The sequence below is a fragment of the Taibaiella chishuiensis genome (genome assembly GCF_003014535.1).
GTDB lineage: Bacteria > Bacteroidota > Bacteroidia > Chitinophagales > Chitinophagaceae > Taibaiella > Taibaiella chishuiensis.
In genome coordinates, this window is record NZ_PYGD01000003.1 from 115,344 (window position 1) to 346,029 (window position 230,686).

The window sequence follows — 230,686 nt, forward strand, 5'->3', positions numbered from 1 at the left end:
GCTTGTACGCCTGTTGCTTATAATGGGTATTTTTGCAAAGTTTCAAAAAGCGACCGATACCTGCAATACCGCATATCCAGGTCACTATGGGATAAAAAAGTCAATCTTATGCATACCAAGGCTGCTACCATAACAGAAAAAATCTGTCCGCTCGAATTTGCGGTCAATGCAATCAGCGGTAAATGGAAAATACCGATCGTATGGCAGATCAACGAAGGCAAGAAGCGCCCCAGTGAGCTTTTAAGGGGCATAGGCAAGGTGGATAGACGCGTGCTGAACCAGCAATTGAAAGAGCTGGAAGAAGCGGGTATCCTGTCTAAAGAGATCTTTAAGGAATTGCCGCCACGCGTGGAGTATACCCTTACGCCGCTTGGCCAGCAACTGGTAGCCGTGCTGTGGCAGCTGAACGACTGGGGCAAAATCCTGTTGGATAAGCAGGATGTAGTAGCAGGATAATCAAGAACCCTTCAGGATGGCTACTGCCAAATGCGCCTCTGCGGCGGACAAAAGCCGGTTACGATATCCATCATTTCGAGCAGCAGGTCTTCCCTTTGCTCGCCGGCTGCAGCCCGGACGCCGGCGCGTAACGACTCCAGCAGCGTATACGCCTGTTCGCTGCTGAGTCCTTTATCTTTCATTTCGACCAGCAGTGCATAACCCTGTGTGTGCGGTTCTGCAGACGCCAGGGCTCGTGTTATCCTGTTCTGCCAGGATCCGGGTGTTTCCTGCATGGTCTTGATTTAGTAAACGTATTATTGCTTTACGGCTACGAAATTAAGCCCGAAGAAGAAGTATTCTTTCCGGAAGCTGCTCTTGCGCTGGATCTCCTGCTCCTTGCGCAGCAATTGATCGGGATTGGCATTGCGGTAACGGAAGGGCAGGAAGTAGCGCACATACTGCACCGAAGCGGTATCGATATTGAATTTATTATGTTGCATCAGCTCCGACCAGGTTTTGAGACTGCGTATATTTTCGTTACCGATCAGGATATCTTTCTGCAGCTTTTCATCCCATTGTTTAATTATGCGTTTATTGCCACGGTACTTATAGAGTTTGGCGTTTTGAATAATATTACTGCCATTCTCTTCTACCGCTATAATGCGGCCACCGGGCCTCAGGGCATTATGAAAGATATGCAGGGCATCGTTGATAGGCTCAAGATGGTGCAGGGTATCCTGTACGATAATGGTGTCATAACTGCCCGTTGCAGGCGGGTTATCGAACAGGTTTTCGTAAGAGCAGGTAAACAGCGAAGCTTCGCCGAATTGGTTCCAGTATTCATAACGGCGGGCCACCGTCTCAAAATAAAACTCCAGGGTAGTGCCGTGTGTTTTAATGCCGTTCATGGCGAGGAAAAGACAGGTAGTGCCATAACCCGAACCGCAATCCCATACCGACGATGCTGGGTCCTGCACCTGGCGGGCGATAAAGCGCAGCCGTTCTAAAAAGTAGTTTTTCCTGAAATGAAAAGAAGATTCTTTCCCGAGAAATTTATAGTAACGATGCATTTCTTCTCGCTGTTCCAGTTCTTTAAGGAATAGATCGAAAAAACGTTCGGGAGTCATAAGCATGTGGCCGCAGGTATTTTATGCAAATCTAATGAAACAAAGACTATTTATCAGCCTAAGTTTTCGAGTAAGTAGTGTTTAAAGGCTTTATAAGTTTTATCCATGGCTATGTAGTTTCCCGCTTGTTCTTCCTCAGGCCGGGCAGAGAGGAACTTAGCGGGATGTGCCGTTTCGAGAAACAGCCCTTTCCGTCCTATTTGCAGTTCCTGAGCCTTTTCCAGTGCGGCAAATCCTACCGCACCATGAGGGTCAAGCAGGTAATCGTACCGGTTGTAGGCCTGTTTTATGGCATTCCTGGTTTGGTCATCACTTATGCTATACCCGCTCACTACATCTTTAAGCCCGGAGTACTGATTGTGGTAAAGGGCTAATAGGCGCACGAAGTTGTTGGGGGCGCTTACGTCCATAGCACTGGATAAGGTGTGTTTTACGGGGCCGGTCTGATAGTGCCCGGAGGCAAGATAATCCGGCACGGCGGCATTGGCGTTACAGGCTGCGATAAAGCCCTCAGCAGGTAGCCCTGAAAGATGGGCTAAAACGCCGGCACTAATATTTCCGAAGTTGCCACTGGGCACCGATATCAACGGTGGCGCTTGCTTTTCCGGCCATTGTTTCCACGCAAGGAAATAGTAAATCTGTTGCGGAAGCCAACGGGCAATATTAATGGAGTTGGCAGAGGTCAATATTCTCTTTTGTCTTAGCGCTTCGTCTGCAAAGGCCTGCTTGACCAGTGCCTGGCAATCGTCAAAGGTGCCTTCAATTGCCAGTGCGTTTATATTGCCGCCAGGCCCGGTGATCTGGGCTTCCTGTACTGTACTTATTTTCCGGGAAGGGTAGAGTATGACAACTTCGATGCCGGGTACATTGTGGAAGGCATGCGCAACAGCCCCGCCGGTATCGCCGCTGGTTGCCGTAAGTACTATTGCTTTTTGCTTTGCTCCCCTCAGAAAATAACCGAGGCAGCCACTCATAAAACGTGCGCCGATATCTTTAAAAGCCTGAGTAGGACCGTGGAACAGTTCCATGGAAAAAATATTTTCAGACAGGGGGATTAACGGCATCGGGAAACTTAACGTTTCTTCTATGATACGCTGTAATATCTTTTCCGGTAAAGCGTGCTCGGTATAAGGCCGCATAATGTCGATGCCTATTGCGATATCGCTACGTGTTTCTATTGTTTTTATCCATGCTTCAGGCAGCCTGGGTAAAGCGGCCGGGAAATAAAGTCCTTTGTCTCGGGCCTGTCCGCTTATAACTGCTTCCCTGAAATCTGACCCGGGCGCTTCCCGGTTCAAGCTATAGTAATACATATTGTTGTTTTATTGTGATCAACTTGTTGTTTTAGAACGTTGAGGCGGTGATGCCCTGGGTATTAAGTGCTGTAACATAACAGTGGAAGTCAATGCCAAGTTTGTCATAGACATCGCCCATGTAGCCGGCTATGTCTTGTGCTGTCTGTTCCTCTTTGCTGAGCATAAAGATGGAGGGGCCACTACCGGAGATGCCTCCGCCGAGGCAGCCTATGGCTTTGCCTGCATCTTTAATTTTTTGAAAGCCGGGTATTAAAATACTTCGTGTCGGTTCTATAATCTCGTCCGAAAGGCTGTTGCCGATCAGGTTATAGTCATTACGGAACAGCCCGGCCACAAGCCCGGCAATATTCCCCCATTGTTTGATGGCGGTTTTAAGCAGTACTTCCTTGCGTAATATTTGCCTGGCATCGCTGGTCCTGACCTCTATCTGCGGATGTACAACCGTAATATGAAGGGGCGGAGCGGGCAGGGGTATTATATCCAGCGGATGAGCTGAGCGTACAAGGGTAACGCCGCCATAGATACATGGGGCTACGTTGTCGGCATGTTTTACGCCGCTGGCTACCTTTTCGCCGTACATGGCGAAGGTGACCAGTTCTTCTTTGCTGAAAAGATCATCTAATAAAAGGTTGGCTGCTACTACAGCCCCTGCACTGCTTGCCGCACTGCTGCCCAGGCCGCTGCCGGGTTTTATTTTTTTGTCGGTAACTAGTTCAAACCCGATATGCGGGTAGGGTTTCTTCAGCTCCGGCCGCAATTCGTAAGCTTTGATAAGCGCTGTAAGTGCGGCTCCGGCTACATTGTCCGCTACCGATTCGGGGAGCGGATAAATACCGGTATTTTTTAGCACAATGCGCTCTTCGTCGAGTAAGGTAAGATGCATCACATCAAAGGGCGCATTAATAGCCATACCCAGTATGTCGAAACCACATACCAGGTTAGCTATGGTCGCAGGTGCTTTTATTGTTATTTTTTTGAGAGGAGGCATGTTGAAAGGTTTTAGGAAGTTGATTTTTTAGCGGGCTGCCCTGAGTATGTCGGCGAAAATGCCGGATGCGGTTACTGCGGCACCCGCCCCCGCACCTTGAATCACAAGCGGCTGCTGGCCGTAGCGTTCTGTATAATAAAGTACAATATTGTCTTTTTCGGATAGGTGATACATGGCTGTATCAGGCACTATATGCTGAAGACCTACGCTCGCTTTACCATGTTCCAGGCAAGCTACAAGTTTTAGCTTATGACCTGCAATCGCGGCTGTATTATACAGGGAGCGGAAATACGTTTCCTGCTCTAGCAAAGTGTCGTAGAATTCTTCAACTGTACCTTGCATACAAACGGCAGGCAGGAAGCTGGTATTGATTACTTCACCTGCCTCAAGGGCGTTGCCTGCCTCCCGGGCTAATATCAGTATCTTACGTGCTACGTCCTGTCCACTGAGATCGAGCCTGGGGTCGGGTTCCGTAAGACCCGCAACCTGCGCTTCTTTTACGATATGAGCGAAGGGGCGGCTGCCATCATAATGATTGAATACGAAATTGAGCGTGCCACTCAATACCGCTTCTATTTTCAACAGGCGGTCGCCGCTGCGGATAAGATCATTAAGGGTATTGATAACCGGAAGCCCGGCGCCGACATTGGTTTCGAAAAAAAAAGGGGTATTGTAGGCTGCTGCGGTTTTTTTTTGCTGCAGGTAATGCTTATAGGTGCCAGAGCAGGCTATTTTGTTACAGGCTATAACGCCGATGCTTTTTTCGAGCAATCGCGTATAAGTCATAGCAACGTTTTCGCTCGCCGTAACATCGGCAAATACGCTGTTGCGCAGGTTCTTTTTTATAATTGCATCCGGAAATGAAAGCGTAGCGTCGGAAGGGGCATCTTCAAGTAAGGATTGCCAATGGTCAAGGTCTATGCCGTCTTCATCTATCAGTATCTTACGGCTGTTGGCGAGGCCCGTAACGTTGATGTGCAGGTTCATGGTCCGTTCGAGATAACTGTTTTGATTTTTTATCAGCTCCAGCAGTTTGCTGCCTACATTGCCGGTTCCGGAGAGGAAAAGATTAATTTGTTTACAAGATCCTTCAAAGAACTGCTCATGCAGTACATTGATTGCCTTTTTGGTATCAGATGAAGCGATGATTACAGATATGTTTCTTTCCGAGGCTCCCTGGGCAATGGCGCGTATATTGATCCCGTTATGGCCCAACACGCCAAACATGCCGCCGCTAATACCATGCCTGCTTTTCATTTGCTCCCCTACCAGTGCAACAATCGAAAGCTCATTTTCAACAATAAGTTCCTTTACATACCCGATGCTGATTTCATAAGCAAATTCTTTATTCACCGCTATTTTCGCACTTTCGGCCGCTTCTGTTTCTATTGCGGCACATATCGTGTGTTCCGATGATCCCTGGGTGATCATAATTATATTGATCTCTTTGTTGCTGAGTGCCTCAAACAACCTCCGGGCAAAACCCGGTACGCCTATCATACCACTGCCTTCAAGACTGATAAGGGTAACCCGGTCTTTACTACTGATGCCCTTTATGAGACTATCGTCGGTTGCGTCGGTTGCTGTAAACGGAGCTATAAACGTACCTGTATTGCCCGGATCAAAAGTGTTTTTGATATAGGTGGGAATATTTTGTCGCATAACCGGCAGCAGGGTAGGAGGGTAAATTATACCGGCACCGAAATGGGAGAGTTCCATAGCATCTTCATAACTGATGCGGGAAATGCTACGCGCATGTTTTACATAGCGGGGATCAGCAGTTTGTATCCCGTTTACATCACTCCATATTTCCAAGACCGTTGCATTTACAGCCGATGCCAGTATAGCAGCGGTATAGTCGCTGCTGTTTCGCCCAAGTGTAGTGGTAACACCCCGTTCGTCAGCAGCAATAAAACCGGGTACGATAATCAGCCTGCAAGTTTGTTGCTGCATAAAATCCTGGATTAACCGGTTGGTCGCTGTAAAGTCAACCGCGGCGCAACCATGCCGGGAATTTGTTCTGATGAGTTCCCTGCTGTCCTTCCACAGGCATGCGGTACCATTTTGGCAAAAGGCCGCTGCAAGAATGTGGGAGGATAAAAGCTCGCCATAAGCCGCAAGCCTGTCAGACGTGTGTGGTGAGAATTCACCCAGGATAAGGATGCTGTTTGTCAGGTCTTCTATCTCGTTACATAATACCTTTACCTCACTTAAGGTGCTGCTTTGATGGGTAACCGGAATTAGTGCTTGTACACTTTCCAGGTGGCGGTGCTCTATCGTTTTTACGATCCTGGCATATTCTTGCGAACCTGACGCTGCCAGTTGTCCTGCTTGTATCAGGGATGCTGTAATGCCTTTGAATGCCGAAACAACTACAAGCAATTTATGCTGATCCGGGTGGTTTCGTATAATATTCATTACCTGGGTAATATTGACCGGCCGGGCCATAGAACTGCCACCGAATTTTAAGACTTTCATAGTAATCCAATATTAAAAGGGTGAAAACGAAAATAGTTTCCTGTTGATATCGGGCCCTTGCCCTTAATGGATAATATGAGAAGACACAACCCTTAACGGGTTGTTGTGGTAGCAGCTGTTGCTGTACCAAAGGAGAAAGAAGATGCTATGTGTGAAATGGCTTTCAACGGTACAAACATAATCAAAATGCTCGAACGCAAAAGTTAATTAATGAAAATTACCCGGTTCGTTTTAAGTAAAGACGGAATGCAGCAGTATTACAATTTGCTATTATGGCTGGTTGCCAGAGGTTCAAAAAAAGAACGGCATCCATTGGGATGCCGTTCTTTTTATCGTATGTCATGATCCTAACTCTTACAGGTGTTGACCATGGCAGGATTTGTATTTTTTACCGCTACCGCAAGGGCAAGGATCGTTACGTCCTATCTTAGGCTCAGCCATTATGGGCTGGCGTTTTACAGGGGCATCCATTACCGGCTCCTGGTAGTAATCATTTTCATCGGCAGCATAGTCCTGTCCCGCTGCGTCGATCTGTGCTTTATTGTCGTACATCTCGCTCATGTCGGTACGCTGCGGTGGCATCTGTGCTACCTGTGGCGGCGCTTCCTGCATCGGTATGCCGGAACGGAACAGGAAGGACATAATGTTCTGGTTGGTTTCGAGCAGTACGTTCTTGAACAGGTTGAAAGCTTCGAACTTGTAGATCAGCAGCGGGTCTTTCTGTTCGTAAGAGGCCATCTGTACCGAGTGACGCAGGTCGTCCATTGCACGCAGGTGGTCTTTCCAGGCTTCGTCGATCATCAGCAGGGTGATGTTACGTTCCAGGCCTTCTACCACGGGACGCGCTTCGCGGGCTACTGCTTCTTTCAGGTTGATGTACAGCTGTATGCCTTTAACGCCGTCGGTAAAGGGTATCACGATGTTTTCCACGCGACCGCCCTGTTGCTCGTCGATCTGTACAAACTGCGGATGGATGTGTTCCCGCAGGCTGTCCATCTTACGGTGGTAGAAGTCTTTAGCCTGGTGGTACAGTTTGTCGCTGGCACTGTTGCTGTCTTTCAGGTCTTCTGCGGTCATTTCGGGCTCGATAGCCAGGTGTTTTACCACTTCCAGTTTAAAGGCTTCGATATCGCCGTTGTACTGGCCGGCCAGGCTGCTGCACACATCAAACAGGGCAGCGTCGAGGTCGATGGCAAGACGTTCTCCGAACAGGGCATGACGACGGCGTTTGTAGATGGCGTTACGTTGTGCGTTCATCACGTCATCGTATTCCAGCAGGCGTTTACGGATGCCGAAGTTATTTTCTTCTACTTTTTTCTGTGCACGTTCGATCGATTTGGTGATCATGCTGTGCTGCAGTACTTCGCCTTCTTTATGGCCCATACGGTCCATCATAGCGGCAATACGTTCAGAGCCGAAGAGGCGCATCAGCTCATCTTCGAGCGATACAAAGAACTGGGAGGTACCCGGATCGCCCTGGCGACCGGCACGACCACGCAACTGGCGGTCTACACGGCGGCTTTCGTGGCGCTCTGTACCGATAATGGCCAGGCCACCGGCTTCTTTCACACCTGCACCCAGCTTGATATCCGTACCACGACCGGCCATATTGGTAGCGATGGTTACCGCACCGGACAGACCGGCTTCGGCTACTACCTGGGCTTCACGGGAGTGTTGCTTGGCGTTAAGTACGTTATGCGGTATCTTCTTTTGCTGCAGCATACGGCCGAGCAATTCGGACACCTCTACGGAGGTAGTACCCACCAGTACGGGGCGGCCTACGCTGCGCAGGGCTTCGATCTCGTCGATGACGGCTTTATATTTCTCCCGTTTGGTTTTGTAAACCAGGTCCTGGCGGTCATTACGGGATATCGGCAGGTTGGTAGGGATGGTTACTACATCCAGTTTGTAGATCGACCAGAACTCGCCCGCTTCTGTTTCCGCGGTACCAGTCATACCACACAGCTTATGGTACATACGGAAGTAGTTCTGCAGGGTCACGGTGGCAAAGGTTTGTGTAGCCGCTTCTACGGTTACATTCTCCTTGGCTTCGATCGCCTGGTGCAGGCCATCGCTATAGCGGCGGCCTTCCATGATACGGCCGGTCTGCTCATCTACGATTTTTACTTTTTCGTCCATCACCACATACTCCACGTCTTTTTCGAACAGGGTATAGGCTTTCAGCAATTGCTGTACGGAGTGGATACGGTCGGCCTTGGCTGCATATTCCTGCAGTACGGCGTCTTTGCGTTGTAATTTTTCTTCCTGGGCTAAGTCGGCGCGTTCGATAACCGCCAGCTCGGTGCCGATGTCGGGCAGTATAAAGAACTGGGCGTCTTCGCCGGCGCCGGTAATCAGGGCGATACCTTTTTCGGTAAGATCAACGCTGTTTTGTTTTTCGTCGATATAGAAGTAAAGCTCTTCGTTTACTTTCGGCATATGACGCTGCTGTTCGCCGATGTAATGGTTCTCGGCTTTCTGCAGGATCTGTTTGTTACCTTCTTCACTCAGGTATTTAATGATCGCTGAGTTTTTGGGTAAACCCCTGAAGGCGCGATACAGCTGCAGACCGCCCGTTTCTTTATCTGACTTGCCGTCGGCGATCAGTTTTTTAGCTTCGGTAAGGGCCTGGTTGACCACGCGGCGCTGGGCTTCCAGCAGTTTTTCGATACGGGGTTTCAGGATATGGAACTGTTGTTCGTCGCCTTTAGGTACCGGGCCGGAAATAATCAGCGGGGTACGGGCGTCATCGATCAGTACGCTATCCACCTCATCCACCATGGCGAAGTGATGTTTGCGCTGCACCATTTCTTCGGGGCTGTGCACCATGTTATCCCTCAGGTAGTCGAAGCCGAATTCGTTATTGGTACCGTAGGTCAGGTCGGCCAGGTAAGCCTTGCGCCGCTGCGGCGAGTTAGGTTGGTGTTTATCGATACAGTCTACGGTCAGACCCAGCCATTCGAACACGGGGCCGTTCCATTCCTGGTCACGACGGGCCAGGTAGTCATTCACCGTTACTACGTGTACGCCACGCCCGGTAAGGGCATTGAGGTAAGCCGGCAGGGTAGATACCAGCGTTTTACCTTCACCCGTTGCCATTTCGGCAATTTTACCTTGGTGCAGTACCGTACCACCGATCAGCTGTACGTCGTAGTGCTGCATATTCCAGGTTACTTCTACGCCTGCGGCGCTCCAGTTGTTATTATAGATTGCCTGGTCGCCTTCGATACGCAGGTAGTCGCGGGTTTCGGCCAGTTCTTTGTCCAGCTCGGTAGCTGTAGATACGACTTCGGTATTGTTTTTAAAACGGCGAGCCGTTTCTTTTACTACGGCAAAGGCTTCGGGTTGGATCTGCTCCAGTATCTCTTCGAGTACTTCGTTGCTCCTCTTTTCCAGTTTATCTACTTCGTCGTAGATCGCTTCTTTGGCATGGATATCCATATCCGGATCGGCTTCCGCCTCTGCTTTTTTAGCAGCGATCTGGTTGGTAATATCGGCCAGGTGCGCCTGGATACGCTCCCTGAATTCTACTGTTTTAAGACGCAGCTGGTCGTTGGTCAGCGAGGCATAACTTTCGAAGTGATTATTGATCTCTTTAATCAGCGGCATGATCTTTTTTACGTCTTTCTCAGACTTGCTGCCGCCAAACATTTTGGATATGAAACCTAACATGGCTTGAATTTTGGAATTTTAATGGATGGTGTGTTAAAAAAACAGATCGGGCAAAAATGGCCGGTTCTATTCTCTTAAAATCCTGTTCCTGCTTGCAATTCCTGCCCTTTCGTCAATAAGCGGGGCATAATAGCGTGTTGCTGTAGGTTGATATGCGATAACCGGTTCGGCCGTTGTCAACAACTGTACCGGGAGACCAAATATTGAGGTCGATACAGTTCCTTTATAGTCCTTATCGAAAATAAGATAAACGGTAATGGCATCGCCACTGCCGGTAGGGCGGGTGGCTATTTTGAATTTGCCGGTCTGCAGGCCTTTATCCCGCAATACTTTCGACAGTTCGAAGGTAAACTCGGGGCCATATACCGTGGCTGCTTCGGCCAGGTCTGCCGAATGGCTTATGGTGATCTCATGACCTTCCTGTCCTGGTCCCTGTGCCTTTGCCCTGTTACACGAGGTAACGGTTGCGATAGTAGTAATCGCAACGAGGAAAGTAAAATAAGAGACTCTTTTAATGGTCATGATCAGGTATAAATACTGCCAGAATAAGATGTAAATCAAAATTCATGCAAAATTGGCCCCAACTGCCATATAGGCACGTCTTCGGGCGTACAAAGGTAACGAAACCATGGGTAAATATTAAATTATAATAGCTGTGTGGGTATTACAAAAGCAAATTGCGGCAGATTAAGGGCTGCCGCAATTTATGTATTTGTGTATTGTTTATGTGATTTATGCCTTCTGCAATTTTATAAATCGCTATTTGGTTAATACCATACGTTTGGAGTCCGCTTCCTGGCCGTTTACGATTAACGAATAAATGTACATACCGGGCGACAGTGCTGCGCCATCGATTATTACGCTGCCCTTACCTCTTGCCGTTACCGGTATTTCTTTAAGCAGACTGCCCTGCAGGTTAAAGATATACAGCGAAGCCGCAGCGACATTTTGCGGTAGGAAATAGCTGATCTCGGTTTTCGCCGAAAAAGGATTAGGGCTATTCTGGTACAGCTTTACACCGGTGGCATGGGTTGCGCTGCCGTCGTTTTCCTGCCTGGCCTGCGTGCAGCAGGTATTCACGATGGTGTTGAGCTGTGTTTTCATTGTGGCTATTTCGGTTTCCTGGGCGGCCACTATTTTTTGCAGTAGCTCGGTCTGCCGGCTAAGGGCATCCAGGGCCCCTGTTTTTTCTGCAATTTGTCCCTGCTGTTCTTTCATTGCTTCGATCAGCACCGGGATCAGGCCGATGTAATTTACCGACAATATACCCTTGGTGTCGATTTTGACCAGTTCCGGGAATACCTTTTGTACTTCCTGTGCTATTACACCGTATTCCACTGCGGTAGGCGATGTTGCGGTTGCCTTTCTTTCCGGGCTATTGAAGTATACGTCTTTCTCGTAGCGTTTGCCATTAAGTTTACTGATGTTCTGGAGCGCATGCTCCAATGGCGTAATGTTTTTCTTCAGACGCTGGTCGGAGGTTTTTAAGTAATCACCGCTGATGCGTATATCGCCGGTTACCTCCAGGGGGAATTGCGGATCCATATTGCCGATGCCAACTTTTGCCGTTGTGGCACTTATAAACAGGCTGGCTCCATTCCAGGTGCCGGTGCCCGTTTTGAAGCCACCGATCGCGAAATCATTTTTGTCGTAGGTAAGCGTCATGATATCGGGTGTATACCCCCAGTTGCTGGTAATAGTACCTCCGCGGCCCAGGTAGCCGGTAGTCGTAGTGCCGATTTTTATTTCATAGGTACTCGCGGTAATGTCCCCGCCTACATTCAAGGGGGCGCCTTCGGTTGCCGGAGTGCCGACAACCACACTGCCATTGCTGTTTACTTTTAATTGTGCGCCGGCGTAAATACTGTTGAGGCACAGGAGTACGATAATCGATTTTTTCATGATATTTAGTTTGAAATGGTTTTGAATTATTGGATGAGGTAAGTGCTGCCGGTTTCGACGTTTACATGGGTAGTCATTTTTACTTTTTCGCCGGCTTTAAAACGGATGTTGGCCTGGTCGTTGATGTTGACCTCGCCGGCGGTGCGGGTGGGCACAGCTACCTCTTTACCGATATAGATGTTTTTACCCACGATGTATTGATCGCCGGTCAGGACCTCGTTCTGTATATATACATCCCGGTCTATGGTATTCAACATGCCAATGCCGGTAACTGTTGTTGTAGTTGGGCTGGCCATGCAATTACTGTTGTCGGGCAGCCCTGCTTTAACGCCAGCCTGGTAACCCGGTACAAAATTGAGAAAGCTGTGATAGCCGCTGAGCTTGAGTTTTAGCCCGGTTTCTATACAACAGTATGCGCCACTGTCAAAGGTTACGGAGTGGGCGCCCGACAAAGTGAAGGAATCCCTGAAGCGCAGGGTGCCGCCGTTTTCCACGAGGATGTTTTTGCCGGTTACTTCGGTACCTTTTAAATACAAGTACTCGTTGTCGTGTACCACGAAATTCTTCAGGGCATTATTGCCTTTATTGATGGCTGCTATGTATAAGAGCGAGTCGCCGCTGCCATACCTGTACCTGGGGTTCAACCCATCGTATTTATGGGCTTGTGTGGCATTATCGAGCCATATGCTTTCGTACTCCTCCCATTGCCATACATACCTGATGTCGGGAAATTCGGTAGCGTATTTATATTGATCCTGCAGTTCTGTTGTGTTGAAAAAACGGGCCGGGCTCTCGGCCGGGTACAGTGCAGAGTTTACGGGGCGGGCATACGAAGCATAGGCGCGTAGTACATTGTTGCGATAAAGAGTTTTTGCTGTGGCGGTGCTGAAATAATTTTCTGCAAAATCGAAAGAGGCACGGGCTTTCATAAAGTCATTTCTCGTTTTATGGTAATAGGTTTGTTCCTGGCCGTCTATGATCTCGATACGCGAACCCTGTGCCGCTTCCAGCATGCCTTCCAGGAAATGTACGCCAAGTCCCGGGTGGGTACGCAGGTAGTTATGGTACACTTTATAATCCAGGGAATTGACGAAATCGTGATGAATGGACGAAGGGCCTGTAGTCAATATTATTTTTGCGTCCGGGAAATTGTTTTTTATTGCTGTAAGTATCTCTGCTCCGCGTTGTTTTACATCGACGAGGATTTTTGCGATATCAGCCCGTTTAGCGGTATCCAATATGGCATAATAAAAGTGGGATGTGTCCGCCCATTCTGTAAACACGCCATAATAATAAGGAACAAGTTTCTGCGGGCCCGTGGGTGTGTTGGCCATGCTGGTAGCAGGATCCCACCAGTAGATGTATTGTGCCGGTTGCGGGAAGAGATCCTCTATGCTGTGCTGGTTATCGTTGGCCTGATCGATACGGCAAAAAGCGTGGGTAGAGCCATTTCTCAAGTCGTAAGTGGCAAACTGTCTGCAATAGAATAAGAGGTTGAAGTTTTCCGGGCCGCCATACATTTCGGTATCGAGTATAATGCCTTCCAGGCCGCTGGCCTTCGCAATCCTGGCTGCAGCACCCAGGTTGGTTATCATTTTGCCCCAATTAACGGTGTCACTCCAGGATATCCAATTCTGATCGAACAAAGTCAGCATCATAAAATTGCTTTTAAACTTTGCGAAGTTGCAGGCGGACATATCGGCTACGGCGCTATCGTAGTTGGCATCAAGGATCGTGTTGGCAGGGTTAAATACCGAGAAACAAAGTTCGCCCGGTGCGCCCCTTCCGCCCAGCATCCCCGGGGCGCCGGGGGTATCCAGGTTGTTGGGGAGAAAACTGATGCTTAACCCTTCGTAAGGCACCCGGTTTTCCCAACTTGTATACTGGTTGCGCAACATACGCGTGTCGGGACCATACTTCGAAAAGTTGAGCAACCTGGGCTGTGCACGGCCAAAGACCGGCAACAGCAAGAGCACGTATAAACATAGTGTCGGTAATGTGTTGTTGGATTTCATAAAATGCGAGTTTGCCACAAAAATGAAAAAAATAAATGCGGTTGTAACCGGTGCTATGTTATTTTAAAATGCATGAACAGGTTGCTTGTTTTAGTTGTATATTTATTTGTACTAATTTGAAAAAAATAAAAGATTTTATTTTTGTATTCTTAAAAAAGTATTTATGTTTGTGTCATCAATCGCGGTTGCTTATCGCATTGTGGCGAAACTGTTTTTATATTTAGCAAGAACGAAGGCTGTACTTAAAACCTGAGAGCTTTTATTTACCCACGGCCACCGGTATACGCTAGGTTCACGATAGCATCGTGGCGTTTGGCATCTACTTGTGGGAGGGTTTCTCAGGGCCTTAGTACGAGTGGTGTAAAAACGTCCACGATGTTTTTTTATGCCTTTCTTTTTCCCTGCTATCCATTTTAAGTTTACCTGTAGTATAAGCGTTCCTATCCAACTCCCAGGCGGAGGTACGCTTATGTAGCAACTACACGCATGCCGCAATTCATTGCGGTTATTACCTCACTACCAGCTATACTTTGCAAGCGGGCCTCCGGCCCGGTATTGTAAGCGTTACGAACGTAATGCTCACCGTATGCACCTGTTCCTGCCCGGAACCTGCGCACTATACGGAACGGAAAAGGATTGTGAATACCTCATCTTAAAAGACCTATATGGAAAGGGAATACCTCAACAGCTTTATCCTCGAGCTCGATCCGGCCGAGGCGGTGAAAAAAGTGCTGTACCCGGAATACGATCTGGCGGTCATGGCTGCACAACCATGTTGCTACACCTCCGTGATCATAGCAACAGCGACAACGCCTGCACCGGTGTACACGTATGTTTTTACCACCGGTTAAATTATTTGTATCGCGGCCGTATACAAACACAGGAAGACACGCCCGTAACCTGGATAAATCGGCGTACGCTGAATCTGCCCTATGGCGTAAAGACAAGGGCCGTTAAAATGTATTGTAACCCATGAAACTTGAATCTTTGAATGCTCCGGCTTTTGCGCCGCTCGCTCCTGGTTTGATGGCCCATGTGCTGGGTGGTACCCCCACCTCGGGCTATATGGTAGACCTGCCTGGCGGTGTTAAATTCAGGTGCGCATCCGACTGTACCGAAATCGATGGCAACGGCAATTTCTATGCCGAATTCTACGACGCACATGGTTGCCTGATCAGGACCTATATGTACAAGAATTAGCCTTTGAGCCGGAACGGGTACCTGTAAACCCGTTCCGGTGTTTTAAATCATTAAAAGCAAGCAATATGATAAAGTATTTCCGGACCGGGCTTGTACTATTTTTACTCGTGTCCGCTTATAGCCTGCGGGCAAGCCCTGGCAAGGGTCTGCGGTATGCTGCGCTAAAAAATAAAGCGGAGTTATGTATCCTGGATAGCAACTATACCGGCGCCTTACACTATTACCGGGCTGCCTTTGCCTGTCACCCCGCCGCGCAGCGCGATCTTTACAATGCCTTTATTGCAGCTTATTACTGCAGGGATTCTGCTATGGCAAAGGCTTACTACAACGAAATGGTTGCCCTGGGCCAGACCGCGCAAAGGCTTTCTACGCTTAGGTTTGGCCGTTTGCACCGCAACGAGCCGCTGTATCGCTGGCTGGAGCGCGATTACGAAGCGTTGCATGCAAGGGCGCTCGGGAGCCCGGTTGCAGCCTATGCTGCGGTTATGGATTCGGTATTTGATGCCGACCAGGCCGTAAGGGTCAATTACCAGCACCTGAGCCCGGAGGAAATAAAAGTGATGATCGCCCGGGACTCGGTCAATATCACCTTCCTGAAAAATCTTATCGCAAGCCACGGATTCCCGGGGTACCGGCAAACAGGTCTTTTCGACCGGGCTACGGAAGGCTGGGTGCATGGTAACTCCGCGATCTTCTTCCTGCTGTGGCACAGCCGCAACCTGAGCACCGAACTCGATACGGAAATGATAGCGGCTGTACATGCAGGCGATCTGCCGCCGGAAGATTATGCCCTCATCATGGATTCAAGAACGCACGAAAACCGCTATGGAAGCCGGCCACCGGGTTATAATGTTCAGGCTGAGGTGACCTTCGACCTGCTGCCTGATACGGCAGAAGCCGCTATCGACCGGCACCGGGCCGGGCTGGGTTTGTGCAACCTGGCGGACTACAGGCGCAAGCTGGTCTTCCAGCACAGGGGTAGTGTTTTTTATTTTTTTTCGGGTATGCATATGGCGCTTGCCCTATCTTTTTTACCGATACAATAAGTACCCTTACCATGAATAAAAAGAAACTCCTGGTGCAAAGCAGCAGTACCGATGCCTCAACCAACGATGTACTCGATTGGCTGTATTACTTGTCCGGGGGAGATTATGCTGTAGTGCGGCTCAACGATACGGGCTATATACGGTCTGTTACCGTACAGATGAATAACCGGGAGCAACGGATATGCCTGGCTACCCAGGACCGCGAACTGTACCTGGACGAGCTGGATAGCCGCTGGTACCGCCGCGGCCGGCTTTCCTTACCGGCTGCAACTTTTACCAAAACAGACGCTGAAACCTTTGCCCTGGCTTTACATACCCGGCGTTATGTAGATGCGGAAACGGATGTGGTCTGCAATTTTATAGAAAATAACCTGGACCGGTATACGGCTAGCCTGAACAGGCAGGCTGACGACGGGATCAATAAACTGGACCTGCTGCAACTGGCTGCCGAACTGGGGATCAGTATACCGGATACCCTGGTGACGAATGAACGGCAAGCCTTGCTGGCCTTTGGTTTGAAGTATCCGATGCTGGTGACCAAATCGTTGGGGCGTAATGCTTTTACCTGTCCGCTGGAGCAGGCCGGGTCGGTAAAGCTGGGTATGGGTACAGTATTGATAAATGCCGCCGATATCAATACGCTATATGCCGCAGCCGGTGGCCCGCTGGCATTGCCGGCGTTGTACCAGCAATATGTAGATAAGCAACTGGAGTTGCGCATATTTTACCTGGACGGGGCATTTTACCCGATGGCGATCTTCTCGCAGGCAGATGCGCGCACGCGTGTCGATTTCCGGCACTACGACCCGGCGCGGCCTAACCGCTGCGTACCCTATCAATTGCCTGAGCCCGTGGAACGCAAGCTGGATGCGCTGATGCAACATGCCGGTCTTACCAGTGGCTCTGTAGATATGATCCTGACGCCGGATAACGATTATGTTTTCCTGGAAGTGAACCCTGTAGGGCAATTCCAATGGCTGGCGCGTAATTGTAATTATGATATCGACCGGCAGATAGCCGCTTACCTTTTAAACGGATATGATGATGAATAACCCTGATCTTAAAATACGGGTGGCGGACTGGCTGGACCAGAACCGTGGAGCCCTTCCCTTAAACAGCCTGCACTGGGAACCCTTGTTGGTACCGCCTGCCAGCGGCGGGCCGGATGCCTTAACCCATTGCCTGGGCAAGTACGATGCCCGGGTACAACAAACCGACTTTTTTTACAAAGCGATTTCAAAAATACCCTGATGGTTATGGAAGAATTGTTACTGCTGTATGCCTGCTGTATCCCGGTGCGGGGCGCCCGGCGTTCGGTGATCTGCGACCTGCAACGGGCGCAGGTATTCCCGGTACCCAATAGCCTGTACGACCTGTTTGATGCCCGGGGACGCCTGCGGCTCAGCCAGCTGCGCAGGAGCAACACCGATACCGCAGACCGTGCAGTGCTGGAGGAATACATCGGTTTCCTGCTGCGGGAAGAACTGGCTTTCCTCTGTTCCGAGGCGGAAGCGCCCCGTTTCCCGCGGCTTTCGCGCGAATGGTTGTACCCCGCCGTAATCAGTAATTGTATTATCGACGCCCGGCATACTACGGCGCATATTCATGCAGACCTGCTGGAACAGCTGGCTGCGCTTTGTTGCAATCATATCCAGTTCCGTTTTTTTGAAACGGTGGACCGCTATTGGCTGGAGCAGTTATTGGACCTTATCGCACAGAGCCAGGTAAAGTCGGTGAGCCTGTTGCTCAGAGCAGGAGCAGATGCGGATTCCGAAGGCTGGCCGGACCAGCTTTTGGCACGTTACCTGAAAATACAAAACCTTACTATACATGGCTGCAAAGCCAGCCAGTGTATTGCCTGGGCCAGACCCGGGCAGGCCCGCCCGGTATGGGCTGTTATGGAAGTGCTGTCGGCACTTCATTGCGGTGTTATTGCTCCACATTATTTCAGTCCCAATATCCCGGCTTTTACCGAAGCGCTTCATTATAATTCCTGCCTGAACCGTAAGCTCAGTATCGATGCCGCAGGGTATATCCGTAACTGTCCCTCGATGCCCGCTACGTTCGGGCATGTGGATGATACGCGCCTGGCCGACGCCATCCGGCAGCCTGGCTTTCAACAATACTGGACGCTTACCAAAGACGAGATTGCGGTATGCCGCGATTGCGAATTCCGCTACATCTGTACCGATTGCAGGGCTTACCTCGAAGAGCCGGATAACGACCGGAGCAAGCCCCTTAAATGTGGTTATGACCCGTATACCGCTACCTGTCAGGATTGGAGCAGTTCGCTCTTGCGGCAGGCTACATTCGGGCACTATCAACAACAAACTTCGTAGTATCTTATCTTTCCCGCAAAAAACACGCAGGTTTTGATTCCCGTTGTTTTTCAACTTAATTTCGCCCGGCAGCTCTTACTGCATCCAAACGGGATTATTTATGAAGGACAAGAATGTCGAACTGAGAAGGGTAAATGTAACGCGTTACATTACTCCGTTGCGCGAAGGCGGTTCTATGCCGGCGATCGCAGAGGCCGACGATGGCTTTATGTATGTACTGAAATTCAGGGGGGCAGGGCAGGGGCCCAAGGCACTGATCGCCGAGTTGATCGGTGGCGAGCTGGCGCGCCTGCTGGACCTGAAGATGCCCGAGCTGGTATTTGCCGAACTGGACGAAGCCTTTGGCCGTACCGAACCCGACGAGGAAATACAGGACCTGCTGAAAGCGAGTACGGGTACGAATCTTGCATTGCACTATCTTTCCGGTTCTATTACCTTCGATGCTACGGTAACGCCTGTGGCGCCCGACCTGGCTTCCCGTATCGTATGGCTCGATTGCCTTATTACCAATGTAGACCGCACGGCCCGCAATACCAATATGCTGGTTTGGAATAAAGAGCTCTGGCTGATCGATCATGGTGCCTCCCTGTATTTTCATCACTCGTGGCATAACTGGGAAGAGCAGGCCAAACGCCCTTTTACGCTGATCAAGAACCATGTGTTATTACCTTTCGCTACCGAATTGGCGCGTGCAGACGAGCAGTTGCGTACCATGATCGGCAGGGAGCAACTGGAAGCCATCGTAGCGCAGATACCCGACGACTGGCTGATGTTTGAGCCCGCTTTTGAAACGGCAGAGGAACACCGGCAGGCCTATGTGCACTTCCTGGAAACCCGTATCGCCCATTCCTCCACTTTTGTAAAAGAAGCCCAAGATGCAAGAGCAGCACTTATTTGAGTACGCCGTGATCCGCGTTGTGCCCAGGGTGGAGCGTGAAGAATTCCTGAATATAGGCATCATCCTGTTTTGCACCTCCCGCAATTTCCTGGAATTAAAATATGAACTCGATACGGAGCGCTTCCGCATCTTTACCGAAGGTATGGATACCGGTATCTTCGAAGATAACCTGCATGCTTTCCAACGTATCTGTAAGGGAGGGACTGCTGCAGGACCGATCGGCCTGTTGCCCGCGCGCGAACGTTTCCGTTGGATCACCGCTACGCGCAGCAGTATCCTGCAGACCTCGAAGGCGCATTCGGGTTTTTGTACCGATGCCGCTGCAGCGCTCGACCGGCTGATGCAACAACTGGTGTATTAAAAGTGGCTCAGGGTGCGGTCTGTGGCTTTACCACCCTGAAGCCCTGGTTGCTGAATGAAGCGTGCCGGCTTACCCGGCCGATATCTGCGGAGTTGAAAAAGCTGCAGGCATTTTTACTGCACCACCAGGAGCCCCCGCGTGCATGGGCCAGCTTCCGGTCTTTGGGATCGCCGGGCAAACTGCCTTCGCAAAACTCGAATACATTACCATATACATCGTACAGGCCATAGGCATTGGGCTTAAAACTGGCTACAGGAGCGGTATACAGGTATCCGTCGCTGCTATCGGCAACACGGTGGTCGCGGCCATGCCATATATTGGCATAGATACCGATCTGCGTTTTATCCTTGCCCCAGAAGTAAAGATCCGGGCTGCCTGCACGGGCTGCTATTTCCCATTCCTCGAAACCGGGTAACCGTACCCCTGCCCAGCGGCAGTAGGCTTGTATATCGGTATAACTGATTGTCGTTACCGGGTGGTGTTCTTTGCCGCTCAGATCGCCCCGGCTGCGGCCGTTGGGATAACGCCAGTTGGCGGTACTGTCCTGCAGCCAGGCAAACTCGGCCAGGCCGGGTTCGAATACCATGGCGTTTTTCAGGCGTTCGGCATCGGTACGGTATTGGGTTGCGGCTACAAACCGGGCAAACTGTTGGTTGGTAACTTCGGTAGCGCCGATGGTATAGGCCTTTACGGTTACCTGCCGCAGGGGATTGAGCTTATGGCCCTGCTGGCCTACACTGTAGGTGCCGGCCGGTATGGTTACAAATGCCGTATCCTGTTGTGCCCTGGCCTGGCGGCCGTGCAGCAGGATACCCAGGAGCATCGATCCGTAAAGCAGGTAACGCATATTGTTTGTTTTGAACGCAGGTTATTTGCCGCTGTTGTAAAATTCCATGGCCCTTTTAATGATAAGCTCTTCGTTGGCCCGGTTGTACTGCAGGTACGATTGGTAATTGCTTTCGGGGCCGTAGAGCTTTGTATAGGTGGCCGTTTTTTTGAAAGGCGCGTATTGAGCCTGTTCCATCAGGAGCAGCAGTACGGTCAGTAGATCATGGTCTTTACGGTCCAGTTTGTAGATACTGAGCAGGAAGGGGATCAGCTCTTTGCCTTTAACCGCAACGATAGCCGTTTTGTAATTGACCCCTACGTGTTTGCTGCGGCCTACCGATTCTTTGATCAATGCCATTACCGAGTCCCGGTTTGCAGCCAGGAAGCCCGTCTGACGGTCGCTCCAGCTGTATTCGTCGAAGGCATCGGGCAGGCGGCCAAATATTTTCAGGTGTTCGTCCTGTATGGGCGGCATCACATCGCAGTTCTGGCTGTAAGCTTCAGCATGTATCATATGATACGTAAACTTTTCGCGCAGGGGCAGCGCCTGGTAAGTCTTTGCCTTCATGCTGCGGTTCTCGTCCGCGTCGTTGCTAATGCCGGTAATCAGGCTTTTTACATGTGCCAGGCCATAAGGCGGCACAGTGGCTTTGTACCGGTATTCGTGGTAGACCTGGCTTTCTTTGCTGGGTTCTTGCCATCCGTCGTCTTCCTGGGCGGCGAGCCTGCCCGCGGTCAATACAAATAATAACAGGTAACAGTATTTCATGATCATGGTTTTTTGACTTTGGGTAACTTACCGCAGTTTTACCCTGGGGTCGATCCAGGTATAGATCAGGTCGGTAAGCATATTGATGATGACAAAGACGGCAGCAGTAATGAGGATGGCGCCCATTACGACCGGGAAGTCGAATTTGTCGAGCGAGTCCACCGTAAGTTTACCGATGCCTTTCCAGCTAAATATAAACTCTACAAAAAAGGAACCGGCGAGCAGTTCTGCCAGCCAACCGGATATGGCCGTCACTACGGGGTTCAGGGCATTAGGCAGGGCATGACGCCATACTACCTGCCGTTTGTTCAGCCCTTTGGCGTAAGCGGTGCGGATATAATCCTGTGATAACACATCGAGCAGGGCGCTGCGGGTAAGTTGCGTAATAATGGCCAGGGGCCTGATGCCCAGGGTAAAGGCGGGTAAGACCAGGTTGCGCAGCGCCAGGTGCCGGCCGCCGAAGGTATCGTACTCCCACAAGCTGCCCACCATACTGAGGCCGGTAATGCCGCTGAGCCAGTAACCGAATATATAGGCAATAATGAGTCCTGCAAAAAAAGAAGGCGCCGAAATGCCCGCCACGCTTGCCAGGATAGCGGAGGTATCCCATACAGTACCCTTTTTCAGGGCAGCCAGCACGCCCAGGCCAATGCCCAGTACCGTTGCCACGATCATGGCGGTAAAGGCGAGCAGGATGGTGCCGGGCAAGGCATCGGATAATACATCCCATACGGGGCGTTTGCTCTGGTAAGATCGGCCAAGATAGGGTTGCTTCAAAACCAAGGCTTTATCTTTGCCCAGGGAAACAAGAACGTGGTAATGGTATTTGTCCCGGCTGGCACTGTCGCGGTTATGGAGCGCAAGCGGCGAAATATCGTTCAGGTACAGGAAATACCGGGTCATTACCGGTTTATCGAGATTCAGTTCTTTACGCACATTTTCTATAGAAGCCAGGTCGCTGCGCTGCCCCATGGTCAGCCTGGCCGGATCGTCGGGTAACACGTTAAACAGGAGAAAAACCAAGGTGATTACGCCCCAGAGCACCGACAGGCCGTACAGCAGTTTGCGGAGTAAATAGCGTAAAGTCAAATCTTATATTTTTTGTATGTGAAATTAGTGCATTATCACGCAGTAAAGCTAAAGATTTTCGATGGCAAAACGGGCTTTGCCCCCTGCAATTTAAATAAATTTTAGCCCTTTGTTTCTTTGATAATTCAAAACTTCGATCTATCTTACAAGACTTATTTTATATGGCTTCAAAACCTCATATATCGCCCTCGTTTTCCTATATTCCCCTGGAGGAAACATTGGAAATTATTCCGAAAAGGAAGCAACTGTTTATTGGTATTCCCAAGGAAACTTCGTTCCAGGAAAACAGGGTGCCGCTTACTCCCGAGTCGGTATCGGTACTGGTGCAAAATGGCCATGAAGTGGTGGTGGAGCACAATGCCGGCGAGCATTCTTTCTATTTCGATACCGATTTCAGCGAGGTAGGGGCCCGTATCGTTTACGATAAGGCCGAGGTGTATAAAGCGCATATGATCATCAAATCGGCGCCTATATCCGAAGAGGAAACAGAATTGCTGCAACCGAATCATGTGGTGATATCGCCCATCCACCTGCCTTTTCTTAAAGCCTCGATGGTGGAAACCCTGATGAAGAAAAAAATCATCGGTATTACCTTCGACTCGATCAAAGATGATTCCGGTATTTATCCTATCGTGCGCTCCATGAGCGAGATCGCGGGCAGTTCGGCCATACTTACCGCCGCCAAATACCTGGGCAATGCCCACAACGGCAAGGGTATCCTGCTGGGCGGCATCTCCGGGGTACCGCCGGCCAAGGTCGTAATCATCGGCGCCGGGGTTGTGGGCGAGTATGCTTCCCGTACGGCACTGGGCCTGGGGGCTTCGGTAAAGGTGTTCGATAATTCCATTTACCGGCTCATGCGGTTACAGAATAATATCGGCCGTCGTTTGTTTACCTCGGTGCTTGATCCGCGCGAGCTGAGTAATGAGCTGAGGAGTGCGGATGTGGCTGTAGGCGCACTGAAACCGGTAAACGGCATCACACCTGTTGTGGTTACGGAAGAAATGGTCAGCAATATGAAGTCGGGCTCGATCATTGTAGATGTCAGCATCGATCGTGGCGGTTGTTTCGAGACCTCCCGGCCTACGTCGCACGAGCATCCTATTTTTAAGAAATACGATGTATTACATTACTGCGTTCCCAATATTGCTTCCGGCGTATCGCGTACGGCCTCGCGCGCGATCAGCAATGTATTGATGCCTATCGTACTGGAATGCGCCGATATGGGTGGGGTGGAACATTTGCTGCAAACCAAGCCCGGCATCCGGAATGGCGTCTATTTATATAAAGGTTGTGTGACCAACGCACCTATCGCCCGCCGGTTTGAGAAGAAGTATACGGATCTTGATCTGCTTATGGCCAACCCGATCTAAGCCTGTGGCGGGCAGGAGTGTGGTGGTACGCAGGTCGTAACCTGGATTTTTACTATTTACCCGAAACTAACTGCACTAGAAAATGCCCAACAAAAGAACCAATAAGACGATTGCCGGATACCACCTGCTGATGATCCTCGCTGCTGCCGATTTCCGCTTTAAAACCTCTGAAGATATGGTGATCAGGGCTTACCTCGAACAGGAATTCCCTTTTCATGTAAGCTTGGATAACGAAATGGCCATTATCAGTGCGCTTAAGCCCGATGAATGGGAAGGCCACTTTTTGAAGTATATGGATGACTTTTACGACGATGCCACGCCCGAAGAAGTAAATAATATGCTGCAGTTTGCCCTGGATCTTACCAAAGCCGATAACGTAATTACCAAGGAAGAAAATTACTACCTCCAACTGCTTTTTGATGCCTGGCATGCTGAGTAAGCTGCCCTAAGGCTGTTAGTTATTCGGCATCTGCCGCCGGAAAATCCGAATTATTAACCGGGATGGTACCTCTTTGCCTGCGAATACGGAACCAGGTAAAGTCCTGGTTGGATTCCATGCCTTCGCCATAGGTGATCTGGTCGCCGGTGGTGATCCGTACAAACTTTTCGGTGTAAAAGCGTTCGAGGTTCTGGTTATAGATCAGTTCCTCGGTCTGCAGTTTTTCGCCTCTCCGGTTTATCACCACCACGCTGTCGCGTACGATAATGTTACCGCTTTTTGGGTAATACCGTGCCGTGCGTGCCGTAAGCGTGCTTTCTACCTTCAGGCTGTCGTTAAAGAAATCTACCTTAAGTCCCTTCAGCATATCTACATAGGGCGGGTTGGCGTTGTCGTTTTTAATAAATTCGTTGGTGTGCAGCTCCGCTTTGGTCTTGCCCTTTTCGCTACGGATAAAGGTAACATCGATGGCCCGGTCGTTTTCAAAATCCTTGGTCTGGGCATCGGGGGGCAATTGTTTAAGGTCGTTGCTACAGGCGCTCAGCAATATAAAGCAGACCACAAGGAGAAGCCCTTGTGGTCTGGAATTAAAGAAGTTGAATTTTTGCTTGCGGATGATCATATGCGGGTAAGCAGCTTTAATCGCCTGCTCTAGTCATATTTACGTTTCTGGAACCAAATATCGTTCAGGGAGAAGCCCAGGGTGAATTTTACATAAAACTCCCTGGCCAGGTTGTTCTGAATGGTGCCGCGCTGACCGATGTCGAGGGCGGTATTAACACGCCCGAACTGGTTGTAGTTACGTTTTAACGGGAAAGTAGCGCCGACTGTACCGCCTACATAAGTAATATTGGTATTGTCGAACTGCAGGTTATCCTTGCCGTAATAAGCGCCCAGGCGATAAGTAACGGTGGAGAAATAATTTTTTACTGCAGAAGAATTCGGCGTGATTTCGCCACCTACAGACATGCGGTAGGCATTTTGTGCGATCCGGTCGCGGTTTCCGAAATTGCTGAATTTAGACCAGTCGGTATAAATAAAATCTGCGCCCACGCTCCAGTTGAAGTCTTTACCGTAATGGATGCCGAAGCTGTATTCCGCAGGCAATTGCATTTTACCTTTAAAGCCTGTTCCCGATCCTGTTATGGTATCCGACAGCAGTTCGGTAACGCCGGAAGAGTTGGTAACATAGTTATAGGCAACATTGTAGACGTCCCGGTCTATGTTGAGCTTCTGGGAGAGGGTTAATGTAGCGCCGATGCTCAGGTACTTTTCCTTGGGCAATTGTGCACGGTACATGATACCGCCTTTCCAGTACAGGCCGCCGATACCGTTATACTTCGAAAATTCGGAGTTGCGTGAATGGGTAGTATCGTTATTGGAAAAAGTACTGGTGTTACGTACGTTGCCAAACATATAACCGGCATTAAACCCGAGCGAGAACCCTTTGTATTTGCCCGAAAGGCCGAGATATGCGTACTGCATACTGCCCGAGCCGTTGTAGTTGACAATGGCCTTACCGATGCCGTTTACACCACTGAGCGTGTCGTTGGAATTATAATAGGTGTTGGACACCGGCGAAATACCAAAGCTCATACCGGCATGTTTACCCATCGGGATGCCCACATTCACATACGAAATGGTAGCGGTACCGGAGTTGGTACTTACGCCATCCATATAGATGCTTTTGGAGCGACCTTCGAATGCAAAATCCAGGGTAGTGACTTTCAGGAAGCTGTAAGACGCGGGATTGAAGCTGTTTACGGAAAAGTAGTCCGTATACGCGGAACCAATACCACCCATGCTACGCAGCGAGGCGTGCCGGGTATCGGACATGTCGCCCATGCCATAACGGGAATAAGGGGAGTTTGCCTTATTGGCTTTGGGGCCCGAGTCATCACTCATCGATTGAGCGGATGCCGAAAGGCCGGTGAGCAGTAGCGTTGCTAATAAAAGGAATTGCGTCTTGGTTTTAGCGCACATTATGTCGTAAAATTGTGTTTAAGCCCTTTAACAGGAGCTGGGAATCTGCAAATATCTGATTTTTTAGCTTGCCGGCAAAAAGTCCTGCGTTGCCACCGGTTAAAACGACATTCAGACCGGAATATTGTTCCTTATAATAATTTATCATGCCATCGATCTCAGCAGCGATACCCAGCATTACACCGCTGCGGATACTGGTTTCCGTATCGTAACCCAGTATCGGTGTGTCGCCCGTCTCGCTGACCAGGGGCAATTTGTCGGTAAATTCATGCAAAGCCCTGAAGCGCAATTGTAGGCCGGGGCTGATACTGCCGCCCCGGAAGGCCTTGTTCTGGTGTACGAAATTATAGGTAATGGCCGTGCCCACGCTCACCACCAGGTTGTTCCGGTCGGGATAGGCGGCATTAGCGCCAACGGCTATGGCCAGGCGGTCCATACCCAGCGAATCGGGGCTGTGGTAGGCATTCATGATAGGCAGGTTGGTGTTGCTGCTCAATACCACCAGGGGCGCCTGCTCCTGCAGCAGGATCTTCAATTCGGGGGGATGGTTGGCTACGGAGCAAAGGATCACCGCCTTGGGCTGCTTTTCTGCAACCAGGGCCATCAGGCCGGTCAGGGCTTCTTCTTCCGAAAAATTATAATCGGCAACCAGCGTCTGCTCCTGGAAAAAAGCGGCTTTCACACGGGTGTTGCCCCAGTCTATACATAAATGCATACAAAAAAATTAGAACGTCAATAAATATTTCCTGTACGGAAGGGTTAATGGTTTAAAACGGGAGTGCGTTAATTCAGGCTGATGCGGGATTTCAGCAGTTCCATATCGTCCATGGCCGACATAATGGTATTGAAATGACGGCGCAGGTATTCCATGCGCTGTACTTCATTAAAAATGCATAACAGTTCGTATTCCTGTTCCCTGGCCAGGCCTACTTTATGGGCAATGTCATAGGAAGTCCATTCGGTAAGGCCCGCCGGAACACCGTCTTCAATATTGAGGAACTGGTACAGGCGGATCACTTCCTTAACGATCATCCGCGAAAGGTCAGGATGTACCTTCATCTTGTCATTATCGGGATAATTAACAATGGCGCCGGCATAGTGTTTGTCGGGCAGGCTTGGTATCACTTCCAGGATGCGGAATACCTGGATTCCTTTTACCTTGATGTCCATACTGCCGTCTTCGTTACGTTTGAGCAGTTCGGTAACTTCTACGAGGGTGCCGTATTCACTTATTTTGCCTTGTTGCAGCGAGGGTATGCCAAATGTTTTTTGTTCTTCCAGGCATTCGTTGATCAGCTGTTTATACCTGGGTTCGAAAATATGGAGTTTCAAAGACTGGTCGGGATATACAATGATATCTAAAGGAAATATCGGGATAAAATTCGTCATTACTGGAAGCGCTGCTTAACGGGTCAAGGTCCGGGTTCTTAACAAAAATACTGTTTGCAATATAAAACATTTTTGTTCTTTTTTTTGGAGAATAGCGAAAGATAATTACTTTTGCTCCCGAGGGTATTTTATGCGCCGGCTTTTTGTGCGCTTCCCACATTCCAAATTATGATACTTCATACAATTACAAATCAATATTGGTGGCATTCACGATGGCAACACGTGAACAGCGCTGATATGTACTAATTGTATCAACTTATACCGGGAAACCGGCTTGCTGTTCAGGCAAGCCGGTTTTTTTTCGCCCGTACCTGATCTCCCCCAACTTTTAAATATTTACGCCAATGACTTTTGATTTTAAAGTCCGACAGCGCCGTCTGCCTGCAGACGCCCATACCCCGGTAAGCGCTTACCTCAAATTAAGGGACCTGTTTCCCCGTAACCTGCTGCTGGAAAGCTCCGACTTCCATGGCCGCGAAAACAGCTACTCCTACCTCTGCTTCGGGCCTGTTGCCGGTCTTGAACTGAACGGCAATGTGTTCCGGCAACAGTTGCCCGATGGGTCGGTCGAAGAACGGTCGCTGCTGCCCGGTACGCTGGTCGAAACGGTTACGGCCTGTATGCAGCAGTACCGGTTCGAGGCCGCGGCACAGCCCGGTTGCACGGGCCGCTTTTTCGGGCATGTCAATTACGATGCCGTACAACATTTCGAACAGCTGGAACTGAGGCCCGGTGCCGATGCCCTGCCTTCCGTACTGCTTCAGGTGTACCGGTATATGCTGGTCTTCGATCATTTTCATCATGCCTTGTACCTCACCGAGCATTATACGGATGAAGCGGCGCCCGGCGGCCTCGACTTTATCGAAGCCCAGCTGCGCACCGGGCATCCCGGCACCTATCACTTCCGTACCGATGGCGCGGAGCAAAGCCAGGTGTCCGACCAGGAATACCTCGATATCGTAGCGCAGGCCCGTAAACATTGCCTGCGGGGCGATGTGTTCCAGATGGTCCTTTCCCGTGGTTTTTCCATCGGGTTTAAGGGCGATGATTTTAATGTCTACCGCGCCCTGCGTACCGTCAATCCTTCGCCTTACCTGTTTTATGCCGACTATGGCAACTATCGCCTGTTCGGTTCCTCGCCCGAAGCACAATTGAAAATAGAAGGGGGCCGCGCCGTTATCCATCCCATTGCCGGTACCTGCCGGCGTACCGGCAACGAAGCTGAAGATAAACAACTGGCCGAGGCCCTGCTGGCCGATCCTAAAGAGAATGCCGAACATGTAATGCTGGTCGACCTGGCCCGCAACGACCTGAGTCGCAGCTACGACGAAGTCCATGTAACGGTGTTCAAAGCCCTGAAGCAATTTGCCCATGTCATCCATATCGTCAGCGAGGTGAGCGGCGAGCAGGCCCGCAACCAGAGCCCTTTTGCAGTGCTTTCCGAAGTGTTTCCCGCGGGTACCCTTTCCGGTGCGCCCAAGCATATGGCCATGCAGCTGATCGATAAGCTGGAGCGCTACAGCAGGGGCTATTACGGCGGCTGTACCGGTTTTATGAGCCCGGACGGCGATACCAATATGGCGATCATGATCCGGTCGTTCATGAGCCGTGACAATACCCTGTATTTCAGAGCTGGCGCGGGTGTGGTGGCTTCTTCGGTTCCCGAACGCGAACTGATGGAAGTGCAGGAAAAACTAAAAGGTTTAAGACTTGCCCTGGAACTGGCTTGTACGCTTTGATCCAAGGGCTTCATAAAAAAACAGTATAACGATGAAAGTACTTCTGGTAGATAATTACGACAGCTTTACCTATAACCTCGCCCTGCTGGTTAAAAGCATAACCGGCAGCCATCCTGTAGTGCAGCGCAACGATCAGCTGGAGTTGGATGCCATAGCGCAATACGATAAAATCATGCTTTCGCCCGGGCCGGGCCTGCCCGAAGAAGCAGGTTTGTTGCTTAAGGTCATCGAACGGTATGCCGCTACGAAAAGCATACTGGGCGTATGTCTTGGCCACCAGGCCATAGCACAGGTATTTGGCGGCGGACTGGCCAATCTCAGCCAGGTGTATCATGGTGTGGCAACGCCGGTGGCGCCCTGTGCCGGCGATCCTTTGTTCGAAGGACTGGGCCCGGTGTTCGATGCAGGCCGTTATCACTCCTGGGTGGTAAGCGATACGATGTTTCCCGATACGCTGGAGGTGACGGCCCGCGATAGCGGCGGGTTGATTATGGCGCTGCGGCACCGGCAGTATGATGTACGCGGCGTGCAGTTTCACCCCGAAAGTATACTGACGCCTGCCGGTAAAACACTCCTGGCCAACTGGCTGAGCGTATAGAACCGTTCCATGATTATTGTTTCAAAAAAAATTATAAATAATGAGTATCAACAACGTTTTACTACAACCGGCCGGAGCCTTGCCCCACCTGATGAAACAAGTGCTGAACCGGCTGCGTACCTACGAAACCCTGAGCAGGGAAGAGGCGAAAGAAGTGCTGCTCGCCATTAATGCCGGTTATGTCAACGAACACCAGGTCACCGCATTTATGTCGGTGTATATGATGCGCCGGCCTTCCATTGCAGAGCTTTCCGGCTTTCGCGACGCCTTGCTCGAACAGGGTGTAGTCCCGGGCCTGGAGGCTGTGGAGGCCATCGATATCGTGGGTACCGGCGGTGACGGCAAAAATACCTTCAATATCTCCACGCTGTCGGCCATCGTGGTGGCGGGCGCCGGGTATAAGGTAATTAAACATGGTAACCATGGCGCGACCTCGGTAAGCGGATCATCGGATGTGCTCGAATACCTGGGCTACCGGTTTACGACCGAAGCGCGGGTGCTTAACCGGCAACTGGAAACAGCAAATATTACCTTCCTCCATGCGCCCTTGTTTCACCCGGCCATGAAGCGGGTGGCGCATATCCGCCGTAACCTGGGCGTACGCACCTTCTTCAACCTGCTCGGCCCGGTCAGCAACCCGGCGCAACCGGGCTTCCTGCTGCTCGGCGCCAATTCGCTGCCCGTTGCCCGTATGTACCATTACCTGTTGCAGGATGCCGGGCAGGAATACCGTGTGGTATACAGCCTCGATGGTTATGACGAATTATCGCTCACCGGCGAAGCCAAATTACTGGGGCCCGCTACAGACCGCATATTGTCGCCCGCCGATTTTGGCTATGCTGCTATAGCGCCACAGGAACTCGAAGCAGGCGACGGTGTACAGCAGGCCGCCACTATATTCAAAGCCGTACTGGACAATACGGCTACCAGGGCGCAACAACAAGTGGTTATTGCTAACAGCGCCCTGGCCATCCAATGCCGCAGCGGGCTGCCGCTTGCCGACTGCATGGCACAGGCAGAGGAGTCGCTGCGCTCCGGCAAAGCCCTGTCGGTATTCCAACAACTTTTAAAAACTACTTTGTTATGAATATCCTCGATGAAATTATCGCCCGCAAAAAGACAGCCGTAGCCGACGCGATAAAGGCAGTCCCGGTAAGCAAGCTTGAGCAAAGCCCGCTTTTTTCAAGGCCCGTGGTTTCGTTTCGGAACGCCATCGGCGATCCCGCGCGTAAAGGCATCATTGCCGAGTTTAAAAGAAAGTCGCCCTCGGAAGGTGTAATCAATGACAAGGCCGACCTGCTGCAGGTAACCTCGGCTTATACCCATGCCGGCGCCAGCGCCTTGTCCATACTGACGGATACCGCTTATTTCGGCGGAAGCAACGGCGACCTGGAAATGGCCAGGAGCCACGAGCAGGTGGCCCTGTTGCGCAAGGAATTTATCGTAAACGAATACCAGGTATTCGAAGCCCGGGCTATTGGTGCAGACGCCATATTGCTGATCGCCGCAGCCTTAACGGCCAAGGAGGTATTGCTGCTCTCGTTGCGCGCCCGGTCGTTGGGCCTGGAAGTGTTGCTGGAGCTGCATACCGAAGAGGAGCTTGGCCATTTGAATCCCTTTGTCGATGTAGTGGGCGTTAATAACCGTAACCTGGGCACCTTCAGCACTGCGCTGCAAACCTCGCTGGATCTCTTCCCGGCCTTGCCTGCCGAGATGTTTAAGATATCCGAAAGCGGTATCCATAACCCCGCAGATGTAAAGATGCTTAAAGATGCAGGCTATGATGGTTGCCTGGTGGGCACCGCTTTTATGAAGCAGCCTGATCCCGGTCGTGCTTTTCGCGATTTTATAAAACAATGCTGATATGGAAGTGAAAGTATGCGGCCTTACCCGGCCCGGCAATATTGAAGCCGTAATCGGGGCCGGTGCAGATTATATCGGTCTTATATTTTACCCGGCCTCAAAACGTTACGTGGCAAAGGATGCAGCATTACAGCAGTTTGTAAGGCAACTAAAAAGCGTTCGGAAAGTGGGCGTATTTGTTGATGCCGCTGAAGCCGAAGTGCTGGATGCCGTGCGGCGTTACCGGCTCGATATCGTACAACTGCATGGCGCGGAAACGCCAGCTTATTGCCGGCGTATAAATACAGGCGTACCGGTGTGGAAAGCATTTGCGATGCAGCCGGGTTTTGCTTTTGAACAGTTGGATGCTTACGCACCTTTTTGCGACCGTTTCCTGTTCGATACGCCCGGCGCGGGTTACGGCGGTACGGGCCAGGCCTTCGATCATACCTTACTCCGCGACCATAAGCTGCCTCTGCCTTTTATGCTGGCCGGTGGTATAGGCCCCGGCGATGCAACAACCCTAAAAGGCTTACAGCTCGCCGGTTTACAAGGCGTAGACCTGAACAGCCGTTTCGAAATACAACCGGGTTATAAAGATGCGGCCCGGATCAAAAACTTTATCTATGCAATACACAGTTGATGAATATGGCTACTACGGCCGCTTTGGCGGGGCCTTCGTACCCGAAATATTACAGGCGAATATAGCAGCACTCAAAGCGGCATTCCGCCGCTATAAGGACGATCCTGCTTTTTGCGCCGAGTTCGAACAATTGCTGAAAGACTATGTGGGCCGGCCTTCGCCGCTGTACCGCGCACAAAGGCTTTCTGACTTTTATAAAACGAATATCTATCTTAAACGCGAAGACCTGAACCATACCGGCGCACATAAGATCAATAACACCATCGGCCAGATCCTGCTGGCCAAACGGATGGGCAAAACACATGTGATCGCCGAAACCGGCGCCGGGCAACATGGTGTAGCCACAGCTACTGTTTGTGCCCTGATGGATATTCGCTGCACGGTGTTTATGGGTGCTACCGATATCGAACGGCAACGGCCCAATGTGGAGCGTATGCAATTGCTGGGAGCGGCCGTGGAAGCGGTGCACAGCGGCAGCAAGACCCTGAAAGATGCGGCCAATGAGGCGATACGCTACTGGATTGCGCATCCGGCCGATACACACTATATCATCGGTTCGGTGATCGGCCCCGATCCTTACCCCGAAATGGTGACCCATTTCCAACAGGTGATCAGCCGGGAAATGAGAGCACAACTGAAAGAAAAGACGGGCAGCGAACTGCCTGCTGCGGTTATCGCCTGTGTAGGCGGCGGCAGCAATGCGGCCGGCGCTTTCTATCACTTTCTCGACGATGCGGATGTGGCGCTTATAGCGGTAGAGGCCGCGGGCAGGGGCATCAGCTCAGGCGAAACGGCGGCAACGATTGCTACCGGAACCGAAGGCATTATACATGGCAGCCGTACCCTGCTGATGCAGACGGCCGACGGCCAGATCGTAGAGCCCTACAGTATTTCCGCCGGACTGGATTATCCCGGCATCGGTCCCCTGCATGCGCACCTGCATATAAGCGGGCGCGCCCGTTTCCTGGCTGCAACTGACGGGCAGGCGCTGGATGCCGCATTCCGCCTCATGCAACTGGAAGGGATCATACCTGCGCTCGAGTCGGCGCATGCCCTTGCGGCCCTTGACCAGCTATCTTTCGGATCACAGGATCATATCGTGCTCTGCCTGTCGGGCAGGGGCGATAAGGATCTTGCCGCTTATCATACCGCTGCGGCCGAACGGTCTGCTGCAGCTGCTTTTGCTTACCAACATTTCAGCTTGTAATATTTATGAACCGGATCGATCATCTTTTTCAAAACAGGGAGCAACCTGTTTTATCTGTTTACTTTACGGCCGGTTATCCCGGTCGCGACGATACCCGCGAGATCATCCTGTCGCTCGATGCTGCAGGAGCGGATATGCTCGAGATCGGTATCCCTTTTTCCGACCCCGTGGCCGATGGGCCTGTAATACAGGACAGCAGCGCTATTGCGCTACGCAATGGCATGAGTATCGGATTGCTTTTCCGGCAGCTGCAGGGCATCCGGGATGAGACCGCGATACCACTTGTGCTGATGGGATATGTGAACCCCGTATTGCAATACGGTATGGAGCGCTTCTGCGCCGATGCAAAGGCTGCGGGTATCGACGGGCTTATTATACCCGACCTGCCGGTAAGAGAATATGCGCTTCATTACAAGGATATAGTGGAGGCTTCGGGTTTGCATATGATATTCCTGGTAACACCGGCAACACCCGCCGACCGCCTGCAGGAAATAGACCGTTTAAGCCGTGGCTTTATCTATCTCGTTACTGCGGCGGGCACCACCGGCGGCGCGCTCAGCGGTAGCGACGAACAGCAGGCTTACTTCGAACATATCGGCCGTTCGGGATTAACGCAGCCATTGGTAGCCGGTTTCGGCATCAGCAATAAACAGGACTTTAATCGTGTGTGCCAATATACGCGGGGCGCCATTGTAGGCAGTGCCTTTATCCGTATGCTGGGCGCAGCAAATACAGACCTGCGGGGCAATATAGCGGAGTTCGTACAAGCGTTCCGGTAAGGTAAGCGCCTTGTTAAATTGTACTTTTTTACAAAAAATATATTTTGTTCTTTCATTATTGTACCTATCTTTGCCCGCAATGAACAACGCCCAGGTGCAATATTATTTTGGTTTTTTCTATTTCTATTTTAAGAATGGACCGGGTTTCGTTTGTCAGGATTAAAGCATACTAAAACTTAATTTCTACATACAATCCCGGTCCGGAAAGGCCGGGATTTTTTATTGCCGGTCATGTTCGGAGCGGGGCTTAAACAAACGAATACTATATGCAGTGTATAGCAATTCAGGGATTTGAAGGCTCTTTCCACCAGGTGGCCGCACAACGGTTTTACGGGGCATCTACAGCGGTGCTTACCTGTGCTACCTTTCGCGAGGTGGTTGCTAAAGCGCAGCACGACGAGCGTTGTGCCGGTGCGCTGATGGCGATCGAGAATTCGATTGCCGGCAGTATTTTGCCCAACTATAACCTGCTTAAGAAAAGCGGGCTCCGGATCATCGGCGAAGTGTACCTCGAGATCAGCCAAAACCTGCTCGTATACCCGGGTACGCCGCTCAGTGCGATCAGGGAGGTGCATTCGCATCCCATGGCCCTGCTGCAATGCCAGGACTTCCTGGACCGGCATAGCTGGAAGCTGGTCGAGACGGAGGATACCGCCCTTAGTGCGCGTCACATACAGCAAAACCAAAGCAGGCATATAGCCGGTATCGCTTCGACCCTTGCGGCGCAGTTGTACGGGCTCGATGTTGCCGCGGCCGATATCCAGACCATGAAGCATAACTATACCCGCTTCCTGGTACTTTCGAGAGATGCAGGAGCGCCCGAAGCGGCCCCGGCCAACAAGGCCTCGGTATATTTTCATGTCCATAACGAGAAAGGAAGCCTGGCCAAGGTCTTGCAGGTTATTGCCGGCTGCGGTATTGACCTCAGCAAACTGCAAAGCTTCCCAATACCGGGCAGCAACTGGCAATACAGCTTTCATGCCGACCTGGAGTTTGAACACCGGGCACAGCTGGACCAGGCTTTGAAACAACTGGACAAGGTTACTACTGAACTGCATCTCTACGGGGTTTATGCCGCCGGGCTGAGAGCCGGACTTCAACTGTTATACCCTTAAAAAAATAAAACGCAATGACTACGATCGCAAAGCGGCTCGAAAGCGTTACCGAATACTACTTCTCCCAAAAGCTGCGGGAAATAGAACAGCTTAATAAAGCCGGTAAACACATCATTAACTTAGGTATAGGTAGCCCCGACCTGCCGCCGCACCCTGCGGTAGTCAGCAGCCTGCAGCAGCATGCGGCACCGCCCGAAGTACATGGCTACCAGGGCTACAAGGGCGTACCCGCGTTGCGCCTGGCTTTTGCAGACTGGTACCGTAAATGGTATACCGTGCACCTGGACCCGGAAACTGAGGTATTGCCGCTTATGGGTTCCAAAGAGGGGATCATGCATATTTGTATGACCTACCTGGAAGCGGGTGACGAGGCCCTCATCCCCGACCCGGGTTACCCGACCTATGCCAGCGCCGTTACCCTGGCCGGGGCAACTCCTGTTAGCTACCGGCTGGAAGCTGCGCTGGACTGGCAGCCCGACCTGGAGGCCTTGTCGGCACAGGATCTGAGCCGCGTTAAATTAATGTTTGTCAACTACCCGCATATGCCTACGGGGCAGCAGGCGCCCGAAGGCTTGTTTGCCGCACTGGTGGCGTTTGCCCGTAAACACGATATCCTGCTGGTTCACGATAATCCTTATAGCTTTATCCTGAACGACCGGCCGGTAAGCCTTTTGAGCATACCCGGGGCTATAGATGTGGCCCTGGAGCTCAACTCCCTGAGCAAGTCGCATAATATGGCCGGCTGGCGCGTGGGCGTGCTTTGCGGGGCGGCGGCGCATATTGCTGCAGTATTGCGGTTTAAGAGTAATATGGACAGCGGTATGTTCCTGCCCCTGCAGCTGGCAGCTGTTACGGCCCTGGGGCTTGGCGAGGATTGGTACCGGGAGCTGAATACCATCTATGCTGCGCGTCGCGAAAAGGTATACCAGGTCATGGAGCTGCTGGATTGCCGCTATGCCCCGGACCAGGTCGGTCTTTTTGTATGGGGCCGTATTCCCGATCGCTACGAAGATGCCTATGCGCTCAGCGACGAGGTCTTGTATCGCTGCGGTGTGTTTATAACGCCCGGCGGTATATTCGGCAGCCAGGGCGACCGGTATATCCGGATCAGTCTTTGCGGCGATATAGCGCGTTTTGAAGAGGCAATAACACGGATCAGTAAATAATATAAACAGAGCGTAAGCGAATAATTAACTTTGAATCATGAAAATAGCAGTGGTGGGTATCGGACTTATCGGCGGGTCTATGGCACTGGTACTAAAAGCCCAGGGTTTTGCCTCGGTTGTACTGGGGGTAGACAGCAACGAAAGTCACGCAGCAAAAGCATTGGCGGGTAATCTCGTCGATGCGGTAACTGATCTCGCCGGGGCTGTGGCCAACAGTGACGTGGTTATCTTGAGTGCACCCGTAAACGTTTGTACCGATCTGTTGCCCCGGGTGCTCGACCTGGTGGACCGGCAGGTAGTACTGGATACGGGTTCCACAAAAATGTCCCTGCTGGACGCAGTAAAGGGACATGCAAAAAGAGGACGGTATGTGGCCACACACCCGATGTGGGGTACGGAATTCAGCGGCCCCGAAGCGGCTACCTTACAGGCTTTTAAAGGCCGTGCCAATGTAATCTGCAACGCTGAAGAAAGCGATGAAGATGCCCTGGCTTTAGTAAAAGAGCTTTATGGAACGCTGGGCATGTACCCGGTTTATATGGATGGGTATAACCACGATGTACACGTGGCTTATATCAGCCATATCTCACACATCACCTCTTTTGCCCTGGCAAATACTGTTCTGGAAAAAGAAAAGGAAGAAGACGCCATCTTCGAACTGGCCAGCGCCGGTTTCGAAAGCACGGTAAGGCTCGCCAAAAGCAGCCCGGCTATGTGGATGCCCATCTTCCGGCAAAATAAGGAAAACATACTGGACGTACTGAACGAGCACATCTCCCAATTGCGCAAGTTTAAATCCTGTATCGAAAAGGAAAACTGGACTTACCTGACCGAGTTGATGGAACACGCTAACAAGATCAGGCAGGTACTGGACCGTAAATCATAATTGAATAACCCGCCGTAAACAACGGCAAGAAAATACATGCTGGTATAATGGAAACAAACAGCACCACCGATGCATCGGTCATCGGTAAAATATGGAATAAAAGGCCGCTGATCATTTCGGGGCCCTGCAGTGCAGAAACAGAAGAGCAGGTAATACAAACAGCGCTCCAGCTTAAAGAGACCGGCAAGGTGGATATCCTGCGTGCCGGCATCTGGAAACCGCGTACCCGCCCGGGTAATTTTGAAGGCATAGGCGCCAAAGGCTTGCCCTGGATGCAACAGGCCCGCAAGCTGACCGGTTTGCCCCTGGCCGTGGAAGTAGCTACTGCCAAGCAGGTAGAAGATGCGCTGCACTTCGATATCGATGTGCTCTGGATCGGCGCACGTACTACCGTTAATCCTTTTAGCGTACAGGAACTGGCCAATGCCTTAAGGGGCGTGAATGTACCGGTATTCATCAAAAACCCGGTAAATGCAGATCTTGAATTATGGATCGGCGCTATGGAGCGTGTGGCCAAAGCCGGGGTAGACAAGCTGGGCCTTATTCACCGCGGCTTCTCCTCCTATGGCAATACCGAATTCAGGAATGCGCCTATGTGGCACCTGGCCATCGAAATGAAACGCAGGTACCCCGGTGTGCCTTTCCTGATCGACCCTTCGCACATTTGCGGTAACCGGCATATGCTGCAGGAAGTAACGCAGAATGCCATAGACCTCGATTACGATGGTGCGATTATCGAAAGCCATATCGACCCGGATAATGCCTGGAGCGATGCCAAACAACAGGTAACCCCGCAAAGACTTAAAGAACTGTTGGATGATATCGTATGGCGTAAGGAAACGATTGCCTCCGAGGAGCTGCATGCCAACCTCGAAAAGCTGCGCCAGCAGATCAACCAACTCGACGATGAAGTGCTGAAGCTGTTGAGCCTGCGCATGAAAGTAGCTGAGCAGATTGGCCAGTACAAAAAAGACAACCGCATTACCATCCTGCAGACCAATCGCTGGAATGAAGTGCTGGAGCGCGTTTGCAAGTCCGGTGAGAAACTGGGGCTGAGCCGCGAATTCGTTACCCAGTATTTCGATGCCATACACCTGGAAAGCATCAAGCACCAGGATGCCGTAATGAACCAGCATGGCTGATGCCTGTTTTAAACTTAACTAATACACGTAATACACGAATCGATGACAGAGCATATCATTGCTTTTCCCGGTGGTACGACCCGCTTCTGCTTTGATGCAGACCTGGAGCAGTTGCGCCAGCTTGCCCCGCCGGAAAAGAGTTTTATCCTTACCGACGAAAACGTAATGATCCACTACCAGCGGGAGCTGAAGCCCTGGCAGGTAATCACGATACCTGCAGGCGAAGCCTCCAAATCGCTGGAAACAGTGGATGATGTGGTGCGCCAGCTGATTGCCCTCGATGCCGGCCGGGATGCGCTCCTGGTGGGCGTTGGCGGCGGTGTGGTAACGGATATCGCAGGCTTTGTAGCCGGTATTTATAAACGGGGCATACGCTGCGGTTTTGTGCCTACCTCTATCCTCGCTATGGTGGATGCCGCTATCGGTGGCAAAAACGGGGTGGATATCGGGGCCTTTAAAAATATGATCGGCCTGGTGCGCCAGCCGGAGTTCCTGCTTTATGATTATCGTTTATTGCAAACCTTGCCGGAAGAAGAATGGATCAATGGCTGGGCCGAGATCATTAAACATGCCTGTATCCGCGACGAAGCCATGTTTGGCCTGCTCGAACAGCACCGGCTCGAAGATTTTCAAAAGAACGGGCAACTCCTGCATAAGCTGGTTATGAAGAATGCTTTGCTGAAAGCGGGCATCGTAGCGCAGGATGAACTGGAGCAGGGCGACCGCAAACTGCTGAACTTCGGGCATACCCTGGCACACGCCATCGAGAATGTGTACCAGTTGCCGCATGGTTTTGCGGTGGCTATAGGTATGGTGTTTGCGGCAAAACTTTCCGAACAGCATACCGGCTTTCCGGCTACCGGCCGGCTCGTCGCACTGCTGGAGCGTTACGGCCTGCCGGTATCAATGGACTTCGATAAGGACCAGGCGCTGCACCTGATGCAGGCCGACAAGAAAAAAGCGAACGGGCTTATTCATTACATCCTGCTGGAAACGTTGGGCAAGGCGGTTATCCAACCCCTGTCTGTCGATACCCTGCGACAACAAATAGCACTATAAAGAACATGGAAATAAAGATAAAGCCCGGTGCGGTAAAAGGAACCGTTATGGCGCCGGCTTCCAAGAGTGTGATGCAGCGTGCCTGTGCGGCTGCATTGCTTAAAGGCGGCGAAACGGTGATCCGTAACTATGGCCGGTCTAACGACGACCAGGCCGCCCTGCAGATCATTACCGACCTTGGGGCTACCGTAAATTATACCGACGATGATACGCTTACCATATCCTCGGCCGGTATCAAGGCTGCAGGCAGTGTTATTCATTGTGGTGAAAGCGGTTTGTCGGTGCGTATGTTTACGCCCATAGTGGCCTTGCTCGACCGGCCGATGACCATAACCGGTGCAGGTAGCCTGCTGACCCGGCCCATGAGCTTCTGGGATACCTTATTGCCGCAGCTCGGCGTAGTGGCCGCAAGCGATAAGGGTTGCCTGCCCCTGCAGGTACAAGGCCCCTTACAGCCGGCCGATATCCATATCGATGGCGGGCTGAGTTCCCAGTTCCTTACGGGACTGCTGTTTGCTTATGCAGGCGCAGGCGCTTCCGGTAAACGCATCGTGGTAGAGGGGCTGAAAAGCAGGCCCTATGTGGATCTTACCCTGAAGATCATGAAAGACTTCGGGTTGCCGGCGCCTGTTAACCAGCAATACGAAAGTTTCTACTTCCCGGAGCAGTATGAGAAAAGCGATGTTCCGCGTAAAGTTGATTTTACGGTAGAGGCCGACTGGAGCAGCGCGGCTATGCTGATGGTAGCCGGCGCTATAGCCGGGAGCGTAACGGTAAAGGGGCTGGATGTATTTTCGGAGCAGGCCGATAAAAAAGTGCTCGAAGCCCTGCAGGATTGTGGTTGCCATCTATCCATCCAGGTCGATGAAGTAACGGTGCGTAAAAATAACCTTAAGCCTTTTCATTTCGATGCTACCCATTGTCCCGACCTGTTTCCGCCGTTGGTGGCCCTGGCCGCCTGTTGCGCCGGTACCAGCGTTATCGAAGGGGTAGATAGGCTGGTACACAAAGAGAGTAACAGGGCGCTTACCCTGCAGGAGGAATTCGGCAAGATGGGTATAACCATTACCCTGCAGGACGATAAGATGCTGATCAAAGGGGGAGCTATACGGGGCGCTGTGGTACATTCCCGCCACGATCACCGTATTGCCATGGCCTGCGCGGTTGCTGCATTGGCAGCCGATGGTCCCGTGCTGATCGAAGCGGCCGAAGCCGTATCGAAATCCTATCCCCGCTTTTTCGACGACCTGGAAAGCCTCGCCACAGCCTAGCAGAACCGGGATTTTCTTTTTACATTACATGGTGCAAATACAATTCCTGATATGAATACTTTCGGCAGAGTTTTTAGAATAGCCGTATTTGGCGAGTCGCATGGCGCCTGTGCCGGCGTTACGATAGACGGTGTGCCGGCGGGCCTGGAGCTGGGCCTGGAGGCTTTCCTGCCCGACCTGGAACGGCGTAAAGGCGGACTGCAAAAAGGCACGACACCCCGGAAAGAAGACGATCTGCCCCTGTTCCTGAGCGGTCTGTTTAACGATTACAGTACCGGCGCGCCGCTTACGATCCTGTTCGAAAACCGCAACACCCGCAGCGGCGATTATGAAAAGCAGCGGGCCATACCCCGGCCCGGGCATGCCGATTTTGTAGCCCATCAAAAATTCGGTGGTTTTGAAGACTACCGCGGCAGTGGTCACTTCAGCGCGCGGCTTACCGTGGGTATCGTTGCGGCGGGTGTGGTGGCCAAAAAACTGATCGCGGCATTGCTGCAACAAGAAATAGCTATCCGCGCTTCGATCCTCGAGATCGGTGGTGAGCCGGACCTGGATAAGGGACTGGACAAGGCGATTGCCGCTAAGGATACCATAGGCGGTATTATCGAATGCCGTTGTTCCGGTTTGCCGGCCGGCCTGGGCGAGCCCTTCTGGGATAGCATGGAGTCTGTGCTGGCCCATGCGTTGTTTGCTATTCCTGCTGTTAAAGGTGTAGAATTCGGCGCGGGTTTTGGTGCGGCGCGTATGTTTGGCAGCGAGCATAACGATAGTATCGAAGATGCTTCCGGTAAAACACGAACCAACCATGCCGGTGGTATCGTGGGCGGTATCAGCAATGGTAACGAGCTGGTGTTCCGCATCGCCATCAAGCCCACCTCGTCTACGCCTAAGGAGCAGGAATCGCTGAACTGGGAAACCGGGCAGCAGGAAATTTTTTCCGTAAAAGGCCGCCACGACCTCTGCGTGGCCCTGCGGGCGCCGGTTATCGTCGAAGCCATGACCGCTATAGCCCTGGCCGACCTGCTGTTGCTTACGCATCGCGACCGGGTTGCCGGAACAGGGTTGCAGGGCAGGTAGCAGCCCTAACTGCAACAGTTTTGATATGTTATACGATTTAGAAAAATTGTAACGTTCTATAGCAACGGAACTGCGGGAATTCCGGGAGTAAATTCCGGAAATAGCTTAATTTCGCAGCGGAATATGAAAATACGTATTGGGTTATCTTTATTGCTGGTCGCATTATTTGCCTTTGTGGGCAGTTGCGGGGTGTACAGCCTTAGCGGCGCCAGTATCGAGGGCAAAACGATCAATATCAGGACCCTCGAAAACCGGGCGATGAATGTGGTGCCTACCCTGAGTCCTTCGCTCACCGATAAGATCAGGAACAGGATCCTATCCCAGACCGGTCTTGCGGCCGTAAATACCGAGACCGCGGATTACGATGTGAAAGGTGTCATTACCGGTTATAACGTTTCTATTTCAGGTTTGCAGGGTACCAACCAGGCCTCGGATAACAGGCTTACGATTACCGTAGAAGTAACCTTTACCAACCGGCGCGACGACAAGGCCAGTTTTAAACAGAGTTTTGGGCGCTTTGCCGACTTTAGGGCCAATGAGCAGTTACAATCCGTGGAGGGCAGGCTGATCGAGGAGATCGGCAACCAGCTGGCCGACGATATTTTCAATAAGGCTTTTGTAAACTGGTAAGGCCCGCGCCTGCAATATCTACCGCTATATTATAAATTTATACTTTTGATTACTACAGATACGATCACAGGCTGGCTCAGGGATCCGGATCAGTTCCAGGGCGTTGTTCCGCAGCTTTTGCAAAAGCTGACGGAGGACTATCCCTATTTCCTGCCCGGGCACTACCTGAAACATATCGCCTTACAGCAGGACGCGCAGCACCTGTACGCGCTACTGCAGGCTTTCCCGGCCAACAGGGTGGTGTTGCAACAATTGCTCGACCCGGTCGAAGAGCAACTGGAAGTACTGATGGAAGAGCCCGTAGTGCCGGAAACCGACCTGCTCGAGGCGCTGGGTATAACTCAACAGCCGGCTATGGTCGCCGATTATTTTTCCCAGCAGGGCATTGAAGTGTCCAGCGACCTGCCGGAGGCGGAGGAACTTGCGCCGCATACCGAGGAAGAAAAATCCTTGCTGGTGGTGATGAGTTTCGAAGAATGGCTGAGTTATATCAATACCAAAAGCCGCAAGGAAAAAGAGGAAGAAGCCGAGCAGAAAGCGCTCAAAACCATGTGGCAAAAGCAAAAACTGGCTGCTGCTATCGAGGAAGAGAGCGACGAAATACCGGAATCCGTATTCGAAATGGCGGTTAATTCCATTGCCCGGAACGACGACTGGGTAAGCGAATCCATGGCAGAGGTATACGCCCGCCAGGGTAAGGCGCAAAAAGCAATCGAGATATATGAGAAATTAAGTTTGCTTAATCCTGAAAAAAATACTTATTTTGCTGCCAAAATAGAAAATTTACAAAAAGATTTAGAAATATGACAACCTTGATCGTTATAATCATTATGATTGCCTGCCTGGTGCTTGGGTTCTTTGTGCTGATTCAGAAACCCAAAGGTGGTGGCCTGTCCGGATCATTCGGCAGCATTGGCACTCAGGTGATGGGCGTGAAGCAGTCCGGCGACGTAATGGAAAAAGGAACCTGGTATACCATGGCCATTATCGCTGTACTTTGTGTGGGTTCTGTATTCACCCTGGGCCGTATCAACCCTAATGCCGGTCGCGAAAAAGACCAGGCTGCCCAGCAGCAACAACAACAGCAACAGCAAGGTCAGAAACCTGCTGCTCCTGCCAAATAATATTATCTGCTTGTTAAAAACATACCTTATAGTTAAAGGCCCGTTTGTAAAAGCGGGCCTTTACATTTTATTAAGTTGCAACAGTTTGTTTTAGGTTATATTTGACCTAAATTAAGATCATGAAACAGGTAGTCCTATTGATGATGGTAGCCCTTGGCCTTGCCTTGCCGGCTACTGCGCAGCTAAAGCCCGTGGCCCAGAAACCGGTACACTGGAGTTTTATCGTTCAGAAGAAAAAAAACGGGGAGTATCGCCTGGAGGCGCATGCCATAATGGATAAGGGGTTTCACATATGGGCGCTGGATGCCGGCGGCGACGGCTCGTTGATCCCCACCAGCTTTGTATCGGCTACCCTGGCCAAGGGCGCCTGGACCAGCGATTGGAAAGAGCAGGCGCCGCCTGTTGTACAAACCCTTGCGTTTATAGAGGGCGCCGTACGCTGGCACCAGCATGAAATTACTTTTTACCGCGACTTTAAGGCGCCAGCCGGTACCCGCATCAAAGGCGGCGTTGAATTCCAGACCTGTAACGAAGAAATGTGTTACCCGCCGGCAACCGAACTTTTTGAAACAACAGCGCCCTGACCGGGACGTGGTATCATATGCAGAAAGCCGGGGACCTCGGGGTTACCGGCTTTTTTATATGGGTAAAATTTTGACTTACAGTTTTTTTACGATCTCCCAGAGTACGATGCCAACCGTTACCGAAATATTGAGCGAATGCTTGGCGCCCCATTGCGGTATTTCGATACAGCCGTCGCAAAGGGCCAGCGCTTCGTCGCTTACGCCGCTTACTTCATTGCCAAATACCAGGGCTATTTTATCGGTAGGGTCGAAGCTGATATCCTGCAGGGCTATGCTGTTGTGAGCCTGTTCCACGGCCCATACCTGGTAGCCTTCTTCTTTAAGCCGTACCAGGGCCTGGCTTACCTGCTGCGCATATTGCCAGGGTACGGTTTCGGTAGCGCCAAGGGCTGTTTTGTGTATGTCGCGGTGGGGAGGCTGGGGGGTATATCCGCAGAGGCAGATGCCCGCGCCGTTAAAGGCATCTGCTGTACGGAAGGCCGAACCTACATTATGCATACTCCGCACATCGTCCAGGATAATCCAGACGGGAAAACGGGTGATTTCTTTTATTTCGGCCACGCTGAACCTATCCAGCTCCTCGATTGTCTTTTTTGTAAAACTTTTTGAAATCATAATGCTGCAAAGAAAAGAAATGTTGTTTTGAAAAAATATTGTTTACTAATTTTGTAGTAAATAAACGGGAGCCAAAAAGACTTTCCGCAAAAATTGCCTGAAACTACAACTATGGAACCGTATCAAAAATCAATGGCGGAGTTTAACCCCTGGAAAAAAGAGCAGTTCGATACCGATGTATTGGACGACCGTCTTTGTCATTTGATCTTGTGGAATGACGATGTCAATACCTTCGATTGGGTAATTGAATCGTTGATTGAGATTTGTGCGCATACGCCGGAGCAGGCAGAGCAATGTGCCCTGCTGATCCATTACCAGGGTAAGTATGCAGTGAAGAAAGGCGACTTCGATACCTTGCGCCCCATGTGCGAGGCGATGATCGACCGGGGTATTAATTCGACGATAGATAATTGATTCAAAAAGAAACGGCGCCATCGGCGCCGTTTCTTTTTGAAAATAGGTATGTTTTATAAAGGCGGCTCCCCTGGTGGCTAACTTTATCAAAGCCAGCTAACCGATGAGATCCTTCGCTGCGCTCAGGATGACAGCGTCCCTTTGACTACTTCTTCAAGGCCAGGATAGAGAAATCGGTATCGACCTTCTTGATCGTATTGACCAGGCGGCCCATACCTTCAATTTCCATTTCTACTACATCGTCAGGTTGCAGCCATTGCTCCTTGTAATCGGGGTTATTAAGTTTGCCGGTGCCGTTCAGTTCCAGGAAACAACCGGTACCCACCGTACCGCTGCCGATCACGTCGCCGGGCAGGATATCGGCGCCATAAGCGCAACGCTCCAGGATCTCGGCAAAGGTCCAGTCCATATCGCCTACATTACCTTCGCTTACCTGGATGCCGTTTACCTTACAGGTCATTTTAAGGTTAAATGCCGCGCCGGTATGGCCTTCTTTAGCCGGTATGCGGTACGCATCCAGCTCATCGGGGGTTACCATCCAGGGACCAATTACCGTAGAGAAATCTTTGCCTTTGGCAGGGCCGAGGTTCAGCAGCATTTCTTCCATTTGCAGGCGGCGTGCGCTCATGTCGTTCATGATGCAATAACCGGCAATATAGCTGTCGGCCTCGGCAGCCTTGATATTGCGGCCTTTTTTACCAACGATGGCTGTGGCTTCCAGTTCGAAGTCCAGCTTCTCAAAATGGTCGGGCATACAGTCGATAGGACCAGGGCCCTGTATGGCGTTATGATTGGTAAAGTAGAAAATCGGGTATTGATCGAATTCTGGGATCATGTCTACCTTACGGTTGCGGCGGGCCGCAGCTACGTGTTGCCGGAAGGCATAACCATCGCGGCAGGAGGTGGGCTTCGGAACCGGGGCCAGTACCTGTACCTGCTCGAAATCGCGCGACTCGATCGTGAGTGAACCACCCTTGATATTGGCTTCAGCTTCGCGGGCTATGGCCGACAGGCGTTCCCAGTCTTCCAGCATCTGCATCATGGTTTGCGGCAGGCGGTTATCGGCCTCGCTCAGGTTGTACAGTTGTCCATCGATATAGAAAGCAACCTGCTCCCTGTTGTTGTTGATATACGTTACTAATTTCACCTTAATACTGTTTTTAGATATTCAAAAAAATAGTTCAGATCATCCGGGTATTATTCGGCCGGGGTCGCGGCGGCTGCTTTATGCGATTTGAACTGGGCATTGTTCTTGCCGGTAGGCAGGGTAAAGCCCAGGCTCAAGATCAGCTCGTAACAACCAAAGGCCTGGCGGGCGGTACCTTCATACACTTTGAGGCCGCTGTACCGGGCATAGTCGAACTTCTGCGCAAATTCCAGGTAGCCATATTTAAACGCGGTAACCCGCAATGCTGTTTCCACACCCGCATTCCAGCCGCCGATCTGGAAGCCTGGTTTATTGGCCTGTCCGAAAAGCGAGTTCTCTACATGCGGGATAACCGGTCCGATACCGGCTTTGGTCAGCAGGTCTACTTTCAGGTATTTATTATTGGTATGATAAATCTGGAAACGCTTAACCAGGTTAAACAACAGGAAATTGGCGCCATTGTTCAGGAAGTAATAGAAGCCGTTATCGCCCGAAAAGTTGACGCGCTCATCTACTTCCTTGCCCTCTCTTTTGCCCTGTACCCTTACCTCCTGGCCTTCGGTAATGATGTACTTGGTATGGTCGAAGTTGATCTCGAAAGCGAAGTCCTGCTTTTCGTTGAAGAAATAACCGAGGCGGTAGTTGTATTGCGGTACGGTTAATGCGGTATTGAAAAAGTCTTCGTCCCAGCCGCGGCGGTCGTGCGCTTTTACATTGACCATTTTATAGTCGTTGCCCAGGCCCGGCTGTTTTACGTGTACGGTAGAGCGGGTATACCATTCAGTATTGTAACCCCAGCTAAAATACAGGCTCCCGTTTTTTACGATGCCCATATAACTTTTACCCTCGCGTTGCGCGAATGAGGAGGTGGCGGAAAGTGCGATCAGCAGCAGGCTGGCGATCGGTGCGCTAAATTTGAACTTCATGAATCCGGAATAATTAAACGGCGCAAAGGTAGGGCAATATTTGTTGCGCAATACCAATGCCGCATACACAAAAAAATAAGGCGGCCCGAGGCCGCCTTATCATCATTTTATTTTTTCATGAGCCATTTGCCCACTTCTTTAAACGTTATTTTTTTGCCATACATCAGGATGCCGGTACGGTAAATCTTGCCGGCCATCCAGGTAGTGCCCAGGAAGCCGCCCACCAGCAATACTGCCGACAAGGCCAGTTGCCAGCCCGGTACGCCAAAGGGAATACGGGCCATCATAACGATAGGGGAGGTGAGCGGGAACAGGCTGCCGAAAAGCGCCAGGCCGCTATTGGGGTCTTTAATGGCCGACGACATGATTACAAAACCCAGGATGATGGGCAGGGTAATGGGCATGGTAAGCTGGTTGGACTCCTGCGGATCTTCGTTGACCAGGCTGCCCACTGCGGCGAATAAAGAGGCATAGAGGAAATAGCCGCCCAGGAAGTAAAACAGGAACCACAGCGAAATCTGCAGCCAGTTAACGCTATGCAGCATAGCCGAAATACCCGCGGCAACATCGTTGCCGGTATTGGCCTGTGCTGCTGCCTGGTTCATGACCTCGGGGTTGGAAGCAAAGCCTGCACCCATAGATCCTGCCAGTACCGTCATGGCGATCACGATCAGCGCGATCCAGATCAGGAACTGCGTAAGGCCTACCAGGGCTACGCCGATTATTTTACCCAGCATGAGCTGGTAAGGTTTTACCGAGCTTACAATGATCTCGGCAATACGGTTGGTCTTCTCTTCCATAACGCTGCGCATAACACTCATACCATAAAACAGCATGAACATATACAACAGCAGGCCGCAGGCATAACCGATGCCGAAAGCGGCTTCGTTGCTGGTAGCCTTGCCTTCCACATTGGGTTGTACCGAAATGGTCTCGTCCTGGAGGAAGCGCAGTTTATCTTTATCCACGCCGGCTTCCTGCATCCGGTCCTGCATCACGATATCGTTAAGCTGGTTCTCGATATCTTTCTGGGCTTCCATACCCAGTTGTTTTTCGCTGAAGAGGTTAAACTTCGCTTTTTCGTTTTTATTGAAAGGCGGTATATACAATACGGCATCGTACTGTTCTTTGGCCAGGCTTTGCTTCAGGGTTTCGAGCGGGGTATGCTCAAAGGTGAAGCTGATCTTTTTGGAGCTTTCCAGCTTCTGGTCAAAGGTTTTGCTTTCGTCCAGTACGGCTATCTTTTTCTGGTCGCCGGAGCTGAGCGAGATACCGGCTACCAGCGCCACCATGCCCACCAGCAGTACTGGTATCAGCAGGGTAAGTATAATAAAGGAACGCTTGCGTACCCGGGTCAGGTACTCTCTTTTTATAATAATGAGTGTTTTCATTGTCTTGCTTGTTGTGTTGGAAATGGGATAACGACGGTATTAGAGCTTATGCCACGAATTCCCGTGCAGCCGGAGTGCCCTGTACTAAACGGATAAAGATATCGTTGAGCGAAGGCAGGATCTCTTCGAAAGCAAGAATGTTGTTGCCCTGGTTGATATAATGCAGCAGTACCTGGTTGGCCGGCACATTTTCATTCAGGTGGAACATCAGTTTGTTCTGCTCTTGTTTCAATACCTGTATGTCGGCAGGCAGGGGGGCATCGGGATTGCTGAGCGTAAGGCTGAAGAGGTTTTCCTTAAAGTCCTGCTTCACCTGTTTTACACTGCCATCCAAAATCTTTTTGCCCTGGTTGACGAGGATGATCTGGTCGCAGATCTCTTCTACCTGCTCCATACGGTGCGTACTGAAGATAATGGTAGTGCCTTCCTGTGCCAGCCGGAAGATCTCGTCTTTCAGTACATTGGCATTTACCGGGTCGAGGCCGCTGAAGGGTTCGTCGAGGATCAGCAGTTTGGGGTTATGGATCACCGTGGTTACAAACTGCAGCTTCTGGCTCATACCTTTACTCAGGTCTTCCACTTTTTTATTCCACCAGGTGGTCATGTCCAGCCTTTTGAACCATTGTTTGCTGCGGAACTCGGCTTCACTTTTCGAAAGGCCTCTCAGCTGGGCCAGGTATACCGCCTGTTCCCCGATCTTCATTTTTTTATACAACCCTCTTTCTTCGGGCATATAACCGATCTCGCCGATGTGACGGCCGGAGTCGAAAGGCTCGCCGTTGAAGAGAATATTACCGGAGTCGGCGTAGAATATGCCGGTGATCATGCGCAGCAAGGTGCTTTTGCCCGCGCCGTTAGGACCGAGCAGGCCAAAAATGCTGCCCGGCGCGATATCGAAACTGATGTCGTCGACGGCGCGTTGCGTGGCATAATATTTTTTCAGGTGCTGGACTGAAAGTAGAGCCATAGTGTTAGTTTATTACTTCCGGATATCGGGAGCTGGTCAATACAGGTTACGAATTTAAAGGAACTCAAAGTTGCAGGAAAGCCTGCAGATATTAATCACCCGTTAAGGGGGGATTAGCCGGTAATGCTCACGCTGATCTGCCTTTCGTCGGGCGAGAGCAAAGAAAACGAAGCGTAGAGCGTACCCGGAGGTAAGAGCTCGGGGGCCCGTTCCGGCCATTCGATAATGCAATAGGCGCCCTTGCCCTGCAGCATATCTTCTATGCCTGCATTAATGGCATCGTCGGCATCGTGCAGCCTGTACCAGTCCGAGTGGTAAATGGTGCGCTCCTGCCCCTCCTGTACAAAAGTATATTCATTGATCAGGCTGAAGGTAGGGCTGCTTACTGCATCCTGTACACCCAGGTAGCGGCACAGCGCACTGGTAAAGGTAGTCTTGCCGGCGCCCAGTGTACCGCTGAAAGCCATGATGCGGTAGTCCTGTGCATATTGCCAGAATTGCTGTACCGCCTCTGCTATATTGTTGAGTGTATAAGTGATCTGCATATGGGCTGCAAATTACTTAAACTGTTTTACAGCAGAAAGTCCGGTTTCCTGCACCGCTGCAAAAGGTGGTATTTACGGGCCCGCGGGCAGATTTTCGACCTCCCGCAATAGATTATGTACCGTCAGACCATCGGTTGGTAACGGGTAACGGCGCGTTGGTACAATATTTTTTCTTTAAACAATTGTTTATTAGTTATTTGTAATTACGTGATTATTTTTCACTAAAAAACACAAAAAGATATTATATTTATCGCTTTAATGCGATATTTGTTTTTTACGATAAAAAGGAGGTAATCCGAAAATCCTTAAACAGAGTAGGAATCTTATAAACTAAAAAAAGAAGACCAATGAAAAAGAACACACCTGTAAAACTGACCCTGACCCGTAAAACTGTAATGAGCCTTTCTGCACAGCAGAATGTAGCCGGTGGTATCGATGTTGCTGCAAGCGATCTGAAAAAGTGCGTACCCCTGACTGTAGCTCCGCCACAGTGCTGCCCGGCCTGCCGTTCCGGTGCTAACGCCACTGTAGCTAAAGAATTCTGCATGGATATCCTCGACGGATTAAATAACCTGTAATCTGCTGCTACGCCTGAAAGAGTTACAGAGCCTGGGTTGTTGGATGCGACCAGGCTCTGTGATTTTTTTTGTACCCCCTGTAAAAACATGCCTATGAAAACGCCGACCGGGATAGGGCTGATGTATAATATGGCCCTGGATCCTTACTTCGATCTCTACCCCGAAACCATCGACTACGTGGAAATAACCCCCGATATCCTGTTGCAGGACAAAGGGCCCGGGCAGCCCGGGCGGTTTGTACAGGCGCCGCGCGAATGGGATACTGTGCGCCGGCTGGCGCGCCGCTGGCCTATGGTAGCGCATCATGTCGGGTTTTCGCTGGGTACCGACGGCTATTTCGACGAGGAATACCTCGAAAATGTAATACAGATGCACCGGGAATTCGGCTTTCACTGGCACAGCGACCACCTCTCCTACTCCAAACTGATCGAAGAAGGGCAACCCGAGTACAATACCTGCCTGGCCTTGCCGATACCCTACGATTCGGAATCGCTGGAGATGCTGATCAAAAAGACGCGTTATATCCGCTCGCGTATCGATCTGCCGTTCTTTATTGAGAACAATGTTTATTTTACCGAGATCCCCGACGAAGAGTTTACGGAAGGTGAATTTGTAAAGGCACTATGCACAAGAGGCGACTGTGGTTTCCTGCTCGACCTGCATAACGTGTATGTCAATGCCGTCAATTTTAATTTCGACCCTATTGCCTTTATCGACAGCCTCGATCTAAGCATGGTAGAGGAGATTCATATAGCGGGTGGCGACGAAATAGGCGGTATGCGTATGGACTCGCATTCGGGGCCTTGCCCTGAAGTGGTATGGGAGCTGCTCGATTATGTATTGCCCAGGGCGCCCAGGCTGCGGGGCATCACCTTCGAAGTGGATGAATCGTACCTGCCGCTGATCGGTTTTGAAAGCGTGGCCCGCGAGTTGCAGCGTGCCCGTGCTTTGTGGGATTTACATAAAACGCCCAGCCATGTCGCTTAAGTCGTACCAACTGGCGCTTGCCGCGATCGTGGCCAGTCCGCAAAAGGGTAAGGCCTATGCCGCCGACCCTGCACTGCTGGAGGCAGAGTTTGAGCTTACGCCCGCCGAGCGCGACCGGCTGCTGTATATGCTGCAGCAAAAGGGCATGCGTATTAACTATATGCTGTACCAGACCAACCGGATGACACCCCTGTCCATCTTTATGCCCTATACCTTCAAGGTATTGCGGCCACAACTGCTCGGTATCGTACAGCAATTCTGGAAAGTATATCCCAAAACGGCTTTCCAGTTTAAAGAAGAGATCGTTTTGTTCAGCGATTTTTTAAAAGAAAAAATAGACCGGGATGGATTGGATGCCCCATTCCTGCGCGACGTGATCCGCCTGGAAGACGGGTTGAACGATATCCGTTTCGGTATGCAGCCGCCGGCCGCTCCGGGCATTTTCAGCCTGCATCCTGCCGTGCGTGTGCTGCGCACCACGGTCGATCCCCAATTACTGGCCGAAGCCATGGTTACTTACGACCATACCGCGGCGGCCCCCCTTATACCGCCAGCCGGCGGACCTTTCCTGATGCGGTACATTACCCGCCTCGAACTTTTCCCGGTTACCGCTGCCCTGGCTGCGGCATTGGAGCAGGGTAACCTGCCCGAGGAAAGCATGCCCCAGGACCTTGTCGACCAGGGCCTGGTACTTTGCGGTGCGCTGCAATAGTCGCAAAACCGCTTCCATAGCCACTTTTGTTGTTTTGCCATGGGCGTCACTGCGGCGCCCGTACCGGTATGGACCGGGCACGGGAAACCTGTTAAACTTTAGCTTCATCTGTTGCACAATTTGATTAACTTTGCAACCTTTCAAAAGCATCTGAGATCATGTTTGATAATTTAAGCGACCGCCTCGACTCGGCCTTTAAACTTTTAAAAGGAGAAGGCCGTATATCTGAAATTAATGTAGCCACTACGGTAAAAGAGATACGTCGTGCCCTGGTGGATGCCGATGTGAACTATAAAATAGCCAAAGAATTTACCGATAAAGTAAAAGATAAAGCGCTGGGTGAAAAAGTGCTGACCGCCGTTTCGCCCGGGCAACTGATGGTAAAGATCGTTAAGGACGAGCTGGTGGAACTGATGGGTGGTACCGAAACTGAGCTTGACCTGAGCGACAAACCGACCATTATCCTGATTGCGGGTCTGCAGGGTTCGGGTAAAACGACCTTCTCCGGCAAACTGGCCAATTACCTCAATACCAAAAAACATAAAAAACCACTGCTGGTAGCCGGCGACGTATACCGTCCGGCGGCGATCAACCAGCTGCAGGTACTGGGCGAACAAATTAAAGTACCGGTATATACCGAACCCGAAAATAAAGATGTGGTACAGATCGCGCTGAACGCGATCGCCCAGGCTAAAAAAGATGGCAACGGCGTCGTGATTATCGATACCGCGGGCCGCCTGGCCGTAGACGAGGCCATGATGACCGAGGTGGCCAATATTAAAAATGCCGTAAACCCGAGAGAGATCCTGTTCGTTGTCGATTCGATGACCGGCCAGGATGCCGTAAATACTGCCAAAGCCTTTAACGACCGCCTCGACTTTACCGGTGTGGTACTGACCAAGCTCGACGGTGATACCCGCGGTGGTGCTGCCCTTTCGATCCAGTATACCGTAACCAAGCCCATCAAGTTTGTGAGCATGGGCGAAAAGCTCGATACCCTCGATGTGTTCTACCCCGAGCGTATGGCACAGCGTATCCTGGGTATGGGCGATATCATCTCGCTGGTAGAGCGCGCGCAGGACCAGTTCGACGAGGAAGAAGCCAAAAAGATCGAAAAGAAGATCCGGGCCAATAAATTTGATTTCGACGATTTTAAAACCCAGCTGGGCCAGATCAAGAAAATGGGTAATATCAAAGACCTGTTGGGTATGATCCCCGGTATCGGTAAAGCCATCAAGGATATCGACATCAGCGACGACGCCTTTAAAGGGATCGAAGCCATGATCGACTCCATGACGCCGCAGGAACGCGCTAATCCCGATATCATCACCCCTGCACGCCGCAAGCGTATTGCCGTGGGCGCCGGTAAGGATATCTCCGAAATGAATGCCTTTATGAAACAGTTCGAGCAGATGCGGGGTATGATGAAGCAGATGAATAAGTTTAAAGGTATGGGTATGCCGGGTATGGGTATGCCGATGATGGGCCGTAAGTAATTAAGGATACGGGCCCGGCAACGCCTGGTTATAAAAATATAAAAATAAGCCCCTTACATATTGTTGTAAGGGGCTTTTGTATGGCCCGGGCATGCCGCCCGGCGTTGTTGTGAACAACAGTTCAGTAAATTCGCTACATTTGTCCCGTTTTTTAAAAAAATCATAAAATGAAAGAAGTAGTTATCGTATCTGCCGTACGCACTCCCATAGGTAGCTGGGGTGGATCATTAAAAGATTTTTCTGCTACCCAATTGGGTGCGATAGCCATTAAAGGAGCACTGGATAAGATAGGCCTGGATGTGAACGAAGTGAATGAAGTGCTGATGGGCAGTGTTATGCAGGCCAACCTGGGCCAGGCTCCGGCCCGCCAGGCGGCTAAATTTGCAGGTCTGCCCGACAATGTGATCTGTACTACAGTGAACAAAGTATGTGCCAGCGGTATGAAAGCGGTAATGCAGGGTGCACAGGCTATTATGCTGGGCGATGCCGATGTGGTGGTTGCCGGCGGTATGGAGAGCATGAGCAATGTGCCTTTCTACAGTCCTAACCTGCGTTGGGGTAATAAATATGGTAACGTAAGCCTGATCGACGGCCTGGCCAAAGACGGTCTTACCGATGTATACCACAACTATCCTATGGGTAATGCTGCCGAGCTGTGTGCTTCGGAGTGCAATATCAGCCGCGAAGAGCAGGATGCATTTGCCATCCAGAGCTACCAGCGCAGCCAGGCTTCCGTTAACGAAGGCCGCTTTGCCAACGAGATCGTACCGGTAGAGATTCCGCAGCGTAAAGGCGATCCAATTAAATTTGAAAAAGACGAAGAGCCTTTTAACGTAAAATTCGATAAGATTCCGGCGCTGAACTCAGCCTTCGTAAAAGGTGGTTCGGTAACTGCTGCCAACGCGTCTACCATGAACGACGGCGCTGCCGCCCTGGTACTGATGAGCCGCGAAAAGGCCGATGCCCTGGGCATTAAGCCCCTGGCGGTTATCAAAGGTTATGCCGATGCGGAGCAGGCTCCGGAGTGGTTTACCACAACGCCCGCCAAAGCCGTGCCTAAAGCCGTAGCCAAAGCAGGTCTGAAACTGGAAGACGTAGAATACTTCGAACTGAACGAAGCCTTCAGCGTGGTGGGCATTGCCAACTGTCAGAAAATGAACCTGAAACCAGAGCAGGTAAACGTAAACGGCGGTGCGGTAGCACTGGGTCACCCGCTGGGTGCAAGTGGCGCCCGTATCCTGGTTACCCTGATCAATGTACTGGAACAGAAAAATGCGAAGATCGGCGCAGCCGGTATCTGCAACGGTGGCGGTGGCGCCAGCGCGGTAGTGATCGAGCGTATCTAAGCGGTAACATAAATAGCATTGTAAAGCTGTCCTGGTAAGGGCAGCTTTACGCGTTTATAGCATTCGGGGAAAATGTTAATGAATGTTCAAATTTGGGGCCCGCAGGTAAAGTTTTCATTAAGGTCGTGTTTTTTATAGATGACTTATTTTACATTTGTTTAGTAAACACAAAACCCACCCTTAACAAACCTGATGAACAGATCTACATTACGAAGCACAGCCGTGCTTCTGGCACTTTTTACCCTTAACCGCGCCGCTGCCCAGGAAGAATACTCGCCCAACCGCTGGAAAGAAAGCCTGCGCCTCAACCTTAAAGACGAGCCGGTACACTATACCGATACGGTATTTGTCAATACGACCGACCGTCAGGCTATCGACGTCGTGATTGGCGGTTATGCCTACCGGGGTACTGTAAACCAGGATTCGCTCAATATCGGCAGCCGCACCTTCCACGTCGTAAAAAACGAAGAGGGCGAACTGCGCTTGAAGTATGGTAAACTGGTCCATGTATTTACACGCGAGCCCAAAGGCATGGTAGCTGCCGATGCTCCCGAATTTGCCGCACAAAACCGCATACCGGACGAGCCGTTGACCAAGCTAAACCAGAAACAACTGCATGGCACCTGGCTGGTCTACAAGAAAAGCCTCAGGGAAGGCGCCGATGCCGATGTGAAGAATATTCCCTACTTCCGGAAACTGGAGTTGTATGCAACTGCCGGCAAAGGGAAAGCGCAAAAATCCCGGAATGGACAAAAGGGCTATATGATACTGGCCTCGAATATCGCCTGGAAAGTAGCCGGCATAAAGGGCGGTGAAATCAGCCTGCTTACCACGCTTAACCAACCCGTTACCGTAAAGGTGCTGCGCCAGACGCCCAACGAGCTGTTGATCGAGGACGACTACAAAGTGGTATACTTCCTGAAGAAACATTAATACATCCCCCGGTGAAAAAACTTGTTGCAGGCCGCTTACTACAAGCGGCCTGCCGTTTTACCGGGGGAGCGGCGCCTTAAGAAAGGCCTGCAATCAGGTTGATGGTGAGCGCCACGATAATGGTATTGAAGCCAAACGAGATGAGGCCATGCAGCAACACCGTTTTGCGTAAGCGCGAAGAACTGACCGCGACATCGGATACCTGGAAAGTCATACCGATCACGAACGAGAAATAGGCGAAATCGAGAAAGCCGGGCTGGGGCTCCTCGGGAAACTCCAGTCCGCCGGCATGTACCTCGGGGTGCTGCCGGTGGTCGGCATAAAACATATAGGCATACCGCGTGGTAAAGAGGGTATGTACCAGGGTCCAGGACAGCAGCAGGCCCAGGAAGGCGGTTACCAGCAGGAACGAGAGCTGGCTATGCTCTTTGCGGCCAAGCAGGAGCAGGAATACCGTAAGGAAGCCGGCCATCGTGGCCAACAGCGACAGTACGAATACGGTAATGCCCTTTTCGTGCTGCAATTGTGCCTCCCTGCGCATAACGCTGTGACTGAGTGGTTTAAAAAAACCGACCCAGCTCAGCAGCAGGAAACAAAGACAGAAAATATCCCAGCCGAGCAGGATGCACAGGGCTTGCTGGGTGCCGGCCCCGGATGCGGCCAAGTAGGTAATGATGCCTGCCAATGCGCTGATTGCCAGCTTTTTTGCGCCACTTAAGCGGTGAGAAACCGGTGCTTTTTTGCTCATTATAGTTCTAAGATAATGATTATTTGTAATAAAGGTTATTTCTGGAAATGTTTCTTATATTTGCCTTTTCCAATAAACTTTAAATAAGTAAATGAGTATCATAATTCTCCTGGTTTTTGCATATTTGATCGGCTCCATACCAACGGCAGTTTGGGTTAGTAAAAGGATTTACGGACTGGATATCAGGGAACACGGCAGCGGTAATGCAGGCGCTACCAATACATTCAGGGTTTTAGGAAAAAAAGCAGGTATCGGCGTCATGATCGTGGATATGCTGAAAGGTTTTGTGGCAGTGAAGTTATCTTATCTTGCCGGTTTTCATTCCGGTTCCGAACAACTTACTAATTTACAGGTTGGCCTGGGCCTTTGCGCCGTAGTAGGCCATATCTTTCCCATATGGGCCGGTTTCCGGGGCGGTAAGGGTATTGCAACCCTCTTCGGTATGATCCTGGCTATCCATCCTATTGTTGCGATCAGCCTGGTGGCCGTATTCCTGCTGATGCTCTTCCTGACCCGTTACGTATCCCTGAGCTCTATGGCGGCCAGCGTGGCTTTCCCCGTACTGATCCTCTTTATTTTTAAAGACCAGGCGCCCGAGATCTCTTATAAACTGTTTGCCATTGCTACGGCTTGTATGGTAGTGCTTACCCATCATAAAAACATCAGCAGGCTGCTTGCCGGTAATGAAAGCAAAGTACGCCTGATCAAACGCAGGAAATAACGATACGGATAAACGATATTCAGAAAAGTCTTTCGCGGTTTTGCGGAAGACTTTTTTAATTGCCTACCGCAAAGCCTGTATTTTTTATTAATTTGGCTGTCGCTAGGTTTTCTGTGAACTAATTACGCAGAAATGTATTTTAACCTGTAAAAGCTAACCGATGAAAAGTCTGTCCCTGCTCCGTACCCTTGCATTGGCTGCCGTTGCACTTTCGGCGCCGGCCTGCTACCGCAATCCCGTTACCGGCCGCTCTTCGCTCAACCTCGTGGATGAGGGCACGCTCAACAATATGTCGCAGCAGCAATACACGAGCTTTATGGCCACCAATAAGCCGGTAAACGGCACCGGCGACGCTACCCAGGTAAAGCGGGTAGGCGAGAAGCTGGCGGCCGCGATCAACCGGTATTTTGCCTCCAAGGGGCAGAGTAGTGTATTGAACGGTTATAAATGGGAGTTTAACCTGGTCAATTCGAAAGAGGCCAATGCCTGGTGTATGCCGGGTGGCAAGGTAGTAGTATACTCCGGTATATTGCCGGTAACGAAAACCGAGGCCGGCTTGGCCGTGGTGATGGGGCACGAGATCGCGCATGCCATTGCCCGCCACGGCAACGAGCGTATGAGCCAGGGCCTGGTGCAACAGGCCGGCGGAGCGGCGCTTTCGGTAGCGCTGGCCAATAAACCTGCAGAGACACAACAGTTGTTTAATACGGCCTACGGCGTTACCAGCAATGTGGTGGGTATCCTACCTTATTCCCGCAAGCATGAGAGCGAGGCCGATGAAATGGGGCTTATCTTTATGGCTATGGCGGGTTACGATCCCAACGAGGCGGTAGCCTTCTGGCAACGTATGGCCGCCCTGGGCGGCAGTAAGCCACCGGAGTTGCTGAGCACGCACCCGGGCGACCAGACCCGCATCGACCAGATCAAAAAGCTGATCCCGAAAGCGATGCAATACTATACCAAAAACTAGGCCCCGTAAGACCTCCTCAACGACTGCCGCATGCTGCATCCTTTTTTTAAAGTCTCTCCGCTTAAAAGAATCCTCAGTTATATCGTACCGGTAACTGTGGCGTATAGCCATGGCACCGAAAATACCTTCCTCGAGTTTATCCTCTACCGTAACCAGTGGCAGCTGGCCACCGAGGATGCGCTGTATTCCGACGGCAACCGGTATGAACCTTTCCGGCTGGCGTTTAAGCATATCGAAAAGCAGCACCTGGCAACACTTTCCAGCTGTCTTATACTCGGTACGGGCCTGGGCAGCATCGCCCAGATCCTCTGCAGCCGCTACGGCTACAAGGGGCATTTTTCGCTGGTGGAAATAGACCGTACCATATTGGATTGGGCCACCGACCAGTTAACCACACAGGGTATCGTTAACATTAGCGCCCATTGCTGCAATGCCGCGGGTTTTGTAAAAGAAGATGTAAAACAGTACGACCTGGTCTGTATCGATATCTTCCAGGGCCGCGAGGTGCCCGAGGTATTTACCGAGCTCGAGTTTTTGCGTAATGCCAGGCAAAGGCTTGCTGAGGGCGGCATCTGGATCATGAACTATATCATCAACGATGAAAAGGAACTGGCCGCCTATATGAGAAATATACGTTCGGTTTTTTCGGTGGTGGATGTGGTGGAAAAGGGCGAGAACCGCATTCTTATTTGCCGCTAAGGCTGGCTGTAAGTCCCCTGGGGACTAGTTTATAGCCGACTGGAAAATATAAAGGCTTTGGTTATTGCGCAATAAAATTACCGTAACCACAAGCGTATACCATACAAAAGCGCGGGTCTCCATAAGGGGACCCGCGCTTTTGTATACAACGGAAAAAACTAGCCGAGGTAAGACTTCAGCAGCTTACAACGGTTGGTCGTTCTCAGTTTGGTAATGGCTTTATCCTTGATCTGGCGCACCCTTTCGCGGGTCAGGCCGAAGCGCTCGCCGATGTCTTCGAGCGATACGGGGTTTTCGGAACCGATACCGAAATACAGCATCAGCACATCGCGCTGGCGGTCGGTAAGCGTGCTTAAGGAGCGGGCTACTTCGAGGCGCAGCGAATCGCAATGTTCGATCTGGCGGTCGGCTTTAAGCGAGTTGCCGTTTTCCAGTACGTCGAGCAGGGTATTGTCTTCGCCATCGATAAACGGCGCATCCATGCTTACATGGCGTGCGGCCACGCCCAGCGTGGTTTCTACTTCGTCGAGCTCGATGCCCAGCAGGCTGGCCAGCTCTTCGGAGGAGGGTTCGCGTTCGTATTCCTGCTCGAGCAGGGAGTAAGCTTTGCTGATCTTATTGGTCAGGCCCACTTTATTGAGCGGCAGGCGTACGATACGGCTTTGTTCGGCGAGTGCCTGGAGGATCGATTGGCGGATCCACCATACGGCATACGAAATGAATTTAAAACCCCTGGTTTCGTCAAAGCGTTGTGCTGCTTTGATAAGGCCCAGGTTACCTTCGTTGATCAGGTCGCTGAGGGATAAACCCTGGTTCTGATATTGTTTAGCCACTGAAACCACGAAACGTAAATTGGCATTGGTCAGTTTTTCCAGGGCGTGTTGATCGCCCTGTTTTATTCGGACCGCCAATTGCACTTCCTCTTCGGGGGTTATGAGGTCAACTTTACCAATTTCCTGGAGATACTTTTCTAAAGACTGGCTCTCTCTATTGGTAATAGATTTCGTGATTTTCAATTGACGCATGGACATGTGTGTGTAAAATTTTAATTACAAATAGGATGATTTTTATTTCAATTAACAATTAGACAACAATATAGCAAAGCTAACGATTCAGAACGTTTAACCCAAAAAAAATTAAATAAATATTAACATGCTTGGGGCAAGGGTTTGGCGCTACTTTGATAGAAATGAGAAATTAAACCGAAAAAAAACTTTGATAATTGGGTTCTTTTTATATTATTGCAACCGGTATCGGACGGCAATACCGAATTCACAATATTTAATACATTCTATGAAGTCAAAAAAAGCAATGTTCACAGTAGAGTATCCGGTGAGATGTTCTCCAGCTATCTTATATGAATTTTTATCGACGCCCAATGGTTTACAGGAATGGTTTGCAGATAAGGTCGACCAGAAAGAAGATACTTTCTATTTCAGCTGGAACAGTGCCACCGATGAAGCAGAGCGCGTAGGTTTTGAGGAAAACGAATTTGTACGCTACCGCTGGGAGTATTACGGCGATGAAGAGTTTTTTGAATTCAGGATTATGCAAAGCCCTGTTACCAACGAAACGATTTTACAGATCACCGATTTTGCCGATAAAACAGATGTAAAAGACCAGCAGCAACTCTGGAATACACAGGTAAGCGACCTGAAACACCGCATCGGCAGCTAATCTTAACGATATTTATACCGGCGCCGGGCAATAAGCTGCAGCGCTGCACGTTAAAAAAAACAAGCGTATCTGAACGATACGCTTTATTTTTGCAGCCGGCGCCAACCGCCTCTATTATAATATCGACCAGCCTTCATGAATATCCGCATAAAAAAATTAGACCTGCTCATCCTGCGCAGTTTTATGGGGCCCTTCGTGGTTACGTTCTTCGTGGTGCTCTTCGCGTTTACCATGCAGTTCTACTGGCTGTATATGGACGAGCTGATCGGCAAGGGCCTGGGCGTATGGCTTATGGTGCAGCTCATGGCCCTCATGTCGGCTACCCTGTTTCCCTTTGCCCTGCCGCTGGGTATCCTCCTGGCTTCCATTATGACCTTTGGCAGCCTGGGCGAGAACTACGAACTCGTCGCCATCAAATCGTCGGGCATTTCCCTGTTCCGCTTTATGCGCCCGCTTATCGTCTTTATCGCTTTTATCGCGGTATTCGCTTTCTTTTTTAACAACTACGTCATCCCGGTCACCAATCTTAAATCCTATTCGCTGCTGTACGATATGCGTAACCAGAAGCCGACCATGGACATTAAGGAGGGTATCTTTAACCGCGATATCGATGGGTTTGCCATCAGGGTAGGGAAGAAAGGCAAGGACGGGCAGACCATCAAGGACGTGATCATTTACGACCACACTACGGGCCAGGGTAATAACAACGCGGTATACGCCACCAGTGGCCGTATGTATCCCTCGCCGGATAACCGCTACCTTATTTTTGAACTGCACAATGGCTGCCGTTACGAAGAGGATAACAGCAGGGGCATGAATTACCAGACCCGCATGAATTTCGGGAAATGGTATAAGGTGTTCGACCTTTCCAAATTTGCCTTTACCCGTACCAAAGAAGAACTCTTTAAGGGTAACGAAGAGATGATGAATGTGGGACAGTTGCGCTACAATATCGACAGCTTCTACAAAAAACGCGAGTTCACTACCCGCGATATCGACCGCTACCTGGACCCTTATTTTTCCATTTACCAGAAGCGGCATAAAGACAGCGTGCTGTACCAGCAACTGGAGCAGTACAAGGGCAGGACCGTTGCTTATAAACAATCGTTCTTCGATATCGTGCCTGATAGCCTGCACCAGCGCACGGTACAGACCACCGAGTCCAACCTGCGCAACCTGCAGCGCCTGGTGGGTATCGTATCGGCCGATACCAAGGTGCAAAGCGAAAAGATCAACAGTTTCGAGATTGCCTGGCATAAAAAATATACCCTTTCCTTTGCCTGTATGCTCCTGTTCCTGATCGGGGCGCCGCTTGGCGCTATTATCCGTAAAGGTGGCCTGGGCATGCCGGTGGTTATTGCCATCGTGTTTTTTATTATCTACTTTATTATATCGAGTACCGGTGAAAAGCTGGCACAGCAAGGGGCGGTAACGCCCTGGTACGGTATGTGGCTGGCCACAGCCGTGTTATTGCCCATCGCTTTTGTGATCATGGTTACGGCGCGCAACGATTCGCCGGTATTTAATAAAGAGTGGTATGTAAGAATGTGGTCGAAGATCAAAGGGCGATTCGTAAAAGAAAAGAAAGAGCAAACGCCTGCTGCCAAGCGTTGATAGCGCAGCAAGCGGCGTTGCCGTATGTATCTCTCATGGAAAACAGCATGGCTTCTTCAGGTTCCCTAAGCCGCCGGGGGCGGTTGCAGGGCGGTATCTATTTTATCGGGTTTGCCGTAGTATGGTTGCTGGCCGGCGGTGTATTGCTGGCGCTCGAGCAGGAGCGCAGTATCTACCGCGCCATCAACGGGCAGCATACCCCGCTGCTCGATACGGTGCTGCCATATGTTACCCATATGGGCGAGGCCACCTTTATCATCCCGGTATTGTTCCTGCTGTTCCTCTTCAAACGCTTCCGCAACGGGCGTTTTGCGCTGGCTATGCTGCTGTGTAATATTACGCCTTTCCTGGTGGTGCAGGCTATTAAAGGCCTGGTCAATGCCCCCCGTCCTTTATTGTATTTCGACAATGCCAGCTGGATCAACCGGGTGGCCGGCCAGCCCGAAAACTATAATTACAGTTTTCCCTCGGGACATAGCGAAGGCGCATTCGGCCTGTTCTGTTTCCTGTCGCTGATCCTGCCACGCCGTTATGCGCCCTGGGGTATCGTGTTCTTTGGTATTGCCCTGTCTATCGGTTATTCCCGCATTTATCTCTCCCAGCATTTCTATGCCGATGTATATGCAGGCAGCCTGTTGGGTACCTTTTGCTGTGCCTTGTCGTTCTGGCTGGTCGATCCCTTCCGTATGCGCAGGCAGCAGGGGGTGCTTTAATAAAAGGCATCTTCGAAATGAACGATCTCTGCGGCTTTGCCGGCTTTTATTAAAATCGCGATCACATCGAAGCGGATGGGCTGTTCGCTGTCGTTAGCTTCGAGGTAAGCCATGGCGGCCTCTTTCAGGTGTTGCTGCTTGCGGTAATGTACCGCTTCTTCGGGAAAGCCGAATTGGTAACCGCTGCGGGCTTTTATTTCCGAAAACACCAGTATGGCGCCGTCCAGCGAAATAATGTCGATTTCCCTATGGCCCGAACGGTAGTTTGTAGCGATTATGGTATGGCCCTTATTAATTAAAAATTGACAGGCCAATATTTCACCGTTCTTCCCTAATTCATTATGTTTGCTCAATTTTTAACTTTAATTTAGACCGATGGACAAATTAATTGCTTCATTTACCGCACAGTTGAGGGAAGCGTTACAGATAGGGGCTTCCTTTAATTTTCAACATGAAGCGAAACCTGTTCAGCATGTGGTAATCTCCGGCCTGGGCGGTAGTGGTATAGGCGCAAGCATTGTCCAAAATTATACATCCGGTAATATAAAAGTACCGGTAATTGTCAATAAAAATTATTTCCTGCCGGCCTTTGTCAACGAACACTCGCTGGTGATCATATCTTCCTATTCGGGTAATACCGAAGAGACCATACAGGCCTTTAAAGAAGCGGTACGCAAAAAAGCAACGGTGGTATGTATTACCTCCGGTGGCACCATTGCCCGCGAGGCCGGCCGTAAAAAGCTGGACTGCATTATTATCCCGCCGGGTATGCCGCCACGGGCCTGTCTTTGCTACTCTTTTGTACAGGCCTTATACATCCTGAACCGTTATGGCCTGATCAACAAGAGCTTTGAAAAAGACCTGAAGAAAACCATAGGCCTGCTGGACGACAACGAAAAAGCCATTAAGGACCAGGCCAAAAAAATGGCCCGCAAAATGAATGGCAAATTGCCCATCCTGTATGTCGACGCGCATATGGAAGGCGTGGCCGTGCGCTGGCGCCAGCAGATCAACGAAAATGCCAAGATGCTGTGCTGGCACAATATCGTTCCGGAAATGAACCACAACGAAATTGTAGGCTGGAAAGACAAACGGGACGATTGCGTAGTGGTATTCCTGCGTAATGAGAATGATTACGAAAGGGTGCAGATGCGCATGGAGATCAATAAAAAAATGATCCGCAAGTGTACCAGCCAGGTTTACGAGATCTGGTCGAAAGGCAGCAGCTACCTGGAGCAGGCGCTGTACCTGGTGTACATCGGCGATTGGTTGTCCTGGTACCTCGCGGTAGACCATCATGTAGATGCCAACGAGGTAGCCGCGATCGACTTTTTAAAGGGGGAACTGCTCCGGTAGGACAGGGTTACCCGGTAACAGATTTTTAAATCCCGGTTGCTTCAGGTACCGGGATTTTTCTTGTCCATTTTTTACATCGTTATTAGCACCGAAAGCCGGAAATTTGTGCTGGTATCTATAAAATAAGTTCCCTTGCGCCGTTTTTTTGTACAGAATGTTTTCTTTCTTATTCTCATCAACCTTATCGTAAAGCCGCTGTGGATCTTTGCGATCGACCGTAATGTGCAGAATGCGGTAGGGCATGAGATCTATGGGCAATACGGCGCCCTGTTTAACTTTACCGTTATTTTTCAGGTATTGCTCGACTTCGGCTTGCAGAGTTACAACAGCCGTACGGTAGCGCAGTCGCCCCGCACGCTGCAAAGCATGTTGCCCAATATTATGGTGGCCAAGCTCATGCTTTCGGTAGCGTACCTGCTGCTGGTTATGGGGCTGGGCCTGGTTATGGGTTATCGCGGGCAGGTGCTCCTGCTGTTGTTCCTGCTGGGTATCGTACAGGTGCTTACCTCCTTCCTGTTGTACCTGCGCAGTAATGTGTCGGCCCTGCATAAGTTCAAGACGGATAGCCTGCTCTCGGTCGCCGACCGTTTTTTTATGATCGGTATTTGTTCCCTGCTGTTGTTCCATCCGTATTTTTCGGGCCGGTTCCGGATCGAATGGTTCGTGTATGCGCAGATCGCGGCCTATCTCACCACATCGGTAATCGCGCTGGTTATCTGTACCCGCCTCAGTCCCATCAGCTGGCGGCATTACGACCTGCGCAAGGTCTGGGCCATTTGTAAAAAGAGCGGTCCTTACGCCTTGCTCATTTTCCTGATGGCCATTTACCTGCGGGCCGATATGGCTATTATCGAGCGGCTGCTGCCTGATGGGAAATACCAGGCCGGTGTATATGCGGCAGCCTACCGCTTCCTGGATGTGGCCAATAATATAACCGGAGTGCTGTTTGCCGGTATGCTGCTGCCTATATTTGGCCGTATGCTGGCCCAGCAGGAGCCCGTACAGCCCCTGCTGCGGCTTACGGTAAACCTGCTGTTGCCTGTGGCAATAACTGCCGTAGTTGCTGCGTTCCTGTTAGGACCGGCCATTATGAAGGCGAATTACCATGAGGCCACGGATTACGACGGGCAGGTATTCGCGTTGCTGATGCTGGCCTATCCCGGTTTTTGTATCGGGTATATTTATTCTACCTTACTGGTGGCTAACGGCAATATACGCTTGCTCACCATCAATTCGGTAATAGCGGTAGTGATCAACCTCGGCATGAATTTTGCATTGATACCCCGGTACGGTGCCTGGGCTGCAGCCCTGAGCTGTTGCGTTACGCAATTGTTCCTGTCGTTGATCAATATCGGCTGCGCCCGCAGGTTAATGCAATTACCGCGCAACTATAAATGGCTGGGGCAGTACCTGTTATTTACCGTGCTGGTCGTGGCTGCGGGTATGGGGGTCATGCGGTTGCAGGCGCACCTGCTCTTGCAGCTGCTGCTGATCGCTGCGGGCGGCGGACTGGCTATGCTGTTGTGCGGTTTTGTGCCGTTTAAGAAGATTGCGGAAATGCTGGTCAAGAGATGATATTTTATTGCAATAAGACATTTTTCCAAATAATACCGTAATCTTGCATCGTCTGGAAAAAAAACGGGAATTTTGATTTTCCCGGATTTTTATATTTTTTAAATACAAATTACTGCGGCGCCGGGTGCCGGTCTGCAGGAGCATAACATGGCTAAGAACCTATTAATTGTGGAGTCGCCTGCCAAGGCAAAAACCATTGAAAAGATTCTGGGTAAGGATTTTGAAGTGAAATCAAGTTTCGGACATATCCGTGATCTCGACAAAGAGGGGATGGGTATTGATATAGAACACGGATTTACGCCAAGATATAGTGTATCAGATGACAAGAAGAAAGTGGTTGCAGAACTGAGGGCTAAAGCGAAAGCGGCCAACGAAGTATGGCTGGCAACGGATGAGGACCGCGAAGGGGAAGCGATAAGCTGGCACCTTTGCGAAGTGCTGGGCCTGAACCCCGCCCAGACAAAACGTATTGTTTTCCACGAAATTACCAAACCTGCCATACAGGCCGCTGTAACCAATCCGCGGCTGGTCGATATGAACCTGGTTAATGCGCAACAGGCGCGCCGGGTACTGGATCGCCTGGTGGGTTTCGAAATATCGCCCGTACTGTGGCGCAAACTGAGCGGTGGCAGCAGCCTGAGCGCCGGCCGTGTGCAATCGGTAGCGGTACGCCTTATCGTAGAACGCGAAAGAGAGATCAACCAGTTTAAGGCCACCAGCGACTACCGGACCGAGGCTACTTTTGAAGCCAATGATATCAACGGCCGTAAGGTGAACTTCAAAGCCGAAGGCGCGCGTTTTGCAGATAATAAGACCGCCAGGACCTTTCTCGAAAAATGCGTACAAGCCAGCTTTAAGGTAGAAGATGTACAGGTTAAACCCGGCAAACGCTCGCCGGCAGCGCCTTTTACCACTTCTACCCTGCAGCAGGAGGCCAGCCGTAAACTGGGTATGTCGGTATCGCGCACCATGCGTGTGGCGCAAACCCTTTACGAAAATGGTCATATTACCTATATGCGTACCGACTCGGTAAACCTGTCGGTGACTGCGCTCGAAAACGCTGCCGAAGTGATCCGCCGCCAGTTTGGCGAGCCTTATTACCAGCGTCGCCAGTTCCAGAACAAGAACCAGTCGGCCCAGGAGGCGCACGAGGCCATCAGGCCTACCGATATGGCAGTAAGCAATATCGGCGATGTCGACGGGCAACGCCTGTACGAACTGATCTGGAAGCGTACCCTGGCCTCGCAGATGGCCGATGCGCAACTGGAAAAAACAGTAGCCCGAATCGGTATTTCTACCGTAAACGATAAACTGACCGCTACCGGCGAAGTGCTGAAATTTGAAGGCTTCCTTAAAGTATATATCGAGAGTAAGGACGATGAGGATGAAGACGAGAACACCGGTATGCTGCCGCCGCTGGTTGCAGGCCAGGCCCTGCCGCTGGTAGAGCTGAAAACCACAGAACGCTTTAGCCGCCCGGCTCCCCGTTATACGGAGGCTTCGCTGGTTAAGAAGTTGGAAGAACTGGGTATCGGCCGCCCGTCTACCTACGCACCAACCATCAGTACGGTACAGCAGCGTAACTATGTAGAGCGTAAGGACCGCGAAGGCGTACAGCGCAACTTCCAGGTGCTTCGCCTGCGCAACAACGAAATTACCGAAGTACAATCTACCGAAAATACCGGCGCCGAAAAAGGCAAATTGTTCCCTACCGATCTCGGTATGGTGGTTACCGACTTCCTCAACGAACACTTTACCCAGATCATGGATTATGGCTTTACGGCCAATATCGAAAACGAATTCGACCAGATCGCAGCGGGCAAAAAAGTGTGGAATAATATGATCGGCAATTTCTACGAACCCTTCCATAAAACGGTGGAAGAAACTATGGAAAATGCTGAGCGGGTTAAAGGCGAACGCGTACTGGGTCCCGACCCGGAAAGCGGTAAGCCCGTAGTGGCCCGCCTGGGCCGCTTTGGCCCGATGGTACAGATCGGCAGCGCCGAAGACGAGGATAAACCCCGCTTCGCTACGATCAAGTCAACGCAGAGTATCGAGACCATTACGCTTGAAGAAGCGCTGGACCTCTTTAAGCTGCCCTTTACCCTCGGCGACTTCGAAGACAAGGAAGTGAGTGTAGGTGCCGGCCGCTTTGGTCCTTATGTAAAATGGGGCGAACAATTTATCTCCATACCCCGCACCGAAGACCCGCTTACTGTAGATATGGACCGTGCCCTGGAACTGATCCGGGAAAAACAGGAGGCCGATGCGCCGATCGGTTACTACGACGGTAAGCCGGTAAGCAAGGGCAAAGGCCGTTTCGGTCCTTTTATCAAATGGGAAGACCTCTTTATCAATATACCCCGGGCTTACGATTTCGATAACCTGAAACAAAGCGATGTCGACGAGCTGGTAAGTAAAAAACTGGAGAAAGAAGCCAATCGCTTTATCCAGCAATGGCCCGAAGAGAAGATCGCGATCGAAAACGGCCGTTGGGGCCCCTTTATCCGGTTTGGCAAACAGATGCTGAAGCTGGGTCGCAGGGCCGATGGCGAAAAGTATACCGCCGAAGACCTGGCCGGTATTGGCCTGGAAGAAGTAAAGCAGATGATCGTAGCCATAGACCCGACGGCATTCGAAAAGAAAACGAAAAAGGCAGCGGCTAAAAAAGCACCGGCTAAGAAAGGCGTGGCGCTTAAAAAGACCGCCACTGTCAAAAAAGCCGCTTCTAAAAAAGCCGCGCCCAAGAAAGAGGCTGCCAAGAAAAAATAACAGGATACCGTATAAAGAAAGCCTGCAACACAGCGTTGCAGGCTTTCTTGCTTATATATATCGTCAGCGTTGGTTTATAGTTTTACGATCCCGTTGCGGATGGCATACATTACCAGTCCCACGCGGGTTTTGACCTGCAGCTTCTCACAGATCTTTTCGCGGTATCCTTCCACCGTTTTAGGACTGAGGAACATTTTATCGGCAATCTCCTTATACGTCATCTCGCTGGCCATCAGGTGCAGCAGCTCCATTTCCCGCTCCGATAGCAGTTTGGCGGGCACCAGCCTGGGGTCTGTTTCCGTATTGTTGATAATATGGATCAGGTGCTGCGATACCATGGGCGAGTAGTAGAAGCCGTGCCTTTGCACTTCGTGCATTGCCCGCAGCAGTTCCGAGGGCTCGGCATCTTTAAGGATATAACCCCGGGCGCCGCAACGCAACATACGGATAATACACTCTTCGCTGTCGTACATCGACAGGGCAATCACCTTTACCTGCTTGTGGTTCTGGAACAGCCATTGGGTGGCGCTGTAGCCGTCCATCAGCGGCATATTGATATCCATAAGGATCACATTGGGCAGCGGATGCTTCTCGAGCTGTTGCTGCATATCGATACCGTTATCCGCCTCGAACAGCACGTCGAAGTCGGGGTTGTTGCGGATAAAGCTCGACAGCCCGTTCCGCAGTAATTTATGATCGTCGATCAGGGCAACAGTGATCATGGTGGATAATGATTAAAGTAAAAAAGATAAAAGCCGGTTACTGGTCGCCGCTGTTTACGGTAATGCCGATCTGCGTGCCTTTGCCCGGTGTACTGGTTATCGAGAGGGTGCAGCCGATCAGTTTGCTGCGATGCTCCATATTCAATATGCCTACTCCTTTGCCGGTTTGCTGCATGTCGAAACCGTTGCCGTTATCGCGTACGCTTATATTTAAGGCGGTATCGGTATAGTCCATTTTTATGGCTACATGTGTGGCCCCGGCATGTTTTACGGTATTGTTCAGGCATTCCTGTATCATGCGGTACAGGATCAGCCGGCGTTCGGGGCTGATGGTAAATGCCGTGCCCCGGGTCTCGAAATCAGTTTCAAATTTACGCGTGCGTTTCAACATATCCAGCTCCCGCAGTATAGATTCTTCCAGGTTCTTTTCCTTTACGTAATCGGTATTCAGCGTTTTGGAAATATCGCGGAGGTCGTTGATCGCAGTATTCAGCAGTTCTTTGGTTTGGGTAACATGCTCCCGTATCGGCTCCTGGTCGTTCATGGCGATCAGGGAGATGTTGAGTTTGGCCAGGCTCAGTACCTGCCCGATATTGTCGTGCAGCTCCTGCGACAGGGAGTGAAAGGTAGACTCCTGGGCTTCGAGCTGCGCCTGGAGCAGTTCCTGCCGGAATTCTTCTTCCAGTTTCAGGCGCTGATCGTAATACTCCCTTTGTTTTTTACGGTAAAGAACAATCAGGAAGATGAGCGTGAGCGCAAAGAAAAGCAGGATGGCAGTGCCTCCCAGGATCGTGACTAATATTTCGTTGGTTTGCTGCGGCACGATAAGTTATATTAAATCGGTTGAATGCTGTAGGCCCAGCCTGGTGCAAACTTAGTACTGCTTTCTGGCAATGGCAAATGCCACCAGGTAGAGCAGGTACAGGACCAGGTTCATCATATTGCTCATGATATTGAGGCTATGGGAAAAGGCCGGGTTAACGTGTTCGATATAGGCGCTGTACCCAAATAAGAGTACCGTGCCGGGATAGTACAGGAAATTACTGCAGTTGATCCAGAAGTTACCGTCAGATTTCAACGAATGCTGTATCGGTTTTTGCAGCAGCTCGTAAAAGAAACAACCACTCCACACCGATACGCATACCGCAAGGAATACAAAATCGATGTAATTGTTTTGCCAGAGATACCCGGGGGTGGCCAGGGAAAGCACAAATACGGCGGTAAGAAAAAAAACGAGGCCGGCATACAGCAGCTTTCGCTTGTTACGGGCCAGCAATACATGATAGTAGACCAGCAGGAGCAGCAGTTCGCCTATAAAGTAGAGATGGTCTACCAGTGCGATATAGGGCGCCTTAAGTTGTCTTTTGGTTACCTCGGTTACCAGTACGGTGATGATGATGCCGAGCATCACTTTGAGCGCCGGGCCCAGATGCTTCCTCCTGATGATCCCCACGGCAATGTTACCACAGAGTAATAAAATGTATAAATACCAGAGCGACATTGTCGGTGTATTAGGGGTAATGGCTGTAGGGTATATTCCGGCGCGCTCCTTGCCCGGGCCGGGGCTCCGGCAGGGAGCACGGGAATATAGGTACGGTAATTGCTTAACGGAGCACGGTATCTAAATCGCCGAAGGTCCTGGTATTTTTCCAGGTTTCTTCGCCATGCAGCTGTCCGTTGCAATGCAGGTCGAGTATCTGGAAGCTATTGTCTGAAGCCAGCAGGGATACCGTCAGTTTCTGAATGCCTTCCACGGTATGGATACCGGGCAGTGCCGCGATATAGCCGTCGGTGGGCACCTTGTTCAGCAAACGCTGCACGCGGCTCCTGTCCATAAAGATCGCCATGTTGTCATCATTGGGATCGTCGTGACAAATGCCGGAAGCGTTGGCCACCAGGGTTTCCCGCAGGTTTATCGAGTATTGCCTGATGTTATCGTAGGTTTCGCCGGGCGACGGGCTTTCCGCCATTGCATTATTGAGTAACAGCTTCACTTCGTTATACACGGAGTTATCTACAACCGGTTGGATGGTGGTCAGTATCTGGGCGACCTGAGCTAACGTTAATGCCATGTTCAATGGATTTTAAATTTATTAAGGAGGGGATCTGCCTGCAAAGGTAGAATTTTATAACGGCCTACAGAACAGTAGTTTCCCTCGGGAAGGCAGGGGAAATTTCCCCTGTTTGAATTCCGGAGTTTTACTCTTGTACAGGCTTGCGGGGCGCTGTATTTTTGCATCATCAATCGGGAACGAAATGATTGTTGCCCCGGTAAACACCAGGAACCATGAATTAAACTTACCCCCCTATATACCATGTTGCGGGGTACCCCCGTCGGGACTTTTGTAGCTGAATCTGTCACCGCACGGCCTGCAACAAACAACCAATGCACCGAAAACAATTGGTTGGAAATGCCCGGAGTCTGCACCGGCCCATTTCTCGAAAGTTTACTGTACTCCCAAACCAGTAAACTTTCTTTTTTTTATACCCCTGCCTTACGGCGTCCCTTCCAAACAATAAGGCCTACCTGGATCATAAGCGAGATAAAGATAAGCGCCATGCCCAGGTAAAAGCCCAGGCCCAGCTGGTTGTTTTCCTGGAAGATAAGGAAAGCCAGGATAACCCCGTACACCGGTTCGAGGTTTACCGATAAGGTAATGGTAAATGCAGACAGGCTTTTGAGCGCGCTCATGGCCAGCGACTGGCCCCATACCGTACAGCAATAACTCAGCAGGAAGATCCACAGATAATCCCATTCGCGGGGCAGCAAGGCTTCGGCCGGGTGCTGCGCCAGGTAAAAGGGCGCCAGCAGGCTCAGGAATACCAGGCCGGTGGTCATCTCGTAAAATACCAGGTTGCGGGCAGGGTAGCGCTCGGCCAGCGGCTTGTTGAGCACTGTAAATATAGCGCTGATGATAGATGCGATCACACCCAGGGCTATGCCCAGCTGGAAGTCGGCCATCTGGTTGGCCGTGCCGGTATGGTGTGGCTGCAGGGCATAAATACAGTATACACCGCCTACCGCTACAAAACTCAAAAGGATCTCGACCGTGCGGAACCGGCCCTTGTTGAGCAAGGGGTCGAGCAGGGCCGTAAATACACTGGCGGTGGCCAGGCACACCATAGCGATAGAGGCATTGGCGTATTTGATAGAAGCATAAAAGGCTACCCAATGGACTGCGTACATGATGCCGATGCCGATTATTTTGCGGAAGTCGGCCCGTTTTACCGGTAGCCATTCCTTACGCCAGGTAATGATGCCGCCAATGATGAGGGCGGTGATCAGCATGCGGTACCATACCAGTACCGGGGCCGAAAGCGAGATCGCTTTGCCCAGTACACCCGTAAATCCCCAGAGCAGCACTGCCAGGTGGATCTGGAGAAAAGCCTTTTTCATGCGGCTGTTTTTTATAGATTATATTTGCCAGAAAATGACTGCGAAAGTACCGAAGGTTTTATTTTCGCGGTAAAAATATTTTCGCCGATCCCCATGCTGTGGCACGGTTTTTGGCTTAGTGTATTCCAAACAACTTAAAAAGCAACAATCATGAGAAAATTCCTCGTACTCGCCTTATCGGTACTCGCATTAGGGGCTGCCTCTTGCAGCAAGACCAAAAAGCTGGCCAAGCAGCACAACGACCTTCTGGATACTTATAATACCCTGAAAAAAGAGATGGCAGAAGCCCAGGTGACGATGGAAGGGGAAAAAGTAAAAGTGGTATTGCCTGAAGCTGTTTTATTCCGGATCAATTCCGCCGAACTCAACAAAGACTACTTCCCGATCCTGAAAAAGATGTCGGGTGTGATCAATAAATACCCGAGGACCAGCGTACTGGTTACCGGCTTTACCGATAAGACCGGTACCGATGCCTTTAATGTCGACCTCTCCAACAAGCGGGCACAGAGTGCGAAGCAGGTACTGGTCGACAACGGGGTTAAGGATGGCCGTATCTTTACCTGGGGCCTGGGCGCTAAAGATCCTGTAGCCGACAACAATACCGAAGAGGGCCGTAAGCAGAACCGCCGGGTGGAATACGTGATCCTGTACGACTACCAGGGCGAAAAAGGTGGCGATAAAAAATAAAAGATCCGGCATTCCCGGGCAGACATGGACCGCTTGCGGTCCATGTCTTTTTTAGGACATATAGGTAATGTTATATTTGTGTCATTTTATTTTCAGGGGGGCTAAAAGTTTTCATCAATTTATTACAAACTGCATTACATTTGCAGTCTTAACGAACCACAATATTCAATTCATTTCCTTTACTGTGTTTGTAAATGAATAACACCTACAGTGGTCTGGTTGATCAGACTTTTCACTTCCCCCAGGAAGGTTTTAACGTTGAAGACAACTATCTTCGCTTCAACGGAGTGGATATCAAAAGGCTTATTGACAAATACGGGACTCCGTTTAAACTGACTTATCTGCCCAAGATAGGCCAGCAGGTAAATAAAGCTAAAAAGATGTTTAACGATGCGATCAAAAAGCACCGTTACGATGGCAACTACTACTATTGCTATTGCACCAAAAGTTCCCATTTTTCCTTTATCGTAGAGGAGACCCTCAAACATGGTGTGCACCTGGAGACCTCTTTTGCCTACGATATCGAGATCGTCAAGCAGCTGTACAAACGCAGGAAGATCAATAAAGAAACCTTTATTATCTGCAACGGTTTTAAGACCAAACCATATACCCGCAATATTGCCCGCCTGATCAACGATGGTTTTAAAAATGTAATCCCGATCCTCGATAATAAAAACGAGTTTGAAGATTATAAAAAACTGATCCGTGCCAAAGACCCGGTAAACATCGGTCTTCGTATTGCAGCAGAGGAAGAGCCGACCTTCGACTTCTATACCTCGCGCCTTGGTATCCGCAGCCGCGATATCCTCGAATTCTATGTCGATAAGATCAAAGGCAATACCAAGTTCAACCTGAAGATGCTGCACTTCTTTATGAATAAAGGCATCAAGGACGATGTATACTACTGGAGCGAGCTGAACAAAGTGATTAACCTGTACTGCCAGCTGAAAAAGATCTGTCCCGAACTGGACAGCGTCAATATCGGCGGCGGTTTCCCGATCAAGCATTCGCTGGGTTTCGAATACGACTACCAATACATGGCCAACGAGATCGTATCTACGATCAAAAGGGTTTGTAAGGCCAACAAAGTGCCCATGCCCGATATCTATACCGAATTCGGCTCCTTTACCGTAGGCGAGGCCGGCGCGGTAGTATACAGTGTGCTGGACGAAAAAATGCAGAACGACAGGGAGATCTGGTATATGATCGACAGTTCGTTTATTACCACCCTGCCGGATACCTGGGGTATCGGGGAGAAATTCCTGATGCTGCCTATTAACCGTTGGGACGAAGAGTACCAGGAAGTGCACCTGGGCGGACTTACCTGCGATAGCCACGACTTCTATACCTCCGAAGAACATATCAACGCGGTGTTCCTGCCCAAGGCTTCGACCCGGGATAAGAATGATGAACCGTTGTACATCGGCTTCTTCCATACCGGCGCCTACCAGGACCAACTGGCCGGTTACGGAGGTATCAAACATTGCATGATCCCTTCGCCCAAACACGTGGTTGTAGAGTACAATAAAGAAGGTCAGCTGGAAGACTGGTTGTATGCCAAAGAACAGACGCCGCAGAGCATGCTGAAAATTCTCGGATATATCCGGTAACCCGTTTACCGTTCCTGATAAAAGAAAGCTTCAAAAGCCGGATCGCTACAGCGATCCGGCTTTTTTTGATCATGGATTTTGAGTTCTGAATAGGTTTGAGCGGCTTACTGTCCTGCCAGCCGCATGGTATCAAAAGCAACTTGTTTCAGGATCAGGCGGAATTTCCGGGGGTATAAAAAATAGAGCCTGCAGCTGTGTGCTTGTGTTATTTTATTCGAGGGAAATAAATAGGGAGCGCTTAAACTCTCCGGGATAGATAAATAGACTACAATACCAGGCCCTGGCAGGCGAATGTAATCCCGTGAATTTCATTTTTTCCCGCAGTGCCGCGGCCGAGAAAAAAATAGGAACAGCATCAACGAATCGCTTCGTCGGGCACAATATGCTTCTTTGTTTTTTTGCCTGATCGGAAGTGTCGCTAAAAAGCGCTCTTCCCCGCGATACATCCTGCAAAGGACCTTGCACATTTCATCACCTCCCTTAACTTGCTTTGTCTGCTCTGATCCTGGCGGATGCTAAAACCTTTACCCATGGCCGTTTTGCGTATCCTGCCGGATCAGTGTCAAGGCATAATGTATTGTATTAATTAAGCTTAATTCGTACTAGTTAACATTGTCAAAAAATATATTTGTAACGCACGAATTCACTGTTTTTAATTCACTGTAGTATGCGTTACAAAATCTCCTCCCTGCTGCTGGGCTGTTGCCTGGCGGCAACCTCTACCGTTTTTAGTCAAACCGGTCTGCCTTACCACCAGATCAATGAGAACAAGACCTGGATATTCGGTACCGGGGCCGGACTGAATTTTAATACCACACCACCTACTGCGATCAGCAGCAACAACCAGGAAGGGTCTTTGGGACCCAGGTTAGGATCCGGAACATCGGCGGTATCCGATAACACAGGCCTGTTGCGGTTTTCTGCCCAACTGGATACCGTACGGGATAAGAACGGGAATATTATGCCCAATGGCGGCGGGCTTATAGCCGGCTTGCCTACCATTAGCAGCGCGGCAGCAGCTTATTACGATGGCGCCTCGCTGATCGTTCCCAAACCCGGGTCGCCTGATCAATACTATGTTTTTTCGCAGACCAGCATTGCCACAACCAGTACCGTAGGCAGTATACCGGCTACCTATGGTGGCAATGATCCGCGGGCCGGTAAGTTATACTATTCGCTTGTCGATATGACGCTCAACAGCGGGCTGGGTGATGTGGTGGCCGGGCAAAAAGGGATTAAGATCGATTCCATGCTTTGCGACCGGCTGGTGGCCGTTACAGGCCCCGCCTGTAATATCTGGGTATTGTGTATGAAAAACGATGGCAGCGCCATGCATGCCTTCGAGGTTACGCCAACCGGCGTCAACCCCAACCCGGTAGTATCTCCCTGCCCGGTCGCGGTCGCGGGAGGCATGAATATTTCCCCGCTCTTCCAGATGCCCGGTGGTTGTATGCGCGCCTCGGGCGATGGTACCAAACTCGCCGTCAGTCTTGCCGGTGTCGTGCTCAACCTCAGTACATTCAGCTTTTTCGGGGGCAATTTCCAGTTGTACGACTTTAATAAAGTAACCGGTGTGGCCAGCAACCAGGTCAATATAATGCCGCCCAGTGCCTTGCTCACGCTCGATCAGCAGATATTCAACCTCAGCTTTTCGCCCGACAATACCAAAATTTATACGCCGCACGGGCTCCTGCTGGGCACCGGTATGTCGCAGTTCGATATTTCCTCCGGCGTTGCGGCTACTATTGTGGCTTCGCAGGTGGAACTTAACCCCAGCGGCGATATTGCTTCGCTCACGGGCATACGCCTCGGACCCGACGATAAGGTATACGTAGGCGGTACCAGCCTGTTGGGACTCTTGCCCGGCGGCAACCTGCACCGTATCGATAACCCCAATGTTGCCGGCGCAGGCGCCGGACTGACCCTCAATGCCCTGGCCCTTGCGCCGGGATCGATGTCGGCTTTCGGCCTGGGCGTAGCTACTGTAGAAGCGCCGCCGGCAGATACAACTTTCGCCACGCATTCGCTTACGCTCTGCGCCCCGCAAACCGCTACGGACCTGTCCGTGACCCAGGACCCGGGCTATACTTACCTCTGGGATGATGGTGCTACGGGCGCTACCCGTAACGTAACCGCCGGCGGTACGTACTGGGTCGTGTATGGCCCATCCTGTCCCAAACTGGTCGATACTTTTCATGTAGAGGCTATCGATGTCCGGTTTGACCTCGGTAATGATACCGTGATCTGTGGCCGCATCATGCCTTTCGACCTTAAGGGGCCCGAAGTACCCGGCGCTACTTACCTGTGGCAGGACGGCAGCACGGGGCACTCCTTCAATGTAAGCGGCGGTGGCGTGTATTCCCTCACCGTTACCAAGCGCGACTGCTCGGCGAGCGATGAAATAAGGATCGACAATTTTGATGTATTCCAGGACCTGGGTCCCGATACGATGGTATGTGCCCGTATGCCGTTCAGCATACGCCTGCAGGGCAGGGTGCCGGAGGGCGCCACGGCATTGTGGAGCACCGGGGCTACCACTTCCGCTATTGATGTGTCGCAGCCAGGCACCTATGGTATAAAAGTAACGCAGGATGTTTGCGAGGGTATCGATTCCATTACCATCCGGAACACCGAGCTCTGCGACTGTATTGCGTTTATGCCGAATGCCTTCACGCCTAACGGCGATGGTCTCAACGATGTTTTTACACCCGTGGTCGAACCCGCCTGCCTGCTGCGGGGCTATAACTTCCAGGTGTTTAACCGCTGGGGCGAGCAGGTGTTTACTACCAATACCCCCGAAAAGGGCTGGGATGGTATGGTTAAAGGACAACCGGCCGATGCCGGCACTTATTGGTTTACGATTTACTTTGAAAAGGGTACGCGTAGTAACACCTTTACCGAAAAGGGCAACCTTACCCTCGTACGATAAAACAGGTTTACGGAGATTTCCTGTTGGCGGCCGTCCCATTACCCGGGGCGGCCGCATTTTTTTTATCCCCGTTAAGGCCGGCAGGTCCGCGCTCTGGTCATCGGTGTCGCCTCCATCCTATTTTCCTACCTGGTTGTCCGGCTTGGCGTTTTTGCAGGCAAGCGTTTGTTGTTTACGATATACGTTGCGGCAATAGAAAATACTTTAAACCAGGGACATCAAAACGTGGTGCCGTAGGATAACTGTTCTTGTTGCCCCCTGTCCCTTCACCGAAGTTTATTGCTTATTGTAAATGATTACAAATATTTAAATTGTAGTATGTATTAATTATTGTTCGTTGGCGTCTATTAACGTTGGCTGTATCTAGATTTGTAAGACCAGAGATTTTAATAGTGTATTGGTTATGAACAAGATATTGCATTGGTTTGCAGTAATAGTCTTGGGGGCGGCATCGCAAAACCTGCAGGGTCAAACTCCTGATTATCAGTTAAACCAGAATAAAACGTGGATATTCGGCACTAGAGCCGGGATGAATTTTAACACTATACCGCCCGTTCCCTTTGCGACCGGTAATAACGAAATTGCGGAGGAGCCCCGGCTGGGCTCTGGTACTGCTGCTGTTTCCGATAATACGGGGCAACTGAGGTTTTACGCACAATTGGATACGGTTTGGGACAAGAATGGTAATGTCATGCCCAATGGAAACGGCCTGATCGGTAATTTGCCGGTTTATGCTTTTTCCGGTGGTCCCGCAACACCGCCGCAGGATCCGAGTTATTTTAACGGGGCCTCCCTGGTCGTTCCCTATCCCGGAGCGCCCGATAAATATATCGTCTTTTCAAAAACAGGCCTTATAGCCAATCCTACGGTATTTGTAGGCGGCATTTTTAACGGGAATGGTAACGATTCTGCAGCCGGCCGCCTGTATTATTCGGTGGTGGATATGTCGCTGCGCGGCGGTCTGGGCGATGTAGTGCCCGGGCAGAAAGGGATACAGATTGATAGCCTGCTGGCCGACCGCCTGGTAGCGGTTACGGGGCCATCCTGTAACATATGGGTATTAAGTATGAAGATCGATGGCAGCGCCATCCATGCCTTTGAGATTACGCCGGAGGGTATTAATACCCTGCCCGTTGTTTCGCCCTGTGATACAGCGATCGCTACGGGCATGTCGTTCGGCATGATGTTTAGCCAAACGGCAGGCGGTTGTATGACTGTGTCTCCCGACGGTACCCGGCTGGCGGTAAGCCTCTCCGGGCTGGTGCGTGATTTCACTACTCAATTATCTTACGGCGGCGGCTTCCAGTTATACGATTTCAATGCCGCCACCGGTGTGGCTACCAACCAGATCAATGTTTTAGTCGGCCCTGGTGTACCCAACGAAAGTGCGTTGTTTGGCTATTCCGTGATCAATCTTTGCTTTTCGCCAGATGCTACAAAAATGTACGTGCCGCATGGGTGGTTTTTCTCCGCGGGCATCTGGCAGTTCGATATTTCTTCCGGTCTGGTACCCACGATCATTGCTTCTAAGGTGGAGCTTGATCCGAACGGGTATTTGGGACATAATGCGGCAATGCGCCTCGGCTCCGATAACAAGGTTTATATTACCGGCACGACCTGGGGCGGGCTACTCGGTTCCGATGTGCTGCACCGGATCGAGAATCCTAATGTGACGGGCCCGAGCGCGCTGCTAGCCTTAGGTGCCGTGAGTCTTGCCCCTGGTACAGAGTCGCTTTATGGCCTCGGTAATATCGTGGTCCGGTCGCCGCCTTCCGATACAACCTTTACCGGTCATACGCTGACGCTTTGCGCCGGTGGGTCTTCCCTGGGCCTCTCCGTTCCGCAGGATCCGGCTTATACCTATTTATGGGACGATGGTTCGACGGGCAATACCCGCACGGTAACAACAGGGGGCAATTTCCGGGTAGTCTATGGTCCCCGGTGTCCGAAGCTCGTCGATTCTTTTAAAGTAGAGGAGGTCGATGTCCGGTTTGATTTTGGTAGCGATACCGTGATCTGTGGCCGCATGTACCCTTTCGATCTTAAGGGGACCGAAGTGCCCGGTGCCACTTACCTGTGGCAGGACGGCAGCACGGGGCACTCCTTCAACGTAAGCGGCGGTGGCGTGTATTCCCTCACCGTTACCAAGCGCGACTGCTCGGCGAGTGATGAAATAAGGATCGACAATTTTGATGTATTCCAGCACCTGGGACCTGATATCATGTTCTGCGCCGGAACGCCTTTTAACGTCCGCCTGGAGGGCAGGGTGCCGGACGGCGCCAGGGTATTGTGGAGCACCGGGGTTACTACTCCTGCGATCGATGTGTCGCAGCCAGGTACTTATGGAATAAAGGTGACGCAGGATGTTTGCGAGGGTATGGATTCCATTACCATCCGGAACACCGAACTCTGCGATTGTATCGCCTTTATGCCAAATGCTTTTAGTCCCAATGGCGATGGGCTCAACGATATTTTCGCCCCCCTGCTGGAGACCGGTTGTTCGCTAAACGAATACAGCTTCGACATTTTTAACCGATGGGGACAGCGTGTATATAGTACCGCTAACCCCGGTAAAGGTTGGGATGGAAGGTTTAATGGTCAGCCTGTCGACCCGGGTACTTATTGGTTTACCATTTCTTTCGAAAAAGGCACGCATCGCCAGGTCTTTACCCGTAAAGGCGACCTGGTGTTGATAAAATAATGGCAGGTTTTTACGGAGATTTCCTGCTATGCCCTTTGCCCCCGGCAAAGGGTTTTTTTAATGGATAACGTATTGCAGATTTTTTTAGAAATAACCGATCCGATCTCTATATTTGGGCCATGAAAAAAATATACTGCGCCCTGCTGGTGTTCTGCGGTTTCCAGGCTGTACACGCTCAAAAAACAAGTCCCCTGTACGAGGCTTATTTCTCCGATCCCGATGCGATGAAGGAGAACGAAGAGGGCGGCGGTTATAACTTTAAAACCAAAGACGGTCTTAAAGTGTCGATGAGCGATGATGGCTATTATAAACTCTTTGGGGCAGACGGCATCCTGCTGGAAGAGGGCGATACCGACGAAGGAGATAACAGCTTTTCCCGTCATGGTAAATGGACCGAGTACTATGCCTCCGGTAAGCCCAAGGCCTCCGGTAACTATTTCCAGAACCAGCCATTCGGGCATTGGCAGTTGTTCGACAACAAAGGCAACCTGGCTTCCGAATTCGATATCCTGGTAATTACCGCCGAAGACGGTACTACGGCTTATTGTAAAGCGGGTACTGAATTGGTTTATTTCGATAACGGTAAGCTGAAGGAAGAACGTTTCTTTAAAGCGGAACCTTATAACGGGGAAGACCGTATCCAGGTAGACGACCCGGAAACGGGTAAGAAGGTATGGAGTAAGGTGGCTGTAAAGGCCTACAGGGCCAAACCTTTCGGCACCTGGGTATACTATAACAATGATGGTTCGGTAGAGCGCAGGGAAGATAAAAAGAATTAGTGCAGGCTCTGCAAAGGCTTGTTTCCTGCTGCTGATGCCGGCGCCTGTGTGCCGATACGGTAGAAGGCCTGGTAAGTGCAGGAGTCCATTCTCGTACGGTAATAGCTGCAATTGCGCTGAAGCGCGTTGTCAAGATGCCGGAGGATGGCCGTATCGAAATTGCCATTGTTAGCAACAATGATCAGTGGTTGTTTGCCGGCGTAAAGCGTAAACTGGATCAGCAGATCGCCTTCTTGTTTATAGTCTTTAAATACCGCGGCCAGGGTGTTGCTATCGGCGTCGAAATAGCTATCCAGGGTATCGATGCTGATTACGCGTTCCATGGTAGGTTCATCGGTAAGCAGTATAATTTTCTGCAGTACGGCCGGGCCGTATTTGGGTGTTGTGCCCCCCTCGGGGCCATAGGTCTCAAATGCGCCGGAAGTGCTGTACGTATTGCCATCTGCGGGGTTAAGGTATACCTGTTTGCCTTCCAGGCTGTCCGGGTTACTGGTTATACCCGCCCTGCCGCTTGTTTTATTTCCCGAGCAGGACAACAGGCCGGATACCGGTAAGCATAAACATAACAGCAGCGTCTTGTTATAGAGGAAAAAACATTTCATAGCAGGATAAAGATCGTAATAAAAAAACTGCTTCCCATATGGGAAGCAGTTTTTTTATGGATAAGCTTGAAATTAGTCTTCTACTACTTCGCCTACAACCAGTTTCTGCAGGAACTCGGTAGTTACAGATTTCGGACGCTCCAGGGGGAAGCCCAGGGCGCGGTCCCAGCACAGGCTGGCCAGTACACCCAGTGCACGGCTTACACCGAACAGTACGGTATAGAAATCTTCTTCAACAAGGCCGTAGTGCTTCAGCAGCGCGCCGCTGTGGGCATCCACGTTTGGCCATGGATTCTTGATCTTGCCGGTGCCTTCCAGGATCGCAGGCGCCACCTCGTAGATGTTCCAAACGGTCTGTACCAGCGGATCTTCGGGGCAATGTGTTTTACCGAACTCCATCTGGGCGGTGAAACGCGGATCGGTTTTACGCAGTACTGCGTGACCGTAACCCGGTACCACTTTGCCTTCAGCAAGTGTTTTCTTGATGTATTCTGCGATCTGCTCTTTGCTGGGCGATTGCGTTTGCAGTTCCTGCTGCATTTCTTCGATCCAGCGGATCACTTCCTGGTTGGCCAGGCCGTGCAACGGACCTGCCAGGCCATTCAGACCGGCAGCGAAGGAGAGGTAAGGATCGCTCAGGGCAGAACCTACCAGGTGTGTGGTATGTGCCGATACGTTACCACCTTCGTGGTCGGCGTGGATGGTCATGTACAGGCGCATCAGGGCGAAGAAGCCTTTGTCTTCGAAGCCCAGCATGTGCGCGAAGTTACCGGCCCAGTCGAGCATACCGTTCGGCTGGATATGATCGCCGTTTTTATATTTGCGGCGGTAGATATAAGCAGCAACCCTTGGCAGGCGTGCAATCAGGTTCATGGTATCTTCGTAGATGTAATCCCAATGGTTCTTTTTGCTGATACCTTTGGCATACTCGCGGGCGAAGATCGATTCGCGCTGCAGTGCCATTACACCGATACTGAACTGGGTCATCGGGTGTGTATTTACCGGCAGGGATTCAATAACATCAAATACATAATTAGGTACATGAGAACGGCGCGCCCATACAGCAGACAGATGATCGACATCTTCCTGGCTGGGCAACTCTCCGATCAGCATCAGGTGGAAAAGACCTTCGGGTAAGGGTTCTGTACCACCTTCAGCTTTTGGCAGCTTCTCGCGTAACTCGGGAATGGAGTAGCCGCGGAAACGGATACCTTCATTAGAGTCGAGCAGAGAAGTTTCAGTGATCAGGCCTGTCATACCGCGCATGCCCTGGTAAACCTGAGCAAGTGTAATTTCACCTACTTTAAAGTCGCCGTGCTGTGCAATAAGATTCTTAATGTCGACATTAAGGGCATCGGCTTTCTCTTTAAAAAGGTCTTTAATGTAACCCATGATATTATTTAAGTATTAAGAGTAAGAAAAAAAATCAACACGGACAAAGATAACAAATTGGTACGAACCAAGCTAAAAGGCAAGCCGATTAATTTGCTTTTTTTATCGGCTGAAATTGACTATTGTCAAGGTTTGCAGCCATAATAATTCCCGCCCCGGCGCGCTTTTATCCGCCCTGCTCCCCTAAATTTGTAACTCTTAAAAAGCCGTTATGTCCCTGTTGATCGAACGAAAAATTGATAATTTATTAATCTCGGCAGATAAGGCAAAAATCGATGCCAGGGTCGTGCACCACTTCCTGGACCAGGAGAGTTACTGGGCGCGGGGCATCCCCTTCGATACCGTTGTAAGGGCTATCGAACATTCAATATGCCTGGGCGCTTATCTTCCCGACGGCACACTGGCCGGCTTTGGCCGTATGATCACCGACCAGGCTACCTTCGCTTATCTTGCCGATGTGTTTGTACAGCCCGCTTATCGCGGCCAGGGCATCTCCAAAGCGCTGATGCAGGTATTCTGCGATATGGCCGACGAGTTCGGACTGCGCCGGTTCCTGCTCACCACGCAGGACGCCCACGGTCTTTACCACCAATACGGTTTTGATCCTTTTCCTTATCCCGAACGGTTAATGAGCCGGCCCGGGGTAGTTTATCCAGTTTAATCTGCCTGTTATGTCAGACCTGCATACGTACGCCACTACCACTACCTGGACGGGTAATACCGGTACAGGTACATCGGGCTACACCGCTTACGAGCGTAGCCATACGATAACCGCAGCCGGGAAACCGCCCCTGGCGGCCTCTTCAGACCCCGCATTCCGGGGCGACCCTGCAAAATACAACCCCGAAGAACTGTTGCTGGCTTCGGTATCCGGTTGCCATATGTTATGGTATCTGCATCTTTGTGCGGTGCACCAGGTAACGGTAATCGCCTATACCGACGAAACCAGCGGCGAGATGCGTACCGGCGCCGACGGCGGCGGGCGTTTTACGGGTATCGTGCTTCGGCCGCGTATCGTACTCGGGGATCCGGATAAGGCGGCATTGGCCTTATCGTTGCACCACAAAGCCCATGAGCTGTGCTTTATCGCCAACTCCCTTAATTTTCCTGTTATTGTAGAACCTCAAATACTTACTACCGATGAACGTATCTGAAAATTTTTCGGCGATCAGTGCCAAGATGTTCCATTACTACAAATCGCTCGGCGATAAATCGCTGGCGCGGCTCGACGATAAGGAGATCCACCTGCGCATTTCGGGTGCATCCAATAATGTGGCTACGATCGTAAAACACATGTCGGGCAATATGCTGTCGCGCTTTACCGACTTCCTGACCAGCGATGGCGAAAAGCCCTGGCGTAAAAGGGATGAAGAATTCGACGATACCTATAGCTCCAAGGCCGAAATGATGGCAGCCTGGGAGCAAGGCTGGGCCTGTCTTTTCGGGGCGCTTGCCGCTATACCGGAGGCCGGGCTTACCGATATCGTTTATATCCGCAACGAAGGACATACCGTGCTGGAGGCCATTACGCGCCAGGTAGCGCACTACGCCTATCATACCGGCCAGATCGTTATGATCGCTAAGGCCATCCGCGATGAAGACTGGGAGTCGCTCAGCATTGCCAAAGGCGCTTCGGATGCCTATAACCAGGATAAATTTGAACAACCCCAGGCCCGCCGGTTCTTTACCGACGGCAAGGTTGCAGGCAGCGGGGCATAAGCTGCCCCGCTTTTTTATTAGCGGGGGTGCCAGGCGTAAAAGTAAATATGCCCCAGGCTGTCCACCGGTTGCAGGTGGTTGCGTTCGGCAATAGCGTTGGCTGCCCAGTAGGCGGCATAGGCTTCCGCATGAAACTCCTTGTTGGGAATACTGCTGAGGGTAGAATCGTGGATAAAGCTGCGGTCTATGGCCAGCAGTATGGGTTTGCCATTCAGGCGTTTTTTCAACTCCTCCGGCGCAGTGTCCTTACTCACCAGGTCGAGCAGGTCTTTGGAAAAGCGCGGCGGGGTGCGGCTCAGTTTACAGCTCATCAGCGGTAGCTTACTGTATAACGATAATTGGTAAGAAAAGCTGCTCATGTCGCCGAGATCATCGATGGTGTGGTCATAATCTTCAGATCCTACGAGGTAATAGGGTATGGGTAGTATGGCCTGGTAGTCGTTGAAATTGAGCTTGAGTTGCTTCAACTGGGGATAAGCGCTAGCCGCCAGCGGCGAGGGGTAATTGGCGCCCTCCCGGAAGCGGTGCATAAAGTTGATCGTTTCCTCTCCACCCAACACCAGTACCAACACGAGAATGAGCTGCCTGCCCTGGCGGTTGGTAAGGCGGTAGAGCGCAGCCACGGTATACATGATCCAGATGTAGAAGGTCCAGTAGAAAGGCCAGGCAAAACGGGCCATACTCCTGAACTGCTCTACCTTGCGCGTAAACCGGTGCAGGAGATACAAGGGATTGGTACGGTTAATGAAATAGTCGATATGGTAATGGCCGAATGCGATATAGAGCAAGACAGCCGTTGCGGCATAAAAAAGAACGGCGCGTAACATCGCGGTACGCTTACCCACCGGTTGAAGCGGGCTGAAAACAAGCTTCTGCCTGCTTTTGATAAAAAAGACCAGAGTTACCAGGATACCTGCGGCCCCTATCAACAGCAGCACCACCTCTTTATAACCGATACCTTCTGTACGGAAAGGCAGGGAAAGATGCAGCTTCTCCATCATCGGGTAATAATTTTCTCCAAACGACATCGATAACATCACCAGGCCCGCCAGGAAAATACCGGCGTACAGGGGACTCCGGAAAAAGTCCTTCTGGATGTTGAATAGCGTAAGCCGGAAACGGCGGCTGAAGAGGCTGATGATCAGTAATACGGCCACGGCATACAAGCCGATATTGCCCAGGTATACCATCAGTTCCACGGCATCCGGCCATTTCTCGATCCACAAGGGGAAGTAAACATGGTGGAACGTGTAGTGGGTAAACAGCATGGAAAAATTGGTCTTCTGTTCCATCCAGTCATAACCCATGGCAAAGTCCTGCCGGATATCGAAATAACCGTCGGTAAGGTGCATCACACCAAATACAAGCACTACCGTAAGGCCGACAACCAGGCCCGATGCGATTACAGAAGCAATACCCTTGCGCGACCGGAGGCGGTACAGGCCATACACAAACAACATACAGGACAGGAATACGGGTATGATCGCCACATAGTAGCCATGCGCCAGGAAGCAACAAAACGAGAACAACACCATAGCGCATACCAGTAAGGCCTGGTTGCGCAGTTTGTCGTTGTACCGGTGCCAGAGCAGGAACAGTGCGATGGCAAACAGGCTGAATGAGGTAAGCGAGAGGTTGAAGTGACTGTTAAAAATGCGGGTGACCTGGAAATTGATCCAGGGCAGGAAGAGCGCCAGCAGCCAGGCCAGGGCGACATTGCCGAGCAGGCGCCGGAATACGAAGAAGACCAGCAACCCCGTTACCAGGATATTGCCGATTATAAAATAGTTAAAACAGGGAATGGTATAGTCCGAAATATCCCAGATATAATGACAAAACCAGCGGAAGGGGATCGAGAACAGCGGCGTATTATCGGTCGAATACACATAGTCGCCATAAGGATAACCAAAACCTTCGTACTTGAAAAATCCGTCCTTGCCGATGGGCTCCTTTACATAGGATACCATCGTAAAATAGTTCTTTAAACCGTCGCCCCATGCCGTAAACTGGGTTTCTTTCGGATGGGTGAAATGCCTGTGAAAACTAAAAGCGATCAGTACCAGGTGGATCAATACCAGCGAAAGCCAGGCATACCTGCGTTGTTGCAGCAGGCGGGTTAACGAAGCTAAGCGTTGTTGCATATAGGGAATAGACGGAAATTAAAGGGCTTGTCTTTTGGCAGACTGGAGCCGAAGATAAATAAAACCGCCTAATCCTGAAACGCCAGAAGCAATAAGGATCGCAAGTTTGGCCGTTATCTGCGGTGCTTCGGTATTAAAGGCAAGCATGGCAATAAAGATAGACATGGTAAAGCCGATGCCGGCCAGCAAGCCGATGCCCAGTATATGGTTCCAGCCCAGGCCTTCGGGCAGGCTGGCAATACGCAGCTTTACCGCCAGGTAAGATACCAGGAAGATGCCCAGGGGTTTGCCGGCAACAAGCCCCAGCAGGATGCCATAGCTTACCGGGCTGTTCAGTGTTGCGCTTATATCAGCAGGAAACACGATGGCCGTATTGGCCAGGGCAAACAGCGGCAGGATGATAAAGCTTACCGGGTTGTGCAGCCTGTGCTCCAGCCGGGGTATACGGTCCAGCGGTAAACTGAAGGCCAGCAGCACACCGGCCAGCGTAGCATGTATGCCCGAGTTAAACATACAATACCAAAGCGCAATACCCACGATGAAATAGGGGAGCAGCCGGTTTACCTTCAGGGCATTCATAACCAGCAGCAAGACGAAAAGGCCGCCCGCTATACCCAGGTAAAGCAGGCTGATGTGGTCGGTATAAAAAATAGCAATAGCCACGATAGCGCCCAGGTCGTCGATAATGGCCAGGGCGGTAAGCAGTATTTTAAGCGATAGCGGCGCCCTTGTACCCAGCAGCGACAGTATGCCCAGCGAAAAAGCAATATCGGTAGCCATGGGCACGCCCCAGCCCCGGGCATACGCCGAGTTGGCATTAACTACGAAGTAAAGCAGGGCGGGTACCAGCATGCCGCCGGTAGCGGCCAGTACGGGTAAGGCCGATTTGCGCAGGCTGGACAATTCCCCGTTGGCAATTTCTCTTTTGATCTCCATACCGGCCAGCAGGAAGAAGAGGGTCATCAGGCCGTCGTTGATCATATGCAATACCGTATGCGGAATATGGATGGCATCCGGCAGGGGGATTGCCGTTTCCCATAAGGCAAGATAAGACGGGCCCCATGCCGAATTGCTCAACACAAGCGAGAGCAGCGTACAAACGATAAGGGTAATGCCTACGGCCCGGCTGTCGTGTATAAACGCGAAGATGGGGGAGAGGAGTTTGTCCCGGATTGCTTTTCTGACTTTGCCCATATGCTTAAAATGAAAAAGCCGAAGGTGTTACACTCCGGCCTTTTGCTATTTTGTATCGTGAATAATCGTTGCGAAGCGCTGCTTATACCAGCATGGTAACCGGGTTTTCGAGGTAGGCTTTGAGGGTCTGCATAAAACGGCTGCCCACAGCGCCATCCACCACGCGGTGGTCGCAGCTCAGGGTCAGTTTCAGCAGGTTACGTACCACTACCTGGCCATTCTCTGCTACCGGTGTAGGCTCTATCTTACCAATGGCAAGGATACAGCTATCCGGCGGGTTAATGATGGCGGTAAACTCGTCGATATCCATCATGCCAAGGTTGGATACGGTAAAGGTATTACCGGTAAACTCCTGGGGCTGCAGTTTTTTGTTCCTGGCTTTCTCGTTCAGCACCGATGCTTCCTGGGCGATCTGCGCCAGCGATTTCTGGTCGGCAAACTTGATCACCGGAACGATCAGGCCTTCGTCTACCGCTACCGCCGAACCGATATGGATATGGTGGTTTTCGCGGATAAAGTCGCCCATCCAGGAGCTGTTTACCGCAGGGTGCTTGCGCAGCGCCATGGCTACGGCTTTAATAATATAGTCGTTAAAGGAGATCTTAACCGGCGACACTTCGTTCATCGCTTTACGTGCGGCGATGGCATTGTCCATTTTAATGGTCATGCGGAGGTAGAAGTGTGGTGCGCTGAATTTGCTGCCGGTAAGGCGCTGGGCAATTACCTTGCGCATCTGCGAGAGGCTGCGGTCGGTATGGCTTTCCTGGCCGGGTGCAGCAAAGGCCGGTACGGCTGCTCCGCCGGCTGCGGCCTGTGGTTGCGCCGCTGCGGCTGCCTGTTGCGGCTTATAGTTATCGATATCTCTTTTTATGATCCTGCCGCCATCGCCGGTACCGTGTAACTGGTTCAGGGCTATGCCTTTTTCTTTGGCAATCTTGCGGGCCAGGGGCGATATTTTCAGGCGTTCGTCGTCGCTTTGCGGGGCAGCTTCTGCTGCGGGCGTAACTGCGGGTTGGGCGGTTGTTGTTGCCGCGGGCGCTTCGTTTTCGCCGGTAGGCGCAGTTGCAGTGCTGCTGTCATCGTCGTCGAGGTAAGGCGCCACATCGGTACCTTCTTTACCCACGATGGCAATGATACCGTTTACCGGTGCTGCATTACCGGCTTCCACACCGATATACAGCAGGGTGCCTTCTACATATCCCATTACTTCCATAGTCGCCTTGTCGGTTTCTACTTCGGCCAGTACATCGTCGGCTTTTACTTTATCGCCTACCTGTTTGAGCCAGGCTACGATTTTGCCTTCCTTCATGGTATCGCTCAGCAGGGGCATCCTGATTACGGTTGCGTCGCCTGATTTAGGTTTGGCTTTTTTCGCTTCGGGCGCAGGTGCGGCTTCCGGAGCGGCTTTGGGCTGGGCGGCCGGTGCTTCGGTCTTTTCTTCCGCGGCAGCGGGTGCTGCTGCAGGAGCTGTTGTAGTTGATTCTTTTTCGAGTAATGTTTTATAATCTTCTCCTTCCTTGCCTACGATCGCGATAACGCCGTTTACAGGAGCAGCTTTTCCTTTTTCCACACCAATATACAGCAGGGTTCCCTCTACGTACGGCATCACTTCCATGGTTGCTTTATCGGTCTCTACTTCTGCTATTACATCATCGGCCTTCACCTTATCGCCTACCTTTTTGTGCCATTCCGCTATCACGCCTTCCTTCATCGTGTCGCTTAACAGCGGCATACGTATTACTTCAGCCATAGTATCTTTATTATCGGGGTTTTATTTGAACGCTCAAAAATAGTTATTTTGGAGTGAAAAAGATCAGGAAATTAAAAATGATGACTAATATTAACGCAATCGTTAGCGCCCATAAAAAAACCTGTACGAAACGTACAGGTTTTCTTTTTACCTAAAAAAAATTCAAATAAGGTTATACCCGGAAGTGAGCGAAAGCCTTGTTGGCTTCAGCCATACGGTGTGTATCTTCTTTCTTTTTGAAAGCACCACCTTCACCTTTGCTTGCTGCTACGATTTCGTTAGCCAGCTTGTCTGCCATGGTTTTACCATTACGCTCGCGGCTGTAACGGATCAGCCATTTCATGCTCAGGGAGATTTTACGGTCAGCACGAACTTCAGAAGGGATCTGGAAGGTAGCACCACCGATACGGCGGCTACGTACTTCCACACCTGGAGTTACATTCTGTAATGCTTTTTTCCAGATCTCATAACCATCTTCAGAGGTTATAGAGCTTACTTTATCGATTGCATCGTAAAAAATGTTGAAAGCAACGGTTTTTTTACCGGCCCACATCATTGTATTTACGAAACGGGTAACTTGTTTATCGTTAAACTTTGGATCTGGAGCCAAAGGGTGCTTTTTAGCTTGCGCCTTTCTCATTGATTTTAATTTTTAAACTCGGCTGAATTTCTTCAAGAATTAAAACTTTACTCAGCCGTATTGGGGGTAATAATAAAATGTAACTGTTTTTCCTTTAGGGAACAACGGTAGCTTATTTTTTAGCTTTTTCTTTCTTGGTACCGTATTTAGAGCGGCTCTGTTTACGATCTTTAACACCCGCGGTATCCAATGCACCACGAACGATGTGATAACGTACACCTGGCAGATCCTTAACACGACCACCACGGATCAGCACGATGCTGTGCTCCTGAAGGTTGTGACCTTCACCGGGGATGTAAGCGATAACTTCGATTTTGTTAGTCAGACGCACCTTTGCTACTTTACGCAAAGCTGAGTTTGGTTTTTTAGGCGTAGTAGTATATACACGGGTACATACACCACGGCGTTGAGGACAATCGTCCAGAGCGGGCGATTTAGACTTGGTTTTGATCGCTGTACGACCCTTACGAACTAATTGTTGTATAGTAGGCATTCCTGTTACTTTGAATTTTTTTGGACTGCAAAGGTAACTTTTATTTTTATTTATCCAAATTTTTAGCATCTTTTTGGATGTTAAAAATCTTTACCTGTGCGCCCCAATTGTTGAAACAATCGCTTATGATTTTGGACTGAAGAGGATTGGAAATGAAATTGATGTGGATTATGTAATTGATTGTCATTTATTTACAATCCGGTTCCGGTAGCTGTAGTATGGATCTTGTGCCGGGAAAACTTAATCAAAATAAAACTTTTCTATACCTCTTTAAACCTTTGTAAGCGTTAAAAGCGCTGCAAAGATAAGAAAGCTAAGTGGTTATCGGAAATAAATCCGGTAAGCCCGGCATTGTTATACTTAATATATTACCCGGATTGAAAACCCTGGCGGCCGGAAATAAAGAAAGCTCCCGGCTAGGGGAACTTTCTATTACATATGATTGCGGATAACCGTTTGTTTATTTCAGTACGCTGCGGCTGATCACGATCTTCTGTACCTCGCTGGTACCTTCGTAGATCTGGGTGATCTTCGCATCGCGCATCAGGCGCTCTACGTGGAATTCTTTTACATAACCGTAACCGCCGTGGATCTGTACCGCTTCGTTGGTAACGCTCTGTGCGATCTCGGATGCATACAGTTTAGCCATAGAACCGGCAAGGGTATAATCCTGGCCCTGGTCCTTCAGCCAGGCCGCTTTGAGGCAAAGCAGGCGGGCCGTCTCGATTTGGGTAGCCATGTCGGCCAGTTTAAAGGCTATAGCCTGGTGGTTCATGATCTCGGTACCGAAGGCTTTACGCTCTTTGGAATATTTGAGCGCCAGTTCGTAAGCGCCGCTGGCAATACCCAGCGCCTGCGATGCGATACCGATACGGCCGCCGCCCAGGGTTTTCATCGCGAAGTTGAAGCCGAAGCCGTCTTCGCCGATGCGGTTCTCTTTCGGAACTTTTACATCCTGGAAAGAGATGCTGTGGGTGTCGCTGCCGCGGATACCCAGTTTGTTTTCTTTTGCGCCCACGGTAATACCCGGGGTGTTTTTATCTACGATAAAGGCATTGATACCTTTATGTTTTTTAGCGATGTCTGTTTGTGCAATTACCAGGTAGGTAGAGGCGGAGTTACCATTGGTAATCCAGTTCTTGATACCGTTGATTACATAATGGTCGCCTTTGTCTTCGGCGGTAGTGCGCTGCGAGGTAGCGTCAGAACCGGCTTCAGGCTCGCTCAGCAGGAACGCGCCGATCTGCTGGCCGGAAGCCAGGGGCACCAGGTATTTTTGCTTTTGCTCTTCGTTACCGTAGGTTTCGAGGCCCCAGCATACCAGCGAGTTGTTTACGCTCATCACCACGGAGGCTGAAGCGTCTACTTTGGAAATTTCTTCCATAGCCAGTACATAAGATACCGCGTCCATACCGGAACCGCCATATTTCGGATCAACCATCATACCTAAAAAACCCAGTTCACCGAGCATCTTGATCTGCTCTGCAGGAAATTTCTGATGCTCGTCACGTTCGATTACACCCGGTAACAGTTCGTTCTGGGCAAAATCACGGGCGGCCTTCTGTACGGCCAGTTGTTCTTCGGTAAATTGAAAATTCATAAATATGGATACGTTTATTAATGTGTGTTAACGCAATTGCGGTGCAAATTTAATTTTTTACACGGGATCAGCAAATTGTCTTTGTTAATTATCCTAAGTCGGAAAATTACAGGAGCAGGGTTTATGCAATCGGTCAGGCGCCTGCATCTAAGAGACAGACCGCGGGTAAAGCGGCATTTTTTTCTTTAAAACATAAGGTTATGAAAGTTGCTCCCAAACTCCTGCAGGCCATAAGCCTGGCCCTGCTTTTGCCCATGGCTGATACCGGTAATGCACAAACCCGCCCCGTCACACCCCGCACCACTGTGAAACAAGCCGGCGTTCACAAGTCTGACAGCACCAAACTGAAAAAGCGGTATACCGTCGGCAAACCGAAGCCCGACAGCCTGCAGCAGCAACAGGTGCCCCACGATCCCAAATACTGTCCGCCCTGCGGCCGGGGCTGAGGCGCTCTACTAAGAAAACCTGCGGCGCGTCCGTCTATATGATAAAGAGCGGCGCCGGGCGCCGTTTAACCTTCATCTTATAAAAAATGTAAACATGAAAATTCAAAAAGCATTACTCGGCGCTATCCTGGCGGGTATTACGGTACAGGCCCTGCCTTCCTGCAGCAAGGCTCAGCAGGACAAAGTAAAACCGGCCGTTGCGCAGCCCGGTTCCGATGTTAAGCCACCTGCTCCCGATCCTTCGACCGATCCCTGCCCGGCTTGTGGCATGGGATAAATAAACGGGGCATGCACTAATACGGCAACCGCATCCTGCGTCTCTGTAATAGCGGGACTATCAATAAATGTACCCGTTTCATCATTTAAACGCTAAAAACATGAAAGTATCCAAAGCATTACTCGGGGCGATCCTTGTGGGTATTACCGTACAGGTTGCCGCCACTTCGTGCTCGAAAAAAGAGGAACCGCAACCACAGGCGGAAAAACGCGCACCGCGCCCGGCTTCGGGCTCCGATGCCGACCATTCCTGTCCTGGTTGTGGCATGGGCTAACCGCCCGGCAGGGATACAGGGAGGCCCGGATATAAAACACCTTAAACTTTTTGTAGACCACGAACAGATGACGCCGATTTTATCTTCAATTGCCTGTAACCTGGATGCCGGTATCTTATCGGCATCCCTGCCTTTGTTTGCCGAAGAGCGCGTGGAGGCCATAGAATGGTCGTTCGATACGCTTTTTAATTATAAGGAAATTCCTTCCTGGTTCCTGGAGCTGTTGCATACCTATAGCGATGCAGGCCGCCTGGTGGGCCATGGGGTATTCTTCTCTTTATTTTCGGGCAGGTTCCTGCCCGAGCAAAAAGCCTGGCTTGAAGCGCTCCGCAAAATGGCGGGTACTTTCCGGTTCGACCATATTACCGAGCATTTCGGTTTTATGACCGGTAAGGATTTTCATAGCGGGGCGCCCCTGAACATTCCCTATTCCGATGTTACCTTACGTATAGGCCGCGACCGGCTGATGCGCATACAGGATGCCGCGCAATGCCCGGTAGGCCTGGAAAACCTGGCTTTTTCGTATTCGGCAGACGAAGTGAAACGCCACGGCGAATTTCTCGAAATGCTGGTGAAGCCCGTCAACGGCTTTATCATATTGGACCTTCATAATCTCTATTGCCAGCTGCATAATTTTTCTATGCCCTACGAACAACTGATCGGCCTGTACCCGCTGCACCGGGTGCGGGAGATCCATATTTCGGGTGGCAGCTGGGAGGATGCCGCATCGGGCCAGGGACGTACCATAAGAAGAGATACGCATGATGATGCCGTGCCCACGGTCGTATTCGACCTGCTGCGCCGTACCTTGCCTTTATGTCCCAACCTGAAGTACGTGGTTATGGAACAGCTGGGTACCGGTTTGCAGACGGAGGGCAGTAAGCAGGGTTTTTACAACGACTTCATCACGATGCAGGAGATCGTACAGGCATACCGGCCGCAGCCGCAACAGGCGGCACTCAATGCTTTCCTGCCTGTGCAGGCGGTCTCCATAGCCGGCCGTCCCGAAGAAGATGAAATACTATATGCGCAGCAACTGGAGCTGTCGGGTATACTGGAACAGGCATCTTCCTGCCGGGAAGCCCAGGATACTTTAGCAACATCGGGGCTTGCCGGCACCGCCTGGCATACCGAACGCTGGGATGCCGATATGCTGGAAACCGCGATACGCATAGCGCAGAAGTGGAAGCGGCAACAGGCTTGACAGAGCAGTATATACCATTTACGATACCAGGACAGCCGTAAGACAGCAAAAATATAGAGGGGCTTATTAAGCCCCTTTCCTTTTTTATACCCTTACCGGAATTTCTTAAAAAAAATAAAACGGTCGCTAAGGGTTTTAGGGAATATGGACTGTTGTATAAACAACAAGTCTTCAATACAAACAATTACCATAGACACCTTCGTATGTGGAACAGGCGGTATCAGCTACCGTCCCGGGGAAGTGCTGTCTGTCCTGTAATATAGTCCTGTGTAATGACCTCTGAAAGCATTTGAGGATAACAATTACGGGCGATGGTAACGCGCTTTGTAGGCAAAGACCGGATAACCAAAACTTTTACTAGCAAGATGAATATTGCTGCTCTGATAGCGGCCCGGGAAGGGTTTGCCCTTTACAGTAGTGATGGCCTAACGATTATTTTTTATCCCTATGAGCAATAGTAAAACAGAAGCCACTATGGCGAAAGCGGTACCCACAGTAGCCCCGGCTCCTGCAAGCCCGGCAGCATTTCAAGCACTTACACCCGGGGGGGAGCGTAAAGGATGGCTCACCATACCTTTTGTGCTGGTATGCCTGGTCTTTATCTTTATGGGTTTGCTCAATTTTAATGCCAAGCTCTTCCTGATGGGCGATGATGCCAACTATATCCTGGATGCCTACAATTTCATGCACCGGCATGCTTATCCGAGGCAGTCGAGCCTTTATGGCCTTATACTGGCCGCGATCATCTTCCTGGCCGGTACCAATGTGGTCATGCTTAAATGTTTTTCTTTTCTTTTTGCTTTTACCGGTTTTGTTACCCTGTACCGTATCTGTTATAAACGTGTCGACAACCGCATACTCTATCCTGTACTCATTTACAGCGCCATCAGCAGCAATATGCAGTTTTATACCAGTTCTACACTTTCAGAGGCCTGTTATATGATGGTACAATACCTGTACACCGGTTACTTTTTCTATTTTACAGACCGGCTCGCTTCCGGCAAGGATATGCGGAAACACTGGATATTACTGGGTTTCGCAGGTTTGGTCATGTCGTTGGGTAAAAACGTGGCGCTTATCATTCCCTTTGCCGTAGTGGCCTATTTCCTGGTCTACAAACAATGGCGTTATGCCTTTAAGGCACTGGGCTGGTACCTGCTCTTTAAAGTGCCGTATGAAGTGATGTTGTACTTCATTTACAAGAACAATACCGGTTCCAGCCAGATAGAACAGATACTCGTTAAAGATATCTACCATTACGAGGCTGGCCATGAAAGCCTTGCGGGCTTTGGTATGCGGCTGGTTAAAAATGCACAGATCTACCTGGGGCAGGTTACCCCTAACGAGTTGGGTATTACTACGCAGGGCTGGACTACGCTTATTGCAACGCTCCTGGTCATCTTCATCGTAGCGGCAGCCATGGTGTTTGCCTACAAAAGGAACCGGTACATTTTCTTTATCGGTTTGTATACCGTTATTCTTTCCGGGGTTACTTTCCTGGCCTTACAACCGGCCGTTGCGCAGGACCGTATCATCATCGTGCTCGTGCCTTATATTTTCCTGTTACTTTTTTACGGCGCGCTTACGCTTGCCGACCGCTTCAATGCGGAGCATGCTTCTGTAAATCGCATAGGGTTTTATATCCTGCTGGCCTATTCCGGCTTTGTTACGCTTTCTAAAGCTTCTGCCACAATACAGGAGAGCCTGCCCGTACTACAGGAAAATCTTTCCGGTGATCCTTATTATGGTTATAGCCAGGATTGTATCAACTACCTGGAAATGGGCAAGTGGATCACAGAGCATATCCCGGAAGACCAGGTGGTTGCCGTACGAAAGCCCAACGGTATTTCGGTATACAATAAGGGCCGGTACTTTTTAGGGATCTACAGTTGTCCCAATGATAAGGATTCGGACCAGATGCTTGCTGCATTAAAGGAACAGAAAGTGATTTATATGATCCTCGCAAGTTTACGTGCCGATCCTAACGTAGCCAATCCCAACAACATCATTACCACGTTACATAGATACTGTGCCAAAATAATAGAGAAGTATCCGCAAGCGATTACGATCGTACATACTATAGGCACGGCAGAACCTTGTTATCTCGTTAAAATAAATTATCCGTAAATCTTTTCCGGTAAGGGGTCTGGCACCCCGGCAACTTATGGTCCGCTGTTTTCCCGCTCTTTGCCGTACACCGGCAGGAGTAAGGGGCAAGCTGCGCGGAAAGTTTATTGTCCATACCCTACGCACCTGTTATAGCCTGTCAAAAAAAATAACCGATAATATCAATACAGTAACCATGGCTCATCCCAAAAATCATAAAGAAGCAGTGCAGCAGCAAAAAGAGGCGAAGGTTGTGCCATCGCCCAGGATCGTGGCGCAGCAAGCTGTTGCAGCTCCTAAGTTCTCTGATTTTATCTTTAAAAATAAGAGCAACCGCCTCATCTTCGGAGTTGTGCTTGGTGTAGCTGCCCTCTTGTTGATCCTCTTCAAGTACTGCCTGCCCATGCCCGACTTTTCGGCCGATTCGCATGGTTATGTGATCGCCGCAGCTGAAAACTTAAAGGTGTATTACCGCCCGCTGGGTTATTCCAAGTTCCTGAAGATCCTGCACAACATAGCGGAGTCTGCATCCTTAGTGGTTTTCGTACAATACTTCCTGATCGTCTGTTCCGGGCTCTTCCTGTTTTTTTCGATCGATTACCTGTATGGCTTCCGTAAAAAGGGCGTTAAGTATACGGCCCTGGTTTTAATGACGCTGAATCCTGCTTACCTGGTTGTCGGCAACCAGATCCTTGCCGACGGTACTTTTGCGGCATTCACCGTACTTTGGTTTGCTACCTTGATCTGGATCCATAAAAAAGCGCCCTGGTGGGCCCTGGTGGCCCAGGTTATTTTCCTGTACTGGTGTTTTGAGGTGCGTTATAACGCCCTTTATTATCCGGCTATTTCCGTGCTGGCCTTTATACTGGCGGTTAAGGCCAAGCCGGTTTACCGTTTTGTAGGCATACTGGCAAGCCTGGTTATTATTGCCAATACCGTCAACAGGGAAACGAAAGTAACCGAAGAGCAGACCCAAGCGCCTGTGTTTTCGGGTTTCAGTGGTTGGATGATGGCCAACAATGCCCTGATCATTTATAAACATGCGGGGGTGCAGGCCAGCGAATTTGATGACCCCGATATGCAGCTGCTCGACAAATTTACCCGGCAATTCATCGACTCCATCTCGCCGCTTGGCAAACAGGAGCTGAAGGAAAACAAGCTGGCCTGGCCTTTTATGTGGGATCTGGGAAGCCCCTTGAAACAGTATGTATTTTATTACCGGCAAAAGTACCGCCGTGATTATTTCACGGCCTGGTACCAGGTATCGCCGCTGTATTACGAGTATGGGAAGAAGATCATCATGGATCATCCCGGCGCCTATATCCGGCATTTTGCAATACCTAACGCCTATTATTTTTTCTGGCCGCTCAAGGTAGAAATGAAACAATACATGAACTATCAGAACCCGCCGGTAGTGCCGAAGGTTACGCAAAAGTGGTTTGGTTTTGAATCGGAAAAGATAACCGGCAGGTACCCGGGCGTGCAGGTGGCTATCGGCAATTTTGATGTGCCCCTACACGGTCTTGCTATGATCGGTGGTATTCTATTTCCCTTGTTATACCTGTTGCGCCGTACCGGGCAGGACAGCGACAAAAAGTCCCGTATCGCCCTGTTCCTGTTATGGACCTTGTTGATGGCCCTGACCATGGCGTTCAGTATCGTGGCCGGTCCTATCGTATTGCGCTACCAGATGGGCCTTTTTATCCTTTGCTGTGGATTGCCGCTTTGGTTCCTCGACCAGTTCCTGGCGGGCAGGAAAAAGACGGGCGGTGCGCTTCCCCAGGGTGAAGCCAGCTAATTGATGAGCTGCTTCGCTGCAGGGCTTCCTCCTTGGTAAAGCCAGCTAACTGATGAGATGCTTCGCTGCGCTCAGCATGACAGGCTTCCTCTCGGTACGCTTCCCCTAGGATGAAGCCAGCTAACTGATGAGCTGCTTCGCTTCGCTCAGCATGATATATTTACCAAAAAAGCCATCCCGCAAGGGATGGCTTTCTTATATCTAAAATCTCACATCTCATAGCTAGCATCTCATATCTCACATCTCATATCTCACATCTAACATCTTATATCTAAAATCTAACATCTCATATCTAGCATCTCATATCTCAACACCAGCTTACAGGTGAATCGCTTCGCCCAGGGCTACTTCGATGGCGTCTTTCACTGCTTCGCTCATGGTCGGGTGCGGGAAGATCGTATCCAGCTGCTCGTGCCATGTGGTTTCCAGTTTGCGGGCAGTAACGGTTTCAGAGATGATCTCGGTTACGTTTGCGCCGATCATATGGGTGCCTAACCATTCGCCGTATTTAGCGTCGAATACTACTTTTACAAAACCTTCGGTAGCACCTGCTGCGCTTGCTTTACCGCTGGCAGAGAATGGGAATTTACCCACTTTGATTTCGTAACCGGCTTCTTTGGCTTGTTTTTCAGTCATACCTACAGAAGCGATTTCCGGTGTGCAATACGTACAGCCCGGTACATTACCGTAATCCAGCGGTTCTGGCTGGTGGTCGAATTTGCCTTCTTTTTTAGCGATGGCTTCGATACAGATCACGGCTTCTTTCATGGCAACGTGTGCCAGTGCCTGGCCCGGTACGATATCGCCGATAGCGTAGATGCCGTCTACATTGGTTTTGTAGTAAGGGTCGACAGTTACGCGACCTTTATCGGTTGCGATGTTCAGCGTTTCCAGGCCGATATTTTCCAGGTTGGTCGTCACGCCTACAGCGCTCAGCAGGATGTCCGCCTCGAGGGTTACTTCGCCGGTTGCTGTTTTAACGGTTGCTTTTACGCCATTGCCCGTTGTATCTACTTTTTCAACAGAAGCATTGGTCATCACTTCGATACCTTTCTTCTTGAATGATTTTTCCAGTTCTTTGGAGATATCTTCGTCTTCAACCGGTACGATGCGTGGCATGAACTCAACAATCGTTACTTTAGTACCGATCGTGTGGTAGAAATAACCGAATTCAACGCCGATAGCACCGCTACCTACCACGATCATAGATTTTGGTTGCTGTGGCAGTACCATTGCTTCGCGGTAGCCGATCACTTTTTTACCGTCGATAGGCAGGTTGGGTAATTCCCTGCTGCGGCCGCCGGTAGCCAGCACCACGTGCTTGGCCTGGTGTGCGGTTACTTTACCTTCAGCATCGGTAACTTCTACTTCTTTCTTTGCATTTAACTTTCCGTGTCCTGCCAGAACATCAATTTTGTTCTTTTTCATCAGGAACTGGATGCCTTTACTCATCTTATCGGCAACACCGCGGCTGCGTTTGATCACCTTTTCAAAATCCACTTTAGAATCGCCTACTTCGATGCCGTAATCCTGGGAATGGCTGATATATTCAAATACCTGGGCTGATTTCAACAAAGCTTTGGTTGGGATACAACCCCAGTTCAGACAGATACCACCCAGATTTTCTTTTTCCACGATAGCCGTTTTGAAGCCTAATTGTGAAGCGCGGATAGCGGCAACATAGCCACCCGGACCACTGCCTACTACGATTACATCGTATGCCATAAGAGTATAAATTGATTGATTTTTTGAATTAAAATGCAGGGCAAATGTAGGTAATAAAATGTAAAACAGGGAATAGTTTGCCGGGGGGCGGGCGAATTACGAAATTCTTAAATCCGGGATACCTGGTTTTGAAAAACAGGTATTATAAAGATGTGATGTTTATATGTAAATAAAATCACTTATTGGAGTTGCGTGTTGATTTTGCTGGCCTGGTCTTGATTGCTGCTATTATAAATATATACCTTCTTTTACATCCTTTTGTCGCTTAGCTTACTTTTGCGGCCACCTAAAAAACGAAACCCATGAAAAGAGCGCTACTCGTAGCTTGTCTATCCGCTGTTGCCGGCTTAAGCCAGGCGCAGCCTGTTATCGAATCGGCGGAGTTCGATTACTTGGCCGTTCCCAATTTCGATTGTAAAAACTTTCTAAGCATGACGGCTATCGATCCTGGTCCTGCGGGCGCTGATGTTACCTGGGACTTCAGCAGCCGTAAGCTGGTAGCCGGTATTCGTTATACGGCCGCGGCCTGCCCGGGAGACAGTGATTGCGGCACCTTCGCTACGGCAAACCAGGTCCTTAAAACGAACATTTCGACGAAAGTGTTCTTTGCCAAATCGGCTACCGAACTGAACCAGGTCGGCGAATTCTCGCCTTCCAGCTTCTCATTTTCAGATCCGATGAAAATGCTCGAGTTCCCTATCGCCTACAACCAAGCCTATTCCGATAACTTTTTCGGCAGCGGGGTAGTTGGTATGCGGTCGGGTTCGGTAAATAGTATCATCGACGGTTACGGCACACTCAAAACGCCCGCCGGCACCTATTACAATGTATTGCGGCAAAAGCTGGTGGAAAATACGGTCGCACTGACCTCCGGTCAGGCAATACAGATGCGGATAACCCATTATTACTGGATGGCGGCAAACCAGCATCATTATATTATGAGCCTCATCGTTAACGAAACCATCAACTCGTCGGCGCCCCCGGTTTATGCTTTCTCCTATGTTAGCCCGGAATCGGGCACTTCGATAGAAGACAAGGAAACACTGGCTGCAACGGTTAGCCTGTATCCCAACCCTGCAAGCAGCAGTTTTACCATTAAAACCGGGCACCTGGCGGCTAAAGCAGTAACGGTTTACAACCTGCTGGGACAACGTATGCTGCAACGCGCATGCGCAGGTAAAAATGCCGGCGCAGCGCTGACGCTGGATAACCTGCAACTGGCGCCCGGCTGCTATTTTGTAAAGATCGACACCGACAAAGGTATTGTTACCAAACAGGTAGTGATTCGATAATCCTTATTACTGGTATAGGAGGAGCTGCGTCACTGCAGCTCCTTTTTTTATGGAAGGGGAGGTAGTATACCTGGCAACTTTTTGCCGTTAGCGCTGTTCTGTAAATGAACCAAAACCGCGACCAATGGCAACAGGAGAGGATAGCATGGATTTGCAGACGGTACCTTATGTGGATTTAAAACGGTATCTGGGCAAATGGTATGACATTGCCAGTTTCCCGCAGCGTTTCCAGAAGGGCTGTCGCTGCACCACTGCCGAATACAGCAGCAACGAGGATGGGTCTATAAAAGTGGTGAACCGCTGCAGGGTGGCAGGTAAGGAGAAAGTGCGTACCGCGAAAGCGAAGGTTAAAGACAAAAAAACGAACGCCAAGCTCTCCGTACAGTTTTTCTGGCCTTTTACCGGTAAATACTGGATCATCGACCTGGCCGGCGATTACAGTTATGCCGTAGTAGGGCATCCCAGCCGCAACTACCTCTGGATATTGTCGCGGCAACCCGTGATGGAGGCCGCGGTATACCAGGGTATACTGGACCGCCTCCGGCTGCAGGGCTACGATATTTCCCGGCTCGAAAAAACACCCCAGGACTGCAGTTAAGCGCCCGTGCACAGATTACCTGGCGGCTATTGCCCATCTTCCATAATATTGTTATAATTTTGCACCTCATTTAAAAATAGCCCTGCCTGGCAGGGTCTGAGGTATATGTTACTTGCATTAAATAATGTTTCTTTCTCTTTCGGCGCGCGTAAGATGCTGGATGAAGCCAGCTGGCAGATCGGCGAAGGCGAACGTATCGGCCTGGTAGGTCCCAATGGCGCCGGAAAATCGACCCTGCTTCGCCTGATCATGGGCGAGTATACGATCGACAGTGGTAATATTCAACGTGCCAACGATACGTCTATCGGCTTTTTCAACCAGGACCTGCTGAGCTTCTCGACCGACGATTCCATTTTATCCGTAGGCGCTACCGCCTTCGAAAAGGCCGTAGCCATCGAAAAGGAACTGGCCGAAATAACCCAGGAGCTGGAAGAGCGGCCCGAAGATGAAGAGCTGCTGATCCGTTATAGTGAAACCCTGCATGAGTTTGAACTGGCCGGTGGTTATGAAATGGAACACCGTGCAGCCGAAGTGCTGGAGGGGCTTGGCTTTTCGACCAAAGACCTGCAAAGGCCCTATAACCAGTTCAGCGGTGGCTGGCGTATGCGTGTACTGCTGGCCAAACTGATGTTGCAGCAACCCGATATCCTGATGCTCGATGAACCGACCAACCACCTCGATCTTCCCTCTATCGAATGGTTGGAACGTTATCTGCAAAGCTACCCGGGTACGGTTATTATCGTATCGCACGACCGTTATTTCCTCGACCGTATGATTACCCGCACCGTAGAACTGTTTATGCAGAAACTGCATGTCTACAGCGGTAACTATTCGTTCTTCGAAGAGGAAAAGGCCACCCGCATGGAGTTTATGGAGCGCGAGTACGAAAACCAGCAGAAATATATCGACCAGCAGGAACGCTTTATCGAAAGGTTTAAAGCCAAGGCCAGTAAGGCCAAGCAGGCACAGAGCCTTATGAAGAAGCTGGATAAGCTGGACCGTATCGAACTGCCGGGTTCCAACGCGCCTAAAATGAATATCAGCTTCGACGTAGAAACCCAACCGGGTAAGATCATTTGCGATCTGAAACATGCTTCTAAAAGTTATGGCGATCTGCAGATCCTCGATAATACCGACCTGGAGGTGATCCGCGGCGATAAGATCGCGCTGGTCGGCGCCAATGGTAAGGGTAAGTCTACGCTGATGCGCATCATATCCGGGCTGGAGCCTTTTAAAGGCCAGCGTACCGGTTGGCATAATGTGAGAGAGAGCTTTTATGCCCAGCACCAGCTCGAATCGCTGGATATCGAAAACAGTTTGCTGGACGAAATGAAAGCCTGTGGCAGCGGTAAAACAGAACTGCAGCTGCGCCAGTTGCTGGGCTGTTTCCTGTTTACCGGCGACGATGTATTCAAGAAGATCAAAGTACTGTCGGGTGGCGAAAAGGCCCGTGTGGCGCTGGCTAAGGTAATTGCCGGCAAGGCCAACTTCCTGCTGCTCGATGAACCGACCAACCACTTGGATATGCAGTCGGTGGACTTACTGATCGAAGCGCTGAACCAATACGAAGGCACCTATATCCTGATCTCGCACGACCGTTATTTCGTAAGCCGTACGGCCAACAAATACTGGGAGATCGATAACGGCAAAGTGGTATCCTTCCCCGGCACTTATGAAGAGTTTGTGACCTGGAAGCAGGAAAAGCTGGACCGCGCGCGCAAAGCCGCTGCAGGACAACAGCCCGAGCCTAAAAAGCAACAGCCTGAAGTAAAGAAAGAAGTAAAACCGGTGGATAGCCGCGAGCAGAACGAACGCAAAAAAGAACTGCAGAAAAAACAAAAAGAATTCCAGAAACTGGAAGAGCAACTGAATAAGGTAGAAGCCGACAAAACCAGGCTGGAAGCGGAATTGGCCAACCCCGAGATTTATACCGATAAAGCCAAATTCCAACAGGCAGAGGAAAAGTATAAAACCTGTACGGAACTGTTGGCTAAGGTGCAGCAGGAGTACGATGTCGTATTCGAAAAAATGCTCAGCCTGGAAGAAGGCGCCTGATCTGCGATCATATCATTCCCATGACGTACCAGGGAACGGGTTTTCAGGAATAGAAAATAGTGTATTAGAGAGAGGCCCCGGCCTCTCTTTTTTTAGGCGCTTATCTAATGGGCCTGCCTGCTGCAAAGTTGCTGCGCCGGTAAGCCGGGGCAGGGCAGGGCATAGGCGCCCGGTCGCGCTGCCGGTGCTGCTTTTTTCGCAGAGCCTTTTAATGGATCGTTAATGTTGACCGGTTTTTGGCATGTAATACGTGTGTTTAACAGGCGTTTTAAGCTGGTTTTTATTTTATTATATATTGCAGCTGATACCGCTTTGGTAATACTGGCCTGCCTGGAATGAGACCAGGCAAGGGTTGCAGACCGGCTTGCAAAAAAAAGCATAGCGGGCTGTACGATGATCATGATTATGTGTGCTAAATGATTAAATTTGCTTTCATGAACAATCGGAAAATAGACCCGCAGGATGCCCTGGACTACCATAGCCAGGGACGGCCCGGAAAGATAAAAGTAGTCCCCACTAAAAATACCAAAACACAGCGCGACCTGTCGCTGGCTTATTCACCGGGTGTAGCCGAGCCTTGCCTCGCTATCCGCGACAATCCCGAAGATGTTTATAAATATACCGCCAAAGGTAACCTGGTGGCCGTTATCAGCAACGGAACGGCGGTGTTGGGCCTGGGCGATATCGGTCCTGAGGCCGGTAAGCCGGTAATGGAAGGGAAGGGCGTATTGTTCAAAATATTTGCCGACATCGATGTATTCGATATCGAATTGAATGCAAACGATGTGGAGCGCTTTATCGACGTGGTAAAGGCCCTGGAGCCCACCTTTGGTGGCATCAACCTGGAAGATATCAAAGCGCCGGAGTGTTTTGAAATAGAACGCAGGCTGAAACAGGAGTTGAAGATCCCCGTAATGCACGACGACCAGCATGGTACCGCGATCATCTCTGCAGCCGCATTGCTGAACGCCCTGGAACTGGTCGACAAAAAAATAGAAGAAGTTAAGTTCGTGGTCAACGGCGCCGGTGCTGCAGCGATTGCCTGCGCCAAGCTGTACATATCACTCGGCGCCCGCAAAGAGAACATCCTGATGCTCGACAGCAAAGGGGTAATCAATGCAACCCGTACCGGACTCGACGAGATGAAGCAGGAGTTTGTGGTAGATACGCCGCTCGAAACCCTGGAAGATGCCATGCGTGGTTCCGATGTATTCATCGGTCTGAGCAAGGCCGATGTACTGAGCCAGGACATGGTGCGCAGCATGGCCGACCGGCCCATCGTATTTGCCATGGCCAATCCCAACCCGGAGATCGGTTATGACGAAGCGCTGGCGGCCCGTCCTGATGTGATTATGGCTACCGGCCGTTCCGATTATCCCAACCAGGTGAATAACGTGCTGGGCTTTCCCTTTATCTTCAGGGGCGCGCTCGACGTACGGGCCACCCAGATCAACGAAGCCATGAAACTGGCCGCTGTAAGGGCGCTTGCCGAACTTACGCGCCAGCCTGTACCCGATATGGTGAACATGGCCTATGGCGAAAAGAACATGACCTTTGGCGCACAGTATATCATACCCAAGCCGCTCGACCCCAGGTTGCTTACCGCGGTAGCGCCTGCCGTGGCTAAAGCGGCGATGGAAAGCGGTGTGGCCCGTCAGCCCATTACCGACTGGGAAAAATACCACCAGGAGCTGTCTGCAAGGCTGGGCCTGGACAACTATACCGTTCGTGTGCTCAATAATACAGCCCGCAAAGATCCGCGCAGGGTCGTATTTGCCGAGGCCGATAATGCCAAGGTGCTGAAAGCCGCGCAGATCGTGAAAGACGAAGGTATCGCCATTCCTATCCTGCTGGGCAATGAATCCAAGATCCGTCAGATCCTGGATGATAACAGCATCGACCTTAAAGATGTTACCATCATCGATCCGCGCAGCGAAGCCATGCTCGAAACCCGTATCCGTTACGGTGAGCAGTTCTTCGAAAAACGCTACCGCCGCGGCTTCAATATTTATGAAGCGAAAAAGATCATGCGCGAAAGAAACTATTTCGGTTGTATGATGGTGGAAAACGGCGAAGCGGATGCCCTGATCAGCGGGCTCACCCGCAGTTATCCCGACACCATCCGCCCGGCGCTTGAAGTGATCGGTCTTGAAGAAGGTGTAAAAAAAGTGGCCGGTATGTATATCATCCTGCGCCCGCAAGGTCCGCTGTTCCTGGCCGATACAACCGTTAATCTTAACCCGACTGCTGAAGAGCTTGCCGATATTACCCTGCTTACGGCAAAAGAAGTACGCCAGTTCAATATCGAGCCGCGTATCGCCATGTTGTCTTATTCCAACTTCGGCAGCAGCCGTACACCCGAAGCCATGATGGTCAGGGATGCCCTGCAGATCGTAAAGGATAAAGACCCCGGACTGATCGTCGATGGCGAGTTGCAGGCATCTATGGCCTTTAACCGCGATATCCTTAAAGAAAGTTATCCCTTCTCGCCGCTGATCGATGGCGAGGTCAATACCCTCATCTTCCCGAACCTGGCTGCAGGCAATATCGCCTATAACCTGCTGATGGAAGTGGGTGGCTTTGAAGTGATCGGGCCCGTACTGATGGGCCTTAAGAAGCCGGTGCACATCCTGCAGCTGGGCAGCAGCGTGCGGCAGATCTGCAGCATGGTGGCCATGGCCGTAATGGATGCACAGGTAAAGTGCAGTAAAAAATAAAAAACTGAAATAGTGGCGTTATTCACGGTTTCCACCCCTTTTAATATCGATCTTGAGTTCTCGCTGGCAGCGTTTCATAAACGCATGCTGGCCTGGCTCATCGACCTGGGTTTTCTTACTGTTTATTGTTATATCATGTTGTTTTTCGTGTATGGCAATGTGGGCGATAACCTGCGCGAGATCGACGACCGCTTCCAGGTAGAAACCGTGCTGCGTCTGTTTACGATCACGATACCGGTCATGCTGTACCACCTGCTGTTCGAGGTTTTTATGAATGGTAGGAGCCCCGGTAAATGGCTGATGGGTATCCGGGTCATGAATAAGGAAGGCGCCTCGGCATCCTTTTCGCAACTGGTATTGCGCTGGATCCTGTTCCTGCCCAACTATTTCCTGGTCCTGGTTACCTATGTCTATGCCCCGGCCTACCTGTTTGGCCTGCTGGCTGTACTGGGTATTGCTGCGTTACCTGATGTGATCGCGATAGCCGTATCGGCCAATTCGCAGCGCCTTGGCGACCTTGCAGCCGGAACGGTGATCGTCGATACACGGTATAAGATGAACCTGGCCGAAACCATTTATATGGAAGTGGAAGATACCGGTTACCAGCCCCTGTATCCGCAGGTACTGAAGCTCTCGGACCGCGATATCAATGGCATCCGCAACCTGCTGAATGGCAAAGTGACCCGCGATTCCGAAAACTATATGTTGCGTGTCGCCTACCGGATCGAAGAGGTATTGGACATTAAAATGAATGGCGACGCCTTAACCTTTTTGCAGACCCTGCTGAAGGACTATAACTATCTTACCCAAAATAATTAGGTATGGGGCGGCCTGCTGGCTGCTCCGCTATCTTATTTACCATCAAACCGTATATATCCTTTGAATTACTTAGGCCACGCATTACTTTCTTTCAACGACCCCGAAATACTGGCCGGCAATATGATCGGCGATTTCGTTAAAGGCACGCTGATCCTGGACAGCTTCCCGGAAGGTGTGCGTAAAGGCATCCTGCTGCATCGCCGGATCGATGCCTTTGCCGATGCGCATCCGGCCAGCCTGAAGGCCAAAAACCTGTTCCGCCCCGACTACCGGCTCTATGCCGGCGCATTCGTGGACAGTCTCTACGATCACTTCCTGGCCAACGATCCGCATTATTTTCCAACCGAGCAATCGCTGTTTGATTTTACACAAGAGGCTTATGAAAGCCTGCATAAGCAGGAAGCGCTACTGCCCGAAGGTTTCCGGAAGATGCTGCCGTATATGGTACAGGATAACTGGCTGTATAATTACCGTACCTTAAAAGGCATGGAACGCTCGTTCCGGGGACTCGTACACCGGGCCCGTTATCTCGAAAGCAGCGATAAGGCCTACGAAATATTGGTTGCGCACTACTACGAACTCAACCAGCATTATTTTGATTTTATAGACGATGTGGTGCGATATGTCAAAAATGAGTTAAACCGGTAATCCCCCCGTTTATAGGCTTAACTTTGTTATTTGTTTGTTTTATGTTTTCCTTTTAGTCCGAATGAAGCCATTTTCCGTTAAAATACCTCTTTTCGCTTTTTCTTTTGCCTTCTTTTTCTTCGCCTGCCAGACCGTGTCTGAGCAACAGGCGCAGGCTAAACCACCGATGGCGCCACCCGACGGTAAGTTCTCGACCGTAACCCTGGGCTTCGGCGATACCAGTTCGGAAGAAGGCCAGGCGCTGATCCGCAGGCTGGACTCTTTTTACCGCAGGCAATCCAATGCCGGTTTTAACGGCAGCGTCCTGGTCGGCTATAAAGGCAAGATCATGTATGAACGTTACTGGGGTTATTGCGACAAGAGCACCGGTACGCAGTTATGCGCGCAGAACCCGAGCCAGCTGGCTTCTACCTCCAAACCATTTACGGCAACAGCAATACTCTGGCTGAACCAGAATAAATACCTGGACATCGATATGCCGGTACAGAAGTACCTGAAAGATTTTCCTTACCCGGATATTACCATCAAGATGCTGCTGAGCCAGCGCAGTGGTTTGCCCGATTATACCAAGACCGGCTGGACCTACTGGAAGTCGAGCGAGCCTATGTACAACGAAGACCTCCTGCAGATCTTCGCCAAACATAAGCCCCGGCTTAATTCCAAACCCGATACCCGCTTCGAATACAGCAATACCAATTATGCTATGCTGGCACGTATTATCGAAGAGGTAGCAGCCATGCCGTATAAGCAATTCATGAAGGAGTTTATTTTCGAACCCCTGGGTATGAAACATACCTTTGTATACGACCCGGCTGAGCGCCATTTGTATGCTTCGAAAATAACGCAAAGCTATCGCGGCAACTGGGCTATATTCCCCGAAACCAACGAGGACGGCATCTATGGCGATAAAGGTATCTACAGCACCGTCGAAGATATGTACCGCTGGGACCAGTCGTTCTACAACCATGCCCTGCTTAACGACAAGACGCTGCGTATGGCTTATACCGGCTATTCCAACGAACGCGCCGGTGTAAAGAACTATGGCCTGGGATGGCGTATGATGAACTTCCCGGATGGTTATAAAATTATTTATCATAATGGCTGGTGGCATGGCAACAACACCGTGTTCTACCGTTTTGTACAGGATAACTTTACCATTATTGTACTGGGCAACAAACTGAACAATAGTATATACGGACAGGCTAAAGCCGTATACGATATCGTAAAACATACCGGTAACCGCACCGATATGGAATGGGAAGACTCCGGAAGTCCCAAAGAAGAATAAAGAAAAATATCCCGGTGCTTAGCCGGGATGTTTTATTTTTATACCGGGTGTACTATTCTTTAACCGATAGCGCTGCTTCTCCTGCTATGACACGAAATATCCTGCTACTGTTTTCACTTCTTTTATGGATTGCCGGCAGGGCCGGCGCACAGGCCCTGCAACCGGGCTTCGATCGCGATGAATATGCCGAGCTGCTGAAGATCAATGCCCGGCATGGCGACTCGACCTTCGTTAAAAAGATACCACCACCGCAACACAGCGCCATGGTGTACCGGTCGCCGGTAGTGGGTATCGATAACCAGTGGGACCTGTGGATGCGCGATGATAAGGTGGCCATCCTGAGTATAAGGGGTACCACGGCCAAGCAGATCAGCTGGGCCGCCAACTTCTATGCCGCCATGACCGCGGCTGTAGGCGAGATAAAGATCAACAACACCGATACCTTCCGTTACCACCTGGCCGATAATCCGAAAGCTGCCGTACACATCGGCTGGCTGTTGTGCACCGCTTACCTTTCGAAAGATATGCTGCCCCGGATCGACTCCTGCTACCGCGCGGGTATACGCGAAATGATCATTATGGGACACAGCCAGGGCGGCGCGATCGCTTACCTGGTTACGGCTCACTTTCATAACCTGCAGCAGCAGGGACGCCTGCCTGCCGATATCCGTTTCAAAACCTATTGCAGCGCGGCGCCCAAACCCGGCAACCTGTTCTTTGCCTATGACTACGAAAACGCCACCCGCGGCGGATGGGCCTATAACGTAGTCAATGCTGCCGACTGGGTGCCCGAAACGCCCTTCTCCGTACAAACGCTCGACGATTTCAATACGACCAACCCCTTTGTGGGCGCACGTAAAATGATCCGCAAACAAAAGTTCCCGATGAACTGGGTAGCGGGTTACGCCTACCGGCGCATGAGCAAACCCTCGTTCAGGGCGCAACGCAGGTACCAGCGCTACCTGGGCGGCTTTGTATCTAAAGCGATCAAGAAACACCTGCCGGGTTATGTGCCCCCGGCCTATTTCCCGAGTAATGATTATGTAAGGGTAGGGCCCACGATCGTGTTGCCCAATGATGAGGCCTATTATAAACAATTTCCCGACGGAACGCCTAACGTATTTATGCATCACCTTTTCGAGGCCTACCTGTACCTTACCGCTAAATTGCCCGCCCGGCTCTGATCGTTTCCTGGCGAGGATTTGCTCCTGTTTATAAAAAGATAAGCACTGAAAACAATCCGGTTTTATAAAAGTGAATGTGGCGTCGAACTCCTGCTCAATGTGCTGGACCGGGAGGAGCTGGTACAGCGTAACTACCAGGAACGCGGTGTATACAATACCGACTTTTTCGAGATCCTCTTTTTTAAAAAGGCATCCGGTACTTTACTCCTCAACGACCGCCGTATCGAGCTTACGGACGACACGATCGTTTTTGTATCGGCCTTCCAGAAACGGCAATGGTTAACCGATAACCGGGACCTGGCCTATACCACGCTTATCTTCCAGGAGGATTTCCTGAACGAGTTTTTTGCCGATAAATTTTTTATAGCAAGGCTGCTCTATTTTTGCCAGCTCGACCGGCCGCTTATCCTGCCGGTGCCTGCACCCGATATGGCCCGGTACTGCGGCATGTTACAGGAGATCAAGCGGGAGCTCGTACAACCTCAAACCGACAGCGCCCATATTATCCGCTCGCTGTTGTATTACCTGTTGCAGACCCTTAACCGGGCTTATGCCGGCCATAACCAGCTGGCGCTAGGCAAAGAGGTGCAAAGCCCTGCCTACCGTTTCCGCCGTTTGCTCGAACTGCATATCCGGGAAGAGCAACGCCTGGTCTTTTATACCGATGCGCTGGGTATAAGTAGTGTAGCGCTGAATAATGCGGTCAAACGGCAGTTTGGGCTTACCGCCGGCGAACTGTTGAAACAAAGGCTCGTCGTAGAGATAAAAAACGATCTCATCTATTCCGGTAAGACCCTGGCCGAAATAGCCGCCGGACTGCACTTTCCAGAACCCAACCACCTGATGCGTTTCTTTAAAACGCAGACCGGGCAAACCACCGGCGCCTTCCTGTCCGCTTTTCAAAATGATAGTTTATAGACCTGTTTTGGTAGGGGCCGCTCCTGCATGGCCGGCTAACTTTGCCTAAGGAAAGCAATCATGCTCTTGCTGTCCGCTGGTCTGCAAATACTAAAACAAGGTAATACAATGAAAACAACAACTCTGCAGCTGATAAGAAATGCCACGGTATTGTTCAACTATGGCGGGTTCCGCTTCCTTATCGACCCGATGCTGGCTACTCCCGGCGCTTACCCGGCGCTGCCCGGCACCCCCCATGCGCATTTGCGTAATCCTTTAACCTCCTTGCCGGTACCGGTAACGGCGCTTACCGACCCCGATGCCATCGTAGTGACCCACCTGCATCCCGACCATTGGGATAAAGCTGCGATGGAACTATTGCCCAAAGACAAACCCGTATATGCACAAAATGATAATGATGCAGACAACATACGGGCTGCGGGTTTTACCGCGGTGCAGGTATTCGGCGATACGGCCATCGGCGCGGTACGTTTACGGAAAATGCCGGGGCAGCATGGTTCCGACGAGGCTTATGCCGATCCGCAGATGGCGGCCGTACTGGGTGCTGCTGCCGGCCTGTACTTCAGTCTGCCGGGCGCACCGTCGGTTTATTTCGTGGGCGATACCATATGGATCGATGCCGTAGCGGAAAACCTGCAGCAATTGCAGCCTGATATCGTAGTACTCAATGCCGGCGAGGCCAGGCTCGATGCTTTCGGACCGATCATTATGGGGCAGGAAGATGTACTGCGTGTACACCGGCTATTGCCCCGGGCCCGTATCGTAGCGATCCATATGGAGGCGCTCAACCATTGTGTGCTGAGCCGGGAGTCGCTCCGGGCCTATGTTACAGCGCATGGCATGGATGCCCATGTGTTTATACCTGCAGATGGGGAAATATTGGATTTTAGTGTTGAATAGCAGGCAAAAAACAGGAAGAGGGCAGCTACGAAACACAGGAAACTGGTATGTGTATTGAACTGGCGCAAGCGGCCGGGTGGCCGGCGATAGCCTTGTAGGCGCTATACTCCCGCTATGCAACCCGGTATCCTGTCAAAGGCCAGCCCCCGTTTACGTAAATAGAATGGCGATGGTACCGGAAGTAAACCGCGGAGCGATCTGCGGTTTTTTTAATGAACCGCGACCTGGTTGTTTAAAAAAAATGAAAAAATATTTGGCAACTACGAAAAGTATCGTACATTTGCTACGAACTAATTCGTAGGTAGATTTACATCCATGAAAAATATCAAACCGACAGAGAGTGAACTGGAGATCCTGAATGTGATCTGGGAAAAGGGAGCGGCCACGGTACGTGAAGTGCACGAGGTGCTTGAAAAGCAGAAGCCGTCGGGGTATACCACTACCTTAAAGCTGATGCAGATTATGTTTGAAAAAGACCTGCTGCTGCGCGAAGCTTCCGGCAAGACCCATATTTATAGGGCTGCCATAGGTAAAGAAGCAGTGCAGGGCCAGATCGTACAACGTATGATCGATAATGTATTCAGCGGTTCCGCAGCCCAACTGGTGATGCAGGCCCTGGGTAACAGCAGCACTTCGGCTGAAGAGCTGGATGAAATAAGAAAGTACCTGAAATCGTTATAAAACAACATTGTAAAGCGCTTGTGATGCCCTTTGCAACCGGTGTCGCAAAAAATCAAACCTATTAACCTTTACCCGGCGATGAACGAATTCTTACTACAACACCAATCCTTACTCCAGGCGCTTGGCCTGGCCATGTTGCACTCTTTAGGGCAGGGTTTTATACTCTTCCTGGTCCTGAAAATAATACTGCCTTTGGTTCCGGGCAAAAGGGCCAATGCCCGTTACCTGATCAGTTATACGGCATTGATCGCGCTCTTCGGCGGTTTTATGTACACCTTTTTTGCCGAATGGCAGGCTGCGAAGCTGGCAGCCGGGTTCAGCATACAGGAACATATTACCGCGGCCCCCGTCCTGGCCGGTAACGCGGATATCGTATCCCCTAACGGCAGCTGGCAGTTTTCCCTGGGACATTACCTCGATACCTTCCGTCGTTACCTGCCGCTGATGGCGCTGGGTTACGCCTTTGGTATCAGTATACTTTGCTGCCGGATGATCTGGCAACTCTTCAGGGTACAGTCGTTGCGCAGGGAAGTAATTGACCCCGGCGAGCAGCTGAACCAGGCGTTCCTGGCGCTTCGCGGGCGCATAGGCTGGAGCCATAAGGTTGTTGTAAAGTTGTCGCGCAAGGTAAACGTACCGGTGGTGTTCGGTCACCTGAAACCGCTGGTATTATTACCGGTAGCATTGGTCAGCAAGCTGGATGTACAACAGCTTGAAGCCATCCTGCTCCACGAGATCGGGCATGTAAGAAGGCACGACTACCTGTTCAACATGATACAGTCGGCTATCGAAACGCTCCTGTTTTTCAATCCCTTTACCCGCTGGATCGCTACCAATATCCGCCTGGAGCGTGAGCATTGCTGCGACGACTTCGTCGTGAAGCATACCCGGCAATCGTTGCCTTACGCTTATGTATTGCTGGCGCTTGAGGAGTACCGTTCGGGTTCCCTGTCGCCGGCCATGGCAGCCGACGGCAACAGTAAATCACCATTATTTAACCGTATTAAACGTATTACAACCATGACATCTTCAAAGCAAAAAAAGCAGAGGAACCTGGGGGCCGTTACCGTGCTGGTACTGGTAGCCGCCATGGTCTGCTTTGTAACGGCTTTCAGCCAGGATAAAAAAGAAACACCCGTAACCACACCTGCAGCGGCACAAACGGCTAGCGAACAAGCTGCCGAAACCGGAGCGGACAACGATCAGCAGGCGCAACAAAATAAAAACAAACAACAAAAAGAAACTGCAGGCGACGACGATGGCCCGGCAAATACCATGACCGCCAAAGAAGCTATGGACATCGCTAAACAGGCTATGACCGTTGCTAATAAGTCCATGAAGGAGATCGATTGGAACAAGATCAGGAGCGATGCGGAAAAAGCCAGTAAAGAAATCGACTGGGATGCGATCGGCCAATCGCTCGAACAGGCCAAAGCCTCTATCGATGCCATAGATTGGAACGAAGTACGCCAGTCGGTAAAAGAAGCCCAATCCTCTATAGACTGGTCGGAAGTGAACAAAGCTATGAAAGAGGCCTCCAAAGAAGTAGATAAGGCCATGAAAGAGCTGGATAGCGAGCTTAAAAAAGAAGAAGGCAAACATTCTTCCAACCTGCAAAGCCGTGCGCGCACGGAAGCCGACCTGGCCGCAACACACGAAAGAACGGAGGAGGCTATGCGCCTTCAAAATGAAGCTATAGCCCGCCAGGACGTTGCCATAGCCCGCCAGAGAGATGAGATCCGTAAACAGCAGGCTGCTGTCGATGATGCGCAACGTAAGGCACAACAGAAACAAGACGAAGCCATCCGTAGACAACGGGCGGCTATGGACCAGGCGCAACGTATGGCAAGGCTGAAACAGGACGAGGCCCTGCGGAAACAGGATGCAGCACGGGAATATGGACAACGTATGGCTCGTGTAAAGCAAGAGGAAGCTATAAGAAAACAAGAGGCCGCAATCCGCAAACAGGAAGAGGCGGTAAGACGTTACGAAGACCGCGTACGCCGCACGGAAGCGCAGCAGGCCAGGGTGGATAATAAATCCAAAAGAGAATCTGATGCGCTGGTCGATAAACTCGCCGAAATGGGCTTAGTCAATAAAGCCGGCAATTTCAAAGTACATATCGCTAAAAACAAACTGGAGATCGATGGTAAAGAGCAGCCCGAAGCCATTGCACGCGAATTCCGTTCTTATATGGCCGATGGCAAGACCATGACCATTACGGTAAGCAACAACTAATTAGCCTATTCAGCGAAATGCCCCTGTCCTGCGGTTTTCAGGCCGTTTACAGGGGCATTGTTATGCCTGGTATGTCATCAGGCAGCGTAATTATATTCTTGTTTTATTGCTTAGGATCGGCAGGCGGCGCTTTTTTATAGGTATTGAAGAGGCGGTAGGCAAGCGTTACGGCGGCTTGTTCGGGTTTCTCGGTATAGGTATAGTCTTCCCTGCTTACGATCTCCTTCCCGCTTTTGTCGGTTACGAAATAGGTAATGGTTTTCTTGCTGCCGTTACGGGAAAATTTGAGCGTGACTTCGGGGGCGGGTATGCTGCGGTCGGATACCCAATTGATATTGCAGGATTTTAACCGGTCTACGATCACAGCATCGGGTGTACCGATCACGGACAGGCGCATATTGGGCCTGAGTTCGGAGAAAGGCAGCAACTGCGGATAGGTAACATAGAAGCCATACAGGCTTTCGTTATAGGCCGCTTTGTTTTTACGCGCCTGGGCGCATTCCGCCATGGCTTCGTAACTGCGGGCAATCAATAGCTTTTCGTATTCCGCATCGATGCGTACATCACTTAATATCTCGCGCAACAGTTTTTCCGCATCGGTGTAATTGTTTTTCTTCATTTGCAGCCGGGCCATATACAGCCTGAAGTATTTTTTGATCAGCGGTCGCTGGTCGTCTTTCAGTTCCTGGGCAAACTTCTGGTAAAAGAACTGGGTGCTGAAGTCCCGCATCAGGTACCAGATCTCGTCCCAGCTTACGGTGCTCTCGGTCGAGAACAGCCGGTAGATCACCAGGTCGCGCTCGGGGTTCATGGCAAACTGGTTGACGATCAGGTATTGCAGCAGGTATTTGGCGCTGCTCTGCTGGGCCAGGCCGCTCAGTGCCACTGGGCTGTACAACCAGTTGCGGTTTTCAAATTTTACCTGCTGGATCCGGCTGATGTTGTTCATCAGTTTGATCATATTGATGCTGAAATCGTAATGGCTTTGCCCCAGCGTAGTGCCGATATGCACTTCCTTAAACTGTTCGGCCTTTTTGATATACCGTTCGCTTTCCGCCACATCGCCGTTATACATACAGCAACGGGCCAGGGCTATATTGTACCAGCCAAAGCCCGGGGTAGAGCCTGAGGCCTTGATCATATCCTTCATATTCTGGATGCCGGTCTCCGGTTTGCCTTTATAAATATCCAGCAGCGACGAATAATAGGCCCACTCCTGCAGCCGCTTATCGCCCTGGTCCTGTGTGCGGGCAATGTTGTAGTGGAAAGCCGCCTGGCGGAAGTCGCCGCAGATCGAAAGGAAAGTAGCATAGTTGTTATGAGAAAAAATGGAATAATTCCTCATCCGGTCATAATACCGGGCTGCCGAGTCGATGTTTAAGGCGTAACTGTACAACATGGCTTTGTAGTGGTATACGCTCTGCATCTCGCTTTCTTCATAACCGGGCTGGAACAGCGCGCTGTTCAGCCTTTTGTCGGTCCGTATCTTTTTGAATGCGGAATCGAGGAAGGCATTGGCCAGCTGTTCGTTTTCGGGAATGCTGTTTTTAAGGAAGGGGTATTTGGCCTTGGTATAAAAACGGTTGCGGTGTACGGTCCAGGCCAGGTAGTTATAACTCTGCATGTAGAACTCGCGCTGGAAGTTCCAGCGCTGCGACCTTCTGATCACGTTGTAGGCGTCCTGCGGCTGTTCCACGTTATTGTAACATTCCATCAGGTTATACGCCACCAGCGAATAATCGAGCTGGAAGCGGTAAGCCGGGAAATAGGTCATCAGGTCGGAAGTGCGGGTGCGCAGCATCCGGGCATAGTCGCGTTCGATCTGGGCCAGGGCCCTGCGTAACGGGATAATGGCATTTTTGTAACCCAGGTAGTCGGCAGCGTGGTTTACCTTGTACATGCCCTCGTACAACCAACCCACATAATAGCTGCTGTCGGTGCGGATAAACTCCCGCGAGCGGGGCAGGGCATCGTCGCTTTCAGGATCTGTGCCGGTACGCTTCGCATCTATTTCATATCTTTTCTGCGCATTACGCGGATGGGCTACAGGCGGGCCCACCTGCGCCTGCAAACCGCCAGGGGTAACCAGGAAAATATATATAAAGAATAGCGTAAGTCTTAAGGCTGCTCGTAACATCAAGGGTTTGGATATTAGTATATTCAGTTTCTAGCTACCAAAAATATCGAAATTTTACCCGCCATCCCAGGGGCATAAAAATTATTATTTAAGCAGGCAGTTAATTAACTTCGCATTTCAGATGATCGCTCCCGAATCCATACAACAGGTAATCAACCGAAGTGATATTGTAGATGTAATAGGCCAGTTCGTAAAACTCCGTAAACGCGGCACCAATTACATCGCAAATTGTCCTTTCCATAATGAAAAATCGCCCTCCTTTAATGTAAACCCCGCCAAAGGTATCTTTAAGTGCTTTGGTTGCGGCAAAGGCGGCGACGTAGTCTCCTTCGTGGAAGAGTACGAAAAGTTTTCGTTCGTGGAGGCTATTCGCTGGCTGGCCAATTATTACCAGATCGAGCTCAACGAAACCGAAGCGCCCGAAGAGTACAAGCAACAGCAGCAGATCGAGGAGAGCCTGCGTATTATCAACGAATTTGCCGTTCAGTACTTCCAGGATATCCTTACGAAGCATGAAGACGGACGCCTGATCGGCGGAAGTTATTTCCGGGAGCGGGGTTTCCGCGATAATATTATCGAACAGTTCCGCCTGGGGTATAGCCTCGACCGCTGGGATGCCTTTGTCATTGAGGCCAAAGCTAAAGGGTACAGCCTGGAACTGATGGAAAAGGCCGGCCTCATCAAGGTGCGCGATGGTAAGCCTTATGACAACTACCGCGGCCGGGTCATCTTCCCCATTTTCAGCGCTACCGGCAGGGTATTGGGCTTTGGCGCCCGTATCCTCAAAAAGGTTGAAAACGCGCCCAAATACGTCAATTCGCCGGAGAACGAATTGTATGTAAAGAATAAAGTGCTCTACGGGCTTTACCAGTCGCGGCAGAGCATTGCCAAACAAAATGAATGTTACCTCGTAGAAGGTTATACCGACGTGATCTCCCTGCACCAGGGCGGCATTACCAATGTAGTGGCCTCGAGCGGCACCTCGCTTACCGAAGGACAGCTGAAGCTGATCGGCAACCTTACACGTAATCTTACGATCCTTTATGATGGCGATGCCGCGGGTATCAAGGCTGCGATGCGCGGCCTGGATATGGCACTGGCCGAGAGTTTCAACGTAAAGCTCGTGTTGCTGCCGGATGGCGAGGATCCCGATAGCTTTATCCAGAAGTCGGGAGCGGCGGCCTTTACCGAATACGTTAACGAGCACAAACGCGATGTAATCGGCTTCCGGCTTGAAGTAGGGCTTAAGGATGTGGGTAACGACCCGGTAAAGAAATCGCAATTGGTCAACGAGATCGCCGAAACCATCTCGAAGATCAATAAAACGGAGGACTTCAGCCTGCAGCAATACTATATCCGCGAAAGCGCCAACCAATTGCGTATCGATGAGGAAGGCCTGATCAACCTCGTCAATAAATTTATCAGGGACCGCCTGCAGCAGGAGCAACGGCACCGCGAGCGGCAGGAAGAGCAGCAACAGCAGGATGAGCTGATGGCCATGATCGCTATGGAGAGCGAAGGCGTACCGGCCGATACCGGCGTCTCCAGTCTCGTACAGAGCGAGCATGAACGTAAAGAATGGCAATTGGTCCGTATGTTGCTCGAGTATGGCCATAAGCCTTTTAAGGAAGTGAGCTCGGTAGCTAAATATATCTTCGAAACCATCGATGTAGAACTGATGTCCAATCCGCTGGGCAAGAGAATGATGGAGGAGTATTATAACTACTGGATCACCGAACACCGTATCCCCGAGCTCAGCTATTTCAGCAACCACCCCGATAAGGTGATCAAACAAAAGGTGGCCGACATCCTGCACGAACCTTACGAGCCCAGTCATAACTGGACCGAAAGGCATAAGATAGAAGTGCTGTATGGCGAAATGATCTATATCGAAGAGATCGAAAGTACCGTAGCTTACTTTGAATTAAAAGTGCTGCGCGAAATGATGCAGGAGAATATGACGCAGATGCAGACCGAGCAGGATATACAAAAGCTGGCTACCCTGATGAAGGCGCAGCTGAGCCTGAAGACAAGAGAAAGGGAACTGATGTCGATCATCATCATCCGTTAGGCATCACACATGCCTGAGCCTTGACTGGTGAAAATTCACGAATTTTCTTTTTTTTGAATACTTTCAAATCCTTATCTTGGACGATATTTCACAGACTATACCAATGAACAGAAAACAGAGCATAGCAGAGAGTGCCTTGGCCCTGTTTGCCAAAAGGGGCTATGAAAATACTTCGACCCAGCTTATCGCCAAAGAGGCCGGCGTATCCGAAGCCCTGATCTTTAAACATTTCGGTAATAAGGAGAAGCTCCTTACTTTCATTATCAAAGAGGGGTATAAACGTATCGTCGAAAACAACCGGGGCACCTTCCAGGATAAAGACCCGCTTGCCTTCATCAATACCGTGATCGAACTGCCCTATAAGCTGGTGTGGGAAGAGCCCCAGTTCTGGGAGCTGCAGTACCGCCTGCTCGACCTGGAGGTATCGCTCAAACAACACGAACGTTTTATGCAGCCGCTGCATGCTATGCTGGTAAAAGCTTTCAAGGAATTAGGGTATGAGCAGCCGGAAAAAGAAACCGAACTCATCCTCATTTTTGTGGAAGCCTTCTGGAAATACCTGGTCGCACACCGCGAAGACAATAAATCGAAATACATCGAGCTGCAGAATTTTTTCAAGAATAAATATGCCATCCAGCAGGCCTGATCAGGGACCTGTTCCGCCTAACGCAAAATAAGCTACATGAGTGCTGAAAGAATGCTGGGTCCTGCCAAACGTATAGCGCTGGTAGCGCACGATTACCGTAAGGCCGACCTGCTCGACTGGGCTTTGGGTCACAAGGAATTGCTGCTGCAGCACGACCTGTATGCTACGGGTACGACCGGCAAAATGCTGGAAGAAAACCTGGGCTGCAGGATCACCAAATTGCTCAGCGGTCCGCTGGGCGGCGATCAGCAGATCGGCAGCCTTATAGCACAGGGACAGATCGATATGCTGATCTTTTTCTGGGACCCGATGAATGCCCAGCCGCACGATACCGATGTAAAAGCGCTGCTGCGCCTGAGCGTGGTCTGGAACATACTGCTGGCCTGCGACCGCGCCACAGCCGACTTCCTGGTCTCTTCCCCCTATATGCATACCGCTTATAAGTCCCGCATGCCCGATTATACCGGTTACTTAACACGTGATATAGAAGAAGATCACTAATTTGCCGGCATAAAATCCAGAGGCATGTACCAGGTTACAGGACAGTTTATCGATCTCTTTCAGAAGGAGATCTATCCCGCACGTATTGAAATCAACGAAGGCCGTATCCATAAGGTCATCCGGATCGGCGAAGCACCGCAACAGTATATCCTGCCCGGTTTTACCGATGCGCATATCCATATCGAAAGCTCGATGCTGGTGCCTTCCGCATTTGCGCAGATCGCCGTGGTACACGGTACCGTGGCTACCGTAAGCGACCCGCACGAGATCGCCAATGTATGTGGCGTGGCCGGTGTCGACTATATGATCGCGAATGCAGCTACAGTGCCTTTCAAATTCAATTTCGGCGCGCCCTCCTGTGTACCTGCCACCGGTTTCGAAACCGCTGGCGCGATCATTGGGCCCGCGGAGATCCGCAGCCTGCTGCAACGTCCCGAGATCCGGTACCTGGCAGAGATGATGAACTTTCCCGGCGCCCTGCATGGCGACCCGGATGTACTGGCTAAGATCAAAGCCGCCCACGAGCTGGGTAAGCCGGTAGATGGCCATGCGCCTGGTTTACGGGGCACGGAGGCCGCCCGTTATGCCGCGCTGGGTATCAGTACCGATCACGAATGTGTAACTGCGGAAGAGGCACTGGATAAGATCGAAGCGGGCATGTATATCCTGATCCGCGAAGGCAGCGCTGCCAAAAACTTCGATGCCCTTATCGGGTTGCTGAAGACGCATCCCGGCCGGATCATGTTCTGCAGCGACGATAAACATCCCGACGAACTGGTAAAAGGCCATATCAACGAACTGGTGTTGCGCGCCCTGCGCGAAGGCTGCGACCTGTTCGATACGTTATACGCCGCCTGTGTATTACCGGTACTGCATTACAAACTGGAGGTAGGCCTGTTGCGGGAAGGCGATCCTGCAGACTTTATCCTGGTAGAAAGCCTCGATACCTTTAAGGTGCTGGAAACCTATATCGATGGGCAACGCGTGGCAGAGCACGGCAGCAGCCTTATTGCCGGTGTTGTTGCCAATCCGCTGAATAACTTTTCGATCGCTGCGCAAAAAGAAGAAAACTTCCATTGCCGTTATGAAGGCGGGGGCGATGAGGTACGGGTAAAAGTGATCGATGCCCTCGACGGACAATTGATTACGACCGCTTCGACAGCCAGCCTGCCGGTACGCGAAGGTCTTATACAAACCGAACTGGCGCAGGACGTGCTGAAAATAGGTGTGGTAAACCGTTACCACGAAGCGCCGGTAGCGCTGGGCTTTATCCGCAACTTTGGCTTGCAGCGTGGTGCGATCGCCTCGTCGGTGGCGCATGACAGCCATAATATTGTTTTTGTAGGCGTAGACGATGCGGCCATTACTGCGGCGGTAAACGGTATCGTGCAGCACCGCGGCGGTATCAGCGCCAGCGATGGCGACACGGTAGCGGTAATGCCCCTGCCGGTTGCCGGCCTGATGAGCCTGGCCGGCGGCGAGGAGACCGCCCGGCAATATGAAACGCTCGACGGGTTTGCCAAATCGCTGGGTAGTAAGCTCAGTGCACCTTTCATGACACTCTCTTTTATGGCGCTGCCGGTTATCCCCTTGTTAAAGATGACCGATAAAGGCCTTTTTGATGTCGGCGCCTTTGACTTCGTGTCCCTTACGGGCAATGATATAAAAAAATAATTCGTAATAAAGCTAATATTCCAGGTGTTTAGTATTTGCCCGATAAATATGCTTAATTTTGCCGCTCATTACCAACCGTGGTATTATGTGTAAAGCGTTTTTGTTTTTTGTGATAGCGGGTATCAGCGGCGATTGTGCATTTGGGCAAAGTGCCCGGGAGCAGGTCGATACGGTAATGGTGTCGGGCGACCGGAATGCTTCTTTTCCCGGGGGCGCCGACTCCATGATGAGCTATTTTTCCCTCAACCTGCGTTATCCCAGCAAAGCTATGGAGCAAAAGCTGGAAGGAGAAGTGATGGTGGGATTCGAAATCGATGAGACGGGTGTTATTCACAATGCCCTGGTGCTGTCGGGCCTGGCCGAGGAGTGCGATAAGGAAGCAATAAGAGTAGTGGGCGCTATGCCCCGCTGGGTGCCCGCCCTGCAGCATGGTAAACCTGTAAAAACGCTTTTCCGCCTGCCTATTTATTTTCAGCTGCCCGGCAAACACGAAGAGCAGGAACGGTAAATATTCATTAACTTTCGGGTTATGAAACGAATATTGTTGTTCCTTTTGCTTACCGGCACCTGTTATGCCGCACCGGCTCAGCAGGCCACATCCGCTGTACAACGGGAAGTGCTGACTACAGCCGAGCAGATGCCCGAATTCCCCGGGGGCAATGCTGCTTTATACAAATTCCTCAAGAAAAATATTAAGTATCCAAAAAAGGCCAGGCGGGAAAAAACGGAAGGCAAGCTGGTGGTCCGTTTCGTGGTCGAACCCGATGGTTCGCTAAGCAATCCGGTTGTGGTCGACAAGGTCGGTAATGGCTGTGAAGAGGAGCTGCTGCGGGTAATCCGTAAAATGCCCAGGTGGAATCCCGGCCGGGAACAGGGCGCATTCGTAGCGGTATATTATACCCTGCCCATCTCCTTTAGCTTTTAAATTACACCTCTTTTCCCCGCCGGTTTTTTATTATTGTTTAATATTGCAGGTCATACGGCGCGGGACTGGCTAGCCGGAACTAAAATAACTTTACATGAAACAAACCCTGTTATGGATAACGGTTGTAATGCTGAGCATGCCGGTCTGTGCGCAGCAGCGTAAAACAAATACCAACCGGAAGCCTGCAACACAGCAGGGCAGGCAGGTGCAGCCGGCAAAGCAGGATACGGAAATACCACCGAAGGCAGCGCCACCCGAGCCGCCTAAAAAAATATACGAAACTACTGATGTGCTGGAAAAAATGCCGGAGTTTTCCGGTGGTTACCCGGCGCTCCGCCAATACCTCGGCAGTAACCTGAATTACCCGAACAAGGCCATAGAGGCCAATATACAGGGTAAGGTCGTGGTTACCTTTACCGTATGTGAAGATGGTACCCTGTGTGATGAAAAGGTGATACAGGGTCTTGGCGGTGGCTGTGAGCAGGAGGCCCTGCGCGTGATCAAAAAAATGCCCAGGTGGCAACCCGGTCTTAAAGACGGTAAGCCGGTGAAAGTACGGTATATACTACCCGTCGTATTCCATTTGGAAGACTAAAATATTACAGAAGAAGATTGTTATATAAAATGCCTGAAGAATTATTTGAAAAGATCGCCGACCTGCATGTTGTTGTTGTCGGCGACGTAATGATCGACAACTACCGCTGGGGTGATGTAGAGCGCATCTCGCCCGAAGCGCCCGTACCGGTCGTCTCTATACGCCGCTCCGAAAACCGCCTGGGCGGTGCTGCCAACGTGGCGCTCAACTGTAAAGCCCTGGGCGCACAGGTAAGTATGGCCAGCGTGATCGGTAACGACGAAGAGGGACGTAGCCTGGTGGCCCTGCTCGAAGAACAGGGGATCGATACCACCCTGGTACAGTCGAGCGATGCACGCATGACGACGGCCAAAACCCGCATCCTGAGCCGCAACCAGCAGATGATACGGCTGGACTCCGAGATGCAGGAAGAATTGAATACCCGCGACGAACATGCCTTTATCGATGCTACACTCCGTTTCCTCCAGATCCGGAAACCCCAGATACTTATTTTTGAAGATTACAACAAAGGCGTGCTGAAGGAAAATGTGATCCAGAAGATCATTGCCCATTGCCAGGCGCTGGGTATCGTGGTCGCGGTCGATCCCAAGCTCCGCAACTTCTTTGCCTATAAAGGCGTTGATATCTTTAAACCCAACCTTAAGGAGGTGCGCGAGGGACTTCATATTCCACTCGAACAGGTTACCGAAGCCGGTATGGAAGCGGTACACCGCCAATTGCAGGAACAGCTCGGACACCGTATTTCCTTCATTACCCTTTCGGAGAAAGGGGTGTATTACCACGACGAAACTAGCGGGAAAGTACTACCTTCGCATATACGTAACATCGCAGATGTAAGCGGGGCGGGCGATACCGTGATTGCGGTAGCGGCCGTTGTGTATGCGCTTAGCCGCGATGCCGGTCTGATGGCTGCTTATTCCAATATTGCCGGCGGACTGGTATGCGAGGAAGTGGGCGTGGTGCCGGTTAACAGGGATAAGCTGCTTGCCGAGATTCAGCGATTGCTGCGCGATACCGTATCCTGATAAAGTCTATGTAATCGATGCCTAACATCTAATATCTATCACCTAATATCTATCACCTAATATCTATCACCTAATATCTATCATCTAACACCCAATACCCAATACCCAATACCCAATACCCAATACCCAACATCTAACATCTAATACCTAATATCTAACATCTAATATCTAACAATAAAACAATGTCTTTAATTACAGTAGGCAGTATGGCGTTCGACGCCCTGGAAACACCATTTGGTAAAGTAGATCGTATTATCGGCGGCGCGGCAACCTATGTTGCCTGGGCGGCTTCCAACTTTTACCAGCCCATCAAACTGGTATCTATCGTGGGCGGCGATTTCCCCCAGGAAGAATTCGATCAGCTCAATGCCCGTGGTGTGGAAGTAGAAGCTGTTGAAGTAGTAAAAGACGAAAAATCCTTCTTCTGGAGCGGCAGGTATCATATGGATATGAACACCCGCGATACGCTCGTTACCGAACTCAACGTACTGGGTCATTTCGAACCTAAAGTACCGGAAAGCTACCAGGATTGCGAATACCTGATGCTGGGCAACCTGGCGCCTGCAGTACAGCAAAGCGTGATTGCGCAGCTGAAGCACCGCCCGAAGCTGATCGCTATGGATACCATGAACTTCTGGATGGATATCGCGCTCGACGATCTTAAAGCGACCATCAAAATGGTAGATGTGCTGATCATTAACGACAGCGAAGCCCGCCAGCTCTCCGGTGAATTTGCCCTGGCAAAAGCGGCCAAAACCATTATGGCCATGGGCCCGCAATACCTCGTGATCAAAAAAGGCGAACACGGCGCATTGCTGTTCCACCAGGATCGTATCTTCTCTGCACCTGCCCTGCCGCTCGAAGTCGTATTCGACCCTACCGGCGCAGGCGATACCTTTGCCGGCGGCTTTATCGGGCATATAGCCCGTACCGGCGACATCTCTTTCGATAATATGAAAACAGCGATCATCGTTGGTTCTGCCCTGGCTTCTTTCTGTGTAGAGAAATTCGGACTCGAAAGGCTGAAAGAGATTTCACATAATGATATCACTACCCGTATTCAGCGCTTTGCCGAATTGGCTAATTTTGAAACAGCGCTGGTGTAATCCTTAGTTTTTTTTATCCGTGTTTATCGCTGATCGGGTCCCGGTAATACGGCCTGGCGCGGGTTTTGCCCGCTGCCATTATACTCATTTTAAAAATATAAGAACAACATGCTGCACAAAACAAAGATCATAGCAACCGTAGGCCCGGCTTGCGATTCCTATGAAAAACTTTTAGAACTCGTGCATACCGGCGTTAATGTATTCCGGCTTAACTTCTCGCATGGCTCCCACGAAAAGCATGCCGAAGTCATTGCCAATATCCGGAAGATCAATGCTGAATATCCTTTTAATATAGCCATCCTGGCCGACCTGCAGGGCCCTAAGCTCCGTGTAGGCGATATCCAGGACGATGCCCTGCTGTTGCAGAAAGGGGAAGTGATCACCTTTACCAATACGCCTTGTGTCGGTACGAAAGATGCGCTGTATATCTCCTATCCTGACTTTCATAAAGATGCCAAGGTAGGGGAGAATATCCTGCTGGACGATGGTAAGATCGAAACCCGCGTGATAGAGATCACGCCCGAAGGCCTGGTACGCGCTGAAGTACAGAATGGCGGTATCCTGTTGCCCCGTAAAGGGGTAAACCTGCCCGATACCAATATCTCCATTCCATCGCTTACCGAAAAGGACCTGAGGGATCTCAACTTTATTATCGAACAGCGTATCGACTGGATCGGTCTTTCCTTTGTACGTAAACCCGAGGATATCCTGAACCTGAAGCTGATCCTGAAAGAAAAGGGTAGCCCTGCAAAGATCATCGCCAAGATCGAAAAACCGGAAGCCCTGCAGCACCTGCGCGAAATCATCCTGGCTTCGGATGCTGTGATGGTGGCCCGTGGCGACCTGGGTGTGGAAATGCCGGTAGAGAAAATACCGATGATCCAGAAAGAGATCGTGCGTAAATGCATTCACCGTGCCAAACCCGTGATCATCGCCACCCAGATGATGGAGAGCATGATCGACCGCACACGGCCCAACCGCAGCGAGATTACCGATGTGGCCAATGCCGTAATGGAAGGCGCCGATGCGGTAATGCTGAGCGGCGAAACGGCTATGGGTACGCATCCTGCACTGGTAGTACAAACGATGGTAAACATTATCCGCGAAGTAGAGAAAGAAGCTGTGGTGTATAACCGCAACCTGGTGCCCCAGCCGCACTCTCCTTCTTTCCTGAGCGACGCCCTGTGTTATAATGCCTGTAAGATAGCAGAAGACGTAAGGGCCGACGCCCTTATCGGTATGACGCAAAGCGGTTATACCGGCTTTATGTTGTCCAGCTTCCGTCCGCATGCCTCTTTGTATGTATTTACCAAAACGCAGACACTGATCAACCAGTTAAGCCTGAGCTGGGGCGTGCAGGCCTTCTTTTACGACCAGGAGGAAAGCCTCGACCGCATTATCTCCGACCAGATCGAAGTACTGAAAGAGAAAGGCCTGGTTAAGATCGGCGATATCGTGGTGAACACCGGGAGCACGCCGGTTAATGCGCACCTGCCGACCAATATGCTGAAGATTACCAAAGTGAGCTAAGTAGGCTCGTTTTACGATAAAAAAACACCGGGACTTATGGTTCCGGTGTTTTTCTTTGTGGGCCTATCGGCTTATTTTTTTCTTTTAGGTTTGGCGCCGCGCGTTTTTTTCTTGCCGTATTTCTGCATCATCTTATCGGCATGGCTTACCTTAATATTCTTCTTGCTGTTCTTGGCCGATTTTTCGTGGAAGGCCGGGCCCACATCTTCGCGTTTCGGAATTTTTAATTTAATCTCCTTGATAATGACTTTGGGCATTTCGTCCGGGGTCAGTACCGTGGAGATCTCCAGGTCTCCGGGTAAGTCCTTTACCGGCACCTGGTACCGCATCAGTTCTTCGATGGCATTCAATTGTTCTTTTTCTTTTTCCGTTACCAGCGAGATCGCGATACCCTGTTTATCCGCCCGGCCGGTACGGCCTATGCGGTGGATATAGTTTTCCGGTATTTCGGGCAGGTCGAAATTAATAACATGCGTTACTTCGGCAATATCGATACCCCTGGCTACGATATCGGTGGCGATAATAAACCGGTAATTGCCTTCTTTAAACTGTTTAACGGTATTGAACCTGTGGTTCTGCTCTTTATTGGAGTGGATCACGCCCACCTGCTCCGGATACTGGTTTTCCACCTTTTCGAACAACTGGTTGGCCAGGGCCTTGGTGCTGGTAAAGACGAGCACTTTCGTCGTCTCGGCATCATGTGCCAGCAGGTATTCCAGCAAGTTGACCTTCGTGTTGAAGTTGGGCACTTCATAAACGGCCTGGTCGATATTTTCGAGCGGCGTGCCGGCCGGCGCGGCTTCTACGCGCTGCGGATCGTTAAAGTAATCGGTAATGAATTGCTGTACTTCTTCGGTCAGGGTAGCCGAGAACATCAGGTTTTGCCTTTTTGGCGGCAGCAGCGCCATTACGCGGTTCAGCTGCGGCCTGAAGCCCAGGTTCAGCATTTCGTCCACCTCGTCGATCACCAGTTTTTTGATCGCCTTGGTTTTTAAAGCGCCATTCAGGATCAGGTCCAGCAGGCGTCCCGGTGTGGCCACCAATACGTCCAACCCGTTTCCCACGGCTGCGATCTGGGGTTTCATATTCACACCACCGTATACGCCCACCGCTTCCAGGGTCAGGTATTTGCTCAGTTTTTTTACCGCTTCGGTTACCTGTACCACCAGTTCGCGGGTGGGTACAATGATCAGCATCTGCGGGTGCGGATCTTTCGAAAACTTGAACTGGCGCAGCATAGGCAGCAGGTAGGCAAAGGTTTTACCCGTACCGGTCTGGGCAATGCCACATACATCGGAGCCCGACATCACTACCGAAAATACCTTTTGCTGGATGGTTGTGGGCGTACTGATCCCGATATCGTCCAGTGCGTTTAATAGGGAGGCGTTCAGGTTCAGGTCGTGGAAGGTCATAGGCATCGTATAATGTATTAGCGCCTGCAAAGGTACTGCTTATCTTATATTTTGCCATCGGCGGCCTAAAACGTTGACCCGGTAAGGGTTCGGGCTCCTTTTCGTTAAATAACATCCTGTTTAAGGCCTGCTGCCTGCCGGGATTCTGTATCTGCATCGTATCTTTGCGGGCCGATGCGTATCGTAAAGAAAATACTCAAATTCCTGGCCTGGTTCCTGGGCATATTGCTGTTGTTGCTGCTGATCTTCTGTGTATATGTATGGAAGGTGTCTGATGTTAAGCCTCCTGCAGTGCAGGACCGTGCCGTAGAAGCGCTGCAGCGTACGCAGCTCGACAGTACGGCTTATGTGCTGGGCAATAACTGGCTGCGCAAAAGCAGGTACGGGCTTTATGAGATGTATGTGTCGGGCGGCCCTTTCGAACGCGGCGTGATCAACGGGAAACTGTCCCGCGAACTGATCGTATCGCAGGAGATCGCCTTTACCCACCAGATCCGGAAAATGATCCCGAGCGAAGGGTATCTTAAATTCCTAAAATACGTGGTGGGCTTCATGAACCGCGGGTTGCCGGAACATGTTACGGACGAGTATAAACTGGAAATCTACGGCGAGTCGCTGGCCGCATCCGATAGTTTTAAATGGATCGGCAGCAATTATGCCCGGCAGCTCAATTACCATGCCGCACACGATATCGGTCATGCGCTGCAGAACCTGATGCTGGTGGGTTGTACCTCGTTTGGCGCCTGGGATACTAAAACCGAATCCGGTGCGATGATCCTGGGCCGCAATTTCGACTTCTGGGTGGGCGACGAATTTGCCGAGCACAAAATTGTCTCATTCGTCAACCCTACTACCGGTCATAAGTTTGCCTATATTACCTGGGGAGGCTTTGTGGGTGTGGTTTCCGGCATGAATGATCAGGGACTTACCGTTACCATTAATGCCGCCCGGTCGCGCATTCCTTTCGACGCTGCTACGCCGGTATCGCTGGTGGCCCGCGAAATCCTGCAATATGCGGGTAATATCAAAGAGGCGGTGGCCATTGCACATAAACGCGAGATGTTTGTAAGTGAGAGCTTCCTGGTCGGCTCAGCCGCCGATCACCGTTCGGCGCTTATCGAAAAGACCCCGGATACGCTGGCGGTATATGATCCCGCAGCCGATCACATAGAATGTACCAATCATTACCAGAGCGATTTACTCGGTGCGCAAAAGCTCAACCAGGAACAAATGCAGGGCAGTGCATCGGTATACCGCTACCAGCGCCTGCAGGAGTTATTGCAGCAGCAGTACCCGCTTAATCCCGCTAAGGTGGCCGCTATACTGCGCGACCGTAAAGGCTTGCATGATGCCGATATCGGTAACGGTAACGAGAAAGCTGTTAACCAGTTTATTGCCCACCACTCGGTTATTTTTATGCCCGACAGCCTGCGGATGTGGGTGAGTACGGCGCCCTGGCAGATGGGCACTTATGTTTGTTACGACCTGCGCAAGGTATTTGCCATGCAGGGTCTTGGTACAGATCATGAAGTGGCCGATACCAGTTTGAATATTCCTCCCGATCCCTTCCTGCAAACGGATGAGTACGCCCGTTTTCTCTTGTTCCGCAAAGCAAAAATGAACTGGATGGATAAGGTGAAAGTCGGTTCCGGTGCATTCGTGTCCAATAACCCCGAGTACTACGATGCATACCGGCTCGAAGGCGACTACCAGGCCAGCCTGGGCAATGCGGACCGCGCTGTCCAGTATTACAAGATGGCGCTGACCAAGGAGATTGCCACGGTGGGCGAACGCCTGGCAATTGAAGAAAAGATCCGTAAAATAAATAAGGCGAAGGCTGGTAAATAGATGTGAGATATTAGATATGAGATGTGGGATGTGAGATGTCATCCTGAGCATCGCGAGGGGTCTCACCGGTTCGCTGGCTTCAATGGAGTGCAAGCATCAAACACCAGGAGGAGTGTTGTCATGCTGAGCGCAGCGAAGCATCTGCTCAATTAGCTGGCTTCACCAGCGTGCAAAGCGTCAAGTACCAAGAAGGAGCCTGTCATCCTGAGCATCGCGAAGGATCTCATCCCCTAGCTGGCTTCAATGGAGTGCAAAGCACCAAATACCAGGAGGAATGTTGTCATCCTGAGCATCGCGAAGGATCTCACCGGTTAGCTGGCTTCAATGGCGTGCAAAGCATCAGACACCAAGAAGAAGCCTGTCATCCTGAGCATCGCGAAGGATCTTATCCCTTAGCCGGCTTTACCAACGTGTGTTCCTATTCCTCTTTATTCTTAGCGTCCCGATAAGAACAGGGGGAGGGCATATATAAAAAATAAGCGTCCTCTAAGACTAGAGGACACTGTTTAAACCAATAAACCGCACTATGAAAAGATATTAAGTATAGAACAAATTACGTGCCAAAAAAGCTTAAAGGCGTACTTTTGATATATTTTATTTTAGTTTATTTATTTATTATTGTTTTTCAAATCTATTTTAAAAAGCTGATTTTTATAGACTTGTAAGATATAGTTGCTATAAACTAGCTGCTTTTTATACCACGCGCTCCTGTTCGCGGAACCAGCGTTCGGGAATTTCGTTGGAGGCCGCTTGCAGGTAATCGGCATATGAACAGGGAGTAAAACTACCGTCCGGTAATTGCATCCACCAGCGGTTGGTCTTTTTACTTTTCAGGAAAAGGGTGTCGTTGCCGGTAAGGGCTACCTGGTATTCGATAAAGTCGTTGCGGTCGGCAACCGGGTCGGCCTCATTTTTGCGGACCAGGAAACCATCTACAAAATACCACAGCATTTGAGCTATAAGCCTGGCGCCCTGCTGGTCGGTATCGTTTTCGGGCTGGTAACCATAGATACCCATGGACGACAAGCGGCCGCTCATGCCGGCATAACGGGTAAGCTGGCACATTTCATCGCCGAAGAGACCATTGGGCGAGCCATCCTTCAAGAAAGGCGCATCACATTTGCGTACCGCCTTCATGTCGATACTCAACAGGTCACAGTTGCGCAGCACAGGCTCCATTTCTTCGGGGTTTTCGCGTACGCGGCCCAGGCGGAAGCAGTCAAACCGCAGCTTGTCCAGGGTTTCGAGCATGCCCGGGTTGGTATAATAACTCTGGAAACCCATATGGCTGAAGTGCCTTACGAAATTGGGCTGCTCGGTAAGCATATCCATCAGGAAGCCGGCATCGCTTATGTTCTCCGTTTCCTCGAGATCGATCAGCATATCGACTACGGCCGCATTGGCAGTCTGGCCGGCTCTTTTAAATACATCGTATTGCTGCAGGGTAAGGTCGTGCGAACCACCGATAACCAGGGCCACTTTGCCTTGTTCCTGTATTTCCTGCAGTACGGTACGCAGCGCGGCGCGGGTATCGGCAATGCTTGCGCCTTCCCGGATATTACCCATGTCCGCTACCTTCACACTGCCATGCCAATCATACATACGATACAACTCCGCTCTTACGGCATCGGCTGCCATCGACCAGCCTGCATTAAAGTCGTGCCCTCTTTGTTCGCCGCAACCAACCAGTACGATATCGGCTTCGCTCCAGTCCGGCTTGAACTCCGTGATCACCTGGATCTTTTTCCCGATCTGTAAAGGGTGCCCGGCGTTGTTTTCAGGCAGTTCTGCAAAATGTTTTTCCGCAAAAAAAGAGTGTAAATCGCTCATGTAAAATGGATCGTTTGAGGGGGTAAAGATAAAGGCTCCTTTCGGGATAGGGAAAAAAACGGAAGTATAGTTTTTTTTACAAGGAGCATTGCGTTTATTTCCTGCATAAAAAAAGGAACCTGCAGAAGCAGGCTCCGGTACCGTTAGGGTGCGTATGAATTCCCTGCGGTGGTTTTTTTGACTTTTGACTTTTTAGAACGGCAGACTCTTTATGGATTCTTTATTGCCTTACCCTTCCCTGTTCGGCTTCGGCACTGGTGTTTTTTTGCCTGGCCTGGTTATTGGTTTTGCCAAAACGGTAACTGAAGGTAAGACGGGCTACGCGGGTATCGTAAACGTTGTTATAGGTGGCATCGGTATGCGCCAGGTTATTAATAATGCCTTTATTAACTCTTGTGAAAAAGATATCGTTCAGGCTCAGCCTTATGCTGGCTTTATCTTTAAGCAGCTTTTTCTGAAGACCGGCATTGATCTGCCAGAAGGTGCCGGAGATAAATTGGGCGGATACCACATCGGTACGGTATACCGCGCCCAGCTCGGCGCTCCAGCCTTTACCCAGCAGTATCTGGTTGTTGAGCGAGAAGAAGCCGTAAGGTCCGCTTGCATCCAGCGTTTCGGTATACAACTGGCTTTGGTAATGATAGTAACCAAACTCGCCGTAGGCGTTTATCGTAAGCCATTTGCCCACCGGTATCGAGGCGTCTACCGAAAGGGTACCAAACTCGGTCTTCCCGATATTGCCCGGCCTGCTGTACATAATCTTACCCTGCATTTCTATGGTCTCCGTTACCTCGTTATTAACGCGCCCTAAAGAAAGCGTGGTGGTTAGTTTGCCTTTATAGGTATGGCTCAGGTTAAGGGTATTGGAAAAAGAGGGATTAAGAAATGGGTTGCCCACATAATAGCTGAACTTGTCGAGTGGCGAAATGAAAGGGTTGAGGTTCTCATAGTAAGGACGGTCTATCCTGCGGCCGTAATTAAGGCCGATCACGTTATTGGCGTTGTCGTCGAGTTTATAGGAAAAATAAACCGTCGGGAACAGGTTGGTATAGTCGCGGGTAAACGAAGAATCGGGTTTCATAACATTGCCCAGCTGGTGGCCGGCGGAGTGGGTATGCTCCAAACGCAGGCCCAGCTGCATCGACAGGCGTTTCCATTCTTTGCTCAGGTTCAGGTAGCCGGCGTTAATGTATTCTTTATAGAGAAAATGATTGCTTTTGTCGTAATCGGGCACTGCGTTATTACCAACGATGTTTTTATAGTCGGCGGTATTGTCTGTAGCCGTATAGCTGGTTTTAGCGCCTGCCGATAAGATAGCGCCTTTACCCAGGGGATGGGTATAATCTATTTTGGCAGCATAAATATTAATCGTGGCGGGCAGGTTGCCGGTAAGATGATCCTGGCTGAGCGGCGACATGTCCGGGCGGTAGCTGTAGTTGTTGAACGATATATCGTCATGTGTTTTATAGTTGACATAGTCCAGGTCTATACCCAGTTCCCGCCCGCTGCTGTCGAAGTTGTGCCTGAAGTTGAAATTGATACCGCCGTTACGGAATGTCGAGTTTTCGCGGTTCTCAGCTACGATAAAGGAATCCGGGATCCGCTGTGCATCCGCAATTTTACTGACGTTGTCAGTGTTGCGGCTGCCGGGGTTATACTGTCCGGTCAGTACGATGCCGAAGGTCGATTTGGACGTGGCATAAAAATCCATACCCAGCTTGGATGTCACGCTTTTACTCCTGAATTTAATATAGGAGTTCTGCGAAAAATAGGTCATGGGCTGCTCGTCCTGGGTACGCAGGTCCCGTATGATGTCGAGGTCGTTAAACGAGGTACGGCCGTTGTACGAAAGGGTTGTAAAGAAATTAAACTTGTTTTTACGGTAGTTCAGGTTCAGGCTGTTGTTGGACGATGCGTAACGCCCCTGCCCGTAATTCAGACTGATATTACCATTGAAGCCATTGGCCTTTGCCTTTTTCGTTTTGATATTGATGACGCCTGCATTGCCGGCCGCTTCGTATTTGGCGGGCGGGTTGGTCATGATCTCGATCTTATCTATGGCATCGGCAGGGAGGGAGCGCAGGTAGTTTTCCAGTTCGCTGCCGGAGAGGTAGGTCGGTTTATCGTCGATAAAGACCATGACGCCGTTTTTACCTTTAAGGCTGATCGCGCCGTTGTTGTCGATGCGTACGCCCGGCGATTTTTCGAGGGCATCCAGCGCCGAGCTGCCGGCATTGGAGATCAGTGCATCTACATTCACGACCAGGCGGTCTATTTTCTGTTCTATAAACGCCTTTTGTCCTACTATGGATACTTCTTTAAGTTCCTGCCCCTTGCTGGTTTGCAGGGTAATGGCCGGCAGGTTCTGTACTGTTGTGTCCAGGGTTATGGCAGCACTGGTATAGGTTTCGTGACCGACAAGGCTTACCCGCAGCAGGTAGGCGCCGGTTTTCATTTGGTCCAGCTGGAAATTGCCATCGTAATCGGTAAGGGTAGATTTTACCACGCTGCTGTCTTTTGCAGCGAGCAGCGATACCAACGCGCCGATGGCGGGTTCGTTCCGGGCGTCTTTTACCGTGCCGTTAAGGGCGGGGCTGCCATCTGCATAAAGGTAGCCGGAGAGGATAAGGCACAAGGCGAGCAGTGCCATGAATTTTGCTTTCATGATTCAGGTATGGGGGCTATATGGATCGGGTAAGGTGCTTCAGTAAAGACAGGCGGCTGCTGTTGCGTTGCTGGTTGGGTTAGGAAACTTGATGGTGATCGGGTATGGGGCTGTCGGTGTTTTTGCTTTGAGGTACAGTAGGTGCGTCCGTACTGGTCTGCAGGTCGTAGAGTATAGCCCAGCCGGCATTTTTAACGTATTTGCTTTTTAATTGATGATGCAGGGTCGCAGGTTGTTTAATGCCGTTTACCACCAGTTCGTCGTCGTTTAGTTTGTAGGACAGTAGGCGGTCTTCGGCAATAATGCCTGCGCGGGCAAGGTCGGTAATAATATGTTGGCTCAATGCAAGCGTATCGGTGCCGGGTTGTTCATTTACGGTGGTAATCGTCGTCGTCAGTATTTCGGTACGGCTGGTCGATTTTAAGGAACGGCGTATCAGTACGCGGTCTGCCCTGCGTGGGGTTTGTATACAGGCCGTGGTCGTCCATGGATCCGATGCAATACGGATCGGTTGCTGGTACCGGTGTTGCATATTGTCTTTGCGGCTGTTCCTGTTTATCTGTTGCATATTCCAGGAGAACGTACAGAGAAAGGAAAGCAGGGCCAGGCTGAATAAAACCAGGAAGCTCTTTTCGATATTGCTCAGGGTCTTGTTCCTGTTGGAGGCGATACGGGTTACGCGGTCGAGCAGTAAGGTTTTACGGCCGCCCAGCGCCATTGCCAGGCCACGGCCGCCTGCAAGTTGCAATTGGCCGAAGGATAGCAATGCATGGACCAGTGCGGTTTTATTGCCACTGACTTCCAGGGCCAGCTCATCGCAGCAGTTTTCCCTTTCGGTACGCAGCTGCGCAGAAAGCCAGCGTAAAAAAGGATTGAAAAAGAACAAGGCTTCGAGCAGGGTCTGGCCCAGGTTGACGAGGTAATCCTTACGGCGTATATGGGCGAGCTCGTGTAGCAGTATGGCTTCAACTTGTTCCGGCGGCAGCTGGCTCAGCATGCCCAAAGGCAATAGGATAATAGGTTTCAGGATACCTGCTACCGATGGACTCTGCAGTAGTGCCGATTCTTTAAGCCGCACGGTTTCCTTGATGCCCAGCCGTGTTTTGAGTGTTTCCAGCCTGTTGGTCCAGTAGTTGTCCTGCACGGTAGTTGCCTGCCTGCGTTGTCCGCGCAGCTGCCTCATATCCTGTATCAGCCGGAAGCCCTTAAAGCCGCATACGGTTATCCAGAGCAGGCTAAGGGCGTTGGCATTGGCATTGATAAACCCGGTAAGCGCTGTCCATAGCGCCAGGAGCAGGGTGGGGAGTTGGTGCCGTTCGCCGGTGGTCGCCAGGTTGTCGGCAAGATCCGCGGTAGGGTTGTGTTTGAAACAAAGAACGAAGGTGACGCCGCTGGTAAGCGCAAATGCGCCCAGCAGCAGGGCAAACAGGTTGTACCGCTTGCCTGGGCTCGCTTTGGCGCTGAACTGGATAATAAAGGCGGCCAATAAGGACAGCAGTAATCCTTCCCATAAAGAATGAAGAAAGGTAAGGCACAATGCCCTGCATAACTCAGTGGTCCAGAAATGTTCGAATAGGCGAGCCATCAGTTGCATGGGGTTTATTTATTATCCATTTGTTTCAGCAGGTTCCTGATCGCATCCAGTTCTTCCCGGGAAGTTTCCTGGTTGCCCAGCAGTTGCATCATCAGGCTTGAGGGGGAGCCTTTGTATAAGGTCTTTACAAAACGGTCGAGCAGGAAGCCTTTGGTTTTCTGTTCTTCCTGTGCCGGTCTGTAAATATGTTTCATACTGCTTTCGTCGCGTAGCAGTAACCCTTTTTCAACCATGATCTGCATCAGCTTCAGCGTAGAGGTATAGTTCAGTTCTCTTTGCTCGTTGAGCTTACTGTTGACCGCCCGCACCGTAGAAGGACCTTCCTCCCACAATACCTGCAGGATTTCCAGTTCCGCTTTTGTGGGTTCCTGGTCTTTCGTATTCTTATCTGTCAGTTTCATATTTCAAAGGTAGGAAACTTTTCGTACGAACAAATTTCTTAGGTCTTTTTTTTGAAAAAATATTTTGTCGCATTGTTTCCTGGCCCCTGGCATCGGGTAACGGCAACTAAAGCCGGCCCTGCCCCGATGGAATTATAGTTACCATAAATCCGCAATTGTCGGAGCGTGTCGCTTCGTAACCAGACTTATTCGGGAGGTAAACAGGAAGTATTTGACCGGTTTTTCCCCGGGGGCATTTTTTGCCCCCCGTGGCGTAGATCTTTGTTCTTCACCAAACAAATAAATCTCCTTATGAAAAAAGTAATGTTATTCCTGATGATTTCCGTTTTCTGTACCGCTGCCAGTTATGCCAATAGCCTGCAGATCATGAACCTGACCAACTGTGCTTATACCATCAGCACGCAGGTGGGTTATGTAAGCGTAACACCGGCTTCTACACCAGGCGCCAACCAGTTTTTTCCAACCGGTTCGTTCGTAGGCGCCAAAGTTGCGCAGGGCGGTAACTGGACTTACCAGATCAATGTGCAGGGTACTACTTCTATGAGCGTATCGAGCGCTACTGTTGGCGATTTTCCTGCCTGTAACGGCGGTTCTGCTTACACCGTTAGCTGGAACGTAAATACTGCAGGAAACATCGTACTCCTGATCTTCTAATTAAGATACAGACCTGTTTCTTTAAATGCCTGCGGACTGTTGTATAACAGTCCGCTTTTTTTATGGTAAGCAACAAACGAAAAGATAATAACCGGTGTGTCTTGTTATAAGACGATGAGGGATTGTGATGGTATACGATTTTTATGGTTGTCTCCTGTTAAGATTTGAAGGACGGGATGGCATAAAGCCAGGATGCGCTACTGTAAAGGGATACAGCGTACCTCATGTTGTGCATGCCGGTGCCGGGGATACATGCATTAAACAAAAGTGTTAATTTATGTGAACGTTTTGCGGCTTCAATCATTCTTCGGTGTACTTTCGTTCTGGTTAGTTTCATATCTTGATTTCGTGCCCGGTCTTTATGGCCGGGCCTTTTTTTTGTCCCTGTGTTTTTTGCAGGTACAGGGCTTGCATCTGGTGTGCTTATCCTGTCCCGGTTGCCGGGAAATACCAGGTTTGATACCTGGCAGCTGCACGATGATGTAAGCGGTCTTAAAGTAGTGCTAATTAATGTGAACGTTTCTAGGTTTCGATAATATCCACCTTTATCTTCGTACCAGTTTGGTCTAAGAAGTACGATGCTGAAGGTTTACCTCCCCGTTTTCTTTTAGTCTTATCGTGAACTTGCCCGGTCTTCGGACCGGGTTTCTTTTTGTTATCTACACTGGTTTAAGAGCTGTGTTAAATTCTTTGAATTTTTACAACTGTACGAATAACTGCGAATTTGTGTGCGGGAGTCATCTATGGTAAACGTTTGTCACTACATTTGAATCGCATTCGCCTGGTTAGCGGAAGCGTGTGAATCTGAAGATCTTCTCCCCGAAGACTTTCGATTAGTGTATCCGGCCCGGGCCCTGCGCCCGGGCTTTTTACAATATAGGAATCTTTATGGGTAGGGAAAGATCAGGGGGCAGGCGAACGTGGCCCGATGGAACTCATTTTTTGCACGCTGCGGGATGACTAAACATTGACATGTTAAACAAATCACTTCGCTGGTATGCCAATGCTCCGATTTTTTACTTGGGCAAGCGACGTTGCGCATAGAACGGCGGACATTGACCGCAGTTTTTAAACCGGTTTTTCTATCCTTATCGGTAACCGTCCTTTGCTCCTTGCCGGTGTAGGATCAATACCCGTAAAGTGTGCTAAGTAAGACGTAAGATGAAATAGAAAACATTAGTGGGGAAATGAAAAGGAGATAGGGGGAATGAGTCCGGGACAAGGGTTACAGGATAGAGGTCCTGTACAGCTTGTTTGGACATAGACGCTTCGGGCTGCATTGCAGGGGGTAGGTATCAGCCACGATCCTTTCGCAACGCGGGCTGCAGGGTAATAGGATGTTGCGCCGGATCAGCGGCGGGCCGGCAGTTTGCCGGTATAGAGTTTGGTATCGTAATTCAGGGTTACCGTACCGGCTTCCTGGTAGCGGTCGAACAAAAGCCTAAGTTCCTTATGCATAGCCTCGTAACCTTCTGTTTCCCGGCCGGGCATATACGACGAAGACAGGAGCCGGCCTTCGAGTCCTTCGAAGTCGAATACCTGTTTGTTGACAAACAGGTCGTAATAACAGGTGCCGGGCGAAAAGAAATCCCGGATCGCCTGCAGGTTTATATTGCGCTGGCTTACTTGCACATAATCTTTAGCATGCTTCTGGATAAGCCGGTCGTATTCTTTCTCAAACTGGTTCAGTATCCTGCGCTCATTCCATATTAAGGCTACAATACCCGTTGGCTGCAGGATACGGCAAAACTCTGTCCGGGCCGCCTGGCGGTCGAACCAGTGGAACGCCTGGCCCGCGATAACGGCATCCACGCTTTGGTCCGGCAGACCGGTATGCTCCGCGGTACCGTCCACCGGCTTAAAGCCCGGGTATTGCTGCAGCAGGCTTACCGACTTTTCACGCATCGCCGCATTGGGTTCCACGGCGTAGGTCCTGTAACCCGCCTCCAGGAAAGGCGCAGTAGATAAGCCTGTGCCCGAACCAATATCGGCAATAATCTTACCGGTATCGAGGTTGTATTGCGCCTGTAAAAACAGGATGACCTCGGGCGGGTATCCCGGGCGGTACTTAACGTAATCTTCAACCCTGTTGCTGAACCGGGTAGTACTATCCTGGGGCATAGGCGTAAGCGTTTCCTGCAATTTACGAAATGTGCGCTATCCAAACGCATGGCCCGGTACATGCTTTTCCCTGTCGAGTATCCGCACCGTTTACAGGCGGAAGCCCATAAGCGCCCCGACAGAGGGCATCAGTACAAAACTGTTGAACCGGATATTGTAGGTATCGCCGTTGATCGAGGCGGTATAACGGGTCTTGGTGTCCCGCATCCATATGGCTTCTGCCATAACCAGTGCTCCGAAATAGAAGCTGAAACGCCCCTCGGGGTTACTGTAGCGCGTCCAGCGCAGATGGTATTCCGCTTTAGGGTACCAGGCGTCGCCCAGCAGCGATGTATAAGGGAGGTTGAGCTCATAGTCGCCCTGGTAAAGCGTATACGATTCCCGGCGGATCAGCAGCAGGCCTATGCCGCCGCCCATGATCCATTCTGCGTTCCTGCCTTCATCATAATAGGTTACGCCGGAGAGCCCGATCATAAATGAAGTGGCCAATACCGGTATGGTCAGCTTTTCCACAGGCTGGCTCTGTAGCGGCAACTTGGCAGCACCGGTGCTTAAGACCAGGTAAGGCTGCAGCCGTGTATCGTTCAGCCGGTAGCCTGCCATGATGCGGATCGCAGGGATACCCCGGCTGAATTTGTGGGCTCCGGACAGCATCAGCGGGTATCCGCCGGTAAGCGAAGCTTCGTAGTAAAACTGGGCGTGGGCCGGTATCGCGATAGCGAGGAAGGTCATAAACAGGAGGATACGCATACTCCATTAACGCGGAGGTTTACCTGCATATTATGCAGTATATACCACCTTGCTGTACCAGGGGCTGTGCAAGTGCAAGAGATGCCTTTATTGCTTATGCGCTGAAATAAATGCTCCCGTTCATAAACATTTTATCCGGATTGCTGAAAAAGGGGGAGGAAGGCTATGGGAAATGTTCAATATTTGAAGACCAAACAAAAAACTCCTGCTTATGAAAAAAATATTCGCGCTGCTGGCTTTATCCCTGGTAACAGTAAGTGCCAGGGCTGCTTTGTTTATCAACAACAACGCGTCGTATGATGTTGTGGTCGTACTCTGGGCGCACGATAGCAATCACCCGGCCCCATGTTCCTACTATTGCCAGCGTTTTAACGTGCCATCGGGCACTTCGATGGCTTTCAATAACGTAACCTCGGGTGGATTACTCTGGGGGCAACCCTGGAATATACCGGCCACATTGGTTACCAGTGGTTCCGGCTTTGATGCGGCAGACATTGTGCCTTCTACTTCCCTGCTGCCGTACAATACCATCGGCAACCCGGGTTCCTGTGCTGCAACCACATCATACTCAGCCGCCGCGTCCGGTTATTCCATCAATGCATCCTGGCTACCCCTGGGCGGAAACAATGTAATGCTGGATATCACGAACTAAAAAGATAAGTCCTGTTGCGGATCATCGCCTGTTTGTGTGCGCCGTCTACAGGACGGAATAGAACTCCGGTCATCGCCGGCAATATCAATTTTTATTTTTTAATTAAAGCACAGTAACAATGAAAAAGAAAAAGCAAGTAGAAAAACTGGATCTTAAGAAAATGGTTATCGGAACGCTGAACCAGCAGGATACCATTAAAGGCGGCTTACGCCAGATTGCGGCAGCTGCGGATACCAACCAGCTTACCGGTTGCGGTATGACCTGCTGGAGTTATGGTAATTACTGTTTCTTATCTGAGAACTGCGCCTAACTTGTTGTTTTTCGTGAGTAGGTAATGGATAAAAAGGGTCACGTTGTTATAACGTGGCCCTTTTGCTTTTGATAACCAACCGGACAGGGGTATCCTGTCTTAATTACAAAGACAGTCCGACATTTTAGAAGAGCAATCATAACTACAGTCCGTTGTCTTCCTTATGGGCTGTCTGGTCCACCATCCGCCGGTAACCTGTTCGGGGTTGCTCAGTTGGGTGATCACTTTCTTTTTGATGTTGAGTTTGGAACTCATGGTTTTCTTTTTCATGGATTTTTGTTTTAAGGATGGAGCATCGAAGGTAGCGGTGGCGCTTGTTCGGGGCAATACCAGCCTACCTGTATTTTAAACTACAGGTATCCCTGTAGCAGGGCTTTGTTACGATCGACAATCGATGCGCCAGATGGCTGGTTTATAAAGCGCTGCGGTATGCAGCGTCGCGGTATCAGTACATCAGCAGGGTTAACCTGCGGATGCTGCAACACCGTTAATTAATGCAAACTATGGGCCGGTGGCGTTTTATGCCCCGCAGGGCTTCTACTTTCGGTCTTCATTTATAAACAAGAACAAACTATGAAAAAGAAGATCGTTTCGCTGCGTAAACTGAGCCTGCATAAAGAAGTGCTGGCTAACCTGAATTCCGATGAACAATACAGCGTACGTGGCGGTGGCATTACCGACCAGCCCAATTGTCCTACTAAGGCGCCGTCCTGTATTTATCCGTGTACAACCACAACTTCGGCTACGCCTACTTGCCAGACCGCACAAAATTGTCCCTCTGCCAATAACCCGACTGCATGTCTTACGACCAAGCCGGTATGTGCAACCGTAGGTTGCTAAGCAGGCTGGTACTGCGTTTCCGCGCAGGCAACCCATGTCTTGCATTCTACCCGATCCGTTGTATGTAAAACAGGAGCAGCCACCGCAATAGCGGTGGCTGCTGTCGTATAAGTCTTACCGGTACTTAGTCGCAACTGTTGCCGCAACGGGTAAAGTATTGCGTCAGGCAATCCTGGAACCGGGTTTCGAAGGGACAGTTGCGCTCCGTATCGGCGCCGCCTGCTAAACGTTGCATTGCTTGTTTGTTCAGCAATGTGATCGTCTTCTTTTGCAACGACAGGCGGGTTGCTGTTTTTTTCTTCTTCATGATAGTTGTGTTTTAGTGACACAATATTAGCACAATGCCGAAAGCCCGGAAATACCGGTATTCCTGTATTTGCAGTACTTTAACGGCAGGGCAGGGTGGCGACGCCAACGGAATCTTGTGCCCTTGAACCTTGTTTATGAATGCCAGGATAAATTATTTACAGCGCATGGTGAATAATTTCTATTGTTCTATAAAATGTCTTTCCGATGAATATAGGAACTGCTTCATATTTGTAGGTAAACAAACACCTTCCAACAATGAAAAAATTATTCGCGATGCTGTTGCTCGGCGCAGCAACATTTTCGGCCAAGGCGGCCCTGTTCGTTAACAGTAATGCCGGCTGCAGGGTTACCCTGGTCTTTTATGCACATGATGCGGCCAATACAACCACCTGCTCTTATTATTCTACCCGCCTGGAAGTATATCCCGGTAATTCGTTTGCCTACAACAACGTGACCAATATGAACTCTCCGGGCCTGGGCTGGTACCGCTGGGGTTTTGGTGCGCAAACCCTAGTAGCCGCAAATTCAGGCTGGGACGGGGTAATGATCTATTCCGATTATGCACCTACCACAACGATTGGTGCGCCGGGTAGTTGTGGCGCCAGTACGTCGTTCTCTTCCACGGGTACCCCCTGCGATATCTCGGCCACCTGGACGGCGCTCGGTGGTGGCAATGTATTGCTGGAAATCAATTAAGCAGAAGCCTGGAACATCTGTTCCAGGCCGGTGGCCTTTACCGGGTATACCTATAATTACTTAGGATGCCCTAAAAGATCAGACGAATTAAAGATTGGTTTTGATCGTGATGAGCCCGATATCGTATCGGGCTCATTTCTTTTAAATGTAGTTTGATTCCTGCATTGTGGGGATGGTTACCCTTTCGGGATATGCTTTATATGCTTTGCATTATCCCTTTTTGTTTTAACAGATATTGCTTCATTGGGTACTGCCATCCCTGATCTGAATGAAGGAGCAATGGACAGACACTTTACCATAATCGGAGCGCTATTGAAATTGTTTTCAATTATTTTAAATATTTGTTTATTTAAATATTAAACTATAAATTTATTGTTAACATTTAAATTATAATTTATGAAAAAGAAAACAATTCCCCGGATCCTGTCTCTGAAAAAGAAGACCATTATTCAGTTAAATAGCGACCAGGAAATAGGACTCGTTGGGGGTATAACCCCTACCCGAGATTTGTCATGCCTGACCAATTGTGTGCTCTGTCCTGCACCTCCTATAACGCAGAATAATGGAACAACTGTCTGCCTTGTGTCGTGTAACAACCCTGTGAGAAGCGTTTGCGGGCCTTGTGTCTGAGGTGAATGGGTAGTAATAAATGATACATTGAAAAATGGGCCGCGCTTGCTAAAGGCTGGTCCGTAAAAAAGCCACCCAAGGGTGGCTTTTATGTTGAAGCAAACTTGTCGAAGCTGGTTACCTTATCCCAAGCCGATAATGCAATCTTCCAATACGGTAATGCGGCACTCGTTTAATACGGTAATGCAGGCAGGACCATCGTAAGTGGCAATAATACAACAGTCATAACCCTGGGCACGCGAAGGCGGCGCATTGCGATCCGGGGCGGGGTAGTACTGTCCGCCTTTTACGGATTGCTGGTTGTCTCGGTTCAGGATAGCAAGCGTTGCTTTCTCCAGGAATAATTTTTTGGGCAGGTTAATAGCTGACTTTTTCATGAGGTATGTATTTGTGACTTTCAAAGATCGATGGGCCCGGGGGCATTTAATGCCCCTGTAAAATTTGTTGGGCTATAGCAGGGCCGGTAATAAGGCAAGATGTGAACGGCATTTATGTTTGCAGGTTTGTAATACAAGAATACCATGCAACATCCTTTGGGGGGGCGCTGCATGGTATTGAAGGTAATAACCGCGCGTTTAGCACCCCCCGCCTATAGTTGCCTTAGCGCAGCATTGATTGTTGACCCAGACTGTGGGGCATACTGTTGCTTGCAGGGTCTGGCAAACGTTGGGGAAACTCGGCACACAGGGGAAGCATATGGAGTTCTGTGTATTGCCGCCTAACACAGCATCCTGGTTAACCCCGTTCAGCGCCGATACCACAGATTTGTCCAGGAATAATTTGGCATCTAAATTCAATTTTTTCTTTTTCATAAAAAACATATTTTATTATAAATTTATATTATTTTATTTGTGTTTTCAAATAGCATCTACTATTGGTAGCAAGAACAAGTAAATTCAATATGAACACCTATCATTGCTGCTTTCCCCGGAGCTTGGCTTAGTTCCAGGCGTCTGATCGGTGTTCAATATATTGTTTGTTGATCCCCTATAGTATGATTAAAGACAGCTTGGAACAGTAGAGGTTCATAAAGGGGTAAAACATTGTCAACAGGGGGGCGAGTTGGGAGCCGGAGCACGGACCGTTTTCATGCTTTTGAACATAAACACCCCCGTTAGCAAATACAGTCCGACATCCGGGAGGCTATGACGCAGCATCTATCGTCTTGCATAATAGTAGGGCATATGGTTGGTTGCCTGGTGTCGCAGCCAACACAAGTTAGATTAACCCTTGTATAGGGACATTGCATACAGATGGATACTGCAGTATTGCCCCCCAATACGGCATCCGGGTTAACCCCGTTCAGCGCCGATACCACAGACTTGTCCAGGAACAATTTGGCGTCTAAATTCAATTTTTTCTTTTTCATAAAAAATATATTTTATTATAAAATTAAAAATTCAAATCAATTTGTCAAGCACTATTTCGTAAGTGGGTGCCGGCGCCGGGTAATTGGGGGCTATGGTTGATTAAGTGCACACCGGTAATTGTCCCGCTCCCGGATATACCTGGCATCCCGGGGATTCGCGTTGTCCAGGCGGCTATTTAATCGCTGCAGCAAACTTTACTTGTTTTTCTTTTACAAATGTTGATTTATTTCAATATTAATTTATAATTTTACTATTCACCATTAAATTATATATCTATGAAAAAGAAAACATTCCACCGGATCCTGTCTCTGAAAAAGAAGACCATTATTCAATTAAATGACGACCAGGAAATGAGACTGGTTGGCGGTGTAACCAATACCGAGGCCTTGTCGGCCTGCAGGACCAATTGTGCCGCCTGTCCTACCGATCCTATAGGTACGATAAGAGCGACCTGCCAGATGATCAGTGCCTGCGTTTTGTCCTGTAACGGTTCCTGTTTGCAAACTACGTGTGCACCCTGCTAAAACAGGCCGGGCAATGGTGGGATTCATCAGGGTTCCCTGGCGATGCCCATTAAAAAATGAAAAAAACAAAGCCACCCAAAAGGGTGGCTTTGCAGTTAGATGATTGAAGGCTGCAAGGTTAGCAGGGGCCATTTATGCCGGTATTAGCCTTGACACAACAAACACCATTGGCGTTAACAACAGTCGGACATATAGAATACTGCCTGGTTAGGCAACCGCCATCGAGGCTTGCATTGCAGGGACCACAAGGGCTTTGGCTATTGGCATCGCGTTCGGTGTTGGCTCCGCCCAGAACCTGATGGGATTGGTCCATATTCAATTCTGCGATGGTGTCCTTTTGCAGGAACAGTTTCGGGCTGAAAATCACTTTTTTCTTTTTCATAAGGAATGTTTTAGAACTCCAAATACGCGATTAAAGTTTATTGAAAAAAGGGGCAATGAGTAAGTGCTATTCTTTGCATGCGTAAGCGAGTCTGAACATACAAACCCTGCACAGGCGGTATTCTTGGTTTTGTGGAGCGCTCCGTGCCTGTATCTTATTTTCCGGCTTACCATCATATGCTCCGGTCTTGTTTGTAACGCAGAAAGCCACCCTTATGGATGGCTTTGATGTTTATACGTGCAAACAAGGGGTATTTCCTTTGTAAATTATACTCTGTTAATCCAAAAATTGAATTGAAAATTACCAAAAGATGCAGGCACTTTCTTAATAAATAACACAACAGCTCCGGTAACATCGGGATAAATCATATAATCATTGACGGCGTTCACATCTGCAGTGTTTATAATGAATTGATAAGGTGTGTTATTGACGGGGTTCATGTAGGTAAATACAAAAGTCGCATTATAGTTGGTTGGAGGGGGATAGACGCTGAAAAAGCTTTTGGTTTCAGGTGCAATTGTAAAAACATGGTGACTTACACTGTATATTATGTTCGAGCCTTGCTGATAGAAATCAACGTTCCCAGTGCTGCCGCCGGATTCTCTTTGGACATAAACGTCGGCCTCTGCATTGAAGCTCAACAATAGTCCGAAAATGGCAAAAATAAATGATGTGATTTTTTTCTTTTTCATAAATATGTTTTTAGTGCATGCAATTACCTAATTAAGGGTTACCGAAAAAAGTGATAATTGGTAGTTGAGTCTTTTGGCTAAATAACTGAGACGAACCTAACGACAAAGCCACCGTTAAGGTGGCTTTGCTATTATGTTGACTATGCAATCACCTTTCGGAATCGCGGATTGTTTCTTTTGTACTCTCTTACGGCCAGGTATATAGCCAAAACAAAAATGAGCAAGACGCCGGCCATTCCTAAAAGAAACGCATAATCGGCGATTCCTGAAGGGGGCTTTTGGACTTCCCAGTAAGCCGCCTCGAAAATTGCTCGCTCGGTCGGGTCTTTGATTTTTTGAATTTGTTCGAGTGTCATCATATGTCAAATATACTTATGATAATGAGAATATAAAAATCACGAAAATGGGGCAGCTGTGTTCCATCGTCAATACATCTATCGCAATCAATAAATGGCGAGTCAATAAAAATAGGCAAATCTTCCTCCCAACATGACACTATTTTTTCACCCAGTTTAGAGAGGTGTGCTACCAATGTTTTGCCTTCCATTTCATTTCGTAATCCCACCCAACTAACATCCTGTACTTCCAATAGCGGGGTCATGCCTTTTTTAATAGCCGTTGTTGTGTCTTCCAGGGCTTTAAATTCGCCCTCTTTTGCCCTTAAAATAGGGACGTAGTGTTTGTGTAAACTCACCTTGAATACTAACGATTAAAAGTAGAGTTTTTTGTTAGAGATCATTCAGTTTTGCTCTATAAACCCTGGAGCCAGGGAAAAGAAATTCGTCATACTGTTGAGGCATTTACAAGTTTTTCCCAATTGCAATTTTCGTCTGCAATGAACGTAGGGAAGTTTGATTGTTTTTGATGTTGTTCTAAAAAGGTGACCGGTGGCTTACACTGGCTTTCTGTGAATTTTGACTTTTTCATTGCTTCAACTTTAAAGTTAGTGTTTTTATCTACTTTTAAACACTAAGGTTTTAAGGGAAGCTTACAATAGCGAGCAAGTAATTTGCTCATCAACCTTGTCAATAAAAGAGCGGGTCATGACCCGCTCCTTAAATCTTCCCCATTCTTTTTCAATGCCAGATCGAAAACTTAATCTTGCTAAAAGGAAGTTTCCCCTAGACACTACAAGATATGATCAATATAGTATTAGACTATATCCTCTTCAAACTTAATACACTGGTCAATTAATTGCTTAGAATCTAAATCGTCAAAAAAAACTACGTCAAGGGTATAGTTTAAAATTCTCTTTCGTTCAAAGATCAATCTCTCATTTATTTCGTCATTTCGAGCCATGGATTTCTTGGCGAAGCTTATCAAACTATAAGGAATGAACATTGAGTGAACCGGATTCAGCCGATGGAATCTCATGTAATTGTTATATCTACTAGTTTCGTGCAATTTTTTATTCCAATCCTTTCCGCATGCACATTGAACTAGAATAGCGAGGAAGTTTGGAACATTATCCGAAAATGGTATCCAGCCGATTAAATCAAGCCCTTTCTCTTGATTACCTCGTTCTGATATTTCACCAAATGCGTGTTCGTCCAATGAAACTTTTAAATCCTGTGCCAGCGCTTTTATTTTTTCTACTGCTGATCCGTTGTAATCAGAGGTTTTCCCAAATGATTTTACTACAGCATGGGCAGGCAGAAAATTACGTAATACTGCAGCAGACAAAATCTCAAATTCCTTTGTCAATTCAGGTTGAAAATCTTTAAAAATATTTAAAGAAGAAGCAATCAGGAGGTATAGATAAATCTTTTGTCGGGAGCTAATAGTAGCAACAGGTTTTAATTTAATCTTATCTATGCCTTCGACAATAAAAGGATAGTCAGTTTCAAAAAGTTGACTTCTTTCTATTAACAATCGATATATGCTATCTACAAAACGCTCATCTTCATCATTGAGGCTAGCCTGTTCTGAGTCTTCTTTACTTCTTTGTAGTAAACCTTCGTCTTTAAACCGATCAAGAATATCCGATGCTGAAACAAAGTTATCATTTGAGAATAAGCTTACCAACTCAATGTAATCGGCATATAGGTATATCAATTTTCTTGTAGGTTTATCGCCCAAAACCAAGGAGAATTTAGAAAAGAAGTTGGCTAATTTATCATTAAAGTTCATCCTCATTCTCTTCTTTTTCTTGTAGTGAACGACCAATTTTTGAAGCAAGTGCTCTTATGTCCTTAATTTGATCTATAGCATCTGAATAAGTCACCTTTACTTTTATAACTATTCGATCGGCATTTTCTAAGCTATTTATTGCATTGCTTAGATGTGAATAGAATGTTGAGTCCGCTTCTCCTGTCATATCTAAAGCTGCCTCAAGACTTATGCCTTTTTCAACAAACGCAATTTTTGCATCATTGTGCCCCAAGACCTTATTTAGTGCAGTTAAACTCGAACTATCGCCTATCAGCCTTGTTCTTCCCTCAACATTTTTTTCAAAAAGCCACTTTGTCCAATTTTGTAGACCCACTTCGTCAATTTCGACCTCTTCTATATCGTCAATCTCTTTTAAATCCACTCCCAAGTATTCTGCAATATGTTGTTTATTTAAGCTATCTGCAATGTAGTTGAAATAAAAAGTGGTGTCGTCCAATCCAGGAATTCTATAAAAAGCTTCGTCTTCAATTTTGTCAAAAAGCTGATATCCAACTAAAATTCTCTTAACATAGTCTTTTCTGCTACCAATGCTTTTCGCTAGTTCTCGTGATGCTTGATTTAAATTTAGTTCATTATATTGTGTTTGCCACAGTTCAAATAAATATCTGGCCTTTTCAAGTAGCTTCCATTCTTTTATTCCTGTGATATGCCTATATCCAAGGTAATTGTGAATGTCCTCTTCCTTAGAGAATACTAAACAAGGAATTTGTGTTGGTCTAAACTGAGATTCGGAAACTGCTTGTTGAACTTTCGTTTTTTGAACGTTAGCTAATTCTGGATTATTTAGCAATTTTAAAGCAGAAAGACGCCTATTGCCTTCAATTACCTTGAAGCTATCCTTCCCAGATTTCACCACTAATAACTGCTCTCCCGGAAAGAAATCGTTTTTTCCTATTGCCAACATCAACTCAATTAAAGATGCATCCAACAGCATATATTGCAAAATATCCTCTTCAGCCTCTCCATGCAGTGATTTGGGAAGTCTTGGATTCGCTTCATCTAATTGCAATCTGTCGAGAGGTATTATCTCGAACGACGGTTTCGCGATAGCCATTGGTTTAATTATTGTGATATTGTTTAATGGTAAACATTTCTCCCTTTGGTAATTCTTTGATATTAGAAACGGTTTCTCCTTTTTTCATTCTCTCCAAACTTCTACAAACTTTTGCACTGTTACCTTCGCTTAAACCCAAAAATTTGTTGATGGCTTTTGTATTAGTCTTGTCTTTTATATTTAGTAAAAACGAAATTTCGCACATACTTGAAAAATCAAAATTTGGTTGATTGAATTCTTCAATTCCCTGTGATAGCAGGATTACCGAAACTCCCTTAGATCTAATTTCGCGAAGCATTTTTTCTAAAATGTCTTGATATTTTTTCTCTTTAAAAATCACGTGTGCTTCATCAATTAATAATACATATCGCATTGCCCTATAGCCATTGGCTGCCTCAGTATTATCCATGTTCATGAATACGTTATATATGTAGTTTATTATCAAGAATAGAGATGTAAATCTCACTGAATTGGATAAATTACCGGATAAAGATAAATAGATATTTTCGTTTAAGAAGTTCTTTGACTTTTTATCTTGCTTAAAAATATCATACCTAGATAATTCATCAAGTATTTCAGTTAATGAATCCTGTTTGTCATCTACAATTTCTAAAAGCTTTTCATTTATTTCAGATAATGTTGGGTATTCTCCAGGTCTTTTAGAAATAAACGTTTCGTATACGGCCTCTCTTAATTTACCTCTTTGCTTAATTCCAATATTTGAATACTTACAGATTATATCTACAAACTTATCGATTCCCATTTGCCGATTTACAGTGTTAATGCTATCAATAAAGGCAAGTGGATTAACAGGAAAAGGTTTAGATGGGATGTCAATAAACTTTGCTTTAGTAGCATCAAAAAATGGTTTTAACAGAGAGATGTCTTCATTTTTAAGACCTTTAAAATCTAAGTATATGAAATTGACTAAGTGATTGGATCTTTCTGTAATATCTTTTAAAAGAGATAGGGCAAACTGCGTTTTTCCCGTGCCTGAGCTGCCTGCTACGGCAATATGATTATTACTGTATAAATTTGTGTCGTTAAAGTTGAGAATGATTTGTTCAGAATTGATATTATTACTCCCAACTTCCAACTTTAGAAGTCCGTCGAAATGCGATTTTTCAATATTTTGACTATTATTTTTAACTGCGTTCAAATTAACCTGAGTGTTATCAAGCATAGAAATTCCTTTATCTAAATGCTCGATCAAAAAGTCAAAAAATGTATAGTTGCTATTAGAGTCAAATAAGCTACTCATCAATTCCAAGCCATGATCAATATGTAACTTGATATACTTGGGAATGTTTTCGTTGGTTTTATAAACGTGATAACTTTGACAAACCAACGCTATGTAAAAATCTCTATATTTTGAATCGAACAAAATATGATCTTTATATTCTTTCCCCTTCGAATCGTAGATATTAAATTCTGAGGTTGAAAATTTTCTATTGCTCTGCAAAGAATAACTTAGGGCAATTCTTGCAACAACATTTTCTTTAGTTCCAGACGGCAATTTCGAAGTGAGTTTTCGAATCACTTCTTGATTAGCCTCTGAAGTACGTATATTAATCTGCATACAAATTGTCGTAGGTATTTATTAGCTGTTCTGGTGATACTTCCACAAAGTTTGAGGCTTCGGTGCTAATGTTTTGAATAATATATGCTTTGCTTACCTTCGGTTTGAGGAGATTAAATTCGGTTGCAGTCAGTTCTTTGTGGATTAAAGGAAAAAGAACGACTTGCTTTGAAACTTTAGGATAAAATTCTTTGATCACATTTTCAGCGTGATCTTTATCAAATTTTTGCATAGGAGAATCTATAAAAACAGGAAATTCAATTTCAGACTCTTCTACAAGAGCTTTCAATAACGCCGAAGCATACATTTGACGTTCTCCCATTGATAATGAGCCTTTGTCTATCTTCTCTTTTCTTAAATTAAAAAGATTTATATCGACATCATCACCAGTTTGATTAATATCAACTGAAACCCTTTTAATAAACCCTTTCTTATGCATAAGAACTTTTAATTCTTGAAGAATATTATCTTCGAGTTTCTTTTTTGTAGTGATTTTAAATTCCTTGATAAATTCTTTTAATTTAAAAATTAGCTCTTGAGCTTTTTTATCTTTTTCAGAATACAATCTTGAGTCGTCGATTTTTTTTCGAAGTTCTTCTTGCCTTTGCCTTAAGCTTTTTATTTCATTTTTTAAGCCGCCTGTCTTTTCGCCAAAATCGTAAATGTCCTTGTCTATAAGGAACACCCTTTTGTCTAGCTGCTCTTTTTCATTTCTTAAACTAGAGATGTACTCATCCTCCGCATCTTTTTCTGCCGCGCGTATTTTCCGCCGCACGGAATCAATGCCACTTTTATTTCGCAAATATTCATCATTAATACGTCTATAGGTGTCTTTGAAAGAATGCCTTAAATTATTGATCACAGAATTAAACTCGTTAGCCTCAGATGCCGAAAAATCATGTAATACCTCAAGTGTAGGCGAGGCATCCAGCACATCTGAAAAGAAGTATTTTTTAATTAATAATTTTATGTTTTCTTGGTAAAAACTTTGTACTTTATTTGGTATAACACTACCATACTTCAGCTTTTCACTTTCTAGGTCATCAAGTATTTTCTCTATCTTTCCTTCTATATCTTCCTGTCTATATTGACCTTCTTTAGAACTTTTTTCATTTTCGATTTGCAAAGATGTTTCAGCTAGAAGTTCTCCAGCTAGACCAAACGGAATTAAATCAAACAGCTCTCTTAAATCATTTTGGAGCGATATCATCCTTTCAGAAAGGTTGTTCTCTTCATTCTTTAATTCATTAAGCTGTTCCAAGGTTATCATATTGCCCTCTTGAATTAATTTCATTTGTATTTCGTTGGAACGGCTTTGCTTTTCTATCTTTTCTTGATTTAATTGCTGAGTTAGCACCTCTATGTGATCGATATCAATTATCCTATCCTCAATATCTGCGATAATGTGATTAAGTTCAGCTCTTTCTTGTGGTTTTGCTGATTTTTTTCGATACTCGTCTTGTATACTTTCTAAGTGGTCTTTTAAATCCTCGTACTTCTTAATACCTAATACTTCTGTGTAAGCCTTACTAAGTAGACGTCTTTGCTCGGGTGAATTTATTTCAGCAAGCGAAACAATTTTTTCAGCGTCGAAAAAGAAAAATTTGGCGATTTCGATAGGTAAAATAAAGTCTCTAATGAAAATTTCTTCGCCATCTTGTTTCCCGTCGGTTGTCAAATCCTGAATTAACTCGTTGGGAAAGCCGTCAATTAAAACCTCAACCTTATCATTGCCGCTCGTTACAATATCGTAACTCCGTGTGATTTTTATTTCTTTGCATGTAATCTCAGGGATTTTGACGTCTTTGAATACAACTGATACAGAAAAGCTATTTTCCCCTTCTGCTTTAGCCAGTCTGTTTAAACTATTACCTATATATTTGCCATATCCACCCTTATCAGCGATTTCTTTTTGATATAGCTCATCTACCTTTTCCATTTGCCGACCATATAGACACCAAACTAATGACATTAAAAAGGTCGTTTTACCAAATCCGTTCTTCCCGCTGACTACGACTATATTTTTGTCCTTTTCGGGGAGTAGGTTTATTTTATTAATACCCTTATAAATGCGGAAATTGTTTAGTTCGATTTCTTTAATGAACATTCCTTTCTCTTTTTAAGTATTCTTCTATTCTAGTTTCGATATCTTCTTTAAGACCTCTTTTTCGGTTTAGCAAAGACTTATTTTTCTGAAGAGTTAAAAGCTCTTGAATAAGCTCAAAGTCATTTTGATTGTCTTTACAACAATCTTTAAGGAGCTCAAGTTCTTTTTCTCGCTTTTCGGTATGATTTCTCATAGCCCAATTTGTTTTATAAGTTTTATGATAAATTTCTGAGACTTTTTGGTCGAAAACAAAATCCCTATACCAAATAGTTTGAATAGCGATTAGCTCTTGGTTTGTTATCAATTCGACGTGCTCCTTAGAATATTTCTGTTGAATTTCTTTTTGAGCCGCTAAAAGACGTTCTAGTACGGAAGCTCTATACCACGGGTAGTATGTCCCCATTCCATTGACTGCAATCATTCCGTTTCTTCTAGTAGGCATTCTATTAGATAGGTTATTCCTTTCTTCAGCTATCTCATTGCGCAATTTTAGCAAGGGACTCAACCAGGTTAATCCATTTTCGATTAAAGCAGACATTGACTTATCTTCTTTAACTACAGTACAAACCCAACAGCCAAAACGACTTTGTCCGCACGATTTGTGTTCTTTATTAGTTACTACAGTAGGGCATTCGTAATCATCTGCGCTAGCGTCAGAATATATTTTGAATAGTTCTTCGTTGCTAGCTCCCCATGGAGATGGCATTGTATTAATGACATACCAAATCTCTTCCAGAACTAAGTGGCGTATGGGCGCATAAACAAAGGTGTTTGCCTCTGTTGGATGTTTGCTTAGCCTTTTTCCCTTAATCGAGTGTTTTTTGATAGATTTTGCCCGACTGGAGCTTTCACTAGAACGTGCTCCAATCAAAATAATGGCTTCTCCAAATTCGTCTAATTGATCTAAAATAAATCGAGATGTCGGTTTTATTTTAAGTCTTTCAGTGCACCATCGAAACGCATTATTAGGCGCAGGATAACCTTTGCCAATTAAATTTACCCAAAACGAATCCTCGAGACGAGGAATCGTTTTGCGTACCTGTAGTGGAATATCCTGTTCTACCGCTGCAGATTCAATTTTTGCTAATACACGGTGAACATATTCGGTAATAACAGGATTTTCAACCATTGTGTCATTACTTACAACATATACATCCCGTCCAACGAAACCGTGAAACTCCTTAACTTGTTTTAATGCTTCCCATACCAATTGTAACATAACTGTCGAATCTTTTCCTCCACTAAATCCAATTATCCAAGGACGTTTTGAGTCATCAGCAAACATGTATTGATCAATTATTTCGTCGATGATATCCTTAATAAACTTAGCCATATTCTATTTGTAATATCTTTATTCTAAGGTCTATAATTTATTTTACGCTTCCAAAAATGAAGGTAAGAAATCGTAGCATTAAATAACTGCATAATAATAAACTTGCTACAAAGCTACCACTATGGTTTTGTTATCTGTGCAAATACTGTGCAAATGAAAAATGGTTTCAATCTATATTGACTGAAACCATTGATTATTATGTGCTCCCACTCGGGCTTGAACCAAGGACCCCCTGATTATGAGTCAGGTGCTCTAACCAGCTGAGCTATAGGAGCAATCACTGGCGTGATTCCTTAAAAGGTGGGCAAAGGTAAATCAAAATCCGGAAAAATAAAATAATTTTCCCCGTATTTTATTCCTGGAGGCACATAGGAATTGATGGCTTTATACCGTACCTTCGCACCCGAATTATTAAATCTAAAAATTGCTTATCTCTTTTACAACATGGCGCATAACAAAATTGTAGAACTGTTAGGTTCAGATGCTGAGTCACTGCTTACTCACCAGTGCAAAACTATCGAAGCTTCCTCTATTCATGCTCCTTCTCCCAACCACGTGGACGAAGTATGGGCTGGCTCCAATCGCAACATTCAAACGCTGCGCAGCATTCAAACGATCCTGGGTCACGGCCGCCTGGCTGATACCGGTTATGTATCCATCCTCCCTGTTGATCAGGGTATCGAACACAGTGCAGGTGCCTCTTTCGCACCTAACCCGATCTATTTCGATCCTGAAAATATCGTGAAACTGGCTATGGAAGGCGGTTGTAACGCCGTTGCTTCTACCTATGGCGTTTTAGGCGCTGTAGCCCGCAAATATGCGCACAAGATCCCGTTCATCGTTAAGATCAACCACAACGAATTTATCTCTTATCCTAACCGCTTCGACCAGATCATGTTCGGTTCTATCCGCGATGCATGGAATATGGGCGCAACAGCGGTAGGTGCTACTATTTATTTCGGTTCTGAAGAAAGCCACCACCAGATCATCGAAGTGGCTAAAGCTTTCGAATACGCACACGAACTGGGTATGGCTACCGTACTGTGGTGCTACCTGCGTAACAATAACTTCAAGAAAGACGGCGTGGATTATCACACTGCCGCCGACCTTACCGCACAGGCCAACCACCTGGGCGTAACCATCCAGGCCGATATCATCAAACAAAAATTACCGACCAACAATGGTGGTTACAACGCCATAAACTTCGGTAAAACCCATAAAGATGTTTACGGTAAACTGACTACCGATCACCCGATAGACCTGACCCGCTACCAGGTAGCGAATTGCTATATGGGTCGCGCCGGCCTGATCAACTCCGGTGGTGAGTCTAAAGGTGCATCTGACCTGGCTGAAGCGGTTACTACTGCAGTAATCAACAAGCGTGCGGGTGGTATGGGCCTGATCAGCGGCCGTAAAGCCTTCCAGAAGCCAATGGCTGAAGGTGTACAACTGCTGAACACCATCCAGGATGTTTACCTCGATAATAACATTACACTGGCTTAATTTTTTTAAGCTGCTTATAAAGCTGAAAAGGCTGCCCGCATCGGGGCAGCCTTTTCTTTTGCGGGTTGTTATACCGGTTGCCGGCTGGGGAAACCGGCGCTGCGTACCCGCGCCACGATCGCATCGGCCTGTTCCAGGAACGGCCCGGGTTCCGGCGTATTTTCATTGATCCAGGTAAAGGCGTCTTCAATATCGGCGCATACCAGGCCTTTAGCGCCAAAAGCTTTCTGCATATTCATTTTGCTGAGCTTGGGGTAGTCAACTTCGGGCACCAGGAAAATAATACCCTGCACATACCGGCTTATCGCATCTTTATAACGGGCCATCCATGCTTTGCCGGCAAGCGTGGCTTCGCGGTCACTGCCGGCATGCAGTGCGGCATGGTCAAATACGCGAAGCCATACCACCGGCTCCTGCCAGTCCAGGAAGGCCGACCAGTTATTCAGCGCTTCAAGATAGGTGGGCAGGGACATCGGGCCCCGGCTCAGGGAAAGTATACATGGTTTTAAAGAAAGGTCGTCTGTATGCATATGTGTCGGTTTAAGATTTCAAAAAGAAAAGAGGGCTCCGGCGTTTTTTGAGCAGGCCCAGGGAGCGGGTATGCAGCCAGGTAAGACTTAAAGTAAGCACAGCCACCAGGACCAGGGCAAGGATACAGCCATAAAGACTAAGCTGCTGATAACCCACCCATGCAGTAGCCCAGTAGATCAATACCCATTGTATGCCATAGATCAGGGTTACCCGGCTGGAGCAAAAGCGGATCAGGCGGCGTAATCCTAAGGGGAAGTACGCCCATAGCCAATTCCAGGCAAGCATACTGCAAAGCACCAAACCGCTGTAGAGCAATAAGCCGCCACTGCCACGCCGGTAATAATCAAGTCCCCATTGGTTTACCGGGTTATAACAGATCAGCAGCAGACCTGCTGCCGTAGCGGCAAGTCCGTACACGCCGCATCGTTTTATACCACTGTTGCCGCCTCTGATTGTTTCGCCCAGGGCCAGGCCCAGTAAGGGAAACAGCAGCCAGGGCAATACAGGGAAGAAGGCCAGGGGATTGCTGCCGTAAAACAAGGCTGCGATATAGGTATGCCCGTTAATGGTATAGAGCCAGGGTGCGACAACCAAAACGGTGCAAGCCAGCAACAGGCATACGATCCGGTAAGCCGGTCCTAACCGGCGTATCAATTGGACTACCAGGTAAGCGATGCCGGCAAACTGCAGGATATCGCCGATAAGCAGGAAGCCCGCCAGGCCTTCCATCCCGGGCTGCCGGCCTATAGCAGCGAATAACGATACGGGAAAGGAATGGAACAACAATACGGGTGGCGCAAACTTGAGCAGGTTAAGCAGGTAGCCTTGCAGGAACAGGCTCAAAGCCTTGCTGCAGGAAGCGGCCAGGCTCCTGGGCCGCGACAGGACCACCGAGGCGCCCATGGCAAACATAAAAGCCGGCGCGGCCATGCCTTCTATACCATAAAAAAAAGTGATGTACCCTTTATAAGCGCTGTATCCCGGCCTGGCATAGGTCGGGAATACATGCATGATCAGCATCAGGAAGATGGCCCATGCCCGCATGATATCGAGCACGGGCAGCCGTCGTGCAGGCGGGTTGCAGGTTTCAGGATACTGCATGTTCGTAAACGGTTTGTTGTTTAAGACCCGGTATGCCAAATTCCTGGAAGGCGATGCGTTTGTCCAGCCGGTAATGTGTTGTACCCAGTATACTGTTCAGTATGGTTGCATTGCGGTAGGGCCCCATACCCAGGTCGGGCGTCAGAAAGCCATGGCTGTAGATCGCGCCATTGGAGATAAAGACTTCGTTGCCGTTACGGTCTACTGCAAAATTCTTCGCGGCCGCCAGCCTGCCTTGTTCATCTTTACAGATCCGGTTACCGATCTCGTCCAGGAAGCCGGGTACTTCGTATTTATAACCGGTGCAGAGGATCACGATATTGCTGTGCAACTCAAACGGCTGTTCCAGCTCGTTATGATACAGCGCAAGCTCGAAGCCTTCTTTCTTACTGCCGGTTATCCGGGATACATGGCAGTTGGCTTGGATGTTTACTGCGGGCGCTCTGCCATCATGGATCTGTTTCAGGTACAGCGTGTCGTATATGGCATCGATCAGTTCCTGGTTAATGCCTTTATACAACATATACTGGCGGTCGAGCACTTCCTCTTTTTTATGCGCGGGCAGACCGTAGAAGTGATGCAGGTAATCGGGCGAGGTAAGTTCAAAGGTAAGCTTGGAGTTTTCCATCGGGTAAAAGCGCTCAGCATCCGTGATCCAGTTGAGCTTCAGATGCTTCGTGTCGATCAGTTGCAGCAGGTCGTAGAATACTTCTGCGGCGCTTTGTCCCGAGCCCACGATGGTTACCGTCGTATGATCGGGAATGTACTTTTTACGACGCAGGTATTCGGATGAATGGAATACGCACTCTTTAGTGCACTGCTGCGCAAATGCAGGCAGCGCAGGGCTTGTGCCCACACCTACCAGTAATTTTTTTGCCGCATAAGTCTTGATCTGCCGCTGTATCATATCGTGTACGGTGATCTCGTAATAACCACCGGCGGCGTTATAACTTACGGTCTCCGCACGATGACTGAAATGGCAGTCGGGCAATTGCCCGATCACCCAGTTGCAATAGTCGTTATACTCTTTGCGGGTAATATGGAACGACTCTTTGATGCAGAACTGGTACAGGCGGGCATGTTGCTGCAGGTAATTGAGGAAGCTGAATTTATTGCGGATGTCCACTGCCGATACCAGGTCGGCGATAAAAGGTACCTGTAACGTGGTGTTCTCGATCATCATGCCGGGATGCCAGTTAAAGGCGGGGCGTTGTTCGAAGTAAATACTCTTGAGGGGCAGAGATTCTGCCAGCGCGGCAAAACCGAGGTTGAACGGGCCAATGCCTATTCCCGCGACATCATAGATAGTAGCTTGCATAAGTTTAGTAATTAACGATGTTGAGCGATGTGATGGAATTGCGGAAGATGTCCTGCGTGGCTTTGTGGAATTGTTGCCGCGTGCAGAAAGTAAGGTTCGAGGTTTTGTAAGGCAGCTCCAGCGAGCGTTCGAATTCGCAGCCCACTTTGGTGATCAGGTTGTGGGTGCCTTCGTGGTCGGCATCGGCTTCGCCGATCATGCGGTTTACCTGCGGGAAGGAAAAGAAATACTCCATGGCCGTGGCGAGGATATACGTGGACAGGTTGCGGATGCGGCGTTCGGCGGGCGCTACCAGCATATGAAAGCCGTAGTCCCCCGGGTGGAATGGATAATATTTACCCACTTCATCTTTGGGTGTCCAGTACAGTTCTATGGTACAGAATGGGGTCTGATTGAGCATGCCTACATAGGGGTGGGAATAATCAACGCCAAGGTGTTTGATATACTCTCTTTCGAGTCCCTTGATCGGGCCGTCCATCTGCCAGAACTTTTTAGCATACTCGCGGTTCACCCAATCGTGGAACAACGGTACATCCTGTTCGATATCGAAGGCCCGTAACGACAGTTCCAGCTCGCCGCCCTCAAAGTAGCGCCGGTGCAGGGTTTCGCCGGTTGCCGGTTTAATCAGCTGCTTGCTATAGTAAGGGATATTGATGATGTGGTTGTGTACCTGTACCTCTTTTTTCAGGTAAGGCAGCGGAATGCCCGACACCAGTTGGTCGAGACAGCAGGGCATAGGTATTCTTTTCCGTGTGGCAATAAAGGCTGCTTCGGGATAGAGCGCGGTAAGGTCCTGCAGGGTATCGTACAGGGTTTCGAGCAGTATGGTTTCGGTCTGAAGCCCGTACATGCCTGCATTCCGGATCAGGCAGTACAGGTTGAGGCTGAAGGCGTATTGCAATAAGCGTTCTTCGTTTTCTTTTTGCCGGCGTGGTGTGGATTGGGCGGGGCTGGTCCTGGCCAGGCTGTGTTTTTCGAAATACACCTGCTCCGGAAAACCGTTGTCGTCTATTTGCAGGTAGGTATTGCGGTAGTGGGCAACCGGCAGGATATTGTGGTGGTAACGCAATTGCAGCACGGCATTCAGGGTAATCTCGAAGTAGCGGCGTATCCAGCTATTAGCTGCAGTAGCCGGGTCGAGACCGGTAGCCTGGCCGTATTGGGCAATGATGTCCTTCAGCAGGAAAGCCTCATCGGTACTGTTGTATTCAAAGCAGAAGCTGGTTGCCGGTAACAAAGTCTTGCTGCGGTGTTCGGGCAGGGTAAATGGCGTAAGGCCGGGTATATCTGTTGCCGTTGCTTCGCAGCCCGACAATTGGTGATAATGCTCCGGTAGCTTATTCAGCAAGGCATCCAGGTCGATAGTGCTTTCGGTTATTTCCTGCAGCAGCAATTGCATACAGTATCCGGGACTTACGGGTTCGAGACTGTCCTCGATACCTTTTTGCAGGACAGGCCGGTCGCCGGCTTCGTGCATGCCGCATAAGGAGTAATAACGCAGCGGGTAATAAATCACTAACTCCTGTTGTTTCAGGTTGATCCTGATAAACTGCGATTCCGGCTGTGCTGCCATATAGGCTTTCAGGGCCGGATCGTAACGGGGCTCGATATCCAGGTAATACCAATCCTGGTATTCGCGCAGGTAAAGGTTCAGTAACAATTGCAGCGTTGTTGCATGAACCGGTGTTGGCTTGTGTTGTTCCATTGTTTGTGAGATTTGTGTTTGGTTTACCGGTGTTTGCTTTTGCTTTTTGTTTGTTTAGTCCAGTTTATTGAAGCCCATAATACGGCCGCTGTTTTTCAGGTGAAAGGTCTCTTTGGTGGCTCCGGACACGGGATCCAGTTCGTATACGCCGGAGAAGCCATCGGCTTTGTTGTTGGATATGAAATAGATTTTCCCGTTGGCAAAGAAGGCGTTCTGGTAGGCATAGAAATTGTCTACGGGTATGTCCAGTTTTTTCGCTGTTTTGCTGGTGGCATCGATCTCGTTCCAGTCCCATATATCGTCACGGTATTTTTCGCCGTGTTCGCCGCCTTCGTAATAGCTCATGGTTACCCTGCTGATCTTGGTGTATAACTTGCCATTGTGCGCAAACAACTGGTTGAAATCGCTTTTAGGCCTGAAGGCATTGATGCTGATCTCGTAACCGGCATCGAAGCGGGTCATCCCCTTTTTGATACGCAGGATCTTGGCCGGCGGGTCCTGTGTTTTGAAATTGCTTACGGCAGCGATATACAGGTCGCCGGTTACGGCATCGATACTCCAGAGCGGATGCGAGCTGAAAAGCCCGATGTTCGCTGCTTTGGGGTAGGAGGTAATGCCTTCGATCTGGCGGGTGCTTAGGTCGTATACGGCTACGAATACGGAATCGAAATCGGGTTTAACCTGCCAGTCGGTGCTGGTCTTTACGCCATACTGGATATCGACAAACAGTTTGTTGTCCCGCACGGCAATCATATACTGGCCTGCCGCTTCGTAGCTGCTGCCGCGGGTTAAGGAGCTGAAATCGATCTCGCCGGTGCGTTGCATGGCGGCCGGGTCGAAGGTCTGCAGCTTCATGCCGCCTGCACCCAGGTCCCAGTAATAGCCCTGGTTCTGGCTTACCACAAGATAGTTGCCCTCGGGCGTATTGGGTGTGGCGATAAACCCGGTGCTTGTTACATTGCCATCCTTATCGGTAACCAGGCGGTTGATGCCGCTCTCTGCCGCGTCGTTGTTAAGTTTGAAGATGGCGGTACCAAAGGTATTGCCGCCAAAGGAGTTTTTGACCTGGTGCCCGCTCAGCGAGGAGAGGTCTACAGCGCCGGATGGCATATCTTTTAAGGCATAGATATAACCGCCCCAGTTGCCCACGGTTCCTCCCGTATAAATGATCCAGGGGTGGCTGGCCTGCTCTACAGGCGGCGTTACCGGGCCGTTGTCTTTTTTACAGGCCTGGAAGAACAGGGTAGCTGCTGTTGCCGTAAGCAATACTGCTTTTTTCGTTTGTCGAAACATAATTGTGGTGTGTTTAAATATAGATTCTTATCACCTGCAACCGCATATTAGCGAAGCAGGTATTTTACTTTCAGATGAAATGCCCGGCCTGGGCGCTGTACTTTAAAATTGTCGAAGAGCCGGGTGTTGCCGATATTGGTGCATTCGAAGGCTACGCTGATCTTGTCCTGGGGCAAATGGTACACCAGGCCTGCATCCTGTGCTACCTGCGCCGTACGGCCGTCGTTGGGGATCACCAGGTTGCTATAACCTGGCGCTATGGCGCCAAACAGCGATGGCTCCTGCTGCCTGCTTACGGGCAACAGGAAGAAGCGATGCACATAATTGCAATAATACAATACCTCGAGCCTGCTGTTGCGCAGCAGCAGGTGGTTGAAGCTGAAGGCAATATTCAGGTTGCCAAACAGGAATGGAATGTTGTTGACGCGCGAGTCGTTGAGGAAGCGCAGGCTCGGCTCGCGGATGTCTACCCGGCGTATATCCTGGTAGGTGGCATTACCGCCCAGGCTAAGCCAGGGCAGCGGGTTATACTGCAGTTCCAGCTCGACACCTTTGATCCGGGCGTTGTCGTAATTGATATACCGGTTATAGGGAATATCGGCTTGTAACAGGATCAGGTCCTGTACCCTGCGGTAAAACAGGTTGACCGCGGCGGAGATCTTGTCGCCCGTTTCGTTGCCGCTCCTGAACCAGGCGCCTGCATTGATGTTGTGGCTTTTTTCCGGTTGCAGCGACAGGTTGTCGCGTATCATAATGCCATCACCGAACAGCTCGCTTTCGTCGGGCTGCCGCGTTGCATATTCGTAACTGGCCTTTACGAGCCAGTGGCTGTTTACCCGGTAGCTCAGGGCTTCGGTAAGCCCCGGGTTATTGGTGGCCGTACTGCCCTGTTTCGTAAAGCCGAAATTGTCGGAAGAATATCCCCGGGCTTCCATGGTATAATACTTCAGCGCGATATGGTTTTCGATTTTTCCCTGCAACAGTAGCGAACGCAAACCCAGGCCGGTGGCGCTTTTGTAATAATGCGCCGGTATGGTCAATATATCCTGCTGTCCGGCTGTGGCGGTGCGTGCGCCGTAAGGGTCGCTGCCGGTGCGGGTTCTGGCGGTAAGGGTGCTGCTCAGTTCCAGGCTGTGCAGGGCATGTAACTGGTAGGCGGCATACACCCGTGCCGTGTAGAAGCGGAATTGCAGGCGTTGCAGGCTACCGTTGTTGATCTCGCCGGGCGGCATATTGGCGGCGATCACGCGGCCATCCCAATTGTAGCGGATGGTAGCCGTATCGGTAAAGCGGGTAGCAAAGCTGCTATAGGCAAAGGTTGTGCGTATGTTGAGCCTGTTGCCGAGAAAGCCTTTCTGCCAGTGCAACATAGGTGTAATGCCGATATCGCTGCCGCGGGCCTGGCCGTATACTTTGTTCATCTGCACATCGTTTTGTACTTCTTTGCTGAGTCCCGAACCGATAAGCGTTAGCCGGAGCTCGTCGGCCCAACTCAGCCTGCGCCAACCGGCAAAGCCTTCGGCATAGAAAGAACGGGTGGCATCATGAAAACGTTTAACCGCGGTGGGCACCTGTTGTGCCGTTACAGGGTCGAGCATGGGCGCTGTGATGGTGTAATTGTTTTTCGATGTATTGAGGGCCATACTGACGCCCGCGAAGAAACGGCTGCTATCGTTGCAGTAACCGGCATTCAGGCCCAGCTTATGCGTGCCGAAGGAGCCGATCTCGTAGGTAGCTTCGAGGGAGGAATGGTACAACCGCCGGCTTACAAAATTGATACCGCCGCCCAGGGCATCGGCGCCCAGGGCAACCGGCATAGCGCCTTTATAGATTTCTACCCGCTCCAGCATATTGGCCGATATCAAAGAGGGGTCATAACCATGCCCGAAAATCTCCAGGGGGATGCCATCGCGGAACAGCCGTACGGCTTTGCCCTGCAAGCCGCCAAGGTTAATATTTACAGGCGCGCCCAGGTAACCGTCGGAGCGCAACCGCAGGCCGGTAGCGCGGTTCAGCAGGCTGTTCATATCGCTGCTACGGCTGTATTGGGCTTTCATATCGATGGCTTCCATACTGAATGCACTGGCCCTGGCAACCTGGTTTGCCGACTGGCTATTGACCTGTACGGTTTCCAGTTCCTGCCGTTCCGGCTCCAGCATAATGGTGTAGGTGGTGTCTGTGGCGCAATCCAGGCGAAGGCTTAAAGTCCGGCGCCGGTAATGTTTTGCAGACACCTGCAAGACATAGTTACCCTCTTTATGGCCAGGTAATAGTAAGGTACCTTGTTGCGACGTAAGGCCTTCGGTTTGAAGTGTTTCGATCCGGATATGTGCCTGGCTTACCGCTTGGCCCAACTCATCGGTTACCCGGAATTTCCAGTCGCAGGCCTGTGCCGCAAAATGAAAAAAGAAGAGCAGGTGAAAAAGTAAGCATAAGATTTTAAACAGATGTGACATACCGGTGACCGTTTACGGCTACAAAAAACTTTTTTTTGCACTGCAAAGATGCTGCGGGCTGTCGCCGGTGAACTTGTGAATGCCGGATTTTCTTTTTGTGAAATCGGGATAAACTGGCGCCGGGGCTACAACCACGCTGCTTTGGCGGGAGCAGGCATCGATCCAACCGTATTGTTCAGGAATAACAGCTTAATTATGAAATTTACATTGACGACTCAGAATGTATTGGAGCTTGCCGCCGAAAAAGGACTATGGACAGAACAGGACGCCGGACAGGCTGCACGGCAAAGCAGCTTCCAGTTGCCGGGTATGGAGGTCCTGTACCGCGAAAGCCTTTTCGATAAATTCAATATCCTGCAGGGGCAATACGAAACGGCTACCGACCTGGAATGGACCGATAAATCGGACATCGCTTCCATCGAGATGCAATTCAATATGGAGGCGGCTATTCCCTTCGGGTTGAAGGGCCAGGGCGAACTGCTGGCGCCTGCGCTGCATCATAATGTACTCTATTACCCGGAATGCGAAGGTTATGTGCAATTCGGCAGTGGTAAGCGTTACCGCACATTCGATGTGCACCTGTCGCCGTTGTTCCTGCAGCAGTGGTACGGGCATAGCCGCAGCCTCGATGCTTTTCTCGAAAAGGTACGCTGTGGTATCCCGGCCAGGCTTTACCACCGGTATATGCCGGTAACGGCCGCCATGCAGGCGGTTATTTACGAGATCGAACATTTCAGTTATGCCGATGCGATCCGTAAGGTCTTTACCGAAGCTAAGGTCATGGAGTTGTTTGCGCTGCAGCTCGACCTGGCCGAATGCATGAGTCATATCGGGCAGCAGGCTTCGGGGTTGAAACCACGGGATATCGAGCTGATACATGAAGCCAAGGAATACATCCGCAATAACCTGGACGCGCCCTGTTCGATCATTACCCTGGCGCACAAAGTAGGTACCAACGACTTTAAGCTGAAGAAGGGTTTTAGGGAACTGTTCGGTACTACGGTATTCGGTTATATGCAACAGGTGCGTATGGAAGAAGCGAAACGTATTCTCCTGCATACCGACCGGTCGGTAGGAGATATTGCCGAGATCGTCGGGTATTCCAATATTTCCAATTTTACCAATGCCTTTAAAAAGCATTTTGGTTGCTCGCCCCGCGAACTCCGGGCATAAGCACAAAAAAAGCTGCACCAGCGCGGGTGCAGCTTTTTTGTATCCATTTATTTTTAACGGGGTACTTCCTGTTTAGCGATTAGTTCCTTCAGTACATCGTCGGTAGTAGCGCCCTCCATTTCCCGTTCGGGGGTTAGGGCAATACGGTGGCGCAATACAGCCGGCGCCACATACAGGATATCTTCGGGGGTAATAAAGTCGCGGCCACGCAATACGGCTATCGCTTTGGAAGCATTGAGCAGGGCCAGCGATGCGCGGGGCGATGCACCCAGGTACAGCGAACGGTCGTTGCGGGTAGAGATGCTGAGCTTGGCCATAAACTCGAGCAGTTTGGGTTCTACATGCACCTGTTGTACCAGGTTGCGGCAATGCTGCAATTCCTGGCGGCTTACTACCGGGCGTATCTGGTCGAACAGTTGTTTGCCCTGGTTGCTGTGGTGCAGTTGCAGGATGCGTGTTTCTTCTTCCAAACCCGGGTAGTCTACATTGATCTTAAAAATAAAACGGTCGAGCTGCGCTTCGGGCAGGCGATAGGTGCCCTCGTGCTCTACCGGGTTCTGTGTGGCCAGTACGATAAACGGCGGATCCATTTTGTAGGTTTGCCCGTCCACCGTTACCTGTTTTTCTTCCATCACTTCAAAAAGGGCGGCCTGCGTTTTTGCCGGCGCCCGGTTGATCTCGTCGATCAGTACGATATTGCTGAATACAGGGCCCTGCTTAAAGGTGAAGCGGGCTTCCTGCGGGTTAAAAACATTGGTGCCTACCACATCAGATGGCATCAGGTCGGGCGTAAACTGGATACGGCTGAAGTCTGCATCGATAAGCCTTGCCAGCGTTTTTGCCATTAATGTTTTGGCTACGCCCGGCACCCCTTCGATCAGTACGTGGCCATCGGCCAGTAAAGCGGCCAGGAGCAATTCCACCATTTCATGCTGGCCAACAATTACCTGTGCAGCCGCCTGCCGTATGCGTTCGGTTACGTCCTGTACGGCCTGGGTTACTACCCGGGGCGCAAATGCGTCTGTAGGTACCTGCTGCTCGTTGTTGTCTATGTTCTTATCCATGTTGTCCATTGTAAAACGATTGGATTTGGGTATATAAGGAATGTAAAAATTGTTCGTCGGCTTTGATGCCCTGCTGTACTTCTTTGATCATGCCTACCAGGTGTTCGGTATCGGCCTGGCTTTTGCCCGATTTGGCGGCCAGGTGCCGTATAAACTCCTGGTCCATGATATTGGTATTGAGGTAATAGTTGCTGCGCACATAATCGAGGAAGTGCTGCACCATTTTTTCGGCCAGGTTGGTATGGTTCTTTTTGTTGTAATACAGCCTTCCTATGGTTTCTACAAAGGCTACGGATGCATTCTCTGCCGGTGGTATAATGGGTATGATCCGCTGCCTGCGTTTCATCTCGAATGCCAGGTAAACGAGCAGGGCCAGCAAAGCCAGCAGCAGGGCATAGCGGGTAGCCGGGTTTTTCCAGATCACGTTCCAGTTGGAATGATCGGTGCTGCGCGTGTTGAAATCGCTCCAGTAAATATGGGCAAACTGCGCAGGCATAAAACTGAATACGGAGCCCAGGTAATTCCGGTTTTGCTGCTGTAACAGGAAGTAGTTGGAAAATAGTAAGGGCTCGGCATGCAGGAAGAGCTTGCCTTTGCCGATGGCATATACGATATAGTCCGGTTTCTTTTGCTGGTTGGTACCGAGGTCGTAATAAGGCGGGTCCTGGTTACCGGAGGGGGCTTTAAAGCAGCTTTGCATGCTGTATTGCTTGCGTATAGCGGTATAGGATACCGCTTGCTCCTGCCTGTTTTTAATAAATATCTGTTCGGTTGTACTACCCGGCGTCTCTTGGCCGTAGCTGTGCTTTACCTGTAACCTGGCCAGCAGGCGCGGATCGAAAGCGCCGGCTGACAGCAGTACCTGGTGTCCCGATGCTACATAAGCGAGGATCGAGTCTATTTCGCCTTCATAAAAATTCAGGTTATCGCCGATCATCACCAGCAGGGAGGGCTGCTGATCCTTGCGCATCCGGTAGCCCAGGTTGGTCAGCCGGTAGTCGGTCTTTAAGGCCTCCCGCTTCACGCCCGGGAAGAGCTGTGCCAGGCTTTTGTAGGTAAGGTATAAGCCGTAGGGATTTTTATTATCCCGGCTCATGTTTACACGCCAGTCTGTTTTGGGCCGGGCACGTTTCATACAGCCGCTATGCAGCCATAATGCAAAAATGCCCAGGATTATCATGATGCTCTTTCTGAACAAGGGTTGTCGTGTCTGTTGGTCAAAAAATAGGGTACTGCGCTTTAGGCCTTACAGGCTCCGCCGGGTTTCGGTCAACAGGCGGTAATAGGTTTCGTACTGTTCCTGCCCGATATCGAAGCCGCCGTACCAGGCATACTCGTACTGCCGGGTCAGCTGCATAAAGGGCTGGTGCCAGCGGCTACCGGACAATTCGTAAGCGTATTGATAATTGGTTTTTGCGGTTTCGAAACGGATCTTACCCTGTTCATGCATCAGGTGCAGCAGGTAGCGGTAGCCATGGCGTACTGCCAGCCTGTAATTGCCGGCCTGTGCAGCTTCCGCGATGCTTTGTTCCCAGTTTTCGGGTACATAGTCATCGGCTGTTTCATCCTGATGCTGTTGCAGTTTCTTGTCTTTCCGGGCAAAAAGTACATTGCCGTTCAGTTTGAAAATACGGAATACGAGGAACAGTAAAAATGCGGCTATCACGATCCAGATCAGGGCCTTGCCGGCTGCCGACCTGAAAAATTCGAAGATGGAGCCCAACATGCGTATGAACCAGGAGTCCTCCTCCTGCTGCGCCGGTTTTACTTCCGGTTGATCGTCGGTATACCGGAATACATCGTCGGCCGAGAGTTTTTGCCATTGTGCCGCATCGATGGCCCGCTCCCGGAAGGGCAGGGGCGTACTGATCTCCGAAAAGTGCAGTGGGCGCGCTTCTCCTTCATCGCCGGGGGCAACATATTCCTCCTGCTCGTACGCATCATAGTCCGTCACAGTAGAATCCTCTTGCGCGAAGACAGCCGGTAAGGCCAGCCCCAGGCTCAGGCCGCAGGTAAGCAGGAATGTTTTCGGGATGCAGGACATAAGGTGCTAAAGGTAAAGAGAACAGGTAAAACTTGCGGTCTGCGGCTCAAAAATATTATGCCGCTTCTTTTTTGCCCATGGCGGCATGTTTCATCTTCGTGGCCAGTTCCTTGCCCAGGTAGCGTTCGATACAGAATTCCAGCAGGTAGATAAGCGGGGTAAGCAGCAGCGCCATCAGGAACTTGTAGGAGTAGTTGACCATACAGATGGCCAGTACGCGTTGCCAGCTCCAGTCGTTGCCGATCTTGAAGGCTATGTACAGTACGATAAAACTGTCGACCAGCTGGGAGACCAGGGTAGAGCCGGTGGCACGCAGCCATACATGTTTTTCGCCCGTCCGCTTTTTGATCTTGTGGAATACGAATACGTCTACCAGCTGGCTTACCAGGAAGGCGGCCAGGCTGCCGGCAATGATCCACATGCCCTGCCCGAATACGGCGCTAAAGCCTTTTTGCATATCGGGTACGCCTTCGGCGGCTTTACTGCCGATCCAGAAATCGGTATCGGCGGGTGTATGCATGGCGAAGTAAAACATCACGAATGCGTAGAGGATCAGGATCACGGCGGTATACGAAATGCGCTTTACGGCGCGGGTGCCGAAGTATTCGTTTACGATATCGGTCAGTATAAATTCGAGGGGCCAGAGCAATACGCCGCAGGTAAGGGTATAGGACAGGCCGCTTTCCCCGAACAGGGAGAAATGCGATACCTGCAGGCCCAGGAACCGTTCCAGTGAGAAGAGCTTGCCACCGATACATTCGGCGATCAGGGCATTGGCAACAAAGAAGGAGGTTAAAGCGAGAAACAGCTTGGTCGGCTTGTCGGATAGTATTTTATGGATCATAAAAGGAGTTCGTAACGGGGATCAAAAGTACAAGCTAAATCGATATGCCGGTGGCTTGGGTGGGTATGCCGACACGGGTTACAAAGTGAAGAAACCGGGCTCCGAAAATATTTTTCAAAAAAGATCAAGTGAAATTTGTAAATTCAAAAGAGATGCTTACCTTTGCCGTCCCAAAGCAAACGGTACAACTGATACCGGGTGATTATCAAGGGAATAAGTTCTTTCAAAAACCGATAAAAAGCCACTTTAGCTCAGTTGGTAGAGCAACTGATTTGTAATCAGTAGGTCGCTGGTTCGAATCCGGCAAGTGGCTCTTTTTAAGAGAAAAAATAAAAGAAAAAATCGAAAAATAAATTTTGCAAATTGGTTTCTTTTTAAGAGTTTTGCAAACTCAAATTTTAAGAGCTTTTCTTTTAAACCGAATGGGTAGTTGGCCGAGTGGTTAAAGGCGACAGACTGTAAATCTGTTCTCTCGCGAGTACGGAGGTTCGAATCCTTCACTGCCCACTTTTTTAAGTTAATCAGCCGGTTGTAAAATGCCGGCTGATTTACCAGCGGAAGTAGCTCAATTGGTAGAGCGATAGCCTTCCAAGCTATAGGTTGCGAGTTCGAGACTCGTCTTCCGCTCTGGATGAGAAGTCCTAAGATAATCGTTGAATTGTTTGCCAGGTTTTATTGTTGTCCGTTAGAAGATAAAATGCAGCAATACGCGCCTGTTTGACAATTCAAAATGCTGTTGTAGCTCAGTGGTAGAGCACTTCCTTGGTAAGGAAGAGGTCGGCAGTTCAATCCTGCTCAACAGCTCATAAGGTAGTAAGTTTTTTACAATCAATAATTTAACAACAACTCTTTTTAAAAAGAATAAAGATGGCAAAAGAGACCTTTAAAAGGGAGAAACCCCACGTAAACATTGGTACCATCGGTCACGTCGATCATGGTAAAACTACACTGACTGCCGCTATTACTAACGTTTTAGCTAATAAAGGCCTGGCGGAGAAGAAAGATTATGACGCGATTGACAACGCACCGGAAGAAAGGGAGCGTGGTATCACCATTAATACCGCTCACGTTGAATATGAAACTGTTAACCGTCACTATGCTCACGTAGATTGCCCAGGTCACGCGGATTATGTGAAGAACATGATTACGGGTGCTGCCCAGATGGACGGCGCTATCCTGGTAGTTGCTGCTACTGATGGTCCAATGCCTCAAACTAAAGAGCACATCCTGCTGGCTCGCCAGGTAGGCGTTCCACGTATCGTTGTGTTCATGAATAAAGTTGACCTGGTTGACGATCCGGAAATCCTGGAACTCGTTGAACTGGAAATCCGCGAACTGTTGAGCAAAAACGATTTCGACGGCGACAACACTCCAGTTATCCAAGGTTCTGCTCTGGCAGGTCTGAACGGTGACGAAGCTGGTATTAAAGCAATCGAAGATCTGATGGCTGCAGTTGACGAATACATTCCGCTGCCTCCTCGTCCGGTTGATCAGCCGTTCCTGATGTCTGTAGAAGACGTGTTCACTATCACTGGTCGTGGTACCGTTGCTACTGGTCGTATCGAGCGTGGTGTGATCACTGTAGGTGACAACGTTGAGATCGTTGGTTTCAATGAGTCTCCGCTGACTTCTACTTGTACAGGTGTTGAGATGTTCAAAAAACTCCTGGATCGCGGTGAAGCTGGTGACAACGCCGGTCTGCTGCTCCGTGGTATCGATAAAAAAGATATCCGTCGTGGTATGGTTATCGTTGCTCCTAAATCTATTACTCCGCACACTGAATTCAAAGGTGAAGTGTACGTTCTGGGTAAAGACGAAGGTGGCCGTCACACACCATTCTTCAACAAATACCGTCCTCAGTTCTACTTCCGTACTACTGACGTAACTGGTGAGTGTATGCTGCCAGAAGGCGTTGAGATGGTAATGCCTGGTGATAACGTAAACCTGACTGTTAAGCTGATCGCTCCAATCGCGATGGACAAAGGTCTGAAATTCGCTATCCGTGAAGGTGGCCGTACCGTAGGTGCTGGTCAGGTTACTGAAATCCTGAAATAAGAATTGCCCTGGCAATTTTTAAAATAACAAAAGGTTCCGGATTTTATCCGGGACCTTTTGTGTTTATGGAGTATGGGAGGCTTTACACGTTGGTAAAGCCAGCTAACCGGTGAGCTCCTTCGCTGCGCTCAGGATGACAATCGTCCTCTTGGTGCTTGATGCTTTGCACTCCATTGAAGCCAGCTAAGGGATGAGATCCTTCGCGATGCTCAGGATGACAGGCTTCCTTCTTGGTGCTTGATGCTTTGCACTCCATTGAAGCCAGCTAAGGGATGAGATCCTTCGCGATGCTCAGGATGACAGGCTTCCTTCTTGGTGCTTGATGCTTTGCACTCCATTGAAGCCAGCTAAGGGATGAGATCCTTCGCGATGCTCAGGATGACAGGCTTCCTTCTTGGTGCTTGATGCTTTGCACTCCATTGAAGCCAGCTAGGGGATGAGATCCTTCGCGATGCTCAGGATGACAGCAACCCTCTAATATCTAACATCATATCTAACATCTCATATCTAACATCTAACATCTAAAATCTAAATACCCCATGGACAATATGACAACGCAGCTGGTCACGGCAGTTGCCGCCAGTTCCGATAAAGGCCTTGAAGAAGGCCGCCAGTATTTATTCTCCCTGCAGGTATCCCAGGAGGGCATCATCCGGGTCATTACTACCGATGATATCGAAGTCTATTACGGAAGCGTTCATGATTTCCTGGTGTCCTGGCAGAAGATCAGCAGCCTCGGGTGGGCCAACGATAAAGAAACCTTCCAAAAGATGCTGCAGGAGCTGAAAGGCGGACAATAACAACATAATAAGCTGTTACTTTACCTGAAACTATATTGACGGTATGTTTTTTTTCGGTCAGATGAAATTGCGGGAGAAAGGCGTCGACAGGATGCTCGCGAAAAACGGGATCGCAGGAGCCCGTGTTTTCTACAGTCCCGTCGGGGTCTGGTTCCTGTTGGTAGCACTGCTTGGGGTAGCCGGACTGTGGATATTTCTTTCCGTGGCTGTGTCCCTGGTGGGAATAACGGCAGTAACCGTTTACCTGGCGATATCTTTCCTGTTGTATACAAAACGAAGTCATAGTTTTGCCCTGACAAGCGAAGCGCTTTTTGTGATTCAGCCGCGCTTCCCCTTCCGGTTGTATCAGCGATATGCCTTAAAGGATATACGCCTGGCAACGTTTGCCGTAATACGCGGCTCCTTCCTGCTTCGTCTTTTCGTTTTTGGAGATGTGTATGCGCTGCGGCTCGAGTTATCGACAGGTGAGGTGTACACCTATGCCTGCGCCGGTTTACAGCCCGATGCTTTCGATGAAAATTTTACCGAAAATACCCTCGACGGCCTGTGTAATAGTTTAGAGGCCAAAGGTGTCCCGGTACACTGGCCTGCCGGTTTATAACCCATGTTTGGGTAATGTTGTTATACGTCACTTTACGTTTATAGGAAGTGAGGAAAAATACAGGAGTCTGACCGGGATGATGCGCCGGATAAAATGCCCGCCAAATCGTATCTTCGCAACCGGTTGCGCTTGTTGCATATCCCCGGGCACCCCCCCCGCCAAATATTCAATAACCCTCAACCTGATACCTAACATCCCATATCCAACATCTCATACCTAATATCTAACATCTCATATCTAACATCTCATATCTAACATCTCATACCTAACATCTCATACCTAACATCTCATATCTAACATGTATCGTACACATAATTGCGGCGAATTGCGCGAGCAGCACATCAATGCCCCGGTAACCCTTGCGGGTTGGGTGCAGACCGTGCGTAAGTTTGGAAGTATTACGTTTGTGGACCTGCGCGACCGCTATGGCATCACGCAGTTGTATTTCAACGAAGCACTTACCCAACAGCTCGACGAAAAGCCCCTGGGCCGCGAGTTCGTGATTCAGGCCGAAGGCAAAGTGATCGAAAGAACGAGTAAGAATGCCAAAATCGCGACCGGTAATATCGAGATCGAAGTGAGCGCCTATACCGTACTGAATAAATCGTCGGTGCCGCCGTTTACCATCGAAGAAGAAACCGATGGCGGCGAGGAACTGCGTATGAAATACCGCTACCTCGACCTGCGCCGTCCTACGCTGCAACGTAACCTGGAACTGCGTTACCGGGTAAACCGTTCTGTGCGTAACTATATGGACGCACAGGGTTTTTACGATATCGAAACGCCTTTCCTGATCAAGTCCACACCGGAGGGCGCACGCGACTTTATCGTGCCTTCCCGTATGAACGGCGGACAGTTTTATGCCTTGCCGCAAAGTCCGCAGACCTTTAAGCAATTGCTGATGGTAAGCGGTTATGACCGTTACTACCAGATCGTAAAATGTTTCCGTGATGAGGATCTGCGTGCCGACCGCCAGCCGGAGTTTACCCAGATCGACTGCGAGATGGCCTTTGTAGAGCAGGAAGATATCCTGAATATGTTCGAAGGCCTGACCAAACACGTGTTCCGCGATGTGAAAGGAATGGAGTTCGCAACAGCTTTCCCGCGTATGACCTGGTCGGAGGCGATGAAGCGTTATGGTAACGATAAACCGGATATCCGTTTCGGTATGGAACTGAAAGAGCTGAAAACACCCGCCGGCGCCTTGGATGAACACGACGAAAGCCTGGACCTCGTTGGTGGTGCGGCTTTCAAAGTAATGGACGATGCCGAATACGTGGTAGCGATCGCAGCACCGGGTTGCAGCGAATACACCCGTAAGCAACTGGATGAACTTACAGATTGGGTAAAACGCCCGCAGATCGGTATGACCGGCCTGATGTATGTGAAATGCAATGCGGACGGTAGTCTGAAGAGTTCGGTAGATAAATTTTACGACGAAGCCCGCTTAAGGGTATGGGCCGACCAATGTGCGGCACAACCCGGCGACCTGATCCTGGTACTGGCTGGCCCGGCGGAGCGTACGCGTAAAGCCATGAGCGAGCTGCGCCTCGAAATGGGCAACAAGCTTGGCTTACGCAAACGGGACGAGTATAAGCCTTTATGGGTAATCGACTTCCCGCTGCTGGAGTTTGCAGAGAACAATGACGATGGTGGCGGCGCAGGTCGCTGGGTTGCCCGGCACCATCCGTTTACCGCGCCCAAGCCCGACCAGATCAGCTGGATGCAGGACCCCGCGCGATACCCCTATATCAAGGCCAATGCCTATGACCTGGTACTGAACGGTACCGAGGTGGGCGGTGGTTCGATCCGTATCTACCAGCGCGACCTGCAGCTGAAAATGTTTGAAGCATTGGGTATCGACGAGCATGAGGCCCAGGAAAAATTCGGCTTCCTGTTGGGCGCCTTCGAATACGGAGCGCCGCCGCATGGCGGACTGGCATTGGGTTTCGACCGTCTTTGCGCTTTGCTTGGCGGCGACGAGACCATCCGCGATTATATTGCCTTCCCTAAAAACAATTCGGGACGCGATGTGATGCTGGATGCCCCTTCTGCTGTGAACCCGGTACAACTGGATGAACTGCAACTGAAGATCGTAGAATAAATAAAATTAACCAGGTATAAAGCAAACGGGGCAGCCACTTCAATGGCGCCCCGTTTTATTATTGGAAGAAACGCCTGATCTTTTGCAGCAGCGATGTCTTTTCACCTGGTTGTTGCGTTACCGGCCGTTCTGTAGCCGGTTGTTCTTGTTCCGGTTGTTCTGTTGTCGATTGTTTTGTTGCCGGTGTAGGCATAGCGGGTGGTACCGGTGGCGGTTCCTGCCTGCGCATGTCCGGTATACCGGCTGCCAGCCCGGGGGTAAAACCAGCCTGTTCCATGGCATTCCTAAACAATGTTATAAAGTCGTCCAGTTTTTCGGGCAGCAGGTTGATATCCGTAAGATGCTCGGCCCTGTCGTTGTAAGGGATTACGATACCATTACCGGAAAAGGGGCGGTAGACATAATGCCGCCATTGCTTCCATACCGCCTGCATATCGTGCGGTGCAAAAAGAGGACCTAATTTATAGGATAGAAAGGTTTTTATTTTCCAAAGGTCTGTTTTGTCGGCCTTGCATTCGGCCAGCAGGGCGGCAAAACTCTGCTGTAAGGTGGTTGGGGTAAAATCCTTATGCTGTACCAGGTACAACAGGTCCAGCAGGTCCTTGAACCTGGGCCGTACCAGGGTCTGGTGTATTTTCCAGGCTACCTGTAAGGCCAGCGGTGTACTGAACGGAATCGTAAATGGCTCGCCCTGCAAAGGTTTGTACAATAGCGGTACCGGGGCCAGGTCGATGGGCAGGTTAAAGGATACATCCATCGGGAACTCCAGTTCCTGGTCCGCTACCCAGCATTTCAGGTCGGTATTGACCGTTGGGAAATCATCATCCATAGCATAGTCGATCCTGCGCCAGAATTCATTTTCCTTAAAGTCGCGGAACCGTACGCCATCATCAAAGGCCAGGCGGGTTACAGCTGTGGCCCAGGCATCCAGTTGAGTCCTTGCTGTTTCCTCGTCGGGGAAACGATCGAGGCAAAGCCAATCCAGGTCGCCGGGTATGCGTGGTACATTAGCCGGGAAATACTGCCGGGTAACATAACTGCCCTTCAGCATGAAAGGCAGGCCTGTAGCGGCAGACCTGCGGATAAAACCTTCGTAGGCAATCATCAGTTGTATTTCTTCATCCGTCATCATAACCCGGGTATTGGTTCTGTTGTTTTGTTGTTATGGTTTTTCCTGGGGCTTTTAATGCCTATGCGGGCAACCATCCGGCATCCAGTTTTTCATGGTCGTCATACAGGCAGTATTCGGCTTGCTCCTTGATCAGCCCGATGCCTTGCTGGTGCAGGTCTTTGTGCAAAGCTGCAATTTTTTCGTTGAACACGGCCTCCGTATCGTATACCCGAAGCGTGAGGAAACGCCTGCCTGGATCATGTTTTAGCGTATTGCGCGACAGGTGCACTTTATGATCATGGCACAATACCGGCAGTGCCGCTTGTGCCTCATAATTGATTTTTCCATGCCATTCAAAATAATGGGTCGCCGGTAGTTTCCCGTTTTGAAACAGTGATGCATCTGTTGCCGGCACTTCTATCTTTATCCTTGTTACCGGGTATCCTGCTGCGCGTAATTGGCCGGCCAGGCTGTGTGCCGCCGCCAGTGCCTGATCCAGGCTTTTCATATAAACGATCTTATTCAGCATGGGCTGATGCCTGCTTTGACCCTGTGCCAGTTCGATGATCATGGGTTTGGCGAGCAACTGCCGGCAGTATCCGGCAAAGGCAGTTTCCTGCTCCGCTGCCAGCGGTACTACGGTAAGGTGCAGTTCGAAAGGGATGGATTGCGGTAACTCAGGCATTTTTGTTGGGTAAGCGATCATGGCGCTCTTGCATTTTAGGGCAAGGACCGGGTTTGTGATACTCAAAAATAAGGTAATCAGGCAGCAACTCAATCCCCGGTCGTTTATCTGTTTGTAAACAACAACCGGGTTTGTAGGGGGGCAATACTTTGGCAGCCCTGCAAGTCTTAGGGCCACACGGCTCAAGGCAGGTTTGCAGATTACTGCCCGAGGCTTTCGCGTGACTTTATATTAAAATCATATTGCTCCTGTACAGGTGCCACCGCGCGTTTGCTTTTCTTGAGGTCACCTTCTTTCGACCATAAGGGTGGAAAGAAATTGATTGTCTGGTCGCCGCTTATTGTGGGCAGGTCTTTTTCCCAACCTGGCCACCTGGAACTTTTATAAAATTTACCGAGATCCTGGTTAAAACAAAAATCAAGAAATTCAGTGTAAGTGATATCCATCGGTTCCAGGTTCAGATCATCCGGTGGCCAATAGTATACCTTACCTGCATCTTTGCCCAGGCCGCCGCCATTCAAAAGGAAGAAGCCACCGCTGGCGTCGTCGGCGATAAGCAAAAACGGAGGTTGGGTGCCAAAATCGGTAAAGGCTTTTCCTTTGTTCCAATCAGGCAAGGATCTGTTAAGCTTGATGCTGCCCGATCCCAATACCCTTATCCAGCCACCATCGATAAGCAGGCCGCCGGTATTGAATACGATGGCGCCCATCGGGGAACGGGTTGTTACCTGGCATTTATATAAGGCATCCTTCGCTTTGGCACTGTCGACCGGCAGTACTTCCACTTTATTGCGGGCTTTACTGATACCTTCTGCAACGAGGGCCCAGCCGTTTTCTTGTTGGTTAATCAGCGCTTCAAACGGGCGCTGGTTGTTTTGGGCTTGCACAGCAGGTGCGCAGCCCAGGACCAGGAATGCGATCCAATGGATTTTCATGAATTGTATTATGGAGATAATTTATGATGTTAGGTGCTGAAAGGTATGGATAGCAAAGTCAATACTGGAAACGGTAAAACCGGTGGCTTTGGTCTACCTGCATTTGGTTGTCGCGGAACCAGGTTACAAATGCGCTCCAGCGTCTTTGGTTTTGGGCTTGCCATTTATTAAATTCTTCTTCGTTACCTTTCATGAGCAGCCAGTAATTGTAGGCTTCGATAAAACCCGCATCTTTAATTTTCTTCTGGTAGTCGAAAAGGATATTGGGGTATTTAGCTGCAAAGTCTTCTGAAAAATATTTATTGATAAAGGCGGTACGTATCCTGTTGAGCGAGGCGATATCTATTCGTTGTTCGCCGATGATCGAAAGCGAGGTCAGCAGCTCGTAACACCCGGCCGCAAAGGGCAGCTTGAAGTTTTTCAGGTCTTTCGCATCGGCGGCGATAATAACCGTATTCTTCGAAAAACTTACGGACATGGTATCGCCATTAATCCTGATCTCGCTTTTATAGGTATCGTACAGCAGTTTGCTGATCTCCGCCGTACGCGCGGTATTGCGTTCCAGGTTCATGAATATTTCCCCGTAGATCATGCCCCATACCTCTTCTGAAGAGTTACAGTATAATTTGGCGGCGCGGTAATAGTTGGCGGGGAATGCAGGATCGGCGGCTATTCCTTTTTCGTAAAAAGACAATGCTTTTTCGTAGGCTTTCTGGTTCTGTTGTACATTCCCCATTTCCGTATACAGCAGCCCCGAGCCCGGAAATTTTTTCAAACCCTTGTTATAGGTTTCTATGGCCAGGTCGGGTTTGCCCTGGTAATCGTACACATTACCCAGGCTTTGGTAGATCTGCACGATCGGGTTTTTGCGTTTTACCAATTCCTGCAATAGGTGCTCCGCCTTGCTGTATTCTTTTTTATACATATAGGCATAGGCAATTTCGTAAGGATAGCGCATGTCTTCGGGATCGAGTTGCTGCGCTTCTTCCAGCAGCTTTATCGCCTGGTCAACCTTTCCTTCTTCGTCTTCGAGCCGGAGGGCTTCCTGGGCTTTGGCCTGCGCCCTTTCTTTATCAGATTGGCTGTATGCTCCGGTGTACAACAGGCATAGGCTTGCAGTAGTAAGCAATAGTTTTTTGATCATGGTAAGCAGGATAAGCTGGCGTTTATATCGTTTCCGGGTAAAATGCGGGTGCTCAAAAATAATATAATTCGCCGGTATCCAAAGCAAGAGGTGTGCGGGGCAAGCAAGCCATGTTACTCCTATACAGGCGCTTCCGCATCACCATTGCCTATGGCCGCCTCTTGCCGGCGTAAACGCCAACGCAGCAACCAGCGTACGATGTGGATGAACAGGCTCAACCCGCCTCCGATGATCCAGAAAAAGAAGAATATGCCGATGGCGAACATGCCACAGTTGAGGTTGTCCCGGTTCAGGGGCACACTTTCAACCCATAAGATGGGGAAAAGAAAAAAGTTCAGGAAGAGGAACAGGAGCAGGATCAGAACGCCTGCGTACTTTTTGCGCCCCCAGATCCAATAAAACAGGATCTGGGCGCTGACGGACAGGATGACGGTCAGTACCATAGTTGGGGTGTTAGGTTATTGTTTATACCGGATAGCAGGCGTAGGTAACCTTTGGACCTGCTAATATTATGTTTAAATGTCCCGCGACCAGATCAGCAGATCGGGCGATGATCCTGCAATGAAGCTGCGGCCCGTATCTGAGAAGCCGTAAGCCCGGTCGATGCCGTAGGGAAACGATGCAATTTTATGCTGTACCTTGGTGTGTATATTGTAGATGCAAAGCCGGGCTGCTTTATCGTTCTTTGCTTCCGGTAAACTGAAAATCCTGACCTCCCACCCATCAGCTGTTGCCTGTTTCAAGGGGTTAGGGTATTCAAACCCGCCGCAGGTAACCCTTTCGCCTGCCAGCGGACCAAAGCCGGGCACTGCGCCGTTTGTATCAGCCCCGGGATAATCGGTATTACGGTCCCTGGCAACCCGTTGCCCGCTGATACAATCGAATATACCCCTGCCTTGCGCCGAAAGCACCATAAGCATATCGGTGCCGGGTTGGAAGCCCAGTTCCAGCAAGCCGCCAACCGCATGTTCTTCTTTACGCTGCCAAAGCGCATCGCTTTTGTTTTTCAGCGTTTTTTCGGGCAGCCATTCCAGCATCTGTAATATCATCTGTTTGTCTGATTCCCGGCCGGTCCAGTGGTGGTGGTGCGACATGAGTTCGAGGAGATAAGTCCTGTATACCTTTTGCAGGCGCCAGTTAGCAATGTATTTCGAAGGGATGACCAGGCATACGCTGCGATTACTATTCCGGTGTTTACCGATCACTTTTATTTTTTCATAACCATCACCCCATTGATGCGGCAGGCAATACACTTTTGTGCCCGGGGCAAAATGCCGGGTGCCATAGCGGGGCTGACCGTCTTTGCCGGCATAGGGATGTTCGATAATATTGCCGGTAAGGCACCAGGCAAAGCGGGCCCCTGTATCGTCCGTACTGTGATCCTTTTCCGGCTCAATAGTACCGGCATCGTTGCCCTTGCTTAACCATTGCCGGATACTGCTTATGATGGTGCTGAAGATCATACTGCAAATTAAGCAATTACCCCTTAAGCTGTGGTATTGCCTTTAATACAAAAGCAGGCCCATTGGGCCCGCTTATTGCAGGGGGGTGTTATAAAAAACTATGGCAATGGTTTTAATCGCCGCCGCCTACGGTGATGGTAATATCGCCTGATCCGCGGCTTTCCTTCGCGTCGGTCGATACCTTGGGTGGTTTGCTGCCAAACTTCCAGGTATTGTTATCCGGCGTCCGGTCGATCAGTTTGTTGTAAGGATCCAGGCCTGCGCTCAATGGTTTTTCATTCACCACGAACTCGAATGTTTTCTCAGGCTGGTCCATTTTTATCTTTTGCAGCAACAGCTCTTTTTCGGGCGCAGTGCTGTGTTTGTCCTGTTGTTCGGCAAAGATGCCGATGTCGATATAGTCGGCTACCGGTATTTTCTGTTGCTTGCCCACGCTATCGGCCCTGAATTTGGCGCTGCCCACGGTCAGTTTTACTTTGTAGCGGCCATCGGCTGTGGCAGTATACGACAGGTCTTTCACATAGTTCTCATAAACGGTTATGGTTTCAAACATGTCTTTGATCACGTACTTCAGGCTGTCGGGTGTGGCGGCACGCAGGTAGTTTACGAACTCGATGGCATTGGTATACGGTGGCTCCTGGAATGCTTTATCGCGGATGTATTGACGCAGCGCACCATTCAGCACATCTTCGCCCAGGTAATCCTTAAGGGCATACATAATCACGCTACCCTTGTTGTAATGAATATAGTCCTGGTTTTCGCAAAGCATCAGAGGCACTTCTTTCTTGGTCTCGCGGGTACGGCCCTGCAGGTATAGATCCATTTCATACTTCAGGAATTTTTTCATGGCCTGCTTGCCGTATTCTTTTTCCATAACCATTAAGGCCGAGTATTGCGACATGGTTTCCGACATTACTACGCAACCCTGTACATCGCCGCCGATTACCTGGTGGGCCCACCATTGGTGCGCTACTTCGTGGGCGGTAATATAAAATGGCACATCGATCTTGGCGTTGTTCTTATCATCCACTTTGGCAATGAAACCTACCGATTCGGAGAAGGGTATGGTATTGGGGAAGGACTGGGCAAAGGAGGCGTACCGCGGGAATTCGAGGATGCGTACCTGGCGGTGCTGGTACGGACTGAAGTTGCGGGTATAATAATCCAGCGATTTCTTGATGCTCTTAACCATGCGGTCCAGGTTGTATTCATGCCCCTTCTGGTAATAGATCTCGATATTCACGTCGTTCCATTTATCTCTTTTTACCTCGTAAGTAGCACTCAGGAAGGAATAGAAGTTCAGGATGGGACTATCCATCTTATAGCTGTAATATTTGCGGCCATTGGCTTTCCATTCTTTCTGCAGGTAACCCGGGGCGATGGCGACCTGGTCGCCGGCGGTGCTTACCTCGGTTTCGAAACGGATCCAGTCCGCATCGTTAGAGATATAGGTATTCATACGGGCTGCCGAGTCGCGGATGTCGGCCATGCGGGGCTTGGGCGCCAGCCCGTATTTTTTCCTTGCAGCATTGGCGCTTAACTCTCCCGCCGGGTTGTAGCCAATGGAGGGGAAGACCATGTTGTTGAAAAAGGTGCCGTTGTGTACAACCGAAGTCTCCGTGCCGCTGTTGGTAAAGCCGACGGGCTGATAGGTAATGTCGAAGTCGAAACGGATGGAGTCGCCGGGTTGCACGGGACTATTGAGCCGGAAAAGCTTAACGCCATAAAGCACGTCGTTACTGAGTACGGTAGCGGGTACGGCCGGCTCCAGCCTGGCATAGTGGTAATAGCTTTTCTCGTCGCTGGTATAGTTGATAAACAGGGTATCCACCGGGAAGTTATGTTTGTTCTTCAGGTAGTAAGATCCTTTTACCTGTACTTTACGCTCCGAAGGATAGATGTCCACTTTGGAGCTGGAGGAGATAACCCTCAGCTGCGGGGTGTTCAGGTACCTGCGGTATTTCTTTTCGGCTGTTACCTGCAGGACTTCGTTCTCTTTGGGTGTACGGTAAATGTTCAGCACTTTCGTATTGTAATAGATATAACTTCCGGTGGCTACAGCCAGCAGGGCAAAGCCTGTGAGACCCAGCTTAAGACCGCGGCCATAGGTGCTTTTGGCAAGCCGGAACCTGGCCTTTAATCCTTTTTCCTTACCACGGGCATAGACCATCAGCGAGAGTAATGCCAGTACCAGCACGATGCTCAGCCAATAGGTCTTGAACAGCAGCCAGGGACCGGTAGTATGCCCGAAGCCGTTCATGTCGGAGTAGGGCATAGTAGGACCGGAAGAGTTAAAGATATACAGGTTATTATCCCACTCGAGCAGGCGGAAGATCATATTGACAAACAATACCGGCAACAGCGACAGGAAGAAGCCCAGGTATTTGTTGGGACTGATTACCTGCAGGGCCATACACATACCGGCCACGATGCTGAAGGATACCAGCGACTTGAGTGAAGCCAGGAGGTACTGTAATGGCTGTACATCGTAGAAGGACATGGAAAACTGGATCAGGATGCCGGCCACGATGCTGATGCCCAGCAATACGGCGACTACATAAACCAGGGCCAGGTATTTGGAAAAGAACAGGCTGGTATTGCTTACCGGTGTGGCGCCGATCAGTTCGTCCACTTTCTGCTCGCGTTCCCGCCATACAATGGTGCCGGAAAAAAACACGATCAGGATCAGGATAAAGAACTGGAAGATGGCGCTTACCGACTGCAGGAGCTCGTAGGTTACCGGGTAGGTTTCGGTGTCGTAGAAGGATCCCATAAACTGCGAGAGGATAAACATCATTACCACACCGAGCGCGCAGATAATGATAAAGAAAGAACTCCGGGTCATTTTACGGAACTCAAAGCCGGCCAGGTAAAACAACTGTTTCCGGTTTTGTGCGGCCGAGAAAACCTGGGATACCCTGGGCAATTGGGATAGGGAGTGTACAGGGGCTGAAGCGCCCTGGGTATCCTCAGATTTACGGCTGAACCATTTGAGTGGTGTCAGGAACTGGCTGAACTGGAAACGGAAATAACTGGCCAGGGTAATCAGCACGGCAATCGCCAGCCACAACAGCCTGTTGTAAAGCAGTACGCCTTGCAGCGGTACGGGGCGTGTGTTCTGGTCGTCGGGTGTCCAGTATTGAGTAATAAGGCTCAGCGCTTCGGAACCGAAAGGCTCCAGTATGGCGGCCAGTGTTTTATTATCCAGGTCGGCGGTAATGCTGGCCGTTATGGTGCGGATAACCAGTAGTATGATACAGAACAGGTAGGCCGGCAGGGTGCTGCGGGTAAAGGTGGTGAGCGAGAAAAAGATGGCGCCCAGCAACAACAGGTTCGGTACCGAGAAAATAAGGAAGGGCAGTACAAAGTCGGCCAGGTGGAAAGGCCCCGCCAGCGGTGTACCTGCGGCCGCCAGGCAACCGAAGTAATAGCCCGTTACCTGTGCCGAAAATACGAAAAGGCCCAGGATAAAGGCGCCGCCGAAACGTCCGAAAAAGTAGGCGGGTTTAGAGATTGGCTTGGTAAAGAATAAGGGATGGATATTGTACTCATAGTCCTTCTGGATGGCGGTGGCCATCAGCGCAACCAGGATGACGCCATTAACCAGGCCCAGGATGTTATCGTTAAGGCCTACAAGCAGGTTGGATACCGACAGGGCCGAGTTCATCACGATATTGGAATCGGCGGTGGCAGTATTGAAAAAGCCGGCTTCGGCCAGGCCGATCAGCAGGGATATCAGCAAGAAGATACCGAAAAAGATATACGTAGCAGGCTTTTTGAAACCCTGCCGGAGCTCGAACAGGAATATTTCTTTGAACATAGCGGCAGGTTAGTTTTTGGTGATGGTGGAGAAATATACATCTTCTAATCCGCCGTCGATGGCTTCGAAACCGCCGTCGGGGCTGCTGTCGGCGTATACATGGATTACGAAGCGGCCGCCGGTAGCCTGGGCCGAGATGACATGGAAATTGCTGCGGTAGCCGGCTACTTCATGCTTGTCGACATACTTGCGCCAGATCTTTCCTTTTACGGTATCCAATGCTTCGGCCGGTGTGCCCGACAGCATAATGCTGCCTTTGTTCATCACCACCATTTTCTGGCACAAGCTGCTCACATCGTCCACGATATGGGTCGAGAGGATCACGATTACCTGTTCGCCGATTTCGCTCAGCAGGTTATGAAAGCGGTTGCGTTCCATAGGGTCGAGGCCGGCAGTGGGTTCATCCACGATCACCAGTCTCGGACTGCCCAGCAGGGCCTGCGCAATGCCGAAGCGCTGGCGCATACCGCCGGAGTAGTCGCTTACATAACGTTTGCGGGCTTCGTACAGGTTGGTTTGCTGGAGCAGCGCATCCACGATCTGTTTGCGTTCGGCCTTATTGCTGATGCCTTTCAGTACGGCAAAGTGGTCGAGCAGGCTCAGCGCCGAAACCTTGGGATAAAAACCGAAATCCTGGGGCAGGTAGCCCAGGGTTTTTCGCAGGGCTGTTTTGTCCTGCAGTACATTGATATTACCCAGCGTAATGCTTCCGCTATCCGGCTCCTGCAAGGTGGCGATCGTACGCATCAACGAGGACTTGCCCGCTCCGTTGGGGCCCAACAGGCCAAACATACCTTTCTCTATAGTCAGGTTAATATTGTTCAGGGCCTTGAGGCCATTAGCGTAAGTTTTACTTACATTTTCGATTTTTAAGTCCATGTAGCAGATCGTATTTGCTTTTGAATGATGGATAAACGGAAGTATACCGGTTCAATATTGTTGATGCAAACATAATATACCTGCTCCGGCAGGCAGTAAATTATTAGACGTGCCCCTCTAAATATTCGACAAAAAGGAGGCGTGCGGTTTTGTCGAAGAAAAAGCCCCTTTCGTCGAAAAAAAGTTTTGAGAGGGCAATACGCGTTACCGCCGGCAGTATACGACGCCATAAAAAATGGGAAGGCCCATAAGGCATCTGTCCTATCTTATCCGGCTAAAAAGCAAACGGGCTGCACCTTTGGAGGTACAGCCCGTTCATTTATCGAAAAATGTAGTGTTATACGTTAAAGCGGAAGTGCATCACATCGCCGTCATTCACCACGTATTCCTTGCCTTCGATACGCAGCTTGCCCTTTTCTTTAGCCACTGCCTCGCCGCCCAGGGTTACATAATCGTCGTAACCGATCACCTCGGCCTTGATAAAGCCTTTTTCGAAATCGGTATGGATCACGCTCGCAGCCTGCGGCGCTTTCCAGCCCTGGTGAATGGTCCAGGCACGTACTTCCTGTACACCTGCGGTAAAGTAAGTGATCAGGTCGAGCAGTTGGTAAGCCGAGCGGATCAGGCGGTTAAGGCCGGGTTCGGTAAGGCCATACTCGGAGAAAAACAGTTCTTTATCTTCCGGGCTTTCCAGTTCGGTAATCTGGGCTTCGATATTGTTGTTCATCACGATTACCTGGGCGCCCTCTTCGGTAGCTACTTTGGTAATGGCTTCGCTGTACTTGTTGCCGGTAAGGATAGCGGCCTCGTCTACGTTAGCCACATACAATACGGGTTTTTCGGTAAGCAGGAACAGGTCGGCAATAGCTTCTTTATCTTCGCCTTCGAGTTTCAGGCCGCGGATATTTTTACCTTGTTCCAGGTGGTTTTTGCATTGCAGCAATACATCCAGCACGCGTTTCGCTTTCGGATCGTTTTTGGCGATCTTTTCGGTACGGGCTATTTTCTTTTCTACACTGTCCAGGTCTTTCAGCTGCAGCTCGGTATCTATAATTTCTTTGTCGCCTACGGGGTTGATGGCGCCTTCGTCTCTTAAGATGTTTTCGTCTTCAAAGCAACGTACCACGTGGATGATCGCATCTACCTCGCGGATATTGGCCAGGAACTTATTACCCAGGCCTTCGCCTTTAGAGGCGCCTTTTACGAGGCCGGCGATATCTACAAACTCGATAGCGGTAGGCACTACGCGCTGTGGCTGTACAATAGCCGAAAGTTTGTCGAGGCGGGTATCGGGTACGTCTACAAGACCAACGTTCGGTTCAATAGTGCAAAAGCGGTAATTGCTGGCCTGTGCCTTGGCGCTGTTGCTTACTGCGTTAAAAAGAGTCGATTTTCCTACGTTGGGTAGTCCTACTATGCCTACTTGTAAAGCCATGGTTTTTTTGAAAATTTTTGCAAAGGTAAAGGATTCGGAGCAGAGAAAATAACAGCATATTTTATTATATGTAATATACTTTTATTTGTATTTTTTAGCTAATTTTTCCAGGTTTTTGCCTGTGAATATTATCAAAATATTATTAAATTTGGTTAGTGCTAATTTCTTATAAAAACAACTATTAGTATTATGGAACATACGATGATCGTAAAAGAAGAAGTCGGACAATATACCATGGCCCCTTCGCTGGTGGACCAAACCGAGCATTGGAAAGAGGAGCTTTCCTATGCCGTAAGATTAGGGAATGAATTTAAGGGGAAAACCACCATAACGTTTGCCACTACAGAGGGCGACCGTACCGTACAGACAACAGTATGGTCGCTTACGGATTATTATATCGCCCTTAAAGGCGGTATCACAATTCCTTTAAAAAGTATTACGGAAGTACATTTTTAGTACGAATGTTTTACTTTTGCCCCCATCATGCGCATAGCGGTTAATACAAGATTATTTTTAAAAGGCAGGTTGGAGGGTATCGGATGGTTTGCCCATGAAGTATTGTCCCGCATGGTTAAAAAACACCCGGAACACGAATTTATCTTCATCTTCGACCGTCCCTATCATAAAGATTTTATTTTTGCACCTAATGTAACCCCTGTGGTACTCAAACCACAGGCCCGGCATCCGGCTTTATATTACCTCTGGACAGAGTGGGGTATTCCCCGTATCCTGAGGAAATATAAAGCCGATGTTTATTTTTCGCCCGACGGACTGGGCAGCCTGCGTACCAAAGTACCTACCTGCGTTACCATTCACGACCTGGCCTATAAGCATTATCCCGAATTTATGGATAAAATGCACCGCTGGCACTATGCGCATTACCTGCCCCGGTTTGCCCGGCATGCCCGCAGGATCATTGCCGTATCTGAATATACGAAGCAGGATATCGTAAAGCAATTTGACCTGCCCGAATCCAAGATCGATGTGGTGTACAATGGCGCTCACGATGGTTACGGTCCCATAAGCTACGAGGAAAAACAAAAGGTAAAGGAGCAATATACCGGCGGCGAGGAATTTTTCCTGTTTACCGGCGCCCTGCATCCGCGCAAGAACGTGGTGAACCTGCTGAAAGCCTTTGTCAAATTCAAGAGAAGACAACGCAGCCGCATCAAACTGGTGATCGTGGGCCGTATGGCCTGGCAATACAGCGAGATCGTAAAGGCCAAAGATCATATGCCTTATAAAGAAGATGTGGTATGGGCCGGTTACCTGGATGTGACCGAACTGGCGCGGATCACGGCTTCGGCTTATGCCTTGGTGTACCCATCGTTGTTCGAAGGTTTTGGTATCCCGATCGTGGAGGCCATGACGAGCGATGTGCCGGTAATCGTATCCGACAGTTCGTCGATGCCCGAAGTAGGCGGGGCTGCGGCCTTGCTGGTCGACCCGGCATCGCCCGACGATATCGCCGAAAAAATGATGATGATTTACAAAGATGAAACCTTGCGCGACCGGATGATTGCCGCTGCCCGCGTGGAAAAGCTGCGCTTCGACTGGGACCGCTCGGCCGACCAGGTATGGGAGTGCCTGATGAAATGCGTGGAACCCTGAGTGGTGTAAGCAATCCCTAAAAGATATAAAAGAAGCCGGCTGATCCAAGGATCAGCCGGCTTCTTTATGAAGTTGCCCACCGGGCTTACCGGATCAGCATATGACGGTCGGCATCGAGCCGCAGCATAATGAATAACAGGATGCTGAACGACAGGAGCGAGGTGCCGCCGTAACTCAGCATCGGCAAGGTGATACCGATTACCGGCGCCAGGCCCATGGTCATCGACAGGTTAATGGCAAAGTGGAAAAAGAGAATGGCGCCCACACAATAAGCATAAACCCGGCTGAAAAGCGATCGCTGCCGCTCGGCAATAAATACGATACGCAGCAATAACGTTACATAAAGCAGGACCAGGAAACTGCTGCCTACAAAGCCAAACTGTTCGCCCACCCCGCAAAATACAAAGTCGGTATTCTGTTCCGGCACAAAGGAGTATTTCGTCTGCGTACCGTGCATAAATCCTTTGCCCACCAGGCCGCCGCTGCCGATGGCGATCTTCGACTGGCGCACGTTATAGTCGGCATCTTTCTTTACCACGGTGCCCGGTTTCTGGTACTCCTGGGGCACATCCTGGCCCAGCATCGAATAGATACGCTCGGTCTGGTAACCCTGGAACACATGTTTGAACACATAAGGCACCAGCACCTGCGAGAACAATACGGCAATAAGCCAGGCGCCTGCAATAATGATGATGATCAGTTTATTTCTTTTGATCTGTTTCCACAACAGCCAGAAGGCCAGGATCGGGATGACGGTGATAATGATAAACAACGGCAACCGCTCTACAAGCAGGGTGGCCAGTACAATGCCGGCCGTCGAAAAACCGATGGCCAGGATCGCATTGGGTAAGCCCTCGCGGTACATGGCCAGGAAGAAGGCAAAGTAAACCAGGGCAAGTCCCGTTTCGTTCTGTTTGATAATGATAAGACAGGGTACCAGTACGATGGCAGAGGCTATAAGCCGATCCTTCAGGGTTTTGAAATTGGTCTCGGGCGCAGAGAGGAAACGGGCCAGCGCCAGGGCGGTAAATATTTTACAAAGCTCTCCCGGCTGGAAACTGAACGACCCGAATTTTATAAAACTATGCGAACCCTTTACCTCCGAACCCACGGCAAAGGTGGCCAACAGGAGCAGGATGCCCACGAGGTAAGAGAGATAGGCCACCGAACTGAAAAACTTACTGTCGGTAAGGATAATGATCAGGCCCGTTACCAGCGATATGGCCAGCCACATGAGCTGTTTCATATGGCTTTTGCTCATGTCGAAAAACGGTTCGTCGAAGCTGATGTACTCTACTGAATACACCGCCGAGATACCGATGGTTACCAGGGCCAGGTACAGGAAAATTACGGGCCAGTCGATGCGGGCGGTAATGGGTTTCCGGGCTATGCTCATTAGGATGAAAATATTGTAATCAGGAAATTTTTATGTTGCCGGGTTCCGGGTCTAACGCACATTCAGTTTGTAATAGTCCCGGAGAATGCGTTTTACCAATATCGTATCGCGTTGTTTTTTGACGCTGTCCTGTGTCCGCTTGTCGGCGGTACGCAGCAACTCGCGCATCAGGTCTTTTTGCCGTTGCAGGGAGTCGATCGTCCGGATATAACTTTTTACGGTATTGGCTTTATACATTTTGTCCTGCAGGGCCAGCCTTGCAGGGGCTTTAATGGTGTCGTTCAGGTATTTTTCCATCATCAGGCTGGCGATAGGGCCGGCCCAGGTGGCGCCATACCCCGAGTTCTGAACGATTACGGCAATGGCGATTTTCGGATCATTTTTGGGTGCGAAACAAACGAATACCGAGTGGTTGTCGAGTTTTACCCTTTGCCCGTCGATCGCAGCATAGTTTTCCACGGTACCTGTTTTACCGCATACTTCCACACCGGGTAGTATGGCTACACGGCCCGTACCCTTGTTGACCACGTCTTCCATACCGGCGATTACCGCGCCGAAGGCGGTATCGGAGATATGGGTTACTTCGTGTTTCTCCAGGTATTTGCCCAGTACCGGGTCCTTGCTGTTACCGGCTACACTTTTTACGAAGTGCGGTATATAATAGTAACCCCTGTTGGCGATCAGGCACATGGCATTGGCCATCTGGAGCGGCGTCATATCGATCTCGCCCTGTCCCATACCAACCACCACCATGTTACAGGAGTTCCAGTGGCTGTTATAGATCCGGTCAAAATAATTGGAGTCGGGTACGTTACCCCGGTTCTCGCCGGGGATATCGATGCCCAGCGGGTGCCCCAGGCCGAAGCTGGAGAGGTAGTCGTGCCAGCGCTGCACCCCTTCGTGTACGCCGCCCGCCCACTTTTGGGCATCTACGGTAAGCCGGAATACGTGGCAGAAGTAGGAGTTGCAGGAGTTGGCCATGGCCAGGCGCAGGTTGGCTGCGTGGCCGCCACCGGAGTGGGTACAGCCAATGCGGCGCCCGCAGGCATAATAACCGCCGCCGCAGGGATACCCGAATGCAGGTGTGATAACCCCCACATCCAGACCGATAAGCGCGGTAAGGGGTTTGAAGGTAGAGCCCGGCGGGTATTGTGCCAGGATAGCCCGGTTGAACAAGGGCCGGGTATAATTTTTGGAAAGCTCGTTGAAGTTTTTGCCGAAGTTGGCGCCGGAAAGCATGTTCGGGTCATAGGTAGGCCCGGATACCATAGCCAGGATACCACCGGTTTTGGGGTCGATCGCGATGGCACTGCCGATTTTGCCGCTCATCAGTTTTTCGCCATAGGCCTGTAGTTCCGCGTCCAGGTAGAGTTCCAGCGTCTTGCCGGCAATGGCCGGCGTATCCATGGTGCCGCTTTTATACGAATCGCGTGGCCGGTTCAGCACATCGCGTACCATATATTCCACACCCCGTTGGCCGCGCAATACCTCTTCGTACTTGCTTTCCAGGCCGCTTTGCCCCACGTAGTCGCCCTGGCGGTAGGAGGCAAAGCGCTCGCTTTCCAGCATCTTGGGGCTTACCTCGTTCAGGTAGCCGAAAATATGGGCGCCTATGCCCAGCGGGTAGGTACGGGTATTGCGCTCGATAAGCTCGAAGCCTTCGAACATATAAAGGTTTTCCTGGAGCCGGGCATTCTTTTCGCCGTTGAGGGAAGATTCGTAGATACTCTGTCGCTGGTAACCGTTACGGACGATCAGCTTCTTCATGGTTTTCAGGAAGGTGGCCTTGTCGGTACCCATCACTTCACAAAAAAGCGTGGTGTCGAGGTTTTTAACCTTATTGGGAATAAAAGCGAGGTCGAAGGTCGTGTTGTTGATCAGCAGGGTCTTGCCTTTCCTGTCGAGGATTACACCGCGGGCAGGGTAGACCACTTTCCGGAAAATGGCCTGGTCGTTGGCCATCACCTTATATTTATCTTCAACCAGTTGCAGCATAAAGAGCCTGGCGATCAGGATCAACGCCATGGCAATAAATAAGATGCGGATAACCCAGGTGCGGGGACTTGTTTGACTCGTTTCTGACATGCAAAACCAGGGAAAAGGAGTAATTAGGTACACAAAGATAACTGGACAAAAACATACAAAGCAAAAATTATGCCTGTCGTTTAAAAATAATTAAATTTTCCTTTTACATTTGTTTCAAATCCGCTAGCCTTGTCTGTAATTCAATCCAAAAACACCTCCCCGGCGCGCCTTTCGATCTTTACTGCGAGCGTGCTTGCGGCCATTAGCCTGGTGTTCGTGCTCTTTCTCAGGCAACCCTGGTATATCGATGTCGCGGCCTTTGCGGTTACCTTCATTTCTGCCTATTTTATCTTTTTTTATACCCTCCAGCACTTTATTTACAGAAAGATAAAACTGATCTACAAATTTATCTACCAGACCAAGGCCACTAAAAGGGAAGAGTTCTTTTACCAGAATATCCTGCCCCAGAAATCGATCGACGAAGTGAGCCAGGAAGTACGGCGTTGGGCGCTGGAACAACGCGGCGAAATCGAATTGCTGCAGAAAAACGAACAATTCCGCAAGGAGTTCCTCATGAACCTGGCCCACGAACTGCGGACGCCCATATTTACCGTACAAGGTTATGTGCACACCCTGCTGAACGGCGCTATCGACGATGCTTCGGTAAACCGTAAGTTCCTGAGCAACGCAACCAAAGGCATTCAACGCCTGGTACAGCTGGCCGACGATCTCGACCAGATCTCCAAGCTCGAATCCGGTAAGATCCCGATCATACAGGAGTCGTTTGTGGTGCAGGAGCTGATCCGCGATGTATACGAAGAACTGATGTTGAAAGCCAGGGAACGCAATATAACCCTGCAGATCAAAAAAGGTACCGAATCGCCTATCACGGTGTATGCCGATAAGCAAAAGATAAAACAGGTCATGGTCAACCTGGTCGAAAATGCCTTGAAATATGGAAATGACGGCGGCACGGTTACCGCAGGTTTTTACCAGATGGACGAAGGGCACGTGTATGTGGAAGTGTCTGACGACGGCCCGGGTATTGCCGAACAGCACCTGCCCCGTATATTCGAACGCTTCTATCGTGCCGACCGCAGCCGTAGCCGCGAAATAGGGGGAACCGGCCTGGGGCTTGCCATCGTAAAACATATCGTGGAAGCACATGGACAAACGGTGAATGTGCGCAGTAAGCTGGGGGTCGGTTCGTCGTTTGGCTTCACCCTCGATAAAGGAAAATCATAAACATAAAAAAACACCCGCCAGGATAGCGGGTGTTTTTTTTATCGGTAAGCTTAGCGCTCTTTTCTACATAGATAAATAGTTTCGGAAGGGGAGATCCGGTACCGGTCTGCCAGTTCGGCGGGCATCCGCTCCGCGTAGTCGTCGGTGGTTACCGCAAAGCCGGCTTCTTCCAGTTTTTGTTTATAATCCAGTCCGAAAAGGCGTACATGGTCTTTTTGCCAGTAGTGGATGGCACGCTCTTCGGGCGAGGTAATGCTTTTGTCTTCGTAGGTTTCGGTACGGGTTATATCGATCGGCACCTGGAAAATGCCCCAGCCGCCGGGGCGCATAATGCGGTACAGCTCACGCATGCATTGTGCCGAATCTTCTACATGTTCCAATACGTGGTTGCAAAAGATAACGTCGAAACTATTGTCTTCGAAGGGCGCATGGTGCAGGTCGAAATGCACATCGGCGATAGGCGAGTTATAGTCGCCCGTGGTATAATCCAGGTTCTTCATGCCCCGGAAGATCTTAAAAAAACATTGCTCGGGTGCAATGTGCAGCATCTTATAGGGAGCCGTGAAAAAGTCGGTTTTTTCTTTAAGGTATAACCACAGCAGCCTGTGCCTCTCGAGCGACATGGTGCCGGGACTCAGTACGTTGTTGCGTTCCGCCCTGCCGCTATAGCCATAAGGAAGAAATTTGCGGTAGGTTTTCCCATTGATCGGGTCTTCATAACGGTTGCCGGCATACAGCAGCGGCGATACTTTCTGAAATGCCAGGCTTAACTTAATGAGTATAGGACGGGGTATGGTTCGTAAAAGGAAATGAAACATTTATCGACTTTAATACATTTGATTTGCGAAAATAAGCAATTATTCAACGAATTAAAGTTTTTAGTGCCCCCTGTAATAAGCCGCTATTCCTAAAAAGGGCAGTCCTGCAAAAGGACTGCCCTGTGCCTGGTTGCATTTATAACCGGCGCAACCTGTACGGATGTTGCTATCAGGGAATTATTTCGAGTATAGCATAGTCATTGGGGTTAGGCTGGGGGTACCAGATGGCTTTTACGTCGCCACATACGGTGCAGTTGGATTCGTGTGCCTTAACCATAGCCGACTGGGGAAAGCCGGAGCAGGTTTCACCCACGCCCACGGCATCGCCCAGGCCCGTACAACCCGAGCCCGAAGCCGCCTGGAATATTTTAGCATAAAGAAAGTACTGGGCGCCCGAAGCCGCAGACCCAGGATAATTGGTATAATCGAAGGTCATTACCGTAAAGGGCGGCACGGCAAATTCGGCTCCTTCATATTTCGGTGCGCAGGGATCAATGGTCGGTTCCGACAAGCGCAACGACAGGTGGATGGTACAACCGGTCGTATTGTTGATCTTAATGTTTTTGGCCTGGGCAAAACCGATATGCGAAAGCAGGAGTAATGCCGGGATCATAAAGAAACTTTTCATAAGCAGTGTTTCGGATGGTTAGTTAAAAAAGAAAATTGAGTGCAAGCGGTGGATCGCGCGGTTTAAATGCCCACCGAAGTTCGCCGGTGCCGAGGGCATAAAATGCCCCTTTAGTAAATGATAATTAATGGGTTTCGCTAATAAGAAACCGTGTATGCCTAATTCGTTATCTTCGCCGGCCCCTGGCAATTTTTAATGCAGATAAAAAACGGGGCAGGTTGGTTTTTGTCATCCGGAAAACCATGCTGAGGTATACGTTTGCGCTTCGAATTGGCGGATTTTTTATGGTTTATTTTTTTATCACCAATAAGATGCAGCACCATTTAACGATGCTTGCAGGCCTGGGTTTGCTATTGCTTACCGCCTGCCAAAAGAAGGTATCCCCGGAAAACCGCGGAACTCCTCAACACAGGCTGTTCCGTTTACCGGGTATTGAGCTTGCCGCATTTTTAACTATATTCGTTTCCCGTAACCCGATGGCCGCCAGTAATTGCCGGCCATCGCTTGTATCGTCAACCCCACATCTGTACCTTTATACAATATGGCCTTAAGCAGGATATGGAGCGCTTTTATACTTATCGCGGTATTCGCCGCGGCTCTCCAGTATGTTACCCCCGGCGGCAACCGGCATATCTACAGTAAAATGGTAACCGGTAAGTCAGGCGATACGGCCATGACCCTCCGCTACGACAGCAGCAATGTGCCGCAACAGGTACTGCTGCAACTCGAGGGCAAGGCCGAATACAAAAAAGGGGAAGACCGTATTCTTAAAACCCCGGAAGGTGCCTACCTGGTTTATAAGGAGCAGGCGGCCGATGGGGTATTGGCCACCTGTAAAACCGCGGTGGAGATTTGTATCGGCCTGATCGGTATCATGGCCCTGTTCATGGGTTTTATGAAGATCGCCGAAAACGCAGGTGGGATACGGCTTTTGTCCCGCATTATCGGTCCCTTTTTCGGCAGGCTCTTTCCCGATGTGCCCCGGGGCCACCCGGCTATGGGGCATATGATGCTTAATTTTTCAGCCAACCTGCTGGGGCTGGACAATGCAGCCACACCTTTCGGCATCAAGGCCATGGAAAGCCTGCAGGAGCTCAACCCCGACAAGACCAGGGCCACCAATGCCCAGATCATGTTTCTTTGCCTGCATGCCGCAGGCCTTACCCTGATACCGGTTTCCATTATCGCCATCCGGGCCAAGATGAACGCGGCCAATCCCACCGATATCTTCCTGCCCTGTATGATCGCCACCTTCGTGGCCACCGTGGCCGCTATGATCATCGTATCCCTGCGGCAGAAGATCAACCTGTTCCAGCCGGTTATCCTGGGCTGGATACTCGGTATATCGGCGCTCATCGCCCTCATGATCAGATATATTGCCAGCCTGGATAAAGCGGATATGGAGCTATTTTCCGCAACACTGAGCAATGGCCTTATCCTGCTGATCTTCCTGCTGATCGTTGTGGGCGCTTTGTATAAAAAGATCAATGTGTTCGACGCCTTTGTAGAGGGCGCCAAGGGCGGTTTCGAAACTTCGGTTAAGATTATTCCCTACCTTGTCGGTATGCTCGTCGCCATCAGCCTGCTGCGTACCAGCGGTGTATTCGACCTGGTTACCAATGGGCTCAAATACCTGTTCGGACTGATGCATATGAATACCGGCTTCGTAGATGCCTTGCCTACTGCCCTCATCAAACCCCTCAGTGGCAGCGGCGCCCGGGGTATGATGGTGGATACGATGAAGGTATTCGGTCCCGATTCTTTTGCGGGCCGGCTCAGCAGCGTGTTCCAGGGCAGCTCCGACACTACCTTTTATGTAATTGCCGTTTACTTTGGCGCGGTGGGTGTGAAAAATACCCGGTATGCCATAGGCGCTATGCTGCTGGCCGACCTGGTCGGTATCATTACCGCAATACTGATCTGCAGCTACTGGCCCTGGCCCGCCTGATCAGGCGCCACAGGGTGAAAAAATACAGGCAGGTAATACGCTTACCTGCTTTTTTTATGCCTGTAAAAACAGCTGTTGATAACTAATAAAATAATGTTATAGTTTTTTTTAATTTGCCCCGGAACGTGCTATTTCTTTGAAAACTAATTATTATTGAAAAATCGGATAACAGCGCTGCCTTTATATTCATTTTTTAATTTTAAAAAAACCAGTAAACATGAAAAAGAAAAGCCTCAATGCAAAACTGTCCATCGAAAAAAATGTAATCTCTTCCCTGAACGACTTACAGAAAGACCAGGTACTGGGCGGCGCAGCCAGCGTAGAACGTCCCTGTGCTACCATTACCACTTTACCCCCAACATTTGCCAACTGCCCTACACTGCGTGTAGATTGCCAGGCTTCCCAGATCGATCCGATATCCTGTCACGGGATTACCAACCTCAAATGCTAACACAGCACCAGGTATAATTTACCGGCGGCTATGGCCGTTATCCGGAAAAAAGCGGCCCTTGTCTACCAGACAAGGGCCGCTTCATATATTACACGATCGGTGTTTATTCGCCGCGGGTATTCTTTACGCCGAGCAATTGCCACAACACTTCGCCAAAGCCGATACGCACGCCCACCGAAGGTTTGCCTTTACCGCTCTCGTAACCGGCAATCAGGTCTACACGGCCGAAGCGCACCATTTTAATACCGATGTTTTCCAGTCCTACGAATACTTCTGCATAGTAGTTGTCCTTATTGATGTACAGGGCGTTCGAACCGCCTACCAGGTACCAGTCCAGCCTCCTGAATACCGGTATCTTATTGGTCAGCAGGCCGCCAAGATGCCATTCGGCATGGGCCTGCACATAAAAGTCGGCGGTATTGCTGTACTTATAATAAGGCGCCAGCTGGAAGCTGTTCAGGTAAGGGTTGGCCAGGAAGGTCTGGTTGCCGAACAAGTGCTTCATATCCGGTATGCCCACATAATTCCTGTTGAGGAAGCCGCCGGCCATTACCCGGTAGTCGAGGCGGCCCAGTAAACGCATCCGGATCTTATGTTCTACCTCGGCACTCCATTTATCAAAGTCCGATTTACTGTCGAAGATATTGGGTATACCTTTCGTGTAACGCGCTGTAAATACCGGTGCATCGCTGCTCTGGGGCGATTTATACTTAGGGTATTGCGTATACTTCCAGCCCGGTTGGTAACTGATGGATGCATTGATCACTGCGGCTTTATGCGCTTCGAACAGGGGCAGGGTGCCCGGCTGGTTAGGCGTCAGGTTTACCTTTTGCTTGTCGCTGAAGGTGTAGTCGGTGGTGTTTTCGAGCGGTAAACGTTGCTCGTAAGCCAATCCCAGTGAGGCTTTCAGTCCATTGCCCCATTCGCGGGAAACATTGAACCTGCCCAGGCGCGCCTGGTATAACTTCATGTAATTCTGTCCGCCGAACAAGGTATAGGCCTCGTTGATCAGGGGTGTAATAGGATCGTTATTATTGAGCTGGTATACGTATTGTCCGCCTTGCAGCCCGAAGCGCCAGGTACGGCCTTTCCAGGCCGGGTCCTGCAGGGCATAGTTATATTTAAGGAGCGCATTGTAACGGCTGTTGCTAAACCCGTAGCGGTTCAGAAGCTCCAGCGCATATACCTTGTCTTCGTTGATGCGGTGGTCCCAGCGCAGGCCCAGTGTGGCGTTCAGGCCTTCTACGGTATTGTAGGCAATAGAGCTTATCAGGGGCCTCATGCTCCAGGTATTCTTACCCACTTTTATCGTAGGACCCGACAGCAGGAATGCACCTACACCGAGCTCCCGGCTGGGAATACGGCTAAGTGAATCCTGTTTCGCCTTCTTGAAAGTATACAGGCTGTCCTTTACGCGGTAATCTTTTACTTCATCTGTTTCCAAAGGTACCGGGCGCAGGGTATCCCAGTAGGCGGCGCTGCGTTCAGTAGCGGAGGAGTCGTAAGAAGAAATAATCTTGCCGGCAAAACGGTCGTCGCTGATCGGCTGGTTGATCTTCATGTTTTTGTAGGCCGTCAGGAAGTTGCCGGAAATATTAATGCCCAGTATATTGAGTACAGGATAAAGCACCTGGCTGTGTATAGTCCATACATCTTTAGCTACCGGCACGTAGTACTGCTCCAGGCGCAGGGTATCGATATTCTGGATCTGCGACTCCTTGCCCAGGGTCAATTCCACGCTCTGGAACACCCATTCGTCGTCGACTACATATACATACCCGGTAAATAAAGGCTCGAATTTCCTTTTAGGCGTTACCTGGATCTTATTGATCATGCGGTCGCCTTCCATATAACTGCCCAGGAACTTATAACGGTAGTAAAGAAATGCATTGCTGTTGGCCGGCGAAATAAACCCGCGTTCATTCAGGCCTTCCATAATCTTGATATTGTTGGCGTATATATTGATGATCGGGGGCATCGTATTAAAGCCAAGTCCCTGCGGGTCGCCGCTCTGGCGTACCGATACTACCCGGGTATATTCCTTCGAAGGCGCTTTAAAGGCGTATTGGGTATACTGTTCGAGCAGGTAGATAATGCCTTTACCCGTAGAATCCAGGCCCAGTCCGTCGTTCACGGCATCCTGGTCGTTGACCTTTAGTTTTTTGCCCATGAAAGAGGTGATCTTGGATTGCAGGCGCAGTGTGCCTTTCAGGTAGATGTCGGATTCGAGTGTGCGGATCAGTTGCTCATGGTATTTGCGACGTTCGATCACCTTGCGCATAATCGGGTAGGCGGGGTCTTCGCCGTTGGCTTTTACCGTTACTTCTTTAACTTCCAGCGTTTGCGGGTTCAGCTGGAAATTGACCGTTGTTGTGGCATCGCCGTTTACCTGTTTGGTTACGGTCTTGTAACCGATGTACTGGCAGCTGAGGGTATGGGCGCCATTGCTGAGCTCCAGGGTGTAATAGCCATCACCATTGGCCGAGGTACCGTTGGCCGTACCTTTTTCCAGTACGGTGGCAAAGGGCAGGGCAGCGCCCGTCTCATCGGTGATCTTTCCTTTTATGGTCAGGGCAAAGGCGCCGCCCGCAAAAAGGCAAAGGAACAAAAGGGTAGATAATGTGGTTTTCATGCACTGGAATTGATGTTGTATCTATAAATGGGGTGTACTGGTTTTAATGGGCCGGCCTGCGCCGGCGTCGCGCTACCGGTATGCCGGTACAAACTCAGGCAAAACTAGCAGCACTGGTGCGCAACAATGTTCATTTTTCGACAAAAGGCGGTTTATCTTCGACATTTTATGCTTCGGCAATGATCAACCCGCAGGCCTTGCTCCTATTGCCTCCGGTCCTGTTTAAAAGTCAGGGTACCGGTAAGCGCACACTGCCGCCTGCCCGGTTGTATTGCCGGGCGAAAGATAATATACGTTGCCGAGATATTCCTGGCTATACATCGTGCCCGGTCAGAAAAAGTTACACCTGCCCGGAAAAATATTTTTATTCCCCTGGGAGCGGCAATTCCCATGGCGGTATTTAAAAAGTTCCGGGGCGTTACGGATTTTATTACTTTTGCACCCATGAATTTAACGCCACTTTCCGCCATTAGCCCCGTAGATGGCCGCTACCGCAAGCAGCTGGAAGAGCTCGCTCCTTATTTTTCTGAATTCGGACTGATCCGTTACCGCATCCGGGTAGAGATCGAATATTTTCTCGCCCTTGCCGAAGCCGGTATCTTCAAGCTGCCCGCAAAACTGAAGCCCGCAAAGCTGCGCGCTATTTACCAAGAGCTGACGGAAGAACAGGCCCAGCAGGTAAAAAATACCGAACGCGTCACCAATCACGATGTGAAAGCCGTAGAGTATTTTATTAAAGAACAACTGCAGGCGCTTGGCGGCGAAGAGTGCTCCGAGTGGGTGCATTTCGGTCTTACCTCCCAGGACGTAAACAATACTTCCGTACCCCTGCTGTGGAAAGAAGCGCTGGAAGAGGTTTTCCTGCCCGCGTTACTGAACCTGGTGTCTACGCTCGAAAAGATGGCCAAATCCTGGAGTCATGTGCCCATGCTGGCCCGTACCCATGGCCAGGCGGCATCGCCTACTACTCTCGGCAAAGAGCTCATGGTATTTGTAGAAAGGTTGCAGAACCAGGTGGAGCTGTTTGCTTATATTCCTTTCGCTGCCAAGTTTGGCGGCGCTACGGGCAACTTTAACGCGCATCATGTAGCATTCGGTAAAAAAGACTGGATCGCTTTCGGCAACCAGTTCGTGAACGAAAAACTGGGCCTGCAGCGCATGCAGTTTACCACGCAGATCGAACACTATGATAACCTGGCCGCCCATTTCGATGCGCTCAAAAGGATCAACACCATCCTGGTCGACTTCTGCCGCGATATCTGGACCTACGTATCGGTAGACTATTTTAAGCAGAAAACGGTAAAAGGTGAAGTAGGATCGAGCGCTATGCCGCATAAGGTAAACCCGATCGATTTCGAAAACGCTGAAGGTAACCTGGGTGTTGCCAATGCCCTGTACGAGCACCTGGCCGCCAAACTGCCCATCAGCCGCCTGCAGCGCGACCTGACCGACTCTACCGTATTGCGCAATATCGGTGTACCGGTGGCGCATAGCTTCCTGGCATTAAAATCGCTGGAGAAAGGCTTGGGTAAACTGGTATTGAACGAAGCCAAACTGAACGACGATCTCGAAAATAACTGGGCCGTCGTAGCCGAGGCGATTCAAACCGTACTGCGTCGCGAGAAATTCCCGAAACCTTACGAAGCGCTGAAGGACCTTACCCGCGGACAGCAAAGTATTACCAAAAAGACCATGCATGCCTTTATCGAAAAACTGGATGTATCGGCCAAGGTGAAAAAAGAACTGCTGGCCATTACCCCGCAGAACTATACGGGTGTTACACCAAAATATTAATACAGATATTTATATGTTCAAAGCTGCCTCTTACGGGGCAGCTTTTTTGTGTTAAAATTCGTTAACAATTAGGTAACGGGCCGGTAGCATATAATTTATGGACGAATGCCTACGTTTGTACGATAAATTTGTTGCATGGTATCCCGGTATTTGTTTGCCGCTCTTATTTTTCTGCTCCTGCCTTTTCTTTCCCCGGCACAGAATAAAGTTTCCGTTTATGTAGTCGCGCATCCCGACGACTGGCAGTTATTTATGGGCAACGATGCCTATGTCGATATCCAGGATACGACCAACAAAGTTGTTTTTATATTGACGACTTCGGGCGACGCTACCTGTAGCCGGCCGCAGATAAACATGAAGCTGGCACGGTCCAGGGAGCATGGCGTGCTCAACTCTATCCGCTTCTGTTCGGATATGCGCAGCCGCGTAGATTCCAGCTGCCGCACACGTACGGTCAACATTAACGGCCACGATATTCTCTGTTACCCGTATAAAAATGTGCGAAGCTATTTCCTGCGCCTGCCCGACGGTTGTTTCAAATCCGGTTATAAAGGACAGAGCATTGAATACCTGCACAACGGCACCATTGACCGCATAGCAGCGATAGACGAATCCGAAACCTATAACGGTTGGTCCGACCTGGTAACGACGATTCGCACCATCATTGCCGAAGAGACCAGGGGTAAATCGGATATAACCATTAACTACCAGGACCATGACAAGTCTTACAACGTCAACGACCACCCCGACCATATTTTTACCGGGCTGGCTGCAAGCCAGGCTGCGGCGGCCTTTCCCGGCATAAAGCATGTGGGTTATATGGATTACAATATTGCTAAAAAAACCATCAACCTGGCGCCGGAAGAGATCGCCATCAAGTCGGGCATTTATGCCCTGGCCGATTTCGGTATTACCGAACAGGGCGATTTTTCTTCCTTTGATAAGGCCCATCTCGAATTCCTGACGCGTACCTATAGCCGTCGCCTGCCTTCGGTCGACTCTGCCGGCAACCCGGTTTATGCGCTTGAGCTCAAAGCCTATCCCAGCCCGGCGCATGGAGATAAGGTATGGGTACAGTTTTTTATGAATGGTGTGCAGGAGGTAACCCTGCTGTTGCGTGATATGAACGGTAACCTGATCTGGAAGAACGATGCCGTACATGCAGTAAGGGGCGAAAATATCGCCGAGGTCCCGCTGAACACGGTAGTGCCGGGTATTTATACCATATCCCTGTACACCGGCAGCAACCGGGAGCATATTAAGCTGGTGCGGCTGTAGCACCCGCTTTTACTATAGTTGAAACCCGCGTCCCGGCCAGGATGCGGGTTTCGTTTTATAGGGCTATAAAAGTTAATGATCGGGTAAACCGATTTTTAAAATTGGTAAAGCTACTTTATTAAGTAACTTTGTAAAGTTAATTTACCTTTTATGGCCGATCTTCCTCTTGAAATAGCTTCCACACTACGTGCTACCTCCACCCGCCTGGTGCGCAACCTGCGCAGGCAGAGCGCCAACCTGCCCTTTTCGCATACCGATCTGCTTACGCTGAGCCTGCTGCATGAGCATGGCAGCCTGTTGCCCTCCGAGCTGTCCGAGCTGGAGCGGATATCTGCCCAGGCCATTTCGCAGGTCATCAATAAACTCGACGAGGCCGGTTGCATCCGTAAGAAAGCCGACAAGACAGACAAGCGGAAGACCGCGCTTTCGCTTACCCCCCGCGGAGAGAAGATACTGCAGGATAACTGGCAGCAAAAAAACGAATGGCTGGCCATGGCCATGAGCGATCTGTTTTCCGAAAAGGAAATGAAAACGATCGTATCCTGCCTGCCCCTGTTGCAGCGGCTGGCAGCGCACAATGGTTAAACTGCCGGGCACAGGTTTACGTCCCGGTTGTATATAAAAAATGATGGTTCTGATATGACGATGTTTCGCTCTTTTAAATATTATAATTACAGACTGCACATTACCGGTCAGTTTGTATCGCTGATCGGCACCTGGATGCAAAGGGTAGCCATCAGCTGGTTGGTTTACCGCATAACAGGTTCCGCTTTCCTGCTTGGCCTGGTCAGTTTTTTGAGTCTTATTCCTTCGCTGGTACTGTCGCCCTACGCGGGCAGCTTCGTAGACCGGCATAATAAGTACCGGGTCGTAAAAGCCACACAGCTGGCACTGATGATCCAGGCCGGGGCCATGGCCCTGCTGGTATGGCTTAAATGGTACAGTATACCCGCTATATGCCTGCTGAGCCTGGCCCAGGGTATCATTGCCGCGTTCGACAATACCGGCCGGCAGTCGATGATGGCCGAGATTGTACCCGAAAAAGAAGACCTGCCCAATGCCATCGCACTCAACTCTTCCGTATTTAATGCAGCGAGGCTTATCGGGCCGGCCATTGCCGGGGTAACGCTGAGCACCATCGGGGAGGAGGCCTGTTTCCTGATCAACTTCCTCAGTTTTATCGTCGTACTGGTCTGTCTCTTTTATATGAAGCTGGATAAAAAAACGTCGGAGCCGCACGAGCAGGATGTGTGGAGCGAGCTGCGTGACGGTTACCAGTACCTGAAAGCCGAACCCGACCAGTCCTCGCTCATCGTATTGCTGGCTTGTTCCAGCCTGGTCGTGATTCCTTTTACCACCTTGCTGCCCGTAATTGCCAAACAGGTTTTTAATGGTAATGCCGAAACCTTCAGCTGGTTCGAAAGTGCGGGTGGCCTGGGCGCTATGGCCGGCGCTATTTATATGGCGGCGCTTAAACCGGGTCGTAATATAGCGCACATTACGATCGTGGCTTCCTTCCTGTTCGCCATCGGGCTTATCCTGCTGGCTTTTTCGCCGACCCTGGTCATCGCGCTGATCTGTACCATGCTGGCCACGATCGGTATGATGATACAAACCTCATCCATCAATACTTACCTGCAAACCCATTCGCTGCCCGAGATGCGCGGTCGTACGGTAAGTTATTACCTGATGGCCTTCCAGGGCATGCTGCCCGTGGGTAGCCTGCTGGTCGGTTTTATGGCCGAACGCTGGGGCCTCGAGTATACGCTGGCTTTCGAAGGCGTGGCAGGTATTATACTGATCGCCGCTTACCAGGTGTATTACCGCAAAAGGATCGTGCCCCGCGTGCAACTACAGGACAAGCCGGTAGAAGCACTGCCGGAGCGGGAACACCAGGCTTAGATAACTTGCCGGCTCCCGGCTATGTGGCGGACTGAAAAATAAATAACTGCGCTTCCTAACAATTTACGGCTTTGTTTGTCTTCCTTATTGCCGGCGCCTGCAGCTTCGCAGAGTATGCCGGCTATGCAAACAAAATAAAAAGCCTATGTTTTCGAAAATAAAAGAAGCGTACCAGTTATGGAAGCATATCGACTTGGATGCCTTGGGGCGTTTGTCGCAAAAGATAGACCTGCCGCAGGTTATGGAGGCCGTGGGCCGGCTCGACGACCAGCAATTGGCGGGCCTGATGAAAATGCTGCGTTCCGGCGGGCATGCTAAAAAAGAGCTGCCGCCCGTTACCGGCGATTTTTACGATATCAGCCATAAGCTCAGCGAAGAAGATCGGGCGCTGCAGCTGAAAGTGCGCACCTTTATGGAGCAGGAAATACAACCTATCGTCAACGAATACTGGCTGAACGCCGAATTCCCATTCGAAATCATCCCGAAGCTGGCCGAACTTAATATCTGCGGCGTTACCTACGAAGGGTATGGCTGTCCTAACCGTTCTTTCCTGATGGAGGGCATAATCGCTATGGAACTGGCCCGCGTCGATACTTCGATCTCTACTTTTTTTGGCGTACAGAGTGGTTTGGCCATGGGCTCGATCTACCTGCTGGGCTCCGAAGAACAGAAACAGGAATGGCTGCCCGGTATGCAGCAGTTGAAGATCATGGGGGCTTTCGGGCTTACCGAGCCGGAAGTAGGTTCGGGAGCGGCCGGCGGCCTGACCACTACGGCCAAACGTGATGGCGACAAATGGATATTGAACGGGCAAAAGAAATGGATCGGCAATGCCACCTTTGCCGATGTACTGGTAATCTGGGCGCGTGACGTAGACGATAACGAAGTCAAAGGTTTCCTGCTGCGTAAGGATACGCCGGGCTTCGAAGTAAAAAAGATGCATGATAAAATGGCGCTGCGTATCGTACAGAACGGCCTCATTACGCTTACGGACTGTGTGGTGGCCGAATCTGACCGGCTGCAGCATGCACGTTCGTTTAAAGATACGGCCGAGGTGTTGCGCATGACCCGCGCCGGTGTGGCCTGGCAGGCCGTTGGTTGTGCCCGCGGCGCTTATGAACATGCCCTCGATTATACCCGCAAACGGAAGCAATTCGGCAAGCCCATCGCCGCCTTCCAGTTGGTCCAGAACCACCTCGTAGAGATGCTTTCCAATGTAACGGCTATGCAGACCATGGTATACCGCCTGTCTGAATTGCAGGACCAGGGCATGCTTAAGGACGAACATGCCTCACTGGCCAAGGTATTCTGCTCGCTGCGTACCCGCGATGTCGTAAGTAAGGCCCGCGAGGTAATGGGTGGTAACGGCATCCTGCTGGAGCATAACGTAGCCCGCTTTGTAGCCGACGCCGAAGCCATTTACTCCTACGAAGGTACCAAGGAGATCAACTCGCTGATCGTAGGCCGGGCCATTACCGGCTTCAGCGCTTTTGTATGATAAATTGATAAGGACAATAAAGAAAGCGGCCTGCAGGTGTACTGCAGGCCGCTGTTGTATCGTATTGCTGTTCCTTAGTTCTGGCCGATAAGCGCTACGCTGCGGTTTACGAACTCGGTAAGATCGGCGCCGGTAAGCATGCCCTGCGAAAGCAGTGCCAGGTCGAAGGCCTGGCGGGCCAGTTGCTGTTGGGTAGCTTCGTCTTTACTGTTCAGCATCAGCTGTATCAGTTTGTGGTTGCCGTTTACAGACACTTTGTATTTGTCGGGCATAGAACCGTAGAAGTTCATCATACCACCACCGGTTTTGGCCATTTCCTTCATCCTGCGCATAAACTCGTCCATAGTTACGGTTACCGGCAGTTCGTCGGGGCTCAGGCCGGTCACTTCCACATCCATCATTGGTTTGTTGATGGCCTTATCGAAGAGGTCTTTCACCATTTTGCTCTGGTCTTCGCTCAGTATGCTTTCGATCTTTTCCTCTTTTTCGATCAGCTTGTCCACTACGTCGGCATCTACGCGTTTCATTCGTACTTTTTCCAGTTTGCTTTCCATCTGGCCTATAAAGTGGTTGTCGAGCGGCGAGTTCATCAGCAGCACATCGTAACCTCTTTTTTCTGCACCCTGGATAAAGCTATGCTGCCTGGCCGGGTCATTGCTGTACAGGTAAACCACATTGCCTTCCTTGTCGGTCTGCAGGTCTTTGGTTTTATTGTGGTATTCTTCCAGGGTAAAGAATTCCTTATTGACATTCTCCAGCAGTACGAAGTCTTTGGCTTTGTCGTAGAATTTCTCTTCGCTGATCATACCGTATTTTACGAACAGGCCGATATCCGCCCATTTTTCCTCGAAGGATTTGCGGTCTGTTTTAAACAGCTCTGAAAGTTTGTCGGCTACCTTGCGGGTAACATAGTTGTTGATCTTTTTTACATTGCCATCGGCCTGGAGGAAGCTGCGCGACACGTTCAGGGGGATATCCGGGCTGTCGATAACGCCGTGCAGCAGCATCAGGAATTCGGGCACGATATCTTTTACCTCGTCGGTAATAAATACCTGGCGGCTGAACAGTTTGATCTTATTGCGCTGCAGTTCCAGTTCGTTCTTGATCTTAGGGAAGTACAGTACGCCGGTAAGGTTGAAGGGATAGTCCACGTTCAGGTGGATCCAGAACAGCGGCTCCTCGGAGAAGGGGTACAGTTCGCGGTAGAAGTTGAGGTAATCTTCGTCGGAAAGTTCGCCCGGAGCTTTGGTCCAGATAGGCGCGGTATTATTGATGATATCGTCTACCGTTACTTCTTTAAACTTAGGTTTGCCTTCTTCATCTTCGCCATCGGGCTCGCGCTCGGTGCGGGTGCCGAATTTGATGGGCACCGGTAAGAACTGGCAGTATTTATTGAGGATACCCCGCAATTTTGACTCTTCCAGGAACTCTTCCGACTCCTCGTTGATGTACAGGGTAATTTCGGTGCCGCGGGTAGCGCGGTCGCCGTCGGTAATTTCAAACTCGGTACTGCCATCGCAGATCCAGCGGGCGGGTTGTGCACCTTGCTGGTAGGATAGGGTATTGATCTCTACCTTATCGGCTACCATGAAAGCAGAGTAAAAGCCCAGGCCGAATTTACCGATGATCTCTTTGGCGTCTTTTGCCTCTTTGAATTTTTCCATAAACTCGGTAGCACCCGAAAATGCCACCTGGTTGATGTATTTCTTGATTTCTTCGGCAGTCATACCGATACCCTGGTCGCTGATGGTAATGGTCTTGCGGTCGGCATCTACTTTAATTTCGACCTGCAGCCCGTCCGTATCGCCGTTAAATTCGCCCAGCGAAGAGAGCCTTTTCAGCTTTTGTGTTGCATCCACGGCATTGGAAACCAGTTCCCGGAGGAAGATTTCGTTGTCGGAATACAAGAACTTTTTAATGATCGGAAAGATGTTTTCCGTGTGAATGGAGATATTGCCTTTTTCCTGCATATTATGATTCGTTTTTTATTTTCTATAGAGGTATAGCCAATTAAAGTACAATCATCATTCCAAAGGCATAAAAGTGGACAAATTGACATTTGTTATAGCGGAAAATGTTTATTTGTCCTGTCGTGTTACAGCGATACTTCGATGATGCGGTTAATGAGGGTCAGGTATTTAAACCGGAGCGCGGGCGGCAGTTGTTCGATCACGCTCAGGGGCTCTACCACGGGAAAGTCCATTTCCGCATTCCAGTCGACCAGTTTCAGCTGCGCCGACAGGCCGGCCTCATGGATAATATGCTCGATTCTTCGTACGACATCCAGCCGTTGTTCGAGGGTAAATTGGATCTTATTACCGATAACAGTTTTCATCCGGTAAAATTACAGAACCCTGTCTATTTTGCCATCCTGAATATAGGCGGAGGCAGGTAAATTCCTGCTTTTAACACCTTGTAAATCTCTTATTAAAGCGCTGCAGCCCTGGGCCGGTAGCCAAAAACTTTCCTTACCTTCGTTCATCAAAAAAAATAACCGGGGGATATAAACACCTGAACATGCAATTAGCACAACGACTCAACCGAATATCAGAACCGCAAACGATCTTAATGGCCAAACTGGGCCGGGAACTTAAAGCAAAAGGGATCAATGTGATCGACCTGAGCCTGGGCGAACCGGACTTCAAAACACCGCAACACATTATCGATGCGGCCACCGAAGCGATGAACCAGGGGTATACCAAATACCCGCCCATAGCCGGTTTCGCAGAACTGCGGGAGGCCATCGTAACCAAACTGAAAAGAGACAATAACCTCGATTATAAACCGGAAGAAGTAATGGTGAGTACCGGCGCCAAACAGGTGCTGGCCAATGCCATCCTGAGCATCATCAACCCCGGCGACGAAGCCATCATCCCGACGCCTTTCTGGGTTACCTATGCCTCCCTGGTATCGCTGGCTGAAGGCAAAAATGTATTCGTGCCCTGTTCTATCGAAGACCATTTTAAAATAACACCCGAGAAGCTGGAAGCGGCTATTACCGGGCGTACCCGGCTCTTTATCTTCTCTTCGCCCTGCAACCCCTCCGGCGCGGTATACTCCAGGGAAGAACTGCGGGCCCTGGCCGATGTATTTGTTAAATATCCCGATATCGTGATCATCAGCGATGAGATCTATGAATATATCAATTATGTAGGCGGGCACGAAAGCATTGCCCAGTTTACCGAACTGCGCGACCGTACCGTGGTGGTGAATGGCTTTGCCAAAGGCTTTGCCATGACCGGCTGGCGCCTGGGTTATATGGCGGCGCCCAAAGAGCTGATCCAGGCCTGCGATAAGCTGCAGGGCCAGTTTACTTCCGGCGCTAATTCCATTGCACAGCGCGCGGCCATTACCGCCCTGCTGGCCGATCTTACGCCCTCGTTCGATATGGTTAAAGCCTTTAAAGAGCGTAAAGAGTACATTATCCCGGCTTTACAGGCGATCCCGGGTATACGCATCAGCGCACCCGAAGGCGCCTTTTACGCCTTCCCCGATGTGTCGTCGTTCTATGGCAAGTCTTACAACGGGCAGGCCATCAACAATGCCGACGATATGGCCATGTACCTGCTCCATACCGGTCATGTGATCGGTGTAAGCGGCGCTGCCTTCGGCGATAATAATTGTATCCGGTTCTCCTTTGCCGCATCGATGGACACGCTCAGAGAAGGTATCCGCAGGCTTACAGAGGCCCTGGCAGCCCTGCAATAACCGGCTGTCTTTTTACGTTAAAATATGTAACCAGGTTTAAGTTCCGGCTTAAACCTTTTTACGGATATGATGTCTATTGGATATAAAAATTAGCGCCATGAGCAAACTATTTTCCGCTTTCAGTCTTGCAGCCCTGGTCATGTTTACCCTGTCTTCCTGTCTCAGGGACGACCGGTACGTGCCGGCCCCGCCGCAACCCCAGAAGTATACGTACGACGACGAATTTGAAAACAATAACAACAACTGGAACTTTGTCGATCAGGCCAATAAGGCCTATGGCGTAGTCAGCAACGGTACGTTCAAGTTCGATTATAACGACGATTTATCAGAAGCCTATTATGTTTCTAAAAATATAGGTTTTAATTATTATAACGATTTTACCCTGTATACCCGTATCGGCTCCAATAATAATATGGGATTGCTGTTCGGTTACCGGGAAAACAGCCAGACCTACGGTTACAGTTTTACCATAGATTATAATGGCAGGTATGCCCTCTACGACGAAGGCGGTAATGGCTACGGACCTAATGTGCAGACACTTGTAGCCGCAAGTAACACGACCGGCGCAGGCCGCGGTAATGGCGACTGGAACGACCTGAGACTCGAACAAAGGGGCAACCGCTGGATCGGTTATGTAAACAACGTGCAGGTATTCAATATCGACGCACAAAAACTGATCGGCACCAATGTGGGCTTTGTAAACGTAGCCAATACCCAGGGCGAAGCCGACTACCTGCAGGTAGACTGGTACAATTAACGATTGACTTTTGACTTCAATAATGAAAAGGGTTTGTAATGATTTATATTACAAACCTTTTTTCTTTGCCATAAACATCAGTTACCTTTGCGGTTTCTTTTTCATTACGCCATTGATCCGCTAGGGGATCCTTAGATATTATGAATATTTTACTGTTAGGTTCGGGTGGCCGCGAATGCGCACTGTCCTGGAAACTGAGTCAAAGCGATTTATGCGACCAGCTGTTTATTGCACCCGGCAATGCGGGTACCGCTGCATACGGAACCAATGTACCCTTGTCTATCGTCGATTTTGAGGGCATTAAATCTTTTTGCCTGGACAATAACATCGAATTGTTATTGCCCGGCGGCGAAGATGCCCTGGTAGCCGGTATCTACGATTATTTCAAAAATGAAGAAACCCTCCGTCATATCATTGTAGCCGGTCCTTCGCGCGCCGGCGCACAACTGGAAGGCAGTAAGGCCTTTTCCAAAAAGTTCATGCAGCGCCATGGCATTCCTACGGCAGCCTATCGCGAATTCGACGAGGCCAGCTTTGATGAGGGCCTGCAATACCTCGATCAGCATACCGTACCTATCGTACTGAAGGCCGATGGCCTGGCAGCCGGCAAGGGCGTAGTGATTACCAGCGATAAAGAAGAAGCCAAAAAAGTATTTGCTTCCATGATTAAGGAAGCCCAGTTTGGCGATGCGGGTAAAAAAGTAGTGGTAGAACAATTCCTGACCGGTATCGAAGTGTCTGTATTCGTACTGACCGACGGCGACCATTACGTGGTATTGCCGGAGGCCAAGGATTATAAGCGTATCGGCGAAGGCGATACCGGGCCCAACACGGGTGGCATGGGCGCTGTATCGCCCGTACCCTTTGCACAGGGAACCTTTATGGAGCAGGTCATCTGCCGTATTATAGATCCTACGGTAAAAGGACTTAAAGCCGAACAGATCACCTACCAGGGCTTTATCTTCTTCGGCCTGATTAATGTAAACGGGGATCCTTATGTGATCGAATACAATTGCCGTATGGGCGATCCTGAAACCGAAGTGGTGATGCCCAGGCTGGAATCCGACCTGGTAGCCTTACTGCAGCAGATGCATGCCGGCAAGCTGGATAGCGCCGTAATGAAACACAGCGATAAAGCGGCTGCAGCGGTAATGCTGGTATCGGCGGGTTATCCTGAAGCTTATGAAAAAGGCAAAGTGATGAGCGGCCTGGATACGGTGCAAGACAGTATATTATTCCATGCCGGTACAGCGCAAAAAGAAGCGGAAGTGCTGACCAATGGCGGACGCGTACTGGCCGTTACCGCTTATGGCGACAATATCAAAGCAGCGCTGGCAACGGCCTACGGCAATGCGGAAAAGATTAACTTTGAAGGAAAATACTACCGGAAAGATATCGGTTACGAGTTCTAAGCCGGCATAGCTAAAATAATAAGTACAAACATCATGATAGCGATAGATAATGTATTGATCAGTGACGATGTGATAGAGCAGCATTTTGTTTGCGACCTGAGCAAGTGCAAGGGCGGGTGTTGCGTAGACGGCGATACCGGTGCACCGATCACCCAGGAAGAGGCCGATATCATCGAAGATATTTACCCGAAGATAAAACACCTGCTCAGTCCCGAAGCTATCGGGCTGATCGAAGAGGATGGTACGCATACCTTCGACGACGAATATGGTCTGGTAACGCCTACGCTTAACGGCGGCATCTGCGTATACGGTTATTACGACGAGGCGGGCATCGTAAAATGCGCCATGGAACATGAATACAAGCTGGGTAATATCGACTTTAAAAAGCCGATCAGCTGTAACCTGTTTCCCATACGCATTACAGAGTACGATACTTACGAGGCCATGAACTACGAGCCCCGTAAGCCTATGTGCCGGCCGGCCTGTAAACTGGGCAAATCGTTGAAGGTACCGGTATACCAGTTCCTGAAGGAGCCGCTGATCCGTAAGTACGGCGAGGAGTTTTACCAGGCCCTGGACGCTACGGCGCAGGCCTATTACAAGGATAAATAGTAATCCTGCCTGATTTTATTATAACCTAAAAGCCCGGGAGCATACGCTCCCGGGCTTTTGATTGCAGCTTATTGCTGGTGTTATAATTATTAAGCCGGTATGGTTAATACACGGGTAGGATCGAGGTTGGCATTACGCATCGATACGCTGCGGGCCACTTCGGCGGCCACATGCAGGAAAGCGTCTTTACTTGCCGGGTCGTCGTTGAGCACTGCCGGTATACCCCGGTCGCCGCCTTCGCGGATGCTTTGTACAATAGGCACTTCACCGAGGAAAGGCACTTCAAACTGTTCGGCCAGCTGTTTGCCCCCGTCTTTGCCAAAGATGTAGTATTTATTTTCGGGCAATTCGGCAGGGGTAAAATAGGCCATGTTTTCTACAACACCCAGTATCGGTACATTGATCTGGCCCTGCTTGAACATCATCATTGCCTTCTTGGCATCGGCCATGGCTACTGCCTGCGGCGTGGTTACCACCACTACACCGGTTACCGGTACGGTCTGTACCAGGGTCAGGTGGATATCGCCGGTGCCCGGGGGCAGATCGAGGATCAGGTAGTCCAGTTCATCCCAGTATACATCGCTGATAAACTGGCGCAGGGCAGAGGTGGCCATGGGGCCGCGCCAGAGCACTGCTTGTTTCTCGTCTACCAGCAGGCCGATAGACATCACCTTGATGCCGAAGCGTTCGATGGGTTCGATCATGCCTTTTTCGCCTACATTACGCATCATAGGCCGTTCGCCCTGGATACCAAACATGATGGGTACCGAAGGACCATAGATATCGGCATCGAGGATGCCTACTTTAGCTCCTTCCTGGGCCAGTGCCAGTGCGAGGTTGGTGGATACGGTAGATTTGCCTACGCCACCTTTGCCGGAGGCTACGGCAATAATATTTTTTACATTAGGTAATACCGCACCGCCGTCTTTACGGTTCGAATTGACCCTTGCAGTCATATTCACGGTTACCTGGGCTTCTTTATTCACAAAAATGCGTACTGCATTCACACAGGCCGAACGGATCATCTCCTTCATGGGGCAGGCCGGTGTGGTCAGTTCTACCGTAAAGGATACGGCCAGTCCGTCGATCTTGATGTCTTTAATCATATTAAGGGTAACCAGGTCCTTGCCCAGGTCCGGGTCATCCACATTGGTCAACGCTTTTAATACTGCTTCTTCCGTAATCATTAGGTAAAATATTAAATCAGATTCTTCGTTTAAACAGAACGGCCCGCAGATTGTTGTTGTCTGCAACGGCATTCAGCCTGCAAAGTTAAGGGTTATACCGCTCTTTTACGGGTAACAGAAACTATAATTGTATTGTTATTAATGATAAACATTAACCTTATTTAAGGCCTTTGCCTTATTTTTGCCATGATGACGCGTACTACGAAATATATATTCCTGTTGGTTGTTACCTGTTTCCTGTTCAGCGCTTCCTTTGCGCAGCGCTTCTGGGACGAAGTGATCCAGATCACGGGCGTTACCATGACGGCAGACAGTCTCCGGGCCGTACCGAATGTTACCGTAACGGTTAAAAGTAAAGACCGGGGAACCTACTCCGGCGCGCAGGGCGTTTTTTCGCTGGTGTGCGCCAAAGGCGATACGCTCAGTTTCAGCGCTGTGGGGTACCGGGGTAAAGAGTTCGTAGTGCCCGATGTGGAAGGCCGTTATTTCAACGTGATCCAACTGATGACGCAGGATACCTTTTACCTGCCCGAAACCATTATCCGTCCTATCCCTTACGGCGAAGAGTTCGACTATGCCTTTAAGTACTGGGAGGTGCCGGATGATAAATATGAGGTGGCCCGTAAAAATACCAATAAGCGTACTATGCTGTACCTGATGGCCACACTGCCGCGCGACGGCCGTGAAAGCCAGGCAGCTTACCAGGCCAACCAGGCCAACCAGGCTACCTATTATGGTCAGCAGCGCCCGATCGGCATCTTCAACCCCTTGAAATGGAACGAGTTCTTCCAGTCCTGGAAACGCGGCGATTTCCGGAAGAAGTATTAATGCCCCAACTTCGCGGTTAATTTTTCAGTCTTATAAGGTAAATCCTTAATTTTACGGAGGGCCGGGCGCCCTGTTTACATTATTTATATCAAAACCAAAGCAATGAAAAAACTATTGATCCTTTCCACCTTATTCCTTTCGCTCGCAGGCACTACTGCCATGGCACAAAGCAATGGCAACAAAAAGGCCTACGGCGCTGCATTCAAACAGGCTGAAGCGATCGCATCGCCCGGCCGGCTCGATGTGATGATGAAGGGAAAAGAGAAACTTGAAAATATACAGCTGAGCGGTTATATTTCTGAAGTATGCCAGAAAGAAGGTTGCTGGTTACGGCTCAGGACCAATAAGTCGATAGAAGATGATATGTTCGTAAAAATGAAAGACCACGCTTTTTTACTGCCTAAGGATATTGCCGGCAAATCGGCGATCATCAATGGCACCGTGGTGAAAAAAGTACAGAGTGTAGCCGAACAGCAGCACTACCTGGAAGATGCAGGCGCTTCTAAAGAGGAGATCGCCAAAATTACCCAGCCTAAAGAAACTTACCAGATGCAGGCTACGGGTGTTGTATTGCTCGACTGATCCCAAATTTACCGATAGATAAAACGAGGCGCAACCCGGGTTGTGCCTCGTTTATTTTTAGAGCATGTATGTCGAGTTATGGTTGTTTTAATTTATGTGTAAATTCTTAACATGGGGTTTTGAATAAAAAAAATTATTTTTACCGTCTAAAAAAGTACAGACACACATGAATAAAAAGATCGTAATGCTGACCGCCGGTGTGGCATTAGCCTCCGTTTCTTTTGCCCAGAAGGGAAAAATAAATGAAGCGGTAAAAGAACTGGATAATATCGAGATTGCTAAAGTAAAAAAAGATGACGCCGCTGCGACTGCATCTTTATTGAAGGCGAAAGAGGCGATCGACCTTGCCGTTAACGACGAGTCGACCAAAACAAATGCCAAAGCCTGGTTTACGAAAGCTACTGTTTACATGGCTATGCAGGAAAACCCGCAGACCAAAGCCGAAAATCCTTATGTAGAAGGTATTGCGGCATTGAACAAAGCGATCGAACTCGATAAAAAATATGCGACCGACGATAAGGCTGCATCCCTGTTGGCCAACGGTGCTTTCTATTACTACAACCAGGGTATTGTCGAGTATAACGAATCTAAATACGAAGCGTCTTATAACGCGTTTAAAAGCGGTTCGGATCTTACCGGCGCCGATAAAGACAAACGTTTTGCAGCTATGCCTATTATCGATACCATCAGGGCACAGTCTAAAATGTTTATGGGCTTTACCTCTTTTTACGCCGAAAAATATGACCGTGCTTTGCCTTTGCTGATCGAAGCCAAATCAAGTCCTTACCTGAGTAAAGAATCCAACGTATACCTGGTACTGGCGCAGGCTTACGAAAAGACCGGTAAAAAAGACCAGCAGCTGGCTACCCTGCAGGAGGCCAAACAAAAATTCCCGGAAGATAAAAACGTAGCCAATGCGGAGCTGAACTACTTCATCTCTTCCGGTAAAGAGTCGGAAATGACTGAGAAACTGGAAGCTGCTGCAGCAAAAGAGCCCAATAACCCCGAACTGGCTTTCAACCTGGGCATCATCTACGAAGGTATGGCCAATCCTAAAGGTGGCGCTGCGCCGCCTGCCAATGCGGCCGACCTCAACAGCAAAGCGGCAACGGCTTACGGCAAAGCCCTGGCCCTGGCCCCGGACAATGCCAACTATAACTACCAGTATGGCGCCTTCTACTACAACCAGGCTGCTACCTTAAATACGAAAATGAATAATCTCGGCTCTTCCAAAGCAGAACAGCAACAATACAATAACATGCTGAAACAAAGGGATGAGTTATTTGAAAAAGCATTGCCGCTGCTGGAAAAAAGCCGCAACTCATTTGCGCCACGTGAAGGCAAGCTGACCCGCGAAGAGCATTCCTTCTACAGGCAGTCGCTCGAGGCCCTGGCCAAGATCTACGCGATCCAGGACAAACTGGATAAAGCCGGAGAAGTGAAAAAGAAATTGAACAGCCTGCCGGAATAAGCAGGAGGAAAAATACCGTTTAAGGGCAGACCATCAGGTCTGCCTTTTTTTTGTCTGTATGCTCCCAGAAGTAGACCCAGCGGGTAACATCGTTATAGGTATTGATGCCGTCGCGCTGGCCATGCAGTTTCAGGTAGTCGTCGTACAGCGAGGTGGAGATCAGCCTGAACTTGCTGCGGTAGCGCCTGTTCATGGCCCGCAGCGTATCCATATCGTTTTTGCTTTGCTGGTTGAGCGTGGCAAAAATGCTCTTCGCTACTACGGTGTCTTTGGCTTTAAGGTCGGCGAAGGCATAGAGGAAAAGGTTGAAATAACCGGAGTAGCGGAAAGCGGTATTCTTACTTTCCGTGCAAATGATATAAGCCATCAGGTTGGCGTCGTCTTCTGCTGCAATGCCCGCCTGGTGCGCCATTTCGTGGGACAGTACAAAGGGGTGCATAAAGCGCGGGATAAACCGGTTAAACTGCGCCTCGCCGGAGAGCGGGTTATAATAGCCCTGTATGCCCAGGTAGTTGAGCATATAACCCAGCGAGGTGGGCTTTACCTGTAAGCGGGGCAGGCGGTCGCCGAAGCGCTCATGATAATAGGCATTGGCCATCAGGTTGAGCGTTTTGAGGTCGGCAAATTTCGGGTGCAGTGCCTGCTCCTCGTTCATACTTTGCACCAGCGACCGGTTGAGTTGTATCAGGGCAGCCGTATCCCATTTCAGGGTTTTAAGATCCCAGCCGGAGGCCAGGGAGGGGCGGGCATAATTGCCGCCCCAAAAAAAGAGGAAACAGGTATAAACAGCCAGGGGCAAGGTAAAGAAGCGCAATAACTCGACCCATAGATCCGTTTTGTTTTTACGATAGGTAAACAGGAAATAAACGCAACGGATCAGGATGAGCAGCAGGAGCAGCGCCAGCACGAGGTAGACGATATCGCCCACACTGAGCGGTATACCGTTGAACAGGTAGCTGCGCCCCCGTTGCAACGGCAGGAAGATATGGCGGATGTAAAACAGCAAAGCCGGCTCGCTGTGACCGATGGCGTATTGTAGCCCAATAACCAGGATCAGCAGCAAAGCCAGCAGGGCCAGCCTTATGTAAATGCTTTTCATGTGTCCTGTTTAGCCGGGGAAAGGGGCTTAGGCCTTAACGTATCGTTGAACCCTGCACCTCTTATTCTTTAACCTAAATTACCTAACTTTACTAACATGACGAGGTTATGTTATAGAAACTTTGTTTTTTCTTTGTTATTTGTTCTTGTTGCAAACACGGCCGGGGCACAGTTTCGCCAGGCCAGCATAGGGATTAACGGGCTTACCTGCTCGCAATGCAGCCGCAGCGTGGAGATGCAGTTACGCAAGTTGAATTTTATCAGTGATGTAGACATGGACCTGGAACATAAAAACGGGGTACTGCATTTTAAGACGAACAGTAAGGTGGATATGAAAGCGATTGCCGGTGCGGTTAAAGATGCCGGTTTTTCGGTACGCTACCTGAAAGCGGATATCGATATGGACCAGGTAACGCCGGCTGAAAACGGCGCCTGTTTTAAGATCAGGGGCGATGTATACTACCTGTTGGCGCCCCTGGCAACCCACACTTCGAAAGTTACTTTCCGCTTTATGGACTATGCCTCTAAAAAAGAACTCCAGGCTTATGCCCTCCCGGACAAGACCACGGCCGCCTGCAAAGGCAACCGGGTATACCATATTGTGGCCGAGCCCTGAAACGTAGCGTGATGCCTGCCTGTTGCAGGTTGGATAACCCTGCTCCCCTTTTGCTCCCGTTTTTTCTTCTGTATATCCTGTATCGTTTTGAAAAGCTTTCTTACCATAGCGGCGCTTTGTTTTTCCGGTCTTGCGGGTGCGCAGGAGCTCTTTCCCCTGAGCGAGCCTGCCAGCACGATACCCAAAGGTGCGCTGGGTGTACGCCTGTTTTCCGAAACCTATAACGAGGTGAACCAGTTGCGGAATATGGCCGGCTTAAGACTGATGTACGGCGTTAGTTCGAAGTTGTCGGTATACCTGACCGGCATCGTATCCAATCACCATGGCGAAAAACTGCCCCTCGAATTTCCATTTCATAATACCCCCGAACGGGGCGCTTACTACCCTTACAGGTTCAATGGCGTACATGCCTATGCCAAGTACCGTTTCCTGAGCAAGGACGGCGAGGGCAGTCACCTGCGGCTGGCCGCCTATGCCGAAGCCACTTATGTAAACACCACCCACCACGAAACGGAGCCCGACCTCGCGATGGGCGATAACAAAGGCGTAGGGGCCGGGCTGATCGGTACCTACCTGCTGCGTAAATTCGCCGTATCCCTAACGGGGGGCATTATCCTGCCGGCAGCGTATACCGGTGTATCGCCCGATCCTATTTCCTCCTTACCCGATGTGCCGGTACGGGTGCAGTATGGCAAAGCAATTACCTATAGCCTGTCATTCGGCTACCTGTTGCTGCCCCGCAGGTACAAAGACTACGACCAGACCAATGTCAATCTTTACCTCGAGTTTCGCGGAAAAGCCTTCCAGGCCTCGAAAGTAGATATCTTCGTAGGGTTGCCCAACGAGTACTTCCTCTACCCGGAGCGTTATCCGCCTGCTTTGCAGAAGGGTTATTATGTAGATGTAAGCCCGGGCGTACAATTTATCATCAGGTCCAACCTGCGTATCGATTGTTCTGCCACCTTCAGTTCGATGGGTATTTCCTATGCCCGGCTTTACCCCGTATTCAACCTGGGTGTACAACGTTACTTTTTCCCCCGCAAAAAGACTTAGGATCAAGCAGAAAACTTGGGGGGTAGATCAAGATGCCTTGTATTTCATCTTATTTCTTCTATACAGGGACGCTTTATAAATTTGAACCTAAAGAATGAGGGCCCGACAAAGCGATTCGGTTAATCTAACGCTATTTTTTTCTCGCTGCGGAGCCGCGCTCGCTGCGAGAAAAAATGAAATTCGCGGGACCCCATTCGCCCGCCAGGACCTGGTATTGCAGTGTATTTATCTATCCAGGATAACTTAAGTGCTCCCTATTAATTTCCCTTGAATAAATAACAGAGGAACAGATCTTCGGGCTCGATTTTTAATCCCCCCAGAAATTCTGCCTGATCCAAGACTTAGCGCATAATAAACTTGCTCCTGAAGGCATTGTTGCTGCCGTTATGCAGCAGCACGAAATACAGGCCGGGCGCCAGTCCTGAAACCGGTATGCTGAACGTTCCCGGTTTGCCGTCCAGCGATTCTTTAAGCACCAGCTGGCCATTGGTATTGCGGATCTCCAATTGATTAAAAGCCTCTTCGAGCAGGAACCGCAGCGAGCCGTCCTCCACCAGGGTAGGGTATACCAGGTTGCGGGGCTCGGTACCGGTAGGTATACGCAGTATGGGCGAATAACGGGATTCACCGTTGATATCCGTCATGTTCAGGCGATAGTAGAGGTCGCCTTTCTGATCCGTTTCGTGCCGGAAGCTGTAGCGGCCGCCGCTTACACTATTATTGGCCGTTACCTTACCAATGCTCTCATACCGGATGCCATCGGTGCTGTAGGCAATGTCAAAATGAGACAGGGCTTGTTCCGAAGCCGTTTCCCATTGTAATTCCGAAGCCCCGTTATGATACCTGCCGGTAAAGCGGGTAAGCACAAGCGGTAGTACGGTGGCCAGCTCTACCTTATACACGGCATTGCCCGAAAGTGATGCCGCGTAAAGCGCACCGTTTTCGGCTTCGCCAAAGGTGGCGATATTGCCCGGGAAGCCTGCCGATACCTGTTGGAATACATTCCATCCGCCGGTACCATTGGGGCCTATCGTCCATTGATTGCCCGATATGTAGTCGGCGCAAATGTAATAACCGGCAAGACCGGGGTATTCGGCGCCTCGGTATACATAACCGCCGGTAATCGAGAAGCCGCCGCTGGTATTGTTATGGCCGTACCCGAATATAGGCGCTACGTAAGCCGATGCGGGCTGACAACCGGCTGTGTTGTAGGTAGAATCGCCTTCGTAGCAGCGCCAGCCGTAATTAATGCCGCCGGTGCTGCCCGCAGCGCGGTAATTGACCTCTTCCACAGCGCCCTGTCCCACATCGGCGATCCACATGTCGCCGTTACTGCGGTCGAAGCTCCAGCGCCAGGGGTTGCGCAGGCCCATAGCCCAGATCTCGTCGCGTATAGCCGGGTCGCTTACATAGGGATTGTCGGGCGGAATGGTATAAAAGGGGGCGGTAGCGGTGGTGGTCACATTAAGGCGGAGCATTTTGCCCAGCAACGAGTTGCCGTTCTGTGCATTGTTGGGCACATCGCCGCCGCCGCCGCCATCGCCGGTTCCGAGGTACAGGTAACCATCGGCGCCGAACTGCAGTTTGCCGCCGTTATGGTTATTATTGGTGGGGTGGGGAATATTAAGCACCACCTGTTTGGAGGCGGCATCGGCTGCATTACCATTGCCGGCGCTTACCTGGTAACGTGCTATTTCCAGGCTCAGGTCGGGCAGGGTATAGTAAACATAAAAAAGGCCATTGCTGGCATAATTGGGGTGGAAGGCCATGCTGAGCAGGCCGCCTTCGCCGCCTGTACCAATACCGGTTACGGTAAGAAAATCGCCCAGGTAGGCCATAGCAGCGGAGTATACGCGTATCGTGCCGCCGCGTTGTACCACGAATAGCCTGTTGCTGCCATCGCCGGCATTAACGATATCGATCGGGTTGCTTAAGCCTGTGCTGATCTGGGGAGTATATTGTAATACCGGTTGTTGTGCGGTTGCCCTGCCGCTTATTTGTACCAGGAGCAGCAATGCTGCTATCGGGAATAAAAGTCTTGGTTTCATAATATTCGTTTTTGGTTATAGTTTGGTTGCGGTTTGTACAAGAGGTAATAAAGTCGTCTAATGCACGGAAATCTTATATATCCAACATATATTTGTATTGATTGTATGACAAGCAAACGTTAAATCGATATGTGACGGGCCCTTCAGGGGCTTGTATCGCACATGGGGCAACGGATTGCCGCCGATGCCGTACTTTCGCTCCTGTATCTTGTTTTTGTGTTTATTCCTTGGCCATGCGTTTTCCTGCCCGTTCTCTTTACCTGGTTGCCGTCCTGTTTTTTGTATTGTATGCGCCGCGCAGTGCTGCTCAGCGGCCCGGCCGTTATCCCAGCCTGCTCTGGGAGATCACGGGTAAGGGCTTGCAGCGTCCTTCCTACCTTTTTGGTACGATGCACATCAGCAATAAAATGGTGTTTAACCTGAGCGATAGTTTTTATGCCGCGATTAAGAACGTGGATGCCGTAGCTATCGAACTCGATCCCGAGTACTGGCAACAGGATATTCCGCGGCTCAACCGGCAGGGCGAGGCATACCGTTATTATGCTTCTACTTACTTTACCGATTACCTTACCGAAAAGGCTTATACCGAAGGCGATTATGTACCGCAGCTGCGTGATGTGCTGCGTACCGAGCCCGAGCTGAATGATGCCCTGCTGTACCGCAGCGAAAGCAGTATCGACAATTTCCAGGAAGACACTTACCTCGATCTGTACATCTACCAGACCGGCAAAAAGCTGGGCAAGCAAACCACCGGTGTGGAAACCTTTATAGAAGCCCAGCGGATGATGGTAGAAGCTTATGTGGATATGGCCAACGACGAAACCCGCAACCAGGCCGGCGATGCCCAGGGCCGGTATGGCGATGTGGGCCAACGGATACAGGATGCCTACCGGCGCGGCGACCTCGACCTGCTCGATTCGCTGAGCACGCTGACCGAGCCTTCGCGGCTGTTTACCCGTAAGTTCCTGTACGACCGTAACGGCACCCAGGCAAGGGCCATCGATAGTATTATCCGTACCCGGAGCCTGTTTGCCGGCGTAGGTGCGGCGCACCTGCCCGGTAAGGAGGGCGTGATCGAGTTGCTCCGGGCCAAAGGGTATACGCTGCGGCCGGTTTATATGCAGGACCGGAGCGCGGTGCAAAAAGAGTATATCGATTCGCTTACCGTGCCGGTGCGCTTCCGGCGGCAGTATGCAGCCGATAGCTTTTTCAGTGTATCGGCGCCGGGGCAGCTCAATGTTACCGATGATAACAGCATGTTTTCCAAATTACACTATGCAGACATGGGCAATGGGTCCTATTACCTTATTTCACGGGTAAAGACCAATATCCTGTTTAACGGTTACCGCGAACAGGAGCAACTGCACCTGATCGACAGCCTACTGTACGAAAATATACCCGGCAGGATCATCAGCCGGGAAGCAATTGTGCGGGATGGCTACAAAGGCTTCGATATCCTTAACCGTACCCGTAAGGGCGATATGCAGCGCTACCGGATCCTGGTTACGCCGGGCGAACTGCTTGTTTTTAAAATGGGTGGCAAAGGCGCTTATGTATATGGCGCAGAAGCCGATACTTTTTTTAATTCCATAAGGATACAGGAAGGTGTTCAAAAGCCCGGCTGGCAACTGTTCCAGCCTGCTACAGGCGGATTTGAGCTGCGTATGCCGGGCAAGCCCCGTGCTTACTATGCGCTCAGGGGCAGCGATAACCTGCCCGTGTGGAAATACGAAGCCTACGATCCTGAACAGGGCAATAGTTATGTATTGTTCAAAAAGAGCCTGTATAGTTTCGATTTTATAGAAGCGGATACCTTTGGATTGGTGCTGGCCGGGGAAAGCTTTTGCAGCGCCGATTTTGTGGTACAGAAAATAGCGCGTACCCTGAAGTCGTACAAGGGCAGGCCGGTGCTCGACCTGGTATTGAAAGTAAAGGGCGGCGACTATGTAAAGGCCCGGTTCCTGTTGCAGGGACCGGACTACTACATGCTGGCCGTGCGTACCGCCGACCGGGATTTTGATGCAACTCCTTTTTTCAATGCCTTTACTGTTGTGCCTTACCGCTATGCACCGGCCACTACGTATACGGATACGAGCCTGGACTTTGTGGTGCAGACACCGGTATACCCGCAGGTAGACCCTGAAGTACGGGATATGCTGACCTATGTAAAGAAGAAAGACCGGAATGCCAAAGCCGGCGCCACTTACCGTGCCTTACCCGAGCACGGGCATGCCAACCTGATCTCCGAAGTCACGGGCGAAGCCGTAGTGATCAATACCTTCAGGTACCCGAAGTATTTCCAGGTAAACGATACGCTGCAGTTTTTAAACAACCTCTTGTACCCAGATAGCAGCCTGGTGCTGGCCCGCAGGGAATACATTACCCGCGCAGGCTCCAGGTCCGGTATCCTCGTACAATTGCGGGATACGGGCAGTAGCCGCAGTATCCGGAAGCTCCTGCTGATGCAGGGCCAGCAGGTACTTGTTGCTGCTACGGTAACCGATACCGCAGCGCCGGGAAGCGATTTTGTCCGGTCTGTTTTTGCGAGCCTCCGGTTTAACGGGGTGCCTGCTGCGCCCGCTTTGTACGATCATAAACGGGATATTTTCCTGGAGGACTATTACAGTGCCGATAGTCTTACCCGTAAGATAGCCCGCTCCGCCTTGCCCTCGGTTTCGTTCGGGGCTAAAGGATTGCCCGAGATCAGGAAGGCGCTCGCTGCCCTGAACCGTGCGGATAAGGACTATTACGACCTCAAAGCCAACCTGATCGCCAAGTTGGGCTTTTGTAACGATACCGCGATCGTAGCCGGTGTTACCGGGTTTTTAAAAGACCTCTACGAAGCTACCGCTGATACGGCGGTATTCCAGAACGAAGCGCTGGCTGCCCTGGCTAACCTGAAGCAGGAAAAGGCAACCTTGCTGTTCCGCGACCTGGTATTACAGGATCCGCCTGCTTTTGAAGATACCGAAGAGTACAGCGATTTCCTGAGCGTATACAACGATAGCCTGAAGCTGGCCGCCCTGTTGTATCCCGGGCTGTTGAACCTGTCGATGATCGAGGCCTATAAAGATCCCGTACGCCGTTTGTTGTCCGACCTGCTGGACAGCAACTATGTGAGCGCCGGTGTGTACGAGGATTATGTAGGCAATATTTATTTCGATGCCAAACTGGCGTTGAAGAAACTGCAGCGCAGCGCCGGTATTGCGGCCCGGGCGATGGAAAGCAACGAGGAGGCAGGCCGCGAAGGATATACCGACATCGACACTACGAATAACAGTTTGTATTATTACGAGGCATTGCTGATGCCGTATTATGATAAGAATCCGAACCTGCCTTCATTTTTCGATAAACTGCTGCAGACGCCCGACCGGCAGGTAAGGCTGAATACCGCCATGCTGATGCTCCGCTACGGCAAGCCGGTGCCGGATAGCATATGGCAGGTACTGGGCAGCGATGCACAATACGGCGCCTACCTGTACTCCAGGTTGCAACGGTCGGGACATGCCGCGCTGTTCCCGCCGCGTTATGGCTCGCAGGAGCTGCTCTCGGCCAGTATGATGAAGGCTTATATGGGCGGCAGCCTGGATTCGCTGGCTTTGCTCATGCAGCAAGAGCTTAGTTATAAGGGCGAACGGGGCAAAGTCTATTTTTATAAATACCGCACGCAAAAAGACGGCGAATGGAAACTCGCTATGAATGGCCTTTTACAACATAAAGACCGCAGGGTACAGAACAACGGATCGCTGTTTATGGTATCTGAAAAGCCTTTGCTGACCGATGTGCCGCTGCAGGAGCAGATGGAACGGCAGATTAAGCGGTTAATGATCAGCAGCGAAGACTCGGGTCGCGCGTTCTACAACAGGGAGTAGTAAACAGGAGGAGGCAGGCATGTATATAACATATGGCTGAGGCACCGGAAGCTATACCTGATTTGCAGTTTTGATATTTAAATTTTAAAAATGGTTAGCATTTCTTGTTTTTGGGTCTTAACTTTGCAAGCGAAAAAATGACACAAATTTTACAATTGATTTTTTTCTCTCTCTAAATTATGAACTGGAAACACGCTTTTACATCGTCCATTGGCAAGAAGCTGGTCATGGGTATCACGGGTATCTCACTCATCGCATTTTTATGTGTCCACGTATACGTGAATGCTTTGATTTTTGTTCCCGATGGTTACCATAAATATGAAGTGGCTGCCCACTTTTTAGGTTCCAACCCCCTGACCAGGATAGCGGAGATCGGATTATTATTAGGGATTATCCTGCATATCGTACAGGGGCTTATGCTCTGGTCCCAGAACAGGTCCAAGCGCCCCGTAAAGTATGCCGTTTATGATGGTAAGGCTAACAGCACCTGGTACAGCCGTTCTATGGGCCTGCTGGGTACGCTTATCCTTATTTTCCTGGTGTTGCACCTGGCCCACTTCTGGGCGCCTAACCGCTGGCAGCAGCTGACTACCGGCCACGAAAGAAACCTGTATGCCGAAATGGAAGCCATCTTCCAGAACGGTATCGTAGTGATAGTATACATCCTGGGTTGTATCTCCCTGGCCTGGCACCTGATGCACGGCTTCTGGAGCGCTTTCCAGACACTGGGTCTGAGCACGGCCAAATACAGGCCGATCATCAACGGTATCGGTATCGCGTTTTCTATCCTGGTGCCCCTGCTATTTATCGCCATGCCTGTTGCGTTCTACTTCGGCTGGTTGCCGCCGGCAGCGAGTTTTACAGAAGTAGCCCACTAGTAGTGCATTTCTTTTCAGCTTTTTAAAGCTCTTTTGTTTCGATGAAAAAAAGCTCTTTTTACAGTATTGTCCCGCTTGTTGCACTCCTGGCCCTTGTGGCCTGTAGTAAAACGGGTAATGAAAAACCCAAAGCGGGTATTTACCGGGGGCCGGTGCGTGTGGAGGTAAACGGTGTGGATTATGCTGCCGGAGGCGCGCTTTATCACGTCGATACGACCTGCGAAACAACGATAGAGGTCAGTTATATCGGCGATACGGTACAGTTTCAAATGCCGACCGAACCAAACCTTGCCAAGTTCTTAAAAAACGAAAGCGGCTCCTACAGGAGCTATTCCAAGTGGACGACTTATCAATACGAGGCCAAAGGAAAAAACGGGCTTACGTACACTTTTAATCACGTCGGAGCAGCCGGGTATATCTCGTCAAAAAAAGTAACCTTCGAAGGAAGCAGGTAACGGCGCGATAAGATGTTTTGAAAATTATATAACTAATACCCCGATCCTGGTTCAGGAGGAGGAATGAAAAATTACCTTTCAGGTCGAATATCTAACTATTATGATCAATTCAAAGATACCTGCGGGCGAAATGGCCCAAAAATGGACAAAGTACAAGGATACCTGTAAGCTTGTAAACCCGGCGAACAAACGCAGCCTGGAAATCATCGTAGTGGGTACCGGCCTGGCCGGTGCTTCTGCAGCGGCTTCCCTGGGCGAGATGGGCTATAAGGTAAAAGCTTTCTGTTTCCAGGATTCTGCCCGCCGTGCGCACTCTATCGCTGCACAGGGCGGTATCAATGCAGCTAAGAATTATCAGAATGACGGCGACTCCACGTTCCGTCTTTTTTATGATACGATCAAAGGGGGCGACTACCGTGCAAGGGAAGGCAATGTGCACCGCCTTGCCGAAGTAAGCGCCAATATCATTGACCAGTGCGTAGCCCAGGGCGTACCCTTTGCCCGCGAATACGGCGGTCTGCTCAGCAACCGTTCTTTCGGCGGTACCCAGGTACAGCGTACCTTCTATGCCGCAGGCCAGACCGGCCAGCAGTTGCTGATCGGTGCCTACCAGTCGCTGGAACGCCAGATCGCACTCGGTAACGTAACCATGTACGACCGCCACGAAATGCTGGATGTGGTTAAGATCGACGGTAAGGCCAGGGGCATCATCGCCCGTAACCTGATCACCGGTCAGCTCGAACGCCATTTCGGTCATGCCGTATTGCTCTGCAGCGGTGGTTATGGCAACGTATTCTACTTATCTACCAATGCCATGGGCAGTAACGTTACTGCAGCATGGAAAGCCCATAAAAAAGGCGCTTATTTCGGAAACCCCTGTTTCACACAGATCCACCCTACGTGTATCCCCGTTTCGGGCGATCACCAGTCCAAGCTGACCCTGATGTCGGAGTCGCTGAGGAATGACGGCCGTATCTGGGTGCCTAAAAAACAGAACGATACCCGTAAAGCAAGCGATATTCCGGAAGACGAACGCGATTACTACCTGGAAAGAAGGTATCCTGCCTTCGGTAACCTGGTACCGCGCGACGTGGCCAGCCGTGCCGCCAAAGAGCGCTGCGATGCCGGTTATGGCGTAGGTTCCAGCCGCCAGGCCGTATTCCTCGATTACGCCGCCGCTATCGAGCGTTATGGTAAGATAGAATGCAACAAACAAGGCAATCATAACCCGCCGATGGACCTGGTGATCAAACTGGGTAAAGAAGTGGTAAAAGAAAAATACGGTAACCTGTTCGATATGTACGAAAAGATTACCGGCGAAAACCCTTACGAAACCCCGATGCGTATTTATCCCGCGGTACACTATACCATGGGCGGCATATGGGTGGACTATGAACTGATGACCTCCGTACCGGGGCTGTATGCACTGGGCGAGGCCAACTTCAGCGACCACGGCGCTAACCGGCTTGGTGCTTCCGCACTGATGCAGGGCCTGGCCGACGGTTATTTCGTAATTCCTTACACGATCGGTAATTACCTTGCCGACGAGATCCGTACCAAAGCCATTCCTACCGATCACCCTGAGTTTGCAAAAGCAGAGCAGGAAGTAGCCGGCCGTATCGAGAAACTGATGGGCATTAAAGGCACCGAATCCGTAGAGAGCTTTCATAAGCGCCTGGGTAAGATCATGTGGGATAAATGCGGTATGGCCCGTAACGCCAAAGGCCTGCAGGAAGCCATTGTCGA

General features: G+C 50.0%; 207 protein-coding genes and 5 tRNA genes (1 of these 212 running past the window's edge). 121 read left to right on the forward strand and 91 right to left on the reverse strand.

Translation table 11 applies throughout. The annotated features are described in order from the left end of the window. Positions 1–108: 108 nt before the first annotated feature. Positions 109–456, forward strand: a complete 348-nt coding sequence (locus B0I18_RS10775) for a winged helix-turn-helix transcriptional regulator (protein WP_106522715.1) — start codon at positions 109–111, stop codon at positions 454–456. A gap of 20 nt (positions 457–476) precedes the next feature. Here B0I18_RS10775 and B0I18_RS10780 read toward each other — a convergent pair whose 3' ends face one another. The 9 genes from B0I18_RS10780 to B0I18_RS10820 all read right to left on the reverse strand — a co-directional run bounded on the left by B0I18_RS10780 (position 477) and on the right by B0I18_RS10820 (position 13,936). Then, positions 477–731: a hypothetical protein gene (locus B0I18_RS10780; protein WP_106522716.1), complete on the reverse strand. Its 255-nt coding sequence runs from the start codon at positions 729–731 to the stop codon at positions 477–479. 21 nt (positions 732–752) lie between these two features. Beyond that, positions 753–1,571 carry a class I SAM-dependent methyltransferase gene (locus tag B0I18_RS10785; protein ID WP_106522717.1) on the reverse strand — a complete coding sequence of 273 codons (819 nt, stop codon included), beginning with the start codon at positions 1,569–1,571 and terminating at the stop codon, positions 753–755. Positions 1,572–1,618: 47 nt separating this feature from the next. Next, positions 1,619–2,878, reverse strand: coding sequence for a threonine synthase (gene thrC / locus B0I18_RS10790; RefSeq protein ID WP_106522718.1), 1,260 nt, complete (start codon positions 2,876–2,878; stop codon positions 1,619–1,621). Positions 2,879–2,909: 31 nt separating this feature from the next. Continuing rightward, a complete protein-coding gene (locus tag B0I18_RS10795) occupies positions 2,910–3,869 on the reverse strand; it encodes a homoserine kinase (protein ID WP_106522719.1) in 960 nt (319 codons plus the stop codon). A 27-nt stretch (positions 3,870–3,896) separates the two neighbouring features. Continuing rightward, complete coding sequence (gene thrA, locus B0I18_RS10800) at positions 3,897–6,347, reverse strand: bifunctional aspartate kinase/homoserine dehydrogenase I (RefSeq protein ID WP_106522720.1); 2,451 nt, start codon at positions 6,345–6,347, stop codon at positions 3,897–3,899. Positions 6,348–6,701: 354 nt separating this feature from the next. Then, on the reverse strand, positions 6,702–10,019 hold the full coding sequence (secA, locus tag B0I18_RS10805) for a preprotein translocase subunit SecA (protein WP_106522721.1): 3,318 nt from the start codon (positions 10,017–10,019) through the stop codon (positions 6,702–6,704). A gap of 66 nt (positions 10,020–10,085) precedes the next feature. After that, the gene (locus B0I18_RS10810) at positions 10,086–10,580 is read right to left on the reverse strand and encodes a hypothetical protein (RefSeq protein WP_106522722.1); all 495 of its coding nucleotides are present in this window, start codon (positions 10,578–10,580) and stop codon (positions 10,086–10,088) included. A gap of 198 nt (positions 10,581–10,778) precedes the next feature. Next, on the reverse strand, positions 10,779–11,921 hold the full coding sequence (locus B0I18_RS10815) for a tail fiber domain-containing protein (RefSeq protein ID WP_106522723.1): 1,143 nt from the start codon (positions 11,919–11,921) through the stop codon (positions 10,779–10,781). A gap of 26 nt (positions 11,922–11,947) precedes the next feature. Then, a complete protein-coding gene (locus tag B0I18_RS10820; protein WP_146146715.1) occupies positions 11,948–13,936 on the reverse strand; it encodes a hypothetical protein in 1,989 nt (662 codons plus the stop codon). Between the two features lie 665 nt (positions 13,937–14,601). On the opposite strand from B0I18_RS10820, the gene B0I18_RS10825 reads away from it, so the two are divergent. The 8 genes from B0I18_RS10825 (at position 14,602) to B0I18_RS10860 (ending at position 19,780) form a co-directional block, all read left to right on the forward strand. Further along, positions 14,602–14,787: a hypothetical protein gene (locus tag B0I18_RS10825; protein WP_106522725.1), complete on the forward strand. Its 186-nt coding sequence runs from the start codon at positions 14,602–14,604 to the stop codon at positions 14,785–14,787. A gap of 121 nt (positions 14,788–14,908) precedes the next feature. Continuing rightward, positions 14,909–15,136, forward strand: coding sequence for a hypothetical protein (locus B0I18_RS10830; RefSeq protein ID WP_106522726.1), 228 nt, complete (start codon positions 14,909–14,911; stop codon positions 15,134–15,136). Positions 15,137–15,201: 65 nt separating this feature from the next. Further along, on the forward strand, positions 15,202–16,182 hold the full coding sequence (locus tag B0I18_RS10835) for a hypothetical protein (protein ID WP_106522727.1): 981 nt from the start codon (positions 15,202–15,204) through the stop codon (positions 16,180–16,182). Positions 16,183–16,193: 11 nt separating this feature from the next. Then, positions 16,194–17,234: a grasp-with-spasm system ATP-grasp peptide maturase gene (gene gwsG, locus B0I18_RS10840; RefSeq protein WP_106522728.1), complete on the forward strand. Its 1,041-nt coding sequence runs from the start codon at positions 16,194–16,196 to the stop codon at positions 17,232–17,234. Continuing rightward, positions 17,224–17,433: a hypothetical protein gene (locus tag B0I18_RS10845; RefSeq protein WP_146146716.1), complete on the forward strand. Its 210-nt coding sequence runs from the start codon at positions 17,224–17,226 to the stop codon at positions 17,431–17,433. Before gwsG ends, B0I18_RS10845 begins: the two co-directional genes overlap by 11 nt. A gap of 5 nt (positions 17,434–17,438) precedes the next feature. Then, a complete protein-coding gene (gwsS, locus tag B0I18_RS10850) occupies positions 17,439–18,521 on the forward strand; it encodes a grasp-with-spasm system SPASM domain peptide maturase (RefSeq protein WP_181358426.1) in 1,083 nt (360 codons plus the stop codon). Between the two features lie 100 nt (positions 18,522–18,621). Next, complete coding sequence (locus B0I18_RS10855; protein WP_106522981.1) at positions 18,622–19,419, forward strand: HipA family kinase; 798 nt, start codon at positions 18,622–18,624, stop codon at positions 19,417–19,419. Beyond that, complete coding sequence (locus B0I18_RS10860) at positions 19,397–19,780, forward strand: DUF3037 domain-containing protein (RefSeq protein ID WP_106522731.1); 384 nt, start codon at positions 19,397–19,399, stop codon at positions 19,778–19,780. The genes B0I18_RS10855 and B0I18_RS10860 overlap by 23 nt, the downstream gene beginning before the upstream one ends. 7 nt (positions 19,781–19,787) lie before the next feature. On the opposite strand, the gene B0I18_RS10865 is transcribed toward B0I18_RS10860, so the two are convergent. Genes B0I18_RS10865 through B0I18_RS10875 form a run of 3 tightly spaced genes read right to left on the reverse strand, consistent with a single transcriptional unit; the run spans position 19,788 to position 22,466 of the window. Continuing rightward, a complete protein-coding gene (locus tag B0I18_RS10865) occupies positions 19,788–20,627 on the reverse strand; it encodes a formylglycine-generating enzyme family protein (protein ID WP_106522732.1) in 840 nt (279 codons plus the stop codon). A 21-nt stretch (positions 20,628–20,648) separates the two neighbouring features. After that, entirely contained in the window at positions 20,649–21,377 is a 729-nt protein-coding gene (locus tag B0I18_RS10870) for a hypothetical protein (RefSeq protein ID WP_106522733.1), read from the reverse strand. Between the two features lie 27 nt (positions 21,378–21,404). Further along, positions 21,405–22,466 (reverse strand): ABC transporter permease, encoded by a 1,062-nt coding sequence (locus tag B0I18_RS10875; RefSeq protein WP_106522734.1) that lies wholly within the window; start codon positions 22,464–22,466, stop codon positions 21,405–21,407. A gap of 161 nt (positions 22,467–22,627) precedes the next feature. Here B0I18_RS10875 and B0I18_RS10880 point away from each other — a divergent pair, with 161 nt between their 5' ends. Beyond that, positions 22,628–23,839: an alanine dehydrogenase gene (locus tag B0I18_RS10880; protein ID WP_106522735.1), complete on the forward strand. Its 1,212-nt coding sequence runs from the start codon at positions 22,628–22,630 to the stop codon at positions 23,837–23,839. Between the two features lie 82 nt (positions 23,840–23,921). Continuing rightward, complete coding sequence (locus tag B0I18_RS10885; protein WP_106522736.1) at positions 23,922–24,278, forward strand: tellurite resistance TerB family protein; 357 nt, start codon at positions 23,922–23,924, stop codon at positions 24,276–24,278. A 19-nt stretch (positions 24,279–24,297) separates the two neighbouring features. Here B0I18_RS10885 and lptC read toward each other — a convergent pair whose 3' ends face one another. The 4 genes from lptC to B0I18_RS10905 form a co-directional block, all read right to left on the reverse strand. Then, on the reverse strand, positions 24,298–24,900 hold the full coding sequence (gene lptC / locus B0I18_RS10890; RefSeq protein ID WP_106522737.1) for an LPS export ABC transporter periplasmic protein LptC: 603 nt from the start codon (positions 24,898–24,900) through the stop codon (positions 24,298–24,300). A 29-nt stretch (positions 24,901–24,929) separates the two neighbouring features. After that, entirely contained in the window at positions 24,930–26,261 is a 1,332-nt protein-coding gene (bamG, locus tag B0I18_RS10895) for a BamG family beta-barrel-assembly machinery protein (protein WP_106522738.1), read from the reverse strand. Further along, positions 26,251–26,976 (reverse strand): type III pantothenate kinase, encoded by a 726-nt coding sequence (locus B0I18_RS10900; RefSeq protein ID WP_106522739.1) that lies wholly within the window; start codon positions 26,974–26,976, stop codon positions 26,251–26,253. The genes bamG and B0I18_RS10900 overlap by 11 nt, the downstream gene beginning before the upstream one ends. A 68-nt stretch (positions 26,977–27,044) precedes the next feature. Then, entirely contained in the window at positions 27,045–27,650 is a 606-nt protein-coding gene (locus B0I18_RS10905) for an LON peptidase substrate-binding domain-containing protein (protein ID WP_106522740.1), read from the reverse strand. 344 nt (positions 27,651–27,994) lie between these two features. Here B0I18_RS10905 and B0I18_RS10910 point away from each other — a divergent pair, with 344 nt between their 5' ends. From B0I18_RS10910 to B0I18_RS10995, 18 genes are all read left to right on the forward strand, one after another. Then, positions 27,995–29,389 (forward strand): anthranilate synthase component I family protein, encoded by a 1,395-nt coding sequence (locus tag B0I18_RS10910; protein ID WP_106522741.1) that lies wholly within the window; start codon positions 27,995–27,997, stop codon positions 29,387–29,389. 31 nt (positions 29,390–29,420) lie between these two features. Then, positions 29,421–29,987, forward strand: a complete 567-nt coding sequence (locus tag B0I18_RS10915; RefSeq protein WP_106522742.1) for an anthranilate synthase component II — start codon at positions 29,421–29,423, stop codon at positions 29,985–29,987. A gap of 40 nt (positions 29,988–30,027) precedes the next feature. After that, complete coding sequence (gene trpD, locus B0I18_RS10920) at positions 30,028–31,074, forward strand: anthranilate phosphoribosyltransferase (RefSeq protein WP_245882084.1); 1,047 nt, start codon at positions 30,028–30,030, stop codon at positions 31,072–31,074. Beyond that, positions 31,071–31,850, forward strand: coding sequence for an indole-3-glycerol phosphate synthase TrpC (gene trpC, locus B0I18_RS10925; protein WP_106522743.1), 780 nt, complete (start codon positions 31,071–31,073; stop codon positions 31,848–31,850). Before trpD ends, trpC begins: the two co-directional genes overlap by 4 nt. A gap of 1 nt (position 31,851) precedes the next feature. Beyond that, positions 31,852–32,472 (forward strand): phosphoribosylanthranilate isomerase, encoded by a 621-nt coding sequence (locus B0I18_RS10930; protein WP_106522744.1) that lies wholly within the window; start codon positions 31,852–31,854, stop codon positions 32,470–32,472. Further along, positions 32,456–33,679 carry a tryptophan synthase subunit beta gene (gene trpB, locus B0I18_RS10935; protein ID WP_106522745.1) on the forward strand — a complete coding sequence of 408 codons (1,224 nt, stop codon included), beginning with the start codon at positions 32,456–32,458 and terminating at the stop codon, positions 33,677–33,679. Before B0I18_RS10930 ends, trpB begins: the two co-directional genes overlap by 17 nt. Positions 33,680–33,684: 5 nt before the next feature. Beyond that, positions 33,685–34,458 carry a tryptophan synthase subunit alpha gene (gene trpA / locus B0I18_RS10940; protein ID WP_106522746.1) on the forward strand — a complete coding sequence of 258 codons (774 nt, stop codon included), beginning with the start codon at positions 33,685–33,687 and terminating at the stop codon, positions 34,456–34,458. Positions 34,459–34,724: 266 nt separating this feature from the next. Further along, positions 34,725–35,573, forward strand: coding sequence for a prephenate dehydratase (locus B0I18_RS10945; protein ID WP_106522747.1), 849 nt, complete (start codon positions 34,725–34,727; stop codon positions 35,571–35,573). A gap of 14 nt (positions 35,574–35,587) precedes the next feature. Further along, positions 35,588–36,739 (forward strand): pyridoxal phosphate-dependent aminotransferase, encoded by a 1,152-nt coding sequence (locus tag B0I18_RS10950; RefSeq protein WP_106522748.1) that lies wholly within the window; start codon positions 35,588–35,590, stop codon positions 36,737–36,739. A 37-nt stretch (positions 36,740–36,776) separates the two neighbouring features. After that, positions 36,777–37,625: a prephenate dehydrogenase gene (locus B0I18_RS10955; RefSeq protein ID WP_106522749.1), complete on the forward strand. Its 849-nt coding sequence runs from the start codon at positions 36,777–36,779 to the stop codon at positions 37,623–37,625. Between the two features lie 47 nt (positions 37,626–37,672). Next, on the forward strand, positions 37,673–38,767 hold the full coding sequence (locus B0I18_RS10960) for a chorismate mutase (protein WP_106522750.1): 1,095 nt from the start codon (positions 37,673–37,675) through the stop codon (positions 38,765–38,767). Between the two features lie 42 nt (positions 38,768–38,809). After that, entirely contained in the window at positions 38,810–39,826 is a 1,017-nt protein-coding gene (gene aroB / locus B0I18_RS10965) for a 3-dehydroquinate synthase (protein ID WP_106522751.1), read from the forward strand. A 5-nt stretch (positions 39,827–39,831) separates the two neighbouring features. Further along, positions 39,832–41,097, forward strand: coding sequence for a 3-phosphoshikimate 1-carboxyvinyltransferase (gene aroA, locus B0I18_RS10970; RefSeq protein ID WP_106522752.1), 1,266 nt, complete (start codon positions 39,832–39,834; stop codon positions 41,095–41,097). Positions 41,098–41,148: 51 nt separating this feature from the next. Continuing rightward, positions 41,149–42,174 carry a chorismate synthase gene (locus B0I18_RS10975; RefSeq protein WP_106522753.1) on the forward strand — a complete coding sequence of 342 codons (1,026 nt, stop codon included), beginning with the start codon at positions 41,149–41,151 and terminating at the stop codon, positions 42,172–42,174. Positions 42,175–42,297: 123 nt separating this feature from the next. Further along, complete coding sequence (locus B0I18_RS10980) at positions 42,298–42,804, forward strand: LptE family protein (RefSeq protein WP_106522754.1); 507 nt, start codon at positions 42,298–42,300, stop codon at positions 42,802–42,804. 45 nt (positions 42,805–42,849) lie between these two features. After that, a complete protein-coding gene (locus B0I18_RS10985) occupies positions 42,850–43,611 on the forward strand; it encodes a hypothetical protein (protein WP_106522755.1) in 762 nt (253 codons plus the stop codon). Continuing rightward, positions 43,608–43,928, forward strand: a complete 321-nt coding sequence (gene secG, locus B0I18_RS10990) for a preprotein translocase subunit SecG (RefSeq protein ID WP_106522756.1) — start codon at positions 43,608–43,610, stop codon at positions 43,926–43,928. Before B0I18_RS10985 ends, secG begins: the two co-directional genes overlap by 4 nt. 119 nt (positions 43,929–44,047) lie before the next feature. Then, positions 44,048–44,512: a protein-disulfide reductase DsbD domain-containing protein gene (locus B0I18_RS10995; protein WP_106522757.1), complete on the forward strand. Its 465-nt coding sequence runs from the start codon at positions 44,048–44,050 to the stop codon at positions 44,510–44,512. A 75-nt stretch (positions 44,513–44,587) separates the two neighbouring features. Here the strand turns inward: B0I18_RS10995 and B0I18_RS11000 are convergent, their stop codons facing one another. Then, on the reverse strand, positions 44,588–45,127 hold the full coding sequence (locus B0I18_RS11000; protein WP_106522758.1) for an RNA methyltransferase: 540 nt from the start codon (positions 45,125–45,127) through the stop codon (positions 44,588–44,590). Between the two features lie 111 nt (positions 45,128–45,238). On the opposite strand from B0I18_RS11000, the gene B0I18_RS11005 reads away from it, so the two are divergent. Then, entirely contained in the window at positions 45,239–45,541 is a 303-nt protein-coding gene (locus tag B0I18_RS11005) for an ATP-dependent Clp protease adaptor ClpS (RefSeq protein ID WP_245882085.1), read from the forward strand. 145 nt (positions 45,542–45,686) lie between these two features. On the opposite strand, the gene B0I18_RS11010 is transcribed toward B0I18_RS11005, so the two are convergent. From B0I18_RS11010 to tsaE, 5 genes are all read right to left on the reverse strand, one after another. Beyond that, the gene (locus B0I18_RS11010) at positions 45,687–46,688 is read right to left on the reverse strand and encodes a fumarylacetoacetate hydrolase family protein (protein ID WP_106522760.1); all 1,002 of its coding nucleotides are present in this window, start codon (positions 46,686–46,688) and stop codon (positions 45,687–45,689) included. Between the two features lie 50 nt (positions 46,689–46,738). Continuing rightward, positions 46,739–47,614, reverse strand: coding sequence for a hypothetical protein (locus B0I18_RS11015; protein ID WP_146146717.1), 876 nt, complete (start codon positions 47,612–47,614; stop codon positions 46,739–46,741). A 107-nt stretch (positions 47,615–47,721) separates the two neighbouring features. After that, the gene (locus tag B0I18_RS11020) at positions 47,722–49,005 is read right to left on the reverse strand and encodes an ABC transporter permease (protein WP_106522762.1); all 1,284 of its coding nucleotides are present in this window, start codon (positions 49,003–49,005) and stop codon (positions 47,722–47,724) included. 46 nt (positions 49,006–49,051) lie between these two features. Beyond that, a complete protein-coding gene (locus B0I18_RS11025; RefSeq protein WP_106522763.1) occupies positions 49,052–49,972 on the reverse strand; it encodes an ABC transporter ATP-binding protein in 921 nt (306 codons plus the stop codon). 113 nt (positions 49,973–50,085) lie between these two features. After that, on the reverse strand, positions 50,086–50,517 hold the full coding sequence (tsaE, locus tag B0I18_RS11030; protein ID WP_106522764.1) for a tRNA (adenosine(37)-N6)-threonylcarbamoyltransferase complex ATPase subunit type 1 TsaE: 432 nt from the start codon (positions 50,515–50,517) through the stop codon (positions 50,086–50,088). 347 nt (positions 50,518–50,864) lie between these two features. On the opposite strand from tsaE, the gene B0I18_RS11035 reads away from it, so the two are divergent. From B0I18_RS11035 to B0I18_RS11060, 6 genes are all read left to right on the forward strand, one after another. Continuing rightward, positions 50,865–51,095 (forward strand): hypothetical protein, encoded by a 231-nt coding sequence (locus tag B0I18_RS11035; protein WP_106522765.1) that lies wholly within the window; start codon positions 50,865–50,867, stop codon positions 51,093–51,095. Positions 51,096–51,188: 93 nt separating this feature from the next. Next, on the forward strand, positions 51,189–52,082 hold the full coding sequence (locus tag B0I18_RS11040; RefSeq protein ID WP_181358427.1) for an MbnB/TglH/ChrH family RiPP precursor modification enzyme: 894 nt from the start codon (positions 51,189–51,191) through the stop codon (positions 52,080–52,082). Beyond that, complete coding sequence (locus tag B0I18_RS11045; RefSeq protein ID WP_106522767.1) at positions 52,072–52,794, forward strand: hypothetical protein; 723 nt, start codon at positions 52,072–52,074, stop codon at positions 52,792–52,794. The genes B0I18_RS11040 and B0I18_RS11045 overlap by 11 nt, the downstream gene beginning before the upstream one ends. Positions 52,795–52,952: 158 nt before the next feature. Continuing rightward, on the forward strand, positions 52,953–54,290 hold the full coding sequence (gene ffh, locus B0I18_RS11050; RefSeq protein ID WP_106522768.1) for a signal recognition particle protein: 1,338 nt from the start codon (positions 52,953–52,955) through the stop codon (positions 54,288–54,290). A 167-nt stretch (positions 54,291–54,457) separates the two neighbouring features. Then, positions 54,458–55,636, forward strand: coding sequence for an acetyl-CoA C-acyltransferase (locus B0I18_RS11055; protein ID WP_106522769.1), 1,179 nt, complete (start codon positions 54,458–54,460; stop codon positions 55,634–55,636). 192 nt (positions 55,637–55,828) lie between these two features. Further along, positions 55,829–56,569 carry a hypothetical protein gene (locus B0I18_RS11060; RefSeq protein ID WP_146146718.1) on the forward strand — a complete coding sequence of 247 codons (741 nt, stop codon included), beginning with the start codon at positions 55,829–55,831 and terminating at the stop codon, positions 56,567–56,569. Positions 56,570–56,645: 76 nt separating this feature from the next. Here the strand turns inward: B0I18_RS11060 and B0I18_RS11065 are convergent, their stop codons facing one another. Continuing rightward, positions 56,646–57,317, reverse strand: coding sequence for a DUF1345 domain-containing protein (locus B0I18_RS11065; protein ID WP_106522771.1), 672 nt, complete (start codon positions 57,315–57,317; stop codon positions 56,646–56,648). A gap of 91 nt (positions 57,318–57,408) precedes the next feature. Between B0I18_RS11065 and plsY the strand changes: the two genes are divergently transcribed. From plsY to B0I18_RS11080, 3 genes are all read left to right on the forward strand, one after another. Next, entirely contained in the window at positions 57,409–58,038 is a 630-nt protein-coding gene (plsY, locus tag B0I18_RS11070) for a glycerol-3-phosphate 1-O-acyltransferase PlsY (protein WP_106522772.1), read from the forward strand. Between the two features lie 160 nt (positions 58,039–58,198). Further along, on the forward strand, positions 58,199–59,008 hold the full coding sequence (locus B0I18_RS11075; protein WP_106522773.1) for a M48 family metallopeptidase: 810 nt from the start codon (positions 58,199–58,201) through the stop codon (positions 59,006–59,008). 30 nt (positions 59,009–59,038) lie between these two features. Then, positions 59,039–59,707 carry a spermidine synthase gene (locus B0I18_RS11080; RefSeq protein ID WP_106522774.1) on the forward strand — a complete coding sequence of 223 codons (669 nt, stop codon included), beginning with the start codon at positions 59,039–59,041 and terminating at the stop codon, positions 59,705–59,707. A gap of 158 nt (positions 59,708–59,865) precedes the next feature. On the opposite strand, the gene B0I18_RS11085 is transcribed toward B0I18_RS11080, so the two are convergent. Then, positions 59,866–60,732: a sigma-70 family RNA polymerase sigma factor gene (locus B0I18_RS11085; RefSeq protein WP_106522983.1), complete on the reverse strand. Its 867-nt coding sequence runs from the start codon at positions 60,730–60,732 to the stop codon at positions 59,866–59,868. Positions 60,733–61,018: 286 nt separating this feature from the next. On the opposite strand from B0I18_RS11085, the gene B0I18_RS11090 reads away from it, so the two are divergent. The 3 genes from B0I18_RS11090 to B0I18_RS11100 all read left to right on the forward strand — a co-directional run bounded on the left by B0I18_RS11090 (position 61,019) and on the right by B0I18_RS11100 (position 63,711). Continuing rightward, entirely contained in the window at positions 61,019–61,384 is a 366-nt protein-coding gene (locus B0I18_RS11090; RefSeq protein ID WP_281257991.1) for an START-like domain-containing protein, read from the forward strand. A gap of 135 nt (positions 61,385–61,519) precedes the next feature. Then, positions 61,520–62,998 (forward strand): LptF/LptG family permease, encoded by a 1,479-nt coding sequence (locus B0I18_RS11095; RefSeq protein WP_106522776.1) that lies wholly within the window; start codon positions 61,520–61,522, stop codon positions 62,996–62,998. 47 nt (positions 62,999–63,045) lie between these two features. Next, positions 63,046–63,711 carry a phosphatase PAP2 family protein gene (locus B0I18_RS11100; protein ID WP_181358428.1) on the forward strand — a complete coding sequence of 222 codons (666 nt, stop codon included), beginning with the start codon at positions 63,046–63,048 and terminating at the stop codon, positions 63,709–63,711. Here B0I18_RS11100 and B0I18_RS11105 read toward each other — a convergent pair. After that, positions 63,708–64,064, reverse strand: a complete 357-nt coding sequence (locus tag B0I18_RS11105) for a YraN family protein (protein ID WP_106522778.1) — start codon at positions 64,062–64,064, stop codon at positions 63,708–63,710. The two genes, B0I18_RS11100 and B0I18_RS11105, sit on opposite strands and share 4 nt — an antisense overlap. 22 nt (positions 64,065–64,086) lie before the next feature. Here B0I18_RS11105 and B0I18_RS11110 point away from each other — a divergent pair, with 22 nt between their 5' ends. The 3 genes from B0I18_RS11110 to topA all read left to right on the forward strand — a co-directional run bounded on the left by B0I18_RS11110 (position 64,087) and on the right by topA (position 69,414). Beyond that, complete coding sequence (locus B0I18_RS11110; protein WP_106522779.1) at positions 64,087–65,067, forward strand: bifunctional phosphoglucose/phosphomannose isomerase; 981 nt, start codon at positions 64,087–64,089, stop codon at positions 65,065–65,067. Between the two features lie 132 nt (positions 65,068–65,199). Continuing rightward, complete coding sequence (locus B0I18_RS11115; RefSeq protein WP_106522780.1) at positions 65,200–66,642, forward strand: oligosaccharide flippase family protein; 1,443 nt, start codon at positions 65,200–65,202, stop codon at positions 66,640–66,642. A gap of 147 nt (positions 66,643–66,789) precedes the next feature. Next, positions 66,790–69,414, forward strand: a complete 2,625-nt coding sequence (gene topA / locus B0I18_RS11120) for a type I DNA topoisomerase (RefSeq protein ID WP_106522781.1) — start codon at positions 66,790–66,792, stop codon at positions 69,412–69,414. A 74-nt stretch (positions 69,415–69,488) separates the two neighbouring features. Here topA and B0I18_RS11125 read toward each other — a convergent pair whose 3' ends face one another. From B0I18_RS11125 to B0I18_RS11145, 5 genes are all read right to left on the reverse strand, one after another. Then, positions 69,489–70,136, reverse strand: coding sequence for a response regulator transcription factor (locus tag B0I18_RS11125; RefSeq protein ID WP_106522782.1), 648 nt, complete (start codon positions 70,134–70,136; stop codon positions 69,489–69,491). A 37-nt stretch (positions 70,137–70,173) separates the two neighbouring features. After that, positions 70,174–70,959, reverse strand: a complete 786-nt coding sequence (locus B0I18_RS11130; RefSeq protein ID WP_106522783.1) for a sensor histidine kinase — start codon at positions 70,957–70,959, stop codon at positions 70,174–70,176. Between the two features lie 51 nt (positions 70,960–71,010). After that, positions 71,011–71,637, reverse strand: coding sequence for a hypothetical protein (locus B0I18_RS11135; protein WP_106522784.1), 627 nt, complete (start codon positions 71,635–71,637; stop codon positions 71,011–71,013). A gap of 103 nt (positions 71,638–71,740) precedes the next feature. Continuing rightward, positions 71,741–72,208, reverse strand: a complete 468-nt coding sequence (locus B0I18_RS11140; protein ID WP_106522785.1) for a hypothetical protein — start codon at positions 72,206–72,208, stop codon at positions 71,741–71,743. A 410-nt stretch (positions 72,209–72,618) separates the two neighbouring features. Then, positions 72,619–73,533, reverse strand: a complete 915-nt coding sequence (locus B0I18_RS11145) for a DMT family transporter (protein ID WP_106522786.1) — start codon at positions 73,531–73,533, stop codon at positions 72,619–72,621. 150 nt (positions 73,534–73,683) lie between these two features. Here B0I18_RS11145 and B0I18_RS11150 point away from each other — a divergent pair, with 150 nt between their 5' ends. The 5 genes from B0I18_RS11150 to B0I18_RS11170 all read left to right on the forward strand — a co-directional run bounded on the left by B0I18_RS11150 (position 73,684) and on the right by B0I18_RS11170 (position 82,239). Beyond that, complete coding sequence (locus tag B0I18_RS11150) at positions 73,684–74,220, forward strand: OmpA family protein (protein WP_106522787.1); 537 nt, start codon at positions 73,684–73,686, stop codon at positions 74,218–74,220. A 194-nt stretch (positions 74,221–74,414) separates the two neighbouring features. Continuing rightward, complete coding sequence (locus B0I18_RS11155; protein ID WP_106522788.1) at positions 74,415–75,830, forward strand: type III PLP-dependent enzyme domain-containing protein; 1,416 nt, start codon at positions 74,415–74,417, stop codon at positions 75,828–75,830. Positions 75,831–76,497: 667 nt separating this feature from the next. Further along, positions 76,498–78,759 carry a T9SS type B sorting domain-containing protein gene (locus tag B0I18_RS11160; RefSeq protein WP_106522789.1) on the forward strand — a complete coding sequence of 754 codons (2,262 nt, stop codon included), beginning with the start codon at positions 76,498–76,500 and terminating at the stop codon, positions 78,757–78,759. A gap of 529 nt (positions 78,760–79,288) precedes the next feature. Then, the gene (locus B0I18_RS11165; RefSeq protein ID WP_181358429.1) at positions 79,289–81,460 is read left to right on the forward strand and encodes a T9SS type B sorting domain-containing protein; all 2,172 of its coding nucleotides are present in this window, start codon (positions 79,289–79,291) and stop codon (positions 81,458–81,460) included. A gap of 119 nt (positions 81,461–81,579) precedes the next feature. Continuing rightward, positions 81,580–82,239, forward strand: a complete 660-nt coding sequence (locus B0I18_RS11170) for a toxin-antitoxin system YwqK family antitoxin (RefSeq protein ID WP_106522791.1) — start codon at positions 81,580–81,582, stop codon at positions 82,237–82,239. On the opposite strand, the gene B0I18_RS11175 is transcribed toward B0I18_RS11170, so the two are convergent. Together B0I18_RS11175 and B0I18_RS11180 are read right to left on the reverse strand one after the other, a co-directional pair. Continuing rightward, entirely contained in the window at positions 82,236–82,841 is a 606-nt protein-coding gene (locus tag B0I18_RS11175) for a hypothetical protein (RefSeq protein ID WP_106522792.1), read from the reverse strand. The genes B0I18_RS11170 and B0I18_RS11175 overlap by 4 nt on opposite strands. A 72-nt stretch (positions 82,842–82,913) precedes the next feature. Beyond that, complete coding sequence (locus B0I18_RS11180; protein WP_106522793.1) at positions 82,914–84,233, reverse strand: citrate (Si)-synthase, eukaryotic; 1,320 nt, start codon at positions 84,231–84,233, stop codon at positions 82,914–82,916. A 211-nt stretch (positions 84,234–84,444) separates the two neighbouring features. Here B0I18_RS11180 and B0I18_RS11185 point away from each other — a divergent pair, with 211 nt between their 5' ends. The 3 genes from B0I18_RS11185 to B0I18_RS11195 are packed head-to-tail and all read left to right on the forward strand — an operon-like array spanning position 84,445 to position 85,952. Beyond that, positions 84,445–84,894, forward strand: coding sequence for a GNAT family N-acetyltransferase (locus B0I18_RS11185; protein ID WP_106522794.1), 450 nt, complete (start codon positions 84,445–84,447; stop codon positions 84,892–84,894). A 10-nt stretch (positions 84,895–84,904) separates the two neighbouring features. Next, positions 84,905–85,387 carry an OsmC family protein gene (locus tag B0I18_RS11190; RefSeq protein WP_106522795.1) on the forward strand — a complete coding sequence of 161 codons (483 nt, stop codon included), beginning with the start codon at positions 84,905–84,907 and terminating at the stop codon, positions 85,385–85,387. Continuing rightward, positions 85,374–85,952: a DUF1572 family protein gene (locus B0I18_RS11195; protein WP_106522796.1), complete on the forward strand. Its 579-nt coding sequence runs from the start codon at positions 85,374–85,376 to the stop codon at positions 85,950–85,952. Before B0I18_RS11190 ends, B0I18_RS11195 begins: the two co-directional genes overlap by 14 nt. A gap of 17 nt (positions 85,953–85,969) precedes the next feature. On the opposite strand, the gene B0I18_RS11200 is transcribed toward B0I18_RS11195, so the two are convergent. The 6 genes from B0I18_RS11200 to B0I18_RS11225 all read right to left on the reverse strand — a co-directional run bounded on the left by B0I18_RS11200 (position 85,970) and on the right by B0I18_RS11225 (position 93,770). Beyond that, positions 85,970–88,093 (reverse strand): DUF6311 domain-containing protein, encoded by a 2,124-nt coding sequence (locus tag B0I18_RS11200; protein WP_106522797.1) that lies wholly within the window; start codon positions 88,091–88,093, stop codon positions 85,970–85,972. Positions 88,094–88,111: 18 nt separating this feature from the next. Next, a complete protein-coding gene (nhaA, locus tag B0I18_RS11205; protein WP_106522798.1) occupies positions 88,112–89,287 on the reverse strand; it encodes a Na+/H+ antiporter NhaA in 1,176 nt (391 codons plus the stop codon). Positions 89,288–89,369: 82 nt separating this feature from the next. Next, on the reverse strand, positions 89,370–91,037 hold the full coding sequence (locus tag B0I18_RS11210) for a pyruvate dehydrogenase complex dihydrolipoamide acetyltransferase (protein WP_106522799.1): 1,668 nt from the start codon (positions 91,035–91,037) through the stop codon (positions 89,370–89,372). A gap of 172 nt (positions 91,038–91,209) precedes the next feature. Next, positions 91,210–91,677, reverse strand: coding sequence for a 30S ribosomal protein S7 (gene rpsG / locus B0I18_RS11215; RefSeq protein WP_106522800.1), 468 nt, complete (start codon positions 91,675–91,677; stop codon positions 91,210–91,212). A gap of 112 nt (positions 91,678–91,789) precedes the next feature. Next, positions 91,790–92,239: a 30S ribosomal protein S12 gene (rpsL, locus tag B0I18_RS11220; RefSeq protein WP_425444928.1), complete on the reverse strand. Its 450-nt coding sequence runs from the start codon at positions 92,237–92,239 to the stop codon at positions 91,790–91,792. A 391-nt stretch (positions 92,240–92,630) separates the two neighbouring features. Beyond that, positions 92,631–93,770 carry an acyl-CoA dehydrogenase gene (locus tag B0I18_RS11225; protein WP_106522801.1) on the reverse strand — a complete coding sequence of 380 codons (1,140 nt, stop codon included), beginning with the start codon at positions 93,768–93,770 and terminating at the stop codon, positions 92,631–92,633. Between the two features lie 200 nt (positions 93,771–93,970). Here B0I18_RS11225 and B0I18_RS11230 point away from each other — a divergent pair, with 200 nt between their 5' ends. The 6 genes from B0I18_RS11230 (at position 93,971) to B0I18_RS11250 (ending at position 99,875) form a co-directional block, all read left to right on the forward strand. Next, on the forward strand, positions 93,971–94,216 hold the full coding sequence (locus tag B0I18_RS11230; RefSeq protein ID WP_106522802.1) for a hypothetical protein: 246 nt from the start codon (positions 93,971–93,973) through the stop codon (positions 94,214–94,216). Positions 94,217–94,310: 94 nt separating this feature from the next. Then, positions 94,311–94,493, forward strand: a complete 183-nt coding sequence (locus tag B0I18_RS11235) for a chryseobasin-related MNIO class RiPP peptide (RefSeq protein WP_106522803.1) — start codon at positions 94,311–94,313, stop codon at positions 94,491–94,493. Positions 94,494–94,593: 100 nt separating this feature from the next. Next, entirely contained in the window at positions 94,594–94,767 is a 174-nt protein-coding gene (locus B0I18_RS25080; RefSeq protein WP_181358430.1) for a chryseobasin-related MNIO class RiPP peptide, read from the forward strand. 67 nt (positions 94,768–94,834) lie between these two features. Further along, entirely contained in the window at positions 94,835–95,971 is a 1,137-nt protein-coding gene (locus B0I18_RS11240) for a multinuclear nonheme iron-dependent oxidase (protein ID WP_106522985.1), read from the forward strand. A gap of 447 nt (positions 95,972–96,418) precedes the next feature. Next, positions 96,419–98,098, forward strand: coding sequence for a hypothetical protein (locus B0I18_RS11245; protein WP_146146720.1), 1,680 nt, complete (start codon positions 96,419–96,421; stop codon positions 98,096–98,098). Positions 98,099–98,273: 175 nt separating this feature from the next. Then, the gene (locus tag B0I18_RS11250; protein WP_106522805.1) at positions 98,274–99,875 is read left to right on the forward strand and encodes a hypothetical protein; all 1,602 of its coding nucleotides are present in this window, start codon (positions 98,274–98,276) and stop codon (positions 99,873–99,875) included. Positions 99,876–100,193: 318 nt separating this feature from the next. Here the strand turns inward: B0I18_RS11250 and lpdA are convergent, their stop codons facing one another. Further along, on the reverse strand, positions 100,194–101,600 hold the full coding sequence (gene lpdA / locus B0I18_RS11255) for a dihydrolipoyl dehydrogenase (RefSeq protein ID WP_106522806.1): 1,407 nt from the start codon (positions 101,598–101,600) through the stop codon (positions 100,194–100,196). Between the two features lie 302 nt (positions 101,601–101,902). On the opposite strand from lpdA, the gene B0I18_RS11260 reads away from it, so the two are divergent. From B0I18_RS11260 to B0I18_RS11320, 12 genes are all read left to right on the forward strand, one after another. Continuing rightward, positions 101,903–102,892: a T9SS type A sorting domain-containing protein gene (locus tag B0I18_RS11260; RefSeq protein WP_106522807.1), complete on the forward strand. Its 990-nt coding sequence runs from the start codon at positions 101,903–101,905 to the stop codon at positions 102,890–102,892. A gap of 124 nt (positions 102,893–103,016) precedes the next feature. Continuing rightward, entirely contained in the window at positions 103,017–103,490 is a 474-nt protein-coding gene (locus B0I18_RS11265; protein ID WP_106522808.1) for a lipocalin family protein, read from the forward strand. A gap of 105 nt (positions 103,491–103,595) precedes the next feature. Beyond that, positions 103,596–105,545, forward strand: a complete 1,950-nt coding sequence (locus B0I18_RS11270) for an ABC transporter ATP-binding protein (RefSeq protein WP_106522809.1) — start codon at positions 103,596–103,598, stop codon at positions 105,543–105,545. A 434-nt stretch (positions 105,546–105,979) separates the two neighbouring features. Then, positions 105,980–108,262, forward strand: a complete 2,283-nt coding sequence (locus B0I18_RS11280) for an NADP-dependent malic enzyme (RefSeq protein ID WP_106522811.1) — start codon at positions 105,980–105,982, stop codon at positions 108,260–108,262. Between the two features lie 12 nt (positions 108,263–108,274). After that, on the forward strand, positions 108,275–109,081 hold the full coding sequence (locus B0I18_RS11285; protein WP_106522812.1) for an RDD family protein: 807 nt from the start codon (positions 108,275–108,277) through the stop codon (positions 109,079–109,081). 60 nt (positions 109,082–109,141) lie between these two features. Further along, positions 109,142–109,729, forward strand: a complete 588-nt coding sequence (locus B0I18_RS11290) for an acyl carrier protein phosphodiesterase (protein WP_106522813.1) — start codon at positions 109,142–109,144, stop codon at positions 109,727–109,729. A 61-nt stretch (positions 109,730–109,790) separates the two neighbouring features. After that, complete coding sequence (locus tag B0I18_RS11295; protein ID WP_106522814.1) at positions 109,791–111,017, forward strand: serine hydrolase domain-containing protein; 1,227 nt, start codon at positions 109,791–109,793, stop codon at positions 111,015–111,017. Between the two features lie 86 nt (positions 111,018–111,103). Continuing rightward, positions 111,104–112,201 (forward strand): lipase family protein, encoded by a 1,098-nt coding sequence (locus B0I18_RS11300; RefSeq protein WP_106522815.1) that lies wholly within the window; start codon positions 111,104–111,106, stop codon positions 112,199–112,201. Between the two features lie 99 nt (positions 112,202–112,300). Next, complete coding sequence (locus B0I18_RS11305) at positions 112,301–113,119, forward strand: helix-turn-helix domain-containing protein (protein ID WP_219905966.1); 819 nt, start codon at positions 112,301–112,303, stop codon at positions 113,117–113,119. 108 nt (positions 113,120–113,227) lie between these two features. After that, on the forward strand, positions 113,228–114,019 hold the full coding sequence (locus B0I18_RS11310; protein ID WP_106522817.1) for an MBL fold metallo-hydrolase: 792 nt from the start codon (positions 113,228–113,230) through the stop codon (positions 114,017–114,019). Between the two features lie 315 nt (positions 114,020–114,334). Continuing rightward, the gene (locus B0I18_RS11315; RefSeq protein ID WP_106522818.1) at positions 114,335–114,700 is read left to right on the forward strand and encodes a BlaI/MecI/CopY family transcriptional regulator; all 366 of its coding nucleotides are present in this window, start codon (positions 114,335–114,337) and stop codon (positions 114,698–114,700) included. A gap of 78 nt (positions 114,701–114,778) precedes the next feature. Further along, the gene (locus B0I18_RS11320) at positions 114,779–116,938 is read left to right on the forward strand and encodes a M56 family metallopeptidase (RefSeq protein WP_146146721.1); all 2,160 of its coding nucleotides are present in this window, start codon (positions 114,779–114,781) and stop codon (positions 116,936–116,938) included. 103 nt (positions 116,939–117,041) lie between these two features. Here the strand turns inward: B0I18_RS11320 and B0I18_RS11325 are convergent, their stop codons facing one another. Further along, a complete protein-coding gene (locus tag B0I18_RS11325) occupies positions 117,042–119,078 on the reverse strand; it encodes a hypothetical protein (protein ID WP_146146722.1) in 2,037 nt (678 codons plus the stop codon). A gap of 118 nt (positions 119,079–119,196) precedes the next feature. On the opposite strand from B0I18_RS11325, the gene dnaG reads away from it, so the two are divergent. The 10 genes from dnaG to pyk all read left to right on the forward strand — a co-directional run bounded on the left by dnaG (position 119,197) and on the right by pyk (position 129,148). Further along, entirely contained in the window at positions 119,197–121,146 is a 1,950-nt protein-coding gene (dnaG, locus tag B0I18_RS11330; RefSeq protein ID WP_106522821.1) for a DNA primase, read from the forward strand. A gap of 103 nt (positions 121,147–121,249) precedes the next feature. After that, a complete protein-coding gene (locus tag B0I18_RS11335) occupies positions 121,250–121,792 on the forward strand; it encodes a TetR/AcrR family transcriptional regulator (RefSeq protein WP_106522822.1) in 543 nt (180 codons plus the stop codon). A gap of 36 nt (positions 121,793–121,828) precedes the next feature. Continuing rightward, the gene (locus tag B0I18_RS11340) at positions 121,829–122,293 is read left to right on the forward strand and encodes a methylglyoxal synthase (protein ID WP_106522823.1); all 465 of its coding nucleotides are present in this window, start codon (positions 121,829–121,831) and stop codon (positions 122,291–122,293) included. 24 nt (positions 122,294–122,317) lie between these two features. After that, entirely contained in the window at positions 122,318–123,967 is a 1,650-nt protein-coding gene (gene ade / locus B0I18_RS11345) for an adenine deaminase (RefSeq protein WP_106522824.1), read from the forward strand. An 85-nt stretch (positions 123,968–124,052) separates the two neighbouring features. After that, positions 124,053–124,475 carry an energy transducer TonB gene (locus tag B0I18_RS11350; protein ID WP_146146723.1) on the forward strand — a complete coding sequence of 141 codons (423 nt, stop codon included), beginning with the start codon at positions 124,053–124,055 and terminating at the stop codon, positions 124,473–124,475. Between the two features lie 21 nt (positions 124,476–124,496). Beyond that, complete coding sequence (locus B0I18_RS11355) at positions 124,497–124,892, forward strand: energy transducer TonB (protein WP_106522826.1); 396 nt, start codon at positions 124,497–124,499, stop codon at positions 124,890–124,892. 94 nt (positions 124,893–124,986) lie between these two features. Further along, a complete protein-coding gene (locus tag B0I18_RS11360) occupies positions 124,987–125,487 on the forward strand; it encodes an energy transducer TonB (RefSeq protein ID WP_106522827.1) in 501 nt (166 codons plus the stop codon). 29 nt (positions 125,488–125,516) lie between these two features. Then, positions 125,517–126,512 carry a bifunctional heptose 7-phosphate kinase/heptose 1-phosphate adenyltransferase gene (locus B0I18_RS11365; RefSeq protein ID WP_106522828.1) on the forward strand — a complete coding sequence of 332 codons (996 nt, stop codon included), beginning with the start codon at positions 125,517–125,519 and terminating at the stop codon, positions 126,510–126,512. A 182-nt stretch (positions 126,513–126,694) separates the two neighbouring features. Further along, positions 126,695–127,618 carry a PfkB family carbohydrate kinase gene (locus B0I18_RS11370; protein ID WP_106522829.1) on the forward strand — a complete coding sequence of 308 codons (924 nt, stop codon included), beginning with the start codon at positions 126,695–126,697 and terminating at the stop codon, positions 127,616–127,618. A 108-nt stretch (positions 127,619–127,726) separates the two neighbouring features. Continuing rightward, a complete protein-coding gene (pyk, locus tag B0I18_RS11375) occupies positions 127,727–129,148 on the forward strand; it encodes a pyruvate kinase (protein WP_106522830.1) in 1,422 nt (473 codons plus the stop codon). Between the two features lie 71 nt (positions 129,149–129,219). Here the strand turns inward: pyk and B0I18_RS11380 are convergent, their stop codons facing one another. Further along, entirely contained in the window at positions 129,220–130,566 is a 1,347-nt protein-coding gene (locus tag B0I18_RS11380) for a DEAD/DEAH box helicase (protein ID WP_245882087.1), read from the reverse strand. Positions 130,567–130,734: 168 nt separating this feature from the next. On the opposite strand from B0I18_RS11380, the gene B0I18_RS11385 reads away from it, so the two are divergent. After that, on the forward strand, positions 130,735–132,408 hold the full coding sequence (locus B0I18_RS11385; RefSeq protein WP_106522832.1) for a C45 family autoproteolytic acyltransferase/hydrolase: 1,674 nt from the start codon (positions 130,735–130,737) through the stop codon (positions 132,406–132,408). 693 nt (positions 132,409–133,101) lie between these two features. Here the strand turns inward: B0I18_RS11385 and B0I18_RS11390 are convergent. From B0I18_RS11390 to B0I18_RS11405, 4 genes are all read right to left on the reverse strand, one after another. Continuing rightward, positions 133,102–134,238: a formimidoylglutamase gene (locus B0I18_RS11390; protein ID WP_106522833.1), complete on the reverse strand. Its 1,137-nt coding sequence runs from the start codon at positions 134,236–134,238 to the stop codon at positions 133,102–133,104. Positions 134,239–134,458: 220 nt separating this feature from the next. After that, on the reverse strand, positions 134,459–136,903 hold the full coding sequence (locus B0I18_RS11395; RefSeq protein WP_106522834.1) for an outer membrane beta-barrel family protein: 2,445 nt from the start codon (positions 136,901–136,903) through the stop codon (positions 134,459–134,461). A gap of 79 nt (positions 136,904–136,982) precedes the next feature. Further along, positions 136,983–138,488 carry a M56 family metallopeptidase gene (locus B0I18_RS11400; protein ID WP_181358431.1) on the reverse strand — a complete coding sequence of 502 codons (1,506 nt, stop codon included), beginning with the start codon at positions 138,486–138,488 and terminating at the stop codon, positions 136,983–136,985. A 14-nt stretch (positions 138,489–138,502) separates the two neighbouring features. After that, the gene (locus B0I18_RS11405; RefSeq protein ID WP_106522836.1) at positions 138,503–138,898 is read right to left on the reverse strand and encodes a BlaI/MecI/CopY family transcriptional regulator; all 396 of its coding nucleotides are present in this window, start codon (positions 138,896–138,898) and stop codon (positions 138,503–138,505) included. Between the two features lie 291 nt (positions 138,899–139,189). Here B0I18_RS11405 and B0I18_RS11410 point away from each other — a divergent pair, with 291 nt between their 5' ends. Further along, positions 139,190–139,552 (forward strand): hypothetical protein, encoded by a 363-nt coding sequence (locus B0I18_RS11410; RefSeq protein WP_106522837.1) that lies wholly within the window; start codon positions 139,190–139,192, stop codon positions 139,550–139,552. Positions 139,553–140,902: 1,350 nt separating this feature from the next. On the opposite strand, the gene B0I18_RS11415 is transcribed toward B0I18_RS11410, so the two are convergent. Further along, a complete protein-coding gene (locus B0I18_RS11415; protein ID WP_106522838.1) occupies positions 140,903–141,673 on the reverse strand; it encodes a class I SAM-dependent methyltransferase in 771 nt (256 codons plus the stop codon). A 90-nt stretch (positions 141,674–141,763) separates the two neighbouring features. Next, the gene (locus B0I18_RS11420) at positions 141,764–142,423 is read right to left on the reverse strand and encodes a hypothetical protein (protein ID WP_106522839.1); all 660 of its coding nucleotides are present in this window, start codon (positions 142,421–142,423) and stop codon (positions 141,764–141,766) included. A 211-nt stretch (positions 142,424–142,634) separates the two neighbouring features. Between B0I18_RS11420 and B0I18_RS11425 the strand changes: the two genes are divergently transcribed. Then, complete coding sequence (locus B0I18_RS11425; RefSeq protein ID WP_106522840.1) at positions 142,635–143,075, forward strand: hypothetical protein; 441 nt, start codon at positions 142,635–142,637, stop codon at positions 143,073–143,075. 118 nt (positions 143,076–143,193) lie between these two features. Beyond that, positions 143,194–143,385: a hypothetical protein gene (locus tag B0I18_RS11430; protein WP_106522841.1), complete on the forward strand. Its 192-nt coding sequence runs from the start codon at positions 143,194–143,196 to the stop codon at positions 143,383–143,385. 99 nt (positions 143,386–143,484) lie between these two features. Here the strand turns inward: B0I18_RS11430 and B0I18_RS25085 are convergent, their stop codons facing one another. After that, the gene (locus tag B0I18_RS25085) at positions 143,485–143,655 is read right to left on the reverse strand and encodes a hypothetical protein (protein WP_181358432.1); all 171 of its coding nucleotides are present in this window, start codon (positions 143,653–143,655) and stop codon (positions 143,485–143,487) included. Between the two features lie 303 nt (positions 143,656–143,958). Between B0I18_RS25085 and B0I18_RS11435 the strand changes: the two genes are divergently transcribed. Beyond that, positions 143,959–144,225 (forward strand): class I lanthipeptide, encoded by a 267-nt coding sequence (locus tag B0I18_RS11435; protein WP_106522842.1) that lies wholly within the window; start codon positions 143,959–143,961, stop codon positions 144,223–144,225. Positions 144,226–144,349: 124 nt separating this feature from the next. Here the strand turns inward: B0I18_RS11435 and B0I18_RS11440 are convergent, their stop codons facing one another. Beyond that, entirely contained in the window at positions 144,350–144,532 is a 183-nt protein-coding gene (locus tag B0I18_RS11440) for a class I lanthipeptide (protein WP_106522843.1), read from the reverse strand. A gap of 257 nt (positions 144,533–144,789) precedes the next feature. Between B0I18_RS11440 and B0I18_RS11445 the strand changes: the two genes are divergently transcribed. Next, positions 144,790–145,230: a hypothetical protein gene (locus B0I18_RS11445; protein WP_106522844.1), complete on the forward strand. Its 441-nt coding sequence runs from the start codon at positions 144,790–144,792 to the stop codon at positions 145,228–145,230. A 752-nt stretch (positions 145,231–145,982) separates the two neighbouring features. Here the strand turns inward: B0I18_RS11445 and B0I18_RS11450 are convergent. The 3 genes from B0I18_RS11450 to B0I18_RS25500 all read right to left on the reverse strand — a co-directional run bounded on the left by B0I18_RS11450 (position 145,983) and on the right by B0I18_RS25500 (position 147,229). Further along, positions 145,983–146,237 (reverse strand): class I lanthipeptide, encoded by a 255-nt coding sequence (locus B0I18_RS11450; RefSeq protein WP_106522845.1) that lies wholly within the window; start codon positions 146,235–146,237, stop codon positions 145,983–145,985. A gap of 198 nt (positions 146,238–146,435) precedes the next feature. Beyond that, complete coding sequence (locus tag B0I18_RS11455) at positions 146,436–146,672, reverse strand: class I lanthipeptide (protein WP_146146724.1); 237 nt, start codon at positions 146,670–146,672, stop codon at positions 146,436–146,438. Positions 146,673–146,974: 302 nt separating this feature from the next. After that, positions 146,975–147,229 (reverse strand): class I lanthipeptide, encoded by a 255-nt coding sequence (locus B0I18_RS25500; RefSeq protein ID WP_219905967.1) that lies wholly within the window; start codon positions 147,227–147,229, stop codon positions 146,975–146,977. Positions 147,230–147,505: 276 nt separating this feature from the next. Here B0I18_RS25500 and B0I18_RS11460 point away from each other — a divergent pair, with 276 nt between their 5' ends. After that, complete coding sequence (locus B0I18_RS11460) at positions 147,506–147,754, forward strand: class I lanthipeptide (RefSeq protein ID WP_106522847.1); 249 nt, start codon at positions 147,506–147,508, stop codon at positions 147,752–147,754. A 118-nt stretch (positions 147,755–147,872) separates the two neighbouring features. On the opposite strand, the gene B0I18_RS11465 is transcribed toward B0I18_RS11460, so the two are convergent. The 10 genes from B0I18_RS11465 to B0I18_RS11510 all read right to left on the reverse strand — a co-directional run bounded on the left by B0I18_RS11465 (position 147,873) and on the right by B0I18_RS11510 (position 157,348). Next, the gene (locus tag B0I18_RS11465) at positions 147,873–148,136 is read right to left on the reverse strand and encodes a class I lanthipeptide (RefSeq protein ID WP_106522848.1); all 264 of its coding nucleotides are present in this window, start codon (positions 148,134–148,136) and stop codon (positions 147,873–147,875) included. Between the two features lie 266 nt (positions 148,137–148,402). Further along, complete coding sequence (locus tag B0I18_RS11470; RefSeq protein WP_106522849.1) at positions 148,403–148,828, reverse strand: hypothetical protein; 426 nt, start codon at positions 148,826–148,828, stop codon at positions 148,403–148,405. 140 nt (positions 148,829–148,968) lie between these two features. After that, positions 148,969–149,187 carry a hypothetical protein gene (locus B0I18_RS11475; protein WP_106522850.1) on the reverse strand — a complete coding sequence of 73 codons (219 nt, stop codon included), beginning with the start codon at positions 149,185–149,187 and terminating at the stop codon, positions 148,969–148,971. Further along, the gene (locus B0I18_RS11480) at positions 149,184–149,522 is read right to left on the reverse strand and encodes a beta family protein (protein WP_106522851.1); all 339 of its coding nucleotides are present in this window, start codon (positions 149,520–149,522) and stop codon (positions 149,184–149,186) included. Before B0I18_RS11480 ends, B0I18_RS11475 begins: the two co-directional genes overlap by 4 nt. A 458-nt stretch (positions 149,523–149,980) precedes the next feature. After that, positions 149,981–150,958: a hypothetical protein gene (locus tag B0I18_RS11485; RefSeq protein ID WP_146146725.1), complete on the reverse strand. Its 978-nt coding sequence runs from the start codon at positions 150,956–150,958 to the stop codon at positions 149,981–149,983. Continuing rightward, positions 150,948–152,054, reverse strand: coding sequence for a hypothetical protein (locus B0I18_RS11490; RefSeq protein WP_106522853.1), 1,107 nt, complete (start codon positions 152,052–152,054; stop codon positions 150,948–150,950). The genes B0I18_RS11485 and B0I18_RS11490 overlap by 11 nt, the downstream gene beginning before the upstream one ends. Before the next feature lie 4 nt (positions 152,055–152,058). After that, complete coding sequence (locus B0I18_RS11495) at positions 152,059–153,633, reverse strand: DndE family protein (RefSeq protein ID WP_106522854.1); 1,575 nt, start codon at positions 153,631–153,633, stop codon at positions 152,059–152,061. Then, the gene (gene dndD, locus B0I18_RS11500; RefSeq protein WP_106522855.1) at positions 153,623–155,740 is read right to left on the reverse strand and encodes a DNA sulfur modification protein DndD; all 2,118 of its coding nucleotides are present in this window, start codon (positions 155,738–155,740) and stop codon (positions 153,623–153,625) included. Before dndD ends, B0I18_RS11495 begins: the two co-directional genes overlap by 11 nt. Then, on the reverse strand, positions 155,730–157,073 hold the full coding sequence (gene dndC / locus B0I18_RS11505) for a DNA phosphorothioation system sulfurtransferase DndC (protein WP_106522856.1): 1,344 nt from the start codon (positions 157,071–157,073) through the stop codon (positions 155,730–155,732). Before dndC ends, dndD begins: the two co-directional genes overlap by 11 nt. 201 nt (positions 157,074–157,274) lie before the next feature. Beyond that, positions 157,275–157,348, reverse strand: a tRNA-Ile gene (locus B0I18_RS11510). Positions 157,349–157,517: 169 nt separating this feature from the next. Here B0I18_RS11510 and B0I18_RS11515 point away from each other — a divergent pair. Further along, positions 157,518–158,576 (forward strand): class I fructose-bisphosphate aldolase, encoded by a 1,059-nt coding sequence (locus B0I18_RS11515; RefSeq protein WP_106522857.1) that lies wholly within the window; start codon positions 157,518–157,520, stop codon positions 158,574–158,576. Positions 158,577–158,644: 68 nt separating this feature from the next. On the opposite strand, the gene B0I18_RS11520 is transcribed toward B0I18_RS11515, so the two are convergent. The 6 genes from B0I18_RS11520 to B0I18_RS11545 are packed head-to-tail and all read right to left on the reverse strand — an operon-like array spanning position 158,645 to position 166,980. Continuing rightward, positions 158,645–159,106, reverse strand: a complete 462-nt coding sequence (locus B0I18_RS11520) for a hypothetical protein (protein ID WP_146146726.1) — start codon at positions 159,104–159,106, stop codon at positions 158,645–158,647. 10 nt (positions 159,107–159,116) lie between these two features. Next, positions 159,117–160,208, reverse strand: a complete 1,092-nt coding sequence (locus B0I18_RS11525) for a heparan-alpha-glucosaminide N-acetyltransferase domain-containing protein (protein ID WP_106522859.1) — start codon at positions 160,206–160,208, stop codon at positions 159,117–159,119. Beyond that, positions 160,195–161,526: a lysine N(6)-hydroxylase/L-ornithine N(5)-oxygenase family protein gene (locus B0I18_RS11530; protein ID WP_106522860.1), complete on the reverse strand. Its 1,332-nt coding sequence runs from the start codon at positions 161,524–161,526 to the stop codon at positions 160,195–160,197. Before B0I18_RS11530 ends, B0I18_RS11525 begins: the two co-directional genes overlap by 14 nt. Positions 161,527–161,530: 4 nt before the next feature. Continuing rightward, positions 161,531–163,231 carry a GNAT family N-acetyltransferase gene (locus tag B0I18_RS11535; RefSeq protein ID WP_106522861.1) on the reverse strand — a complete coding sequence of 567 codons (1,701 nt, stop codon included), beginning with the start codon at positions 163,229–163,231 and terminating at the stop codon, positions 161,531–161,533. A gap of 54 nt (positions 163,232–163,285) precedes the next feature. Further along, a complete protein-coding gene (locus B0I18_RS11540; RefSeq protein ID WP_106522862.1) occupies positions 163,286–164,524 on the reverse strand; it encodes a hypothetical protein in 1,239 nt (412 codons plus the stop codon). Between the two features lie 47 nt (positions 164,525–164,571). Next, positions 164,572–166,980 carry a TonB-dependent receptor domain-containing protein gene (locus B0I18_RS11545; protein ID WP_106522863.1) on the reverse strand — a complete coding sequence of 803 codons (2,409 nt, stop codon included), beginning with the start codon at positions 166,978–166,980 and terminating at the stop codon, positions 164,572–164,574. A gap of 195 nt (positions 166,981–167,175) precedes the next feature. On the opposite strand from B0I18_RS11545, the gene B0I18_RS11550 reads away from it, so the two are divergent. Continuing rightward, on the forward strand, positions 167,176–168,153 hold the full coding sequence (locus tag B0I18_RS11550) for a helix-turn-helix transcriptional regulator (protein ID WP_181358433.1): 978 nt from the start codon (positions 167,176–167,178) through the stop codon (positions 168,151–168,153). A gap of 53 nt (positions 168,154–168,206) precedes the next feature. On the opposite strand, the gene B0I18_RS11555 is transcribed toward B0I18_RS11550, so the two are convergent. The 4 genes from B0I18_RS11555 to B0I18_RS11570 all read right to left on the reverse strand — a co-directional run bounded on the left by B0I18_RS11555 (position 168,207) and on the right by B0I18_RS11570 (position 172,105). Next, positions 168,207–169,217 carry an AAA family ATPase gene (locus tag B0I18_RS11555; protein ID WP_106522865.1) on the reverse strand — a complete coding sequence of 337 codons (1,011 nt, stop codon included), beginning with the start codon at positions 169,215–169,217 and terminating at the stop codon, positions 168,207–168,209. Further along, complete coding sequence (locus B0I18_RS11560) at positions 169,210–170,352, reverse strand: DUF4350 domain-containing protein (RefSeq protein WP_146146727.1); 1,143 nt, start codon at positions 170,350–170,352, stop codon at positions 169,210–169,212. The genes B0I18_RS11555 and B0I18_RS11560 overlap by 8 nt, the downstream gene beginning before the upstream one ends. Before the next feature lie 111 nt (positions 170,353–170,463). Beyond that, positions 170,464–171,261 (reverse strand): DUF4129 domain-containing protein, encoded by a 798-nt coding sequence (locus tag B0I18_RS11565; protein WP_106522867.1) that lies wholly within the window; start codon positions 171,259–171,261, stop codon positions 170,464–170,466. 55 nt (positions 171,262–171,316) lie between these two features. Continuing rightward, a complete protein-coding gene (locus B0I18_RS11570; RefSeq protein ID WP_106522868.1) occupies positions 171,317–172,105 on the reverse strand; it encodes a queuosine precursor transporter in 789 nt (262 codons plus the stop codon). A gap of 240 nt (positions 172,106–172,345) precedes the next feature. Between B0I18_RS11570 and B0I18_RS11575 the strand changes: the two genes are divergently transcribed. The 8 genes from B0I18_RS11575 to aspS all read left to right on the forward strand — a co-directional run bounded on the left by B0I18_RS11575 (position 172,346) and on the right by aspS (position 177,665). Continuing rightward, positions 172,346–172,418: transfer RNA gene (locus tag B0I18_RS11575), tRNA-Thr, on the forward strand. Between the two features lie 111 nt (positions 172,419–172,529). Further along, positions 172,530–172,612 (forward strand) — tRNA-Tyr (locus B0I18_RS11580). A gap of 47 nt (positions 172,613–172,659) precedes the next feature. Continuing rightward, positions 172,660–172,732 (forward strand) — tRNA-Gly (locus B0I18_RS11585). A 105-nt stretch (positions 172,733–172,837) separates the two neighbouring features. Further along, a tRNA-Thr gene (locus tag B0I18_RS11590) sits at positions 172,838–172,909 on the forward strand. 63 nt (positions 172,910–172,972) lie between these two features. Then, a complete protein-coding gene (gene tuf / locus B0I18_RS11595; RefSeq protein ID WP_106522869.1) occupies positions 172,973–174,160 on the forward strand; it encodes an elongation factor Tu in 1,188 nt (395 codons plus the stop codon). Between the two features lie 539 nt (positions 174,161–174,699). After that, the gene (locus B0I18_RS11600; protein ID WP_106522870.1) at positions 174,700–174,960 is read left to right on the forward strand and encodes a hypothetical protein; all 261 of its coding nucleotides are present in this window, start codon (positions 174,700–174,702) and stop codon (positions 174,958–174,960) included. Between the two features lie 43 nt (positions 174,961–175,003). After that, entirely contained in the window at positions 175,004–175,561 is a 558-nt protein-coding gene (locus B0I18_RS11605; protein WP_106522871.1) for a hypothetical protein, read from the forward strand. Positions 175,562–175,859: 298 nt separating this feature from the next. Continuing rightward, positions 175,860–177,665: an aspartate--tRNA ligase gene (gene aspS, locus B0I18_RS11610; protein ID WP_106522872.1), complete on the forward strand. Its 1,806-nt coding sequence runs from the start codon at positions 175,860–175,862 to the stop codon at positions 177,663–177,665. A gap of 58 nt (positions 177,666–177,723) precedes the next feature. Here aspS and B0I18_RS11615 read toward each other — a convergent pair whose 3' ends face one another. From B0I18_RS11615 to ychF, 9 genes are all read right to left on the reverse strand, one after another. Next, positions 177,724–178,797: a nucleotidyl transferase AbiEii/AbiGii toxin family protein gene (locus B0I18_RS11615; RefSeq protein ID WP_106522873.1), complete on the reverse strand. Its 1,074-nt coding sequence runs from the start codon at positions 178,795–178,797 to the stop codon at positions 177,724–177,726. Positions 178,798–178,855: 58 nt separating this feature from the next. Next, the gene (locus B0I18_RS11620; protein ID WP_181358434.1) at positions 178,856–179,482 is read right to left on the reverse strand and encodes a hypothetical protein; all 627 of its coding nucleotides are present in this window, start codon (positions 179,480–179,482) and stop codon (positions 178,856–178,858) included. A gap of 179 nt (positions 179,483–179,661) precedes the next feature. Beyond that, the gene (locus tag B0I18_RS11625) at positions 179,662–180,396 is read right to left on the reverse strand and encodes a DUF2625 family protein (protein ID WP_106522875.1); all 735 of its coding nucleotides are present in this window, start codon (positions 180,394–180,396) and stop codon (positions 179,662–179,664) included. 58 nt (positions 180,397–180,454) lie between these two features. Further along, the gene (locus tag B0I18_RS11630; RefSeq protein ID WP_146146728.1) at positions 180,455–181,540 is read right to left on the reverse strand and encodes a tetratricopeptide repeat protein; all 1,086 of its coding nucleotides are present in this window, start codon (positions 181,538–181,540) and stop codon (positions 180,455–180,457) included. Positions 181,541–181,659: 119 nt separating this feature from the next. Further along, on the reverse strand, positions 181,660–181,983 hold the full coding sequence (locus B0I18_RS11635) for a hypothetical protein (RefSeq protein ID WP_106522877.1): 324 nt from the start codon (positions 181,981–181,983) through the stop codon (positions 181,660–181,662). 72 nt (positions 181,984–182,055) lie between these two features. Then, the gene (locus tag B0I18_RS11640) at positions 182,056–183,003 is read right to left on the reverse strand and encodes a hypothetical protein (protein WP_106522878.1); all 948 of its coding nucleotides are present in this window, start codon (positions 183,001–183,003) and stop codon (positions 182,056–182,058) included. Between the two features lie 112 nt (positions 183,004–183,115). Then, a complete protein-coding gene (locus B0I18_RS11645; RefSeq protein WP_106522879.1) occupies positions 183,116–186,823 on the reverse strand; it encodes an ABC transporter permease/M1 family aminopeptidase in 3,708 nt (1,235 codons plus the stop codon). Positions 186,824–186,832: 9 nt separating this feature from the next. Beyond that, positions 186,833–187,702, reverse strand: coding sequence for an ABC transporter ATP-binding protein (locus B0I18_RS11650; RefSeq protein WP_106522880.1), 870 nt, complete (start codon positions 187,700–187,702; stop codon positions 186,833–186,835). A 337-nt stretch (positions 187,703–188,039) separates the two neighbouring features. After that, positions 188,040–189,137 carry a redox-regulated ATPase YchF gene (gene ychF / locus B0I18_RS11655; protein WP_106522881.1) on the reverse strand — a complete coding sequence of 366 codons (1,098 nt, stop codon included), beginning with the start codon at positions 189,135–189,137 and terminating at the stop codon, positions 188,040–188,042. 189 nt (positions 189,138–189,326) lie between these two features. On the opposite strand from ychF, the gene B0I18_RS11660 reads away from it, so the two are divergent. Both B0I18_RS11660 and B0I18_RS11665 read left to right on the forward strand, forming a co-directional pair. After that, a complete protein-coding gene (locus tag B0I18_RS11660) occupies positions 189,327–189,593 on the forward strand; it encodes a hypothetical protein (protein ID WP_106522882.1) in 267 nt (88 codons plus the stop codon). A 27-nt stretch (positions 189,594–189,620) separates the two neighbouring features. Further along, a complete protein-coding gene (locus B0I18_RS11665; protein WP_106522883.1) occupies positions 189,621–190,748 on the forward strand; it encodes a glycosyltransferase family 4 protein in 1,128 nt (375 codons plus the stop codon). Positions 190,749–190,833: 85 nt separating this feature from the next. Here B0I18_RS11665 and rodA read toward each other — a convergent pair whose 3' ends face one another. Beyond that, positions 190,834–192,144, reverse strand: coding sequence for a rod shape-determining protein RodA (gene rodA, locus B0I18_RS11670; RefSeq protein ID WP_106522884.1), 1,311 nt, complete (start codon positions 192,142–192,144; stop codon positions 190,834–190,836). 51 nt (positions 192,145–192,195) lie between these two features. Beyond that, a complete protein-coding gene (gene mrdA / locus B0I18_RS11675; RefSeq protein WP_106522885.1) occupies positions 192,196–194,229 on the reverse strand; it encodes a penicillin-binding protein 2 in 2,034 nt (677 codons plus the stop codon). A 129-nt stretch (positions 194,230–194,358) separates the two neighbouring features. Here mrdA and B0I18_RS11680 point away from each other — a divergent pair, with 129 nt between their 5' ends. Beyond that, entirely contained in the window at positions 194,359–195,414 is a 1,056-nt protein-coding gene (locus B0I18_RS11680) for a sensor histidine kinase (RefSeq protein ID WP_106522886.1), read from the forward strand. Positions 195,415–195,464: 50 nt separating this feature from the next. On the opposite strand, the gene B0I18_RS11685 is transcribed toward B0I18_RS11680, so the two are convergent. Together B0I18_RS11685 and B0I18_RS11690 are read right to left on the reverse strand one after the other, a co-directional pair. After that, positions 195,465–196,232 carry a class I SAM-dependent methyltransferase gene (locus B0I18_RS11685; RefSeq protein ID WP_106522887.1) on the reverse strand — a complete coding sequence of 256 codons (768 nt, stop codon included), beginning with the start codon at positions 196,230–196,232 and terminating at the stop codon, positions 195,465–195,467. A 169-nt stretch (positions 196,233–196,401) separates the two neighbouring features. Then, a complete protein-coding gene (locus tag B0I18_RS11690) occupies positions 196,402–196,860 on the reverse strand; it encodes a hypothetical protein (RefSeq protein WP_106522888.1) in 459 nt (152 codons plus the stop codon). Positions 196,861–197,401: 541 nt separating this feature from the next. On the opposite strand from B0I18_RS11690, the gene B0I18_RS11695 reads away from it, so the two are divergent. Then, complete coding sequence (locus B0I18_RS11695) at positions 197,402–198,808, forward strand: nucleoside recognition domain-containing protein (protein WP_106522889.1); 1,407 nt, start codon at positions 197,402–197,404, stop codon at positions 198,806–198,808. A 217-nt stretch (positions 198,809–199,025) separates the two neighbouring features. After that, positions 199,026–199,259, forward strand: a complete 234-nt coding sequence (locus B0I18_RS11700) for a class I lanthipeptide (RefSeq protein ID WP_106522890.1) — start codon at positions 199,026–199,028, stop codon at positions 199,257–199,259. A 103-nt stretch (positions 199,260–199,362) separates the two neighbouring features. Here B0I18_RS11700 and B0I18_RS11705 read toward each other — a convergent pair whose 3' ends face one another. Then, positions 199,363–201,891 (reverse strand): DUF5686 and carboxypeptidase regulatory-like domain-containing protein, encoded by a 2,529-nt coding sequence (locus B0I18_RS11705; protein ID WP_106522891.1) that lies wholly within the window; start codon positions 201,889–201,891, stop codon positions 199,363–199,365. 444 nt (positions 201,892–202,335) lie between these two features. Between B0I18_RS11705 and purB the strand changes: the two genes are divergently transcribed. The 5 genes from purB (at position 202,336) to B0I18_RS11735 (ending at position 208,363) form a co-directional block, all read left to right on the forward strand. Beyond that, complete coding sequence (purB, locus tag B0I18_RS11715) at positions 202,336–203,685, forward strand: adenylosuccinate lyase (protein WP_106522986.1); 1,350 nt, start codon at positions 202,336–202,338, stop codon at positions 203,683–203,685. A gap of 135 nt (positions 203,686–203,820) precedes the next feature. Then, on the forward strand, positions 203,821–204,963 hold the full coding sequence (locus tag B0I18_RS11720) for a T9SS type A sorting domain-containing protein (RefSeq protein ID WP_106522893.1): 1,143 nt from the start codon (positions 203,821–203,823) through the stop codon (positions 204,961–204,963). Positions 204,964–205,113: 150 nt separating this feature from the next. Beyond that, complete coding sequence (locus tag B0I18_RS11725) at positions 205,114–205,548, forward strand: MarR family winged helix-turn-helix transcriptional regulator (protein ID WP_106522894.1); 435 nt, start codon at positions 205,114–205,116, stop codon at positions 205,546–205,548. Between the two features lie 54 nt (positions 205,549–205,602). Next, positions 205,603–206,865 carry an MFS transporter gene (locus B0I18_RS11730; RefSeq protein WP_181358436.1) on the forward strand — a complete coding sequence of 421 codons (1,263 nt, stop codon included), beginning with the start codon at positions 205,603–205,605 and terminating at the stop codon, positions 206,863–206,865. A gap of 145 nt (positions 206,866–207,010) precedes the next feature. Further along, complete coding sequence (locus B0I18_RS11735) at positions 207,011–208,363, forward strand: acyl-CoA dehydrogenase family protein (protein ID WP_106522895.1); 1,353 nt, start codon at positions 207,011–207,013, stop codon at positions 208,361–208,363. A 74-nt stretch (positions 208,364–208,437) separates the two neighbouring features. On the opposite strand, the gene htpG is transcribed toward B0I18_RS11735, so the two are convergent. Together htpG and B0I18_RS11745 are read right to left on the reverse strand one after the other, a co-directional pair. Beyond that, positions 208,438–210,333: a molecular chaperone HtpG gene (gene htpG, locus B0I18_RS11740; RefSeq protein ID WP_106522896.1), complete on the reverse strand. Its 1,896-nt coding sequence runs from the start codon at positions 210,331–210,333 to the stop codon at positions 208,438–208,440. A 125-nt stretch (positions 210,334–210,458) separates the two neighbouring features. After that, the gene (locus tag B0I18_RS11745; protein ID WP_106522897.1) at positions 210,459–210,698 is read right to left on the reverse strand and encodes a hypothetical protein; all 240 of its coding nucleotides are present in this window, start codon (positions 210,696–210,698) and stop codon (positions 210,459–210,461) included. Between the two features lie 182 nt (positions 210,699–210,880). Here B0I18_RS11745 and B0I18_RS11750 point away from each other — a divergent pair, with 182 nt between their 5' ends. The 4 genes from B0I18_RS11750 (at position 210,881) to B0I18_RS11765 (ending at position 214,852) form a co-directional block, all read left to right on the forward strand. Beyond that, on the forward strand, positions 210,881–212,071 hold the full coding sequence (locus tag B0I18_RS11750) for a pyridoxal phosphate-dependent aminotransferase (RefSeq protein ID WP_106522898.1): 1,191 nt from the start codon (positions 210,881–210,883) through the stop codon (positions 212,069–212,071). Positions 212,072–212,168: 97 nt separating this feature from the next. Beyond that, positions 212,169–212,828, forward strand: coding sequence for a LamG domain-containing protein (locus B0I18_RS11755; protein ID WP_106522899.1), 660 nt, complete (start codon positions 212,169–212,171; stop codon positions 212,826–212,828). 140 nt (positions 212,829–212,968) lie between these two features. After that, a complete protein-coding gene (gene purD / locus B0I18_RS11760) occupies positions 212,969–214,240 on the forward strand; it encodes a phosphoribosylamine--glycine ligase (RefSeq protein ID WP_106522900.1) in 1,272 nt (423 codons plus the stop codon). A gap of 33 nt (positions 214,241–214,273) precedes the next feature. Further along, a complete protein-coding gene (locus tag B0I18_RS11765) occupies positions 214,274–214,852 on the forward strand; it encodes a DUF3109 family protein (RefSeq protein WP_106522901.1) in 579 nt (192 codons plus the stop codon). 89 nt (positions 214,853–214,941) lie between these two features. Here the strand turns inward: B0I18_RS11765 and B0I18_RS11770 are convergent, their stop codons facing one another. Continuing rightward, positions 214,942–216,039: an Mrp/NBP35 family ATP-binding protein gene (locus B0I18_RS11770; RefSeq protein WP_106522902.1), complete on the reverse strand. Its 1,098-nt coding sequence runs from the start codon at positions 216,037–216,039 to the stop codon at positions 214,942–214,944. Positions 216,040–216,225: 186 nt separating this feature from the next. Between B0I18_RS11770 and B0I18_RS11775 the strand changes: the two genes are divergently transcribed. The 3 genes from B0I18_RS11775 to B0I18_RS11785 all read left to right on the forward strand — a co-directional run bounded on the left by B0I18_RS11775 (position 216,226) and on the right by B0I18_RS11785 (position 218,920). After that, on the forward strand, positions 216,226–216,867 hold the full coding sequence (locus B0I18_RS11775; protein WP_106522903.1) for a carboxypeptidase-like regulatory domain-containing protein: 642 nt from the start codon (positions 216,226–216,228) through the stop codon (positions 216,865–216,867). A gap of 102 nt (positions 216,868–216,969) precedes the next feature. Further along, a complete protein-coding gene (locus B0I18_RS11780; protein ID WP_106522904.1) occupies positions 216,970–217,449 on the forward strand; it encodes a DUF4920 domain-containing protein in 480 nt (159 codons plus the stop codon). Between the two features lie 166 nt (positions 217,450–217,615). Further along, complete coding sequence (locus B0I18_RS11785; RefSeq protein WP_106522905.1) at positions 217,616–218,920, forward strand: tetratricopeptide repeat protein; 1,305 nt, start codon at positions 217,616–217,618, stop codon at positions 218,918–218,920. Between the two features lie 19 nt (positions 218,921–218,939). Here the strand turns inward: B0I18_RS11785 and B0I18_RS11790 are convergent, their stop codons facing one another. Continuing rightward, positions 218,940–220,019: a DUF3810 domain-containing protein gene (locus B0I18_RS11790; RefSeq protein ID WP_106522906.1), complete on the reverse strand. Its 1,080-nt coding sequence runs from the start codon at positions 220,017–220,019 to the stop codon at positions 218,940–218,942. 132 nt (positions 220,020–220,151) lie between these two features. Here B0I18_RS11790 and B0I18_RS11795 point away from each other — a divergent pair, with 132 nt between their 5' ends. Continuing rightward, a complete protein-coding gene (locus tag B0I18_RS11795; protein ID WP_181358437.1) occupies positions 220,152–220,634 on the forward strand; it encodes a heavy-metal-associated domain-containing protein in 483 nt (160 codons plus the stop codon). Positions 220,635–220,721: 87 nt separating this feature from the next. Beyond that, entirely contained in the window at positions 220,722–221,687 is a 966-nt protein-coding gene (locus B0I18_RS11800; protein WP_106522908.1) for a hypothetical protein, read from the forward strand. Positions 221,688–222,028: 341 nt separating this feature from the next. On the opposite strand, the gene B0I18_RS11805 is transcribed toward B0I18_RS11800, so the two are convergent. Next, positions 222,029–223,735 (reverse strand): PQQ-dependent sugar dehydrogenase, encoded by a 1,707-nt coding sequence (locus tag B0I18_RS11805; protein WP_106522909.1) that lies wholly within the window; start codon positions 223,733–223,735, stop codon positions 222,029–222,031. A 233-nt stretch (positions 223,736–223,968) separates the two neighbouring features. On the opposite strand from B0I18_RS11805, the gene B0I18_RS11810 reads away from it, so the two are divergent. From B0I18_RS11810 to B0I18_RS11825, 4 genes are all read left to right on the forward strand, one after another. Then, positions 223,969–227,607 (forward strand): TraB/GumN family protein, encoded by a 3,639-nt coding sequence (locus B0I18_RS11810; RefSeq protein ID WP_106522910.1) that lies wholly within the window; start codon positions 223,969–223,971, stop codon positions 227,605–227,607. A 179-nt stretch (positions 227,608–227,786) separates the two neighbouring features. Then, positions 227,787–228,485 carry a succinate dehydrogenase cytochrome b subunit gene (locus B0I18_RS11815; protein WP_106522911.1) on the forward strand — a complete coding sequence of 233 codons (699 nt, stop codon included), beginning with the start codon at positions 227,787–227,789 and terminating at the stop codon, positions 228,483–228,485. Between the two features lie 41 nt (positions 228,486–228,526). Then, positions 228,527–228,940, forward strand: coding sequence for a hypothetical protein (locus tag B0I18_RS11820; protein ID WP_106522912.1), 414 nt, complete (start codon positions 228,527–228,529; stop codon positions 228,938–228,940). Between the two features lie 100 nt (positions 228,941–229,040). Continuing rightward, positions 229,041–230,686, forward strand: partial view of a fumarate reductase/succinate dehydrogenase flavoprotein subunit gene (locus B0I18_RS11825; RefSeq protein WP_106522913.1) — the 5' portion only. Its footprint extends 328 nt past the window's final position; 1,646 of the gene's 1,974 nt are visible here — the first part of the coding sequence; its start codon is at positions 229,041–229,043; the stop codon falls past the right edge of the window.

Coding starts and splice junctions, on each gene's coding strand:
- B0I18_RS11520 (WP_146146726.1), bottom strand. CDS start 159,106: ATGCATACAGACGACCTTTCTTTAAAACCATGTATACTTTCCCTGAGC.
- B0I18_RS11450 (WP_106522845.1), bottom strand. CDS start 146,237: ATGAAAAAGTCAGCTATTAACCTGCCCAAAAAATTATTCCTGGAGAAA.
- B0I18_RS11460 (WP_106522847.1), top strand. CDS start 147,506: ATGAAAAAGAAAACATTCCACCGGATCCTGTCTCTGAAAAAGAAGACC.
- pyk (WP_106522830.1), top strand. CDS start 127,727: ATGCTGCACAAAACAAAGATCATAGCAACCGTAGGCCCGGCTTGCGAT.
- purD (WP_106522900.1), top strand. CDS start 212,969: ATGAATATTTTACTGTTAGGTTCGGGTGGCCGCGAATGCGCACTGTCC.
- bamG (WP_106522738.1), bottom strand. CDS start 26,261: ATGTGCGCTAAAACCAAGACGCAATTCCTTTTATTAGCAACGCTACTG.
- plsY (WP_106522772.1), top strand. CDS start 57,409: ATGAGTATCATAATTCTCCTGGTTTTTGCATATTTGATCGGCTCCATA.
- B0I18_RS11665 (WP_106522883.1), top strand. CDS start 189,621: ATGCGCATAGCGGTTAATACAAGATTATTTTTAAAAGGCAGGTTGGAG.
- B0I18_RS11445 (WP_106522844.1), top strand. CDS start 144,790: ATGAAAAAATTATTCGCGATGCTGTTGCTCGGCGCAGCAACATTTTCG.
- B0I18_RS11555 (WP_106522865.1), bottom strand. CDS start 169,217: ATGGATAAGAACATAGACAACAACGAGCAGCAGGTACCTACAGACGCA.
- B0I18_RS11735 (WP_106522895.1), top strand. CDS start 207,011: ATGTTTTCGAAAATAAAAGAAGCGTACCAGTTATGGAAGCATATCGAC.
- B0I18_RS11465 (WP_106522848.1), bottom strand. CDS start 148,136: ATGAAAAAGAAAAAAGTGATTTTCAGCCCGAAACTGTTCCTGCAAAAG.
- aroB (WP_106522751.1), top strand. CDS start 38,810: ATGACAGAGCATATCATTGCTTTTCCCGGTGGTACGACCCGCTTCTGC.
- B0I18_RS11080 (WP_106522774.1), top strand. CDS start 59,039: ATGCTGCATCCTTTTTTTAAAGTCTCTCCGCTTAAAAGAATCCTCAGT.
- B0I18_RS11390 (WP_106522833.1), bottom strand. CDS start 134,238: ATGAGCGATTTACACTCTTTTTTTGCGGAAAAACATTTTGCAGAACTG.
- B0I18_RS11720 (WP_106522893.1), top strand. CDS start 203,821: ATGGTATCCCGGTATTTGTTTGCCGCTCTTATTTTTCTGCTCCTGCCT.
- B0I18_RS11640 (WP_106522878.1), bottom strand. CDS start 183,003: ATGATCTTCAGCACCATCATAAGCAGTATCCGGCAATGGTTAAGCAAG.
- B0I18_RS11635 (WP_106522877.1), bottom strand. CDS start 181,983: ATGGTACTGACCGTCATCCTGTCCGTCAGCGCCCAGATCCTGTTTTAT.
- B0I18_RS11395 (WP_106522834.1), bottom strand. CDS start 136,903: ATGAAAGCAAAATTCATGGCACTGCTCGCCTTGTGCCTTATCCTCTCC.
- B0I18_RS11190 (WP_106522795.1), top strand. CDS start 84,905: ATGTCAGACCTGCATACGTACGCCACTACCACTACCTGGACGGGTAAT.
- B0I18_RS10795 (WP_106522719.1), bottom strand. CDS start 3,869: ATGCCTCCTCTCAAAAAAATAACAATAAAAGCACCTGCGACCATAGCT.
- B0I18_RS11545 (WP_106522863.1), bottom strand. CDS start 166,980: ATGTCACATCTGTTTAAAATCTTATGCTTACTTTTTCACCTGCTCTTC.
- B0I18_RS11805 (WP_106522909.1), bottom strand. CDS start 223,735: ATGAAACCAAGACTTTTATTCCCGATAGCAGCATTGCTGCTCCTGGTA.
- B0I18_RS11550 (WP_181358433.1), top strand. CDS start 167,176: ATGAAATTTACATTGACGACTCAGAATGTATTGGAGCTTGCCGCCGAA.
- B0I18_RS11035 (WP_106522765.1), top strand. CDS start 50,865: ATGAAAAAGAACACACCTGTAAAACTGACCCTGACCCGTAAAACTGTA.
- B0I18_RS11015 (WP_146146717.1), bottom strand. CDS start 47,614: ATGAAGTTCAAATTTAGCGCACCGATCGCCAGCCTGCTGCTGATCGCA.
- B0I18_RS11600 (WP_106522870.1), top strand. CDS start 174,700: ATGGACAATATGACAACGCAGCTGGTCACGGCAGTTGCCGCCAGTTCC.
- B0I18_RS11360 (WP_106522827.1), top strand. CDS start 124,987: ATGAAACAAACCCTGTTATGGATAACGGTTGTAATGCTGAGCATGCCG.
- B0I18_RS11535 (WP_106522861.1), bottom strand. CDS start 163,231: ATGGAACAACACAAGCCAACACCGGTTCATGCAACAACGCTGCAATTG.
- B0I18_RS11495 (WP_106522854.1), bottom strand. CDS start 153,633: ATGCAGATTAATATACGTACTTCAGAGGCTAATCAAGAAGTGATTCGA.
- B0I18_RS10905 (WP_106522740.1), bottom strand. CDS start 27,650: ATGACGAATTTTATCCCGATATTTCCTTTAGATATCATTGTATATCCC.
- gwsG (WP_106522728.1), top strand. CDS start 16,194: ATGAATAAAAAGAAACTCCTGGTGCAAAGCAGCAGTACCGATGCCTCA.
- B0I18_RS11065 (WP_106522771.1), bottom strand. CDS start 57,317: ATGAGCAAAAAAGCACCGGTTTCTCACCGCTTAAGTGGCGCAAAAAAG.
- B0I18_RS11350 (WP_146146723.1), top strand. CDS start 124,053: ATGTGTAAAGCGTTTTTGTTTTTTGTGATAGCGGGTATCAGCGGCGAT.
- trpC (WP_106522743.1), top strand. CDS start 31,071: ATGAATATCCTCGATGAAATTATCGCCCGCAAAAAGACAGCCGTAGCC.
- B0I18_RS11320 (WP_146146721.1), top strand. CDS start 114,779: ATGAACGAATTCTTACTACAACACCAATCCTTACTCCAGGCGCTTGGC.
- thrA (WP_106522720.1), bottom strand. CDS start 6,347: ATGAAAGTCTTAAAATTCGGTGGCAGTTCTATGGCCCGGCCGGTCAAT.
- B0I18_RS11335 (WP_106522822.1), top strand. CDS start 121,250: ATGAACAGAAAACAGAGCATAGCAGAGAGTGCCTTGGCCCTGTTTGCC.
- B0I18_RS11515 (WP_106522857.1), top strand. CDS start 157,518: ATGGCGCATAACAAAATTGTAGAACTGTTAGGTTCAGATGCTGAGTCA.
- B0I18_RS10950 (WP_106522748.1), top strand. CDS start 35,588: ATGACTACGATCGCAAAGCGGCTCGAAAGCGTTACCGAATACTACTTC.
- B0I18_RS11110 (WP_106522779.1), top strand. CDS start 64,087: ATGGACAAATTAATTGCTTCATTTACCGCACAGTTGAGGGAAGCGTTA.
- B0I18_RS10820 (WP_146146715.1), bottom strand. CDS start 13,936: ATGAAATCCAACAACACATTACCGACACTATGTTTATACGTGCTCTTG.
- B0I18_RS11820 (WP_106522912.1), top strand. CDS start 228,527: ATGAAAAAAAGCTCTTTTTACAGTATTGTCCCGCTTGTTGCACTCCTG.
- rodA (WP_106522884.1), bottom strand. CDS start 192,144: ATGAGCATAGCCCGGAAACCCATTACCGCCCGCATCGACTGGCCCGTA.
- B0I18_RS11340 (WP_106522823.1), top strand. CDS start 121,829: ATGAGTGCTGAAAGAATGCTGGGTCCTGCCAAACGTATAGCGCTGGTA.
- B0I18_RS10830 (WP_106522726.1), top strand. CDS start 14,909: ATGAAACTTGAATCTTTGAATGCTCCGGCTTTTGCGCCGCTCGCTCCT.
- B0I18_RS10780 (WP_106522716.1), bottom strand. CDS start 731: ATGCAGGAAACACCCGGATCCTGGCAGAACAGGATAACACGAGCCCTG.
- purB (WP_106522986.1), top strand. CDS start 202,336: ATGAATTTAACGCCACTTTCCGCCATTAGCCCCGTAGATGGCCGCTAC.
- B0I18_RS11755 (WP_106522899.1), top strand. CDS start 212,169: ATGAGCAAACTATTTTCCGCTTTCAGTCTTGCAGCCCTGGTCATGTTT.
- B0I18_RS11745 (WP_106522897.1), bottom strand. CDS start 210,698: ATGAAAACTGTTATCGGTAATAAGATCCAATTTACCCTCGAACAACGG.
- B0I18_RS10825 (WP_106522725.1), top strand. CDS start 14,602: ATGGAAAGGGAATACCTCAACAGCTTTATCCTCGAGCTCGATCCGGCC.
- B0I18_RS10975 (WP_106522753.1), top strand. CDS start 41,149: ATGAATACTTTCGGCAGAGTTTTTAGAATAGCCGTATTTGGCGAGTCG.
- secA (WP_106522721.1), bottom strand. CDS start 10,019: ATGTTAGGTTTCATATCCAAAATGTTTGGCGGCAGCAAGTCTGAGAAA.
- dndD (WP_106522855.1), bottom strand. CDS start 155,740: ATGTTCATTAAAGAAATCGAACTAAACAATTTCCGCATTTATAAGGGT.
- rpsL (WP_425444928.1), bottom strand. CDS start 92,239: ATGCTAAAAATTTGGATAAATAAAAATAAAAGTTACCTTTGCAGTCCA.
- B0I18_RS11785 (WP_106522905.1), top strand. CDS start 217,616: ATGAATAAAAAGATCGTAATGCTGACCGCCGGTGTGGCATTAGCCTCC.
- B0I18_RS11025 (WP_106522763.1), bottom strand. CDS start 49,972: ATGGCTCTACTTTCAGTCCAGCACCTGAAAAAATATTATGCCACGCAA.
- B0I18_RS10915 (WP_106522742.1), top strand. CDS start 29,421: ATGAAAGTACTTCTGGTAGATAATTACGACAGCTTTACCTATAACCTC.
- B0I18_RS11470 (WP_106522849.1), bottom strand. CDS start 148,828: ATGAAAAAGAAAAAAATCACATCATTTATTTTTGCCATTTTCGGACTA.
- B0I18_RS11055 (WP_106522769.1), top strand. CDS start 54,458: ATGAAAGAAGTAGTTATCGTATCTGCCGTACGCACTCCCATAGGTAGC.
- B0I18_RS10855 (WP_106522981.1), top strand. CDS start 18,622: ATGAAGGACAAGAATGTCGAACTGAGAAGGGTAAATGTAACGCGTTAC.
- B0I18_RS10815 (WP_106522723.1), bottom strand. CDS start 11,921: ATGAAAAAATCGATTATCGTACTCCTGTGCCTCAACAGTATTTACGCC.
- B0I18_RS11005 (WP_245882085.1), top strand. CDS start 45,239: ATGGAACCGTATCAAAAATCAATGGCGGAGTTTAACCCCTGGAAAAAA.
- B0I18_RS11265 (WP_106522808.1), top strand. CDS start 103,017: ATGGCAACAGGAGAGGATAGCATGGATTTGCAGACGGTACCTTATGTG.
- B0I18_RS11370 (WP_106522829.1), top strand. CDS start 126,695: ATGTCTTTAATTACAGTAGGCAGTATGGCGTTCGACGCCCTGGAAACA.
- B0I18_RS10785 (WP_106522717.1), bottom strand. CDS start 1,571: ATGCTTATGACTCCCGAACGTTTTTTCGATCTATTCCTTAAAGAACTG.
- trpD (WP_245882084.1), top strand. CDS start 30,028: ATGAGTATCAACAACGTTTTACTACAACCGGCCGGAGCCTTGCCCCAC.
- B0I18_RS11645 (WP_106522879.1), bottom strand. CDS start 186,823: ATGTTCAAAGAAATATTCCTGTTCGAGCTCCGGCAGGGTTTCAAAAAG.
- B0I18_RS11140 (WP_106522785.1), bottom strand. CDS start 72,208: ATGGCATTAACGTTAGCTCAGGTCGCCCAGATACTGACCACCATCCAA.
- B0I18_RS11530 (WP_106522860.1), bottom strand. CDS start 161,526: ATGCAAGCTACTATCTATGATGTCGCGGGAATAGGCATTGGCCCGTTC.
- B0I18_RS11815 (WP_106522911.1), top strand. CDS start 227,787: ATGAACTGGAAACACGCTTTTACATCGTCCATTGGCAAGAAGCTGGTC.
- trpB (WP_106522745.1), top strand. CDS start 32,456: ATGCAATACACAGTTGATGAATATGGCTACTACGGCCGCTTTGGCGGG.
- B0I18_RS11060 (WP_146146718.1), top strand. CDS start 55,829: ATGAACAGATCTACATTACGAAGCACAGCCGTGCTTCTGGCACTTTTT.
- B0I18_RS11725 (WP_106522894.1), top strand. CDS start 205,114: ATGGCCGATCTTCCTCTTGAAATAGCTTCCACACTACGTGCTACCTCC.
- B0I18_RS11730 (WP_181358436.1), top strand. CDS start 205,603: ATGACGATGTTTCGCTCTTTTAAATATTATAATTACAGACTGCACATT.
- B0I18_RS11135 (WP_106522784.1), bottom strand. CDS start 71,637: ATGTCGCTCTGGTATTTATACATTTTATTACTCTGTGGTAACATTGCC.
- aroA (WP_106522752.1), top strand. CDS start 39,832: ATGGAAATAAAGATAAAGCCCGGTGCGGTAAAAGGAACCGTTATGGCG.
- B0I18_RS11095 (WP_106522776.1), top strand. CDS start 61,520: ATGAATATCCGCATAAAAAAATTAGACCTGCTCATCCTGCGCAGTTTT.
- B0I18_RS11405 (WP_106522836.1), bottom strand. CDS start 138,898: ATGAAACTGACAGATAAGAATACGAAAGACCAGGAACCCACAAAAGCG.
- secG (WP_106522756.1), top strand. CDS start 43,608: ATGACAACCTTGATCGTTATAATCATTATGATTGCCTGCCTGGTGCTT.
- mrdA (WP_106522885.1), bottom strand. CDS start 194,229: ATGTCAGAAACGAGTCAAACAAGTCCCCGCACCTGGGTTATCCGCATC.
- B0I18_RS11425 (WP_106522840.1), top strand. CDS start 142,635: ATGAAAAAAATATTCGCGCTGCTGGCTTTATCCCTGGTAACAGTAAGT.
- B0I18_RS11685 (WP_106522887.1), bottom strand. CDS start 196,232: ATGTTTCATTTCCTTTTACGAACCATACCCCGTCCTATACTCATTAAG.
- B0I18_RS11180 (WP_106522793.1), bottom strand. CDS start 84,233: ATGGGTTACATTAAAGACCTTTTTAAAGAGAAAGCCGATGCCCTTAAT.
- B0I18_RS11040 (WP_181358427.1), top strand. CDS start 51,189: ATGAAAACGCCGACCGGGATAGGGCTGATGTATAATATGGCCCTGGAT.
- B0I18_RS11690 (WP_106522888.1), bottom strand. CDS start 196,860: ATGAAAAGTTTCTTTATGATCCCGGCATTACTCCTGCTTTCGCATATC.
- B0I18_RS11090 (WP_281257991.1), top strand. CDS start 61,019: ATGTTCACAGTAGAGTATCCGGTGAGATGTTCTCCAGCTATCTTATAT.
- B0I18_RS11270 (WP_106522809.1), top strand. CDS start 103,596: ATGTTACTTGCATTAAATAATGTTTCTTTCTCTTTCGGCGCGCGTAAG.
- ffh (WP_106522768.1), top strand. CDS start 52,953: ATGTTTGATAATTTAAGCGACCGCCTCGACTCGGCCTTTAAACTTTTA.
- B0I18_RS10945 (WP_106522747.1), top strand. CDS start 34,725: ATGCAGTGTATAGCAATTCAGGGATTTGAAGGCTCTTTCCACCAGGTG.
- B0I18_RS10980 (WP_106522754.1), top strand. CDS start 42,298: ATGAAAATACGTATTGGGTTATCTTTATTGCTGGTCGCATTATTTGCC.
- B0I18_RS11770 (WP_106522902.1), bottom strand. CDS start 216,039: ATGATTACGGAAGAAGCAGTATTAAAAGCGTTGACCAATGTGGATGAC.
- B0I18_RS11695 (WP_106522889.1), top strand. CDS start 197,402: ATGGCCTTAAGCAGGATATGGAGCGCTTTTATACTTATCGCGGTATTC.
- B0I18_RS11410 (WP_106522837.1), top strand. CDS start 139,190: ATGAAAAAAGTAATGTTATTCCTGATGATTTCCGTTTTCTGTACCGCT.
- B0I18_RS11435 (WP_106522842.1), top strand. CDS start 143,959: ATGAAAAAGAAGATCGTTTCGCTGCGTAAACTGAGCCTGCATAAAGAA.
- B0I18_RS11245 (WP_146146720.1), top strand. CDS start 96,419: ATGAGCAATAGTAAAACAGAAGCCACTATGGCGAAAGCGGTACCCACA.
- B0I18_RS11430 (WP_106522841.1), top strand. CDS start 143,194: ATGAAAAAGAAAAAGCAAGTAGAAAAACTGGATCTTAAGAAAATGGTT.
- dndC (WP_106522856.1), bottom strand. CDS start 157,073: ATGGCTAAGTTTATTAAGGATATCATCGACGAAATAATTGATCAATAC.
- B0I18_RS10870 (WP_106522733.1), bottom strand. CDS start 21,377: ATGAAATACTGTTACCTGTTATTATTTGTATTGACCGCGGGCAGGCTC.
- B0I18_RS11490 (WP_106522853.1), bottom strand. CDS start 152,054: ATGGCTATCGCGAAACCGTCGTTCGAGATAATACCTCTCGACAGATTG.
- B0I18_RS11185 (WP_106522794.1), top strand. CDS start 84,445: ATGTCCCTGTTGATCGAACGAAAAATTGATAATTTATTAATCTCGGCA.
- B0I18_RS11615 (WP_106522873.1), bottom strand. CDS start 178,797: ATGATGACGGATGAAGAAATACAACTGATGATTGCCTACGAAGGTTTT.
- B0I18_RS11420 (WP_106522839.1), bottom strand. CDS start 142,423: ATGCGTATCCTCCTGTTTATGACCTTCCTCGCTATCGCGATACCGGCC.
- B0I18_RS11200 (WP_106522797.1), bottom strand. CDS start 88,093: ATGCAACAACGCTTAGCTTCGTTAACCCGCCTGCTGCAACAACGCAGG.
- lptC (WP_106522737.1), bottom strand. CDS start 24,900: ATGATCATCCGCAAGCAAAAATTCAACTTCTTTAATTCCAGACCACAA.
- nhaA (WP_106522798.1), bottom strand. CDS start 89,287: ATGGGCAAAGTCAGAAAAGCAATCCGGGACAAACTCCTCTCCCCCATC.
- B0I18_RS25500 (WP_219905967.1), bottom strand. CDS start 147,229: ATGAAAAAGAAAAAATTGAATTTAGACGCCAAATTGTTCCTGGACAAG.
- B0I18_RS11705 (WP_106522891.1), bottom strand. CDS start 201,891: ATGAAAACCACATTATCTACCCTTTTGTTCCTTTGCCTTTTTGCGGGC.
- B0I18_RS25080 (WP_181358430.1), top strand. CDS start 94,594: ATGAAAGTATCCAAAGCATTACTCGGGGCGATCCTTGTGGGTATTACC.
- B0I18_RS11385 (WP_106522832.1), top strand. CDS start 130,735: ATGCGTATCGTAAAGAAAATACTCAAATTCCTGGCCTGGTTCCTGGGC.
- B0I18_RS10960 (WP_106522750.1), top strand. CDS start 37,673: ATGGAAACAAACAGCACCACCGATGCATCGGTCATCGGTAAAATATGG.
- B0I18_RS11310 (WP_106522817.1), top strand. CDS start 113,228: ATGAAAACAACAACTCTGCAGCTGATAAGAAATGCCACGGTATTGTTC.
- tsaE (WP_106522764.1), bottom strand. CDS start 50,517: ATGCAGATCACTTATACACTCAACAATATAGCAGAGGCGGTACAGCAA.
- B0I18_RS11650 (WP_106522880.1), bottom strand. CDS start 187,702: ATGGACTTAAAAATCGAAAATGTAAGTAAAACTTACGCTAATGGCCTC.
- B0I18_RS11565 (WP_106522867.1), bottom strand. CDS start 171,261: ATGTCCTGCATCCCGAAAACATTCCTGCTTACCTGCGGCCTGAGCCTG.
- ade (WP_106522824.1), top strand. CDS start 122,318: ATGTACCAGGTTACAGGACAGTTTATCGATCTCTTTCAGAAGGAGATC.
- B0I18_RS11175 (WP_106522792.1), bottom strand. CDS start 82,841: ATGAAATGTTTTTTCCTCTATAACAAGACGCTGCTGTTATGTTTATGC.
- B0I18_RS11315 (WP_106522818.1), top strand. CDS start 114,335: ATGAAAAATATCAAACCGACAGAGAGTGAACTGGAGATCCTGAATGTG.
- ychF (WP_106522881.1), bottom strand. CDS start 189,137: ATGGCTTTACAAGTAGGCATAGTAGGACTACCCAACGTAGGAAAATCG.
- B0I18_RS11455 (WP_146146724.1), bottom strand. CDS start 146,672: ATGAAAAAGAAAAAATTGAATTTAGATGCCAAATTATTCCTGGACAAA.
- gwsS (WP_181358426.1), top strand. CDS start 17,439: ATGGAAGAATTGTTACTGCTGTATGCCTGCTGTATCCCGGTGCGGGGC.
- B0I18_RS11230 (WP_106522802.1), top strand. CDS start 93,971: ATGAAAGTTGCTCCCAAACTCCTGCAGGCCATAAGCCTGGCCCTGCTT.
- B0I18_RS11165 (WP_181358429.1), top strand. CDS start 79,289: ATGAATTTTAACACTATACCGCCCGTTCCCTTTGCGACCGGTAATAAC.
- B0I18_RS10930 (WP_106522744.1), top strand. CDS start 31,852: ATGGAAGTGAAAGTATGCGGCCTTACCCGGCCCGGCAATATTGAAGCC.
- tuf (WP_106522869.1), top strand. CDS start 172,973: ATGGCAAAAGAGACCTTTAAAAGGGAGAAACCCCACGTAAACATTGGT.
- trpA (WP_106522746.1), top strand. CDS start 33,685: ATGAACCGGATCGATCATCTTTTTCAAAACAGGGAGCAACCTGTTTTA.
- B0I18_RS25085 (WP_181358432.1), bottom strand. CDS start 143,655: ATGAAAAAGAAAACCATGAGTTCCAAACTCAACATCAAAAAGAAAGTG.
- B0I18_RS10995 (WP_106522757.1), top strand. CDS start 44,048: ATGAAACAGGTAGTCCTATTGATGATGGTAGCCCTTGGCCTTGCCTTG.
- B0I18_RS11560 (WP_146146727.1), bottom strand. CDS start 170,352: ATGAAACGTGCCCGGCCCAAAACAGACTGGCGTGTAAACATGAGCCGG.
- topA (WP_106522781.1), top strand. CDS start 66,790: ATGGCTAAGAACCTATTAATTGTGGAGTCGCCTGCCAAGGCAAAAACC.
- B0I18_RS11170 (WP_106522791.1), top strand. CDS start 81,580: ATGAAAAAAATATACTGCGCCCTGCTGGTGTTCTGCGGTTTCCAGGCT.
- B0I18_RS11155 (WP_106522788.1), top strand. CDS start 74,415: ATGAATAACACCTACAGTGGTCTGGTTGATCAGACTTTTCACTTCCCC.
- B0I18_RS11295 (WP_106522814.1), top strand. CDS start 109,791: ATGAAGCCATTTTCCGTTAAAATACCTCTTTTCGCTTTTTCTTTTGCC.
- B0I18_RS11365 (WP_106522828.1), top strand. CDS start 125,517: ATGCCTGAAGAATTATTTGAAAAGATCGCCGACCTGCATGTTGTTGTT.
- rpsG (WP_106522800.1), bottom strand. CDS start 91,677: ATGAGAAAGGCGCAAGCTAAAAAGCACCCTTTGGCTCCAGATCCAAAG.
- B0I18_RS10865 (WP_106522732.1), bottom strand. CDS start 20,627: ATGCGTTACCTGCTTTACGGATCGATGCTCCTGGGTATCCTGCTGCAC.
- B0I18_RS10880 (WP_106522735.1), top strand. CDS start 22,628: ATGGCTTCAAAACCTCATATATCGCCCTCGTTTTCCTATATTCCCCTG.
- B0I18_RS11620 (WP_181358434.1), bottom strand. CDS start 179,482: ATGATCGCTTACCCAACAAAAATGCCTGAGTTACCGCAATCCATCCCT.
- B0I18_RS10900 (WP_106522739.1), bottom strand. CDS start 26,976: ATGCATTTATGTATAGACTGGGGCAACACCCGTGTGAAAGCCGCTTTT.
- B0I18_RS11415 (WP_106522838.1), bottom strand. CDS start 141,673: ATGCCCCAGGATAGTACTACCCGGTTCAGCAACAGGGTTGAAGATTAC.
- B0I18_RS11380 (WP_245882087.1), bottom strand. CDS start 130,566: ATGCCTATGACCTTCCACGACCTGAACCTGAACGCCTCCCTATTAAAC.
- B0I18_RS11210 (WP_106522799.1), bottom strand. CDS start 91,037: ATGGCTGAAGTAATACGTATGCCGCTGTTAAGCGACACGATGAAGGAA.
- B0I18_RS11075 (WP_106522773.1), top strand. CDS start 58,199: ATGAAAAGTCTGTCCCTGCTCCGTACCCTTGCATTGGCTGCCGTTGCA.
- htpG (WP_106522896.1), bottom strand. CDS start 210,333: ATGCAGGAAAAAGGCAATATCTCCATTCACACGGAAAACATCTTTCCG.
- B0I18_RS11625 (WP_106522875.1), bottom strand. CDS start 180,396: ATGAAAATCCATTGGATCGCATTCCTGGTCCTGGGCTGCGCACCTGCT.
- B0I18_RS11125 (WP_106522782.1), bottom strand. CDS start 70,136: ATGATCACTGTTGCCCTGATCGACGATCATAAATTACTGCGGAACGGG.
- B0I18_RS11195 (WP_106522796.1), top strand. CDS start 85,374: ATGAACGTATCTGAAAATTTTTCGGCGATCAGTGCCAAGATGTTCCAT.
- B0I18_RS10885 (WP_106522736.1), top strand. CDS start 23,922: ATGCCCAACAAAAGAACCAATAAGACGATTGCCGGATACCACCTGCTG.
- B0I18_RS10845 (WP_146146716.1), top strand. CDS start 17,224: ATGATGAATAACCCTGATCTTAAAATACGGGTGGCGGACTGGCTGGAC.
- B0I18_RS11160 (WP_106522789.1), top strand. CDS start 76,498: ATGCGTTACAAAATCTCCTCCCTGCTGCTGGGCTGTTGCCTGGCGGCA.
- B0I18_RS11700 (WP_106522890.1), top strand. CDS start 199,026: ATGAAAAAGAAAAGCCTCAATGCAAAACTGTCCATCGAAAAAAATGTA.
- B0I18_RS11085 (WP_106522983.1), bottom strand. CDS start 60,732: ATGCGTCAATTGAAAATCACGAAATCTATTACCAATAGAGAGAGCCAG.
- B0I18_RS11355 (WP_106522826.1), top strand. CDS start 124,497: ATGAAACGAATATTGTTGTTCCTTTTGCTTACCGGCACCTGTTATGCC.
- B0I18_RS11485 (WP_146146725.1), bottom strand. CDS start 150,958: ATGAACTTTAATGATAAATTAGCCAACTTCTTTTCTAAATTCTCCTTG.
- B0I18_RS11400 (WP_181358431.1), bottom strand. CDS start 138,488: ATGGCTCGCCTATTCGAACATTTCTGGACCACTGAGTTATGCAGGGCA.
- dnaG (WP_106522821.1), top strand. CDS start 119,197: ATGATCGCTCCCGAATCCATACAACAGGTAATCAACCGAAGTGATATT.
- B0I18_RS11765 (WP_106522901.1), top strand. CDS start 214,274: ATGATAGCGATAGATAATGTATTGATCAGTGACGATGTGATAGAGCAG.
- B0I18_RS11045 (WP_106522767.1), top strand. CDS start 52,072: ATGTCGCTTAAGTCGTACCAACTGGCGCTTGCCGCGATCGTGGCCAGT.
- B0I18_RS11660 (WP_106522882.1), top strand. CDS start 189,327: ATGGAACATACGATGATCGTAAAAGAAGAAGTCGGACAATATACCATG.
- B0I18_RS11150 (WP_106522787.1), top strand. CDS start 73,684: ATGAGAAAATTCCTCGTACTCGCCTTATCGGTACTCGCATTAGGGGCT.
- B0I18_RS11440 (WP_106522843.1), bottom strand. CDS start 144,532: ATGAAGAAGAAAAAAACAGCAACCCGCCTGTCGTTGCAAAAGAAGACG.
- B0I18_RS11250 (WP_106522805.1), top strand. CDS start 98,274: ATGGCTCATCCCAAAAATCATAAAGAAGCAGTGCAGCAGCAAAAAGAG.
- B0I18_RS11020 (WP_106522762.1), bottom strand. CDS start 49,005: ATGAAAACACTCATTATTATAAAAAGAGAGTACCTGACCCGGGTACGC.
- B0I18_RS10955 (WP_106522749.1), top strand. CDS start 36,777: ATGAAAATAGCAGTGGTGGGTATCGGACTTATCGGCGGGTCTATGGCA.
- B0I18_RS11750 (WP_106522898.1), top strand. CDS start 210,881: ATGCAATTAGCACAACGACTCAACCGAATATCAGAACCGCAAACGATC.
- B0I18_RS11260 (WP_106522807.1), top strand. CDS start 101,903: ATGAAAAGAGCGCTACTCGTAGCTTGTCTATCCGCTGTTGCCGGCTTA.
- B0I18_RS10910 (WP_106522741.1), top strand. CDS start 27,995: ATGACTTTTGATTTTAAAGTCCGACAGCGCCGTCTGCCTGCAGACGCC.
- B0I18_RS11525 (WP_106522859.1), bottom strand. CDS start 160,208: ATGCAGTATCCTGAAACCTGCAACCCGCCTGCACGACGGCTGCCCGTG.
- B0I18_RS11000 (WP_106522758.1), bottom strand. CDS start 45,127: ATGATTTCAAAAAGTTTTACAAAAAAGACAATCGAGGAGCTGGATAGG.
- B0I18_RS10860 (WP_106522731.1), top strand. CDS start 19,397: ATGCAAGAGCAGCACTTATTTGAGTACGCCGTGATCCGCGTTGTGCCC.
- B0I18_RS11240 (WP_106522985.1), top strand. CDS start 94,835: ATGACGCCGATTTTATCTTCAATTGCCTGTAACCTGGATGCCGGTATC.
- B0I18_RS10775 (WP_106522715.1), top strand. CDS start 109: ATGCATACCAAGGCTGCTACCATAACAGAAAAAATCTGTCCGCTCGAA.
- B0I18_RS11235 (WP_106522803.1), top strand. CDS start 94,311: ATGAAAATTCAAAAAGCATTACTCGGCGCTATCCTGGCGGGTATTACG.
- B0I18_RS11630 (WP_146146728.1), bottom strand. CDS start 181,540: ATGATCAAAAAACTATTGCTTACTACTGCAAGCCTATGCCTGTTGTAC.
- B0I18_RS11790 (WP_106522906.1), bottom strand. CDS start 220,019: ATGAAAAGCATTTACATAAGGCTGGCCCTGCTGGCTTTGCTGCTGATC.
- B0I18_RS11780 (WP_106522904.1), top strand. CDS start 216,970: ATGAAAAAACTATTGATCCTTTCCACCTTATTCCTTTCGCTCGCAGGC.
- B0I18_RS11300 (WP_106522815.1), top strand. CDS start 111,104: ATGACACGAAATATCCTGCTACTGTTTTCACTTCTTTTATGGATTGCC.
- aspS (WP_106522872.1), top strand. CDS start 175,860: ATGTATCGTACACATAATTGCGGCGAATTGCGCGAGCAGCACATCAAT.
- B0I18_RS11605 (WP_106522871.1), top strand. CDS start 175,004: ATGTTTTTTTTCGGTCAGATGAAATTGCGGGAGAAAGGCGTCGACAGG.
- B0I18_RS11100 (WP_181358428.1), top strand. CDS start 63,046: ATGGCTTCTTCAGGTTCCCTAAGCCGCCGGGGGCGGTTGCAGGGCGGT.
- B0I18_RS11475 (WP_106522850.1), bottom strand. CDS start 149,187: ATGATGACACTCGAACAAATTCAAAAAATCAAAGACCCGACCGAGCGA.
- B0I18_RS11540 (WP_106522862.1), bottom strand. CDS start 164,524: ATGTTTCGACAAACGAAAAAAGCAGTATTGCTTACGGCAACAGCAGCT.
- B0I18_RS11280 (WP_106522811.1), top strand. CDS start 105,980: ATGAACAATCGGAAAATAGACCCGCAGGATGCCCTGGACTACCATAGC.
- thrC (WP_106522718.1), bottom strand. CDS start 2,878: ATGTATTACTATAGCTTGAACCGGGAAGCGCCCGGGTCAGATTTCAGG.
- B0I18_RS11225 (WP_106522801.1), bottom strand. CDS start 93,770: ATGAATTTTCAATTTACCGAAGAACAACTGGCCGTACAGAAGGCCGCC.
- B0I18_RS11145 (WP_106522786.1), bottom strand. CDS start 73,533: ATGAAAAAGGCTTTTCTCCAGATCCACCTGGCAGTGCTGCTCTGGGGA.
- B0I18_RS11570 (WP_106522868.1), bottom strand. CDS start 172,105: ATGATCCATAAAATACTATCCGACAAGCCGACCAAGCTGTTTCTCGCT.
- B0I18_RS11810 (WP_106522910.1), top strand. CDS start 223,969: ATGCGTTTTCCTGCCCGTTCTCTTTACCTGGTTGCCGTCCTGTTTTTT.
- lpdA (WP_106522806.1), bottom strand. CDS start 101,600: ATGGCATACGATGTAATCGTAGTAGGCAGTGGTCCGGGTGGCTATGTT.
- B0I18_RS11775 (WP_106522903.1), top strand. CDS start 216,226: ATGATGACGCGTACTACGAAATATATATTCCTGTTGGTTGTTACCTGT.
- B0I18_RS10835 (WP_106522727.1), top strand. CDS start 15,202: ATGATAAAGTATTTCCGGACCGGGCTTGTACTATTTTTACTCGTGTCC.